This is a genomic window from Nocardia sp. NPDC046763 (assembly GCF_040645495.1).
Taxonomy (GTDB): Bacteria; Actinomycetota; Actinomycetes; order Mycobacteriales; family Mycobacteriaceae; genus Nocardia.
Map to the genome: position 1 here is coordinate 1 of NZ_JBEYYI010000002.1, position 228,894 is coordinate 228,894.

The 228,894-nt window shown below is 68.6% G+C and carries 207 protein-coding genes and 1 pseudogene; 123 read left to right on the forward strand and 85 right to left on the reverse strand.

The features are described from left to right. From ABZ909_RS02880 to ABZ909_RS02905, 6 genes are all read left to right on the forward strand, one after another. The coding region (locus ABZ909_RS02880) for an acyl-CoA dehydrogenase C-terminal domain-containing protein (protein ID WP_356995921.1) at positions 1–240 on the forward strand (240 nt) is incomplete at its 5' end. Positions 241–927: 687 nt separating this feature from the next. Next, the gene (gnd, locus tag ABZ909_RS02885; RefSeq protein ID WP_356995922.1) at positions 928–1,956 is read left to right on the forward strand and encodes a phosphogluconate dehydrogenase (NAD(+)-dependent, decarboxylating); all 1,029 of its coding nucleotides are present in this window, start codon (positions 928–930) and stop codon (positions 1,954–1,956) included. A gap of 70 nt (positions 1,957–2,026) precedes the next feature. Next, on the forward strand, positions 2,027–3,199 hold the full coding sequence (locus ABZ909_RS02890) for a glycoside hydrolase family 3 N-terminal domain-containing protein (RefSeq protein ID WP_356995923.1): 1,173 nt from the start codon (positions 2,027–2,029) through the stop codon (positions 3,197–3,199). Between the two features lie 174 nt (positions 3,200–3,373). Beyond that, positions 3,374–3,982, forward strand: coding sequence for a TetR/AcrR family transcriptional regulator (locus ABZ909_RS02895; protein WP_356995924.1), 609 nt, complete (start codon positions 3,374–3,376; stop codon positions 3,980–3,982). Between the two features lie 115 nt (positions 3,983–4,097). Beyond that, positions 4,098–5,513 (forward strand): DUF5685 family protein, encoded by a 1,416-nt coding sequence (locus tag ABZ909_RS02900; RefSeq protein ID WP_356995925.1) that lies wholly within the window; start codon positions 4,098–4,100, stop codon positions 5,511–5,513. 92 nt (positions 5,514–5,605) lie between these two features. Then, positions 5,606–7,210, forward strand: coding sequence for an FAD-dependent monooxygenase (locus ABZ909_RS02905; protein WP_356995926.1), 1,605 nt, complete (start codon positions 5,606–5,608; stop codon positions 7,208–7,210). 203 nt (positions 7,211–7,413) lie between these two features. Here the strand turns inward: ABZ909_RS02905 and ABZ909_RS02910 are convergent, their stop codons facing one another. Both ABZ909_RS02910 and ABZ909_RS02915 read right to left on the reverse strand, forming a co-directional pair. Continuing rightward, the gene (locus ABZ909_RS02910) at positions 7,414–8,283 is read right to left on the reverse strand and encodes a MaoC/PaaZ C-terminal domain-containing protein (RefSeq protein WP_356995927.1); all 870 of its coding nucleotides are present in this window, start codon (positions 8,281–8,283) and stop codon (positions 7,414–7,416) included. After that, on the reverse strand, positions 8,280–9,638 hold the full coding sequence (locus ABZ909_RS02915) for a 3-oxoacyl-ACP reductase (protein ID WP_356995928.1): 1,359 nt from the start codon (positions 9,636–9,638) through the stop codon (positions 8,280–8,282). Before ABZ909_RS02915 ends, ABZ909_RS02910 begins: the two co-directional genes overlap by 4 nt. 205 nt (positions 9,639–9,843) lie before the next feature. Here ABZ909_RS02915 and ABZ909_RS02920 point away from each other — a divergent pair, with 205 nt between their 5' ends. Next, complete coding sequence (locus tag ABZ909_RS02920; protein WP_356995929.1) at positions 9,844–11,166, forward strand: acetyl-CoA C-acetyltransferase; 1,323 nt, start codon at positions 9,844–9,846, stop codon at positions 11,164–11,166. Positions 11,167–11,304: 138 nt separating this feature from the next. Here the strand turns inward: ABZ909_RS02920 and ABZ909_RS02925 are convergent, their stop codons facing one another. After that, positions 11,305–12,639, reverse strand: a complete 1,335-nt coding sequence (locus ABZ909_RS02925; protein WP_356995930.1) for an ADP-ribosylglycohydrolase family protein — start codon at positions 12,637–12,639, stop codon at positions 11,305–11,307. Then, positions 12,636–13,076 carry a hypothetical protein gene (locus ABZ909_RS02930; protein ID WP_356995931.1) on the reverse strand — a complete coding sequence of 147 codons (441 nt, stop codon included), beginning with the start codon at positions 13,074–13,076 and terminating at the stop codon, positions 12,636–12,638. The genes ABZ909_RS02925 and ABZ909_RS02930 overlap by 4 nt, the downstream gene beginning before the upstream one ends. A 234-nt stretch (positions 13,077–13,310) precedes the next feature. On the opposite strand from ABZ909_RS02930, the gene ABZ909_RS02935 reads away from it, so the two are divergent. The 4 genes from ABZ909_RS02935 (at position 13,311) to ABZ909_RS02950 (ending at position 19,731) form a co-directional block, all read left to right on the forward strand. Next, entirely contained in the window at positions 13,311–13,799 is a 489-nt protein-coding gene (locus ABZ909_RS02935; RefSeq protein WP_356995932.1) for a universal stress protein, read from the forward strand. A 168-nt stretch (positions 13,800–13,967) separates the two neighbouring features. Further along, on the forward strand, positions 13,968–15,080 hold the full coding sequence (locus ABZ909_RS02940; RefSeq protein ID WP_356995933.1) for an isochorismate synthase: 1,113 nt from the start codon (positions 13,968–13,970) through the stop codon (positions 15,078–15,080). 201 nt (positions 15,081–15,281) lie between these two features. Next, positions 15,282–15,452 carry a DUF2613 domain-containing protein gene (locus ABZ909_RS02945; RefSeq protein WP_154789197.1) on the forward strand — a complete coding sequence of 57 codons (171 nt, stop codon included), beginning with the start codon at positions 15,282–15,284 and terminating at the stop codon, positions 15,450–15,452. Positions 15,453–15,498: 46 nt separating this feature from the next. Further along, the gene (locus ABZ909_RS02950; RefSeq protein WP_356995934.1) at positions 15,499–19,731 is read left to right on the forward strand and encodes an alpha-(1->3)-arabinofuranosyltransferase; all 4,233 of its coding nucleotides are present in this window, start codon (positions 15,499–15,501) and stop codon (positions 19,729–19,731) included. Between the two features lie 37 nt (positions 19,732–19,768). On the opposite strand, the gene ABZ909_RS02955 is transcribed toward ABZ909_RS02950, so the two are convergent. After that, complete coding sequence (locus ABZ909_RS02955; protein WP_356995935.1) at positions 19,769–20,920, reverse strand: acyltransferase; 1,152 nt, start codon at positions 20,918–20,920, stop codon at positions 19,769–19,771. 200 nt (positions 20,921–21,120) lie between these two features. Between ABZ909_RS02955 and ABZ909_RS02960 the strand changes: the two genes are divergently transcribed. The 3 genes from ABZ909_RS02960 to ABZ909_RS02970 all read left to right on the forward strand — a co-directional run bounded on the left by ABZ909_RS02960 (position 21,121) and on the right by ABZ909_RS02970 (position 26,041). After that, entirely contained in the window at positions 21,121–22,257 is a 1,137-nt protein-coding gene (locus ABZ909_RS02960) for a DUF3068 domain-containing protein (protein WP_356995936.1), read from the forward strand. A gap of 169 nt (positions 22,258–22,426) precedes the next feature. After that, a complete protein-coding gene (locus tag ABZ909_RS02965) occupies positions 22,427–23,803 on the forward strand; it encodes a polysaccharide biosynthesis protein (RefSeq protein WP_356995937.1) in 1,377 nt (458 codons plus the stop codon). A 9-nt stretch (positions 23,804–23,812) separates the two neighbouring features. Next, positions 23,813–26,041, forward strand: a complete 2,229-nt coding sequence (locus tag ABZ909_RS02970; RefSeq protein WP_356995938.1) for a hypothetical protein — start codon at positions 23,813–23,815, stop codon at positions 26,039–26,041. 88 nt (positions 26,042–26,129) lie between these two features. On the opposite strand, the gene ABZ909_RS02975 is transcribed toward ABZ909_RS02970, so the two are convergent. Further along, positions 26,130–27,299 (reverse strand): glycosyltransferase family 4 protein, encoded by a 1,170-nt coding sequence (locus ABZ909_RS02975; RefSeq protein WP_356995939.1) that lies wholly within the window; start codon positions 27,297–27,299, stop codon positions 26,130–26,132. Positions 27,300–27,484: 185 nt separating this feature from the next. Between ABZ909_RS02975 and ABZ909_RS02980 the strand changes: the two genes are divergently transcribed. Continuing rightward, complete coding sequence (locus ABZ909_RS02980; RefSeq protein WP_356995940.1) at positions 27,485–28,312, forward strand: class I SAM-dependent methyltransferase; 828 nt, start codon at positions 27,485–27,487, stop codon at positions 28,310–28,312. On the opposite strand, the gene ABZ909_RS02985 is transcribed toward ABZ909_RS02980, so the two are convergent. Together ABZ909_RS02985 and ABZ909_RS02990 are read right to left on the reverse strand one after the other, a co-directional pair. Continuing rightward, on the reverse strand, positions 28,274–28,576 hold the full coding sequence (locus ABZ909_RS02985) for a hypothetical protein (RefSeq protein ID WP_356995941.1): 303 nt from the start codon (positions 28,574–28,576) through the stop codon (positions 28,274–28,276). The genes ABZ909_RS02980 and ABZ909_RS02985 overlap by 39 nt on opposite strands. 203 nt (positions 28,577–28,779) lie before the next feature. Next, a complete protein-coding gene (locus tag ABZ909_RS02990; protein WP_356995942.1) occupies positions 28,780–28,983 on the reverse strand; it encodes a hypothetical protein in 204 nt (67 codons plus the stop codon). Between the two features lie 240 nt (positions 28,984–29,223). Between ABZ909_RS02990 and ABZ909_RS02995 the strand changes: the two genes are divergently transcribed. Continuing rightward, on the forward strand, positions 29,224–30,654 hold the full coding sequence (locus tag ABZ909_RS02995; RefSeq protein WP_356995943.1) for an aldehyde dehydrogenase: 1,431 nt from the start codon (positions 29,224–29,226) through the stop codon (positions 30,652–30,654). A 221-nt stretch (positions 30,655–30,875) separates the two neighbouring features. Here the strand turns inward: ABZ909_RS02995 and ABZ909_RS03000 are convergent, their stop codons facing one another. From ABZ909_RS03000 to ABZ909_RS03010, 3 genes are all read right to left on the reverse strand, one after another. Continuing rightward, on the reverse strand, positions 30,876–32,702 hold the full coding sequence (locus ABZ909_RS03000; RefSeq protein WP_356995944.1) for a phosphoenolpyruvate carboxykinase (GTP): 1,827 nt from the start codon (positions 32,700–32,702) through the stop codon (positions 30,876–30,878). A 169-nt stretch (positions 32,703–32,871) separates the two neighbouring features. After that, positions 32,872–34,587, reverse strand: coding sequence for a hypothetical protein (locus ABZ909_RS03005; RefSeq protein WP_356995945.1), 1,716 nt, complete (start codon positions 34,585–34,587; stop codon positions 32,872–32,874). A gap of 45 nt (positions 34,588–34,632) precedes the next feature. Further along, complete coding sequence (locus tag ABZ909_RS03010) at positions 34,633–35,301, reverse strand: GTPase domain-containing protein (RefSeq protein ID WP_356995946.1); 669 nt, start codon at positions 35,299–35,301, stop codon at positions 34,633–34,635. Between the two features lie 240 nt (positions 35,302–35,541). Here ABZ909_RS03010 and ABZ909_RS03015 point away from each other — a divergent pair, with 240 nt between their 5' ends. Genes ABZ909_RS03015 through ABZ909_RS03030 form a run of 4 tightly spaced genes read left to right on the forward strand, consistent with a single transcriptional unit; the run spans position 35,542 to position 41,912 of the window. After that, entirely contained in the window at positions 35,542–36,915 is a 1,374-nt protein-coding gene (locus ABZ909_RS03015) for a lipase family protein (protein WP_356995947.1), read from the forward strand. A 58-nt stretch (positions 36,916–36,973) separates the two neighbouring features. Next, the gene (gene trmB, locus ABZ909_RS03020; RefSeq protein ID WP_356995948.1) at positions 36,974–37,807 is read left to right on the forward strand and encodes a tRNA (guanosine(46)-N7)-methyltransferase TrmB; all 834 of its coding nucleotides are present in this window, start codon (positions 36,974–36,976) and stop codon (positions 37,805–37,807) included. After that, entirely contained in the window at positions 37,804–38,574 is a 771-nt protein-coding gene (locus tag ABZ909_RS03025) for an NYN domain-containing protein (protein ID WP_356995949.1), read from the forward strand. The genes trmB and ABZ909_RS03025 overlap by 4 nt, the downstream gene beginning before the upstream one ends. Beyond that, complete coding sequence (locus ABZ909_RS03030) at positions 38,574–41,912, forward strand: MMPL family transporter (protein ID WP_356995950.1); 3,339 nt, start codon at positions 38,574–38,576, stop codon at positions 41,910–41,912. The genes ABZ909_RS03025 and ABZ909_RS03030 overlap by 1 nt, the downstream gene beginning before the upstream one ends. Before the next feature lie 251 nt (positions 41,913–42,163). Here the strand turns inward: ABZ909_RS03030 and ABZ909_RS03035 are convergent, their stop codons facing one another. From ABZ909_RS03035 to ABZ909_RS03055, 5 genes are all read right to left on the reverse strand, one after another. Then, positions 42,164–42,979, reverse strand: coding sequence for an alpha/beta fold hydrolase (locus tag ABZ909_RS03035; protein WP_356995951.1), 816 nt, complete (start codon positions 42,977–42,979; stop codon positions 42,164–42,166). Positions 42,980–43,052: 73 nt separating this feature from the next. Beyond that, positions 43,053–43,694: a DUF1707 domain-containing protein gene (locus ABZ909_RS03040; protein ID WP_356996292.1), complete on the reverse strand. Its 642-nt coding sequence runs from the start codon at positions 43,692–43,694 to the stop codon at positions 43,053–43,055. A gap of 108 nt (positions 43,695–43,802) precedes the next feature. Next, entirely contained in the window at positions 43,803–44,465 is a 663-nt protein-coding gene (locus tag ABZ909_RS03045) for a response regulator transcription factor (RefSeq protein ID WP_356995952.1), read from the reverse strand. A gap of 60 nt (positions 44,466–44,525) precedes the next feature. Continuing rightward, positions 44,526–45,710 carry a DUF5931 domain-containing protein gene (locus ABZ909_RS03050; protein WP_356995953.1) on the reverse strand — a complete coding sequence of 395 codons (1,185 nt, stop codon included), beginning with the start codon at positions 45,708–45,710 and terminating at the stop codon, positions 44,526–44,528. A gap of 2 nt (positions 45,711–45,712) precedes the next feature. After that, a complete protein-coding gene (locus ABZ909_RS03055; RefSeq protein WP_356996293.1) occupies positions 45,713–46,972 on the reverse strand; it encodes an AI-2E family transporter in 1,260 nt (419 codons plus the stop codon). 290 nt (positions 46,973–47,262) lie between these two features. On the opposite strand from ABZ909_RS03055, the gene ABZ909_RS03060 reads away from it, so the two are divergent. From ABZ909_RS03060 to ABZ909_RS03070, 3 genes are all read left to right on the forward strand, one after another. Further along, positions 47,263–48,780 (forward strand): adenylate/guanylate cyclase domain-containing protein, encoded by a 1,518-nt coding sequence (locus tag ABZ909_RS03060; protein WP_356996294.1) that lies wholly within the window; start codon positions 47,263–47,265, stop codon positions 48,778–48,780. 4 nt (positions 48,781–48,784) lie between these two features. After that, positions 48,785–49,930, forward strand: coding sequence for a YbhN family protein (locus tag ABZ909_RS03065; RefSeq protein WP_356995954.1), 1,146 nt, complete (start codon positions 48,785–48,787; stop codon positions 49,928–49,930). A gap of 79 nt (positions 49,931–50,009) precedes the next feature. After that, positions 50,010–50,393, forward strand: a complete 384-nt coding sequence (locus ABZ909_RS03070) for a DUF3054 domain-containing protein (protein ID WP_356995955.1) — start codon at positions 50,010–50,012, stop codon at positions 50,391–50,393. A gap of 22 nt (positions 50,394–50,415) precedes the next feature. Here the strand turns inward: ABZ909_RS03070 and ABZ909_RS03075 are convergent, their stop codons facing one another. Then, positions 50,416–52,092 carry an NTF2-like N-terminal transpeptidase domain-containing protein gene (locus ABZ909_RS03075; RefSeq protein WP_356995956.1) on the reverse strand — a complete coding sequence of 559 codons (1,677 nt, stop codon included), beginning with the start codon at positions 52,090–52,092 and terminating at the stop codon, positions 50,416–50,418. Between the two features lie 338 nt (positions 52,093–52,430). On the opposite strand from ABZ909_RS03075, the gene ABZ909_RS03080 reads away from it, so the two are divergent. Then, positions 52,431–53,036, forward strand: coding sequence for a hypothetical protein (locus tag ABZ909_RS03080; protein ID WP_356995957.1), 606 nt, complete (start codon positions 52,431–52,433; stop codon positions 53,034–53,036). Positions 53,037–53,048: 12 nt separating this feature from the next. Then, complete coding sequence (aroQ, locus tag ABZ909_RS03085; protein ID WP_356995958.1) at positions 53,049–53,486, forward strand: type II 3-dehydroquinate dehydratase; 438 nt, start codon at positions 53,049–53,051, stop codon at positions 53,484–53,486. Between the two features lie 197 nt (positions 53,487–53,683). Here the strand turns inward: aroQ and ABZ909_RS03090 are convergent, their stop codons facing one another. Then, complete coding sequence (locus ABZ909_RS03090) at positions 53,684–54,565, reverse strand: NAD(P)-binding domain-containing protein (protein WP_356995959.1); 882 nt, start codon at positions 54,563–54,565, stop codon at positions 53,684–53,686. A 138-nt stretch (positions 54,566–54,703) separates the two neighbouring features. Between ABZ909_RS03090 and ABZ909_RS03095 the strand changes: the two genes are divergently transcribed. Then, positions 54,704–55,060 carry a helix-turn-helix domain-containing protein gene (locus ABZ909_RS03095; protein WP_356995960.1) on the forward strand — a complete coding sequence of 119 codons (357 nt, stop codon included), beginning with the start codon at positions 54,704–54,706 and terminating at the stop codon, positions 55,058–55,060. Here ABZ909_RS03095 and ABZ909_RS03100 read toward each other — a convergent pair. Next, on the reverse strand, positions 55,057–56,172 hold the full coding sequence (locus tag ABZ909_RS03100; RefSeq protein WP_356995961.1) for a glycerate kinase: 1,116 nt from the start codon (positions 56,170–56,172) through the stop codon (positions 55,057–55,059). The two genes, ABZ909_RS03095 and ABZ909_RS03100, sit on opposite strands and share 4 nt — an antisense overlap. 98 nt (positions 56,173–56,270) lie before the next feature. Between ABZ909_RS03100 and ABZ909_RS03105 the strand changes: the two genes are divergently transcribed. Next, the gene (locus tag ABZ909_RS03105; RefSeq protein ID WP_356995962.1) at positions 56,271–56,594 is read left to right on the forward strand and encodes a GNAT family N-acetyltransferase; all 324 of its coding nucleotides are present in this window, start codon (positions 56,271–56,273) and stop codon (positions 56,592–56,594) included. 32 nt (positions 56,595–56,626) lie between these two features. On the opposite strand, the gene ABZ909_RS03110 is transcribed toward ABZ909_RS03105, so the two are convergent. Beyond that, a complete protein-coding gene (locus tag ABZ909_RS03110; RefSeq protein WP_356995963.1) occupies positions 56,627–57,388 on the reverse strand; it encodes a lysophospholipid acyltransferase family protein in 762 nt (253 codons plus the stop codon). Positions 57,389–57,513: 125 nt separating this feature from the next. Between ABZ909_RS03110 and ABZ909_RS03115 the strand changes: the two genes are divergently transcribed. The 3 genes from ABZ909_RS03115 to ABZ909_RS03125 all read left to right on the forward strand — a co-directional run bounded on the left by ABZ909_RS03115 (position 57,514) and on the right by ABZ909_RS03125 (position 59,524). Next, a complete protein-coding gene (locus tag ABZ909_RS03115; RefSeq protein ID WP_356995964.1) occupies positions 57,514–58,128 on the forward strand; it encodes a YqgE/AlgH family protein in 615 nt (204 codons plus the stop codon). Positions 58,129–58,304: 176 nt separating this feature from the next. Continuing rightward, on the forward strand, positions 58,305–58,811 hold the full coding sequence (locus tag ABZ909_RS03120) for a sigma-70 family RNA polymerase sigma factor (RefSeq protein ID WP_356995965.1): 507 nt from the start codon (positions 58,305–58,307) through the stop codon (positions 58,809–58,811). Next, positions 58,808–59,524 carry a zf-HC2 domain-containing protein gene (locus ABZ909_RS03125; RefSeq protein ID WP_356995966.1) on the forward strand — a complete coding sequence of 239 codons (717 nt, stop codon included), beginning with the start codon at positions 58,808–58,810 and terminating at the stop codon, positions 59,522–59,524. Before ABZ909_RS03120 ends, ABZ909_RS03125 begins: the two co-directional genes overlap by 4 nt. Before the next feature lie 53 nt (positions 59,525–59,577). Here ABZ909_RS03125 and ABZ909_RS03130 read toward each other — a convergent pair whose 3' ends face one another. From ABZ909_RS03130 to ABZ909_RS03140, 3 genes are all read right to left on the reverse strand, one after another. Beyond that, positions 59,578–60,354, reverse strand: a complete 777-nt coding sequence (locus ABZ909_RS03130) for an ABC transporter permease (RefSeq protein WP_356996295.1) — start codon at positions 60,352–60,354, stop codon at positions 59,578–59,580. A gap of 44 nt (positions 60,355–60,398) precedes the next feature. Then, entirely contained in the window at positions 60,399–61,358 is a 960-nt protein-coding gene (locus tag ABZ909_RS03135; RefSeq protein ID WP_356995967.1) for an ATP-binding cassette domain-containing protein, read from the reverse strand. 118 nt (positions 61,359–61,476) lie between these two features. After that, positions 61,477–61,980, reverse strand: coding sequence for an EXLDI protein (locus ABZ909_RS03140; protein ID WP_356995968.1), 504 nt, complete (start codon positions 61,978–61,980; stop codon positions 61,477–61,479). A gap of 138 nt (positions 61,981–62,118) precedes the next feature. Between ABZ909_RS03140 and ABZ909_RS03145 the strand changes: the two genes are divergently transcribed. The 4 genes from ABZ909_RS03145 to ABZ909_RS03160 are packed head-to-tail and all read left to right on the forward strand — an operon-like array spanning position 62,119 to position 66,753. Next, a complete protein-coding gene (locus ABZ909_RS03145) occupies positions 62,119–63,822 on the forward strand; it encodes a thiamine pyrophosphate-binding protein (protein ID WP_356995969.1) in 1,704 nt (567 codons plus the stop codon). A gap of 3 nt (positions 63,823–63,825) precedes the next feature. Further along, positions 63,826–64,503, forward strand: coding sequence for an SRPBCC family protein (locus tag ABZ909_RS03150; RefSeq protein WP_356995970.1), 678 nt, complete (start codon positions 63,826–63,828; stop codon positions 64,501–64,503). 10 nt (positions 64,504–64,513) lie between these two features. After that, a complete protein-coding gene (locus ABZ909_RS03155; protein ID WP_356996296.1) occupies positions 64,514–65,557 on the forward strand; it encodes a 3-oxoacyl-[acyl-carrier-protein] synthase III C-terminal domain-containing protein in 1,044 nt (347 codons plus the stop codon). Further along, positions 65,554–66,753: an aminotransferase class I/II-fold pyridoxal phosphate-dependent enzyme gene (locus ABZ909_RS03160; protein WP_356995971.1), complete on the forward strand. Its 1,200-nt coding sequence runs from the start codon at positions 65,554–65,556 to the stop codon at positions 66,751–66,753. Before ABZ909_RS03155 ends, ABZ909_RS03160 begins: the two co-directional genes overlap by 4 nt. Here the strand turns inward: ABZ909_RS03160 and ABZ909_RS03165 are convergent. Then, entirely contained in the window at positions 66,707–67,675 is a 969-nt protein-coding gene (locus ABZ909_RS03165) for a bile acid:sodium symporter family protein (protein WP_356995972.1), read from the reverse strand. The two genes, ABZ909_RS03160 and ABZ909_RS03165, sit on opposite strands and share 47 nt — an antisense overlap. Before the next feature lie 104 nt (positions 67,676–67,779). On the opposite strand from ABZ909_RS03165, the gene ABZ909_RS03170 reads away from it, so the two are divergent. The 5 genes from ABZ909_RS03170 to ABZ909_RS03190 are packed head-to-tail and all read left to right on the forward strand — an operon-like array spanning position 67,780 to position 70,879. Further along, positions 67,780–68,751, forward strand: a complete 972-nt coding sequence (locus ABZ909_RS03170) for a TIGR04222 domain-containing membrane protein (RefSeq protein ID WP_356995973.1) — start codon at positions 67,780–67,782, stop codon at positions 68,749–68,751. Beyond that, positions 68,748–69,656, forward strand: a complete 909-nt coding sequence (locus ABZ909_RS03175; RefSeq protein WP_356995974.1) for a DUF692 domain-containing protein — start codon at positions 68,748–68,750, stop codon at positions 69,654–69,656. Before ABZ909_RS03170 ends, ABZ909_RS03175 begins: the two co-directional genes overlap by 4 nt. Next, positions 69,653–70,003 (forward strand): hypothetical protein, encoded by a 351-nt coding sequence (locus tag ABZ909_RS03180; protein WP_356995975.1) that lies wholly within the window; start codon positions 69,653–69,655, stop codon positions 70,001–70,003. Before ABZ909_RS03175 ends, ABZ909_RS03180 begins: the two co-directional genes overlap by 4 nt. Next, positions 69,993–70,433, forward strand: a complete 441-nt coding sequence (locus ABZ909_RS03185; RefSeq protein ID WP_356995976.1) for a hypothetical protein — start codon at positions 69,993–69,995, stop codon at positions 70,431–70,433. The genes ABZ909_RS03180 and ABZ909_RS03185 overlap by 11 nt, the downstream gene beginning before the upstream one ends. A 14-nt stretch (positions 70,434–70,447) precedes the next feature. Then, a complete protein-coding gene (locus tag ABZ909_RS03190; RefSeq protein WP_356995977.1) occupies positions 70,448–70,879 on the forward strand; it encodes a GNAT family N-acetyltransferase in 432 nt (143 codons plus the stop codon). A gap of 3 nt (positions 70,880–70,882) precedes the next feature. Here ABZ909_RS03190 and ABZ909_RS03195 read toward each other — a convergent pair whose 3' ends face one another. Continuing rightward, complete coding sequence (locus ABZ909_RS03195) at positions 70,883–71,287, reverse strand: SdpI family protein (RefSeq protein WP_356995978.1); 405 nt, start codon at positions 71,285–71,287, stop codon at positions 70,883–70,885. Between the two features lie 307 nt (positions 71,288–71,594). Between ABZ909_RS03195 and leuS the strand changes: the two genes are divergently transcribed. Continuing rightward, positions 71,595–74,546 carry a leucine--tRNA ligase gene (gene leuS, locus ABZ909_RS03200; RefSeq protein ID WP_356996297.1) on the forward strand — a complete coding sequence of 984 codons (2,952 nt, stop codon included), beginning with the start codon at positions 71,595–71,597 and terminating at the stop codon, positions 74,544–74,546. A 62-nt stretch (positions 74,547–74,608) separates the two neighbouring features. On the opposite strand, the gene ABZ909_RS03205 is transcribed toward leuS, so the two are convergent. From ABZ909_RS03205 to ABZ909_RS03215, 3 genes are all read right to left on the reverse strand, one after another. Beyond that, positions 74,609–75,403, reverse strand: a complete 795-nt coding sequence (locus ABZ909_RS03205; RefSeq protein ID WP_356995979.1) for a polysaccharide deacetylase family protein — start codon at positions 75,401–75,403, stop codon at positions 74,609–74,611. A 57-nt stretch (positions 75,404–75,460) separates the two neighbouring features. Further along, positions 75,461–76,264 carry a polysaccharide deacetylase family protein gene (locus ABZ909_RS03210; RefSeq protein WP_356995980.1) on the reverse strand — a complete coding sequence of 268 codons (804 nt, stop codon included), beginning with the start codon at positions 76,262–76,264 and terminating at the stop codon, positions 75,461–75,463. Between the two features lie 136 nt (positions 76,265–76,400). Next, on the reverse strand, positions 76,401–77,105 hold the full coding sequence (locus ABZ909_RS03215; protein ID WP_356995981.1) for an SDR family oxidoreductase: 705 nt from the start codon (positions 77,103–77,105) through the stop codon (positions 76,401–76,403). A gap of 154 nt (positions 77,106–77,259) precedes the next feature. Between ABZ909_RS03215 and ABZ909_RS03220 the strand changes: the two genes are divergently transcribed. Further along, entirely contained in the window at positions 77,260–78,600 is a 1,341-nt protein-coding gene (locus ABZ909_RS03220) for a glycogen debranching protein (protein WP_356995982.1), read from the forward strand. A gap of 158 nt (positions 78,601–78,758) precedes the next feature. Continuing rightward, complete coding sequence (locus ABZ909_RS03225; RefSeq protein WP_356996298.1) at positions 78,759–79,445, forward strand: glycoside hydrolase family 25 protein; 687 nt, start codon at positions 78,759–78,761, stop codon at positions 79,443–79,445. A gap of 16 nt (positions 79,446–79,461) precedes the next feature. On the opposite strand, the gene ABZ909_RS03230 is transcribed toward ABZ909_RS03225, so the two are convergent. The 3 genes from ABZ909_RS03230 to ABZ909_RS03240 form a co-directional block, all read right to left on the reverse strand. Further along, the gene (locus ABZ909_RS03230) at positions 79,462–80,187 is read right to left on the reverse strand and encodes an amino acid ABC transporter ATP-binding protein (RefSeq protein ID WP_356995983.1); all 726 of its coding nucleotides are present in this window, start codon (positions 80,185–80,187) and stop codon (positions 79,462–79,464) included. Next, on the reverse strand, positions 80,184–82,010 hold the full coding sequence (locus ABZ909_RS03235; protein ID WP_356995984.1) for an ABC transporter substrate-binding protein/permease: 1,827 nt from the start codon (positions 82,008–82,010) through the stop codon (positions 80,184–80,186). The genes ABZ909_RS03230 and ABZ909_RS03235 overlap by 4 nt, the downstream gene beginning before the upstream one ends. 84 nt (positions 82,011–82,094) lie before the next feature. Beyond that, positions 82,095–82,871, reverse strand: coding sequence for an LLM class F420-dependent oxidoreductase (locus ABZ909_RS03240; RefSeq protein ID WP_356995985.1), 777 nt, complete (start codon positions 82,869–82,871; stop codon positions 82,095–82,097). Positions 82,872–82,989: 118 nt separating this feature from the next. Here ABZ909_RS03240 and ugpC point away from each other — a divergent pair, with 118 nt between their 5' ends. After that, entirely contained in the window at positions 82,990–84,060 is a 1,071-nt protein-coding gene (ugpC, locus tag ABZ909_RS03245; RefSeq protein WP_356995986.1) for a sn-glycerol-3-phosphate ABC transporter ATP-binding protein UgpC, read from the forward strand. A 10-nt stretch (positions 84,061–84,070) separates the two neighbouring features. On the opposite strand, the gene ABZ909_RS03250 is transcribed toward ugpC, so the two are convergent. Continuing rightward, positions 84,071–84,571, reverse strand: coding sequence for a helix-turn-helix domain-containing protein (locus tag ABZ909_RS03250; RefSeq protein ID WP_356995987.1), 501 nt, complete (start codon positions 84,569–84,571; stop codon positions 84,071–84,073). A 123-nt stretch (positions 84,572–84,694) separates the two neighbouring features. Between ABZ909_RS03250 and ABZ909_RS03255 the strand changes: the two genes are divergently transcribed. Continuing rightward, on the forward strand, positions 84,695–85,864 hold the full coding sequence (locus ABZ909_RS03255) for an acetyl-CoA C-acyltransferase (protein ID WP_356995988.1): 1,170 nt from the start codon (positions 84,695–84,697) through the stop codon (positions 85,862–85,864). 4 nt (positions 85,865–85,868) lie between these two features. Here the strand turns inward: ABZ909_RS03255 and ABZ909_RS03260 are convergent, their stop codons facing one another. Further along, the gene (locus ABZ909_RS03260) at positions 85,869–86,453 is read right to left on the reverse strand and encodes a TetR/AcrR family transcriptional regulator (RefSeq protein ID WP_356995989.1); all 585 of its coding nucleotides are present in this window, start codon (positions 86,451–86,453) and stop codon (positions 85,869–85,871) included. Between the two features lie 107 nt (positions 86,454–86,560). On the opposite strand from ABZ909_RS03260, the gene ABZ909_RS03265 reads away from it, so the two are divergent. Next, positions 86,561–87,685: an NAD(P)H-binding protein gene (locus tag ABZ909_RS03265; RefSeq protein ID WP_356995990.1), complete on the forward strand. Its 1,125-nt coding sequence runs from the start codon at positions 86,561–86,563 to the stop codon at positions 87,683–87,685. 114 nt (positions 87,686–87,799) lie between these two features. Here the strand turns inward: ABZ909_RS03265 and ABZ909_RS03270 are convergent, their stop codons facing one another. Next, on the reverse strand, positions 87,800–88,132 hold the full coding sequence (locus ABZ909_RS03270) for a hypothetical protein (protein ID WP_356995991.1): 333 nt from the start codon (positions 88,130–88,132) through the stop codon (positions 87,800–87,802). Positions 88,133–88,171: 39 nt separating this feature from the next. Next, the gene (locus ABZ909_RS03275) at positions 88,172–88,693 is read right to left on the reverse strand and encodes a hypothetical protein (protein ID WP_356995992.1); all 522 of its coding nucleotides are present in this window, start codon (positions 88,691–88,693) and stop codon (positions 88,172–88,174) included. A gap of 717 nt (positions 88,694–89,410) precedes the next feature. Between ABZ909_RS03275 and ABZ909_RS03280 the strand changes: the two genes are divergently transcribed. Continuing rightward, the gene (locus tag ABZ909_RS03280) at positions 89,411–90,394 is read left to right on the forward strand and encodes an o-succinylbenzoate synthase (RefSeq protein WP_356995993.1); all 984 of its coding nucleotides are present in this window, start codon (positions 89,411–89,413) and stop codon (positions 90,392–90,394) included. On the opposite strand, the gene ABZ909_RS03285 is transcribed toward ABZ909_RS03280, so the two are convergent. Both ABZ909_RS03285 and ABZ909_RS03290 read right to left on the reverse strand, forming a co-directional pair. Then, positions 90,395–90,907: a TIGR04338 family metallohydrolase gene (locus tag ABZ909_RS03285; RefSeq protein ID WP_356995994.1), complete on the reverse strand. Its 513-nt coding sequence runs from the start codon at positions 90,905–90,907 to the stop codon at positions 90,395–90,397. 11 nt (positions 90,908–90,918) lie between these two features. Further along, entirely contained in the window at positions 90,919–91,758 is an 840-nt protein-coding gene (locus ABZ909_RS03290) for a DUF2786 domain-containing protein (RefSeq protein WP_356995995.1), read from the reverse strand. A gap of 252 nt (positions 91,759–92,010) precedes the next feature. Between ABZ909_RS03290 and ABZ909_RS03295 the strand changes: the two genes are divergently transcribed. The 6 genes from ABZ909_RS03295 (at position 92,011) to ABZ909_RS03320 (ending at position 99,017) form a co-directional block, all read left to right on the forward strand. After that, positions 92,011–93,315: an ABC transporter substrate-binding protein gene (locus ABZ909_RS03295; protein WP_356995996.1), complete on the forward strand. Its 1,305-nt coding sequence runs from the start codon at positions 92,011–92,013 to the stop codon at positions 93,313–93,315. A gap of 124 nt (positions 93,316–93,439) precedes the next feature. After that, positions 93,440–94,414 (forward strand): sugar ABC transporter permease, encoded by a 975-nt coding sequence (locus tag ABZ909_RS03300; protein WP_356995997.1) that lies wholly within the window; start codon positions 93,440–93,442, stop codon positions 94,412–94,414. Between the two features lie 77 nt (positions 94,415–94,491). Further along, the gene (locus tag ABZ909_RS03305) at positions 94,492–95,313 is read left to right on the forward strand and encodes a carbohydrate ABC transporter permease (protein ID WP_356996299.1); all 822 of its coding nucleotides are present in this window, start codon (positions 94,492–94,494) and stop codon (positions 95,311–95,313) included. Between the two features lie 136 nt (positions 95,314–95,449). Beyond that, a complete protein-coding gene (locus tag ABZ909_RS03310) occupies positions 95,450–97,792 on the forward strand; it encodes a transglycosylase domain-containing protein (RefSeq protein ID WP_356995998.1) in 2,343 nt (780 codons plus the stop codon). Positions 97,793–98,128: 336 nt separating this feature from the next. Beyond that, entirely contained in the window at positions 98,129–98,584 is a 456-nt protein-coding gene (locus ABZ909_RS03315; protein WP_356995999.1) for an effector binding domain-containing protein, read from the forward strand. Positions 98,585–98,591: 7 nt separating this feature from the next. Then, positions 98,592–99,017, forward strand: coding sequence for a GyrI-like domain-containing protein (locus tag ABZ909_RS03320; RefSeq protein ID WP_356996000.1), 426 nt, complete (start codon positions 98,592–98,594; stop codon positions 99,015–99,017). A gap of 60 nt (positions 99,018–99,077) precedes the next feature. Here the strand turns inward: ABZ909_RS03320 and ABZ909_RS03325 are convergent, their stop codons facing one another. Together ABZ909_RS03325 and ABZ909_RS03330 are read right to left on the reverse strand one after the other, a co-directional pair. Beyond that, a complete protein-coding gene (locus ABZ909_RS03325; RefSeq protein WP_356996001.1) occupies positions 99,078–100,175 on the reverse strand; it encodes an inositol-3-phosphate synthase in 1,098 nt (365 codons plus the stop codon). Then, on the reverse strand, positions 100,168–100,725 hold the full coding sequence (locus ABZ909_RS03330; RefSeq protein ID WP_356996002.1) for a PadR family transcriptional regulator: 558 nt from the start codon (positions 100,723–100,725) through the stop codon (positions 100,168–100,170). Before ABZ909_RS03330 ends, ABZ909_RS03325 begins: the two co-directional genes overlap by 8 nt. Positions 100,726–100,977: 252 nt before the next feature. Between ABZ909_RS03330 and ABZ909_RS03335 the strand changes: the two genes are divergently transcribed. The 3 genes from ABZ909_RS03335 to ABZ909_RS03345 all read left to right on the forward strand — a co-directional run bounded on the left by ABZ909_RS03335 (position 100,978) and on the right by ABZ909_RS03345 (position 106,071). Then, the gene (locus tag ABZ909_RS03335; RefSeq protein ID WP_083869388.1) at positions 100,978–101,391 is read left to right on the forward strand and encodes a DUF5318 domain-containing protein; all 414 of its coding nucleotides are present in this window, start codon (positions 100,978–100,980) and stop codon (positions 101,389–101,391) included. 777 nt (positions 101,392–102,168) lie between these two features. Then, on the forward strand, positions 102,169–104,364 hold the full coding sequence (locus tag ABZ909_RS03340; RefSeq protein ID WP_356996300.1) for a transglycosylase domain-containing protein: 2,196 nt from the start codon (positions 102,169–102,171) through the stop codon (positions 104,362–104,364). A gap of 126 nt (positions 104,365–104,490) precedes the next feature. Continuing rightward, complete coding sequence (locus ABZ909_RS03345) at positions 104,491–106,071, forward strand: glycosyltransferase 87 family protein (RefSeq protein WP_356996301.1); 1,581 nt, start codon at positions 104,491–104,493, stop codon at positions 106,069–106,071. On the opposite strand, the gene ABZ909_RS03350 is transcribed toward ABZ909_RS03345, so the two are convergent. Next, the gene (locus ABZ909_RS03350; RefSeq protein WP_356996003.1) at positions 106,068–107,588 is read right to left on the reverse strand and encodes a TerD family protein; all 1,521 of its coding nucleotides are present in this window, start codon (positions 107,586–107,588) and stop codon (positions 106,068–106,070) included. The genes ABZ909_RS03345 and ABZ909_RS03350 overlap by 4 nt on opposite strands. A 119-nt stretch (positions 107,589–107,707) precedes the next feature. Between ABZ909_RS03350 and ABZ909_RS03355 the strand changes: the two genes are divergently transcribed. From ABZ909_RS03355 to ABZ909_RS03375, 5 genes are all read left to right on the forward strand, one after another. Continuing rightward, entirely contained in the window at positions 107,708–108,448 is a 741-nt protein-coding gene (locus tag ABZ909_RS03355; protein WP_356996004.1) for a hypothetical protein, read from the forward strand. Between the two features lie 81 nt (positions 108,449–108,529). Beyond that, positions 108,530–109,531: a dihydroxyacetone kinase subunit DhaK gene (dhaK, locus tag ABZ909_RS03360; RefSeq protein ID WP_356996005.1), complete on the forward strand. Its 1,002-nt coding sequence runs from the start codon at positions 108,530–108,532 to the stop codon at positions 109,529–109,531. Next, a complete protein-coding gene (gene dhaL / locus ABZ909_RS03365) occupies positions 109,531–110,148 on the forward strand; it encodes a dihydroxyacetone kinase subunit DhaL (protein WP_356996302.1) in 618 nt (205 codons plus the stop codon). Before dhaK ends, dhaL begins: the two co-directional genes overlap by 1 nt. Next, positions 110,145–110,891, forward strand: a complete 747-nt coding sequence (locus ABZ909_RS03370; RefSeq protein ID WP_356996006.1) for an HPr family phosphocarrier protein — start codon at positions 110,145–110,147, stop codon at positions 110,889–110,891. The genes dhaL and ABZ909_RS03370 overlap by 4 nt, the downstream gene beginning before the upstream one ends. After that, positions 110,872–111,630 (forward strand): isocitrate lyase/phosphoenolpyruvate mutase family protein, encoded by a 759-nt coding sequence (locus tag ABZ909_RS03375; RefSeq protein ID WP_356996303.1) that lies wholly within the window; start codon positions 110,872–110,874, stop codon positions 111,628–111,630. The genes ABZ909_RS03370 and ABZ909_RS03375 overlap by 20 nt, the downstream gene beginning before the upstream one ends. Here ABZ909_RS03375 and ABZ909_RS03380 read toward each other — a convergent pair whose 3' ends face one another. The 4 genes from ABZ909_RS03380 to ABZ909_RS03395 are packed head-to-tail and all read right to left on the reverse strand — an operon-like array spanning position 111,631 to position 117,357. After that, entirely contained in the window at positions 111,631–112,434 is an 804-nt protein-coding gene (locus tag ABZ909_RS03380; RefSeq protein WP_356996304.1) for an HAD family hydrolase, read from the reverse strand. A gap of 18 nt (positions 112,435–112,452) precedes the next feature. Continuing rightward, positions 112,453–114,900 (reverse strand): phosphoribosyltransferase, encoded by a 2,448-nt coding sequence (locus ABZ909_RS03385; RefSeq protein ID WP_356996007.1) that lies wholly within the window; start codon positions 114,898–114,900, stop codon positions 112,453–112,455. Positions 114,901–114,902: 2 nt separating this feature from the next. Continuing rightward, positions 114,903–116,114, reverse strand: a complete 1,212-nt coding sequence (locus tag ABZ909_RS03390) for an HpcH/HpaI aldolase/citrate lyase family protein (RefSeq protein ID WP_356996305.1) — start codon at positions 116,112–116,114, stop codon at positions 114,903–114,905. A 40-nt stretch (positions 116,115–116,154) separates the two neighbouring features. Then, on the reverse strand, positions 116,155–117,357 hold the full coding sequence (locus ABZ909_RS03395) for a hypothetical protein (RefSeq protein WP_356996008.1): 1,203 nt from the start codon (positions 117,355–117,357) through the stop codon (positions 116,155–116,157). Positions 117,358–117,570: 213 nt separating this feature from the next. Here ABZ909_RS03395 and ABZ909_RS03400 point away from each other — a divergent pair, with 213 nt between their 5' ends. Together ABZ909_RS03400 and ABZ909_RS03405 are read left to right on the forward strand one after the other, a co-directional pair. Continuing rightward, the gene (locus tag ABZ909_RS03400) at positions 117,571–118,146 is read left to right on the forward strand and encodes a TerD family protein (protein WP_356996009.1); all 576 of its coding nucleotides are present in this window, start codon (positions 117,571–117,573) and stop codon (positions 118,144–118,146) included. Between the two features lie 117 nt (positions 118,147–118,263). Next, the gene (locus ABZ909_RS03405) at positions 118,264–119,388 is read left to right on the forward strand and encodes a DUF475 domain-containing protein (RefSeq protein ID WP_356996010.1); all 1,125 of its coding nucleotides are present in this window, start codon (positions 118,264–118,266) and stop codon (positions 119,386–119,388) included. A gap of 66 nt (positions 119,389–119,454) precedes the next feature. Here the strand turns inward: ABZ909_RS03405 and ABZ909_RS03410 are convergent, their stop codons facing one another. Next, positions 119,455–120,417, reverse strand: coding sequence for a DUF389 domain-containing protein (locus ABZ909_RS03410; protein ID WP_356996011.1), 963 nt, complete (start codon positions 120,415–120,417; stop codon positions 119,455–119,457). 102 nt (positions 120,418–120,519) lie between these two features. Next, on the reverse strand, positions 120,520–121,446 hold the full coding sequence (locus tag ABZ909_RS03415) for a DMT family transporter (protein ID WP_356996012.1): 927 nt from the start codon (positions 121,444–121,446) through the stop codon (positions 120,520–120,522). A gap of 84 nt (positions 121,447–121,530) precedes the next feature. On the opposite strand from ABZ909_RS03415, the gene ABZ909_RS03420 reads away from it, so the two are divergent. Then, positions 121,531–122,091 (forward strand): ABATE domain-containing protein, encoded by a 561-nt coding sequence (locus tag ABZ909_RS03420; protein WP_356996013.1) that lies wholly within the window; start codon positions 121,531–121,533, stop codon positions 122,089–122,091. Here ABZ909_RS03420 and ABZ909_RS03425 read toward each other — a convergent pair. Further along, positions 121,993–123,348: a hypothetical protein gene (locus tag ABZ909_RS03425; protein WP_356996306.1), complete on the reverse strand. Its 1,356-nt coding sequence runs from the start codon at positions 123,346–123,348 to the stop codon at positions 121,993–121,995. The genes ABZ909_RS03420 and ABZ909_RS03425 overlap by 99 nt on opposite strands. A 303-nt stretch (positions 123,349–123,651) precedes the next feature. On the opposite strand from ABZ909_RS03425, the gene rpsF reads away from it, so the two are divergent. From rpsF to dnaB, 5 genes are all read left to right on the forward strand, one after another. Then, the gene (gene rpsF, locus ABZ909_RS03430; RefSeq protein WP_083869414.1) at positions 123,652–123,942 is read left to right on the forward strand and encodes a 30S ribosomal protein S6; all 291 of its coding nucleotides are present in this window, start codon (positions 123,652–123,654) and stop codon (positions 123,940–123,942) included. 134 nt (positions 123,943–124,076) lie between these two features. After that, a complete protein-coding gene (locus ABZ909_RS03435) occupies positions 124,077–124,628 on the forward strand; it encodes a single-stranded DNA-binding protein (protein WP_356996014.1) in 552 nt (183 codons plus the stop codon). 64 nt (positions 124,629–124,692) lie between these two features. Next, positions 124,693–124,962: a 30S ribosomal protein S18 gene (rpsR, locus tag ABZ909_RS03440; protein WP_040814320.1), complete on the forward strand. Its 270-nt coding sequence runs from the start codon at positions 124,693–124,695 to the stop codon at positions 124,960–124,962. A 17-nt stretch (positions 124,963–124,979) separates the two neighbouring features. Beyond that, a complete protein-coding gene (rplI, locus tag ABZ909_RS03445) occupies positions 124,980–125,435 on the forward strand; it encodes a 50S ribosomal protein L9 (protein ID WP_354841000.1) in 456 nt (151 codons plus the stop codon). 628 nt (positions 125,436–126,063) lie between these two features. Further along, entirely contained in the window at positions 126,064–128,709 is a 2,646-nt protein-coding gene (dnaB, locus tag ABZ909_RS03450; protein WP_356996015.1) for a replicative DNA helicase, read from the forward strand. A gap of 380 nt (positions 128,710–129,089) precedes the next feature. Here the strand turns inward: dnaB and ABZ909_RS03455 are convergent, their stop codons facing one another. Next, positions 129,090–129,593, reverse strand: coding sequence for a MarR family transcriptional regulator (locus tag ABZ909_RS03455; protein ID WP_356996016.1), 504 nt, complete (start codon positions 129,591–129,593; stop codon positions 129,090–129,092). A 93-nt stretch (positions 129,594–129,686) separates the two neighbouring features. Between ABZ909_RS03455 and ABZ909_RS03460 the strand changes: the two genes are divergently transcribed. From ABZ909_RS03460 to ABZ909_RS03470, 3 genes are all read left to right on the forward strand, one after another. After that, positions 129,687–131,141 (forward strand): MFS transporter, encoded by a 1,455-nt coding sequence (locus tag ABZ909_RS03460; RefSeq protein WP_356996017.1) that lies wholly within the window; start codon positions 129,687–129,689, stop codon positions 131,139–131,141. A 147-nt stretch (positions 131,142–131,288) separates the two neighbouring features. Then, the gene (locus ABZ909_RS03465; RefSeq protein ID WP_356996018.1) at positions 131,289–132,620 is read left to right on the forward strand and encodes an NAD(P)/FAD-dependent oxidoreductase; all 1,332 of its coding nucleotides are present in this window, start codon (positions 131,289–131,291) and stop codon (positions 132,618–132,620) included. A 165-nt stretch (positions 132,621–132,785) separates the two neighbouring features. Further along, positions 132,786–133,262: a hypothetical protein gene (locus tag ABZ909_RS03470; RefSeq protein WP_356996019.1), complete on the forward strand. Its 477-nt coding sequence runs from the start codon at positions 132,786–132,788 to the stop codon at positions 133,260–133,262. Positions 133,263–133,295: 33 nt separating this feature from the next. Here ABZ909_RS03470 and ABZ909_RS03475 read toward each other — a convergent pair whose 3' ends face one another. Further along, the gene (locus ABZ909_RS03475; RefSeq protein ID WP_356996020.1) at positions 133,296–134,081 is read right to left on the reverse strand and encodes an amidohydrolase family protein; all 786 of its coding nucleotides are present in this window, start codon (positions 134,079–134,081) and stop codon (positions 133,296–133,298) included. Between the two features lie 116 nt (positions 134,082–134,197). On the opposite strand from ABZ909_RS03475, the gene ABZ909_RS03480 reads away from it, so the two are divergent. From ABZ909_RS03480 to ABZ909_RS03495, 4 genes are all read left to right on the forward strand, one after another. Further along, complete coding sequence (locus ABZ909_RS03480; RefSeq protein WP_356996021.1) at positions 134,198–134,533, forward strand: MerR family transcriptional regulator; 336 nt, start codon at positions 134,198–134,200, stop codon at positions 134,531–134,533. Between the two features lie 76 nt (positions 134,534–134,609). After that, positions 134,610–136,502 (forward strand): CocE/NonD family hydrolase, encoded by a 1,893-nt coding sequence (locus ABZ909_RS03485; RefSeq protein ID WP_356996022.1) that lies wholly within the window; start codon positions 134,610–134,612, stop codon positions 136,500–136,502. Positions 136,503–136,637: 135 nt separating this feature from the next. Continuing rightward, positions 136,638–138,581 (forward strand): DUF6301 family protein, encoded by a 1,944-nt coding sequence (locus ABZ909_RS03490; protein WP_356996023.1) that lies wholly within the window; start codon positions 136,638–136,640, stop codon positions 138,579–138,581. 13 nt (positions 138,582–138,594) lie between these two features. Beyond that, positions 138,595–139,233 (forward strand): class I SAM-dependent methyltransferase, encoded by a 639-nt coding sequence (locus ABZ909_RS03495; protein ID WP_356996024.1) that lies wholly within the window; start codon positions 138,595–138,597, stop codon positions 139,231–139,233. 12 nt (positions 139,234–139,245) lie between these two features. Here ABZ909_RS03495 and ABZ909_RS03500 read toward each other — a convergent pair whose 3' ends face one another. After that, the gene (locus tag ABZ909_RS03500; protein ID WP_356996025.1) at positions 139,246–139,668 is read right to left on the reverse strand and encodes a helix-turn-helix domain-containing protein; all 423 of its coding nucleotides are present in this window, start codon (positions 139,666–139,668) and stop codon (positions 139,246–139,248) included. A 66-nt stretch (positions 139,669–139,734) separates the two neighbouring features. Here ABZ909_RS03500 and ABZ909_RS03505 point away from each other — a divergent pair, with 66 nt between their 5' ends. From ABZ909_RS03505 to ABZ909_RS03515, 3 genes are all read left to right on the forward strand, one after another. Then, positions 139,735–140,637, forward strand: coding sequence for an NADP-dependent oxidoreductase (locus ABZ909_RS03505; RefSeq protein WP_356996026.1), 903 nt, complete (start codon positions 139,735–139,737; stop codon positions 140,635–140,637). Between the two features lie 90 nt (positions 140,638–140,727). After that, a complete protein-coding gene (locus ABZ909_RS03510) occupies positions 140,728–142,263 on the forward strand; it encodes an FAD-binding protein (protein WP_356996027.1) in 1,536 nt (511 codons plus the stop codon). Positions 142,264–142,465: 202 nt separating this feature from the next. Further along, on the forward strand, positions 142,466–144,019 hold the full coding sequence (locus ABZ909_RS03515) for an NAD(P)/FAD-dependent oxidoreductase (RefSeq protein ID WP_356996028.1): 1,554 nt from the start codon (positions 142,466–142,468) through the stop codon (positions 144,017–144,019). 58 nt (positions 144,020–144,077) lie between these two features. Here ABZ909_RS03515 and ABZ909_RS03520 read toward each other — a convergent pair whose 3' ends face one another. After that, positions 144,078–144,494, reverse strand: coding sequence for a helix-turn-helix domain-containing protein (locus tag ABZ909_RS03520; protein WP_356996029.1), 417 nt, complete (start codon positions 144,492–144,494; stop codon positions 144,078–144,080). An 87-nt stretch (positions 144,495–144,581) separates the two neighbouring features. On the opposite strand from ABZ909_RS03520, the gene ABZ909_RS03525 reads away from it, so the two are divergent. Then, a complete protein-coding gene (locus ABZ909_RS03525; RefSeq protein ID WP_356996030.1) occupies positions 144,582–145,490 on the forward strand; it encodes an NmrA family NAD(P)-binding protein in 909 nt (302 codons plus the stop codon). On the opposite strand, the gene ABZ909_RS03530 is transcribed toward ABZ909_RS03525, so the two are convergent. Both ABZ909_RS03530 and ABZ909_RS03535 read right to left on the reverse strand, forming a co-directional pair. Then, positions 145,465–146,109, reverse strand: a complete 645-nt coding sequence (locus ABZ909_RS03530) for a class I SAM-dependent methyltransferase (protein ID WP_356996031.1) — start codon at positions 146,107–146,109, stop codon at positions 145,465–145,467. The genes ABZ909_RS03525 and ABZ909_RS03530 overlap by 26 nt on opposite strands. 25 nt (positions 146,110–146,134) lie before the next feature. Beyond that, entirely contained in the window at positions 146,135–147,052 is a 918-nt protein-coding gene (locus tag ABZ909_RS03535; RefSeq protein WP_356996032.1) for a LysR family transcriptional regulator, read from the reverse strand. Positions 147,053–147,343: 291 nt separating this feature from the next. Here ABZ909_RS03535 and ABZ909_RS03540 point away from each other — a divergent pair, with 291 nt between their 5' ends. Continuing rightward, positions 147,344–148,615: a threonine/serine exporter family protein gene (locus ABZ909_RS03540; RefSeq protein ID WP_356996033.1), complete on the forward strand. Its 1,272-nt coding sequence runs from the start codon at positions 147,344–147,346 to the stop codon at positions 148,613–148,615. Here ABZ909_RS03540 and ABZ909_RS03545 read toward each other — a convergent pair. Next, positions 148,561–149,187, reverse strand: a complete 627-nt coding sequence (locus ABZ909_RS03545; RefSeq protein ID WP_356996034.1) for a GDSL-type esterase/lipase family protein — start codon at positions 149,185–149,187, stop codon at positions 148,561–148,563. The genes ABZ909_RS03540 and ABZ909_RS03545 overlap by 55 nt on opposite strands. Positions 149,188–149,397: 210 nt before the next feature. Between ABZ909_RS03545 and ABZ909_RS03550 the strand changes: the two genes are divergently transcribed. Then, positions 149,398–151,842 carry a lysylphosphatidylglycerol synthase transmembrane domain-containing protein gene (locus ABZ909_RS03550; protein WP_356996035.1) on the forward strand — a complete coding sequence of 815 codons (2,445 nt, stop codon included), beginning with the start codon at positions 149,398–149,400 and terminating at the stop codon, positions 151,840–151,842. Positions 151,843–151,854: 12 nt separating this feature from the next. Here the strand turns inward: ABZ909_RS03550 and fadD5 are convergent, their stop codons facing one another. Then, positions 151,855–153,420: a fatty-acid--CoA ligase FadD5 gene (gene fadD5, locus ABZ909_RS03555; RefSeq protein WP_356996036.1), complete on the reverse strand. Its 1,566-nt coding sequence runs from the start codon at positions 153,418–153,420 to the stop codon at positions 151,855–151,857. A 284-nt stretch (positions 153,421–153,704) separates the two neighbouring features. On the opposite strand from fadD5, the gene ABZ909_RS03560 reads away from it, so the two are divergent. The 5 genes from ABZ909_RS03560 to ABZ909_RS03580 all read left to right on the forward strand — a co-directional run bounded on the left by ABZ909_RS03560 (position 153,705) and on the right by ABZ909_RS03580 (position 159,618). After that, positions 153,705–154,679 carry a nitronate monooxygenase family protein gene (locus ABZ909_RS03560; protein WP_356996037.1) on the forward strand — a complete coding sequence of 325 codons (975 nt, stop codon included), beginning with the start codon at positions 153,705–153,707 and terminating at the stop codon, positions 154,677–154,679. Positions 154,680–154,822: 143 nt separating this feature from the next. Beyond that, positions 154,823–154,996, forward strand: a complete 174-nt coding sequence (locus ABZ909_RS03565; RefSeq protein ID WP_354840953.1) for a type II toxin-antitoxin system VapB family antitoxin — start codon at positions 154,823–154,825, stop codon at positions 154,994–154,996. A gap of 223 nt (positions 154,997–155,219) precedes the next feature. Next, entirely contained in the window at positions 155,220–157,967 is a 2,748-nt protein-coding gene (locus ABZ909_RS03570; RefSeq protein WP_356996038.1) for an acyltransferase domain-containing protein, read from the forward strand. A gap of 79 nt (positions 157,968–158,046) precedes the next feature. Continuing rightward, positions 158,047–158,436, forward strand: coding sequence for a hypothetical protein (locus ABZ909_RS03575; RefSeq protein ID WP_356996039.1), 390 nt, complete (start codon positions 158,047–158,049; stop codon positions 158,434–158,436). A 24-nt stretch (positions 158,437–158,460) separates the two neighbouring features. After that, a complete protein-coding gene (locus ABZ909_RS03580; RefSeq protein WP_356996040.1) occupies positions 158,461–159,618 on the forward strand; it encodes a cation:proton antiporter in 1,158 nt (385 codons plus the stop codon). 87 nt (positions 159,619–159,705) lie between these two features. On the opposite strand, the gene ABZ909_RS03585 is transcribed toward ABZ909_RS03580, so the two are convergent. The 3 genes from ABZ909_RS03585 to ABZ909_RS03595 all read right to left on the reverse strand — a co-directional run bounded on the left by ABZ909_RS03585 (position 159,706) and on the right by ABZ909_RS03595 (position 161,298). After that, the gene (locus tag ABZ909_RS03585; RefSeq protein ID WP_356996041.1) at positions 159,706–160,128 is read right to left on the reverse strand and encodes an RNA-binding S4 domain-containing protein; all 423 of its coding nucleotides are present in this window, start codon (positions 160,126–160,128) and stop codon (positions 159,706–159,708) included. Positions 160,129–160,145: 17 nt separating this feature from the next. Beyond that, entirely contained in the window at positions 160,146–160,757 is a 612-nt protein-coding gene (locus ABZ909_RS03590) for an NlpC/P60 family protein (protein ID WP_356996307.1), read from the reverse strand. A gap of 283 nt (positions 160,758–161,040) precedes the next feature. Then, positions 161,041–161,298, reverse strand: a complete 258-nt coding sequence (locus tag ABZ909_RS03595) for a hypothetical protein (RefSeq protein WP_356996042.1) — start codon at positions 161,296–161,298, stop codon at positions 161,041–161,043. Positions 161,299–161,486: 188 nt separating this feature from the next. Here ABZ909_RS03595 and ABZ909_RS03600 point away from each other — a divergent pair, with 188 nt between their 5' ends. Both ABZ909_RS03600 and ABZ909_RS03605 read left to right on the forward strand, forming a co-directional pair. Continuing rightward, entirely contained in the window at positions 161,487–162,671 is a 1,185-nt protein-coding gene (locus ABZ909_RS03600; protein WP_356996043.1) for an ATP-binding protein, read from the forward strand. A 127-nt stretch (positions 162,672–162,798) separates the two neighbouring features. Beyond that, a complete protein-coding gene (locus ABZ909_RS03605; RefSeq protein WP_356996308.1) occupies positions 162,799–164,754 on the forward strand; it encodes an acyl-CoA dehydrogenase family protein in 1,956 nt (651 codons plus the stop codon). 81 nt (positions 164,755–164,835) lie between these two features. Here ABZ909_RS03605 and ABZ909_RS03610 read toward each other — a convergent pair whose 3' ends face one another. Continuing rightward, on the reverse strand, positions 164,836–164,976 hold the full coding sequence (locus ABZ909_RS03610; RefSeq protein WP_356996044.1) for a hypothetical protein: 141 nt from the start codon (positions 164,974–164,976) through the stop codon (positions 164,836–164,838). A 375-nt stretch (positions 164,977–165,351) separates the two neighbouring features. Between ABZ909_RS03610 and ABZ909_RS03615 the strand changes: the two genes are divergently transcribed. Next, positions 165,352–166,338, forward strand: a complete 987-nt coding sequence (locus ABZ909_RS03615; RefSeq protein ID WP_356996045.1) for an alpha/beta hydrolase — start codon at positions 165,352–165,354, stop codon at positions 166,336–166,338. Positions 166,339–166,520: 182 nt separating this feature from the next. Next, positions 166,521–166,808: a hypothetical protein gene (locus ABZ909_RS03620; RefSeq protein WP_356996046.1), complete on the forward strand. Its 288-nt coding sequence runs from the start codon at positions 166,521–166,523 to the stop codon at positions 166,806–166,808. Here the strand turns inward: ABZ909_RS03620 and ABZ909_RS03625 are convergent, their stop codons facing one another. Beyond that, a complete protein-coding gene (locus tag ABZ909_RS03625) occupies positions 166,809–167,402 on the reverse strand; it encodes a TetR/AcrR family transcriptional regulator (RefSeq protein WP_356996047.1) in 594 nt (197 codons plus the stop codon). 115 nt (positions 167,403–167,517) lie between these two features. Between ABZ909_RS03625 and ABZ909_RS03630 the strand changes: the two genes are divergently transcribed. Further along, complete coding sequence (locus tag ABZ909_RS03630) at positions 167,518–167,991, forward strand: nitroreductase/quinone reductase family protein (RefSeq protein ID WP_356996048.1); 474 nt, start codon at positions 167,518–167,520, stop codon at positions 167,989–167,991. Between the two features lie 3 nt (positions 167,992–167,994). On the opposite strand, the gene ABZ909_RS03635 is transcribed toward ABZ909_RS03630, so the two are convergent. Next, on the reverse strand, positions 167,995–169,296 hold the full coding sequence (locus ABZ909_RS03635; RefSeq protein WP_356996049.1) for an acetyl-CoA acetyltransferase: 1,302 nt from the start codon (positions 169,294–169,296) through the stop codon (positions 167,995–167,997). 336 nt (positions 169,297–169,632) lie between these two features. Between ABZ909_RS03635 and ABZ909_RS03640 the strand changes: the two genes are divergently transcribed. The 4 genes from ABZ909_RS03640 (at position 169,633) to ABZ909_RS03655 (ending at position 173,530) form a co-directional block, all read left to right on the forward strand. Next, positions 169,633–170,466, forward strand: a complete 834-nt coding sequence (locus ABZ909_RS03640; RefSeq protein ID WP_356996050.1) for a hypothetical protein — start codon at positions 169,633–169,635, stop codon at positions 170,464–170,466. A gap of 40 nt (positions 170,467–170,506) precedes the next feature. Then, a complete protein-coding gene (locus ABZ909_RS03645) occupies positions 170,507–172,438 on the forward strand; it encodes a fumarate reductase/succinate dehydrogenase flavoprotein subunit (protein WP_356996051.1) in 1,932 nt (643 codons plus the stop codon). A gap of 2 nt (positions 172,439–172,440) precedes the next feature. Beyond that, positions 172,441–173,187, forward strand: coding sequence for a succinate dehydrogenase/fumarate reductase iron-sulfur subunit (locus ABZ909_RS03650; protein WP_356996052.1), 747 nt, complete (start codon positions 172,441–172,443; stop codon positions 173,185–173,187). Positions 173,188–173,374: 187 nt separating this feature from the next. After that, positions 173,375–173,530 (forward strand): hypothetical protein, encoded by a 156-nt coding sequence (locus tag ABZ909_RS03655; protein ID WP_356996053.1) that lies wholly within the window; start codon positions 173,375–173,377, stop codon positions 173,528–173,530. A 46-nt stretch (positions 173,531–173,576) separates the two neighbouring features. Here ABZ909_RS03655 and ABZ909_RS03660 read toward each other — a convergent pair whose 3' ends face one another. Both ABZ909_RS03660 and ABZ909_RS03665 read right to left on the reverse strand, forming a co-directional pair. Beyond that, positions 173,577–173,780 carry a DUF397 domain-containing protein gene (locus ABZ909_RS03660; RefSeq protein ID WP_356996054.1) on the reverse strand — a complete coding sequence of 68 codons (204 nt, stop codon included), beginning with the start codon at positions 173,778–173,780 and terminating at the stop codon, positions 173,577–173,579. 113 nt (positions 173,781–173,893) lie between these two features. Further along, positions 173,894–174,814, reverse strand: coding sequence for a helix-turn-helix transcriptional regulator (locus ABZ909_RS03665; RefSeq protein WP_356996055.1), 921 nt, complete (start codon positions 174,812–174,814; stop codon positions 173,894–173,896). 263 nt (positions 174,815–175,077) lie between these two features. On the opposite strand from ABZ909_RS03665, the gene ABZ909_RS03670 reads away from it, so the two are divergent. The 4 genes from ABZ909_RS03670 to ABZ909_RS03685 all read left to right on the forward strand — a co-directional run bounded on the left by ABZ909_RS03670 (position 175,078) and on the right by ABZ909_RS03685 (position 176,992). Further along, a complete protein-coding gene (locus ABZ909_RS03670) occupies positions 175,078–175,281 on the forward strand; it encodes a hypothetical protein (RefSeq protein ID WP_040862491.1) in 204 nt (67 codons plus the stop codon). Next, positions 175,278–175,502: a hypothetical protein gene (locus tag ABZ909_RS03675; protein WP_356996056.1), complete on the forward strand. Its 225-nt coding sequence runs from the start codon at positions 175,278–175,280 to the stop codon at positions 175,500–175,502. The genes ABZ909_RS03670 and ABZ909_RS03675 overlap by 4 nt, the downstream gene beginning before the upstream one ends. Positions 175,503–175,658: 156 nt before the next feature. Further along, positions 175,659–176,129 (forward strand): GNAT family N-acetyltransferase, encoded by a 471-nt coding sequence (locus tag ABZ909_RS03680; protein WP_356996057.1) that lies wholly within the window; start codon positions 175,659–175,661, stop codon positions 176,127–176,129. Between the two features lie 2 nt (positions 176,130–176,131). Continuing rightward, complete coding sequence (locus tag ABZ909_RS03685) at positions 176,132–176,992, forward strand: hypothetical protein (RefSeq protein ID WP_356996058.1); 861 nt, start codon at positions 176,132–176,134, stop codon at positions 176,990–176,992. Between the two features lie 30 nt (positions 176,993–177,022). Here the strand turns inward: ABZ909_RS03685 and ABZ909_RS03690 are convergent, their stop codons facing one another. Genes ABZ909_RS03690 through ABZ909_RS03705 form a run of 4 tightly spaced genes read right to left on the reverse strand, consistent with a single transcriptional unit; the run spans position 177,023 to position 181,874 of the window. Continuing rightward, entirely contained in the window at positions 177,023–178,006 is a 984-nt protein-coding gene (locus tag ABZ909_RS03690) for an SCO2521 family protein (protein WP_356996059.1), read from the reverse strand. A 12-nt stretch (positions 178,007–178,018) separates the two neighbouring features. Next, complete coding sequence (locus tag ABZ909_RS03695; protein WP_356996060.1) at positions 178,019–179,068, reverse strand: SCO2522 family protein; 1,050 nt, start codon at positions 179,066–179,068, stop codon at positions 178,019–178,021. After that, positions 179,065–179,997, reverse strand: coding sequence for an SCO2523 family variant P-loop protein (locus ABZ909_RS03700; protein WP_356996061.1), 933 nt, complete (start codon positions 179,995–179,997; stop codon positions 179,065–179,067). The genes ABZ909_RS03695 and ABZ909_RS03700 overlap by 4 nt, the downstream gene beginning before the upstream one ends. After that, positions 179,994–181,874, reverse strand: a complete 1,881-nt coding sequence (locus ABZ909_RS03705) for an SCO2524 family protein (protein WP_356996062.1) — start codon at positions 181,872–181,874, stop codon at positions 179,994–179,996. Before ABZ909_RS03705 ends, ABZ909_RS03700 begins: the two co-directional genes overlap by 4 nt. Positions 181,875–182,069: 195 nt before the next feature. On the opposite strand from ABZ909_RS03705, the gene ABZ909_RS03710 reads away from it, so the two are divergent. Genes ABZ909_RS03710 through ABZ909_RS03720 form a run of 3 tightly spaced genes read left to right on the forward strand, consistent with a single transcriptional unit; the run spans position 182,070 to position 185,081 of the window. Further along, positions 182,070–182,975, forward strand: coding sequence for a sugar ABC transporter permease (locus ABZ909_RS03710; protein ID WP_356996063.1), 906 nt, complete (start codon positions 182,070–182,072; stop codon positions 182,973–182,975). Beyond that, positions 182,965–183,795, forward strand: a complete 831-nt coding sequence (locus ABZ909_RS03715) for a carbohydrate ABC transporter permease (protein WP_356996064.1) — start codon at positions 182,965–182,967, stop codon at positions 183,793–183,795. Before ABZ909_RS03710 ends, ABZ909_RS03715 begins: the two co-directional genes overlap by 11 nt. A gap of 11 nt (positions 183,796–183,806) precedes the next feature. Continuing rightward, positions 183,807–185,081, forward strand: a complete 1,275-nt coding sequence (locus ABZ909_RS03720; protein ID WP_356996309.1) for an extracellular solute-binding protein — start codon at positions 183,807–183,809, stop codon at positions 185,079–185,081. A 7-nt stretch (positions 185,082–185,088) separates the two neighbouring features. Here the strand turns inward: ABZ909_RS03720 and ABZ909_RS03725 are convergent, their stop codons facing one another. Together ABZ909_RS03725 and ABZ909_RS03730 are read right to left on the reverse strand one after the other, a co-directional pair. Next, positions 185,089–186,006, reverse strand: coding sequence for a DNA-3-methyladenine glycosylase 2 family protein (locus ABZ909_RS03725; protein WP_356996310.1), 918 nt, complete (start codon positions 186,004–186,006; stop codon positions 185,089–185,091). A 327-nt stretch (positions 186,007–186,333) separates the two neighbouring features. Next, positions 186,334–189,105 (reverse strand): FAD-binding and (Fe-S)-binding domain-containing protein, encoded by a 2,772-nt coding sequence (locus ABZ909_RS03730; RefSeq protein ID WP_356996065.1) that lies wholly within the window; start codon positions 189,103–189,105, stop codon positions 186,334–186,336. Positions 189,106–189,304: 199 nt separating this feature from the next. On the opposite strand from ABZ909_RS03730, the gene ABZ909_RS03735 reads away from it, so the two are divergent. The 5 genes from ABZ909_RS03735 (at position 189,305) to ABZ909_RS03755 (ending at position 194,894) form a co-directional block, all read left to right on the forward strand. After that, a complete protein-coding gene (locus tag ABZ909_RS03735) occupies positions 189,305–191,185 on the forward strand; it encodes an ABC transporter ATP-binding protein (RefSeq protein WP_356996066.1) in 1,881 nt (626 codons plus the stop codon). 96 nt (positions 191,186–191,281) lie between these two features. Then, positions 191,282–192,253 carry a class I SAM-dependent methyltransferase gene (locus tag ABZ909_RS03740; RefSeq protein ID WP_356996067.1) on the forward strand — a complete coding sequence of 324 codons (972 nt, stop codon included), beginning with the start codon at positions 191,282–191,284 and terminating at the stop codon, positions 192,251–192,253. Between the two features lie 178 nt (positions 192,254–192,431). Then, entirely contained in the window at positions 192,432–192,902 is a 471-nt protein-coding gene (locus ABZ909_RS03745; protein WP_356996068.1) for a hypothetical protein, read from the forward strand. Between the two features lie 51 nt (positions 192,903–192,953). After that, on the forward strand, positions 192,954–194,027 hold the full coding sequence (locus tag ABZ909_RS03750) for a DNA polymerase IV (protein WP_356996311.1): 1,074 nt from the start codon (positions 192,954–192,956) through the stop codon (positions 194,025–194,027). A gap of 30 nt (positions 194,028–194,057) precedes the next feature. Beyond that, positions 194,058–194,894, forward strand: coding sequence for an enoyl-CoA hydratase-related protein (locus tag ABZ909_RS03755; RefSeq protein ID WP_356996069.1), 837 nt, complete (start codon positions 194,058–194,060; stop codon positions 194,892–194,894). Positions 194,895–194,966: 72 nt separating this feature from the next. Here the strand turns inward: ABZ909_RS03755 and ABZ909_RS03760 are convergent, their stop codons facing one another. After that, positions 194,967–195,788, reverse strand: a complete 822-nt coding sequence (locus ABZ909_RS03760) for an alpha/beta hydrolase (protein WP_356996070.1) — start codon at positions 195,786–195,788, stop codon at positions 194,967–194,969. 140 nt (positions 195,789–195,928) lie between these two features. Between ABZ909_RS03760 and ABZ909_RS03765 the strand changes: the two genes are divergently transcribed. After that, positions 195,929–196,921 (forward strand): oxidoreductase, encoded by a 993-nt coding sequence (locus ABZ909_RS03765; RefSeq protein ID WP_356996071.1) that lies wholly within the window; start codon positions 195,929–195,931, stop codon positions 196,919–196,921. On the opposite strand, the gene ABZ909_RS03770 is transcribed toward ABZ909_RS03765, so the two are convergent. From ABZ909_RS03770 to lon, 4 genes are all read right to left on the reverse strand, one after another. Beyond that, entirely contained in the window at positions 196,918–197,619 is a 702-nt protein-coding gene (locus ABZ909_RS03770; protein WP_356996072.1) for an endonuclease/exonuclease/phosphatase family protein, read from the reverse strand. The two genes, ABZ909_RS03765 and ABZ909_RS03770, sit on opposite strands and share 4 nt — an antisense overlap. Positions 197,620–197,724: 105 nt before the next feature. Beyond that, positions 197,725–198,096 (reverse strand): DUF5073 family protein, encoded by a 372-nt coding sequence (locus ABZ909_RS03775; protein WP_356996073.1) that lies wholly within the window; start codon positions 198,094–198,096, stop codon positions 197,725–197,727. After that, positions 198,093–198,899 (reverse strand): heavy metal-binding domain-containing protein, encoded by an 807-nt coding sequence (locus tag ABZ909_RS03780; RefSeq protein ID WP_356996074.1) that lies wholly within the window; start codon positions 198,897–198,899, stop codon positions 198,093–198,095. The genes ABZ909_RS03775 and ABZ909_RS03780 overlap by 4 nt, the downstream gene beginning before the upstream one ends. A gap of 129 nt (positions 198,900–199,028) precedes the next feature. Further along, positions 199,029–201,485: an endopeptidase La gene (gene lon, locus ABZ909_RS03785; RefSeq protein ID WP_356996075.1), complete on the reverse strand. Its 2,457-nt coding sequence runs from the start codon at positions 201,483–201,485 to the stop codon at positions 199,029–199,031. 412 nt (positions 201,486–201,897) lie between these two features. Between lon and ABZ909_RS03790 the strand changes: the two genes are divergently transcribed. The 4 genes from ABZ909_RS03790 (at position 201,898) to ABZ909_RS03805 (ending at position 205,323) form a co-directional block, all read left to right on the forward strand. Then, a complete protein-coding gene (locus ABZ909_RS03790; protein ID WP_356996076.1) occupies positions 201,898–202,749 on the forward strand; it encodes an alpha/beta hydrolase in 852 nt (283 codons plus the stop codon). Then, positions 202,742–203,314 (forward strand): TetR-like C-terminal domain-containing protein, encoded by a 573-nt coding sequence (locus ABZ909_RS03795; RefSeq protein ID WP_356996077.1) that lies wholly within the window; start codon positions 202,742–202,744, stop codon positions 203,312–203,314. Before ABZ909_RS03790 ends, ABZ909_RS03795 begins: the two co-directional genes overlap by 8 nt. Positions 203,315–203,367: 53 nt before the next feature. Next, complete coding sequence (locus tag ABZ909_RS03800) at positions 203,368–204,207, forward strand: alpha/beta hydrolase (RefSeq protein WP_356996078.1); 840 nt, start codon at positions 203,368–203,370, stop codon at positions 204,205–204,207. 108 nt (positions 204,208–204,315) lie between these two features. Then, positions 204,316–205,323 (forward strand): zinc-binding dehydrogenase, encoded by a 1,008-nt coding sequence (locus ABZ909_RS03805; protein ID WP_356996079.1) that lies wholly within the window; start codon positions 204,316–204,318, stop codon positions 205,321–205,323. A gap of 30 nt (positions 205,324–205,353) precedes the next feature. On the opposite strand, the gene ABZ909_RS03810 is transcribed toward ABZ909_RS03805, so the two are convergent. Further along, positions 205,354–206,427: a metallophosphoesterase gene (locus ABZ909_RS03810; RefSeq protein WP_356996080.1), complete on the reverse strand. Its 1,074-nt coding sequence runs from the start codon at positions 206,425–206,427 to the stop codon at positions 205,354–205,356. A gap of 206 nt (positions 206,428–206,633) precedes the next feature. On the opposite strand from ABZ909_RS03810, the gene ABZ909_RS03815 reads away from it, so the two are divergent. The 6 genes and pseudogenes from ABZ909_RS03815 to ABZ909_RS03840 all read left to right on the forward strand — a co-directional run. Further along, the gene (locus ABZ909_RS03815) at positions 206,634–207,989 is read left to right on the forward strand and encodes a hypothetical protein (protein WP_356996081.1); all 1,356 of its coding nucleotides are present in this window, start codon (positions 206,634–206,636) and stop codon (positions 207,987–207,989) included. Between the two features lie 87 nt (positions 207,990–208,076). Further along, positions 208,077–208,868 carry a TIGR03084 family metal-binding protein gene (locus ABZ909_RS03820; protein WP_356996082.1) on the forward strand — a complete coding sequence of 264 codons (792 nt, stop codon included), beginning with the start codon at positions 208,077–208,079 and terminating at the stop codon, positions 208,866–208,868. A 430-nt stretch (positions 208,869–209,298) separates the two neighbouring features. Beyond that, positions 209,299–210,036, forward strand: a complete 738-nt coding sequence (locus ABZ909_RS03825; protein WP_356996083.1) for a hypothetical protein — start codon at positions 209,299–209,301, stop codon at positions 210,034–210,036. Further along, positions 210,033–211,241, forward strand: coding sequence for an L-2-hydroxyglutarate oxidase (gene lhgO / locus ABZ909_RS03830; protein ID WP_356996084.1), 1,209 nt, complete (start codon positions 210,033–210,035; stop codon positions 211,239–211,241). The genes ABZ909_RS03825 and lhgO overlap by 4 nt, the downstream gene beginning before the upstream one ends. Before the next feature lie 50 nt (positions 211,242–211,291). Next, a complete protein-coding gene (locus ABZ909_RS03835; protein WP_356996085.1) occupies positions 211,292–211,792 on the forward strand; it encodes an SRPBCC family protein in 501 nt (166 codons plus the stop codon). Positions 211,793–211,802: 10 nt separating this feature from the next. Next, positions 211,803–212,231 (forward strand): annotated as a pseudogene (locus ABZ909_RS03840) (ribonuclease H); the annotation flags it as partial. A gap of 341 nt (positions 212,232–212,572) precedes the next feature. On the opposite strand, the gene ABZ909_RS03845 reads toward ABZ909_RS03840, so the two are convergent. From ABZ909_RS03845 to ABZ909_RS03885, 9 genes are all read right to left on the reverse strand, one after another. Then, positions 212,573–213,478: a hypothetical protein gene (locus ABZ909_RS03845; protein WP_356996086.1), complete on the reverse strand. Its 906-nt coding sequence runs from the start codon at positions 213,476–213,478 to the stop codon at positions 212,573–212,575. A gap of 91 nt (positions 213,479–213,569) precedes the next feature. Further along, on the reverse strand, positions 213,570–214,742 hold the full coding sequence (locus ABZ909_RS03850; RefSeq protein ID WP_356996087.1) for an MlaD family protein: 1,173 nt from the start codon (positions 214,740–214,742) through the stop codon (positions 213,570–213,572). Continuing rightward, positions 214,739–215,854, reverse strand: coding sequence for an MlaD family protein (locus tag ABZ909_RS03855; protein ID WP_356996088.1), 1,116 nt, complete (start codon positions 215,852–215,854; stop codon positions 214,739–214,741). The genes ABZ909_RS03850 and ABZ909_RS03855 overlap by 4 nt, the downstream gene beginning before the upstream one ends. Then, the gene (locus ABZ909_RS03860; protein WP_356996312.1) at positions 215,851–216,912 is read right to left on the reverse strand and encodes an MCE family protein; all 1,062 of its coding nucleotides are present in this window, start codon (positions 216,910–216,912) and stop codon (positions 215,851–215,853) included. The genes ABZ909_RS03855 and ABZ909_RS03860 overlap by 4 nt, the downstream gene beginning before the upstream one ends. A 77-nt stretch (positions 216,913–216,989) precedes the next feature. Next, positions 216,990–217,988 (reverse strand): MCE family protein, encoded by a 999-nt coding sequence (locus ABZ909_RS03865; protein ID WP_356996089.1) that lies wholly within the window; start codon positions 217,986–217,988, stop codon positions 216,990–216,992. Beyond that, positions 217,985–219,028 (reverse strand): MCE family protein, encoded by a 1,044-nt coding sequence (locus ABZ909_RS03870; protein ID WP_356996090.1) that lies wholly within the window; start codon positions 219,026–219,028, stop codon positions 217,985–217,987. Before ABZ909_RS03870 ends, ABZ909_RS03865 begins: the two co-directional genes overlap by 4 nt. Further along, positions 219,025–220,485: an MCE family protein gene (locus ABZ909_RS03875; protein ID WP_356996091.1), complete on the reverse strand. Its 1,461-nt coding sequence runs from the start codon at positions 220,483–220,485 to the stop codon at positions 219,025–219,027. The genes ABZ909_RS03870 and ABZ909_RS03875 overlap by 4 nt, the downstream gene beginning before the upstream one ends. A gap of 12 nt (positions 220,486–220,497) precedes the next feature. Then, positions 220,498–221,361 (reverse strand): ABC transporter permease, encoded by an 864-nt coding sequence (locus tag ABZ909_RS03880; RefSeq protein WP_356996092.1) that lies wholly within the window; start codon positions 221,359–221,361, stop codon positions 220,498–220,500. 3 nt (positions 221,362–221,364) lie between these two features. After that, positions 221,365–222,183, reverse strand: a complete 819-nt coding sequence (locus ABZ909_RS03885; RefSeq protein ID WP_356996093.1) for an ABC transporter permease — start codon at positions 222,181–222,183, stop codon at positions 221,365–221,367. A 499-nt stretch (positions 222,184–222,682) separates the two neighbouring features. Here ABZ909_RS03885 and ABZ909_RS03890 point away from each other — a divergent pair, with 499 nt between their 5' ends. Continuing rightward, the gene (locus tag ABZ909_RS03890) at positions 222,683–223,348 is read left to right on the forward strand and encodes a serine protease (RefSeq protein ID WP_356996094.1); all 666 of its coding nucleotides are present in this window, start codon (positions 222,683–222,685) and stop codon (positions 223,346–223,348) included. A gap of 52 nt (positions 223,349–223,400) precedes the next feature. Here ABZ909_RS03890 and ABZ909_RS03895 read toward each other — a convergent pair whose 3' ends face one another. Beyond that, positions 223,401–224,033, reverse strand: a complete 633-nt coding sequence (locus ABZ909_RS03895) for a hypothetical protein (protein ID WP_356996095.1) — start codon at positions 224,031–224,033, stop codon at positions 223,401–223,403. Positions 224,034–224,143: 110 nt separating this feature from the next. Here ABZ909_RS03895 and ABZ909_RS03900 point away from each other — a divergent pair, with 110 nt between their 5' ends. The 4 genes from ABZ909_RS03900 to ABZ909_RS03915 all read left to right on the forward strand — a co-directional run bounded on the left by ABZ909_RS03900 (position 224,144) and on the right by ABZ909_RS03915 (position 228,803). Further along, positions 224,144–225,442: a cytochrome P450 gene (locus ABZ909_RS03900; protein WP_356996096.1), complete on the forward strand. Its 1,299-nt coding sequence runs from the start codon at positions 224,144–224,146 to the stop codon at positions 225,440–225,442. Positions 225,443–225,735: 293 nt separating this feature from the next. Then, on the forward strand, positions 225,736–226,641 hold the full coding sequence (locus ABZ909_RS03905; RefSeq protein WP_356996097.1) for a L,D-transpeptidase: 906 nt from the start codon (positions 225,736–225,738) through the stop codon (positions 226,639–226,641). A 342-nt stretch (positions 226,642–226,983) separates the two neighbouring features. Further along, entirely contained in the window at positions 226,984–227,943 is a 960-nt protein-coding gene (locus ABZ909_RS03910; protein WP_356996313.1) for a sugar ABC transporter permease, read from the forward strand. Between the two features lie 68 nt (positions 227,944–228,011). Further along, positions 228,012–228,803 carry a carbohydrate ABC transporter permease gene (locus tag ABZ909_RS03915; protein ID WP_356996314.1) on the forward strand — a complete coding sequence of 264 codons (792 nt, stop codon included), beginning with the start codon at positions 228,012–228,014 and terminating at the stop codon, positions 228,801–228,803. Positions 228,804–228,894 lie beyond the last annotated feature (91 nt).

Sequence of the window (228,894 nt, forward strand, 5' to 3'; positions counted from 1 at the left end):
CTGGGCTCGGTCCGCTTCCTGCTGGCCGTCGGCGATCTGATCATCGGCTGGCTGCTGCTGGCCCAGGCCGAGATCGCCATCAACGCCCTCGACAATGGCTCCAACGAGCCGTTCTACCAGGGCAAGATCGCCACCGCGCAGTTCTTCGCCCGCAACGTGCTGCCGGAGCTGACCTCGGTCCGCACCGTCCTGTCCAACCTGGACAACGACATCATGGAGCTGGACGAAGCGGCCTTCTGACGCAGGGTCCCGGGGGCTCCGCCCCGAACCCTCAGTACCAAGCGATGCGGCCCGGAATTCTCCGGGCCGCATCGCTTTCGGCGTTTGTTCGCAGGCGGCTTACCAGTGCTCACCCGAGGCTGAGGCAGAGAGGGTGCTGATGAAGCCGAGGATGAAGTGAGCCAGCCAGTCCATGGGAGTACCCGTCTGTCGTACTGAAAGATGATTGCCTCAGAACGCTATCCGCAATGGATGCCGAAACGGTTGCCCCGAACTTCCCGGGCACGGCGGCACGGCCGCTTGCCGATGCACGCCCGGGTGGCGTCCCGGTCCACGCGGGGCATGCCCGGATGAGAGTGACCGGTCGACGAGGTATCCGATCCCCGCCACGGCTATCAGCACACCGGCGGCGATCCCAGCGCAGCGGGCATCTTTCAAGTTCAGAAGGTGGTGACTGCCAAGAATCTGCCACGCATGACTATTCCGCCCAGCCGTCAGCAAATCTTCTGCAACGATAACCGGGGGACAAAAAGAGAGCTCCGTGCGGTTGCCGGGTCGGGGGTCTGGCAACAGCACGGAGCCATCCCTTGTATCGACACCCCATTCCAGGGCGTTACACACCCGTTCCGCCCGAATGGAAAAAATTTCGCGGCCCACCGCTGGGACAATCGAGACGGATCGGAACCGTACGACGCGAGGAGACCACTCATGGAGCTCGGAATGATCGGACTGGGCCGGATGGGCGCGAATATCGTGCGCCGGATCGTGCGGGACGGGCATACCGCTGTCGGCTACGAACGGCACCCGGAGCACATCGAGGAACTCTCCGCCGAACTCGGCGACAGTTTCCAGGGCAGCACCGAACTCCCCAAGTTCGTGGCCATGCTCACCGCCCCGCGCGTGGTGTGGGTCATGATCCCGGCGGGCGCCACCGGCGCGGTCATCGACACACTGGCCGGGCTGCTGGAACCCGGCGACATCATCATCGACGGCGGCAACAGCCGCTACCACGAGGACATCGCCCGGGCGAAGGCCCTGCGGCCCAAGGGCATCCACTATGTGGACATCGGCACCTCGGGCGGCGTGTTCGGGCTCGAACGCGGCTTCTGCCTGATGATCGGCGGCGAGAACGACACCGTCGCACACCTGGACCCGCTGCTGAGGTCGATCGCGCCCGGCGTGGACGCCGCGCCGCGCACCCCCGGCCGCACCGGTACGCCCTCCACCGCCGAACAGGGCTACCTGCACTGCGGCCCCGCGGGGGCGGGCCACTTCGTGAAGATGGTGCACAACGGGATCGAGTACGGCGCGATGGCCGCTTACGCGGAGGGCCTCAATATCCTGCACCGGGCCGATGTCGGCGAGCACCAGGACGGCGAGCACTCCGCGGAGGTCACCCCGCTCGAGCATCCCGAGTATTACCGCTACGACATCGACGTGCCCGAGGTCACCGAGGTGTGGCGACGCGGCTCGGTGGTCGCCTCCTGGCTGCTCGACCTCACCGCCGCCGAGCTCTACGCCGACCCGAACCTCGATTCCTTCGGCGGCCGCGTCTCCGATTCGGGCGAGGGTCGCTGGACCCTCGATGCCGCCATCGACGAGGGCGTGCCCGCCCCCGTCCTGTCCGCGGCCCTCTTCCAGCGCTTTTCCTCCCGCGGCGAGGGGCTCTACGCCGACAAGGTGCTTTCTGCCATGCGCCAGGCCTTCGGCGGTCACCATGAGCTACCGCAGGGGTGAATACGCCACGCGCGGTGGCACACCCGGTGTCGATGGCGGGAGATCGAAGGTCTCCGGCTACGGTCGGGGCATGCGCCTTGTACCGGGGATCGTCATCGCGGTGACCGCACTCGTGCTGTCCGGCTGTTCCAGCGGCGACAACTCGTCCACCCAATCCGCGCAGACCAGCAGCGGATCCCCGAGCAGCAGCAGCACCACCACCGCACCGCCGATCACGGCTCCGGCGCAGCAGGATTGCGCGGCCGGCTACCTGTCGCAGTTCACCCTGCGGCAGAAGCTGGCGCAGCTGCTCACCGTCGGCGTCACCGGTGAGGCCGACGCCGAGAACGTGGTGAAGACCGAGCAGATCGGCGGCATCTTCATCGGCAGCTGGACCGACAAGGCCATGCTGGCCCAGCACCAGGTGGACGCCGTCCAGAAGGCCTCGCGGACACCGCTCATGGTGACCATCGACGAGGAGGGCGGGCGAGTCTCGCGCGCCAAGGACCTGATCGGGGCCGCGCCCTCGGCCCGGGTGATCGCGCAGACCATGAGCCCGGACGAGTTCTACACCTTCAGCCTGGACCGGGCGCAGAAGCTGAAGGCGCTGGGCGTGACCGTGGACTTCGCGCCCGACACCGATGTCAGCAGCCAGCCCGACGACTCGGTGATCGGCGATCGCTCCTTCTCCGACGACCCGGACGTGGTCGTGCAGTACGCGGGCGCGTTCATCCGGGCCTTCAAGGACGCCGGCGTGGGCAGCGTCATGAAGCACTTCCCGGGCCATGGTTCGGGCTCGGGCGACTCGCACACCGGCGCGGTGCAGACCCCGCCGCTGGATCAGCTGCAGAACAAGGACCTGGTGCCGTTCCGGAATCTGGTGGATTCGGGCGCGGCGGTCATGGTCGGCCACCTGGATGTGCCCGGGCTCACCACCCCGAATGTGCCGGCCAGCATCAGCCCGCAGGCCATGGCACTGCTGCGGCAGGGCACCGGCTACGGCGCAGCACCCTTCGACGGCGTCATCTTCACCGACGATCTGGGCGGCATGGCGGCCATCACCAACCGCATGAGCATCGAGGACGCGGTGGAGGCCGCCCTGATCGCGGGCGCCGACAATGCGCTGTGGATCACCACGGACGCGGTGCCGAAGGTGCTCGACCGGCTCGTCGACGCGGTCAACGGCGGCCGCCTACCGGGAGCCCAGGTGGATGCCTCGGTACTGCGCATGGCAAAGTTCAAGGGCTCCGCGCCGCACTGCTGAGCAAACTTCCGGTTTCGAGCACATCTCGCGGATCGGCTCGCCGCGGCGCGAAAGCGCTGCTGAGCGCGGCATTGGCGAATGACCGGCAATTCACGCTCGCGGAACTTACCATGGAGTAAGATAAGGACTTCGACGCTCGTCGAGAGCGTCGACTGTCCGGTTTTAGGAGAGTGAATGGCAGGCGGAACGAAACGGCTTCCTCGCGCGGTGCGCGAGCAGCAGATGCTCGACGCCGCCGTGGAGGTCTTCTCGCGCAAGGGGTACCACGACACCTCCATGGACGCCATCGCCGCCGAGGCGAAGATCTCCAAGCCGATGCTGTACCTCTACTACGGGTCCAAGGACGAGCTCTTCCGCGCCTGCATCCACCGCGAGAGCATGCGGTTCATCGAGGCGGTCGCGGTCGCGGGCAATCCCAAGCTCACCCCGCACGAGCAGCTGCGCGCGGGCCTCGAGGCCTTCCTGTCCTACGTGGACCAGAACCGGCTGTCCTGGCAGGTCCTCTACCGGCAGGCGCTGGGCCAGCAGCCCTTCGCCTCCGAGATCGCCAACAGCCGCGACCGGGTCATCGAACTCACCGCCAAGCTGCTCGAATCCAGCGCCAAATACGCCGAACCGGGCACCAATTTCGAGGTGGTGTCGGTGGCCGTGATCGGCGCGGGCGAGGCCATTGCCGACCGGGTCGCCAGCGGGCAGATCGATATGGCCGAGGCCGTGAACCTGCTCGACGATCTGGCCTGGCGCGGTCTGTCCGGCAGTAAGAAGAAGACCGAACCGGTCTGACCCGACGCCCGGGCCGTCCGTCGTCCGGCCGACTTGCCGCCACGTCTCTCGCCTGCCACAGTTCGCTGCGATCGTGTTGCAGGACGGCCGATTCGGCCGGGGATGGGGATCGTCGTTGTTCGGCTTGCTCGAGCCGTGTGCGCACAGTGCGGCGCGCCACGGTATCTCCCCGTCGGCCTGGCAGACCCATTTGTGCGGTCTCTGCCTGGGTTTGCGTGACGGCCACGGCCAGCTCGCGCGCGCGGCGACCAATACCGATGCCATCGTCCTCGAAATACTCACCGAGGCACAGCAATCCGAGCCGTCCGCCCGCACCGGCGCGGGCCCCTGCCCGTTGCGCGGCATGCGCCGGGCCGAGGTGGTCGTCGCCGACGCGCCCGGCGTGCGCCTCGCCGCGACCGCCGCACTGCTGCTGGGCGGGGCCAAGATTCGCGACCATGTCGACGACGGCGATGCCCACCGCCTGGCACGCCGCCCGCTCACCCGCGTCTCCACCCGGTGGCACGCCCGGGCGCGCGCCGCCGCCGAACCCCTCGGCCTCGATGTCGAACCGCTGATCGCCGCGATCGAATCACAGCTGCGGCTGGAGAATTCACCCGAGAGCACCCTCGACGAGCTGACCGCGCCGACCCAGCTCTGCGCGGCGGAATTGTTCGCGCACACCGCGATTCTCGCGAACCGGCCCGAGAATGCCGACGCGCTACGTGAGGCGGGATGGCATTTCGGCCGGATCGCACACCTGGCCGACGCACTGGAGGACCTCGACACGGACAATGCCCAGGGCCACTTCAACCCGCTGTCGGCCACCGGAACCACTCCGGAACGGGCGCACGCCCTTGTCGCCGAATCGAATTCACTCCTGCGCGCGGCCCTCGCCCGCGTCGCTCTGGACCGCGCCGCCACGGTCCGCTGGATCCTGCTCGACCCGCTGGGAGGCGTGGTTCGCAAACTCGGCCGGGTCGCGGGCATCGCGCACACCTGCACCACCCACACCTGTCGCACGCACTCCGCGGCGGCGGCCGGGGCGTCACCGCGCGGCGGGCAGCCCTGGCAGCCGGGTCCCGGACCGCACTACCCCGGGCCCGGCGGACCGCAGTACCCCGGCTCGGAGCCGCAGTTTCAGCCGCCGTGGCAGCCGGGGGCGCCGTTCACGCCGCAGCCGGGGGCGCCGTTCACGCCGCAGCCGGGGCTGGTGCCGCCCGGGCCGGGAGGACCGCCGATGCAGCGGCCGAGCCTGCTCGAGGGGCTGGGGATCATCGGCACCCAGTACTGCACCGGGTACGCGTGTTTCAAGTGGCACACCGGCCCGTGCAGCGGGCATCGCAAGGAGCCGTGGATCGATCATTGCGATTGCGACTGCTGCGATTGCTGTAGCAACTGCGGCGGCGGCCATCACCACGCCGCGGGTGGCGGTGGCGGCTGCTGCGACGGCCATGGCTGCTGCGACTGCAATTGCGGCGGATGCGATTGCGACTGCTGCGACGGCGACTGCTGCGACTGTGACTGCTGCGGATGCGATTGCAGCTGCTGAACGCCCTGAGCCGAGGCCGCCGCGAGCGCGCCTGCTGCGTCGTGTGATCGCCGTGCAAGGGGCGTGCAAGCGGTCGCGCCCAGGCTCGGGGCATGACAACGGCACATGTTCCGGTTCTGGTGGTCGGCGGCGGCCTGGTCGGGTTGTCCGCCGCATTGTTCCTCGAATACCACGGCGTCCCTTATGTTCTGGTGGAGCGGCGCGCGACCGCCTCGCCGCTGCCGCGTTCGCGGGGACTGCACACCCGCACCGGTGAGATGTACCGGCAGGCCGGGGTCGAGGCGAAGATCCTGGAGGCGGCTGCGAGCGCGTTGAAGGCGGGGAGGTTCGGCGGCGCGTGGACCGGCGAGTCGGTACGGACCGCGGAATCGCTGGATCTGTCGGGGCTGGGCGCGGCGATGGCGGCCGCGGATCCGAGTCCGTCGCAGTTCGTGTTCCTGCCGCAGGTGCAGCTCGAACCGGTGCTCGCGCAGGCCGCCCGGGAGCGCGGCGGCGACCTCCGATTCGGTACGGAGCTGGTGGAATTCGAACAGGACGGGACTGGTGTCACCGCGCTGCTGCGGGACGCCTCGGGTGCGCGGTCGCTGCTGCGGGCCGACTATCTGATCGCGGCGGACGGTGCGGGGAGTCCGATCCGCCGGGCACTGGGAATCACCGGCCGGGAGCTGCCGCCGACCCACCACTACCTGAATGTGTTCGCCCGCACCGATCTCACCGGCCTGCTCGAGGGCCGCGCCTTCAGCCAGTGCGAGATCACCGGCCCGAGGGTGCGCGGACTCGTGTTGTCCAAGAACAACACCGACGAATGGTCCTTCCACATCGAATACGACCCGGCCACCGAATCGCCCGCCGACTGGCCGGACGCTCGCTGTGCCGGGGCCATTCGCGCCATGGTCGGCGCACCCGATCTCGATGTGCGGATCCTGGCCCGCAGCGCCTGGGACACCGGCACTTTCGTGGCCGACGAGTACCGCCGCGATCGGGTCTTCCTGGTCGGCGATGCCGCGCACCGCCACGCACCCTGGGGCGGCTACGGCGGCAATACGGGTGTCGCCGACGCGCACAATCTGGTCTGGAAACTGGCGGCCACCCTGCACGGGAACGCCGGTCCGGCCCTGCTGGATTCCTATGCGGCCGAGCGCCGCCCGCGCGCCGAAGTGGCGGTCGAACAGTCACGTCTGGGCACCGACTTCCGGACCCGCTACGGCATCGAAGCCCCCGGCAATGCCGACGATCTGGCCCGCAGGCTGGATATGGGGACGGTGATGACCCGCTACCGCTATGCCTCGACAGCCGTCCTCACCGTGCCCGGCGCAGCCCCGCATGTCGCGACTCTGAAGGGTCGGACGGGAACCCGTCTCCCGCACTGGTGCGTCGACGCCGGCTGGTGGACCACCTCCACCCTGGACCTGTGCGGCCCGGGTTTCACCCTGCTGGTCGCGGGTCCGGCCGGGCCGTGGCGCCCGGCCGCCGCGCACGCGCAGCGCACCACCGGTATCGACCTGGCGGTGCACGCCCTGCCCGCCGCCGACTTCGCGACGCATGCCGGGCTGTCCGCGGGCGAGGCCCTGCTGGTCCGGCCGGATCACCACATCGCGGCCGGTCCCGATTCCGGGCTGACTCCGGACCGGCTCGGTGATGTGCTGGCGCTGCTGGTGGACGCCGGCAATGCGCCGATGCGCTCGGCCATCGCCTGACCCGCTCCGGAAATACAAGAGCCGCACACTGTTTCGGCCGGATGTAGAAACCCCTGCGTGGCGACATCCTAAATACGAAACAGTGTGCGGCTCTTCACCCCCGTCGGGCGGACCGCCGCACGGCGGTCCGGCCGAATCCTCGGGTGTCAGGCTCGACACTCCCTCGCAGCGTGGGTTTTCGAAGCAACCCGCGCTACGAGGTTTCAGCGCAGCGTAGCGGTCAGGTGCGGGTAGCCCTTCTTCGGGTGCTTCAAGGACAAGTCCCACCCACCGGACACCTGGTTCGCGTACAGGTTCACCGTGGACGGCAGGAAGATCGGCTTGCCGAACTTCACCGCGTAGGTGACCCGGTCGGGGATCCGGCCCTCGAGCACGCCGAGCACCGTGGCGGCCGACCACATGCCGTGCGCGATCGGCTTCGGGAACCCGAAGGCCTTGGCGCCCAGCGCCGAGGTGTGGATCGGGTTGTGGTCGCCCGAGGCGCCCGCGTAGCGGTTGATCATCTTCTGATCGACGCGCAGCGCGCGCAGCGGCGGGGGCGGCACCTCGTCCGGCTTGGGCTCAGGCTTGGGCCCGCCCGACAGCGAGGTGCGCTGCTGGTGCAGGAAGGTGGTGACCTGACGCCACACCAGCTCCCGGCCCACACTGACCTCGGTGACGGCGTCCACCAGCAGGCCCTTGGGGTGCTCGCGCAGGTTCTCGATGTGGGTCTCGAAGTCCAGCGGCTCGGACACCGAGATCTCGCGGGTGCGCTCGATGACGTTCTCCGCGTGCACCGCGCCCACGGCCACGAACGGGAAGTCGCGGGCGACGACCAGCTGCATGGCCAGCGGGAAGCTGAGCACGAACGGGTAGGTCAGCGGCAGCGCGTCGCCGAAGCGCAGGCCGGTGGCCCGGCAGTAGGCGGCGAGCTGGTCCGGGTCGACCTTGAAGCCCTCGAGCCGGACACTGCGGTCCGGCAGGGCGGGCTTGCGGGCCGACAGACCCGGCACCGGCAGCGCGCCCAGGGCGGCCTTGACGAACAGGCCACTGTTCTTGGGCACCTCGGTGAGGTTGATGGTCTGCGTCATCATGCTCCGATCAGGGCCTGGCCGCAGACGCGAACGATATTGCCGGACACCGCGTTCGACGCCGGGGAGGCGAAGTAGGCGATGGTCTCGGCGACGTCCACGGTCTGACCGCCCTGCAGCAGCGAGGACAGCAGGCGACCGCCCTCGCGGGTGGCCAGCGGGATGGCGGCGGTCATGGCGGTCTCGATGAAACCGGGGGCCACCGCATTGATGGTGATGCCCTGCTCGGCCAGCTTCGGGGCCTCGGCGTTCACCATGCCGATGACACCGGCCTTGGAGGCGCCGTAGTTGGTCTGGCCGCGGTTGCCGGCGATGCCCGCGATGGAGGACACGTCGATGACCCGGCCACCCGTGCGGAGCGCGCCCGCGGCCACCAGGCCCTCGGTGATGCGGTGCGGCGCGGCCAGGTTCACGTTGATGACCGAGTTCCAGCGGCCCTCGTCCATATTGGCGAGCAGCTTGTCGCGGGTGATGCCGGCGTTGTGGACGACGATGTCGATGCCGCCGAAGCGCTCGGTGGCGAAGGCGGCCAGCTTCTCCGCGGCGTCGGAGGCGGTGACGTCGAGGGCGAGCGCGGTGGCGCCGACTTTGTTGGCGGTCTCCGACAGCGCCTCGCCGGCGGCCGGGATGTCGGCCACGATCACGGTCGCGCCGTCCCGGGCGAAGACCTCGGCGATGGTGGCGCCGATGCCGCGGGCGGCACCGGTGACCACGGCGACCTTGCCCTCCAGGGGCTTGTCCCAGGAGGCCGGGGCGGTCGAGTCGTCCTTGCCGACCCGGAAGACCTGGCCGTCGACGAACGCCGACTTGCCGGACAGCACGAAGCGCAGGGTGGACTCCAGACCCGTTGCGGCCGTGGCGGCTTCGGGGTGCAGGTAGACCAGGTTGCTGGTGGCGCCGCGCAGCAGCTCCTTGCCGACCGAGCGGGTGAAGCCCTCCAGCGCCCGCTGCGCGATCTGGGCGTCGACCGATTCGGTGAGCTCGGGGGTGGTGCCGATGACCAGCACGCGGCCGGAGGCGGCGATGCTGCGCATGGCGGGCTGGAAGAACTCGAACAGCTGCTGCAGCTCCTCGATGGTGCGGATGCCGGTGGCGTCGAACACCAGCGCGCCGAACTTCACGCCCGGGGTGACCGCATCCACGAAGGTGTAGTCGCTGAGCAGGTTCCGCACGGCGTCGGCGACGCGGCCCTTGCCGCCCAGCAGCACCGGGCCGGGCAGCGCGGCCTCGCCGGCCCGGTAGCGACGCAGCGTCTCCGGCTGCGGCAGGCCCAGTTTCGAGGCCAGGAAAGCGCCCGGCGCGGAGTGAACGAACGATCCGTACAGGTTGGGAGCGCCCTTGCTCTTGCTGGCAGCCACGTTTCCTACCTTCTCTTGTGTGGGTGGGTGGTCCTCGCCCGCTCGGGCCTTGCGCACCGGCCTCGGGAGCGGTGTTGCGCACATGTGCGGGGTACGGTGTCGACAATTAACTTACTCCAGAGTAAGTTTAATGTAAACCGAGTGGCGCGCATCCACCGCGATCGCGCGTGCCGGAAATCCCACCGACGAGACACTGGAGACTCGAGTGACCACCAAAGCCCGTTCGGCGAAGGCCGCGGCCAAGACCACCAAGCAGGCCCGCCCGGTTGCCATCCTCGGCGGTAACCGCATCCCGTTCGCTCGTTCCGACGGCAAGTACGCCCACGCCTCCAACCAGGACATGTTCACCGCGGCCCTGAACGGCCTGGTCGCCCGATTCGGCCTGCAGGGCGAGCGCCTGGGCATGGTCGTCGGCGGCGCGGTCCTCAAGCGCGTCGGCGAGCACGGCATGATCCGCGAGAGCGTGCTCGGTTCCACCCTGTCGCCCTACACCGCGGCCCACGACCTGCAGCTGGCCTGCGGCACCGGCCTGCAGTCCATTGTCACCGTGGCCGACGGCATCGCCCTGGGCCGCATCGAGAACGGCGTCGGCGGCGGCACCGACACCACCTCCGACGCGCCGATCGGCGTGAGCGAGGGCATGCGCGAGTGGATGCTCGACGCCAACCGCGCCAAGAAGAACTCCGACTACGTGAAGCTCGTCGGCCGGCTGCGTCCCTCGATGGTCGGCATCGAGATCCCGCGCAACGCCGAGCCGCGCACCGGCCTGTCCATGGGCGAGCATGCCGCCATCACCGCCAAGGAATTCGGCATCTCCCGCGAGGCGCAGGACGAGCTGGCCTACCTGTCGCACAAGAACATGGCCGCCGCCTATGACCGCGGCTTCATGGACGACCTCGTCACCCCGTTCCTGGGCCTGACCCGCGACGACAACCTGCGCCCGGGCTCCACCATCGAGAAGCTGGCCACCCTGAAGCCGGTCTTCGGCACCAAGCTGGGCGACGCCACCATGACCGCCGGCAATTCCACCCCGCTCACCGACGGCGCGTCCGCGGTACTGCTGGGCTCCGAGGAGTGGGCGGCCTCACGCAACCTGTCGCCGCTGGCCTACCTGGTGGACTCCGAGGTCGCCGCGGTGGACTACATCCACGGCCCCGACGGCCTGCTCATGGCCCCCACCTACGCGGTGCCGCGCATGCTGGCCCGCAACGGCCTGACCCTGCAGGACTTCGACTACTACGAGATCCACGAGGCCTTCGCCTCCGTGGTGCTCGCCACCCTGCAGGCGTGGGAGTCGGACCAGTACTGCAAGGAGCGCCTGGGCCTGGACGGCGCGCTCGGTTCGATCGACCGTTCCAAGCTGAACGTGAACGGCTCCTCGCTCGCCGCGGGCCACCCGTTCGCTGCGACCGGCGGCCGCATCATCGCCCAGATCGCCAAGCAGCTGGCCGAGAAGGGTGGCGGCCGCGCTCTGGTCTCCATCTGCGCCGCGGGCGGCCAGGGCGTCGTAGCCATCGTCGAGCGGTAGTTCACCGGGGGCCACGCCCCTGAACCCCTTGGCGGATGGGGGCATTGCCCCCAACCCCCGTTTCTGTATCGAGGACGGTGCCCGGCCGGGCACCGCCCTCGCTGCTGTCGGGGACCACCTCCACGACCCAATTCGGTGTCAGCTCACCAGATTCAGCGTCCGGCGGGCCAGGTCGGAGATGCGGATTCTGTCGTAGCCGGTGACAGCGCTGTGGACGGAGTCGTGGAACGGCGCGGTCCAGTGGGCGGGGATGGCGGCGGCTCCGGTGAGGATGCCCGCCACCGAGCCGGCGGTCGCGCCGTTGGAGTCGGTATCCCAGCCGGCCTGGACCGTGAGGGCGATGGTGCGGGTGAAATCGCCTTCGCCCCAGAGCAATCCGGCGGCGATGAGGCAGGCGTTACCGATGGCGTGGACCCAGTTGTAGTGAGCGTGGCGGGTGTGGATGGCGGTCACGGCCCGGTCCCAGGACATGCCGCTGCGGTGGTCGGCGGTGACCTCGGCCAGAGCCAGGGCCAGGCGGGATCGGGCAGGGACGACCGAGTATGCGACGGCCAGCGCTTCGGCGGGGCCGGGGGCGGTGAAGGCGGCGGCGATCAGCGCACCCGACCACATGGCAGCCCATAAACCATTGCCCACATGGGAGATCGAGGCGTCGCGGGCCGCCGCGGCGGCCGCGCGGCGGGGTTGCCCGGGGTGGGTGTAGCCGTGGATGTCGGCGCGGATGAGCGCGCCGATCCACTCGCGGTAGGGGTTGCGGTAGGTGGCGGTGTCGGGCGGGGCGAAACCGTCGATGAGGTTGCGGTAGGCGACGCGTTCGGCGGTGTAGGTCTGCAGGAACGGCAGGCGCTCGAGCCACAGGGCCGCGACGTCGTCGGGGGTGAACGACCTCCCGCGCTGCTCCAGCAGGTGCAGGCCGAGAATCGGGTAGTCGACGTCGTCGTCGCGGGGACAGCCGTCGATACGGCCGAGAGTGGCTGTGCGCCAGGAACTTCGGCCGTTGGCCTCGGGCGGCAGCGGGTCGGCGACGGGGACGTAGTCGCGCAACGGATATGCCTCGTTCTCCTCCAGATACCCACGGATGCGCGCGGGGGTCCAGACGAAGCCGTTCTCCAGGGGTTTGCCCAGCGTGCAGCCGGCGCAACGGCCGAGCCAGCCGCCGTGGATGCGGTCCAGCAGCTCCGGCTCCCCCAACGCTGGAACCGAATCCTCTTCGGTGTCAGCCTGATTCGTACGACACGGCGCATCCACCCACTCGGTGTACGGCCAGTCCGGCAGTCGCGGCGCCCGCTCGACCCGATCCAGCAGCCGCCAGCAGGCCCCCGGAATCGCCTGCTCGGTATGCGTGAGATCGCGCACTTCCTCCGCGAAATCGTCTACCGCGTAACCGGATTCGGTGCGCTGACACCATTCGTAGTACAGCAGGGCGCGCGGATCGGCCTCATGGTGGCCGAAGAAGGCCGACTCTATGGTCACAACACCGCCTGGGTGGCCGCGACCACCTCGGAGAGCAGGGGCAGGGATTCCTCGCGCTGCGGCACGCGCGCCCACCAGCGGCCCTCATGGGTGTGACGGCCGAATCCGGTGGGCAGGATGACATTACTGCGATGCGGGCCGATGTCGACGCTGTTGCGCTCGAGCACCTCGAGGCACTCGTCGGAAGGATAGCCGTCGAAGACCGCCAGGAAGGTGCGGCGCGGCGGCTTGTCGCGCACCAGCACCGGGCCGGCCACACCGCGACGGACCATTTCGTCAAGGATCAAGGCCCCCAAGGGTTCCGGGGTGTTCAGCGCCGCGATGGTGTCGACCAGCGGTAGGACCACGAAACCTGGTGTTGTCACATGCACGTGGGGGAGACCGAACAGGGAGCGGTACACACGCGCCCACTCCTGCGGGGTCGTCAGCTCGTCCAACCGCACAATCCACCCCTCGTTCGGGCCCTGCTCCAACGACGGCGATGTCGATCGTCGGCGAGAGCCGACGTTTTCAGTGAAAACCCGTCCCTCGCATCGCACCACCGGTTTGGGTGAATCGTTCGCAAACTGTGGAGAACTTGCGACGCGACGAGGATTGCCAAGTCCACTGAACGGTCTGTTTCCGGAGTAGCCTCGGGGGTACAGCCAGGCGTTCCTACCAGGAGGTTCGTCATGCCCTGCGATTTGATGCTCATTGCCTACGACGGCTCCGAGAATGCCCGGCGGGCCGTCGAATACGCGGGACGGTTCCTGGCCGCGAACAGAGCCGTGGTGCTGACGGCGTGGGAGCCGATGGTGCGCCAGGCCGCGCGGTTGTCGGGGCTGTCCGGGGTGATGCAGCCGGAGTGGATGACCGACGACGAAATAGAGGACGTCGCGCTGGTGGACGCCCGGAATATCAATGCCGAAGGCGTGCGGCTGGCCAAGCTGTCGGGCCTGAACGCCGAGGCGCGCACCGCCGAGTGCACCACCACCATCTGGAACGCCATCGTCGAGACCGCCGACGAGCTGAACGTCGACATCATCGTGGCGGGCACCCGCGGGGCCACCGGCATCCGGGCCCTCATGCATTCGAGCGTCGCCGACGCCGTGCTCAAGCACTGCCATCGCCCGGTGCTCATGGTGCCGCCGGGCCGTGAACCCGCCGAAAAACGGGCCTGACGCCGGGAAACCCGGACGGCCGGGGTCCGCACACCCCGGGCCGGAGCTGGATATTGCGGGAAAGATGCTGGGCCGCACCGGAATACCCGCACCCGCCCGGCGGCCTGGTGAGAGATGAGTCGCTCCCCGGCCCGGGCCGCCCGGCCTCGGGTCTATGGTCGAACCATCATGGACGGATTTCTGCTCGCGACGCCGGACGGTGTCGTACGCACCTCTGGCACCCGCGCCGCCTTCGATTCGGCGGACGCCGCCGGCGCGGCGCTGCGGTCCGGGGCAGCCGAGCTGATCGTGGGCGCGCTGCCGTTCGATCCACGCCGTCCCGCCGCCCTGGTGACGCCCGAGCAGGCCGCGCACACCGCCGGACCGTGGCGCCCGGCCGCCCTGCCGGACCTGCCCGAGGTACGGGTTGTCGCCGAAATACCCAGTGCCGCAGAGCATGTCGCGCGCGTCACGAAACTCGTGAAGCAGCTGGGCGATCCGGAGCAGCCGCTGCGCAAGGTGGTGGCGGCCCGGTCGCTGCTGGCCGAGGCGCGGGCACCGCTGGAGCCCGAGGTGATCGCCGCGCACCTGGTGACCCGGCATCCGCGCGCCGCCGTCTACGCCGTCGACCTGTCGGCGGCGGGACGCCCCGGCGACACGTTGCTGGGCGCGACGCCCGAGGTGCTGATCTCCCGGCACGGCCGCGCGGTCACCCTGCACCCGCTGGCCGGCACCCTGCCGCGGCTCGCCGATCCGGAGGCGGATGAGGCCCAAGCCCGGGATTTGCTGGCCAGCACCAAGAATCGCGACGAGCACGCCTATGTCATCGACTGGATCCGCGAACTGCTGACACCCGTCTGCGCCGAGCTGACCATCCCCGAAGGGCCCGAACTGCTGTCCACGCCCGAGGTCTGGCACCTGGCCACCCCCATTCGCGGCGTCCTGCGCGATCCGGCCACCACCGCCCTGGACCTCGCGGTCCTGCTGCACCCCACCCCCGCGGTCTGCGGCACCCCGACCGCCCTGGCCCTGGACGCCATCGCCGACCTCGAGGGCGACCGCGGCTTCTACGGCGGCGCGGTCGGCTGGTGCGACGCGGCCGGCGACGGTGACTGGTTCGTCGCCATCCGCTGCGCGGAACTCGCCGCCGACGCCCGCTCCCTGCGCGCCTTCGGCGGCGGCGGCATCGTGGCCGCCTCGGACCCACGCACCGAACTGCACGAAACGACCGTCAAGCTCCGCACTTTCCTGGGCGCGCTCACCCGCCTCCCCGAGACTTCTGTGCACGGCTGGGAGCCGTAAGCGTTGAGCACGCGTGCCGACGGTTGGGAGCCGAACCCATTCTGGAGGTCCCCGGCGAGTTACCCCGACCGTCACGAAATCGGTCGTAACCGTCGCATACGACGACATGCCCGCCGAAGGCTCGGGGTTGTGGGGAGCCCGAGGGGCGAAACCTGCTAGGTTGGCCCGGTTACGCATGCGTCCGATGTTGGGAGTACCGCGATGAAGTTTGCCGTTCCTGGTGCAGCGAGTGCTGTCGGTGGGGCCCTGGTCGGGCTGGCGGCGGTCCTGGTCATCACAATGGCGGCTTCGCAGGACAAGCGGCCCGAAATCGACCGCAGCGGCGAGGCGTCCTCGTCGCTATTGAACAACGTTGAGTACGGCTCGCGCTGACCGGACGACCTCCGAACCAGGCCAACCCGAAGACTCACAGTCCGATGTGACCGGTCCGGGCGAGGACCGGTCTCCGACGACGCTTCAGGACTGTGCCGACACTGCCCCGCTGGGCCGCCGCTGGCTGCTCGGCAGTGTCATCGCCGCCTTCCTGCTGACCTTCCTGCAGGTGCCCGGGCAGACCGTCGCCGATACGAAATACGATCTGGCGCAGAATCCGCTGGGCTTTCTCGCCCGCGCCTCCCACCTGTGGAGCAGCCAGGCCCCGATGGGGCAGGTGCAGAACCAGGCCTACGGCTACTTCTTTCCACACGGCGCGTTCTTCTCGCTCGGGCATCTGCTCGGCCTGCCCGGCTGGGTGACCCAGCGCATCTGGTGGGCGCTGCTGCTGCTCGCGGGATTCTGGGGCATCATCCGGCTCTGCGAGACCCTCGGCATCGGCAGCCGGGGCTCGCGGGTGATCGCGGCGGTCGCGTTCGCGCTCTCACCGCGTGTGCTCACGACACTCGGCTCGATCTCCTCGGAGACGCTGCCGATGATGCTCGCGCCCTGGGTGCTGCTGGCTCCCGCCGCCCTCGGCGTGGCGATGAAGGGCCCCGCGCGGCGTGGGATGGCGACTCCCGCGGGCAGCGCCCTCGCGCTCGCGCTGATGGGTTCGGTGAACGCGGTGGCCACGGCCGCGGCGTTCCTCCCGGCGGCGCTGTGGTGGTTGTCCTACAAGCCGAATCGAGTGTGGTGGCGCTTCACCCGCGCCTGGATTCCGCTGCTGGTGCTGGGCACCTTCTGGTGGGTGGTGCCACTGCTGTTGCTGGGCAAGGTGAGTCCGCCGTTCCTGGACTACATCGAATCCTCCGGCGTGACGACGCAGTGGGCCTCGCTGGGCGAGGTGCTGCGCGGCACCGACAGCTGGACCCCGTTCGTCTCCCCGGAGCGCATCGCGGGCGCGGTGCTGGTGACCCAGCCCGCGGCGGTGCTGGCCACGGGCATGCTGGCCGCGGCGGGCATGGCCGGTCTGGCCATGCGGTCCATGCCGAATCGCGGGCGGCTCGCCCTGATCCTGATCGTCGGATTGGTCGGCATCTGCGCGGGTTACGCGGGTGAGCTGGGCGGGCCGTTCGCGGAGCAGGTGCGGGTCTTCCTGGACTCCGGCGGCGCGCCGCTGCGCAATGTGCACAAGCTGGAACCGCTCATCCGGCTGCCGCTGGTGCTGGGGCTCGCGCATCTGCTGAGCCGGGTGCCGCTGCCCGCATCGGTGCCGATACCGGTGTGGCGCAGGGCCTTCGCGCATCCCGAGCGCGACCGCATGGTGGCGGTCGCCGCGCTCATCCTGACGGCGCTGGCCCTGTCGACCTCGCTGGCCTGGACCGGCAAGCTCGCCCCGCGCGGCAGCTACGACCGGGTCCCGGCGTACTGGCAGCAGACCGCGGATTGGCTGGCGCACAACGCCTCCGACACCCGGGCGCTGGTGGTGCCGGGTGCGCCGTTCGGCAGCCAGATATGGGGTCTGACCCGCGACGAGCCCCTGCAGGCGCTGGCGAGCACCCCGTGGGCGGTGCGGGATTCGGTGCCGCTCAACCCGCCCGGCGCGATCCGCGCCATGGATTCGGTGCAGCGGCTCATTGCCGACGGGCGGCCGTCGGCGGGGCTGGCGGCGACGCTGGCCGGGCAGGGCATCGGAATCCTGGTGCTGCGCAACGACCTCGATCCGGAGACCTCACGCTCCACCCGGCCGATGCTGGCCCACCGCGCGCTCGACGGCTCGCCCGGATTGACGAAGGTCGTCCAGTTCGGGAATCCGGTCGAGACCGGCAGGGTGGAGGGCCTGGTCGCGGACGGCGATCTGCGCCCGGAATACCCGGCGATCGAGATCTATCGCGTCGGGGCGACCGTGCCCGGCACCCCCGCCCAGGTGCGCAGCGGCGTCGGCGCGCCGACGTCGTTCCCGGGGGCGTTCACCGTCCCGCTGGACAGCGTCCCGGTGATCCAGGGCGGTCCCGAGGTGGTGGAACGATTGCGCCGCAATCCCGCCGCGCCCGCTGGGCCGACCATGCTGGCCGCCGACGCCGCCACCGCCGGACTCCCGGTGAACGGGGTCACCATCACCGACACACCGATGGACCGGGAGACCGACTTCGGGCGGGTCGACAATCACAACTCGGCGCTGCGGGCCCCGGGCGACGCCCGCCGCACCCACAATCTGGTGCCGGACTATCCGGTGCCCGGCGCCCAGCTCGTGGAGGGCGAATGGTCCGGCGCGACCATCACCGCCTCCAGTTCCGCCGGTGACGCCACCCAGCTGGGCGGGGCCGCGCCCGGTAGCTCGACCGCGGCCGTGGTGGACGGCGATCCGGCCACCGCGTGGATCAGCAATGGCGCCGAACACGCTGTCGGCCAATGGCTTCGGCTGGACCTGGACAAACCGATCAGCTCCGCGGTGCTGCGGCTGACCACCAGCGCGGCCGCTATCGGCAGCCCGGTGAAGTGGGTGGAGGTGGAGACCGCCAAGGGCACGGTGGCGGCCCGTATCACCGAACCCGGTACGCCGGTGGCGATCTCGCTGCCGCCGGGCCGCACCGACTGGATCAAGATCACCGCCGTGCACACCGAGGACGGCAGCGCCGGTGGCCAATTCGGGATCAGCGAACTGAGCCTGGACGACTACGCCGACCGCGAGAACCCGGTGACCGTGGACATCCGGCACCGCACGGTACTTCCGCCCGCCCCCGCCGGCGCACAGGTGCGCGGCTGGGACCTGGGACAGGAATTCCCCGGCCGCAACCCCTGTTTCGACTCCCCCGACCGCGTCCGGTGCAGCAAGGGCCTGGCCCTGGCCGCCGAGGAGCCGGGCCTGTTCGAACGCACCCTGCAGGTGCCGCAGCCGGTCACCGTGTCCCCGGACCTGATCGTGCACACCCGTCCCGGCCCGGCGCTGGAGGCCCTGCTCACCGATCAGGACCGGCCCATCGCCCGCGGCCGCGCCGATGTCGGCGACCCGCGTGGCTCCGCCCTCGCGGCCAGCGACGGGGACCCGCGCACCAGCTGGACCACGCCCGAGACCACCGTCCGCAATCCGGCGGGCCCCAAACCCACACTCACCATCGAACTTCCGACCCCGGCCCTGGTGACCGGCCTGGAAGTGACGCCGTCACGCGGCGATCTGCCCGCGCACCCCACCTCCGTCTCGGTGAATCTCGGCGACGGCCCGCAGGTGCGGACCGTGAATCCGGACTCCGGCACGACCAGCCGGGTGGACCTGCACCCCTACGTCACCGATCGCATCGAGGTCAGCATCCAGACCTGGGACGGTGTACTCGACCGCACCGCACTGGGTTTCGCGCAGGAGCAGCCGCCCGGTCTGGCCGAGGTGAACGTGCTGGGCCCCGGCTACCCGGCCCCCGCCGATCCCGACCGGCTCCTCACCATCGACTGCGCACACGGGCCCACCATCGCCGCCGCGGGCCGCACCCTGCACACCACGGTGACCGGCACCGCCGCCGAATTGCGTTCCGGCGCACCGCTGCCCGCCACCGTGTGCGCGGCCGACGGGGACAGCGCGAACAGTGCGACGGGCGCCGACACCGGATTCGACTTCCCGTCCGGCCGTGTGGATGTCACGGTCGCGCCGACCGAGCTGTTCACCATCGACGAACTGCGCCTGGACCGCACCCCGCCGCTCGTCCCGGTGGCCGATCCGAACGGCAGCGCGGGCACGCAGGTTCTGGTCCTGCCGCTGAGCACGAATGTCGGATGGCAGGCGAAGTCCGCCGACGGCGCCGCGCTGAAGCCCGTGGTGATCAACGGCTGGCAGCAGGCGTGGCTGGTGCCAGCCGGAACCAAGGGCCCGATCACCGTCGAATTCCCCACCGATCGCTGGTACCGCCTGGCCATCTTCGGCGGCCTGCTGTTGCTGATTCCGCTGATCGTGCTGGCGTTCCGGGGTGCGCGCTCGCCTGTCCGCGACGACGGGCCGCCACCGCGCACCTGGCGCAACCGCACCGTCGCCGGGCTGGGACTGGCCGCCGGGGCCGGTCTCATCGCCGGACCCGTCGCCCTCGTGATCACCCTGTTCGGTCTGGTGGCCGACCATCTCCGGCCGCGCGTGCTGCCGCGGGCGCTGGTGGCGATCGCGGCCGGCGGTACCGCGATCTCCGCGGCCGCGCTGTCGACCGGGCCCTGGCGTTCGCTGGGGGGCTATGCCGGAGGTTCGCTCTGGGTGCAGTTCCCGGCGTTGGTCGCGGTGATCGCGATGGGGATCGCGGCCCTGCCGCCACGCCGTTGAATCAAAGTGCCGCCGCGCTGCTGAATCGTGCTGCCGCTCAACCGAAGCGGCGGCGCGTCCACTGCCGGACGGGTTCCTCGACGAGGGCGTAGCTGGCGGCCGCCAGTGGCAGTGTGAAGGCCGCGGTCAACAGGTAGACCACCACGAAATGCCCGCGGAACGGCACGATGCCGAACACCGGGAAGATGATCGACAGCACGGCCAGATGCCAGATGAAGATGCCGTACGACCAGCGTCCGAGGGTCGCGGCGACCCGGCCCTCCAGCACCCGGTGCCGCCGGTCGGGCCGCAGCACCAACGGGGCCAGCAGGGCGAACCCGACGACCGCGCCGAGCGCCATCTTCATGACGTACTGCCACGGCCGGCCGTGCACGAGACCGGCCGGACCCGCCAGATCGGTGGCCGCCAGCAGCATGGCCACGAACGCGAGCGGCCACATCAGCCACTGGTTCCCGGCCACCCGCCGCCAGCGCGGGGCGGGCAGGTCGGCGAGTTCGGCCAGCAGCATGCCCGCCGCGAACCACGGCAGATATCCCGGCAGCCAGTTGTCGGCGTGAATGCCCTCGGGTGTGGGCACCGGCAGGAAATTCCAGCCCAGGCACAGCAATCCCAGGCCGAGCACCACCGGCACCCGCAGCCGCGCGCGTTGCCCGCGCAACCAGACCAGGGCGAACGCCAGCAGCGGAAGCACAAGGTAGAAGGCAACTTCCACCGAGAGACTCCACATCTGGGTGAGACCGTCGGTCAGGGTGAAGGGTACGAACACCTGCAGCAGACCGAGATTCGACAGCCACACCCGCAACCCGGCGGTGTGCGCCGCATTGGGCAACAGGATCAGCACCACGCACACGACGACCCAGTAGGCGGGCAGGATGCGAGCCGCGCGATGCAGTAGATACCGTCCGGCCCTCGGCGCGCGGCCCGCTCCCCGGGCTGCGGCGGCGTGCGGGCGCCACAGCAGGAATCCCGACAGCGCGAAGAACACCGCGACCGCCATGTCGAATCGCTCCCACACCCGCCCCAGCACCGGCTGCCCGGTCGCGCCGGTCTGGAAGGCCACGTGGGTGAGCACCACCCCCAGCGCCGCCAGGGCGCGCATGCCCTCGAGTGCCGGAACGAAGCGACCCAGACGGGCCGCGGACGGCTCGGCCGGAATCGGGTTCGTCTCGGGATTCAGGGTGGTCGTCATCGCGCCCCAGTCTGCCCTGTCGCAGATCGTCCGAGCGTCCGGCCGCCTCCCCGAGACTTCGGCGGGCGGCTATTTCGGGGAGTTTTCCTGCCTCGGCCACACTCTGGGACCGCTCGGACTGTTAGTGTCTGGGCTCACGAGTGCTGCGCGGCGACCGCAGTACTGGAGGAAACACGTGTTCGACGACGAGGAGAACCTGCATGGCACTCAGTGCCGGTACCAGAAGGACGGTGGCCTGCGTACTCGTGGGGCTCGGTGCGATGCTGCTCGTCGCCGCGATCATGGTCCCCACCTATACGGTCAGTCGGCTGGCGAAGACCCCGCTGGACCTGGAGATCACGACCGTCGCGACCAATCCGCAGAACGGCGCTCCCAGTGAGGTGCTGGACTCCAAGTCGCTGACCTCGGGAACGGGCTCGGCGAAGGTCGATCAGAACGTCCCGCTCGTCTCGCAGCGCTTCCTCACCGTCGAAAACCCGTCGGACGCTTCGGAAATGACCATCCAGGCCGGTCAGACCCTGCGCCGCACCGACAAGCAGGGCGACACCGGCCTGCTGACCGCGACCATCGACCGCGTCACCGTGGACCGCAAGAGCGGTGAGCCGGTGGAGTCGGTGGACGGCGGCCCCAACGGTGCGATCGCCGTGACGGTCGACAAGAAGGGCGAAAGCGTGATGGACCCGGTGCAGCACACCGGCCTCCAGTACCGCTTCCCGATCGGCACGGACAAGAAGACCTACCCGTACTTCGATCTGAACGCGCGCAAGACCTTCGACATCAACTACGTCGAAGAGACCGAGATCAACAATCTGAAGGTCTACCACTTCCAGATGACCGTTCCGGTCACCGATCTCTCCACCGTCGCCAACTCACCGACCAACAAGCTGACCCTGCCCGCCGAGAAGTGGGGCGTGGAGGGCGACGGCGACGTCACCATGGCACGCTTCTACACCAACGTCCGGGACCTGTGGGTCGAGCCGCAGACCGGCACCGTCATCAAGGGCCAGGAGCAGATCCACCTGTTCTACGCCCGCAGCGGCGACAAGCCCGAGGTGACCGCCCTGAAGTCGACCCTGGTGTTCGACGAGAACACCATCGAGTCGCAGATCTCGGTGGCCAAGGACAACATCGACAAGCTGTCGCTGTACGGCCGCATCCTGCCGATCATCCTCGGCGTCCTCGCCCTGGTGTTCCTGATCGTCGGCCTGCTGCTCGGCTTCCTCGGCAAGAACGGCAACGGGCGCACCCCGGTCCGCCGCGTCGCCCCGGCCCCGTCCGGCGGTCCCGGCAACTTCGACGCCCCGACCCAGCAGATCGACATGAACAAGAAGCCCTAGCGGCTCCCGGTTCACCGCGGCCCAGCACCTGTGAGGTGCTGGGCCGCTTCCGTTTCCGCCCGATGCGCTGCCGAGAATCCCGCGCGGATGGGTGCGGGCGGCACAGGGGCGCGACCGAGGCCAGGGGTGCGCGGCCGAGACGGCCGAGACGGATGGGAGCATTGCGGGCGTGTCAGTTGTACGCCGCCTACCCGTGGTCAAGGACCTGACCTTGGTGACGGCGGGGGCGATGACCGCGAATGTGGCCGGATACCTGCTGCAGCTGCTGGCCAGCCGGTGGCTGGGGGTGTCGGGGTACAGCTCGTTCGCGAGCCTGCTGGCGGTACAGATGCTGTGCGCCGTCCCCGCGCTCGCGTTGCAGAACGTGGTCGCGCGGGAGGTCGTGCGGGGCGCGCCGGTGAGCGCCGCGCGCGCGTTGACCGCGCGCTGCGCGGGCCTGGTCGCGGTGGTGGCGCTGGTGCTGGTTCCGGTGGTCGGCGCGGTGCTGAAGGTCGGCTCGGCGGCGTCCGCGGGTGCGCTCTGTTCCGCACCGGCCTTGGTGCTGCTCGCGGGTGAGCAGGGAATCCTGCAGGGCCGCAGCCGGTTCCGGGAGCTGGCCACCGTACTGGGCGGGGCGGCGATCGTCCGGGTGACGCCCGCCCTGATCGTGCTGGCCTGCGGTTTCGGTTCGGCGCCCGCGCTGTGGACCGGCGCGGGCGGTGCGACCCTGGCGGCGTTCGCGACCCGCCGGATCGCCGATCGCGCGCTGACGGACCGCGGCCGCGAAGCCGACGCGATCCTGGCGAACGATAGCGATGGCAACACCGCTGACTCACCGACCTGGTCGAGTCCCACTGTCGCCGAGGGAGTTCCGACCGTAGCCCCGTTCCCGGGAGCGGATTCCGAATCCGCCGCACCGCGCCGCACAGCGGTCTGGGGGCTCGGCGTGGCGGCGGTGTTCCGGGCGGTGCAGGTGCAAGCGGCCTTGACCGCGTTGTCGGCGGCGGACCTGCTGGTGTCGCGAATCATCCTGGACGAGAACGACGCCGGGCGCTACGCCCTGGGGGCCATTGCCACGAAGATCGCGTTCTGGCTGCCGCAGGCGGTCGGCGTGGTGCTGTACCCGAAGATGGCGCAGCCGCAGCACTCCGTGCGCGCCGTGCGGTCGGCGCTGGCGGTGCTGGTGGGGATCGGGGCCGTCACCGTCCTCGGGGCGGCGGTCGCCGCACCACTGGCCTCGTTGTTCGCGGGCCGCGATTACGCACCGATCGAGGGACTGCTGTGGTTGTTCGCGCTCGAGGGCGCGCTGCTGGCGGTCTTGCAGGCGGCCCTGCTGTCGGCGATCGCCGCCGACCGGACGGCACCGGCCGCTATCACCTGGGTCGGGCTCGGCATCGGGATCGCGGTCATGCTGACCTGCGCGCACTCGGTGCTGTCGCTGATCATCATCGCCACGGCGACGGCCGCCCTCACCACGCTGGTGATCACCGGCCTGGCTCTGCGAGGCGCACGCGACGAGACCGAGAACCCAATGCGAGTCCCCGATCTCGGGTCGAACGGAACGTAGGGTGCCGGTGTGAGTGCGCGGGGTCGGGAGCGGGGATGGGCCAGGTTGGTACCCGCTGGGTACAGCCTGGTACTGGCGCTGATCGTGCTAGGGCCACTGCTCGGGTCCGGATACCTGCTGCTGCGGGACGCGGTCAGTACTCCCCGGTCGTTTCTCACCGATTCCGCGCTGGGGCTCGGCGATGCCGCACCGCGCGCCGTGCCGCAGGATGCGCTGATCGCCGTCGGATCGACGGTGGTGGACGGCGGCCTCCTGGTCAAAGCGATTCTGCTGGCCGCGCTGTGGCTGGCCGGCTGGGGTGCGGCCTGCCTGGCCCGTGACCTGCTCCGCGTATCGCTGGGACCGCAGCTGGTGGCGGCGACCGTCGCCATCTGGAATCCCTATGTGGCCGAGCGCCTTCTACAGGGCCATTGGAGCCTGCTGACCGGCTATGCGGCGCTGCCCTGGATCGCCTTGCTCGCCACTCGCCTACGCGCACGCTCCGCGACCCGGACGACTACGCGTTCCACGACCGACACCACCGCACGCGCGGACGGCGCGGAGGCCGCGCGCTCACCTGCGCCCACTGCCACGCCGCCGATTCCGCGCTCCGGACGTTCGACGTTGCTCGACGCCTGGGCCGGACGTCCGGGAGTGCCCGGCGCGCGCGGCGAACGTTCGGCAGCGCCCGGTACGTGGGCCGGACGTGCGGGCGCGCTCGGTACGTGGGCCGGGCTGGCGGGGTGTCTCGCCGCGGCCGGGCTCACGCCGACCGGATCGCTACTCGCGGGGCTGGTGGCACTACTGCTGGTCGGCAAGCGGAATCTGCCTGCCACGGCGGCACTGTGGATCCTGTCGCCGGCCCCCTGGCTGACGGCGACGGCACTGTCGGGTGCGGGCGCGGAGCCCTCGGATCCGGCGGGCATCGCCGCCTTCGCAGCCCGCGCGGAGCCCTGGCTCGGCACCCTCGGCAGCCTCTCCGGTCTGGGCGGCATCTGGAACAGCACCGCCGTACCCGGCTCGCGCACAACCTTCTTCGCCCTGGCCGCAACGGTGCTCCTGCTCGCCCTCGTGGCAACCGGCGTACGCGCGGTCCTCGGTGCCGGCACGGACTCCGAATCCCGTTCGGGCGCAGCGGCCCACCACCCGGATCGCACCGGCGTGCGGCCGGACGACACGGCCGAACCGGGCGCCGCGCCCGATGCGGACGCCGAATCTCGTTCGGGCGCAGCGGCCCACGAACCGGATCGCACCGGAGTTCGGCCGAACGGGACGCCCGCACCGGGCAGCGCGCCGGATAGTGAATCTCCTCGGGACTCGATGCACGACGAGGCGCGGGTGGTGCGGCGGCGGTTGGTCTGGCTGGCGGTGGCGGCGATCGTGCTGCCCGCGCTGGGGGCGACCGGCTGGGGGTTGTCGGCGGGTGAGTTTCTGGTGACCAGGGTGCCGGGGGCCGGGCTGCTCCGGGATACCCAGAAGTTCGTGGCCCTGGCCGTTCCCGCGTATGCCCTGTGCGCGGCCGCCGGATGCCGGGTGGTGGCGCGCTGGATTTCCGCCATGGTCGTGGATGGTGTGCGCGCCGAGTCGCCGCGGGCGCGAACCGGTGGAGCCGCGGTGCTTTTCCTCGCGATCCTGTTCCTCACGCTGCCGGATCTGGCGTGGGGAGTCGGGGGCGCGCTGCGTCCGGTGCAGTATCCGGCCGGATGGCAGCGGGTGGCGGCCGAGGTCGACGCGCCGGGTGATGTCGCGGTGCTGCCGGGCGGGATGTTCCGGAAGTTCCGATATTCGGGGAGTGCGCCGGTCCTGGATCCGGCTCCGCGAATGCTGAAGCGAGATGTGCTGCAAACCGGTGAACTTCCCGTGCGCGGCGGCGTGGTGTCCGGCGAGGGCGAGCGGGCCCGGAAGGTGGAGAACCTGCTGTTGCAGGGCGGATCCGCGAACCGGCTGGCCGAGCTGGGGGTCGGCTGGGTACTGGTCGAGGGCGGCACGCCCGGACCGATGGGTGCATCGAAAACCACTCTGGCGCAGTTGAATCCCGTCTACGCCGATCGGGATGTGCAGCTGTACAGGGTACCCGGCGATATCGCCGCCCACGACGCCTCGGCCGCGAACCGCCACCTGTCGGGCGCCGCGCATCTGCTGTGGGCCGCGTTGCTGGTCGGCGGATTCCTCACCGCCGCAATCCATTCCGCGACGCGCCGGTCAGTCCCGCGGGAAGCCGAGCGCGAATCCCGCCCCGATCACGACAATGCTGACTAACGCAATGACGAGAATGATCCACATGCCTCGATGCTATGAACCGCAAGGGAACCGCGTCGCGGCTTTGCCGAATTGCGAAGCCCGCGAATCACACTCGCGCGGGCGCGATCAGACCGCTCACCCGCTCGCCGCGCGTCACCGCGGACAGCACCTCGTAGACGCCGTTCCCGGTCTGCTCCCAGGAGAATTCCCGCGCCCGCGCCCGCGCCTTCTCCCCCAGCACCATCCGGGACTCCCGATCGCCGAGCAGTTCGCCCACGGCCTCGACGAGCTGGGCCGGATCGTCGACCAGTAGCCCGGTCACGCCGTCCACGATGGAGTCGGTGAGCCCGCGTGAACTGCGGTAGCCGACGGTGGGCACCCCGTGCTGGGCCGCCTCGATGACCGCCAGCCCCCAGCCCTCCTTGCGCGAGGGCAGCACGTGTACCCAGGCGCGGCCCAGCAGCCGGTGCTTCTCGTCCTCGTCGACGTGGCCGTGGAAGGTGACCGCGTCGGCGATGCCGAGCTCGCGCGCGTGGACGCGCAGATTGGGGGCCCACCAGCCGTCGCCGATCACATCGAGGTGCAGTCCCGGGATCCGCGCGCGCAGCCCGGCCACCACGGCCATGGCGTCCTCGATCTGCTTGTGCGGCACCAGCCGCGAGAGCACCACGATGCTGGGGTGCGCGGTACGGGTGGCGTCGTCTCCGGCCGGCACCTGCGCGGGGATCGGTTCGGCGCCATTGCGCACCACCGCGATCCGCGTCCCGGCCACGCCGAGCGCGGTGAGCTCCTCGGCCGACGGCAGCGAAACCGTCAGATACTGATTGCCGCGGTGCACCCGCGGCGACAGCCGCGATTCGATCCACCAGCCGATTCGCCCGACCAGCCGCCCGGCCACCGGCCACTGTTCGCGATGCCCGTGATGCACGAGCACCACGGTCGGCGCGGCCGTCGCGGCCCGGGCGAAGAAGGGGATGCCGTTCTGGGTGTCGATGACCGCGTCGGGCCGCAACCCCTTGAGCGGGCCGATCCCGAACCGGCCCAGCGCGATAGCCGCCAGCGCCCGCGGATACACCGTGAACCGCCCACCGCCTCGGCTGATCTCGATGCCGTCGATCGACTCCCGCACGGCCGCGCCCGGATAGCCCGCGGTTCGCAGCGTCACCTTGACGCCGCGCGCGGCCAGCTGCGCCCCGACCTGCTCCAGATACCGCTCACTCCCGCCACCCTGCGGATGCCCGGTGTCGCGCCAGCACAGCAGCAGCACTTCACGCACGGGCGGATCTCCAGGGGGTCAAGGTCGGTCGGGAACGGGCAGACAATGGGCTCCACCATATAGCCCGCCCGCCGGTTCCGGGCCAGCAGTGGTCATCCGACCTGCGCGTGCCGCGAATCGATGCCGGGGTGCGAGGTTGCGAGCGGGTGTCCGGGCCGGTGCGCGGCTGTGCGAAACTTGCCGCCGTGCTTCGAGCCGATCAGCCCAGACCGCGCCGCCCGCGATTCGCCCGCCGGGCGACGCTGCGCCGGTCGCTACGGCTGCTGGGCAGTTTCCGGTTCGAGCAGACCGATCCGGCCGTGTTCTACGGCGGGGTGGCGGCCGATACCGCCGATCTGGTGTCGGACTTCTACCGGGATCTGACCGGGAAGTCGCTGCGCGGGACGGTCGTGCTGGATGTGGGCGGCGGCCCGGGCTATTTCGCGGACGAGTTCGGCCGGGCGGGGGCCCGCTATCTGCCGGTGGAGCCGGATCCGTCGGAGATGCACGCGGCCGGTTTGCGGGTCGCGGGCTCGGTGCGCGGGTCGGGGATGGCGCTGCCGTTCCGCGATGACGCGGTGGAGGTCTGCATCTCCTCGAATGTGGCCGAGCACGTGCCGCAGCCGTGGGTGATGGCCGGGGAGATGCTGCGGGTCACCAAACCCGGTGGCCTCATGGTCTTTTCGTACACGGTGTGGCACGGGCCGTTCGGCGGCCACGAGACCGGGCCGTGGCATTACCTGGGCGGGGAGTACGCGGCGCGGCGGTATCGGCGCAAACACGGGCGAGAGCCGAAGAACCGCTTCGGGCGGTCACTGTTCGCGGTACGGGCGGCCGAGGGTGTGCGGTGGGCGCGCGAAACTCCGGACGACATCGGGATTCTCGCGGTGTTCCCGCGCTATCACCCGCGCTGGGCCTGGTGGATGGTGCACGTCCCGGTGCTGCGGGAGCTGCTGGTCAGCAACCTGGTCGTGGTGGCGACCAAGCGGCCGCGGTCAGCGGATGGAGAATCCGCGCCGCCAGATCCGGCGTAGGCCGGTGCAGGGTTCGGGTTCGCCCCATGGTGACTCCTGGGTAGCCAACCCGACCGTCTCCATGACGGTCAGGCCGACCTGACCGGCGAGGGCGTTCATGGTGGCAACCGCTTCGGCCGCCTGTAATGCGGCGGCGGCTTGCTCGGTGGTCAGGGTCCGGCCCGGCAGGAAGGACACCACCCAACCGCCTGCGCCTACGCTTTTCGCCTGATGCGGCGTGAGATCACTGGTCATCAGCGATCTGCCGACCACTTGCACCGCCATGACTCGGACTCCCCTGTGCGGTAACGGTTCATGAATCGAGCGAGCTATCCACGGTAGCTATAAAGCATGCTCGCTACGGCTGCCGAATGCAATAGTGCGTTCGGCGAAAAGCGAACCAACAGGTCGGAATTCGATTAGGCGGCCTGCTGCCAGTTTGCCGCAAGGATGCGGAATGGCTTGCACCCCTGCACATCCGGAGCAGATCAGTCCTCGAGCAGCCGGAGCCGCAGGACGGGTTGCCCCTTCCGGGCCGTCGGATAGGTCGCCTCCACCACCTCGACCCGCCATCCCGGCGGCAGCACCCGCTGCAACTGACTCGCAGCCCGCTGCATGGGAGTGCTGACACCCGGCGAGTCGATATCGGACAGCTCATCGAGCAGGAAGTCGTCGAGGTGCACATCGACCATGCCGGGGATCTACCTTTCGAAGAGCTAATAAATAGCAACCGACCGGATTGGTGGAGAAAGGCGTACTGGGCAGAGCATAGGCCACGGCCTGGCAACCCTGAATCCGAATCAGGTTTCGCCGCGCCGGTAACCGGACGACTTAGAAACCGAGGAGTCCAATTTCAAAGAAGATCCCGGTCAGCGGGACATTTGCCCCACATGCGGGGGACAGCGCCGAACGCAAAACTGTAACGTGTTCTCATGGAGTACCAGAGTCTGTTCATCGGTGGCCGCTGGACCGCGCCGGCCGGCGCCGACACCCTGCCCGTCGTCTCGCCCGCAACCCTGGAAACCGTCGGCAGCGTGCCCGTCGTCACCCGCGCCGATGTCGACGCCGCGGTCGCCGCGGCCCGCCGGGCCTTCGACAGCGGACCCTGGCCGACCACCCCGCCGGAGGAGCGCGCCGCCCTGCTGACCCGCGTCGTCGCCCTGCTCGATCAGAAGGCCGGCGACCTCACCGCAGCCCTCTCCGCCGAGATGGGCGCGCCCGCCCTGGCCGCGAGCACCCTCAACTACGTCCCCGCCCGCGCCACCCTCGACTTCTACGCCGGACTCGGAAAGTCCTTCCCCTGGACCGAATCTCGCACCGGCCTGTTCGGCACCACCCGGGTCTCCCGCGAACCGGTCGGTGTGGTCGCCGCCGTGATCGCCTGGAATGTCCCGCTGTTCCTGGCCGTCAACAAGCTCGCGCCCGCCCTGCTGGCCGGCTGCAGCGTCGTCCTCAAGCCCGCGCCGCTGACCCCGCTGGCCGCCAACCTGCTCGCCGACATCTTCGCCGAGGCCGGCCTGCCCGAGGGCGTCCTGTCGGTGCTGCCCGCCGAGGCCGACGCCGCCGAATACCTGGTCTCCCACCCGGACGTGGACAAGGTCACCTTCACCGGCAGCACCGCGGTCGGTCGCAAGATCGCCGCCATCGCGGGCAGCCAGCTCAAGCGCTGCTCGCTGGAACTGGGCGGCAAGTCCGCCGCGATCCTGTTGCCCGACATGGATATTGCCGACATGCCCAAGCTCGCCTTCGCGGGCCTGATGAACAGCGGCCAGGCCTGCGTGGCCCAGACCCGCATCCTCGCCCCGCGCGGCCGCTACGACGAAATCCTCGACGCCCTCACCGCTTCCGTGGGCCTGCTCCCGGTCGGACTGCCCGACGACCCCAATGCCCAACTGGGCCCGCTCATCTCGGAGAAGCAGCGCGAGCGCGTCGAGGGCTACATCGCCAAGGGCCAGGACGAGGGCGCGCGCCTCATCCTGGGCGGCGACCGCCCCGCCGACCTCCCTGGATGGTACGTCCGCCCCACCGTCTTCGCCGACGTCACCAACGCCATGACCATCGCCCGCGAGGAGATCTTCGGCCCCGTCCTCTCGGTCCTCCCCTACGACACCGAGGAGGAGGCCGTCGCCATCGCCAACGACAGCGACTACGGCCTCGCCGGCTCGGTCTGGACCACCGACATCGAACACGGCGCCGCCATCGCAGCCAAGGTCCGCACCGGCACCTACGCCATCAACTGGTACGCCTTCGACCCCTGCGCCCCCTTCGGCGGCTACAAGACCTCCGGCATCGGCCGCGAGAACGGCCCCGAGGGCCTCGACGCGTACTGCGAGCAGAAGTCGCTCTTGATGCCCATGGGCTGACCCGCCTCCCCGAGCCTTCAGCGGGCGGCTCGGATGCCGTTTTCGGACATGCATCCGTGCCGACGGCTGGGAGCCGAAACGATTTCGGGGGTACCCGGCGAGTTACCCTCGCCACCCGAAATCAGTCGTCCTGTCCCGGCCAGGCCGAGGCCTATGGCCCATCTCCAACGAAAACGGCTCGCCCGCACTCTCGGTGCGGGCGAGCCGTTTTCGTCATGCCTTTACACGAGACGCTGCTTCAGGGCCTCGAACTCGTCGCGGATGCCGGAGGGCAGCTTGTCGCCGATGAACTCGAACCACTCCTCGATCAGCGGGATCTCGCGCTTCCACTCCTCGACGTCGACCGCGAGCGCCTCGTCGACATCGGCGGTGTTCACGTTCAGGCCCTCGAGGTCGAGGTTGGCGGCGGTGGGGACATTGCCGATCGGGGTGGCCTCGGCCTCCGCCGTGCCCTCGATGCGGTTGACGATCCACTCCAGCACGCGGGAGTTCTCGCCGAAGCCGGGCCACAGGAAGCGGCCGTCCTCGCCGCGGCGGAACCAGTTGACGTAGAAGATCTTCGGCAGCTTCTGGGCGTCGGCGTTCTTGCCGAGGTTGATCCAGTGGCCGATGTAGTCACCCACGTGGTAGCCCATGAACGGGATCATGGCCATCGGGTCGCGGCGCACGGTGCCGACCTTGCCCTCGGCGGCGGCGGTCTGCTCGGAGGACAGGGTGGCGCCCATGAACACGCCGTGCTGCCAATCGAAGGACTCGGTCACCAGCGGGACGGTGGTCTTGCGGCGGCCGCCGAAGAGGATGGCCGAGATCGGCACACCCTGCGGGTCGTCCCACTCGGGGGCCAGGGTCGGGCACTGCGACATCGGGGTGCAGTAGCGCGAGTTCGGGTGCGCGGCCAGGGTTTCCGACTCGCGCTCGTACCAGTCGTTGCCCTTCCAGTCGATCAGGTGATCGGGCTGGCCCTCCAGGCCCTCCCACCACACGTCGCCGTCGTCGGTGAGCGCGACGTTGGTGTAGACGGTGTTGCCCGCTTCGATGGTGGCCATCGCGTTGGGGTTGGAGGAATGGTTGGTGCCGGGCGCGACGCCGAAGAAGCCGAACTCCGGGTTGACGGCATAAAGTCGCCCGTCCTCGCCGAAGCGCATCCACGCGATGTCGTCGCCGAGGGTCTCGGCGCGCCAGCCCGGAACGGTCGGCTGGATCATGGCGAGGTTGGTCTTACCGCAGGCCGACGGGAACGCGGCGGCCACGTAGTACGCCTTGTTCTCCGGCGAGATCAGCTTGAGGATGAGCATGTGCTCGGCCAGCCAGCCCTCGTCGTGCGCCATGGCCGAGGCGATGCGCAGCGAGTAGCACTTCTTGCCCAGCAGCGCGTTGCCGCCGTAACCCGAACCGTAGGACCAGATTTCGCGGTCCTCGGGGAAATGGGTGATGTACTTGGTGTCGTTGCACGGCCAGGGCACGTCGGCCTGGCCCTCGGCCAGCGGAGCGCCCAGCGAGTGCAGCGCCTTCACGAACGGCCGGTCGGCGCCGAGCTTCTCCAGGGCGGCCTTGCCGGCGCGGGTCATCACGCGCATCGACACCACGACGTACTCGGAGTCGGTGATCTCGACGCCCAGCTTCGGGTCCTCGGCGCCCAGCGGGCCCATGCAGAAGGGCACCACGTACATGGTGCGGCCCTTCATGGAGCCGCGGTACAGCTCGGTCATGGTGGCGCGCATCTCGGTCGGGTCGACCCAGTTGTTGGTCGGACCGGCGTCGGCCTCGGTGTTCGAGCAGATGTAGGTGCGGGACTCGACGCGGGCGACGTCGGAAGGGTCGGAGAGGGCGAGGAACGAGTTGGGCTTCTTGCTCTCGTTCAGCTTCTTGAAGGTGCCCGCCTCGACCAGCTTGGTGGTGAGAGCGTCCCACTCCTCGTCGGAACCGTCCGACCAGACCACGCGGTCGGGCTGGGTGAGTTCTGCGACCTCCTGTACCCAGGCAAGCAGTTCCTTGTGCTCGGTGGGCGCGGTGCCATCGTGAAGACCAGGAATGGTCGCTGAGGTCATGAAAACTCTCCTGAGATGGGCGGCCCCGAGGTCATCGAGCCAAGGACCACGGCTCGCGACACCGAGTGCCACCAATTGCGGCAGGGCTCCCGCTGGTCTCGCCGCTTGCCCGTACCGGCTGGACGCGCGTACAAGAACGCAACGGATGCCCTGGTTCCTGCCATAGAGGTTAACGCCATATATCGGGGTGTACGGAATCGGGTTGTCCACTCGGTACCGGGTCGAAACCTCCGACCAGCCGCTGAGTGAATTCGAGTGTGGCCAGGTCACGGTCGCATGCCAGCAGTAAAGCGGGGCGCCGTTGCGCCGCCTGCCGCAATTGCGCCTCCAATTCACCGACCCGCAGATCGGTTTCCACCATCCGCGCGGTGGCACTGCCGAGCACCTCGTCGGTGAGCCGTTCCTCGGCGTCGACCAGGGCCGTGGCGACCCGCTGTTCCAGCTGCGCACGGGCGTCGACCAGCGTGTCCGCCACCCATTGCCGCAGGTGAGCGCCATCGGCGAGGTGCCGGCGGGCACGCACCACCCAGCCCGCGGCGGTGGCACCGAGGAGCAGACTGACCGGCACGATCGCGAAGTCGAAGGCCTGCAGCAGGGCCAGCGGAGCGACCACCAGCCGGCCCAGTCCGAAGCCCGCCGAGGCGCCGAGCGCGATCACCAGGTGGTCCTCCACACCCCGCAGCCGCGGGCCCGGCGCGGGAACCGCCCTCGACACCCGTTCCGCTGGCGCCGGAAAAGATATATGCCATTCCTCCGAGACGGATTCTTCGACCTGACGGCACAATTCGGCGATCCGGGAGCGAATCGAGCGATCCATCTCCTGTGTGAGTTTTTCCACAGAATCGCTCACATGCCGCGGAAATTCGGCGTGTGCGCTCCGCGGCAGGCGTTCGATTTCAGCCCGCAGCTCTCCGTGCAGCGCCCGGATTCTGGCTCCGACCTCGTGCAATAGATCCACTCGCGCCAACTGCAGCCGATTCCGCACGATCGTCATGGCCGAACCCCGCCCGCCGTCGCTCACCGCCAGCAGCCGCGCCCGCTCCTCCCGCAGCCCCGCCACATCCCCACCGTCCCGCAGCTTCCCGACCTGCGCTCGGATCCGCCGCCGCGTCTCGGCCACCACCCGCTCCCGCACGATCGCCACCTGATCCCCCACCGCCCCCGCCCCGGCCGCCGCCACCAGCCTGGCGTGCAACAACCCCACCCCCGACCGATCCAGCAGCGCCGGATCCCCCGCCGCCCGCGCCACCGCCGCCATCCGCGCCGACACCGGCACGACCTCCGCCCCGCTCTCGCCACCGGCCTCCGCCAGCAGCTCCACATCCAGCTTCCGCACCTCCCGCCACTCCCGGTGCGCGTGAATCCCGTCCAGCGCGAACACGATCCGCGTCCCGTCCGCCCGCAGCGCCCACACCCGCGCCAGCATCTCGCCGCCGATCAGCGCCCCGGCGTCGAGCACGACGAGCGCCACCGGCCGCGGGCGCGACCCGAGTCCCGCGCCGGTCGCGGACGCCGGATCGGCGTCCTCGGTGTCGACTCCGGCCTCCGTGACGACGATGAGGTCGATACGCGGCTGGAACCGAGCCAACTCGACCCGCAATGCCGCCGCGTGCGACCAGTCGCCACTGATGAGCGCGATCGCGGTGGCTTCACCGCGCGGCTCCGGGGCAATCGCCCGCAGCAGGGCCAGACCGTGCGGATTCCAGCGCATGACAACGGCTTCCACCGCCGCGGGGAGCTCGACCGGTGATGTGGGAGGTTCGGCGGCGGGTGCACTGCCCCGAGCGGACCGGTCCGGATCGGCCGGAGTCGGCCGATGCAACGGCGGAAGTTCGAGCCCGTGCAACGGCGGCGGGTCAGCGGGGCGAGGTTCGGGGATCAACACCGCTGATTCGTATCCGGGGGCGTATTCGGCTTGGCCCGAGGCGAATCAATCGCCGAAGACGGCGGCGACGGCCTCGTAACGGCGGTGCAGCTCGCGGTGGAGGGGGTCTATTCCGCTGGCGCAGTGGAGGATTTGCAGCAGGAGCTGCGGGGGCAGGGTGGGGTGGCGGCGGAGGGCTGCGAGGGCGCAGGAGACGCCGAAGAGGTCCCAGCGGTCGAGGAGGGCTTGGCGGGATTCCGGGTCGGGGGCGAGGTCGGGAGCCGTGAAGAGGTCGTGCGCGAGGGTGAAGGCCGGGTCGGGGCGGTCGCGATGGCGGTGGAGGGTGCGGAGGTCGGCGTCGGTGAGGGTGCCCGAGCGGGTGTGGGTGGCGAGGGACGCGACGACCGGGAAGACGGGCAGACCGAATTCGGCGGTGAGATCGTCGGCCGTCGCGGCGGCGTCGGGCCAGCGGGCGCCGATGGCATCGGCCTTGTTGAGTACCACAAGGGTGCGGTCCGGGTGGACGGTGGCGAGCAGGCGGCGGTCGGCGTGGTCGGCGAGGCCGGGGAGAACATAGAGGACGAGATCGGCATCGAATGCGGGGTCCGGTTGCCCGGGCCGGTCGACCGGCGGGGTTTCTTCGGCGGTGAGCAGCGACAGCGCATGTCGCAGCGTGGTTTTGCCCGCACGGGCCCGGCCCGTCACCTGGATGCGCGGAGATCGCCCGACCGGCACCCGGGCAGCCTAGCCGGAAGCCCCTGGGCGCGTGGGCATTTCGGATCACAAACGCACAGGTCAGGCGGTGAGGAAGCAGACCGATCCGGGTCCTTCTGTGCGCCCGCACAATTCGGCGCAACCGCTCTTCACAGACACCTGGGATTGCCCTACTCTGGCGATTCTGTCGGCATCAGGGCCGATGCGCGGCTGCGGCGATCCCTCTCGGTGCACGGCCGGGCGCGACGAGGGGAGGTGGCGATGACCGTCAATGCGGACGTCATCGGATCATCCGGAACACCGGGGCCGCAAGGGACAGTACGACCGGCGACGGCCGGGCAGCCGAGCAGCCGCCCGCTGCCGCCCGGCCGGGACCCCTTCTTCCATCCACCACGCGGGCTCGCCCGCCACGCGGCGGGCACGATCCTGCGCAGCCGCCCGGTCGACATCGCTCTGTTCGGCCTGGTGCCGCAACACGTGACGGCCTGGCAGCTGCTGTACCGCAGCCAGGATCTGCACGGCCGGCCCGAGGTCGCGGTCACCACCGTGCTGCTGCCCGAGGGCGCCGAACCGGATGCGGAACGCCCGCTGCTGGCCTTCCAGACGGCCATGGACGCCGTGACGGACCGCTGCGCCCCGTCCTATGCGCTGCAGCGCGGCGCCCTGTCCCCCGGCTCCATCACCCAGCTCGAATGGCTGCTGGTCGCGAACGCGCTGCGGCGCGGGTGGGCGGTCAGCATCGCCGATCATGAAGGGCCGCAGGGGAATTTCGGCGTGGCGCGCGAACCCGGCTACCGCGGTCTCGACGGGGTCCGCGCCGCACTGCGTTTCGCGCCGCTGGGTCTGCGCGCGGACACCAGGGTGGCCGTGTGGGGCTATTCCGGTGGCGGCATGGCCAGTTCGTGGCTGGTGGAGATGGCTCCCGAGTACGCGCCGGAGCTGAATATCGTCGGGGCGGTCCTGGGCGCGCCGGTCGGTGATCCCCGCCACGTGTTCCTGAACCTGAACGGCGGCCTGTTCGCGGGCTTTCCGGCGATCGTGATCGCCGCACTGCAGCAGGTCTACCCGGCGCTGGCCGAGGTGGTATGCCGCGACTTCACCCCCGAGGGCCGTCGCCTCCTGGACCGCGCCCGTTCCCTGGGCCCGATCGCGGTGCTGCCGCTGCTGGTGGGCCGCCGTATGGACGACTATCTGCGGCGGCCGCTGGCGGAGATCCTGCCGGACCTCGAGGACATGTTCGACGAGCTGCGCCTGGGCAATCGCGCGCCGGCGTGCCCGGTGCTGGTGGTGCAGCCGGTGCACGATCAGGTCATCGACGCGGCGGGCATCGACGGTCAGGTCGAGCGGTACCGGGCCGGCGGCGCGGCGGTCTGGTATGTCCGCGATCGCCTCAGCGAGCATTTCTCACTGCTGCCGCTGGCGACCCCGATGAGCCTGGACTGGCTGGCCGATCGGCTGGCCGGGAGGACTCTTACCGAACCCACAACCAAGACCGTCTGGTCGGTCGCGCTGTCCCCGGCCCACTGGCGCAGCATGGTGGAAATGGCAACTACCGCAATGCGAGTCACCCTCGGACTGCCCCTGCGCTCGGCCGCCGCACCGACGTCCGGCGAGGTCTCGGGCCTGGCAGCCTGAGTGATCGCGGTCGCGGCAACCGTGGTCGATTGCTGCGCGAACTACCCGATACTGGACAATGGACGCCGTGAACGACGCCGCGAACCACACTGCCGAGCCAGTTCCCGGGCCGCGGCCCGCCCGGCCCAACGGTGACGCCGATCACTCGGAAGCCGCGATCGGCCAGCCGGATCGGCCCGCGGGCAACCGCCTCTACCCCCGGGTCACCAGCTTCCGCGCCCGCCGCGGCGCGGTATCGCCCGCCCGCCAGGACGCCTGGGATCGGGTGTGGCCGGTGATCGGCAAGGACGTCTCCGACGAAAAGCTGGACGCCGACGCCTGGTTCGGGCGCTCGGCGCCGCTGATCATCGAGATCGGCTGTGGCACCGGCACCGCCACCGCGGCCATGGCGCAGGCCGAGCCGCAGTTCAATCTGATCGGCATCGAGGTCTACAAGCCGGGCCTGGCCCAGCTGGTGCAGCGCGTCGACCGCGAGGGCATCGACAACGTCCGGCTGCTGCGCGGCGATGCCGTGGATGTCCTGGAAAATATGATTGCTCCCGAATCGCTGACCGGGGTGCGCGTGTTCTTCCCGGACCCGTGGCCGAAGGCGCGGCACCACAAGCGGCGGCTGTTGCAGCCGGAAACCTTCACACTCATCGCAAGTCGGCTGATTCCGGGTGGCGTGTTGCATGTGGCGACCGACCATGCGGACTACGCCGAGTGGATCGGCCGCTACGGAAATGCGGAATCCCAGCTCATCGGCATGAACGAGCCGACCGGAGGGGATCCCGAGGCCTACCGAAATAAAGCACCGATTGGTTTCGAACGCCCGATTACCAAGTTCGAAAGCAAAGGACTCCGCGCGGGTAGCGCCATCACCGAGTTCATCTGGGGGAAGATCGAATCATGAGCGTCAGTGAGATGGCCCACGGGGTGTCGGAAGTTGCCGGAATAATGCACGGCAGCGATTCGACCGAATTATCGGGCACCACAGGGCTCCACGGCAACGCCGGAGTCGCCCTGGGCGGCACCGCCACCGATGTGCGCCGCGTCCTGTTGGTCTGGGATGCGCCGAACCTCGACATGGGCCTGGGCGCCATCCTCGGCGGACGCCCGACCGCCGCCTATCGCCCGCGCTTCGACGCGCTGGGCCGCTGGCTGCTGGCACGCACCGCGGAACTGTCGGTGGGCAGCACCACCCGGGTCGAACCCGAGGCCACGGTCTTCACCAATATCGCCCCCGGCACCGCCGATGTGGTGCGCCCCTGGGTCGAGGCGTTGCGCAATGTCGGCTATGCCGTCTTCGCCAAACCCAAGATCGACGAAGACTCCGATGTGGACAGCGACATGCTCTCCCACATCGAGCTGCGCCGTCGCGGCGCGGGTCTGGCCGGGATCATGGTGGCCTCCGCCGACGGGCAGGCGTTCCGCGCCCCGCTCGAGGAGATCGCCGGCTCCGGCGTGCCAGTTCAGGTGCTGGGTTTCCGCGAGCACGCGAGTTGGGCGGTCACGTCGGATATTCTCGAGTTCATCGACCTCGAGGACATCCCGGGCGTGTTCCGTGAACCGCTGCCCCGGGTCAGCCTCGACTCGCTGCCCGACGAGGGTGCGTGGCTGCAGCCGTTCCGGCCGCTGTCGGCCCTGCTCACCTCCCGCCCCGCTCAAGGAGTCGCTTAGTGTTCACCCGCTGGGGCGACCTGGTCTACAAGCTGCGCTACACCGTGCTCGGTGTCGTCGTAGCGGCAATGCTCTCGCTCGGAGCCTTCGGATTCGGGCTGGAGGACCATCTCAGCTCCAGCGGATGGTTCGACCCCAACTCCCAGTCCTCTCAGGCCGCGGTCCTGAAGGACCAGGTGTACGGGCGCGATCACAACAGCGACGTGGTGGTGCTGTACACCGCGCCGGACGGTGACACCGTCGATGATCCCGCATGGAATCAGAAGATCATCGACAACCTGAACAACCTGCCGGTGAAGTACCCGGAGATCAGTCAGGTCAACGGCTCACCGTGGAAGACCAACACCGGTCAGCAGCTGGCCCAGGCCGCCAGCCAGGACCGCAAGCACGCCTTCGCCTCCATCGCCATCAAGGGCGACAACGACACCGACATGGTGCGGAACTACCGGAAGGTGAAGGACGCCTTCTACATTCCTGGCGTCAAGGTCGAGGTCGCCGGACTGCAGCCGGTCGCGGGCACGCTGAACGACACCATGGCGCAGGACCAGAAGCGCATGGAGATCATCGCCATTCCGGTGGTGGCCGTCCTGCTGTTCTTCATCTTCGGCGGAATCGTGGCGGCGGCGCTGCCGCTCATCATCGGTGGTCTCACGGTGCTCGGCGCGAACGGCATCGTCATGGCGATCACCAAGTTCACCGAGGTGAATTCGTTTGTCTCCCCGGTAGTTTCGATGATCGGCCTGGGCCTGGCGATCGACTACGGCCTGTTCATCGTGAGCCGCTTCCGCGAAGAAGTGGCCGACGGTTACGACACCAAGGCGGCGGTGCGGCGCACGGTTGTGACCGCGGGCCGCACCGTGATGTTCTCCGCGACGATGATCATCGCGGCCAGCGCCGGCATGCTGCTGTTCCCGCAGGGCTTTCTCAAGTCGGTCGCCTACGGCACCATCGCGACGGTCGCACTGGCCGCGGCGTCCGCGGTCACCATCCTGCCCGCGCTGCTGTCCATTCTGGGTCCGCGCGTGGATGCGCTGGGGCTCAAGCGGTTCCGCAAGACCAAGACCACCGAGCAGATCGAGAACGGTTTCTGGGGCAAGCTCACCGCCTGGGTCATGAAGCATCCGCTCAAGGTCGCCATCCCGCTGACCATCGGCCTGCTGCTGCTGATCATTCCGGTGAAGAACCTGCAGTTCGGCGGTATCAGCGAAACCTATCTGCCGCCGGACAATCCGACCCGCCTGGCGCAGCAGCATTTCGACGAGACCTTCCCGCTGCGCAAGGCCGACCCGGTCCAGCTGGTCATCATCACCGATAACCCGAAGGACATCGGCGCCATCCTCAACGAGGCCAACCAGGCCCGCGGACTGCAGCCGAAGACCACGTTCTCGCTCCCGCAGACGCCGCCCAACGGCTCCAATGTGTGGACGACCTCGCGGCCGCTGGAAAAGGGCAGCGACATCACCGAGACCATCGCCGACCTGCGGTCGATCGACGTCCCGGACGGCGCCGAGGTGATGATCAGCGGAACCCCGGTGATGATGCAGGACAGCATCGATCAGCTGGTCGATCGCATGCCGCTGATGATCGCGCTGGTGGTGCTGGTGACCACCATCCTGATGTTCCTCACCTTCGGCTCGCTGGTGCTGCCCATCAAGGCCGCGCTCATGAGCGCGCTCGGCCTGGGTTCCACGCTGGGCATCCTGACCTGGATCTTCATCGACGGCCACGGCGCGGGCCTGCTGAACTTCACCCCGCAGCCGATCATGTCGCCGGTGCTGGTGCTGATCATCTCCGTGGTCTACGGCCTATCCATCGACTACGAGGTGTTCCTGCTCTCCCGCATGGTCGAGTCCCGGACGCAGGGGGCGAGCACCACGGAGGCGGTGCGCGCGGGCACCGCGCAGACCGGTCGCATCATCACCGCCGCCGCGCTCATCCTGCTGGTGGTCACGGGCGCGTTCGCGTTCTCCGACCTGGTGATGATGCAGTACATCGCCTACGGCATGGTGGCGGCGCTGTTCATCGACGCGACCGTGCTGCGCATGCTGTTGGTTCCGGCCACCATGAAGCTGCTCGGCGACGACTGCTGGTGGGCGCCCAAGTGGATGAAGAAGATCCAGCAGAAGATCGGCCTGGGCGAACCCATCCTCGACGATGAGCGACCCGGCGGCGGCGAGCTGGTCGACCTGGTGAAGACCACCCCGATCACCGACCCGGTCACCATGCAGATCCCGATCCTGTCCGACGGCACGGCCGCCCCGGCGCGATCGCGCAAGCCGCGCCCGGCGCGCACCGTCGACGCGGACAGCGAGGCCCCGACCCAGCGCATCGACAAGGTCGAGCGGGCCGAGCCCGTCCAGCCCTCGGAGCCCGCCCAGCGCACCGAGTCCCCACAGACCCCGCAGACCCCGGAGCCCACGCCGCCCGCCGACAGCTCCGCGGCCGCCCCGGAGACCAAGCGCCGCGCGCCCGGATTCCCGTCCGCCGCCATGCGTCCCGGCCACGGCGTCACCCCGTCGACCACCACGGCGCCGGCCTTCGCCAAGCCCGGCGGCATCGGTGAGCCGGCCCCCGAGCCGCCCGCGCCGCCGGTCAGCGAAATCGGCGCCGCCGCACCGGCGGAAGTCACCCCGCCGATCGCCCCCCGGCGCATCAGCACGGCCTCGGAGGACGCGCCGACCACCGATCTCGGTTCCGGCCGCACCGGTCTGGGCGCCAACCCCACCGGTCCGGGTGCGGCCCGCGGCCCGATGGCCCCGCACCCCATCGGCGACTTCGCCTCTCCGGCACGGGGATCCGCGAATGCCGGTGGCGGGTTACCGCAGCGTGCGCCCGAGCCGGTCGCCGACAGCGCGGCACGCAGTCAGGACGGGGGCTTCGCGGCTCCGCCGCCCGCCGTGGCCCCGCCGGTCGCTCCGGTGAACCCGATGCCGTCGGTCTCCCAGCCGGGAGCGCCTGCCGCGCCCGTGGATTCACAGCCGCCCGCACCGGTGGTCGGTTCGGAGCGAGTGCTGCCGCCCTCGATGCCGAAGATCCCGCCGCATCCGGCCACCCGGGCGCAGCTGTACCAGCCGCACCCGCCGGAGCCGGACCAGAGCGCGCCCACCGAACAGCTCGCGGAAACCGCTGCCGAGGAACAGCATCCGACGCACCACGCCGCGCAGGATGCGCGGCAGGACGGCCCCGGCCGCAGCAGCATCGAGCAGTGGATGTCGGATCTGCGCTCCTCACGGCGTCGCCCGCCCACCGAGAATCCGGACGAGGACGCCAAGCATCGGGGCAGCGACGGACACACGGTGAGCGTCAACGAACTGCTCCGCCGCCAGAACCACGACTGATATCCGGACATCAGGAAGGCCCGGCCGAATTCTCGGCCGGGCCTTCGTGTTTCGCGCTCTACACGGACCTTTCCGCGCTATGCGGAGCGCACGCCGAAGTCCATATCGCCGAACGCCCGCGCGCAGCGGGTCCCCACCACGAGCAGCAGGACACCCACTGCTCACATGGGTAGAAACACCCGCGCGGCGGGCGATTACCACCCGATTCGATGCGGGCCACCCGAATCGATGCGAGCGGCCCCGACTCCGGGTCAGGCGCGGCGGGCAGGAGCCTCGGCGCGGGCGATGGTGGCGCGGATCTCGGCGGTGATCAGGTCCGGGGCCTCGAGCATGGGTACGTGGCCCAGGCCGGGCAGGGGACGCACCTCGACGGCGGATGTGGAGGTCAGCGGGGCGTAGACGTGGGGCGGGAGCACGCGGTCGCGCTCGGGCAGCAGGATGGTGGTCGGCATGTCCAGTTCGCTCAGCCGGGTGAAACCCGTTGGGAGATCCGGATCTTCGGCCAGGTCGTCGGCGATGGCGCATTCGGTGATGGCCGCGGTCATGGCCTTGGCCAGCGGATTCGGCACCATGGCGGGACGGTCGGCGAGCAGCGGGAGCAGCAGGCTGCGCAGCAGCGAGGGCATGCTCGGCTGGCGGTCGGGCCCCAGGCCGATGAGCGAGCCGAAGGCCCGGAACTTGCGCAGCAGCGAGTCGGCGGCGGCAGGCGTGCGCCACAGGCCCGCGGGAGCGATGGCGGTGCAGGATCGGGCGCGGCCGCGGGCGGCGAGTTCCAGCGCGATCCAGCCGCCCAGCGAATTGCCCGCGATATGCGCGGTGTCCCAACCGGATTCGTCGAGCAGGCGCTCGCAGTGGTCGGCCAGGGCGGCCACGGTGGCGGGCCGGCCGGCCTCTGGTCCGCCCCAGTGGCCCGGGAGCGTGGGGGCGAGCACGGCGTGACCGGTGGCCAACTCGTCGAGCACCGCTCCCCAGGACTGCCAGGTGAGCAGGACACCGTGCAGCAGGAGCAACGGCTCGCCGCTGCCGGATCGATGCACTGCCTCCGGGGCCGGGACGCCATCCACCATGTGCGTGACCCTACCGCCCGGATCCGCCTGCCGCCGCGCCCGATTCCGCGACGCCGGGACCTCGGGCCGGCGGTCACGCCCCGTTGAGGAGTCGCTTCCAGTTGGTGCCGAACGGGTGCTTGGCGGTGACGGAGCTGAACCGCAGCGTGCCGTGCACGACCAGGTGCAGCGGCCCGATGGGCGGGCCGTTGCGCACCTTGGTGTTGGCGCTGGAGCCGATCAGGTCGATGGCGCTGAGGTCGACGGTGGCCTCGGCCGGCACGATCAGCTCGACCGAACTGCAGGTGTCGTTCACGTGGATCTCCACCACCTGGGTGGACATGACGGCCTGGGTGAAGTCCAGGCGCACGCTGCTCAGCATGCTGTTGATCGCCAGCGCCGGCGGCACGTGCCAGGCGCCCCTGCGCTCCACGCTCGACAGCCGTCCGCGAATCACATTGGGGGGCGCGGCCGGTGGCATCCGGTGCGCGGTCGCGTACCGGGGCGGCGGCTGCACGAAGTGCTGCCCGGCGGGGGCGGGCTGCCCGACCAGCCGGACGCCCGGCAGATCGATCAGCACCGCATTGAGTTCGCCGCGGGTCTTGGCCGCGAGCGCGGTGTCCATGCGCTCGGTGAATTCCCCCAGCGACAGCATGCCCAGCCCGACCGCGCGCTGCAGCAGCCGGCCGACATGTTCGCGTTCGACATCAGATACCCGTAGATCCCGGTCGCCGATCACGGCGTTGCCGGTCACGATCGCGGAAACCGCTTCAGGACCTCCCATGCTTCGAGGCTAACCAGCCCGGGGCCGTCACCGCATCAGGGCAATCCCTGAACCGGCCCCCTACTCGAGGCCCTGCTCGATGGCGTAGCGGGTCAGCTCGACGCGATTGCCGAGCTGCAGTTTGCGCAGCGTGGACTGCACGTGGTTCTCCACGGTGCGGTGACTGAGCCCGAGCCGGGTGGCGATCTGCTTGGCGGACAAGCCCTTCGCCACCATGCGCAGCACCTCGGTCTCGCGGTCGGTGAGGGCGGGGCGGTGCGGCTCGTCGCGTTCGGCGGGAGTGCTGGCGATCCGGCGGAACTCACCCAGCACCAGACCGGCCAGACCCGGGGTGAAGACGGCCTGTCCCGCCGCGGTGGCGCGGACGGCGTCCAGCAGTTCGGTGGCCGAGGCGCTCTTGACCAGGTAACCGGTGGCGCCGGCCTTGATGGCGTCGAGCACGTCGTCGCGTTCGGCGGAGGCCGACAGCACGAGAACCCGGGTGCGCGGGGAGACCCGCAGCACCTCGGCGGTGGCGTCGGCGCCGTTGCCGTCGGGAAGCTGCATGTCCATGAGCACGACCGCCGGTCGCACGGCGCTCGCACGGGCTCCGGCGGCGCGCACGCCGTCGGCGGTGGCCACCACGTCGAATCCGGCCTCGGCCAGGTCGCGGGCGACCCCGTCCCGCCAGATGGGGTGGTCGTCCACCACCATCACCGTGATGCCGGCATCCGAGTCGGTCATGTCCACCTCCGATCTCATTGTGGCCGTTCGAGGGTGCTCGGTGTCACCGATCGAGGGCCCTCAGTGCCGCGGTTCCAGAGGCACGCGGAACTCCCATTCCGTGCCCTCACCGTCCGCGGGCGCCGGCTCGAACAGCAGCTGCGCCGTGCCGCCGAGGGCGGCGATGCGTCCGACGATGGAACGCGAAACACCCATGCGCCCTTGCCCTTCGGCCTCGGCGAGCCGGCCCGGCGGAATGCCGGGGCCGTCGTCGCGCACGCTCACGACGAGCTCGTCGCCGGTATCCTCCAACAGCACATACGCTTTCGCGCCCGGACCGGCGTGCTGGACCACATTGGCGAGGGCGGCGGCCACGGCGGCGGCGACCTCGCGGGCCGTCCGATGGCCCAGCGGCACCGGATGGCCCGGGGTGGACACGAAGACGGACGGAGTGGCCTGGGCGGTGAGCAGCGGTCGCAGATCCTCCTCCGCGCCCCCGAGGTCGATGCGATCGCCCTGTTCGGAGATGAGCACCCGCAGCGCCACCTCCTGCTCGCCCGCGCGCTGCGCCAGTTCGGCTGTCGGGCCGCCGATTTCATTGCCGCAGCGCTTGATATAGCTGAGTACCTGCAGGACTCCGTCGTGCACCTCGCGGGCCAGGCGTTCGCGTTCCCGGGCTGCGGCGGTGAGCCGGACGGCGCGCCGCAACTGCGCGTGTGCGCGGCGGGCGGTATCGGAGGCCAGGCCCAGCGCGAGACCCACCGAGATCAGAACGGGCAGCGTCGCATCGCGCCACACGTCGAAGTCCCATTGCGCCCGCGCGGTGATGACGGCGGCGGAGATGAGCAGACCCGAGCAGACACCGCCGAACGGTCCCCACAGAATCGCCGCGGAGACAACGGCATTGGCGGCCCAGAGCGTGGTGGGCAGGGTCTGATGGTGGTGATACCAGTCGTACGGCGCGACCAGCCGGGTAGCGAAGATCAGGGCGATGACCACGACATGGTCGCCGACCACCACGGCCGTGCGCACCCGGGGCTCGTGCCGGATCCGCCACTGCGACAACAGCACCGCCGAGATCCCCGACCACACCGCCATCACGGCGATCAGCGCCCAGCTCAGCCGCTGATTGCTGTAGTACGACACCGAGGCGATCTGCTGGCCCACCGCGTACAGCAGGGTGACCAGCCGGAACGCCTGCACCGCCCGCCACAGCGGCGCGGTGGCCGCCCAGACGGGATCGGGCTCCTCGGTCCCCCGCGTCACCGTCAGTTCCCGGCGTCCCCACTGCCGCCCGCGGGCTTCGGGGGCGTCTCGTGGTCGTCCTCGGCCACGGGTACCGGCACCTTGTAGCGGTCCGGGTCGGGAGTGTCGGGTTCGGCACTGAACATGGGTTTACTCGGGTCGCCGGTGTGCAGGTCCTGATAGAGCTCGTCGGGCGAATCGGCCAGCAGCGAGCGCAGGGCGGTGTTGAGCACCGCCACGAAGGGCACCGCGAGCAGACCGCCCGCGAGACCCGCCAGCACCACGCCCGCCGCGATGGCGAGCACCACGGCCAGCGGATGGATACGGACCGCACGGCCCATCAGCAGCGGTTGCAGCACATGGCCTTCCAGCTGCATGACCGCCACCGTGATGCCCAGCACGATGAGCGCGGTGACGATGCCCTTGGTCATGAGCGCGATGAAGACCGCCACCGAACCGGCGATGAACGAACCCACGATCGGGATGAACGCGCCGATGAAGACCAGCGAGGCCAGCGGAAGCGCCAGCGGAACATTGAGAATGGCCAGGCCCGCGCCGATACCGATGGCGTCCACCGCCGCCACCATGACGGTGGCCCGGACGAAGCCGGTCAGCGTGCCGAAGCCCAGCCGCCCCGCCTGACGCACCTTGGCCCGGTGCCGGGTCGGGACGATGCGGGTCACGAACTCCCAGATCTGGTCGCCGCCGTAGAGGAAGAAGATGAGGATGAACAGGGTCAGGAACGTGCCGGTGAAGAATTCACCGATGACCGTGGCGGTGGTGAGCGCCCCGTTTGTCAGCGCGTCCTTGTTCGACTCGACGGTTTTGACGATGGTGTCGCCCGCATTGCGGATCTGGTCGTTGCTCAGGTGCAGCGGACCGTTGATCAGCCAGTCCTGCACCTGGTGCACGGAGGTCTTGAACTCGTCCGACAGCTGCGGCACACCCGAGACGAACTGCTCGACGACGAAGGTCATGATTCCGGCGAGCAGACCGAGCGCCCCCACCAGCGCCACGAACACCCCGATCGCCCGCGGCACCCCGAACCGCTGCATCCAATTGACCAGCGGCGCCATCAGGGCCGCACCCAGCAGCGCGATGGAAATCGGAATGGTGACCGTCGAGAGTCGCCGCGCCAGGTAGGCCACCGCGAGCACCGCCGCGAAGATGATCAGCAGCCGCCAGCACCACTCGGCGGTCTGCCGCACGATGGGGTGCACCGCCTCCACATCGCGCCGGCGCGTTCCGCCGGATTCGCTCGATCTGCCGGACCCTGCCTGCACCTCGCTCACTTCAGCGAGCCTACTGGGTTGTGTCCGTATCACGGCGGCTGCAAAACCAGCGTGGCAAGAGTCCCTACCCGTCTGACGGTCTTTCGTTCGATCGGTGAGGTGACGCCTGATTTCGTTGCGCCAGGGGTAACTCGTCGGGTACCGCCGAATTGGTTCGGCTCTGGTCCGCCGGCACGCGTCCCCAGCGGTCGACGGCTCTCAGTTGCGCGCTGAAGCCCCGGAGAGGCGGGGAAGCTAGATTGGTGATCGTGTCAGCGCCCTTGGAAGCGGTCAAACAGACCATGCATACCCGCTGGCCGCTGTACTTGGCTTCGATGCTGGCGGCCAACGCCTTCGGCGCTGTCCTGGTGTGGGCCTTCATTCAATACGGGCTGCCGGTTCCGGAGGGCGGGACCAGTGCGACCCGGCAGACCGGGCTGCTGATCCCGGGCCTGGTCTTCGTGATCGGCGGGTTCCTGAGCGTGACCGCGTCGGCGCTCATGCTGCGGCCGGTCATGCGGTGGCAGATGCGCGGCGGGCCGCCGTCGCGGCAGGAGCAGATGGCGGCGCTGCACGCCCCGCTGCGGCAGGCCATCGTGCATCTGGTGCTGTGGCTGATCGGCGGTGGCGTGCTGGCCTCGGTCATCATCGTGCGCACCCCGGAGCTGGCCGCGGCGGTGATCGTCACCGAATGTATGGCCGCCACCATCGTTTTCGGCTTCACCTACATGCTGGGCGAACGGATTCTGCGGCCGGTCGCGGCCGAGGCGCTGACCACGGGGGCGTTCGACCACACCCTGACCGCGGGCGTCGGCACCCGGATGGCGATGACCTGGGGCATGGGCACCTTCGCGCCGACGATTGCCATCGTGCTGCTGTGCGTCACCCAGATTTCTTCTCGCGTCCAGTTTTCCGCACAGTCGCTGGCGGTCTCGATTCTGCTGTTGTGCGGTGTGGTGATCATGCAGGCGCTGGCGCTTTCCATGCTCACCGGCTCTTCCATTTCCGATCCGATTCGCCAGCTCAGCCAGGCCATCGACCGCGTGCAGGAGGGTGCGCGGGATGTCCAGGTGGAAGTTTTCGACGGTTCGGAAATCGGGCTGCTGCAGGTTGGCTTCAACCGAATGATGGGTGAGGCCGCCAAGCGCCGGGAACTGCAGGAATTGTTCGGTCAGCATGTCGGTGAGGACGTGGCGCGCCGGGCGCTCGAGTACGGTACCGAACTCGGTGGTGAAACCCGATTCGTGGCGGTGTTGTTCGTGGATATGGTCGGTTCCACCGCGACCGCGGCGGAACGCCCGCCGACCGAAGTGGTCAGTCTGCTCAACGAGTTCTTCCGTGTGGTGGTGGATGTCATCGACCGCAACCACGGGCTCATCAACAAATTCATGGGCGATGCCGCGCTGGCCATCTTCGGCGCCCCGCTGGATCGCCCCGACGCGCCGACCGCGGCGCTCGCCGCGGCCCGTGAGCTGCGTGAAGCCCTGCGCGAGGTAGCCGGGCTGGATATCGGAATCGGTGTTTCCGCGGGGCTCGCGGTGGCCGGGAATATCGGCGGTGCAAATCGTTTCGAATACACCGTGATCGGTGATCCGGTGAACGAGGCGTCGCGCCTGACCGAACTCGCCAAGGACCGCCCGGAACGCGTCCTGACCTCGTCGAGCGCACTGTTCTTCGCCGATGAGAACGAGCAGCGGCATTGGCAGACCGGCGAAGAGGTGCAACTGCGCGGGCGCCGCCGGAAAACCCGGTTGGCCTGGCCGCGGGAAAGCACCGACCCGGCTGAAGCAGACGAGGCGGCGGCGAGTTCGTTAGGCTGACGGCGTGACGGCCCATGGTGAGCTGGCCGGCGATCCTGCGCCGCCCGCGGATGACTCGCACCGTGGCAGGTTCTGGTGGGCCAAATGGGTTCTCGGCGCCGCGCTGGCGGCGTTGCTGATTTCCGAAGGCATATATCTATATCCGCGCCTGCACGAATCCTGGAAGAACCTCACCGAAATCCACTGGGGATGGGTCGCCGCCTGCATCGTCATGGCGGCGTTTTCCATGAGTGGCTTCGGTCGCATTCAGAAACAGCTGCTGCACGCCGGCGGCGTCGAGGTGAGCCAGCGGAAATCGGTGTCGGTGGTGTACGGCTCCACCGGTATGTCGCTGACGCTGCCCGCGGGCCAGGTGTTCTCGGCCGCCTTCACCTACCGGCAGACCCGGCGCTGGGGCGCCAGCCCGATCGTGGCGTCATGGCAGCTGGTGATGTCGGGCGTGATCGCGGCGGCCGGGCTGACGCTGCTGGGCCTGTTCGGTGCGGTGCTGTCCGGGGACCGGGTCGGCCCCGGCAAGGTGATTCTGACGCTGGGCACCGTCGCCCTGCTGATCTGGACCTTCAACTACGTCTCTCGCCACCCCGGCGGGGTGCAGGCGCTGGCGCAGCGAATCCTGCACCTGGTCAATCGGATTCGGCGCAAGCCCGCCGACGCCGGTATGGAGAAGGTGGCCGAGATCCTGACCCAGCTGGAGTCGGTGGATCTGGGCAAACGGGATGGCGCGTGGGTGGCGGTGTGGGCGCTCGTGCACCGGCTCGCCGATGTGGCCTGCCTGGGTTTCGCCTGCTACGCGGTGGGCGCGGATCCGCACTGGGCCGGGCTCATGCTGGCCTTCGCGGCCGGAAAGGCCGTGGGCACCATTCCTTTGGCGCCGGGCGGCATCGTCTACGTGGACGCCACCCTCATCTACTCGCTGACCGCGGCGGCCGGGCTGCCGGCCGCGCAGGCCGTGGCGGCCGCGTTCCTCTACCGACTGATCAGCTTCATCCTGGTTGCGATCGTCGGCTGGATCGTCTTCCTCTTCCTGTACCGCAAGCCACAGGCCGATGACGCCGAGCTCGAGAAGGAATTCGAGGAGCGCGGCAATTCGCTGGTCACCGACCGGCGCCGGTCCAATCCGCCGGCCGATCCGGACACGGCGTCGGCCTGACCCATCCCGTCCGGCGTGACCGGCCAGAGTGGAGTGTCCCTGCACAGGCGCACCCGGGACGCCCGATACCCTGTGCCGCGTGAAGAAACTCGTGCCATTCGTCGTCGATGTCGCCCTCGTGGTCGTGTTCTGTGCGATCGGGCGGCGCAGTCACGACGAGGCGATCGGCGCGGGGCTGCTGCGCACCGTCTGGCCGTTCGGCACGGGGTTGCTGCTGGGCTGGGTGATCGCGCTGGCGCTGGCGGCGGGCCGGGAAGGCGTGAGCGCGGTACGACGTTTCGACGGCCGCGCGGTATGGCCGACCGGCGTGATCGTGTGGCTGAGCACCCTGGTCGGCGGCATGCTGCTGCGTGCCGCATCCGATCAGGGCCTCGCCGTCAGCTTCTTCCTGGTGGCCGCGACCTTCCTGGCCCTGTTCCTGATCGGCTGGCGCGCCGCCGTGCAGGTGCTGCGCTCTCGTTGACGTAGCAGGTACCGCACTCTCGTCAGTCGGGCGAGGCCAGCGACTGGAGCAGGCGCGCCGCCACCCGCGCGGTGAGATCCCCGCTGTCCGGATCGTCGATGTGGATGGCGAAGGCCAGATCTCCCATGGTGGCGATGAGCCAGGCGTTGTTGCCGGTGGTGGCCCCGAAGGCCTGGACATCGCGATACCTGTTGAGGCTGGCCATCTCCGGCGCGCCGACCCCGTCACGCAGCATGCCGCGCAGCCGGTCGGTGGCCTCGCCGGGCAGTGCGGCCAGGTCGGCCTCGGTGGTGGCGGGCTGACCGATGGTGATCATCGGCTTGGGCACCTGGCCCTTGGCGATGGCGGCCGCCGCGATGGCCATGCCCCACGGGCTGGCCAGCAGCGAGTCGGCGGCATTGCCGCGGCCCACGTTCTCGGCGGCGTTCTTGCCGGTGGGCAGCCGGCCGGTGGTCTCGTCGAGGCCGGGCACCTTGAAGTCGATGCCGATGCCGAGCAGGCTGGCCGCGTCCGCCGCGTCACCGACCGAGACATCCTGCGGCGCTTTGTGTTTGGTCACCGCCGCGACGTTCTTGAACAGCTCGATCATGCCGCCGACCGGGTACTGCCCGGTAAAGGCGATATTGCCGTGCTCGCTGGCCTGACTGTTCTGCGCCACTGCGACCAGGGCCCCGCTGGAGGGCTGGATGGCCACGATCGAGGTGGGCGAGCCGGTGCTCACCGCGGCGTCCTCGGTGGCGCGCTGCAGGCGCTGATCCATGGTCGCCGGAATGTCGGGTCCGGGCGGGCCCTGCTCGCCGGCCAGCTGGGTGACGAAACGGCCGTCGGGCTCGAACAATTGCACGCCCCAGCCGGAGTGTGCGTCGCGATCGTCCTGCCACACCTTGGTGAGCGCGTCGAGCATGGGCGACCAGACCCGGCGGTCCGCGGAGATGAGTTTGGGCTGCTTCAGCAGCACCACACCCGGGATCGGGGCCATGCGCGGCTCGAGGATATTGAAGTCGCCGTCGCGCAGGTTGACCGCGACGAAGGGTTTGCCCTGCGCGGCCGCGAGCTGCTGCATCAGCGACGGTCCGTCGATGAGCGGCGCGACCGGGGCGATGGCGGCGGCCAGCGCGTTGGTGGAGGCGACCGGGTCGGTGATCTTGGCCGGGTCCAGCTGGACCACATTGATGGTCTGCTCGGTCATGAGCGGCTGGCCGACGATGTCGTTCACCCGGGGCGAGGGGGTGGCGAAGGTGCGCACCAGCTTGGCGCTGCGCTTGGCGTCCAGCTGCGGCATGACCATGGCCGGATCCCACGAGATGCGCCAGCCCACACTGAGTTTGCGCACGGTGCCCTGCAGGTCGTATTTCCAGTCCCGCTTGTCGCCGAAGTTCCAGGCGCCGGTCATGGAGAAGAGTCCGGTCGTACCGTTCAGTCCGGTGAACTGGGTCACGCGGTAGTCGGGCTTGCCCGAGTCGAGCCCCTCGAAGACTTGCTTCAGCGTTGCCGAGGCACCCGCCGGGTAGGAGGTCAGCCGTGACGCGCCGTCATAGTCCTTCTTGTCGATCAGCGTGGTGAACCGTTCGACCACCGCCTCCGCACCCGTCGATCGCTCCCGAAAACCACATGACCCCATCGCGATCGCGACGGCTGCCACACCCGCGAGTGCGATCGCACCCCGTACCCGGAAGCGGCGGGATCCCCACACATCCATATCGCCCACTCTTCACTCTGGCCACATCAGCAACAGATCCACGGTACCGCGCGGCGAACGCCCGCGGCTTCACCATCCCACCAGGCGCACTTGCATCGAGCACCACCATAGTGCCGAAATCGGTCAGCAGGGACCACTTACATGATCACCGGTCGGTTACAGCCCCTGGCGTATTCGAGACTCGGCAGACCGTCCGGTTCTCACTGGTGACAGCGCTTTACACCTGCCTCGGCGAAGCCGCCGCTCCTCGTTCTCCCAGAGCAGAACCCAGTCGCACTGAAACGACGTAACGTTGTAATCAGCATTACAACTCCTTGCAGTAAGTGAGTGTGACCAACATGAGACACGGACATCGTGGACACGGTTTCGGGCGCACGGGCGGCTGGCAGCAGGCCGACCTTCCCGACGCTTCGGACGCTCCCGCCTGGTTCGCTGGAAGATTGCCAGCCGACTGGTTCACCGGCCCCGCCACCCTCGAAGTCGATCGCGACGAAATCGTCGTCCTCGGCGAACTCCCCCTTCCCCCGGCCGAACCCGCCCCGGGCGCCGACGCTCCCGCCGAGGACGCGGCACCGGCCGCCGTCCCGCAGGCCACCCGCGAGGGCATCATCGCCCGCTTCCGGGAGACCACCCGCCCCGCCCGCATGCAGATCGCCCAGGAGGCCCAGGCCCGCTACGGCCGCAATGTCGCCTGGGGCGTGCTGGTGGACGGCGAGCGAATCATGTTCACCCACCTGGCCGTTCCGGTCATGACCCGGTTGCGCCAGCCCGAGCGCAAGGTGCTCGACACCCTCGTCGACGCCGGCGTGGCCCGCTCCCGCTCCGACGCGCTGGCCTGGACGGTCAAACTGGCCGGTAAGCACGCCGAGGAGTGGCTCGCGGAATTACGCACGGCCATGCGTAAGGTCGACGACCTGCGCACGGAGGGACCGAGCGGCCTCTAATACAGTGGGCGCATGGCTGCTTCCGGTCCGATCCTGGTGCTCAACGGCCCGAACCTGAACATGCTCGGCACCCGCCAGCCCGAGGTGTACGGGTCCGACACCCTCCACGACGTGGTGGAACTGTGCCGCAAGACCGCGGCGCGGTTCGACCGGGAGATCGTGGCGTTCCAGTCCAATCACGAAGGCGCGCTGATCGACCGGATCCACGCCGCGCGCGGGGTGGAGGCGGGCATCGTCATCAATCCGGGCGGGCTCACCCACACCTCGGTGGCGCTGCGCGACGCGCTGGTGATTCCGGAGGTGCCGATCGTGGAGGTGCACATCAGCAATGTGCATGCCCGCGAGGAGTTCCGACACCACTCCTACGTCTCCCCCATCGCCACCGCGGTGATCGCGGGGATGGGCATCCAGGGTTACGCGGCGGCGATCGAATTCCTCTGCGTCCGCTGACGGATCGAAGCTCGGGGCTCGACCCCGAAACCCGAACAGGGCCCGGCTCCTCGAGAGCCGGGCCCCTTTCCGTCTCCGGATGGATAGCTTGTCCACCCCAAAATGCAGTGGATATGCCCTCACCACCGGTGGAGATCATCTTCTCCACCGCGCCCTTCCCTCACCTCGGCTCCGAGACCGCCTGATTCCCGTGCGGCTCAGGCGTTCTCGGAGCCCGCTCCCATGAGTTCGAAGGTCGACACCGCCCGGCCCGCCGCCGCGCTGGCGGCGACGGCCCGGCGCCAGAACGCCTGCGCCGCGTGCGAGAGGGCGGCGTCCACGCCGACCTCCGCACTGGCGTCGATGATGTGCTGCGCGCCCGCGTCCATCATGCGCAGTCCGGCCACATCGGCCCAGCCGCCGTTCTGGTTCTCCACCGAGAACTGCTCCATGAAGTACGGGAAGGCGGCGTTGGAGCGCACCGCGAACGGCACGAACTGCGCGATGTCGTGCCCGGAGCCCGCGATCATGGCCGTGGCCTGGTCGAAGGCCAGCAGCCAGGGATGGAAGATGGTGAGCAGGCCCTGGTAGAAAACCTGCGCCAGGCCGTCATCCGGGCCCAGGTACTCCTGCGGGCTCAGCGGGCGCAGCAGTTCGGCATGCGCGTCGAAGACCGCACGCGGGCCGCTGTAGAAAATGTAGGACGCCGGGTGTTCGATATTGTCGCCCGCCGACATCACACCGCCGGAAAGGAATTCGGCGCCGCGCTGCCGCAACCACGCCGCACCCCGGCGGGCCTGCTCGGGCGAATCCGACGAGAGATTGGCGATCACCTTGCCGCGCAGGTGATCCGAAGCCGGACCCAGCACGTCGTACATGGCGGCGTAGTGGGTGAGGCTGAGCACGGCCACCGCATTGTCATCGAGCGCCTCGGCGACCGTGGCCGCCCGCCGGGCCCCGAGTTCGACCATGGCGTCGGCCTGCTCCGGACTGCGGTTCCAGACCGTCACCTCGATTCCGGCCTTCAGGAACGCCGCGACCATGGCCCGCCCCATCGGGCCCAGACCGATGACGGTGACGGATCGACGCAGATCAGACATGGTGTATCCCCTTCGATTTCGGCTGTTCGGGACTGGCGCGCCGGAATCGATGGTGGCCGGGATCGGTAGCCTCGGGAAGACCGCACCTGCGTGTGTGGTTGCTTACCCGAAGGTTCGAAATCTGGTCAGGAGGACGCGATGAGTACCGGCGGTGACGCGGATCACGAGGTGTGCGGCATGTCCGTGGCCATCGAGGCGGTCGGCGGCAAATGGAAGATGCACCTGATGTGGGTGCTGGCCGAGGGACCGCAGCGGTTCGGGCAGATCCGGCGGCTGCTGACCGGTGTCAGCGAGAAGGTGCTCGCGGAGAACCTGCGGCAGCTGGAGGCCAGCGGCATCGTGCACCGCGAGATCTACCCGGAAGTGCCGCCGCGCGTGGAGTATTCGCTCACCGAGCTGGGCTGGGAACTCAGCGCGGCGCTGCGGCCGCTGGAGGAGTGGGGCGACCGCAATCGGAATCGGATTCCCGGCCGCGCGCTCAGCCCGGCCACCTAGGACCCCGCGATCCGCTCCCCGATCCGTTCCAGCAGGGCGGCGGCGTTCGCCATGCTACGGGCCGGATCGGGCTCCAGCTCGGACAGCGCGTAGGCGGTGGCGAATCCGGCCTCCCGCACCTGATCCGGGGTGAGCAGGACCCGGCCCGCCACCGCGACCACCGGGACGCCCGCCGTCCGCGCCGCCCGGCAGACCCCGATCGGGGCCTTGCCGGACAGGCTCTGGGTATCCAGCGAGCCTTCCCCGGTGACGACCAGATCCGCGTCCGCCAGCTGGGCCCGGAAATCGATCAGGTCGAGGACCAGCTCGATGCCCGAGCGCATCCGCGCGCCCAGCGCCGCCAGCGCCCCGAAGCCCGTGCCGCCCGCCGCGCCCGCACCCGGTTTGTCGGCCCATTCCGGACCCAGCACCGCAGCCCAATTCTTCAGCGCCGCTTCGAGAGTGGCGACCTGCCCGGGATCCGCGCCCTTCTGCGGCGCGTAGATCGCGGCCGCGCCATCCGCGCCGAGCAGCGGATTGTCCACATCGCTGGCCAGCGTCACCGTCGCATCGGCCAGCCCGGGGTGCAGATCATCGCGATCCACCCGCACCGCACGCGCGAGTGCCGCTCCACCGCAGGGCAATTCGTTTCCGTCGGCGTCGAGGATGCGCAGTCCGAGCGCCTGCAGCAGGCCCGCCCCGCCGTCGGTCGAGGCGCTCCCGCCCAGCCCGAGCACGATGTCGCGCGCTCCCCGATCGAGCGCGTCCCCGATCACGTCCCCCACCCCGTAGGTGCTGGCGTGCAGTGGATCGGGCTGCCCGCCGGGGAGTTTCGCGAGGCCGCTGACCGCGGCCAGCTCCACCACGGCCACCCGCCCGCGGACCGCATACGAGGTGGTCACCGGCGCCAGCGTCGGCCCGTAGCTCTCGACCTGCACCCGCTCCCAACCCGCCGCAACGAAGGCGTCGACCGTCCCGTCCCCGCCGTCGGCGACGGGTGTCCGCTGTACCGCGGCGCAGGGGGCGGCGCGGGTGATCCCGCCGGCCAGCGCGTCCGCCACCTGCGTGGCGCTCAGTGAGCCCTTGAACTTGTCCGGGGCCAGCAGCACCCGGCGCGGCGGTGGGTTCGTCATGTCTACATTTTGATCTCCGATGTGGGAAGCGACACTCCGGACGCCACCATTTGGTCAAACGATCAAATAGCCGTCACGGGACGACTAACGTCGCACCCATGGCGAGTGAGTCGATCGAGGTCCGCAAGAACGCCGCACTGGATCGGTTCGAGCTGTACATCGACGGATACCTCGCCGGGGTCCTGGCCTATCAGGACACCGCCGAGGAGCGGGCCTTCGTGCACACCGAGGTCTACCCGCAATTCGAGGGCCTGGGTTACGGGCGCAAGATCGTGCAGGGCGCGCTGGACCAGACCCGCGACGACGGGTTCGGGATCCTGCCGTTGTGCCCGATGGTGCACCACTTCGTCGAATCCCGGCCCGAGTACCTGGCTTTGGTGCCGAAGTGGTCGAGGGAACGGCTCGGCCTGCCCCAGCAGTGATCGCGGTCGGCACTCCTCGACAGCACCGACGATCAGTACGCCTTGACCGCGCCGTCCAGCGCGTTCTGCAGTTCTTCGCGTACCACCCGCGTGATCTCGGCGGGCTTGGTGGGCAGCTCCGCCACGGGCATGCCGAAGTAGAAGCTGGCCGAGCGCGCCTCCTCCTTGGTGGGTTCCACCGCGGGATCCAGCCGCGGGCCGTAACTGAGACCCAGGCTCACCAGCACCGGTTCCGCCCCGAGCTTCCTGGCCCGGAAGGCGATGTGCCCGATGCCGGTTCCGATCGTCTGCACCTGGGTGGGGTCCACGTCGTTGCAGGTGCCCTCCGGGAACACCGCCACCCCGTCACCGCGCGCCATGCGCTCGGCGCAGATGTCGATCATGCGCTGCCCGGCCGCATTCACCGCGCGCAGGCCGTGGTCCTTGCCCCGGAAGACCGGGATGCCGCCCATCATGTCGATGCGCTCGCGCAGCTTGGTCTCGGTGAACAGCTCGTCCTTGGCCAGCACCCGGGTGTGCCCGATGACCGGCCGCAACGCGCTGCGCCAGGCCGCGGCGCCGACGGTGTACGGATCCAGCTGGGAGAGGTGGTTCACCGCGATGAGCAGCGGTCGCCGCTGGGAGATGAACTCCCGCAGCCGGTCCCGCGCCCCAGCCGCGTAGGTCACCCGGGGGCGATAGCGACGACCCAGCAGCCAGTAGGCCGCCCGCGCCTTCAGCAGGTTCTGCTGGTGGTCACGATAGAAGTCGTAGACTGCGTCGCTGTTCTCGAGTACGACCTCAGGGCGTTCCATAGCGCCCACCCTAGCTACCAACCGCAAGGTATGCGGGACAAGATTTTCGCGGCCCACAGCGGCACAAATGGGTAAGCGGCAAATTATGCAACGCAATTGGTCTGTGTCAGTGCGATGATGGCTGAGTGGCACGCGCAGAGGAACACGGTGACCGTTCTCGACGCGAATTCCGGCATGAGGACCAGGTGGTTCGACCAGGGACCCTGCTGGTGTCCGCGACCGATCTGACCGAGCCGTCGTTCCGACGGTCGGTGGTCTACATCCTCGAACACAATGACGGCGGCACCTGGGGCGTGGTCCTCAACAAGCCCAGCGACACCGCCCTGCACGATGTGCTCCCCAACTGGTCCGAACTGGCCGCCGGCCCCCGCGCGCTCTACATCGGGGGCCCGGTGAAACGCGATGCGGCGCTGTGCCTGGCCACCATCAAGGTGGGTGCGTCCATTGCCGGGCTGACCGGCGTACGCCGGGTGGACGGCCGGGTGGTCCTGGTGGACCTGGATTCCGATCCGGACCGCATCGAGGGTCTGGTCGAGGGCATCCGGGTCTTCGCGGGCTACGCCGGCTGGACCTTCGGGCAGCTGGAAGGCGAACTGGATCGCGGCGATTGGATCGTCCTGTCCGCCCTGCCCACCGACCCGCTGGCGGGCCGCATCGACCTCTGGGCCCACGTCCTGCGCCGCCAGCCGCTGCCGCTGTCCCTGCTGGCCACGCACCCGATCGAACTGGAACGCAACTAGGATCGTGAATCCGGTATGGGTATGGACACCCTCCGGAACGTGACAACTGAACTGGTGACATATGGGTAACTCACCGGGTACGCCCAGAACTCGACCAGCTCCACACCACCGGTCCGGTGCGCGACCGGTTCGGCATCCGGCTGTCGGCAAGAGGCGCGGAGAGGCGGGTTAGCGCGATGCCGGAGGACCAGGCGGCCTTGCTCCGCGCGCTGTACGACGAGCACGCGGCGGCGCTGTGGAGGTACACCTACGGGCTGGTCGGAGATCCGGGCCGGGCCGAGGACATCGTGCAGGAGACCTTGCTGCGTGCCTGGCAGCGGCCCAATGTGCTGGACCAGTCCACCAGTTCGGCGCGGGCCTGGCTCTTCACGGTCGCCCGCAATCTGGCCGTGGACGAGCATCGCAGCGCGCGCAGCCGGCGCGAATTCCGCACCGATCACCCGCCGGAGGTACTCGAACCGGACAAGACGGATCGGGCGCTGGACGGGTGGCTGGTGGCGGATGCGCTGGCGCGGCTGAGCATCGATCACCGCGACGTAATCGTCCGTGCCTACTACCGGGGCCTGTCCACGCATCAGATCGCGGAGGAACTGGAGATCCCGGAGGGCACGGTCAAGTCCCGGATGCACTACGGCATGCGGGCATTGCGATTGGTGCTGCAGGAGATGGGGGTGACGAGATGACCGAGGGCCATGAACCATGCGATGGCTACACCACCTGGGACGGCGCGTATGTGCTCGGCGCTCTCGCCCGGGACGACCGCCGCGAGTACGAGGAGCATCTGACCGGATGCGAGTCCTGCCGTGCGGCCGTGTCGAAACTGGCCGGTCTGCCCGGCCTGCTGGCCCTGGTGGATGCCGAGACCGCGTTGTCGGTTGCGGCGCAAGACGATCCGCCCTCCACCGTGCCGCCGCCACCCGAGCGGCTGCTGCCGACCCTGGCGGCGCGGGCCGCCAAACGGCGGCGCCGGGGGCGATGGGAAGCGATCGGCGGAGCAGTGGCGGCGGCGGCCGCGGCGGTGACCATCGCGATTCCGGTGACCGCCACCGTGGCCCAGCACGAGGGCCCGACCTTCGTACAGCAGGTGGTGGCGCAGGGTCCGCTGAAGCCGCAGACCGACACCCCGATCCAGGCCACCTTCAAGGTGATGTCGATCAACGGCCAGACCCGGGTCGACATGTGGTGCCAGTACCCGCCCTCGGACGAGGAGTACGTGTGGACGCTGTCGCTGTGGGTGACCCGCAACGACGGCGTGCAGTCCAAGCTCGCCGAATGGACGGTCAAGCCGGGGCAGACGCTGACTCCGGACGGCACCACCTCGGTCTCGCCGGAGCAGTTGAAGACGGTCGAGATTCGCAACGGGTCCGGGAAAGTCCTGCTGGCAGCTGGCATCTGAGCACGCGCGCGAACGGCGCGCCCCGGGTGGGAGCGCGCCGTCCGGCACCGTGACTACCGGGTCTTGCGGCGGAAAGTCGTGGTGGACCAGAAATATCCGAACACGCCGATCACCACGCACCAGCCGATGGCCAGGATGCCGTTGTGCCCGATCGGCCCGCCCATCAGCAGCCCGCGCAGGGTCTCGGTGATCGGGGTGAAGGGCTGGTACTCGGCGAACTGCTTCACCCCCGCCGGCATGGTGTCCGTCGGCACCAGGCCGCTGCCCAGGAAGGGCAGGAACAGAATCGGCATGGGCATGTTGGACGCGCTCTCCGGGGTCTGGGCGATCAGGCCGAAGCCGACGCCGAGCCAGTTCAGCGCGAAGACGGTCAGGCCGATGAGGCCGAAGGCCGCCAGCCATTCCACCAGGTTGGCGTGCGGCCGGAAGCCGATGGCCACGGCCATCAACGTCATGGCGACCACGCCCAGCATGCCCTGGATCAGGGTGCCGACCACCTGCCCGGTGAGTACCGAGGCGTGCGAGAAGTGCATGGTGCGAAAGCGATTGATGATGCCCTTGGTCATATCGGTGGCCATGCCGACCGCGACGCCCGCGACCATGTACGCCGGGATGATGAGCATCATGCCGGGCGTCAGGTAGTCGATGTACCGGCCACCGGTGGCCGATTTCAGCGCACCGCCGAACACGTAGTCGAACAGCAGCAGCAGGAACACCGGCATGATGATCAGGGAGAAGGTCATGCCCGGATACCGCTTGGCGTGCACCAGGTTCCGGCGCAGCATGGTCTTCGAGTCGGCGAACGACATGGTCAGAGTCGGCCCGCCCATCACCCCACCGCCACCCCTGTTGGAATCGCTACGCGATGCAATCTTCATTTGGAGGTCTCCTTCTCTGGAGCGTGGCCGCCGGTGAGGGCCAGGAAGACGTCGTCGAGGTCGGGGGTGTGCACGGACAGGCCCGCGGGTTCCACCCGGGCCGCGTCGAGGCGGTCGATCACCTCGCGGACCGAGCGCACCGCGCCGTCGCTCGGAATGGCCAGCGTGAGGTCACCGTTGACCTGCGCGGCATCACCGAAAAGCCGTGCGGCGGATTCGAATTCGGCGCGCTCGCCGAAGTCCAGGCGGATGTAGCCGCCGGGCACCATGCGCTTGAGCTGATCGGCCGTGCCCTGGGCGACCAGTTGCCCCCGGTGCAGGACGGCGATGCGGTCGGCCAGCTGGTCGGCTTCTTCCAGGTACTGGGTGGTGAGGAAGATGGTGACGCCCCGCGCGGTGAGGTCGCGGATGATGTCCCACATGCCACGGCGGCTGCGCGGATCCAAACCCACGGTGGGCTCGTCGAGGAAGATGATGCGCGGATCGCCGACCAGGGTCATGGCCAGGTCCAGGCGGCGGGTCATGCCGCCGGAGTAGCTCGAGGCGATCTTGTCGGCGGCCTCCTCCAGATCGAAGGTGGCCAGCAGTTCCGCTGCCAGCCTGCGGCTTTCGGGGCGCGGCAGGTGGTGCAGGTCGCCCATGAGAATGAGGTTCTCGCGGCCGGTGAGGAGTTCGTCCACGGCCGAGAACTGGCCGGTGACCCCGATGATCGAGCGCACGCCGTCGGGCTGGGTGGCGGGATCGAAACCGCCGACACTGATCTCGCCGCCATCGGCGTGTTTCAGGGTGGACAGGATCTCGACCGTGGTGGTCTTGCCCGCGCCATTGGGGCCGAGCAGCGAGAAGACGCTGCCCTCCGGGACGGGGAAGTCGATGCGGTCGAGCACGATGTGCTCACCGAAGGATTTGCAGAGGCCGGTGACCGCGATGGCCGCCGGTGCAGGGTCGTTGTACATGTCTCCCTCTCATCAATAGATAGGCATGAATGCATACGTCATCCAGGCCGTGACCGCCGAGGCTTGCGATCAAAGTGTTTTGGTTTCAGCTATTCAGTTGTGCTACCGGGTTTTTCGATCAGATATCGAGGTCCTCGACCTGCGAGTGCTCGGTGGCGTCCACGACGCGGGCGTAGAGGCGATCGGGAATCTTGCCCTCCAGATCCTGGAGGGTGTCGTAGACCTCGAGGGTGAAATCGCCCCAATCCTGTTCGCCCAGACCGAGGAAGCGACGCCACTGGCGCCAATTGGTGTCGGTCGGAAACTCCGACCAGTTGGAGAAGTGGCTGTGCACCGCATACGCGCCCTTGCGGGTGCGGTACACCCGGATGTCCTCGATGCGCTCGTTGGCCATCTGGTGCCAGTGGGTGAGCAGGGCGCCGGAGAACCGGACCTGCCGGGTACCGTCCTTGCCCACCTTCAGGACCACCTCGTCGTAGCCCTGTTGCCGGCCCTCCTCGAGCTCGATGAAGCGCCGCAGTGCCGTCACGATCGCGCCCGACAGATTGCCCCCCACCAGCTCCTGCGCGCGCTGAAACAGCTTCAGGTCATCATCGGACACGTAAATCGTCTTGTTCGGCATGCACCAACTATACGTAGACGTATACATACACTGCAAGACCTGTCGCGAAACGCGGAGATTGAACCGCTGACGACTCGCATCCGTATCCCGGTTGAAGGCACTCGGGCACCGGTGGCTGCCACCGGAAAGGACGCGCCCATGCATAGCGGCACACGGGTCGCTGACCAGCTGGTCAAGGCGGTATCGGCGCTGGGCGTCGGGCACATATTCGGCGTCGACGGAGCAAATATCGAAGACCTCTACGATGCGGCTTTCGATCATCGGGGTCTTATCACCGCCGTGGTGGCCAAGCATGAGTTCGGCGCGGCCACCATGGCCGACGGGTATGCGCGTTCGACCTCCGGCCTCGGTGTCGTGTGCGCGACCTCCGGCGGCGGCGCCGTGAACCTCGTCGCCGGGCTGGCCGAATCGTTCGCCTCCCGGGTGCCGGTGCTGGCACTGATCGGCCAGCCCCCGACCGTCCTGGAGGGCAGGGGCGCGTTCCAGGACACGAGTGGGCAGGCCGGCGCCTTCGACGCGGTCGCGCTCTACACGCCGATCTCGCACTACTGTGCCCGCGTCGAGGCCCCCGCCGACCTGCCCGCTCACCTCGCCCACGCGGTCTCCGCCGCCCGCCGGGGCGGGCCCGCGGTGCTGTTGCTGCCCAAGGACATTCAGCAGGCCGACCTGGTCGCCCCGGATTTCGTGCCGCCCGCGCGCGCCTACCGCCGCGACATCGAGAACCTGTGGCGGGTGCTGCACACCGTGCGCCGCGCCCGGGCGGTCGGCAAGATCGTGATCATCGCCGGGGACCAGGTGGCCCGCGACGACGCCCGCGACGAACTGGCCGCCTTCGCCGCCGCCGTGGACGCCGCCGTCGGGGTCGCGCCCGACGCCAAGGACGTCTACCACCACGCGGACCCCGGCTATTGCGGCGTCGCGGGCAGCATGGGCAATCCCGAACTGCTCGACGTCCTGCGCGGCGCGGAACTGTGCCTGCTGATCGGCACCCGCATGCCGGTCACCGCCCGGGCCGGGCTGGAGGACGCGCTCGCGGCGGTGCCGCTGGCCGGAATCGGCGCGCTGCCGCCGTTCCTGCCCGCCGGGCACGCGCACAGCAACGACCTGGCCGAGACCCTCGCCGAGCTGATCGGCGCATTGGATTCCGACGACGGCGAAACCGAGGCGCGGATCATCCCGCTGCGGCCGCACCCGTCCGGCGAGCCCACCCTGACCCCGCTGCCCGTGCCGCCCTCCGACGGTCCCGGGCTGCGCTATCGCGAGGTGGTGGAGACCATCAACGACGCGCTGCCCCCGGGCTCGGACGTCTTCGCCGACGCCGGCAATACCGGTGCGGCCGTGGTGCATCACCTGCGGCTGCCGCGGCACGGGCGCTTCACGGTGGCGCTCGGCATGGGCGGCATGGGCTATGCCTTCGGGGCCGGGATCGGGTCGGCCTTCGCCCGGCACCGCCGCCCGGACGGCGGGCAGCGGCGCACCTACGTCATCGCGGGCGACGGCGCATTCTTCATGCACGGCATGGAGATTCACACCGCGGTCGAACACCGGCTGCCGATCACCTTCATCGTCCTCAACAACAACGCGCACGCCATGTGCCTCACGCGCGAGCAGCTGTACTACGGGGATCGCTACAGCTTCAACAGATTTCGTCCCGCGTATCCGGGCGCGGGGATGGCCGCCATGTTCCCGGATCTGTGCACCCACGCACCGGAGAACCGGACCGACCTGGCCGCAGCACTACGGCACTGCGCCGACCGCCCGGGACCGTCGTTCGTCGCGATCGACTGCGATCCCGACGAAATCCCGCCGTTCACACCGTTCCTGACGCCACCCGGGAGGTAACCCGTGACCACCAGCGCCCTGCCCGCCCTCAGTGACATTCCGGAAGCCGACGTGCCCGGCCTACTGCGCATCGAGAACTCCGATCGCGAGGCCACCACCCCGATCATCCTGGACATGCTGCGATCGGTGTATCCGCACGACCAGATCTTCGGCGACTTCTGCCCGGTCCAGGGGTTCATCGCAGCGCCGCCGCGGGAGCTGTACGAGTACCTCGCCGACACCCGGTGCCTGGAGGAATGGACCTACAGCCTGCGCGGATTCACCGAGACCGAGGAGCCCGGGCTGTGGGTGTCGCACGACCGGATGGGCGACAGCACCAGGATCTACACCCGCACCGTCGCCAATCCCGACGCCATGACCGTGGACTACCACTGCGCCTGGGACCAGAGCGACCACCTGTGGATGATCTACCTGATGCGGGTGATCGACGCCCAGGTGGTGTTCGACAAACCCGGTTCGGTGGTGCTGTGGACGAACTGCCACCACCCGTTCTACGACAAGAACCCCTACCAGGACACCGCGCCCGACAAGCGCAAGGTGTGGGTGGGCGACTTCTGGGAAATGTTCTCCGCCGGGCACCAATTGGAGCTCGACAACCTCCGGGCCATCGCGGAATACCGCGCCTCGCACGGCCTGCCCATCAAGCCCGACTGGATGCGGAACCCCTCGGAAAAGAAGTGAGTTGAGCGCCATGGACTTCACCGACCCCGCCCTCCGGATGGCGCCGCCTGTCAGCCTGGTCGATGTCTCCGGATATCTGCCCGGCGACCCGGTCGGCACCGAGTACTTCACCCGGTTCTCCCGCTCGGACCGGATGGCCAAGAACGTCATGTTCCGGGCTCCCAGCGGCCGCCATCACGTCGGCCGCGACGAGACCGCCGTGGACATGGTGGAGCGAGCCGTCGCACCGCTGATCGAACGCCATGGGGCACAGGAAATCTCGAATGTCGACATCCTGCTCACCCATACCCAGCTGCCCGACAATCCGGTGCTGGGCGCCGGGCCGGAGGTGGCGCGACGGCTGAATATGAAACCGCGCTGGGTGTTCGACATCCACAATGGCGGCTGCGCGGCCTTCGTCCACATGATGTGGATGGCCCGCATGATCCTGCAGACGACCGACGCGCGCACCGCGCTCATCGCCTGTACTCAGAACTGCGCGGGCCCGGTGTTCACCCAGCCCGATATCCGCGGGCTCGCGCAGGCTCCCGTTCCCGGCGACGGCTGCGGGGTCGGGCTCCTCGTCAAGAACAGCTCCGCGCCGATCCTCGATATCGAGTGCCGCACCTATCCGGAGTTCGCGGGCGACATGGAGTTCAGCACCAACGGCGAACGCAAGTACTGGGAGCCGGGCGAGGGCCAGGGCTGCGTCACCTTCACCGAATCCAAGGTGGCCAAGGTGATGACGCGCGGCAATCGGCTGGTGCCCGAGGTGGCGCACGCGGTGTGCAAGCGCATCGGGGTGAAGTCCCGCGATATCGACACCTTCGTCACGAACCAGCCCAACCGGCTGTTCCTGCGCAACTGGAACGAGGCGATGGAACTGCCGCCCGAACGGCACCCGGACACCTTCGACAGCTGCGGAAACCTGTTCGCCGCAGGCATTCCCGTGACCCTGGACGCCGAGAACCGGGCCGGGCGGCTGCGCAACGGCTCGGTGGTGCTGATGGCGGCGTTCGCGCACGCCGGGGACTTCGCGGGGGCGGCGGCGGTCCGCTGGGGCGCGGCTCGATGACCCGCCCCGGTGCGGGGGAGCGCAGGCGGCCCGCGGCGGGGATCGTGGCGCCGGTGTCCTGGCCGACGGGATTGCGGGGTTCAGAGCTGGCGGGCTATCCCGCCACCGTCGACCCGCACGGCGCGGACACCATCCGCTACGACCTCAGCCTGAGCGAAAACCCGTTTCCGCCACTGCCTTCGGTCATCGCCGCGCTCGACGACTGCCTCGGCAAGGCGAACCGGTATCCGGAATTCCTGCCCCGGCGGCTGCCGCGGCTGATCGCCGATCACCTCGGCGTCTCGGCCGACCAGGTGGTGGTGGGTTCCGGCGCGACCGGGGTGGCCATGCAGATCATGCAGACCCTCCCCCGCGCCGGAGCCGAATTCATCTACGCCACACCGACCTTCGACGGCTACCCGATCATGGCGACCATGACCGGGCTGCGGCCGGTGACGGTGCCACTGGACAGCCACGGCCGCCAGGACCTGTGGGGCATGGCCCGCGCGGTGAGCGAGCGCACCGGGCTGATCGCGGTGTGCCGTCCGCACAATCCGACCGGAACCGTGCTCCCGGCCAGCGAAGTGAAGGCGTTCCTGTATTCCGTCCCACCGCGAGTCCCGGTGATCCTGGACGAGGCGTACGTCGAATTCCTCGGTGCGAGTGACACTCTCGACGCCGTCGAGCTGATCGACCGGCACCCCAATGTGCTGGTGCTGCGCACCTTCTCCAAGGCCTACGGCCTGGCCGGGCTGCGCATCGGCTACGCGTTCGGCGCGGCGGAACTGGTGCACCGGGTGCATCGGCTGCAACTGCCCTTCGGGATGCCCGCCACCGCGGTGGCCGCGGTGCGCGCGTCCTATGCCGCGGAAGCCGAACTGGGCGAACGGATTCTGCGCATCACCACCGAACGCGAACTGCTGCGCGCCGAACTGCGCCGCGGCGGCATCCGGGTGCCGCGCAGTAGCGCCAACTTCCTGTACCTGCCCGGCCGCGATATCGCGCCGGCGCTGGCGCGCGCCGGAATCGTGGCCAAGCGCTACCCGGACGCCAGCGCCCGCATCGCGGTGGGCGATCCGGGTTCGGACCGGGCCGTACTGCACGCGCTGGCCGCCCGGCCCTCGGCGGGCGCCCGTTCGCTGCGGCACGAGGACAGCCGGCTGCTCTCGCTCACGGCGCGCTACGAGCCCACCGCTGCGCAAGGGCGGCACATGTGATCAGCTGAATCTGGTGGAACATCATGAGCGGCAACACGACCAGTCCCACCGAATGCCCCGCGAACAGCACCGTCGCCATGGGCAGCCCGGTGGCCAGGCTCTTCTTGGATCCGCAGAACACCACCACGATCCGGTCGGCGCGATCGAATCGCACCGCCTCGCCGAGGAATCCGGTCGCGACCAGCACGATGGCCAGAATCGCGCAGCACACCACGGCCAGCAGCAGAATCCGCCACGGCGACATGGCATGCCAGATGCCCTCCACCATGCCCGCGCTGAAGGCGCTGTAGACCACCAGCAGGATGGACCCGCGATCCACCAGCTTGGTCGGCTCGGCGTAGCGGGCCAGGAAACCCTTGACCTTCGGCCGGATCAACTGGCCCAGAAAGAACGGCACCAGTAGCTGCAGCACGATGTCCACCACCGCGGACGGGTCCACGCTCGCCTGCCCGGTGGTGTTCATGAGCAGGATCACGAGTGCGGGAGTCAGGAAGACGCCCAGCAGGTTCGACACCGTGGCGCTCACGATCGCGCCCGCCACATTGCCTTTGGCGATGGAGGTGAAGGCGATCGAGGACTGCACCGTGGACGGCACCAGGCACAGGAACAGCACACCGGTGTAGAGATCGCTGGTCAGCACATGCGGCACCAGTACCCGGGCGGCCAGGCCGATCACGGGGAAGAGCACGAATGTGCAGGCCAGCACGGTCAGGTGCAGTCGCCAGTGCTTGAGGCCCGCGATCGCCTCCTGCGGCGCCAGGCGCGCGCCGTAGAGCAGGAACAGGAATCCGATGGCGATCTTCGTCAGCCAGCTCACGACCTCGGCCGCCTCGCCCCGAGCCGGGAAGATACTGGCGAGGACGACCATCGCAAGGATCGACAGGATGAACCCGTCTATATAGAACTTGCTGAGAAATCGCACCGAAACAGGCTAAACACCTCGCCTCTTTGGGATAACACAACACCCGCGCTGCCGCGATACTGGTGGTAATCGACAGTCACGACGACTCCCGAGGTGGAATCGCCATGGTCCTTCGGACCGACGCGGCCGCGGCCGCTACCGATACGTGGGGGATATCCGGCCCGGCCTTCCTCCTGTTCTATGTCCTCGCCGGCCTTTCCGCGGTCGCGTTCGGCTACGCACGGCGCGCGGCGGTGATGCGGGCGGTCGACCCGGCTCGGCCGCAGGCCGGACCGTTGCGCCCCAGCGAAACCGCCATGCTGGTCGACGACCGGCGGCCGGTGCTGGCCGGGCTGGCGCAATTGCGCGGCCACCAGATCATCGACTCCACCGGCACGCCGGTCCGGCCGCTGACCGCCACCGAGGAACAGGGTCTGGATCCGATCTCCCGCGCGCTGTACGCGCACCTGCACAGATCCGGGCAGGCGCGCATGCCCGGCATGCTCGTCGGAACCGCCGGGGTGTCGATGGCGCTGCGCAGCGACCTCACCGAGCGCGGCTATCTGTTCGGCGAGAAGCAGCGGAAAGCCCTGCGGACAGCGCGGTTTCCGCTCTTCGTGTTGCTCGCGCTCGGACTGGTCCGGCTGATCGCGGGCGCGGCCGCCCATCATGCGGTCGGCTTCCTGGTGTTCGCCATGATCGTCCTTGCGGTCATCACCGTCGCGGTGGGACGGCCGCCGCGCCTGACGCAGCGCGGCCGCGACGCCCTCGCCGCCGCCCAGGCCGGCAACCGGCACCTGCGGCCCGCCAACTCTCCCGCCTATTCCGCCTACGGACCCGACAGTGCCGCACTCGCCGTCGCGCTCTACGGCGGGCTGGTGTTGTGGACCCTCGACCCGACGCTCGCGGGGGCAGCCAGCGTGGTGGCAGGTGGCGGCGGTAGTGACGGCAGCTCCTGCGGCAGCGACAGTGGAAGCACTTGCAGTAGCAGTAGCAGTAGCAGTTGTAGCAGCGGCAGCAGTTGCGGCAGCAGTAGTAGTTGCGGCAGCAGCAGTAGTAGTTGCGGCAGCAGCTGCGGAGGAGGCTGCGGCGGATGACCGGTTCACCACTTCCCGAGGGGTCGCTGGGAATCGGCTGGCGGCGCGAGATCTGCGGCCTGGTGGCGGCGCTGGAGGGCATCGGATTCTGCGAGGTCATCGCGGAAACGCTGGCGCCCAGGGATTCCGGCGGCCGGGCCGGCGCCATCCTCCGGCGCGGTCGCGGCTCCCGGCCCGGCGTCGACGTGCCCGAGGAGCTGGCCACGCTGGTGGCCCGGGGCATTCCCGCGGTGCCGCACGGTATTTCGCTGTCGCTCGGCGGTGCGGAAGCGGTGGACGACCGGCGGGTCTCCCATCTCGCCGATTGCGCGCGGGCGCTGGGTTCGCCGCTGGTGAGCGAGCACATCGCCTTCGTGCGCGCGGGTGGCCTGGAGGCCGGGCACCTGCTGCCGGTGCCGCGCACCCGCGAGGCGCTGGATGCCCTGGAGCGCAATATCCTCCGCACGAGCCGTCAGTTGGATGTGCCGCTGGCGGTGGAGAACATCGCGGCGCTGTTCGAATGGCCGAACGCCGAGTACACCGAGGCGGAATTCCTGCAGGAGCTCGTCGAGCGTACCGGGGTCCATCTCCTGCTCGATATCGCGAATGTCTATGCCAATGCCCGCAATACGTCACGTGATCCGCTCACGGAGCTGTTGCGCCTGCCCGCCGAGCGGGTGGCGTACTGCCATATCGCGGGCGGCCACGAGTCCGGCGGCCGCTACATCGACACCCATGTCCACCCCGTCCCCGCCGAGGTGCTGGCCCTGGTCGCCGAGTTCACGGCCGGCCACGCCGTCCCCCTCATGTTGGAACGCGACGGAAACTATCCGCCCGCAACCGAACTCACCGCCGAACTGAACGCCATCGGCACGGCCTCCGGCCGCCCGCCCATTACCCTGCGCCCGGATGTGATCCCGGCATGACCATCGAGTCGCCCCGGACGGCGGGGACACTCGCCGAGCAACAGGCGGCCGTGGTGCGAGCGCTGGTCGCCGGCGACCGGCCGCCGCCCGGTTTCGACGCGGACGATCTCGCCGCCACCGCGCACGGCCTGCTGCACAAGCGGGCCGAGGAGGTGGCGCGGCGGTTCCCGCGCCTGGCGCAGGCCGCCGGACCCGACTTCCGGGCCCGCTACCTGGACTGGGCGCGCAGCCGGCCGAAGATCACCACCACCGAGGACGCCGCGGCCTTCGCCCGTGACCTCGGACTACCCGATCCGCGGCCGAAACCCGGCAGGCGGCCACGGTGGCCCATCCACCGTGGACGATGATGCGTGGGTGGCCTTCCTCACGCGCGATCCACAGCACGGCTATCGGCCCAATCCGGCCCCGGCGACCCGGACGGCCAGCCGGATCCTGCTTCGATTCGGGCTGGCGCGCTGGGATTTCGTGCTGCGGCAGACGGTCCTCGCGCCCGGTGGGCAGTCGGGGTGGCATTACCACGACGGGACCCTGTTCGTACTGGTCACCGGCGGTGCGCTGGATCATCCGAAAGCCGATTGCACCCCGGTCACCATCCGGCCGTGGCATGTCTTCCGGGAGCCGAGCGGTCCCGGGCACGCGCACCTGGCCCGCAACAGCGGCCCGCGACCGGTGAAACTGACCGTCTTGTATGTGAATCCGAAGGGGAGCCCGCTCGCGCGCAGCATCCCGCCGCCCGCGTGCGCGGGCGAACCCTCGGCAAGTGATCCGGATCATTGAGGCAAGCTGGGCACATGATCGAAGTCGTCACCGTCGGCACCGAGCAGGAACTGGCGGACGCCTACGCGGTGCGCATGAAGGTCTTCGTGGACGAGCAGGGCGTGCCCGCGGACATCGAGATCGACGAGCTCGACGAGACGGCCGACCATTTCCTGGCGCGGCTGGACGGCAGGCCGGCCGGGGCCGGGCGGCTGATCGTGCGGGACGGTGTCGGCGTGCTCGGGCGGCTGGCGGTCCTGGCGGAGACGCGCGGCACCGGGCTCGGCGTGGCGCTGGTGCGCGCCATCGAGGAGCGGGTGCGCGAGCGCGGCCTGGGCGCGGTCGAACTGCATTCGCAGACCCACGCGCAGGGCTTCTACGAGAAGCTCGGGTACGAGGCGTACGGCGAGATCGGCATGGACGCGGGCATCCCGCACATCTGGATGCGCAGGTCGCTCGCGAACTGAGACCTAGGCGGTCTCGCAGGCGTCCCGCAACGAGCAGGCGCCGCAAGCACTGCCGCAGCCGCCGATCTTCTCCTCCGGGAACGCGGTGGCGAGCGCCTTCTCGGCGGCGGCCGCTCCGGCGCCGAGGGTGAACACCGCGATGACCACAGCCACCACGGCCACGACCAGGGCCGCGATGCCGCCGGCGACCAGCGCGACCGCACCGGCGGCCGCGAGCAGCAGACCCGCCACCACCGAGGTCGGCGCGGCCACCCGGTTGGCCAGCTTGAAGGATTCCTCGGTCTTCACCGCGGCCTCGGAGTGCACCCCGAAATACCGGTTGCCCGGCAGCGTCCCGGTGAATCCGAGCACGCCCGTGACCACGGCCACAGCCGCGAGGACAAAGAGGATCAGCGCCACGACGAACACTCGGCTCACGCTACACGGCAGCCAATTTTGCCTCCGCTTCGCTTCGGCAGCCAATTTTGCCTCCGCTTCGCTTCGGCGGGTTCGCGGCGCTGAAGGTCTCGTTCTTCCCTCCTCCGCTCCCCCGCTTCCCTCCTCCGCTCCAAGTGCGGGGAGGCGGAGCGCAGTCCAGAACGAAACGCGCCGCGAACCTACGGGCACGGCCCAGAAGCGGTGACGCTGTCCGGACCCCTTTTGGGATGCAGGACGGCGACGTTTTACCCTGGTGAGCGACCTTATCGGGGATTGGCTGGACAAAGAAGGCAGGACCGTGCAGGACACCCGTGCATCCGAAACACCCACCGCGACCGCGGGTGGGGGCGGCGACGTTCCCGCACACCGCTACAACGCCGATCTCGCCGGCCGCATCGAACAGAAGTGGCAGGGCAACTGGCAGGAGCGCGGCACCTTCTACGCGCCCAACCCGGTCGGTCCGCTGCAGGGCGAGACCCCGGCCGACAAGCTGTTCATCCAGGACATGTTCCCGTACCCGTCGGGTGCCGGCCTGCACGTCGGTCACCCACTGGGCTACATCGCCACCGATGTCTTCGCCCGCTACCACCGCATGCACGGCCGGAATGTGCTGCACGCCCTGGGTTATGACGCCTTCGGCCTGCCCGCCGAGCAGTACGCGGTGCAGACCGGCGCGCACCCGCGCGACACCACCATGGCGAATATCGCCACCATGCAGCGGCAGCTGGACCGCCTGGGCCTGGGCCACGACCGCCGCCGCACCTTCGCCACCACCGATCCCGAGTACTACCGGTGGACGCAGTGGATCTTCCTGCGCATCTACAACGCCTGGTACGACACGGGCCTGGGCAAGGCCCGCCCGATCGCGGAGCTGATCGCCGAATTCGAGGCCGGCAAGCGGGAAGCCGTCGCGGGCCGCGCCTGGAATGAGCTGTCCCCGTCCGAGCGTAATGCCGCCATCGACTCCCAGCGCCTGGTCTACCAGACGAATTCGATGGTCAACTGGTGCCCGGGCCTGGGCACCGTGCTGTCCAACGAGGAGGTCACCGCGGACGGCCGCTCCGAGCGCGGCAACTTCCCGGTGTTCCGTAAGCGCCTGTGGCAGTGGATGATGCGCATCACCGCCTACTCCGATCGCCTGGTCGACGACCTGGACGGGCTGGACTGGCCGGAGAACGTGAAGGCCATGCAGCGCAACTGGATCGGCCGCTCGCGGGGCGCGCAGGTCAAGTTCGAGGCCACCGGCGCGAGCGCCGAATCGGGTGCAGTGGACGCGAGCGCCGAATCGGGTGCAGTGGACGCGAGCGCCGAATCGGATGCAGTGGATCTGATCGAGGTCTTCACCACCCGCCCCGACACTCTGTTCGGAGCGACCTACGTGGTGCTGGCCCCCGAGCACGAGCTGGTCGACAAGCTGACCGCCGCCACCTGGCCATCCGGCACCGACGCGCGCTGGACACTCGGCAACGCCGGCAGCCCCGCGGAAGCCATTGCGGCCTACCGGAAGTCGATTGCCGCCAAGTCGGATCTGGAGCGGCAGGAGAACAAGGAGAAGACCGGTGTCTTCCTGGGCTCCTACGCCACCAACCCGGTCAACGGCGCGCGCGTGCCGATATTCATCGCCGATTATGTGCTGAGCGGCTACGGCACCGGCGCGATCATGGCCGTCCCCGGCCACGACCCGCGCGACTGGGAGTTCGCCACCGCCTTCGGCCTGCCCATCATCGAGGTCGTCACGGGCGGTGATGTCTCGGAGGCGGCCCACTCCGGTGACGGTGTCATGGTGAACTCCGGCTACATCGACGGCATGGACATCGAGTCCGCCAAGGCCAAGGTGATCGCCGAACTGGAGGCCAACGGCCACGGTAGGGGCACCGTCCAGTACAAGCTGCGCGACTGGCTGTTCGCGCGTCAGCGCTACTGGGGCGAGCCGTTCCCCATCGTCTACGACGAGGACGGCGCGCCGCACTCGCTGCCGGAATCCATGCTGCCGGTGCGTCTTCCGGAGATCGACGACTTCGCGCCGGTCACCTTCGACCCGGACGACGCCGACTCCGAACCGTCCCCGCCGCTGGCCAAGGCCACCGACTGGGTGCACGTCGAACTGGACCTGGGCGACGGCGTCAAGAAGTACCGCCGCGACACCAATGTCATGCCCAACTGGGCGGGCAGCTCCTGGTACCAGCTGCGCTACGCCGACCCGACCAATACCGAAACCTTCTGCGCCCCCGAGAACGAGCAGTACTGGCTGGGCCCGCGCACGGCCGAGCACGGCCCGAAAGATCCGGGCGGCGTAGACCTGTACGTCGGCGGCGTGGAGCACGCGGTGCTGCACCTGCTGTACGCGCGCTTCTGGCAGAAGGTGCTCTTCGACCTGGGTGACGTGTCCGGCTCCGAGCCGTACCGCCGCCTGTTCAACCAGGGCTACATCCAGGACTACGCCTACACCGACGCGCGCGGCGCCTACGTGCCGGCCGCGGAGATCGTGGAGCGGGACGGAAAGTTCTTCTGGACCAATGCCTCCGGCGTGGAGGAGGAGGTCTTCCAGGAGTACGGCAAGATCGGCAAGTCGCTGAAGAACGCCATCTCCCCCGACGAGATGTGCGACCTGTACGGCGCCGACACCTTCCGCTTCTACGAGATGTCGATGGGCCCGCTGGACACCTCGCGGCCCTGGGCCACCAAGGATGTCGTGGGCGCGCACCGCTTCCTGCAGCGGGTGTGGCGACTGGTGGTGGACGAGGAGACCGGCGCGGTGAAGGTCACCGATGGCGAGCCGTCGGCCGAGGCCCTGCGCCTGCTGCACAAGACCATTGCCGGTGTCGACGACGACTACGCCAACCTGCGCGACAACACCGCGGGCGCCAAGCTCATCGAGCTGACCAACTTCCTGACCAAGAACTACGGCGCCGGCGCGCCCCGCGCACTGGTGGAACCCCTGGTCCTGATGCTGGCCCCGATGTCCCCGCACGTGGCCGAGGAGCTGTGGGAGCGTCTGGGCCACACCACGGCCCTGGCCCACGGCCCCTTCCCGGTCGCGGATCCCGCACTGCTGGTGGCGGATTCGGTCGAGTACCCGATCCAGGTCAACGGCAAGGTCCGCAGCCGCGTCAGTGTCGCCGCCGACGCCGACCAGGCCGCGGTCCAAGCCGCCGCGCTGGCGGACGAGAAGATCGCGGAACTGCTGGGCGGCAAGGCGCCTCGCAAGATCATCGTGGTGCCCGGCCGCCTGGTGAACATCGTCGCCTGAGTCGACCGGCGTTCGGCCCGGTGCGCACCGCGCACCGGGCCGAATTCAGCTGCGGCGCAGTTCTACCGGGGCGGAATCAGGACATCGTTGAGGGTGACCAGCTGCAGGCTGCGTTCCCGGATGATGTCGGTGAGCTGGTCGTAGAGGTGGGTGACCGTCGGCCGGTTGGCGTGGCCGATGACGATGGACTGCGCCCGGAACCACTGGCGCGCGGCATCGAGGACCATGCCGTCGTTGATCACCGGATTGGTGTCGTTCAGGGTGCCGTACCACATGGTCGGGACGGTGTAGCCGCAGTCGGCGGCGACGGCGTCGACGCTGCCGTTGTGGTGGCCGTAGGGCGGGCGGTAGTAGGGCGTGCCGTCGGTGCCGTACTGGTTCCAGAGGAAGTCCTTGCAGCGCTCGAGCTGGTCGGCGATGGCGCCGCCGGACAGCTTGGTCAGGTCCGGGTGGTCCCAGGTGTGGTTGCCGAGCTGGACCTGCCCCGAGTCGACCAGGGGGCGCAGCACATCCCGGTGGTCGAGCCAGCCGGGATAGTAGGCGGTCACGAAGAAGGTGAGCCGGGCCCCGGTATCCCGGGCGAAATCGATGAAGCCGCGGATGGTTTCGGAGCTGGCGCCGTCATCGATGGTGAGCGCCATGTGGTTTCCGCCGCCCGGCAGCGCGGTGAGGGTGCCCGGGCCGATCGGCGTTTTGGGTCCGAAATCCGGTGTCACCTGCGGCATCCCGGGCAGCTGGGGAATGGTTCCGCCGGCGGATCCGGTGTCGAAGGGGAAGTCGGCGCACGATTCGCCCGTGCCCAGCAGGGTGGCGGCCGTACCCGCCGCCAGCATCGTCAGCAGCCGTCGTCTGTCCATTGCGACCCTCATTCAATTCACTACGGTTGAAAATTCCGCTCCCCCAGCGAAAACCGGCTATGTCGGCGAGACCAGCACATCGTTGAGCGTCACCATGGACAGGTTGCGCTCCCGGATGATCTCGGCCAGACGGTCATAGCAGTGCGTCACGGCGGGATGATTGGCATGTCCGATGACAATGGCCTGCGCATTGAAGTACTTTCGCGCACACTCGATCAGATAGTCCTCGGTAATGACACCGGAGTCGGACAGCGAGCCGTACCACATGGTGGGGACGGTGTATCCGAGATCCGCTGCCACCTTGTCGACCGTAGCATTGTGGCGGCCGTAAGGGGGACGGAAATACGGCGTCCCGTCCACGCCGAAGGTGTTGCGCAGGAACGTCTTTGCCCGGGTGAGCTGCGAGGCCACGTCGGTAGCGGACAGTTTGGTGAGATCCGGGTGGTCCCAGGTGTGATTGCCCAGCTGGATCTGCCCGGCGTCCACCAGCGGCCGCAAAGCGGCGCGGTGCGTGGTCCAGGAGTCGTATTTCGCGGTGACGAAGAAGGTGAACCGCGCCCCGGTGTCCTTGGCGAATTCGATATACGCGCCGACCACATCCGGATCGGCCCCGTCGTCGACGGTGAGTGCCAAATTGTTGCCAGCGCCGGGCAATCCGGTAATCGTCCCGGCGGGAATGCGGGATTTCTGCGCGACCGGCGGCGCGGCGAGCGCCTTCGGAGTCGGTGTCGCCGACGATGTTCCGGCAGGTCCGCTGATGCGCGGCGTCACCTTGTGGGAGGGGCCGGACTCCGCGGAGCAGCCGGTCAGCGCCGCCGCAGTGCCCGCGGCGAGCATCACGAGCAGCTTTCGTCTATCCATCTCTGTCGTTCGCTCCGAAGATATATTTTGCGCCTCGCCTCCCTCGCAGGGCCTACCCGTTATATCTAGGCGCCGTGAACTGAGCACCAATTCTGTGCGAAATGATCGAAATTCAGCACAGAATTTAAGGCTGCTCTCAGTGTGGGATGGGGCGCAGCACGATTTCGGTGGGATGCGCGTCACGCGGGGTCTCGACGGCCTGCCGCACGGCGCGGGCAACCGTTTCGGCCCTGAGGAATTCGCCCGGCTGGTACTCGCGCCCCTCCCCCGCGATGATCTCGCGCTGCATGTCGGTGTCGATGCGCCCGGGATGCACCGAGGTCACCCGCAGCGCGGGCTCCTCCAGGCGCAGTGCGTCGCCGAAGGCGCGCAGCCCGAACTTGCTGGCCGCGTACACGCCCCAGCCCGGATTGGCCCGCAGCCCGGCTCCCGAATTGATCAGCACCACATGGCCGTTGGCGGCGCGCAGCGCGGGCAGCAACACCCTGGTCAACTCCGCGACCGCGATCAGGTTGGCTTCCAACGTATTCCGCCACTGCATCACCGAGGAATCGGCTATCGTTCCCAGGTCGGCGATTCCGGCATTGTGCACAAGTACATCCAGCCGTTCGACGCCCGCCGCGGCGCGCGCTACCGCGGCGTAGTCCGTGAGATCCACCGGCCATCCGGCGCTGCCGGGCAGTTCACGCAGTATCGGTTCCAGGGCCCGGGGCGTGCGCGCACCCAGCAGCAGCCGATGCGTGGGCGCCAGTTCGCGGGCAATGGCCGCGCCGAGCCCCCGGCTGGCTCCGGTGATCAGCGCGGTCGGCTGGTCGGTGCTGGATTTCGCGGAATTCGCCATGTGATGACCGTAACCGCGTTACCTCGGCCTGCGATGCTCCGGTCGGGCACACCACCGCTAGCTGATCCACGAGAAGGCGACCGAAGTGCAATCTGGCGATCAGGACTCGCCCGTCCATCGCGCATACCTGCGGGTGGCGGCGCAGAATAGGGCGATGACACACCCGGGATTCACGCCTACCCAGCTCGCGGCCCGCGCCGCCTACCTGCTGCGCGGCAACGACCTGGGCACCATGACCAGCGCCGCGCCCAAGCTGTATCCGCACATGTGGAGCTGGGACGCGGCCTTCGTGGCGGTCGGGCTGGCCCCGCTCAGTGTGGAGCGCGCCGCGCTCGAACTCGACACCCTGCTCTCGGCGCAGTGGCGCAACGGGATGATCCCGCACATCGTCTTCGCCAATGGCGTGGACGGCTACTTCCCCGGACCGGCGCGCTGGGAATGCCGCCGCCTGGCCGCCGACGCCCCCGACGGCCCGGACACCTCGGGCATCACCCAGCCGCCGGTGCATGCCATTGCGGTGCAACGGATTCTGGATCACTCGCGCCGGCACGGCCGCAGCACCCGCGCGGTCGCCGAGGACTTCTTGAACCGGCGCTGGCCCGATCTCATGCGCTGGCACCGCTGGCTGGCCTACGCCCGTGACCCCAAGCAGCACGGCCGGATCACGCTGTACCACGGCTGGGAATCCGGCATGGACAATTCGCCGCGCTGGGATCGCGCCTACGAGAACGTGATTCCCGGTCCGGACCTGCCGCCCTACGAGCGCGCCGACACCCAGGTAGTGGGCGATCCCACGCAGCGGCCCTCGGACCGCGAGTACGACCGCTACCTGTGGCTGGTCGAGCAGATGCGCCGGGCCGGCTACGACGACTACCAGCTGGCCTCGACCATGAGCTTCGCGGTCGAGGACGTGTTCGTGACCGCCATCTTCGCGCTGGCCTGCGATGTGCTGGCCAATATCGGCGAGGACTACAAGCAGCCGCACGCGGATGTACGCGAGCTCTACGAGTGGGCCGACTACTTCCGCGCGGGCGTGGTCGCCACCACCGATGCCCGCACCGGCGCGGCGCGCGACTTCGATGTGCGCGCGGACCAGTGGATCGACACCGAGACCCTGGCCCTCTTCGCGCCGCTGCTCAGCGGCGGACTGCCGCGCGATGCCGAACGGCGGCTGCTACGCCTGTTCGAGGGCCCGCGCTGGTGCGGGCATCCGGATCTGCGCTACGCGCTGCCGCCCTCGACCTCCCCGGTGTCCAGGGACTTCCGCACGCGCGAGTACTGGCGCGGCCCGGTGTGGCCGGTGATCAGCTGGCTGTTCTCCTGGGTCTTCGCCCGCCGCGGTTGGGCGGAACGCTCGTTCATGCTGCGCGCCGAAGGGCTGCGGCAGGCCAGCGACGGCAGTTTCGCGGAGTACTACGAGCCCTTCACCGGCGAGCCGCTGGGCAGCATGCAGCAGTCCTGGACCGCCGCTTCGGTGCTGGACTGGCTGGGCTGACCGGCTGCGGGCGGCCGGACCGACCGACCTACAGCTAACAATTGGCGCACACGACGGCCCTGCTTTCACGGCTATAGCAGCCGGTCGGCCTAGCCTTTTCGGCCATGACCGGACGAAGCCTGACGAAAGTGATCACTGTCGCGGCTGCAGGCATCCTGATGGCAACCCCCGCCGGGGTGGCCGCCGCCGATATTCAGGGCCCGGATGTGGCCTCGTATCAGCACCCCGGCGGCGGGGGCATCAACTGGTTCGGCGTGCGCGCGGCCGGATACCAGTTCGCCATGCTCAAGGCCACCGAGGGCCTCAGCTACGTGAACCCGTTCTTCGTGCAGGACAGCGTGTTCATGCGGGTGGCCGGAGTCGCGCGCGGCACATACCATTTCGCGCGCCCCAACCTGCCGCCCGAGCCGCAGGCCGCCTTCTACTCGGCGCTGGTGCTCGGCCAGAACGGCCCGCTGGACCTGCCGCCGGTGCTGGATCTCGAGAACTCCGGCGGGCTGCCGCCCGACGCCCTCATCGACTGGACCCACCGCTATCTCAACACCGTGCAGGCCATCACCGGCCGCCGCCCGATCATCTACACCTATCCGCGCTTCTGGCAGACGGCCATGGCCGATACCAACCAGTTCACGTCCTATCCGCTGTGGATCGCCGACTACCGCGGCAACGACCAGCCCGAGGTCCCCGGCGGCTGGCCCGCCTGGTCCTTCTGGCAGACCACCGATTCCGGCTCCATCCCCGGCATCGCCGCGGGCGTCGACCTCAATGTCTACAGCGGCGCCCAGGGCGATTTCACCCGCTACGCCAATATGCCCTTCAGCGGGAGTGGACGCGGCGGCAGCTAGCCGCCCCGGGAGGCGTTCACAGCACCTGCGACAGGAACTGGCGCAGCCGCGGGGTTTCCGCGTTCTCGAAAAGCGCCTCGGGCTTGCCGGTTTCGACCACCTGACCGTGATCCATGAACACCACCTGATCGGAAACCGAACGGGCGAAGCTCATCTCGTGGGTCACCACGATCATGGACATCCCGCCCCCGGCGAGCTCGGACATGAGCGCGAGCACGCCCTTGACCAGTTCGGGATCCAGGGCCGAGGTGGCCTCGTCGAAGAACATGATGTCGGGCTTCATGGCCAGCGCCCGCGCGATGGCCACCCGCTGCTGCTGACCGCCGGACAGGTTGGCCGGGCGCACATCCGCCTTGCCGGCCAGGCCGACCGCCTCCAGCTGCTGCACCGCCAGCGTGCGTGCCTGCTCCTTGGACAGGCCGTGCAGTTTGCGCGGGCCGAGCGCGATATTGTCCGCGACCGTCATGTGCGGGAACAGGTTGAAGTGCTGGAACACCATGCCGATCCGCTGCCGCAGCCGGTCCGGGTTCTCGCCCAGCACGGAGGCGCCGTTCAGCAGGATGTCGCCGGAGTCGGGCTCGTGCAGCCGGTTGAGCACCCGCAGCAGCGTGGACTTGCCGGAGCCGGACGGCCCGATCACCGTGGTGGTCTTGCCGGCGTCCACATGCACGTCCACGCCGCGCAGAATCTCGTTGCGGCCCAGCGTCAATCGCAGGCCGGTGCCGGTGAGGGAGGCACTCATGCTCCACGCCCTTCCGTGATGACGGCCTGTTCGACCGGGTCGGCGGGATCGCCGCCGCCCTGGGGACGCCCGTCGCGCATGCGCTCGTCGATGTAGTTGACCAGGTGGGTGAGCGGCACCGTCAGCAGCAGGTACATCAGGCCGGCCGCCACCAGCGGCGACAGATTCCCGGTCTGCGCGTTGAGATCCCGGCCCACCGCGAACAGTTCGCGCTGGGTGGCCAGCAGGCCCAGGAAGTAGATCAGCGAGGAATCCTTGATGAGCGCGATGAACTGGTTCATCAGCGCGGGCAGCACCCGGCGCACGCCCTGCGGGACCACCACCAGCGTCATGGCCTGCCGGTAGCCGAAACCGATGGCGCGGGCGGCCTCCAGCTGTCCGGCTTCCACCGACTGGATGCCGGAGCGGAAGATCTCACCGATGTAGGCGGCGGCCAGCAGCGCCAGCGCGATCGCGCCCAGCCAGTAGGGATTGTTGCCGGTGACGTTCTTGACCACCGGTCCCACGCCCAGGCCGATGATCAGGATGATCACCACGGCGGGCAGGCCGCGGAAGATGTCGGTGTAAACCCGTGCGGGCCAGCGCAACCAGCGGGTGCGGGAGATGCCCGCCACCGCGAGCAGCATGCCGATCACGGTGCCCAGCAGGCCCGAGACCAGCGCCAGGATCAGGGTATTGGGCAGACCGGTCTTGATCAGATCGGGGAAGGCCTTGCGGTACAGCGACCAGTCGAAGAAGGTGTCCTTCAGCTGCCGCAGCGTGGATTTCGGCTGCACCGCGCTGTTGTCGGGCCGGTTGCCGGCATTCTCGGCCGCGATCTTGGCGAAGTCCGGCAGCTGCGGCGCCGCAACGGCTTTGGAGCCCGGCTTCCAGCCCGGCGGCAACTCGCGCGGCACCCAGTCCTCGTACAGCTTGGCGTAGGTGCCGTCGGCGATGACCGCGTCCAGCCCGGCGTCGAGCGCGTCGGTGAGCGGCTGATTGCCCTTGCGCACCGCCCAGGCGGTGAAGTTGTTGACACTGAAGGTGTTCTGCACGATCGAGGTCGGATCGCCCGGCTTGATGGCGCCGATGGCCTGCTGCGACGGCGCGACCCAGGCGTCGATCTGGCCGGTCTTCAGATTCGCGTAGGCGGTGTTGTAGTCGGGGAACTTCACCGGGTCCAGGTGCAGTTCGTTGATGACGTACTCGTCCTGCACGGTGCCCTGCACGACGCCGACCCGATTGCCCCGGTGCAGATCCGCGAATCCCTTGATGGCACTGCCGTTCGGCACCACCAGCGAGAAGTAGCCGAAGTCGTAGCCATTGGTGAAGTCGACCAGCTGCCGCCGCGCGTCGGTGGTGGTGATGCTGGAGGAGCCGATGTCGAAGCGGCCGTTGGCGACCTGGGCCAGCAGGCCCGCGAACTCGGTGCCGGTGAACTCCACCTGCAGGCCGAGCTTGGCGCCGATGGCCTTCAGCAGCTCGTTGTCGAAGCCGGTGAACACGCCCTTGGAGTTGACGCAGATGCTCGGCGGCGCGTCGGAGAGGGTGCCGACGCTGAGCTTGCCGGGCGTGAGCAGGCCCAGCTTGCTGATATCGATCTTGGCCAGCGGCTCGGTGGTTGCGGTGGTGAACCGGTCGGCGCCCGCGTTCTGCTGTCCGGACGCCAGATTGGTCGGTGCGGCGCTGGCCGCGGCCTGGCCGGGCGGCGAGCACAGATCGCGATCATCGGCACCGGCGCTGCCCGCCCCGAGCGTCGCGATCCCGAGCAGGCCGACCAGCACAACTCCCGCCAATGCCGGCAAGCGCGGGGGACGACCTGGGCGCTGCCGCAAAGAAATCATGGCAGACCACCCTAGTGGGGGTGGTCCGGCGTACCAGAGTCAGCCTCGGCCCGATCCGGCGGAAATCACACTTCAGGCGCGTCCCTACCGCTGGTTGAAGCCATCCCGCCAGGCCACGGCCTCCTGGATTCGGCTCATGTCGTAGTCCGGCCCGCCCGAGCTCACCGTGAACAGCGTCACACCCGCGTTCGCGTAGCTCTCCACCTGATCCAGACCCGGCCAGGCCACGGACTTCTCGATGGCGGCGGGGTCGGTGCCGACCTCGGCGCAGTGTTCGCCCAGGATGCCGATCTTGCGCTGCAGCACATCGATATCGGAGAAGCTGTGCCAGATATCGCCGTACTGGGCGACCAGCCGCAGCGTCTTCTTCTCACCGCCGCCGCCGATCAGGATGGGGATGTCGCGCACCGGCTGCGGATTCAGCTTGGCCAGCCGGTCGGTGAGGCGGGCCATGGAATCCTTCAGCAGCGCCAGCCGGCTTCCGGCCGTGCCGAATTCGTAGCCGTACTGGTCGTAGTCCTTCTGGAACCAGCCCGCGCCGATACCGAGAATGAGGCGACCGTTGCTGATGTGGTCCACGGTGCGGGCCATATCGGCCAGCAGATCGGGATTCCGGTAGCCACCGCCGGTGACCAGCGCGCCGAGCTCCACCCGCTCGGTCTGCTCGGCGATCGCGCCCAGCATGGTCCAGCACTCGAAGTGCGCGCCCTCCGGGTCCCCGTACAGCGGATAGAAGTGGTCCCAGTTGAAGACGATGTCGACGCCGATGTCCTCACACCGCCGCACCGCGTCCCGGATCAATCCGTAGTTGGGCGCGTGCTGGGGCTGCAACTGAACTCCGATACGAACCGGTCGGGTCATGAGGTGCTCCTCCGTCGGTGATCACTGCGCCCCATTCTGCCCTCCGCTACGCTCTGGGCCGACCCCTCTACTACGGATCGTCCGGCACGTTCCTGCCGGTGAAGGGAAGTGTGTAACCGTGGCAACGGTGACTTTCGACCAGGCCACCCGGCTCTACCCGGGCGCGGCCAACCCCGCCGTCGACGCCTTGAACCTGGAGATCGCCGACGGCGAATTCCTGGTTCTCGTCGGCCCTTCCGGCTGCGGCAAATCCACCTCGCTGCGCATGCTCGCGGGGCTCGAGGAGGTGAGCGACGGCCGAATCCTGATCGGGGACAAGGACGTCACGCACGCCGAGCCCAAGGAACGCGATATTGCCATGGTGTTCCAGAACTACGCGCTCTACCCGCACATGAGCGTCGCCGAGAACATGGGCTTCGCGCTGAAGATGGCCAAGGTCGCCAAGGAAGAGCGTCAGCAGCGCGTGCTCGAGGCCGCCAAGCTGCTCGACCTGGAGCCCTACCTGGACCGCAAGCCCAAGGCTCTGTCCGGCGGTCAGCGCCAGCGCGTGGCCATGGGCCGTGCCATCGTGCGCCAACCGCAGGTCTTCCTCATGGACGAGCCACTGTCCAACCTGGACGCCAAGCTGCGCGTGCAGACCCGCACCCAGATCGCCCAGCTGCAGCGCCGGCTCGGCACCACCACCGTCTACGTCACCCACGACCAGGTCGAGGCCATGACCATGGGCGACCGGGTGGCGGTGCTCAAGGACGGGCTGCTGCAGCAGTGCGCCTCCCCGCGCGACCTGTACCGCGACCCGGCCAACCTGTTCGTCGCGGGCTTCATGGGATCGCCCGCCATGAACCTGTTCACGCTGCCGGTCGGCAATGGCTCGGTCACGCTGGGCGGCTGCCCGCTGCCGTTGCCGCGTTCGGTGGCGGCGGCCACCGGCGGGCGCGTGGTGGTCGGCATCCGGCCCGAGCACTTCGACGTGGTCGGCGACCAGGCCGGGATCGCCATGGAGGTGGATGTGGTCGAGGAGCTGGGCTCCGACGCCTACATCTACGGGCGCACCCTCGGTGACGGGGAAACCATTGTGGCGCGCGCGGATTGGCGCAACCCGCCCGCGAAGGGCACCAAGCTCGCGCTGGTCGCGGACTCGGACCACACGTACTTCTTCCACCCCGAGGATGGACGCCGGCTGCACTGACGGGCAGGTCTCACGAATGGCGGCGGTTCTTCCGCTGCCATTCGTCGTTCAACCGGATGCGCAGATTCTCCAGGGGGACTTCGTTTCCCGAGGCGCTGCGCAGTTCCGCGCGCACGGGTTCGCCCGTGGAATCCTCGAGCCGTTCCAGTGGCGCGGTGCCGTCCTGCAGATACTTGTCACCCCACTGCCACAGCGCCACGACCACGGGCAGCAGGTCCAGACCCATCGGGGTGAGCACGTATTCGTTGCGGGTGCGCTTGCCCTCTTCCTGGTAGGGCCGCTTCTCCAGCAGTCCCGCATCGACCAGTTTGCGCAGCGCGCTGGAAGCCGCCGCGTCGGTGATGCCGATCCGCGCCGCGAAGCCGTCGAACCGCGTCGTGCCGTAGTACGACTCGCGCAGGATGAGGATCGCCGAGCGGGTCCCGACGATGTCCATCGCCTTCGCGATCGAACAGGCCTCGGGCTTCCAGGAGCCCAGATCGTTGAGTTTTCCCTCCAGTACTGCCGACATGACACACATCATACAACGCTGACTTGCCTTCACTATGGCCAGCTCCTACTCTGACTTTAGAGCGATCAAGTCAGACGCCGTTGTCGGACTCGAATCCGGGGCGGCGCGCGTGGAAGGAACGTCATGAGAGACGCAGTCATCGTCGAAGCCGTCCGCACCCCCATCGGCAAGGGCAAGGCCACCGGCGCCCTGCACGGGGTGCACCCCGCCGATCTGCTCGCCCACAGCCTGCGGGAGGTGGTGCGGCGCACCGAGATCGATCCGGCCCTGATCGACGATGTGATCGGCGGCGTGGTCACCCAGGTCGGCGAACAGGGCTCGAACCTCACCCGCCGCGCGGCCCTGGCCGCCGGTTATCCCGAATCGGTCCCCGCCACCACGGTGGACCGGCAGTGCGGCAGCAGCCAGCAGGCCATCCACTTCGCCGCCCAGGGCGTGATCGCGGGGGCCTACGACATCGTGGTCGCCGCCGGCGTGGAGTCGATGAGCCGGGTTCCCATGGGCGCCAACCTGATCGGGGCCGAGGACATCGCGGGTGCCGGCTTCGCCGAACGCTACCCGGAGGGCCTGGTACCGCAGGGCATCAGCGCCGAACTCATCGCCGCCAAGTGGGGCCTGAACCGCACCCAGCTCGACGAGTTCGCCCTCGCCAGCCACGAGAAGGCCGCCGCCGCAACCAAGAACGGCTCGTTCGAGGCCCAGCTCGCCCCCTACGCCGGGCTCTCGCACGACGAGGGGATTCGCGTCGACAGCACGCTGGAGGCGCTGGCCGGGTTGCGTCCCGCCTTCTACAGCGAGGAGATGGCCGCCCGCTTCCCGCAGATCGGCTGGAACATCACCGCCGCCAACGCCAGCCAGATCAACGACGGCAGCGCCGCCACCCTCATCATGACCAGTGAACGCGCCGCCCAGCTCGGACTGCGCCCGCTGGCCCGGCTCCACAGCTTCTCCGTTGCCGGCGACGACCCGTTGCTCATGCTCACCGCGGTCATCCCCGCGACCCGGAAGGTCCTGCAGCGCTCCGGGCTCGAACTCTCCGACATCGACCTGTTCGAGGTGAACGAGGCCTTCTCCTCGGTGGTCCTGGCCTGGGCGCAGGAGACCGGGGCCGACCTGTCGAAGGTCAATGTGAACGGCGGCGCCATCGCCCTGGGCCACCCCCTGGGCGCCTCGGGCGCACGGCTGGCCACCACCCTCATCCACGCCATGCACGAGCGCGGCGCCCGCTACGGCCTGCAAACCATGTGTGAGGCCGGCGGTCTCGCCAACGCCACCATCTACGAGCGCCTCTGAGCGTTCACAACCCCAAACCGGAGAGCAGGGCCTCGATCTGGCGTTCCATGTGCGGACGGTCGTCCAGCACGCGAATCACGCGGAACAGGCCCTGCAGGAAGGTGACGATCACCTGGGCGGCCACCTCGGCCGGAAAGTTTTGCGGCAGTTCCCCTGTCCGGGCGGCGAGTGCCAGCCGCTCGGACAGTGCGGTTTCCAGGGTGCGCATCTCGCCGAGGATGTAGCCGCGCAACTCACCGTCGCCGAGTACCTCGGCCGACAGGCTCCCGGCCATCAGGCAGACATTGGGTACGCCCGGATCGTCGAGATCGTCGAGCACCGCGTGAAAGTAGGCGCGGACCCCGGCCCGGATCGACGCCTCGGCCGCGAGCGCCTCCCAGCGCCGCCGCGTCACGGTGTCGTTGTAGTGCCGCAGGCACTCCAGATAGAGCTGCTTCTTGCTCTTCATCGAGTTGTAGAAGGAGCTCTCCCGGATCCCCATGACCTCGAGCAATTCGGCCAGCGAGGTGTTGGTGTAGCCCTTGGCCCAGAACAGCCGGGTGGCCCGCTCGATCGCATCGTCGTAGTCGAATGCCCGCTTGCGCCCCATGCGACCAGCCTGTCACAAATTGGAGCAGTTACTACAGTTTCCTTCCCTCGGCCGTCGCTCGCCGCTACGATTTTCTGTATCGACCACTACAAAACATCGAGGCGGCCATGTACAAGCCGACGATTCTGGTCACGGCGGCATCCGGGAAAACCGGCACCGCCACCACCCGCCAACTCCTCGCCCGTGGCTATCCGGTGCGCGCCATGGTGCGCCGCGACGACGACCGCGCCAGATCCCTCCGGGAGGCGGGCGCGGAGGTCACCGTCGGATCCCTGGAAGACCTGACGGACCTGACCACCAACCTGACCGGCGTCCAGCGCGCCTACTTCTGCCCACCCCTGGAACCGGGGACCCTGCGCCGGGCAGCACTTTTCGCCACCGCCGCCCAACAGTCCCGACTCGAAGTCGTGGTGGCGTTGAGCCAATGGGTGGCCGACCCCCTCCACCCGGCGGTGCACGCCCGCGAGAAATGGCTGACCAACCAAGTCCTGCACTCGATCTCGACCGCCGACCTGGTTGTGGTCAACCCCGGCTGGTTCGCCGACAACTACCTCGCCGCCCTCGAGGCAGCCGCCCAATTCGGCCTGCTGGCAATGCCTTTGGGCCAGGGCCTCAACGCCCCGCCCTCGAACGAGGACATCGCCCGCGTAATCGTCGGCGCGCTCACCGACCCGGCACCACACCTCGGCAAGACCTACCGCCCCACCGGCCCGCGATTACTCGCACCCGACGACATCGCCGCAGCCTTCGCCGCCGCCCTGAACCGCAAGGTGAAATACCGGGACGCGCCACTCCCCCTGTTCCTCAAAGTCGCCAAGTCCCTGGGCCTTTCCGACTTCGTCATCAGCCAGCTCTACTGGTTCCTCCAGGATTATCAGAGCAATGCCTTCGGTCTCGGGGCTCCCACCGACGCGGTCCTCGAGGTAGGCGGCTCCCCGCCCGAGCCTTTCGACCAGATCGTCCGTCGCTACGCCCGGTCGAGCCCGGTGACCGCACACACCGCCTCCGCGAAACTGCGCGCCGCGGCTCATCTCGTGCGCGCACTGCTGACCCGTGCCCCGAACCTGGATGCCCTTGCCCGCCAGGGCATGAACCCACCACTCGACCACTCCGCCCTGGCCGTGGACTCACCGACGTGGCTGGACTCCCACGACCCGTCAGCCCGACCTGACGACGAGGGCGGTGAGCAAACCGATCACCCAAGCCTCCGCCAGCAGCGGAAACGCCAATAGAGCGGCCAACCGGGCACCAGCGTGGCGCCCGCTACGGCCTGCAAACCACGTGCGAGGCAGGCGGTCTGGCCAACGCCACCAGCTACGGACGTCGCCGATCCGGGTCGTGGCGGCCTAGTACGAGACCGCCACGATCGCCGCCAGCAGGCCGAGCACCCACGACTCGGCCAGCAGCGGAAAGGCCACCAGGGCTGTTGACCAGGCGCGCTGTCGCAGCCGGACAGCACGCAGGGTCCACAGCGGCACCAGCAGCAGGGTCAGACCGATGCCCAGCCAGGCCACGGCGAAAGCCAGGGGGAGAAAACGGGTGTCATCGCCCGGGCCCGCGAGCGCGCGGTACTCGGGCACGAAACCCGCCAGCACCCAGGCCGAACCACACGCTGCGATGTAGATCAGCAGGGTGACGATGCAATCCGCGGCCGTGATCGGCGGCCGCCACCCGGCCACCCTTCCAGGATGCCGGGCGCTCCGCCGCAGCGGTGAAGATCAGTTGACGGCGGTGGCCACCAGGATGTGGCCCGCACCGCCCGCGAGGAGAATCACGGGCAGTGCGATCGCGGTCCAGATCCAACCCCGGCGGCCCGTCATGGCCGCCACCGACGCCAGCACCAGCGCGCCGACCAGGGCCAGGAACATGCCCCCGCCACCGATCAACAGGCCCCACAGCGCCGATGCGGGCGGCCGGATCACCACGCACTGCACCGAGAAGTCCTTCTTCGCGGTGCAGCGATTGTGGATCAGGTCGAACAGCTTCGCGAACAGGTCGTAACCCCAGCCGAAGGCCATGGCGACCCCTGCCAGATACAGCACCGCCGAGATCAGAATGTCCCTGCGGCGCAGCGGCTTACGCTCCGGCGCGGCCCCCGGCAGCGCCGCCGCGGCCGCCTCCGCCGGGGGCGGTGTGGCGGGCATGGTCCGATCGGCCGCTTCCGGCGCCTGCCCGGACCCGCCGCCGACCACGTACTGCGGACCCGAAGCCCACGGCTCCGGCAGCATCTCGGTACCCAAGGGCGGCGGGACCGCTCCGCCCGGCGGCGAATAGTTCCCGCTCGGCGGGCGAGAGGAATGCTGCTGCGGCCCAGGGGAGCTCACGGGTCCCTGCCCCGGATGGCCGGGACCGGCGGCTGATCGAGGTGCGCCGCCCGGCACCGGGTGCGGGCGTGGATCCTGCGGCGAACCGACCGGTCCGCCCGACCGCGGCGGGGCACCGGCATTCCCGGGAGCCCGGGGCGGCACCGGCGGTGGCGGGCTCTGCCGCCCACCCTTGGGCACGGTCGGTCCGGCCGGATCCATCGCGCCGGGCCGCGGCGCACCGGCGGGCGGCGGCGGTGGAGCCGGCGGTGGCGGCGGACCCTGGCGACTCCCGCCGGGCAGGGTCGGTCCCGCAGCATCGATCGGTTCCCCGGACCGCGGGCCCGGCGCGGGTGGCTGCGGACGTCCGGGGCGCTGCGGCGATCCCGGACCCGCTGGATTCCGGGGTCCCCCGGGCGCGGCGGGCGCGTGCGGTTGGCCAGGCGCACGCGGCGGAGCCGGGGAAAAGCCGGGATCGGACGGGGGATGATCGTCGCGGGCCGGACGGCGAGGCTCGTTGGGCGGGTTCATGTTTGCGGTCTCCCCCGAGGCGCAGGTCTATGGAGCCGGGATCGGCTTCATTCGGCATTGTCGCCGGGTCCGGGCCGCACCGCCACCCCTTACCGGCCCAAGGCGGTGAGTAGGGTGCGGTGGATGAGCGACAGCGGCGATGCGGTGGATTTCGAGTCGGCGGTGGTCTACGCGATTCCCATGCGAACCCGGTTCCGCGGGATCACCGTTCGCGAGGGCATGCTGATTCCCGGTCCCGCCGGCTGGGGTGAGTTCTGCGCCTTCCCCGAGTACGACGACCGCGAGGCGGCGGCCTGGCTGGCCACGGCGGTCGAGCAGGCCGCGGCCGGGTGGCCGGAACCGGTCCGGGATCGGATTCCGGTGAACTGCATCGTGCCCGCGGTCGGCCCGGAACGAGCGCGGGAGATCGTGACCGGGTCGGGCTGCCGCACCGCCAAGGTGAAGGTCGCCGACCATCCGGATTCCCTGGCCGAGGATCTGGAACGGGTGGCGGCGGTCCGCGACGCACTGGGCCCGGAGGGCGCGGTGCGCGTGGACGCCAATGCGGTCTGGGATGTGGACACCGCGGTCGACCGGATCCGCCTGATCGACCGTGCCGCAGGCGGTTTGGAGTACGTCGAGCAGCCCTGCCGGACCGTCGAGGAGCTGGCCGCCGTCCGCAGGCGGGTGGACGTGCGCATCGCCGCCGACGAATCCATTCGCCGCGCCGAGGACCCGCTGCGGGTGGCGGTGGCGGGTGCGGCCGACGTCGCGGTCCTGAAATGCACCCCGCTGGGCGGGGTTCGGCGCGCGCTGGAGGTCGCCGCGGCAGCCGGACTGCCCTGCCTGGTGTCCTCCGCCCTGGAAACCAGTGTCGGCCTGGCCGCCCAGGTCGCCCTCGCCGGCGCCCTCCCCCACCTCGACTTCGCCTGCGGCCTCGACACCCTGTCCCTGCTCACCGGCGATGTGGTGACCGAGCCGCTGCGCCCGGTGGACGGCTACCTGCCCGTCCCGCGCACCGCGCCGGCACCCGACCAGGACCTGCTCGACCGCTACCGGCACCCCGACCCGGAACGGACCGACTGGTGGCGGCAGCGCCTGGCCCGGGTCCGGAAACTCCTGCCCTGATCAGGCAATTCGCACGCCGCACGAGTACATGGTGGTGCGCAGCAGCAGCGAGGCCTCCGGCCCGATGACGCCGTCGGTCAACTCGAGGTAGCGCCCGCAGAATTCGGGCCCGTGTGGCGCGACCTCGGTGCGCTCCGGCTCGAGGTGGTGGGCGAGTTCGTGCAGGATCACCAATTCGCGCAGGGCCCAGGCGGTTCCATGGGCGTGCAGCGGCACCGCGAGCACCGACCCGGCCGTCTCGTAGTGCGCCGCCTTCGCCCCGGCGCGCGCTCGCACCGTGACCGGCCGCGCCGCCCGGTCCCACCGGGCGCATACCCAGTTCAGCGCGAGCACCCGATCCACGTACGCCTGCACCGATTCCACCGATGCGAAACGCCGCTCGATCGGCAGCGTGAGATGGGACCCGTGCACTTCGACGGTCCGCGCCCCGAATTCGTCGGCGCGATCGAACATTCCGCGCACCAGACCCTCGGCATCGTACACCCGGGACCGCTGCGCATCGCGGACGGCCATGCGCGCGTTCGCTATTCGCCCGCGCCGCGGGGCAGCTGCCCTCGCACGCCGCCCAGCTCCGGCGAATCACCCAGCCGCGCAGCCTTACCCGCCCGGTCACCGGCCCGCCGCGCGGCCGCCGAGTATCCGGCGGAGGCCTGCGGTCCCCGCCAGGTACCGCGCGCCTCGGAGGTCCGGGTGTAGAAGTCGGTGAGCGCGAGCTCCTTGTCGCGCAGGGCGAGCGCCGTTCCGGTGGGCACGGATTCGGCGGCGTCGGCCCGCACGGCCTCGCTCTCCACATCCGCCTTGACCTCGGCGAGGCGGCGGCCGATGCGGGCGGCGAAGGCCATCTGGAAATTCAGGCGCGCGGTCACCGCGGCCACCGGCACCTCCACCGGCCGGTGGAACGTGCGGCCGTACCGGCGCTCGATCACGACCTTCTCGGTGGTGGCCGAGCGGTACGCACCCGACTTGATGTACTGGTCGGAGGCACGCACCATCTGGATCAGCAGGCTGGTGTAGAGCGCCTCGCAGGTGTCGATATCGGTGTCGAATCCGAAGGCGTACACCGTCGTCGACGACCGGGCCACGTCGCAGCGCACATCATTGGCCGCGGCGATGGCCACGAACAACTGCACATAGGTTCGCAGCCCGCGCTTTCCGGCCTCGCCGATCGGAATCACCCGCTGCGCCGGCGTGGGCCGCCGCTCCCGATTCGCGATATGTGCCCGCGCCACCGCCAGATCCACCGACGAGCTGGTCGCGAGCCGCTGCGCGGCGGCCAGGAAGGCTTCGGCCTCGTGCTCGTTGTCGGTCGATTCGGCCTGCCGCAACAGTCCCCCGATCCGGGTGAGCATCTTGTCTGTGCCCATTGGCCCTCCGCTTCGCTCCGGGCGGGTTTGCGGCCCTGAGGTCTCGATTCTTCCCTCCTCCGCTCCTCCGCTTCGCTCCCCCGCTCCAAGGCGGAGGTCTGTTCCGACCGCAGTCCAGAATCGAGACGGCCGCGAACCTCTGGGATGATCAACAAGGTAGTTCGGGCGGACGATAGCGTCACCATGTATCTTGCCTTGTGCACCCCCGGCTGAGTGTGCCACTGGTCACTCATCGACCCTGGAGTATCCGCAATGGCTTTGAAGAAGGTGTCGTCCCTACGATCGACGCTGGTTCCGCGTGCCGTGCTGGCCGTGACCTCGGCGGCATTGCTGACGGCGACATTCGCCAGCGGCTGCTCCAGCAGCAACAGCGGTAGCAACTCCACCGCCGAAAACCTCACCGGCCGTGGGCCGATCACCTATGTCGAGGGCAAGGACACCACCGAGACCGGCGCCGTCAAGCAGCTCATCGAGCGCTGGAACGCCGCGCACCCGGACGAGAAGGTGACCTTCAAGGAGCAGTCCAACGACGCCTCCCAGCAGTACGACGACCTGGTGCAGCACCTGCGCGCCAAGGAATCCGACTACGACGTGGTCGCACTCGACGTGCCGTGGACCGCGGAGTTCGCCGCCAAGGGCTGGATCCAGCCGCTGAAGGACTCCTTCGCCATCGACACCTCCACGCTGCTCTCGCCCCCGGTGGCCTCGGCGACCTACAACGGCACCCTGTACGCGGCGCCGCGCAACACCAACGGCGGCCTGCTGTTCTACCGCAAGGACCTGGTGCCCGAGCCGCCCAAGACCTGGACCGAGCTGCTGGCCGACTGCCCGAAGGCCAAGGACGCCGGAATCGGCTGCTACGCAGGACAGTTCGCGCAGTACGAGGGCCTGACCGTGAACACCGCCGAGGTCATCAACGCCTTCGGCGGCAGCTTCGTCGGCTCCGACGGCAAGACCCCGACCGTGAACAGCCCGCAGGCCAAGCAGGGCCTGCAGACCCTGGTCGACGCCTACAAGAACGGCGACATGCCGAAGGAAGTCATCACCTTCAAGGAGCCGGAGTCGCAGAACGCCTTCGTCTCCGGCAAGGTCATGTTCATGCGCGGCTGGCCGTCCTCCTTCGGTGAGGCGGGCTCCGACGCCTCCGCGGTCAAGGACAAGTTCTCGGTCGCCCCGCTGCCCGGCAAGGACGGCATCGGCGCATCCACCCTCGGTGGCTACAACGCCGCCATCAGCGCCTTCTCCAAGAACAAGGCCACCGCGCTGGACTTCCTGCGCTTCCTGATCAGCGAGGACGCCCAGCACATCGTGGCCGCCGGCGCGCTGCCGCCCGTGCGGGCCTCCGTGTACGACGATCCGGCCCTGATCGCCAAGATGCCGTACCTGTCCGCGCTGAAGGACTCCATCGCCTCCGCGGTGCCGCGGCCGGTGACCCCCTTCTACCCGGCGGTGTCGAAGGCCATCCAGGACAACGCCTATGCTGCGATCACCGGAACGGAATCTGTCGACGCCGCGATCGATGCCATGCAGAAGGGCATCGAAACCGCCGGATCCTGAGCCGCGCTCACACCCGATGCGCGCACCACGATCCATCGCGTAGCCCCGTAGGAGAGAAGAAAAGGTGTCACGTCCTTCGGGAGCGACCGATGTCGCGCCGCCGCCCGACCTGACGGAACAAACAATGCGAAACGGACAGCCACGACCGAAACGCCGCGGGGCAGCCCTCGGGGTTTCGGCTCGGGCCTGGATGTTCGTCACGCCGGTGCTGCTCGCACTGACGGTCGTCATCGGGTATCCGGTGGGCCGGGCAGTATGGATGTCCTTCCAGAAGGACGCGGGCCTGGACAAGTCCACCGGCATGTTCGTCGAAGGCGGCAGCGCCGGATTCGGCAACTACAGCCACTGGCTGCTGCAGCAGTGCACCAACTCGCTCGGCGAGACCGTGTCCTGCCCGCCTGGCAACACCGGGTCCCAGTTCTGGGCCGCCGTCGGGGTCACGCTGCTGTTCACCGTGGTCACGGTGGCGCTCGAGACCACCATCGGCCTGGGCATGGCGGTCATCATGGGCAAGACCTTCAAGGGCCGCGCGCTACTGCGCGCCGCCGTGCTGATCCCCTGGGCCATCCCGACCGCGGTCACAGCGCGGTTGTGGGAGTTCATGTTCCAGTACAACGGCGTGGTGAACCGGGTGCTCGGCACCCATATCCTGTGGACCGCCGACGCCTGGCCCGCCCGCTTCGCGGTGATCATCGCCGACGTGTGGAAGACCACCCCGTTCATGGCGTTGCTGATCCTGGCCGGCCTGCAGGTGATCCCGGAGGACGTCTACGAGGCCGCCCGGGTCGACGGCGCGTCCGCCTGGCAGCGCTTCGTCAACATCACGCTGCCGCTGCTGAAACCCGCTCTGCTGGTGGCGATCCTGTTCCGCACGATGGACGCGCTGCGCCTGTACGACCTGCCCGCCATCATGACGCGGAACCTGGCCGCCACCCGCACCGTCTCGATGCTGGTGACGGAATCGAAATCGCTGCCCAACAGCGCCTCCGCGCTGTCGGTCATCACCTTCCTGCTCATCTTCACCGTCGCGTTCTTCTTGGTGAAGGTGCTGGGGGCGAACGCCGTTCGCACCCAGGAAGAGCAGCGGGAGGCGCACTGATGAGCATCGAACTCACCAAGGATGTCGTGGCCGAGCCGAAAAAGCCGATCCGGCAATCGGTTTCGTGGACCAGGCGACTGGCCTCCGGGCGCGTGTACGTGGGCGCGCTGATCGTGCTGGTGTGGGGGCTCGGCCCCTTCTACTGGATGGTCGTCACCGCCCTGCGCGATCCGGCCTACACCTTCGACAACACCCCGTGGCCCACCCACGTCACCCTCGAGAACTTCCGCAACGCCTTCGACACCAGCCGCGGCAACAACTTCGGCCGGGCCCTGGTCAACAGCGTGATCATCGGCAGCGCCACCACGGCGGCCGCGCTGATCCTCGGCGTGATGGCGGCCTACGCGCTGGCGCGGCTGACCTTCAAGGGCAAGTACCTGGTGTCCGGGCTGGTCCTCTCGGCCTCCATGTTCCCGGCCGTCGTGCTGGTGACACCGCTGTTCCAGCTGTTCACCAATATCGGCTGGATCGGTCAGTACCAGGCCATGATCATCCCGAACATCTCGTTCGTGCTGCCCATGACGGTGTACATCCTGGCCTCGTTCTTCGCCGAACTGCCATGGGAATTGGAGGAGGCCGCCCGCATCGACGGCGCGTCCCGCTTCCAGGCGTTCCGGCTGATCATGCTGCCGCTGGCCGCGCCGGCGGTATTCACCACCGCGATCCTGGCGTTCATCGCTGCGGTCAACGAGTACCTGCTGGCCTCGCTGCTCTCCAGCGACAAGACCGAACCCGTGACCAAGGCGATCGCCCGCTTCTCCGGCAACGATCCGCTGGTGCCGCCGTACACCGCGATCATGGCCGCGGGCACCATCGTCACCATCCCACTGGTCATCATGGTGCTGCTGTTCCAGCGCCGCATCATCTCCGGACTCACCGCCGGCGGCGTCAAGAGCTGAGTGCTCGGGTAAGTGGTTCGGGGCCGTTGTCCCCGAACCGCTTACCCGCTCCGTCCGGGCGCGTCGATTAGCATTGGTCCCGCCGCGCGGGGTGGTCGCGGCCGCCTCGAAAGCTTTGTCGACGCTCCGGAAGGAGATGCTCGTGAGCTCGTTCCGCAGCAGGCGGCGTGGGAAATCGGCGTTATCGGCCGGCACCGCCGGCGTGTTATCGGCCGGCACCGCCGGCGTGTCATCGGCCGGCACCGCCGGCGTGTCATCGGCCGACACCGCCGGGTGGAACGAGCTGGCCACAGCGGCCGCGCATCGACAGCGTCTCCACGCGCACAGCCGGCCCCGGCGCCGCCCGAAACCACCCCGGGGGCCCGACCAGCCCGAACCCGCGCCGAAACCGCGCCGCACCCGCGGGCAACGCATCGGGCGGCTGCTGCTGGCACTGTTCCTGGTCCTGGCGATCATGCCGACCACCCTGCTGGGCATCGCCTACTGGAGCGCCGAGATCCCGGACCCGAATACGGTGCAGACCAACCAGATCGCCACCATCCTCAGCTCCGACGGAACCACCGTGATCGCGAAGGTCGTTCCGCCGAAAGGCAATCGGGTGCTGGTGCCGCTGACCGACGTACCCCTGCCGGTGCGCCAGGCCGTGCTGTCGGCCGAGGACCGCAACTTCTACCGCAATCCGGGCTTCTCCACCTCCGCGTTCCTGCGTGCGGCGCGCGACAACCTGCTCGGCCGCGACGACGCGGGCGGCGGCTCCACCATTACCCAGCAGTATGTGAAGAACGCCTTCCTGAGTTCGGAACGCACGCTGAGCCGCAAGACGCGCGAACTCATCATCTCCGCGAAGATGGCCCGCGAATGGAGCAAGGACGACATCCTCGCGGCCTACCTCAACACCATCTACTACGGTCGCGGCGCCTACGGCATCTCGGCCGCGGCCGAGGCGTACTTCGGCAAGCCCGCACCCGAACTGACCCTGGCCGAGGGCGCGGTCCTGGCCTCGGTGATCCGCACCCCCTCGCTCCTGGACCCGGAGAACCACCTCGACCAGCTGCGCACTCGCTGGGGATACGTCCTCGACGGCATGGTCGAGATGGGTGTGCTGGATCGAAATGACCGCGCCGCCACCCAGTTTCCGGCCATCGTCCCGGCCGCCCGGGTGGACGACAGCACCCCGCGCGGCCCCGAGGGGCTGATCCGCGCGCAGGTCCTGCGCGAACTGCGCGCCTCCGGCATCAGCGACCACGAGCTGAATACCGGTGCGCTGCAGATCATCACGACCATCGACGCCCAGGCACAGCAGGCCACGCTGAACGCGGTCGGCAATGTACTGGGCGGGCAGCCGGGCGAACTGCGGACCGCCGTGGTGTCGATCGACCCGCGCTCGGGGGCGGTGCGCGCCTACTACGGCGGGCCCGACGGCATCGGCTTCGATTTCGCGCAGGCCCCGCTGCAAACCGGTTCGGCCTTCAAGACTTTCGCCGTGCTGGCCGCGCTCGAGCAGGGCATTTCGCTGTCGTACCGGCTCGACAGCGCGCCCCTGACCGTCAATGGGGAGAAGATCCAGAACGTGGGCGGCGAGTCCTGCGGCGTCTGCTCGCTCGGCGAGGCGTTCGAGCGCTCCCTCAACACCAGCTTCTACCGGCTGGCCCAGTCCCTGTTCGAGGGCCCGAAAGCCATTGCGAACGCAGCACATCAGGCCGGTATCCCCGACCAGATCCCGGGCATGCCCGGCAAGACGCTCACCGAGGACGGGGGCGGCCCGCCGCTGCCCGCCATCGTGCTGGGCGCCTACTCGGTACGCCCCATCGACATGGCCTCGGCCTACGCCACCCTCGCCGCCTCCGGCACCTACCGCGCCCCCTATTTCGTTCAGAAGGTCGTGACCGGCGACGGCCGCGTGCTCCTCGACCGCGGCGCCGGCCCGCAGAAACCCGAACAGCGCATCCAGACCTCGATCGCCGACACCGTGACCCAGGCCATGCTCCCCATCGCCGCCTACTCCAACGGCCACGCCCTGTCCGGCGGCCGCCCCTCGGCCGCCAAGACCGGCACCACCCAGCTCGGCGACACCGGCCAGAACAAGGACGCCTGGATGGTCGGCTACACCCCCACCCTCTCCACCGCCGTCTGGATGGGAACCGAACAGTCCCAGCCCATCCGCACCGCCCGCGGCGCCCCCATCTACGGCGCCGGCCTGCCCGCCGACCTGTGGAAACAAGCCATGGACGCCGCCCTCGACGGCACCCCCATCGACCAATTCCCCAACCCCACCCCCAACTCCAGCCCCACCCCCAACCTGATCCCCAACCAGCCCACCGACCCCACCTCCGGAACACCCCCCGGGAACGGCAATTACGACATCCTCAACCCACCCACCCCGTCCCCTCCACAAGAACCGGTCCTCGTCATCCCCCCGGCCCCCACCCCCAAACAGGTGGAAATCTTCCCCGGCCTCAGCGTCCCCGTCCCGGGCTAGGCCCCCCGCCTCCCCGAGACTTCAGCGCACAGCTGACATCCGTCGACGTCGGGCATGCGTGTCGGCGATTGAGAGCCGACCCCATCTCGGACGTCCCCGAACGAGTTACTCCGACCGTCACGAAATGAATTGCACTCCCGGCATACGCCTCCGGGGCACCGGGACGAGGTCGCGTGCTTCCCGTTGATCATGTTTCGCGCCTCCTTACCCATCGCCGCGCAGCCGCGGATATTGTGGAAGCCGCCACCGGATTCAGCGACTCCGAATGCCGGTGGCAGGATGCGGGTTGGGAGCAGGGTGGGGTCGGAGACAGCACGAGACATAGGGGCGACGCCGGTGGAATTCAATGTCGTTGAACGCCACGAAACGCTGGTAGCCGGAACGGTGCTACGCAGTCCGGCACTCGCGGTCGAAGGGCCGCGCCGCGCGAAGGTCGAGGAGGCCTGGAAACGTAATCTGGCACGCGATCTGCCTGGCCCGCCGGCAACCGCCTATGTGGATCACGCACCCGAGATCGGTTCGTATCTGACACATATCGTGGGCTACGAATGCAACAAGGCGGACGACCTATTGCCCGGCGATGTACTCGCCCGTATCCCGGCCGGAAAATTCGCCCGCTTCAATCGCACTGGCGACAATCTCGGCGACATCATCGTGTCGATCTGGCGCACGGTCTGGGACCTCGAGGCGGCCGGCACCTTGGTACGCGCCTACACCGGGGATTTCGAGCACTATCCGGACAACCGGACGGTGGAGGTTTTCGTCGCGCTGGATACGAGCGCGGAGGAGTAGGGGAGCTGTGGACTTCGAAATCGTCACCCTCGATGAGTTCCTGGTCGGCGGGCTGACCATTCCGCTGGCGGGCCGCGAGGTCACCGCCCGCGACCTGGACCTGGTCAACTTCACCTGGGACCGCTACCTGGCCCGCGAGAAGAGCGTCGAACGCGTCGCGGCCTACATCGGCCAGAACGACCACGCGGTAGCCGTTCTGGGATACGAACTTTCGGGCATGGCCGACCTCGACACCGGCGATGTGATGACCCGCATCCCGGCGGGCCGCTACGCGAAATTCGTTGTCTCCGACAAGCCTTACGACCTGCTGCGCACCGCGTGGGCCAAGGTCGCCAAGGCCGAGAACGCGGGCACCATCACCCGCTCCCACACCGCGGAGATCGAGCGCTACACCGGCCCCACCTCGGTCGAGGTCTACGTCTCCCTCGACTGACATCGAACGACGAAGGGCGGCATCGCGATTCGCGATGCCGCCCTTTCCGTTCCAGGGTTCCTACTCGGCCCCGATGATGAACGCCTCGAGCTGGGCCCGGGCGACGTCGTCGGCGAGCTGCTTCGGCGGGGACTTCATCAGGTAGGCCGACGCCGGGAGGACCGGGCCGCCGATGCCGCGGTCGCGGGCGATCTTGGCCGCGCGCACGGCGTCGATGATGATGCCGGCCGAGTTCGGCGAGTCCCACACCTCGAGCTTGTACTCCAGGTTCAGCGGCACGTCACCGAAGGCGCGGCCCTCGAGCCGGACGTAGGCCCACTTGCGGTCGTCGAGCCACTCGACGTAGTCCGACGGGCCGATGTGCACGTTGCGGTCGTACACCTTGCCCGAGAGCGGGCCCTCGAGGTTGGAGGTCACGGCCTGGGTCTTGGAGACCTTCTTCGACTCCAGCCGCTCGCGCTCGAGCATGTTCTTGAAGTCCATGTTGCCGCCGACATTGAGCTGGTAGGTGCGGTCCAGCACGACGCCGCGGTCCTCGAACAGCTTGGCCATCACGCGGTGGGTGATGGTCGCGCCGACCTGGGACTTGATGTCGTCACCCACGATCGGCACACCCGCGTCGACGAACTTCTGGGCCCACTCCGGGTCGGAGGCGATGAACACCGGCAGCGCGTTGACGAAGGCCACACCCGCGTCGATGGCGCACTGGGCGTAGAACTTGTCGGCCTCTTCAGAACCGACCGGGAGGTAGGAGACGAGGACGTCGACCTTGGCATCCTTCAGCGTCTTGACAACGTCGACCGGCTCGACCTCGGACAGCTCGATGGTCTGCGCGTAGTACTTGCCGATGCCGTCCAGCGTCGGACCGCGCTGCACGGTGATGCCCGACGGCGGCACGTCGGAGATCTTGATGGTGTTGTTCTCGCTGGCGAAGATCGCGTCGGACAGGTCGAAGCCGACCTTCTTGGCGTCGACATCGAACGCGGCGACGAACTTCACATCGCGGACGTGGTAGGGACCGAACTTCACATGCATGAGCCCGGGAACGGTCGAATTCTCGTCCGCGTCCTTGTAGTACTGCACGCCCTGAACCAGGGAAGATGCGCAGTTACCCACGCCGACGATGGCCACCCGAACTTCGGTGTTGATCTCACTCATGGCCGATATTTCCCTCTTTCTGTGGTGCCGCCTTCGTCGATTGCTCCGCAGCAATCAACTCGTTGAGCCAGCGCACTTCGCGCTCGCTTGATTCGAGACCGAGTTGATGGAGCTGGCGGGTATAGCGGTCCAGTTGCCCGCTGGCGCGTTTTATCGCTTCCCGCAGTCCTTCTCGGCGCTCCTCGACCTGCCTCCGCCGCCCCTCCAGGATTCGCATCCGCGCTTCCGCGGGGGTGCGGCCGAAGAAGGCCAGATGAACGCCGAAGCCGTCGTCGGTGTAGTTCTGTGGTCCGGTGTCGGCGAGCAGTTCGGCGAACCGCTCCCGCCCGGTGTCGGTCAGGTTGTAGACCCGCCGCGCACGGCGCGTTGCCAAGCCCTGCGGACTCTCCTCCGCGATGAGGCCGTCGGACTGCATGCGCCGCAGGGCCGGATACAGCGACCCGTAGGAGAAGGCCCGGAACGGGCCCAGCAGACCGGTGAGCCGCTTGCGCAACTCGTAGCCGTGCATCGGTGATTCGAGGAGCAGCCCGAGGATTGCCAACTCGAGCACGGGCTTCACCTCCTGACTGTTCAGATCTAACCGATGGATGCAGTTCCAAACTATATCGCGCCGATATATTTTGCACGCGCCATACCGCGTATCCGAACGTGACGACCGATCTCCACCCGATCGGGAGATCGTGTTGGCACCCAACCGCCGGCACGGGTGACCAGTGCCGACAGCTCCCGGCCGCCCGCAAAAGTTACGGGGAGGCGGAACAGCGCGTGCGGGCTCCGGGGCCCCGCAAGTACTCTGGGTCGCGTGCGAATACAGCGGCAGGTAGTGGACTATGCGCTCCGGCGCCGGTCCCTGCTGGCCGACGTCTACGCGGGCCGGGTGGACGTCGCCGAAGTGTGCGATGCGAATCCGTACCTATTGCGTGCGGCGAAGTTCCATGGGCGGGGGAGCGAGGTCACATGCCCTATCTGCAGGAAGGAGCAGCTGACTCTCGTATCGTGGGTCTACGGCGACGGGCTCGGTCCCGTGGCGGGCTCCGCCCGCACGCCGGAGGAACTGGTCCGGTTGGCCGAGACTCGGGAAGAGTTCTCGGTGCATGTGGTCGAGGTGTGCCGGACCTGTAGTTGGAACCATCTGGTGCAGTCCTATGTGCTGGGACTGGCCCCGGCGCCGACACGCCGCCGGCGCACCGGCGCCCGGCGCACTGCCGCCGAGTGAGAGGCCACGTCGACTGCTGAACAGCGGGCAGGAGCCTGCCCGCCGCGGTGCACGCGTGACCGCATCGAGCCACCCCGGACCGTATCGAACTAACTATTGGAGAGCCAGGCTGTGACATCGCCCTATGACGACGGACCGCACGGCGGCCGCCCCCGTGGCGGTTCGCAACCCGGCCCCGGCGGCTACCCGCCGCAAGCGCAGGGAGGTGGAGCGAGACCGGCAGGACCGCCGCCTGGGGCACGCCAGCCCACGGGGCGTCCCGCGCCGGGGAATGGTGGCCCGCAGCGCGGACCCGTGGGCGGTCCCGGCGGCATGCCGCCGCGCGGCCCCAACGGGCAGCCGCAGCGCGGACCCGCGCCGCAGGGCGGTCAGCCGCCGCGGCGTCCCGGGCCGCCGCCCCAGCGTTCCGGCAATCCGGATGCGACACGCAAGTTTCCCAATTCCGCCAATTCCGGCCCGAACGAGAAGGTGAATACCGGAGCGCGCCAGGCGGTTCCGAATCACAACTCACGCGCGGCCACCTCCGATCGCACCCAGCGGATCGACGATCGTGCGGCGCGCTCGGGCACCGGCACCCGGCCACGCCCGGCCGAGGACCGCACCCGTCCGCCGTCGGGCGCGCAGCCCGCGGCCCGGCGCGCGCAGAGCGGCACGCCCTCGGGGCCGCCGCCGCGGCGGCCTGGTGGCGGCTCGGGCGGAGGCGGCGGCAAGGGCGGCAAGGGCTCGCCCCGCAAGACCTCCTATTGGCGGCTGGCCCGGCGCCTGGTCTACATCGGCATGGCGCTGGTGCTCGGGCTGGCGAGTTCGGTGTTCCTGTACGCGTATTCGACGGTGAACGTGCCGCAGCCCGGCGACCTGAAGAACAATCAGGTGGCCACCATGTTCATGAGCGACGGCACCTCGGTGCTGGCGAAAGTCATTCCGCCGGAGGGCAACCGCACCGATGTGACGATCGACCAGATTCCGCCGCACGTGCGCAATGCCGTGATCGCCGCGGAGGACCGCTCCTTCTACACAAACCCGGGCTTCTCCATCCAAGGCTTCGGCCGCGCGTTCGTCGGTCAGCTCACCGGCAATACGGACGCCGGTGGTGGTTCGACGATTACCCAGCAGTACGTGAAGAACGCGATGGTCGGTAACGAGCACTCGCTGACCCGTAAGCTGCGCGAGCTGGTGATCTCGGCCAAGATGGCCAAGCAGTGGTCCAAGGATCAGATCCTGGCCGCGTACCTGAACACCATCTACTTCGGCCGTGGCGCCTACGGTATCGACGCGGCGTCCAAGGCGTACTTCGACAAGAAGGTCCAGGACCTGTCGGTGGCCGAGGGCGCGGTGCTCGCCGCGACCATTCAGCAGCCGTCGAACCTGGATCCGGAGAAGAATCCGCAAGGGGCGCAGGCACGCTGGAAGTATGTGCTCGACGGCATGGTCGACGGCGGCAACCTGCCCGCGACGGACCGCGCGAATATGCAGTACCCCACCGTGATTCCGGCAGCGCAGGCGCAGAAGGACAAGACGCTGGACTCCGGTCCGGAGGGCCTGATCAAGACCCAGGTGCTCAAGGAGCTCGAGGCCGCCGGCATCAACGAGCACGATCTGAACACCGAGGGCCTGCAGATCACCACGACCATCGATTCCAAGGCGCAGCAGGCGGCGGTGGACGCGGTCACCAAGGTGATGGACGGCGAACCCGACAAGCTGCGCACCGCGCTGTCGTCGGTGGATCCGAAGACCGGTGCGGTGCGCGCCTACTATGGCGGCTCCGACGGCCAGGGCCTGGACTACGCGAATCAGGGTCTGCCGCCGGGCTCCTCGTTCAAGGTGTTCGGTCTGGCCGAGAACCTGGAGATGGGCAAGCCGCTCTCGACGCTGTACGACTCCTCGCCGGTCACCGTGCACGGCATCACGATCACCAATGTCGAGGGCGAGCAGTGCGGTATGTGCACCATCGCCGAGGCGCTCAAGCGCTCGCTGAACACCAGCTTCTACCGCATGGAGCTGGACATGCCGGGCAACGGCCCGCAGAAGATCGCCGACATGGCGCACAAGCTCGGGATCCCGGACACCATTCCGGGCGTGGGCAAGACGCTGGTCGAGCCGGACGGCAGCGCGCCCAACAACGGCATCGTGCTGGGCCAGTACCCGGTGCGCACGCTCGACATGGCCTCGGCATACGCGACCCTGGCCGCCGCGGGCATGTATCACGCGCCGCACTTCGTGCAGAAGGTCGTCGCCTCGGACGGCACCGTGCTGCTGGACCGTGGTGAGACCGCGGGTGAGCAGCGGGTCTCGGCGGCGGTGGCGGACAACGTGATCGACGCGATGAAGCCCATCGCGGCGTGGTCGCGCAATCACCAGCTCGCCGGCGGCCGCCTCTCGGCCACCAAGACCGGTACCAACCAGAAGGACGGCAGCAACGAGAACCGCGACGCCTGGATGGTGGGCTTCACCCCGTCGCTGTCGACCGCGGTCTGGGTGGGTACCGATCAGGGTGACGCGCTGCGCAATGCCAGCGGCGGCATGATCTACGGCTCGGGTCTGCCGGCCGACATCTGGAAGGCCACGATGGACGGCGCCCTCAAGGGCACGACCAACGAGAACTTCCCGAAGCCGAGCGTGATCGGCGGTCAGGCCGGTGTGCCGTCGTGGTCGGCGCCGTACACCGCGCCCTCGACCACCGAGCAGCCGGTGGCGCCGCCGGTGATCACCACCAGCCAGATGCCGATTCCGGGTCTGCCGTGGTCGATTCCGGTTCCGGGGCTGGCGCCGAACCCGCAGAACCAGCGGCAATCTCAGCCGGAGACGCAGGATCCGGGCACTGGCAACGGGACCGGCAATGGCAATGGGACCGGTCCACTGCCGGGTCAGCCGACGGCGCCGGCCGACGGTTCGACACCGACGACCGCACCGAACGGCGGCTATGGAAACGGCAATGGGAACGGCAACGGCACCGGACGGCAGCAGACTCGGTAGCCTGCTGCCGTGATCGAGCAGGAACTGGTGCACCGGCCGGGCGCCTCGGGCGCGCCGGCCGGTGACGCGCTGAAGCCGGGGGAGGCAGCTGGAGTGGAAGATGCTGGCGCACAGCGCGATACGCCGGTGGCCTACGAGTCGCCGGAGCCGCTGGCGGCCGATCTGCGGTCGGCCGACGACCGGGACAAACCCAGTCGCACCGATACGCTGACCGCGCAGCTCTGCGATCTGATCGGCGGGCCGGTCGGCGACCACGCGGTGATCGGCCGGGTGCGTTTCTGGACCCCTATGCGGGTGCTGATGGCGTTCGCGGTGCTGTTCCTGGCGTTCAGCTGGTTCGGCAAGGCGGGCTGCATCCAGCAGCGGCCCGACGCCAACGGCGTCATGGGCCTGGATTGGAACAACGGCCGCCAGTACATCGCCATGTGCTACTCCGACACCGTGCCGCTGTACGGGGCCGAGCATCTCAACGAGGGCGCCTTCCCGTACAAGAAGCAGTGGGTGGAGTTCCCCGACGGCCGTCCGCAGGTCCGGTACATGGAGTATCCGGTGCTGTCGGGCCTGTACCAGTACGTGTCCATGGGAATCGCCAAGGCGTGGAAGCTGTCCCCGCTGCCGGGACACAAGGCGCTGGAGGTGGTCATCTACTTCAATGTGGTGGCCATCGGGCTGTCGCTGGCCTGGCTGGTGACCATCTGGGCGACGGCATTGACGGCCGGGCGGCGGGTCTGGGATGCCGCGCTGATCGCGTTGTCGCCGCTGGTTCTGGTGCATGCGTTCACCAATTTCGACACGCTGGCAACGGCTTTCGCGGCGGGCGGGCTGCTGGCCTGGGCGCGGCGGCGGCCGGTGCTGGCGGGCATTCTGCTGGGCCTGGGCGGGGCGGCGAAGCTGTATCCGCTGCTGTTGCTGGGGCCGATCCTGATCCTGTGCGCCCGCGCCGAACGCCTCGGTGAGGACGAGGCGGCGTGGGGCGGCATCCGGCCGCTGCGTGCGGCGGGCGGGGCCATCGCGGCGGCGGCCATTACCTGGCTGGCGGTGAACGCCCCCATCGCGGCGCTGTATCCGAACGGCTGGTGGGAGTTCTTCCGGCTCAATACCGAACGGCACGCCGACCCGGATTCGGTCTACAACGTGATCACCTCGTTCACCGGCTGGACCGGCTTCGACGGGGTACTGACCGCGCAGCAGGCGCCCACGGTGCTGAACGCGGTATCGCTGCTGCTGTTCCTGGCGGCCTGCGCCGGCATCGGCTGGATCGGCCTGACCGCGGCGCGCCGGCCGCGCCTGGCGCAGTTGGCGTTCCTGGTGGTGGCGGCGTTCCTGCTGACCAACAAGGTGTGGAGCCCGCAGTATTCGCTGTGGCTGGTGCCGCTGGCGGTGCTGGCGCTGCCGCAGCGGCGAATCCTGTTGGCGTGGATGACGATCGATGCCCTGGTCTGGGTGCCGCGCATGTTCTATTACCTGGGCCAGGACCACAAGGGCCTGCCCGAGCAGTGGTTCACCGGCACGGTGGTGCTGCGCGATCTGGCGGTGATCGCGTTGTGCGTCCTGGTGATCCGGCAGATCTACCGTCCGGGTGAGGATCCGGTGCGCCGTGACGGCGCCGACGATCCGGGGGGCGGCATCATCGACCGCGCCCCCGATCCCCTGAATGCCTGGTTGCCGCCGTTGCTGCGACCCAGGCAACCGATGCCGGTGCCCTAGAGGAAGCGGGCCAGCTGCGGCACCGCCTCGCCGGGGTGCTTGGCCTGGAATCCCTCGCCGATGGCCTCGAGCTTCCAGTCCGCGCCCGGGGCGGGGCGGTACACCTTCGCCATTGTCATGCCGGTGAAGGACATGCCGCCCGCGAGGGTGAAGCGGGCGAGTTCGGCATTGGTGGCGCTGTCGACCAGGCGGCAGTAGGCGTTGGCGATCTGCTCGAACGTGTGGCCTTTGTAGGAGGTCACGATGAACAGCAGCGTGGTGACGTGGGCCGGGATGCGGGAGAGATCGACCATGATCTCCTCGTCGTCGCCCTCGCCCTCGCCGGTCAGGTTGTCGCCCTGGTGGCGGATGGCCCCGTCCTTGGAGTTGAGGCTGCCGTAGTAGACGACATCGACGGGGCTGTGATCGGCGAAGAGCACCACCGAGGCGTCGAGGTCCACGTCGACGGACTTGTTGCCGAAGATGCCGCCGCGCTTGACCGGATCCCAGCCCAGGCCCATCTTCACGTAACCCAGTGCGCTGCCGCCTTCTTTGCGCAGGTTGATGCGCTGACCCTTGACCAGGCTGACGGCGTGACCGACCGGCAGATCGCGGTCATCCCGGGCCGGCGGTGGGTAACCGCCGCCGGACTGCTGGTAGGTGGGCGGCGGCGGATACGACTGTCCCGGAGGCGGATACCCCGTGCCCATCTGCGGCGGGTAGCCACCGGTGGGCTGGTACTGCTCGGTCGGTGCGGGCGGCGGGTAGCCGCCGGTGGGCACGTATTGCGGGGGCGGCGGGTAGCCCCGGACCGGCGGGTACGGCTCGGTGGGCTGTGGATAACCCTGTCCCGGTGTGGGCGGCGGATAACCGCCGGTCGGCGCGTAGTCACCGGTGGGCGCGGGGGTCGGGTATCCGCTCGGCGCGGGCGCGAATTGTTCGGGCGCGGGCGCGAATTGCTGTGGCGGGGACGTGAATTGCTGCGGCGCGGGTGGGGGCGGCGGGGCCGGGGAGTGGGCGGGGGATTGCGGGGCCTCGTTCACCTGGACGCCGTGGTCGGTGACCAGCGCGGCGAATCCGCCCGCGTAGCCCTGTCCGACGGCGCGGGCCTTCCATCCGCCCTGGCGGCGGTACAACTCCAGTGCGATGACAATGGATTCGGTGCTGAGGTCCTCGATCCGGTACTCGTACAACACGTTTCCGGCCACGTCGCTCACCTGCGCGACCGGAGCGGGTAGCCGGCCGAAGCTGGCGTTGGCGTCGTCGAGGGTGATGACGGCCCGAAGCTGTTCGATATCAGCGGGAATCGCGTCCAGCGACACGGCCAGGACGGCGGGCTGACCGGGTGCGCCCGGCCGCAGGGTCACACCGGGCCCGGAGGGTTGGTTGAAGAACACGAAATCGGCGTCGGAGCGCACCGTGCCCGCGGTGGTGACCAGCAGTGCGGACAGGTCGGCCGGTGCGGATACCTGCACGCTGATCACCAGATCATGGACGCTCAGAGGGCCGTTCTGGCCCTTCACCAAAACTGCGGACAAGATCGACCCTTCGTTGTCGGTGCTGTCGTTGCCACTCTACGAGAACGCGGCGACACGGACCGGGGCCGTGGTTGCGGTGGTGTCCGGGGATACCCGGACGGCGTGGCAGTATCGGCTGGGTGAGCGACGGTGAGGTCGATCCCGCGGAAGCGCACGAACAGTATCTGCGAGCCTTCCGGCACCCCGCCGTGTCCCGAGACCAGCTGCGCGACCTGCTCGATGCCGTGAACGCTTTCCTGGACACCATCACCCCCAAGCGTGGCGAGTACGTCCCCAGCGGCGGCTGGGCCCCCGAGTCCACAGCCATGGCCTTTCAGATCGGCCGCGCGGTGGAGCAGGTGCTGTCCGAGCGCGAGGACGCCGATCGGGAGCTGGTGCGCCGCCGCGATATTCGCGACCGCCTGGTGGCGGCCCTGGATGCGGTGCTGGATTGCCTGCGCAGCCTGCCCGAACTGGCCGAGGCCGAGGTGAAGTTGGGCACCATCTGCGTGAACGAGGGCTTCCAGGTGTACGAGGACGGGTCGGTGCGCACCACGCCCATGCAGGAGGCGGGCGCCGATGCCGGGCTGCTGGAGCGCCGCCGCGCCGAATTGGACGAGGAGATGACGGCCGCGGTGGCCGCCTGGGCCGGACTGGTGGACGACACCACCGACCTGATCCGGGAGCGGCTCGGGGTGGCCGAGGTGGGGATTCCGTGGGTGATCCTGGCCGCCACCCAGGGCGGGCTGGACGTGTCCGAGCCGTTCGCGTTCGCGGCCGAGCATCTGCCCGACTGCGAATTGCGGGATCTGATGGTGCAGTTGGTCACCGATATCGAGCTGGCCCGCACGCTGGAGGAGCCCTCCGAACCACAGCATTAGCCGGAATCGCCACCAAAGCCGCACCGGCGGTGCGAGTCTGGCTCGCAGGGACCCGAACCGGCCTTCCGAGGGGAGAATTCGGTGAAGAAGCTCATCAATGATCCGGCCGAGGTGGTGGCTGCCGCGCTGGCCGGATTGGCCGCGGCGCATCCCGAACTGCGGGTGGATGCCGAACAGCGATTCGTGGTGCGCGGAGACGCGCCGGTTCCGGGCAAGGTGGGCCTGGTCTCGGGCGGCGGCTCCGGTCACGAGCCGCTGCACGGCGGATTCGTCGGGCTCGGCATGCTGGACGCGGCCTGTCCGGGGGAGATCTTCACCTCGCCGGTACCCGACCAGATTCAGGCCGCTACCGCCGCGGTGGACGCCGGTGCGGGCGTGCTGCACATCGTGAAGAACTACACCGGCGATGTCATGAACTTCGAGATGGCCGCCGAGCTGGCGGCCGCCGAGACCGGTACCGAGGTGCGGTCGGTGGTGGTGAACGACGATGTGGCCGTGCAGGACAGCCTGTACACCGCCGGCCGGCGCGGGGTGGGTGCGACGGTGATCCTGGAGAAGATGGCGGGCGCGGCCGCCGAACAGGGCCGGCCGCTGGCGGAGGTGGCGCGCATCGCGGAGGCGGTGAACGCGCGGTCGCGCAGCATGGGTATGGCGCTGACCTCGTGCACGGTCCCGGCGGTCGGGCATCCGACCTTCGAGCTGGGCGAGTACGAGATGGAGATCGGCATCGGCATCCACGGCGAGCCCGGCCGGGTGCGGGTGCCGCTGGCCCCGGCGCGGGATGTGGCGCAGATGCTGCTGGAGCCGATCCTCGCGGATCTGCCCTTCGCGCAGGGTGATCGGGTGCTGTGCTTCCTCAACGGGATGGGCGGCACGCCGCTCATCGAGCTGTATGTGATGTTCGACGAGGTGTCGCAGATCCTGCGCGGGCACGGGATCCACGTCGAGCGCTCGTTGGTCGGCCCGTACATCACCTCGCTCGAAATGGCGGGCTGCTCGATCACGCTGACCAGGCTGGACGAGGAGCTGACGGCGCTGTGGGACGCGCCCGTGCGGACTCCGGCGCTGCGCTGGGGAATCTGATGGCGGTGGTGGACGCGGCCGCGTGGGTGCGCGACTTCGCGGCGCTGGTGGACGAGAACGCCACCGAGCTGACCGCGCTGGACGCGGCGATCGGCGATGCCGATCACGGCACGAATATGCAGCGTGGCATGGCGGCCGCCGTTGCGGCGCTGGATGATTCGACTCCGGGGAGCCCCGGGGAGGTCTGCAAGCAGACCGCCTTGGTGTTGATCCGCACCATCGGCGGTGCCAGCGGTCCCCTGTTCGGGACGTTCTTCCTGCGCTTCGCCGCGGCGATCGAAAGTGGTTCCGATATAGCCGATTTCGCGCGCGCGTTCCGGGCCGGGCTGGACGGTGTGATCGCGCGCGGCAAGGCCGAGCTCGGCGACAAGACCATGGTGGACGCGCTGGGACCCGCGGCGGACGCCCTCGACAAGCAGGTGGCGGGTGGCGGGTCGGCGCAACAGGCTCTCGATGCCGCGGCGGCCGCCGCGGAGGCCGGGCGGGACGCCACCACGCCGCTGGTCGCGCGCAAGGGGCGGGCCTCGTATCTGGGTGAACGCAGTGCGGGACACCAGGATCCGGGCGCCACCAGTGCGGCCCTGCTGGTCCGGGCGGCCGTACGGGCGCTGCGATGATCGGCCTGGTGGTGGTCTCGCACAGCCGGGCGCTGGCCGAGGCGGCGGTGGCGCTGGCCGCCGGGCTGCTGCCCGATCAGGGTGTGGCCGTCCGGATCGCGGCGGGACTGTCCGGCACCGAACTGGGTACGGACGCCGTCGCCGTCGCCGAGGCGATCACCGCCGCGGATTCCGGGGACGGCGTCGTGGTTCTGATGGATCTGGGCAGCGCGGTGCTGTCCGCCCAGACCGCGCTGGACCTGCTCGAATCGCCTGTCGCCGTGCGACTTTCGACCGGGCCGCTGGTCGAGGGCCTGGTGTCGGCGCTGGCGGCGGCCGGCGGTGGGGCCGATCTGGACGCGGTCGCACGGGAGGCCGGGAACGCCCTGGCCGCCAAACACGCGCAGCTCGGCGACTCCGCCGGCGCCGGTCCGGCCGGCGATCCACAATCATCCACAGCTCTGCAGCCTGTGGATGATTCGGCGATCACCGAGATCATCGAGGTGACGAACGAGCACGGCCTGCACGCCCGCCCGGCCGCCGAGCTGGTCTCGGCCCTGCGCGATGTCGAGGCGGTGGTGGCGCTACGAAATGCCACCACCGGCGCCGGTCCGGTCCCGGGCGACAGCCTGACCCGGGTGCTCACCCTCGGCGTGCTCCCCGGCCAGCGGCTGGAAGTCAGCGCAACCGGACCCGATGCGGCGCGGGCAGTCGCCAAAGTTCGCGCCCTGGCCGAGAATCGAGATCATGACCAGCCTCGCTGACAAAGCCACGACGTTCCTGTCCCTGCACCAGCCCGGCAATCCGGTGATCCTGCCGACGGTCTGGGATTCCTGGTCCGCGAAGCTGGTGCAGGACGCCGGATTCGGGGCGCTCACCATCGGCAGCCACCCGCTCGCCGATTCGATGGGCAAGCCCGACCAGGAGGGCATGACCTTCGCCGAGGTGCTGGGCCGGGTGCGGGAGATCACCGCCACCGTGGATATTCCGGTGTCGGTCGACCTGGAGTCCGGCTACGCCGAGAAGCCTTCCCGGATCATCGAGGGCCTGCTCGAGGCGGGCGCGATCGGCTTCAATCTCGAGGACTCCGTGCACAGCGAGGGCGGGCGGCTGCGCACCCCGCAGGAGCATGCCGACCTGATCGCCGAGCTGCGCGCCGCCGCGGACGCCACCGGCGTGCACGTGGTGATCAATGCCCGCACCGACGTGTTCCTGCGCCCCGACACCGGCGCCCCGGAGGAGCGGCTGGAGAGCGCGCTCACCCGGCTGCGACTGGCCGCCGAGGCGGGCGCGGACGTGCTGTACCCGGTGGGCCGGCACGAGCCGGACGTGCAGCGCACGCTGACCGCCGAGCTGCCGCTGCCGGTGAATGCCATCGGCCTTCCCGATCAGGGTTCGCCCGCCTACTTCGCCGAACTCGGCGTGGCGCGGGTCAGTTTCGGCCCGTTCCTGCAGCGCGCCCTCACCGAGGCGGCGAACACCCTGCTGGCCGCCTGGCGCTGATCAGGACCGGACCCGCAGGAAGTAGTCGAGGATCTCCTCCGCGGCGCGGATGCCGGAAGCGGCGGTGACGGCCACGCGCGGGTGGTTCCAGTTCCGCTGTTCCAGTTCGCCGTGGCGGGGCCGGATGGCGACGTCGGCGGTGCACAGCATCTCGGCATCGAGCGCACCGTCGCCCGCGGCCAGCAGGCGCGACTCGGGATGCAGTTCGCCGGCGTCGAGCAGGCGGCGGCGCACCTCCTGCACCGCGCGGCTCTTACCGACCGGCGCGGGCATGGTGTAGATCTTGCGGCCCTGCTGGGAGACGGTCCAGCCGCGCGGGCGGCACCAGGCGTCCCAGTCGGCGAGGAAGCCGGCGGGCACCCGCTGCGGGTCCACCACCAGGTAGCAGAACAGGTCGTCGGCCTCGCGCAGGCGCAGGGCGAAGGATTCGTCCACGCGCGCACGCAATTCGGTGCGCACCTCGACCAGGGTGGCGCATTCGGCGCGCACCCGCGCGTCCAGTGCGGAACGCCAGCGCCGGTCAGGGAGCCCGTTGCGCAGGATGGTGCCGCCATTGCTGGTGACCGCATAGGGCGGCGGCCCGCCGGGCAGCCGGACCCGGTGGTACTGCTCGATGGTGCGGGTGGTGACGGGAACCACGGCCGCCGCCGACGCGAGTATGCTCAGCCGCTGCGCCGCGACGACCGTCATGTACGACAGCGGCTGTCCCTCATGGTGTTCCACACACACCGTGTCCGGTTCCGCACGCCCGAAGGCCGCCCGCGTGTAGATCACCGTGCGATCCAGATCCGTCGCCACCATCATCCCGTGCTGCCGCACCGGCTACCCCTTCACTTCCTTGATCAAGCCCATACAGGCATACGCCAAATCCGGCACCGTCTCGACCGGCACGCCGCGTGCCGCGGCGAGCAGGCGGATATGGGCGTGTTCCGCCGCGTGCGGATCCCGCACCAGCACCCGCCACGGCACCCGGCGCAACAGCACCCGGGTCGTCTCTCCCACACCGGGTTTCACGAAATTCACGCTGGAGATCCCGTATGCCGCCCGCACCCGCTCCACCGACTCCCAGCCTGCCCAGGTCGGGGTCCGGTCGGCGGCTCGCAGGTCGCGTACCCGCGCGTCCACCAGCGTCCGCACCCGGTCGAAACAGACGCTGACGGTGTCGAGGAGATGGCCGGACACATCCTGGCCCGCGAGCTCGCGATAGAACTTGGCCCCGTGGAACTGTCCCGGCCCGATCAGGCCGGCGTTGAGCACCGTGCGCGAAACAAGTCCCGACACAGTGGAATTCAGGCAGGCCGAGGCGATCAGGAAGTCGTCGCGGGTGCCGTAGGTCCGCACGCAGCTGCCCGGATCGGCGAGCACCGCGAGGTCGGGGTCGAATCGCGCCCCGCCCGCCGCATGATGGGCATGCAGCGCGGCGGTCAGTTCCCGGGTGATCGCGCCTTTGCCGGTCCATCCGTCCACGAACACGATCTGCGCCGGATCATGGTGCCGCGCAAGGTACTCCAGCGCTGTCGCGTCGATTCCCCGATCGCGCACGATGGACACCGCGTAGTGCGGAACCTCGATCCCCCGGCCCCCCAGCCAGCGCCGCATCAGCACCCCCACCGGCGTCCCCGCCCGAGCCAGCGACACCAGCACCACGTCGCGACCCCGCTCGCTGATCACCAACTCTGACACGGTCGCAACCGCCAGCGCCAGCCGCTCGGCACTCTCCGCCAGCACCCGCTCGAACAACTCCCGATACACCGCGTCCGGCTGATACTCCACCGGCAGCGATTCCGCGTAATGCGCCACCCCCGCCTGAATCCGCCGTTCCCGCTCCGCCACATCGGCTTCCAGCGCCACCCCGGACAGATCGGTCAACAGCCACGCCACCTCATCCCGCGCATACGACCCGAACTCCGGCCCACACAACGGTTCCGGCAGCTCGTGCGCGCGGCTCGAGCGGGCGGCAGCGAGGGCACGCGGGTCCGCGTCGGGGAGCACGGCCAGCAGCACGTCTGCGCCCGACGCGGTCAGGATGTCTACGAGTCCACCTGTAGCCGTAAGCTTTTCGGTGTCGGCGGGGCAGTCGATGATGACGAGCAGGATCGGGTCGGCCGCGGTCCGGGTGCCCGGCCAGCGCGCGTTGTAGAGGAAGCGCGGACTCTCCTCGCCGAGTTCGGGTGCGGTGAAACGGAATCCGCGGCGCAAGGGGTAGCCGGCCTCGTCCAGGACGTAGGCGGGGGAGCGCGTCGTGGTCTGGTATCGGGTGGGGATTCCGCTGTCTGCCAGGGCCGCGGCGATACGCAGCGGCAGGTACATGAGTTCCTCGTGGGCGATGACGATCACCGGACGCCGCGGGTCCAGCTCCTCGGTCATTGTCCTGAGAGCACGGGTCAGCTCGGCCACCGCGCGGGTGAGCGCCGCATCGAAGGGCATGGCATCCGAGTCGAGGAAGCCGTGGCGGCCGCCCTCGGGAACCTGCTGCGGCCAGGGCAGTTCGACGCGCAGGCAGGCGCCGGTGCGATCGGCGATCGGGTTGAATACGGGCTCGGGCAGCGCGGTGACGGCGTCGATCAGGCCCGCCGGCAGGCGGGTGCTGCCGCTGGCCAGGCAGACGGTGTCGATGCGGGCGCCGAGTTCGGCGGCCGCCGTGTCGAAGGCGCGGCGGTCGGCCTTCGCGCGCATGTCCACCAGCGACGCCAGGATGTAGTGGCTGCGGGGAGTGCGCGTGTGCAGGGCCCGGATGGCGTCCAGAGCGGTTGCACCGGTGGAGATCTCGTCGTCGACGAGCACCATGGGCAGGTCGTTGTGGAATATCGCGGCGGGCATCGGCTGCAGCAGGTGCGAGGTGGCGTGCGAGTGGCCCTCCTCGAAACCGGCAAGGGTCTCGGCGGTGGGCACGTCGCGGCGCGTGGAGTGCAGGTAGCACCGCGCGCCGAGGCGGGCCGCCACGGTGTGGCCGAGTCCGGTCGCGGTTTCGGCGAAGCCCAGCACCACCGCGGCGGTGACCAGCCGATTCCGCTGCAGCGCACCATCTTCCGTGAGCAGCTCGCACACCAGGTCACCGAGGCGGTTGCCCGCGTCGAGGACGCGATGCGGGTCGGTGGGGAGATGTTTCCCCAGCACGGTCGAGACCAGTAGGTGGGCGCGGCGGGGGTTGCGGCGCAGGCCGGGTTCGACGAGCGTGTCGATGCGCCAATCGGGTTCCTGCAGTGCCGAATCGATGTGGCGGAGGGTGAGGCCGAGGTGCCGGGTGGCCCACGGTAGAGCGGGGTCCACGGTCACGATTCGACCAGGGCCTCGAGCAGGTCCACGAAGGAGACTCCTTGATTGGCGACGCCGAAGACATTGGCGCGCAGCATGATCTGATGCGCCCAGCTGCGGTGCGGGCGCATTTCGTTCATCTTGTTGCGGTACTCGGACGCGGCGACGCCGCCCGCGGCGGTGCTCAAGATGTCGACGGCATCGGCGTATTCCTCGTGGGTGACGATCGAGAGGGCGTGCACGACGGCCACATGGGAGGGGTGGATGACGGTCTTGCCCTGGATCCCGTTGGCGCGGTCCAGGGTGATCTCCCGCAGCAACCCGTCCATATCGCGGCTGACCAGCGACTGCCGGAAGGGGACGGCGCCCACCTCGGCGAAGGGCGAGTTGCGCAGCAGTGGCCGGAACATGCGGGCGTGGTCGGCGAAGTACTCCCAGACCGGTCCGGTGATGGTGAAGCCGGTGCCGTCGGTGCGACCCAGGTAGTTGACGATGTCGGCGATGACGTCGGCGACCACGCGCACGTCGTAGATGGTGAGGTCGCGGTCGCGGCGAATCCCGAAGGTGGAGCACATGTCCGTGGCCCCGATCCGCACCGCGAGAATCCGTTCGCGGTGCTCGGCGAGTAGCGCGCCGATGCGGCTGAGTTCACGGTCGCGGGTCTCGCGGTGCACCAGGGCGGGGGATTCCAGCACCGGCATACCGAAGACCGTGCGGCCCAGCCGCTGTGCGGCCAGGCCCAGCTCGTGCAGGTAGTCGGCCGCGCAGGAGCTGTCGAATTTGGGCAGCACGAAGCCGGTGAGCGCCGCCGCACCGGGCCCGAGCCGGTCGGCGATCTCGCCGATGCTGTGCGGGTCGCGGACCCGCACGAACAGCAGCGGGTAGGCCTCGCCGCTGTCGGCCAGTTCGTCGACGGTCCGAGCGGCCTGCCATTTCCCGGCTTCGACGGCGTGGTCGGCGACCGCGTCCTCGAGGTCGATGACCATCGAGCACACGCCGCGTTCGGCGCGGCGCAGGATGGTGGCGGTCAGATCGGGCCGCGTGGCGGGCACGTACAGGGTCGCGCCCAGCGCCATGGCCAGCAGGTGGCGGTCGACGGAGCCGCCGAAGGGTTCGGGCAGCCGGTGGAACAGCCGCCGCAGCTCCGGGCCCGGCACCTGCCGGAAATGCCTCAGCGGGAAGCGTTTCCGCAGGGAGACCGGCGCGACATCCGGATCGCTGGTGATCATCGCGGTCATCGTCGCGGTCGTCCTCCTGCTGTCTTTCGGTCTATCTGTCGGTATTTCGCATGCGCTCGACCACTCCGGCGACGAACGCGGAGATGGCGTCGAGTTCGGACACATAGGCCCAGTAGTCGGGGTGACGTCCGGTCAGGCCCGCGCTCGCGCGATCCAGGCGTTCGGCCTGGGCGTCGAGCACCGAACCCCATTGCGGGACCACGCCTTTGTTGACCGCGAGCATCTGCGCGTCGCGCAGTTTGAAACGGACGGCCTTGGCGCGCTCGGCCGGCTGGTCGCGGACCGCGCGCAGCAGGGCGAGCCGATCGGTCACGGTCTCGGCGCGCTCCTCGGCGGTGGCGAGGTGGGTGCGGGCGGCGGTGGTCAGGTCGAGCGCGTCCTCCGGGTCGTGATTGGCCAGGGCGGCCCGGGCGCGGGCCAGATCCGCGTCGGCGGCCGCGACGGCCTCCCGGGCTTGTCGCTCATTGTTGGCCAAATCGTTCGACGACGCAGCCGCGAATTCCCGCAGCAGCGCCGACATGGCCGGAGCGATGCGGTCCAGGCGGTTGCGGGCGGCGTCGAGCCGGGTGGCGGCGGAGGCGAGGGCGGTGGTGGCCGAATGCTGTTTGCCGGGTGCGGCTTCCAGGGCGGTGGACAGGTCACGGTTCAGCGTCTCGAGCCGGGTGGCGGCGTCGCGGGCGGCGCCGCCGGTGCCGGTCGCGACCGCGGCCTCGAGCGTGAGCAGCCCCTCATCCACGGCGGCCGCGCATTGCCGGATCGAGGGGTAGGCGGCGTGGGCCGAGGCGTCGGCGGCCTGCCGCAGCTGTGCCGCCTGCGCATGCACCTGCGAGACCAGTTGCGGCACCGAGCCGTACACCGCGACCGCGTGCTCGAGGTGTGGCTGATTGCCCCGGTAGAACTCGTCGACCCCGCGCGCGGCGTCGGCGAGTCTCCGGATGACGGTATCGATCTCGGGCTGGGTGACGGGGCCGCCGTCCTCGCGTTCGGCCTGCTCCAGGCGGTCGTCGAGGGCGAGGTAGGCGCCGGAGGCGTCATAGCAGCGGGCGCGCACCGGTTCCCAGCGCGCGGCCATCCCGCGCGCGGGGAACAGCGCGGCCGAGGCGGTGACGGCGGCCTCGGCAATGGTCTGCCGCTGGTCCATATCCAGGAATGCGGTCGTCAGTACCTGCCGGGCCTGCTGCACCCATTCGTTGTTCCGGGGTGCCCGGAACCATCCGCGTCGACGGCCTGCCACGCCCCCGATGGTAGGAGAACCCGGTCGTTGGGGCGACAATGACGACGCGTTGTGGAAACCTGTCGTCTGATAGTTGCTTCCGAGCGGTAGGGTTGAGCCTTCCCTATCCAAGATTTGGGAAAACCATTACTGTCGAGGCGGCGAAACCGATGAGCAGGACACACGGTTGGCCAAGAAACGCTTCAAACGCTTTACAACGGAAGGATTCCCGCAATGGGTGTCAGTTTGTCCAAGGGCGGCAACGTTTCACTGACCAAGCAGGCTCCGAACCTGACCCAGGTGGCCGTCGGCCTCGGCTGGGACGTCCGGACCACCACCGGCACCGACTTCGACCTGGACGCCAGCGCCATCGCGACCGGCGCGGAGAAGAAGGCGCTGTCGGACAAGCACTTCGTGTTCTTCAACAACCTGCAGTCCCCGGAGGGCACCATCGTGCACACCGGCGACAACCTGACCGGTGAGGGCGAGGGCGACGACGAGGTCATCAATATCGACCTGGCGAACACCCCGCCGGCCATCGAGTCCATCTTCTTCCCGGTGTCGATCTACGACGCCGACTCGCGCGGCCATAGCTTCGGCCAGGTCCGCAATGCCTACATCCGGGTCGTGGACCGCGCGAACGGCGCCGAGCTGGCCCGCTACGACCTCTCCGAGGACGCGTCCACCGAGACCGCCATGGTGTTCGGCGAGCTCTACCGCAACAATGGTGAGTGGAAGTTCCGCGCGATCGGCCAGGGCTACGCCTCCGGCCTCGCGGGCATCGCTCGCGACTTCGGCGTCAATGTCTGAGGCGTCAATGTCTGAATCGAATAGATAGCGACCCGAAGAGGGCTCGGTCGCACGAGCCCTCTTCGTGTGCCCACCCCCTCCAGTCCCCGACCCCGGCACAACGAAAGGCCAGCTGCGGTGCGAATATTCGGCCTGTCCATCATCGTCACCGTACTGTCGCTGCTCGCGGCCCTCGTGTACGGCGGTCCCACGGCACTGCTGCTGTGTGCCATCCTCGGCGTCCTCGAGGTCTCGCTGTCCTTCGACAACGCCGTGATCAACGCCAGCGTTCTGCAGCGGATGAGCGAGTTCTGGCAGCGGATCTTCCTCACCGTCGGCGTCGTCATCGCGGTTTTCGGTATGCGCCTGGTGTTTCCGCTGGCCATCGTGTGGATCACCGCGGGCCTCAACCCGATTCGCACCTTCGATCTGGCCATGAACCCGCCCGCCGGCGGAGCGCTCACCTTCGCCGACGGCAGCCCCTCCTACGAGAAGCTGCTCACCGACGCGCACCCGCAGATCGCGGCCTTCGGCGGCGCGTTCCTGCTGTTGCTGTTCTTCGACTTCATCCTCGAGGAGCGCGAGATCACCTGGCTGGGCTGGATCGAACGCCCGCTGGCCAAGCTCGCCAAACTCGACATGCTCGCGGTGGTGCTCACCCTGGGCGCCATTGTCATCGCGGCGGAATTCATCGCGGCCGACGACGACCGGTCCACCGTGCTACTGGCCGGCATCCTCGGCGTGATGACCTACATCCTGGTCGACGGGCTCGGCTCCCTGTTCCATGCCGAGGAACACGCCGACGAACAGACCGCCGCCGGACCCTCGGCCATCGTCAAGGCGACCGGCAAGGCGGCGTTCTTCCTGTTCCTGTATCTGGAAGTGCTCGACGCCTCGTTCTCCTTCGACGGCGTGATCGGCGCGTTCGCCATCACCTCCGACCCGATCCTGATCGCTCTGGGCCTGGGCCTGATCGGCGCCATGTTCGTCCGATCCATCACCGTCTACCTGGTGCGCAAGGGCACACTCTCGGAATACGTGTACCTCGAGCACGGCGCGTTCTGGGCCATCGGCGCGCTGGCGATCATCCTGCTCATCACCATCGGCGTCCACGTCAACGAGGTGATCAGCGGCCTGGTCGGTGTGGCCTTCATCGGAGCGGCGTTCATCACCAGCGTGATCCGCAACCGGCGTGAGACGGCCGAGTCCGACGAGGACGACGACGAACCCGCGGGCCTGGCGAACCCCACCACCGTCGGCTGATCCACCGAAACCGGAAAGCCCGCCACACCAGAGCGTGTGGCGGGCTTTCCGGTCACGAGGAGGGATTCACAGCATGCGGCGCGGCGCGGACATGTGCTTGGCGCGCCGCACCGAGACGCGTGACCAGAGCTGCTGCTGCAACGCCAGGGTCAGCCAGCCCGCGAAGGCCATCCCGGCGATGTTCACCAGCAGCTGCGCCGTACTGCCCCACACCGTCCCGCCGTCGGCGACAGCCACGCCGAGGGCGATATTGCCCGCCGCGGGCACCGTGGTCACCGAGATGAACACACCCGCCAGGCCCACCGACTTCGCGGAGGTGATGGACAGGACCCCGGCCGCGCCGGCCACCACCGCGATGATGAACGACCACTTGTCGGGCGTGTAGATGAAACCCGTGGCCGGACGGGGACCGGTCACCTGGGCCAGCGTGAGCCAGCCCAGCGCGCGGGCGACGAGCGCCAGCAGGATGGTGATGCCGATGGCCGTCACGAAACCGATCACCAAGGTGCGCAGGGCCAGCCGCAGCAGTACGAAACGCCGACGCACCAGCGCGACCCCGAGCGCGGCGATGGGGCCGAACTCGGGGCCGAGCACCATCGCGCCGACGGTCAGGATCTGCGAGTCGGTGATGATGGCGATGCCGGCGATGACGGTGGCCAGTGTGAGGAAGCTGAGATAGGTCCAGTTCAGCTCGGTGTCGTCGTACGCCCGCTGCGCCACCTCCGCCCACACCACCGCGTCGGCACTGCTGCCCGGCATGCGCACCTCGGCCTCGAAGCCGCTGCGCGACAACCAGGTTCCCACCTGCTCGATCTCGATACTGCCCTCCTGGTGCACCCGCATATCGCGCAGCTTCTGCACCAGGTCGTTGGCGGCCTCGCGGGCGATCTGCGCGGTGATCAGGTCGCCGGGCGGGCGCAGCGCCACACCACGGAAGGCGACCAGCCCGGTCACCGCGTCATCGGTCTCGAGGACCTCGAGGACCTCGCCGGTCATGGCGGTGGGGGAGAGAATCCGCAGGTGCAGCATGCGCACAGTCTGCCGCGCGGAGGGGGCGGGCAGGTGCCGGAAGCGCGAAACGGCCGGGGCGTCACGGAATTCGCGCCATGACACCCCGGCCGGTCGCGGTGATCACACCCGCGCGGGCTGCGGCAGCGAGAAGCGTCGGCGGACAGCCTCGGGCTCGGCCGGGGTGGGATTCGGCGCGGCGCGACGGGAGGCCAGGACCATGCCGATCAGTCCCACGCCCAGGCCCGCAACCGTCAATGGGCGCAACGGCTGATCGATGACCAGCCAGGCCATCACGGCGGTCACCGCCGGGATGGCGAAGAAGAAGCGGCCGACACGGGTGGTGTCCCAGCGCTGCAGCATGGTGTTCAGCAACAGGAACGCACCCATGGAATTCACCAGCACCATCCAGACCATGGATCCGGCGAAGCGAGCCGGGTCCGCGATGTGGAAGTCGCCGCCCGCCACGGCCATTGCGCCCGCGAAGGGCGCGCTGACCGCCACGTGCAGGGCAGTGCCGGCCCGCGGATCGATCGCGGGGGTGAAGCGCTTCTGGTACACGGTGCCGAGGCTGAGGCCGAGCAGGCCGACCACGCACAGCAGCAGGCCCACCAGCGAGAAGCTGGACTGATCGACCACCGCCAGGCCCACACCCAGACCGCCGACCCCGAAGCCCAGCCACTGCCGGGCGCTCACGGATTCGCCCAGGCCACCGGCGAATACGGCGATAACCACCGGGCTCAGGCCCTGCACCAGGGAGATGACGGCGGCGGTGACGTGCTCGTGCATGGCGGTGTAGAAGGCCCCGAACTGCACCATCTGCATGAGCAGGCCTACCACCAGCGTGTGCGCGAGGACCTTGCCGCGCGGCCAGACCGCCCGCGCCAGTAGGGCATACGCGATGAGCAGCAGGCCGGCGATGCCGAAGCGGGCGAACAGCACCAGCATGGGCGGCGCCGCGCCCACACCGACGATGCCGGCGATGAAGGCGCTGCTCCACATGAGGATGAGGGCCGGCGGGCCCGCCACTTCGAAAAGCCGGTTGTCCATGATTCCTCCACACCGCTAACCGGTTCAGGTGGTTATACCGTGACACCTCCTTGCATAACCTGTCAAGGGGGTTACTATGAGGACATGTCCACCTTCGCCGACCCGCACCTGTTCATCAGCGGCAATCTCGCGCTGAACTTCATCGGTACGGCTCAGGAACGACGCACCACCTTCATCGACCGGCTCACCAGCGACGACGAACTCGCCGAGTGGACAACGGCGGCAGGCATCCTCGACACCGAGCCGGACTGCGTCGGCGCCCTCACGCGGGCCGTGAAACTACGCGAGGCCACCTGGCGGCTGATGCTGGCCACCCTCGACGGCGAACCCGCCGCCGACGCCGACCGGCGACTCGTCAACCGGCACGCTCACGACAGCCCGCCCGTGCTCACCCTGCGCGCCGACGGCAGCGTGCACCGCAGCGGGACACTCGATTCCGCGCTCGCGGCCGTCGCACGCTCCGCCATCGAACTGCTCGGCAGCCCCGACCGGGACCGCATCAAGGAATGCGGGCGAGACGCCTGCACCCGCCTCTATATCGACACCTCACGCGGCGGTTCGCGCCGCTGGTGCGATATGGCCGTCTGCGGAAACCGGGCCAAGAGCAAGGCGTTCCGCGCCCGGAACACCGAGCCGGCCGGCTGACCGCGCCCGCGCCGTCACGAACAGGAAGAAGAACACCACCAGCAAAGCGGCCCGGCCCCATACCCCGATCTGCACGATGTTCTGCTCGAATCCGGCGGCACGGCCCGCACCCAGGGCATAGAAGTAGCGGAAGACGCCGATCCCGATGCAGGCGTCCGCCATCAGGTAGGTGACGGTCAGACTCCACGGCACCTCCAGCAGCACCAGGAACGGGATCAGCCACAGCGTGTACTGCGGCGAATGCACCTTGTGGAACAACAGGAATCCACAGAGCATGGCGCCGCTGACACCGATCCACGGATACACCCCCGCCAACTGATACCGTCGCCAGCCCAGCCAGCAGGCCAGCACGAAGGACGCCAGCACCAGCAGCGGTGAGGCCGCCGACACCACGCCCTGGAACGTCGACTCGCCCTCGCTGGTCTGGGCGAACAGCGGACGCAAACCCCAGTACCAGATGGAATTCGTGGTGATATCGGCCTGACGTAACTGCTGGAAGGTGATCGATGCACGCCAGCCGTCATAACCCGCCAGCGCGAACGGCAGATTGATCGCGACCACCGTGCCGACAGCGGTACCGGCCACCATGAGCGCACCGCGCACATCGAATCGCCGCTTCCGCAGCGGGTTTTCACCGAGCAGCACGTAGATCAGCAAGGGCAGCACGAAGATTCCGGGATACAGCTTGAAACAGAAGCCGATCGCCAGGAATACCGCCGCGGCTATCGCCCGGTCCCGCAGGGAATATCGCGTCAGCACGGTCATCACATAGAACGCGGCCACCGCGGTGGCCACCACCGGCAGTTCCCAATTGTGGAAGGCGTAGAGCACCAGGGGCGGACCGGCCGCCCACAGCAGCGCCGCCGGACCCGCCATCCGGGCCAGCAGATATGCGGTGAGCAGCGCGAACGGAGCCAGCAAAAGCGCCGAGTGCAGCAGGAAATCCGCATCGGTGTGCGAGCCGATGCCGCCGATCCACATGAGCAGACCGCTCAGCACCGGATACTCGACCGCGCCGCCGGTCAACTGGCCATCGGGTGTGATGCCGCCGGTTATATATGGAAAGACGTGCTCATCGATGCCACGGCCCAGCCATAGGTACTGAATATCGGAATAGCAGACATTCGAGTCCTTGATGGCATCGAAAATGGCGCTGCGACCCGACTCCTCGAACGGCCCGCCGGCACACCGCGCCTTGTTCACATACGCGATCAGCAAGGTGACCCCGCACACCAGCGTCGACGTGACCGCGATCATCGAACGGCCCGCCGCACGGCGAGCGACCGCTGCGCTGGCGACGGGTCGGTTCGGCATGCGCACCACCATAGGTCTCTCTTCGGCGTGTCCGCCTGTTCAAGCTCGGGACTGGCCAGATTTCGCAGGCCATGCCTATCTATCGCCCGGCCGCCACCGGCGTGAACACGCGAGCAGGAGCCTCGATACCCCGGCGCGAGGCGCCGCGTTCCCTCATGTAGCCTGGTCGGGTTGCTGACGCAACGAACCCTCCTGCCCACGGACAGTCCGTGGGCCGTTCACAGTCCACAGGAGGTGATGAGGTCCGTGCGTCATTATGAAGTGATGGTTATTCTCGATCCGCAAATGGACGAGCGCACCGTCGGCCCGAACCTGAACAACATGTTGGGTGTTGTCGGTGCCGAGGGCGGCAAGGTCGACAACGTCGACATCTGGGGCCGCCGTCGTCTCGCCTACGAGATCGCCAAGCAGGCCGAGGGCATCTACGCGGTCGTCACCCTGACCGCCAAGTCCGAGACCGTCAGCGAACTCGATCGCCAGCTGGGCCTGAACGAGTCGGTGCTGCGCACCAAGGTGCTGCGCCTCGACAAGAAGTAGTCCAGTCCTCCCGCAACGTCGCTCGTAACCGTCGGTGCCTATCTCTAGGCTGACTGGCAAACCGTGCACTGAGCCCACAATCGGGCGTGCACGGGCGAGCGCATTGCGGACTGCACCGGAAAGCAGGAGGAACCATGGCCCAAGGCGACACGGTCATCACCGTCATCGGCAATCTGACGGCTGACCCCGAGCTTCGATTCACGCCCGCGGGAGCGGCCGTCGCGAACTTCACCGTCGCGTCGACTCCCCGTGTGTTCGACCGTAATACCAATGAATGGAAAGACGGCGAAGCGCTTTTCCTGCGCTGCAACATCTGGCGTGAAGCTGCGGAGAATGTGGCCGAGAGTCTGACCCGTGGCTCGCGAGTGATCGTGAGCGGACGACTCAAGCAGCGCTCCTACGAAACCCGCGAGGGTGAGAAGCGCACGGTCGTCGAACTCGAGGTCGACGAGGTGGGTCCCTCCCTGCGGTACGCGACCGCGAAAGTCAACAAGACCACCCGTGGCGGTGGTGGCGGCGGCTTCGGCGGTGGCGGACAGGGCGGCGGCCAGCAAGGCGGCGGCTTCTCCGGTGGTGGCAGTGGTGGGGGTCGTGGCGGCCAGAGCGCCGGCGACGACCCATGGGGCAGTGCCCCCGCGGCCGGCTCCTTCGGGGGCGGCGCGATGGACGACGAACCGCCGTTCTAGACAACGGCTTTCCCCGGAATCCGCCCCGACGGCCGGGTTCCCGAAATTACGGAGTTGAAAGACCATGGCCAAAGCACCGGCACGCGAAAAGGTGCTGAAGAAGAAGGCTTGCACCTTCTGCAAGGAAGACAAGGCTGGCAAGAAGAACAACACGGCCGGCGCCAAGATCGACTACAAGGACACCGCGCTGCTGCGCAAGTACGTGTCCGATCGTGGCAAGATCCGCGCTCGCCGGGTGACCGGCAACTGCGTCCAGCACCAGCGCGATATCGCTGTCGCCGTGAAGAACTCGCGTGAGGTCGCTCTGCTGCCTTACGTGTCCACCGCCCGCTGAGAAAGGAAGGCACAGCAATGAAGCTCATCCTCACCGCTGATGTCGACAACCTCGGTGCGCCCGGCGACACCGTGGAGGTCAAGGACGGCTACGGCCGTAACTTCCTGCTGCCGCGCGGCCTGGCGATTGTCGCCACCCGTGGCGCGCAGAAGCAGGTCGAGGGCATTCGCCGGGCGCAGGATGCCCGCCGCGTGCGCGACCTGGACCACGCCAACGAGCTGAAGCAGGCCATCGAGGGCCTGACCGGCGTGTCGCTCGCGGTCAAGACCGCCGGCACCGGCAAGCTCTTCGGTTCGGTCACCGCCGCCGATGTCGCCGCGGCCATCAAGGCCGCCGGTGGCCCGGTCGTCGACAAGCGCAGCATCGAGCTGCCGAAGGCCCACATCAAGAGCACCGGTAAGCACGGTGTCGTGGTGCACCTGCACCCGGATGTGATCGCCAAGGTCGACCTGCAGGTCACTGCCGCCGAGTAATTCGGTTTGTCGGAGGTCGCCTCAGCTGTGGGGCGGCCTCCGATTTTCTTTGTTCGATTCGTCTGTTTGCCAAATATTCGCTGATTGCGTGTCGAGTGCACCCGGGGCGAGGTGTCGGTATGCAGAATTCGCGGTGTTCGCCCGGGTTGTGGATTGCCCAGCAAACCAACCATTCTCGTTGTGTGACAGGTCACAGGCGTGAGACCGTTCGTTCACCCAACACGCCCGGACGTTGCCGTCCAGCGACACGCCGCACCGAATTGATCCACAATTACACACAATGCGAATTCGGCCACTACCAGCGCATTGATTGATCACATCGACTGTTGTCCCCAAGTTTTCCACAGGGGGTGCACAACAGTTGGTGAACAATACCCACGTTGTCCACAGGTGTGTACACAGCTCGGTTTGGCGGGTCACCGTCCGGTCGCCTAGGTTCGCATTCAATGTCGTGACCACTGCCCGGACGACACGACTCCGTGTATCCAGCGCCCACCACCACGGGTTTGCCACCGCGCCTGTACAACTCGGCGTGGCGGCACCGCGTGGTGGACCGAACCTGTCGGTGCGCAGGCGTACAACGGTCATGGACTCGTTCCGGGCGCGAGGAGAGAGGACGGTCGAGCCCATGGCAGTCATCGACGATCGCGGCCACGACGATCACGGGCCCTCCGACTATCCCGACGCCCCCGGCGAGGATTTCGGCCGTCAGCCGCCCCACGACATGGCAGCCGAGCAATCCGTCCTGGGCGGCATGCTGCTGTCCAAGGACGCCATCGCCGATGTCGTGGAGGTCATCCGCCCCGGCGACTTCTACCGCCCCGCCCACGCGGCCGTCTACGACGCCATCCTCGACCTCTACGGCCGCGGCGAACCGGCCGACCCGGTGACGGTGGCGGCCACCCTCGACCGCCGAGGCGAGCTCAAGCGCATCGGCGGAGCCCCGTATCTCGTCACGCTGACACAAACGGTCCCCACCGCGGCCAATGCCGGCTACTACGCCGAAATCGTTGCGGAGAAGGCGATCCTGCGCCGCTTGGTGGAGGCGGGCACCCGAATCGTCCAGTACGGCTACGCCGGCGCCGACGGCCAGGACGTGGCCGAGGTCGTCGACCGCGCCCAGGCCGAGCTCTACGACGTCACCGAACGCCGCTCCAGCGAAGACTTCGCCCCCCTCACCGACATCCTCCAGCCCACGATGGACGAACTCGACTCCATCGCCTCTAGAGGCGGTATCTCCCTCGGCGTCCCAACAGGTTTCACCGAACTCGACGAAATCACCAACGGCCTCCACCCGGGCCAGATGATCATCGTCGCGGCCCGACCCGGTGTCGGAAAGGCACTTGCTCTCGATACTCCGCTGCCCACGCCGGACGGCTGGACCACCATGGGTGAGGTCCAGGTTGGCGACGAATTGCTCGATGCTCAGGGCCGGCCCACACGGGTCGTGGCCGCCACCGAGGTGATGGCGGGCCGACCCTGCTACGAGGTCGAATTCTCGGACGGCACAGTGATAGTCGCCGACGAACAGCATCAATGGCTCACCGAGACCCGCTCCTCGCGCCGGTCTGCGCAGCAAGCCGCCACCGGCCGGAACCGGTACCGGAACCAGAAGACTTTCGCCGAGATCCGTACGACCGCCGAAATCGCGGCCACCGTGCTCTGCGCGACCGCGGATCGACGGCTCAACCACTCCGTGGCGAACACCGAGGCACTGCAATTACCCGAGCGCGAGTTGCTCGTACCCCCGTACACACTGGGCGCATGGCTCGGCGACGGCAGTTCTGCGTGTGCACAGCTGACCACGGCTGATCCCGAGATCATTCATCGGATCGAGAACGAGGGAATCCTTGCGACGCACTCGGATTCCGCGCCGCGGCGATACAGCCTGCGGCTGCCCGAGGATGCACCGATCGAGCCGCGTGATTGCACTGTCTGCGGTGCGGAGTTCATTCCGTTCACCAGCGAAGTCCGCACGTGCGGCCGATCGTGCGGCGGCAAGGCTCGTATCGTCTCAGGTCCGGTACCGGCCCCGACCTGCCCGCAATGCGGCGGCCCGTCCATCGGGCTCCGCCTGTGCCAGTCCTGCCGTAATGCGATCGGCAGCGTGCAGGCTCGCCTGCGCACCCTCGGTGTACTCGGCGACAAGCACATCCCCCTCGACTATCTACGCGCTTCCGAGGCACAACGACGCGCCCTGCTGGCCGGCTTGCTCGATACCGACGGCACCGTCACCAATGGCGGGTCTGTCCAGTTCTCGGTGACCAACCCGCAGCTGGCCCGGGACACCGAAGAGCTGATCGTGAGCCTCGGCTACCGCTGCCGACTGTCGACCAAGCGAGCCCGAGGCCGCACCGAGGCGACCTCGACCGCTTACACGCTGACCTTCGCCACCGAGGACGAGGTCTTCGGGCTGAGCCGAAAAGAGCTGCTGCACAAGCTGCGTCGCGGCGCGACCAACACGGCGCGTTCCGGCTCCCGCTTCATCGCCGACGTCCGCCCGATCCCATCGGTCCCGGTCCGCTGTGTAGAAGTGGCGAACTCCGACCATCTGTACCTTGCCGGCCGCTCCATGATCCCCACCCATAATTCCACGCTGGGAATGGATTTCATGCGCAGCTGCTCCATCAAGCATGGCCTGGCCAGCGTCATCTTCTCCCTGGAAATGAGCCGCACGGAAATCGTCATGCGCCTCCTATCCGCGGAAGCGAAAATCAAACTGGGCGATATGCGTTCGGGCCGCATGAGCGACGACGACTGGACCAAACTCGCCCGCCGCATGAGCGAGATCAGCGAAGCGCCACTGTTCGTCGATGATTCGCCGAACCTGACGATGATGGAAATTCGGGCAAAAGCCCGACGGCTCAAACAACGCCACGACCTACGCCTTGTGGTGGTGGACTACCTTCAGCTGATGACCTCCGGCAAGAAGGTCGAATCCCGCCAGCAAGAAGTCTCGGAATTCTCGCGAAGCCTCAAACTGCTGGCCAAGGAACTCGAAGTTCCGGTCATCGCGATTTCACAGCTGAACCGTGGTCCGGAACAGCGAACCGATAAGCGCCCCATGGTCTCCGACCTTCGCGAATCGGGCTCGCTGGAACAGGACGCGGATATGGTTATTTTGTTGCATCGCCCCGATGCATTCGAACGCGACGACCCTCGCGGCGGTGAAGCGGATCTCATTCTCGGCAAACACCGAAACGGCCCTACCGCAACGATTACCGTTGCGCACCAGCTGCATTTGAGCCGCTTCGTCGATATGGCCCGAGGCTAACCACCCGTACGTGGTGGCTCGTCTGACGCGATTCGCCGTTCAAGTCCGAGATCGGGCAAACCCGCGCCCGAACAACAGGATCGAGTCGATCAACGTGGCATGCGGTACAGCCTTTCGATGCGTGGATGCCGCTGGTAGTCGTGTGGCGCAGCCGATGAGCGCGCTTCCCCCGAAGGGGAAGCGGCCTTCGAACGGATGCGGGTTGTAGCCCGGTCGGTGAATCAGCTGGAGACGTCGGCGTTCTCGCACTCGTCGAGGCCTGTTCCAGAAGTCGTTCCAGTGCTGAACTTTTCAGGCCGTTCCAGCGCTTATTGCCGTTGAGTGATTCTTGCGCGAAACACACAAAATACGTGCGCACCAGCGGTGCCGACCGCGTGCGGTCAGCGTGCGCCGGTGCGGCGGCGGGCGGACAACGGGGTGGGACGGCCGCGGAGGCGGTCGATGTGGCGCTGCTGGATGGCGGTGTTGGTGCGCAGGAAGTCGGTGACCAGCCGCAGCTGTGCGGTGTCGTATTTGGCGCCGAGCTCGCGTTCTCCGTCGCTGATCAGCGGGCCGACGAGGGCGAAGCAGCGTTGAGCGCCGTCGTCGGTGAGACGGACCACCACTTTGCGCCGGTCGACGGGGTGCGGCGCGCGGGTGAGCAGTTCGAGCTTCTCCAACCGGTCGAGCATGACGGTGACACTGCCGGTGGTCAGGTTGAGCTGGTCGCTGAGCTCGCGTGGGGTGAGCTCACCGGCTGCGAGAAGCTCTTCCAGGCAGCGAAGGTCGGTGCCGTTGACGCCCAGCAGGCGGGCGGTCTCGCGGTCGAAGTCGTCGACGGCGGCCTGGTAGGCCTGGGTCGCCTGCCCCAGCTCGGCGAGCACTTCCGCCATTTCGCTTGACATTCGAGTCATCTCCTTGGATGCTAATTTAACTTGACAATCAAGAAACATTATATTCGAGATTCATTATAGTCAAGTGAGACTCTGGAGCCACTCATGCCTCGGGCCCTGAATGCGACCGGCGTGGCGCCGGCCGCCGCGCCATCACCCCATCCCAAGCGATGGGCTGCCGCGATCGTGATGATCCTGGCGGCCTTGCTGGACATGATCGACGGTTCGATCGTCAACACCGCGCTACCGTCGATCGGCCGTGAGCTGGGCGCGACTCCCGCCCAGCTGCAGTGGACGGTGTCGGCCTATCTGCTGGGGTTCGCGGGCACCCTGATCGTCGCCGGGCATCTGGGCGACCGGTTCGGCCGCAAGGCGTTGTTCCTGGCCGGGGTGGCCGGGTTCGCGGTCGCGAGCCTGGCCAGTGCCGCGGCGGCCGGGACGGAGCAGCTGATCGCGGCGCGGGCAGTGCAGGGTGTGGCTGCCGCGGTGATCATGCCCCAGGTGCTCGGCTCACTGCGGACCTTGTTCACCGGCGCCGAGCGGGGCAAGGTGTTCGCGATCTACGGCGCGATCGCCGGGATCGCGGTGGCCATCGGAGTGGTACTGGGCGGAGTGCTGACGGACTGGAACCTGTTCGGGTGGGGCTGGCGGACGATCTTCGCGGTCAATGTGCCGCTGGCTGCCGTCGTGATCGCGCTGGGCGCACTGTGGATTCCCGCTGCCCACGACCGCACACCCGGCCGGGTCGGTGTCGTGCGCGCGGGTGTACTGGCGCTGTCGCTGGTGGCGATCGTGCTGCCACTGGCGCAGGGCCGCTCCGCGGGGTGGCCATTGTGGGGCTGGTTGTGCCTGGGCGCGGGCGTGGCGGGCCTGGCCGGGTTGGCGGTGGGGCAGCGGGCGCTCGGCGAGCAGCGGCCGATGCTGCCTGCCGGGTTGTTCGTTTCGCGTGCGTTCGTCGCGGGGCTGGTCGTGCAGATGCTGTTCTACGGTGCGATGTCGGGCTTCATGCTGATCCTCACCATCTGGCTGCAGTCCGGGCAAGGCTGTTCGCCGGCCCGGGCCGGGCTGGCGATGGTGGCGTTCAGCGGCGGCACCTTCCTCACTGCCCCGATGGCCGACGGGCTGGTCGCGAAGTTCGGCCGCGGCGCGCTCGCGGCCGGGGGGCTGATCCTGGCGGGCGGGTTCTCCTGGGTTGTGCGCGCCGCCGGCCACGCAGGCACCCACGCGGCGGCCTGGCCACTGATGCCGGGACTGCTGATCGCCGGAGCGGGCCTGGGACTGCTGGTGATCCCGCTGGCCAACATCGTGCTCACCGCAGTCCCGGCGGATCTGGCCGGCGCCGCGTCGGGGGTCTTCACCACTGCCCAGCAATTTGGTGGCGCGCTGGGCGTGGCGGTCATCGGTAGCGTGTTCTTCGCCCACATCGGCACCGGCTACGGGGATGCGATCGGCCGCGCCGGGCAGTGGCCGGTGGTGGCGTGCGCGGCCTGCGCACTGCTGTGCCTTGCCATACCCCGCGCGGCGATCGCCCACCACGCCGAGACCGACCACGTCGGCTGACACTCGGGGGCCCACCACGACCCGGACCAGGTTCCGCGGCGGTCGTGGCACATCGCCCGAAAATAGACTTGACAATCAAGTATCTTGAATGACAAGCTCTAGTTGCTTGATAATCAAGAAGAACGAAATTTAAGGGAAGTGGTTCACATGCGGGTCATGATCATCGGCGGCGGCACCGGCGGCATGTGCCTGGCGCACGGCCTGAAGCAGGCAGGTGTCGAGGTCGCCGTCTACGAGCGCTACGGGTCCCGCCGCGACGGGCTCTACGGCTACCGGGTCGGCATCGACCCCACCGGCAACCGGGCGCTGCAGCAGTGCCTGCCGCCCGAGCTCTTCGACACCTTCGTCGCCACCTGCGCCCGAGGTCCGCGGCACTTCAATGTGCTGACCCAGTCCATGCACGCCACCGCGAGCATCCCGTTGCGCGACGACAGCGACGAAATCAACAGCGAGCGCTCGGTCTCGCGGTCCACCCTTCGGCAGGTGTTGTTCACCGGCATGGACGACGTGGTGCGCTTCGGCAAGGAGTTCACCCACTATGAGCAGCATGAGAACGGCACCGTCACCGCGTATTTCAGCGACGGCACCACCGACACGGGCGATGTGCTGATCGCTGCCGACGGCACCCGCTCGGCCGTGCGCCGGCAGTTCCTGCCGCACGCAGAGGTCAAGGACGCCGGCATCACCTCCATCGCGACCAAGACCGCGCTCACCCCCGAGACCCGCGCCCTGCTCACCGAGGAGATGCTCAACGGCATCAACCTGATCTTCGCCACCAAGGGCCTGATCGGCATGCTGCACGTCATGGAGTTCAAGTGGGACGCCGAGGGCAACCCCAAGGACCCGGCGGATGCCGACCAGCTGCAGAGCTGGTCGGGCCTGCAGTTCGACAACACCCGCGACTACATCAACCTCTCGGTCTGGAGCTCGCACGACCACTTCCCCGCGAACACGGTCGAGCAGCGCGGCGCGGAGCTCATCACCACCGTCCTCGAGGTGACCCGCAACTGGCACCCCGACCTGCGCCGGATCTTCGAGCTCTCCGACCCCGAAGCCGCCTTCCCCCTGCAGATCTCGACCTCGGTGCCGGTCGGGCCCTGGAAGACCACCAACATCACCCTGCTGGGCGACGCGATCCACACCATGACCCCCGGCCAGGGCGTGGGCGCCAACACCGCCCTGCGCGACGCCGCCCTGCTGTGCCGCGAACTCGTCGCCGCCGCGCGCGGCGAGAAGACCCTGCTGACCGCCATCGCCGACTACGAATCCGAAATGCTGCCTTACGGTTTCGCCCGTGTCGCCGACTCCCTCGACAACAACGGCACCAGCGGCGACGACCCGCTCTACAAACCCTTCACCGGCCGCCTGGCCCTCTTCGCCGCCCGCACCTACTTCAGCCTCACCAGCAAGATCCCCGCGCTGCGCCGCAAATTCCTCGAAGACCTCTACAACTATCGCGGCGCCGAGGACCCCGCCTGACCCTTCTCCCCATCCCCGACTCAACGGCCCGCAGCCGGAGCATGAGCTCCGCTGCGGGCCAGTTCATTGCCGAAGGCCCGAAACCTGGTGCCGGGCATCGGACAATCACCACAACGGTGTCTTGGTTAAGGGTGCAACTTCACTACTCGGACGAACAGCAGGGCGGTGGCAGCGGCCGCTCCGCGCGGGCCGAGCCGCTGGGCCACCGACCTCCCCGGCCTGCTGCGCGCCCGCCACAACACCGAACAGGTTCGCGCCCAAGCGTTCTCGACCGCCGCCGAGCTGGGCTACCTGGCCGGGTTCAAAGCCCACGACTGCGGCGGGCACGCCATCGCGCAGCGCTACTACCTGCGTGCCCCGGAAGGCTCGGGTGTTGGTGAGGGCCAGGGCTTCGAGAGCTACGCCGTCGACTGTGCCATGGCGGATAGCCATCCTTTGCGATCACCGGCCGAATTCGATTTTCCGCGAATCGATCTCATCTATTCCGATTTGCTCGCTCGAGCGGCCGGTGGGGCCGCAGGGCTGTTCGGAACCGGTCCCCGCACCCGGCGCAAGCGGGCGTGGCGACGGGGGCAGTTCCCGTCGCCACGCTCGCTCGACATACCTATCGTCCGACGCACAGGATTCGTTGCCGAAAATTAGTGCTATTCTTGTGGATTGGCGTCTACCCGCAGGTCATGCACCGAGAATTCGTTGAAAGTTGCCCTCCAGTACCAGGGTTCGCACTGCCGGATCCGCAATGGCCGCCTCGACGGTGTGCCGCGCGGCGACTACGTCCCCGTAGGGTGTGTTCGATCCGAACAGGCACTGATCAGGTACTTCCCGCGCGGCTGCCGCGACTGCGAACACCTGCAACGCGCTCGACAGATCGATGTGCAGGTTGGGCCGCTCCGCGGCCAGCTCCACCAGCTCCAGGGCGTGGAATCCGCCCAGGGCACCGACGATCAGGGGAACCGACGGATAGCGGGCGGCCAGTGCCGCATAGGTCCGGAGATCGTCGAGGGTATTGGGCGCGAAGCCGTGGACCAGTACCGGAATCCCGCCGTGGTCCGCGCTGACGCCCAGCACCGGTTCGATGCGCGCGGCCTGCCCGGGCGGCGGGGTGACCTCGCCGATGCCCACGATGCCGGGCCGGGACAGGTAGGGCTCGAACCATTCGCCGAGGCGCTCGGCAGGCAGCAGCGAGGGCATGCTCGCGAAGCCGAGGGTGGCGTCGGGATGTGCGTCCAGCGCGCGCAGCACCTCGTCCATGGCCGCGCGCACCTCGTCCGCCGCCGCGTCCGCACCGCCGATAACCGCTGTCAGTCTGGCGAATTCGGACCGCACCTCGTCGAGCGTGCGGGCGCGTTCGGGGTGGACCCGGGTGGACAGCAGCACCGTGCGATCCACTCCGGCCTGCTTCGCGCGCGCCAGCTGTGCGGTGGGGTCGGCGGTGACGTGGGCGTGGACATCGGTGACCATGGCGTTTCCTCCGGCGGGGAATGGACGGCAGCGGCTCGACACTAAACGTCGACACTGGGGTCAAGGTCAAGCCGGAGGACATCGATGCTGATCAGCGAGCTGTCGCAGCGCAGTGGGTGAGTGCCCGCGCGCTACGGGACTACGACCGCAGCGGCCTGCTGGAGGCCGGGCGGCGGTCCAACGGCTACCGGGATTTCCCGGAGTCGAGTATCGAACGGGTGCGCCGGATTCGGGCGATGCCCGAGGTGGGTCTCGATCTGTCGGGGGTCGCGGATCTGCTGCCGTGCTTCGCGCCGGACGGGCAGCTGGGCGGGTGTGAGCGGGCGCGGCGCCGGTTGACCGATCGGATCGCGGATCTGGACCGGTCGCCGGTGGCCATCACGCGGGCGCGAGACCTGCTGGCCGCGGAGGTCTCGCGATGGGACCGGCCTACTTTGCCCGATTGTCGATGAGTGGGCGTGGGGCCGGGGCCGGGGTTACCGTCGATCCATGAGCCGTAGTGGGAGAGGGCGCGGTCCGATCGCTCGAATGGGGGCGGCGGTCGGGGCGGTCGCACTGGTGGCTGCAGGCTGCGGGAGCGGTGGGGGCGGGTCGGCGCCGCAGGGTGCGGCGAGCTGGCCGCCGTCGGACGGACGCGGGTCCTGCGCGGTCGACAAGCAGGAGAATGTTCCCGCGACCATGCGCGACGGCGTGGTGCTGAAAGCCGATGTGTATCGGCCCAAATCGGAGGATCCGGTGCCGGTGATTCTGATGCGGACGCAGTACGGGAAGACCGGCGCGCAGATTCAGCCGTTCCGCTATCAAACCCCGGACTGGTTCGCGTCACACTGCTATCTGGTTGTGGTGCAAGATATTCGGGGTCAAGGCGCGTCGGGCGGCACATTCACCGAGTTCGCGAATGACACCAATGACGGCTACGACTCGGTGGAGTGGACCGCCACCTTGCCGGGTTCGAATGGCAAGGTCGGGATGTACGGTTCGTCGTATGTCGGTGCGACGCAATGGCTTGCGGCCGTCGGCGCGCCGCCGCATCTGACGACCATCGTGCCCGCCAATACCGCCTCGGATTATTACGACGACTGGACCTATGAGGGCGGTGCGTTCCGCCTGGCGTTCGTGGAACCGTGGGCCATGGAGACCATCGGTGCGAGCGCGGCCCTCAATCGTGGTGACACCGCCACCGCCAAGCAGTTGGGGGCCGATGGCGCGGACTACACGCGCTGGCTGGGTTTCCGCCCGTATCAGCAGTTTCCGCCGCTGCACCCGGGTGATCCGGCGGTCGCGCCGTGGTTCTACGACTGGATCTCGCACTCCACCCGCGACGATTACTGGAAGCAGTGGAGCATTCGCGATCGGTACGCGAATGTGAAGGTCCCGGTGCTGGATGTAGAGGGTTGGTACGACGCGTTTCTCGCGGGCGGGGTGCAGAATTTCTCCGGCATGGTCGCCGGCGGCGGCACGCCGGAGGCCCGTGCGGGGCAGCGGCTGGTGCTGGGCCCGTGGGATCACGTCGGCTGGGGGCGTCCGGGCAGCAAGGTGGAGACCCCGATGCTGGCGGCGAGCGGTGCGGCGGGCGACAGTCCGATCAACGACCTCATGCTGGCCTGGTACGACCATTTCCTGAAGGGCAAGGACAACAAGGTGTCCGGGAAGCCGGTCGTCGACTACTTCCTGATGGGTGCGAACAAGTGGAAGTCGGCCGCGGCCTGGCCGCTGCCGGATACCCGGTGGACCACCTACTACCTGTCCGGCAATGGCAGCAATGGGATTCAGGGCCGGGCCGGGCTGCTCACCACCGATGCCCCGAAGGACGCGCAGCAGCCGGATCGCTACGACTACGACCCGCTCGATCCGGCGCCCAGCGCGGGCGGGCACTCCTGCTGTGGTGCGTCGACGGGACCGCAGGGCCCGGTGGATCAGTTCGTGGTGGAGCAGCGTTCGGATGTGCTGACCTATACGACCGCGCCGATGCCCTCCGACACCGAACTCACCGGTCCGATTCGCATGACGCTGTGGGCGTCCTCGACCGCGACCGACACCGATTTCACCGCGAAGGTGGTGGCGGTGGCGCCGGACGGCTCGACGGTGAATCTCAACAACGGCATCGTGCGCACCGCGTTCCGCGATTCGCTCGATCATCCGTCGCCGATCGTGCCGGGTCAGCCGTATCAGTTCACGATCGATGTCTGGCCGACCAGCTATCTGGTCAAGGCCGGATCGGCGATCCGGGTCGAGGTGTCGAGCAGCGATTTCCCGCAGTTCGCACCGAATCCGAATACCGGTGACCCGTTCGGGCAGAACACGAACACGCAGGTCGCGACCCAGACCGTGTATCACGACAAGGATCACCCGTCGGCGCTGGTGTTGCCGATCATTCCGGCGGGCGACGCGGGAAGTTCACATTTCCCGATGGCGCACTGACATATTCGCCCCCGACGATGACCGTGGCCGGGCTTCCCGTGGATTGTCCGCCCCGTGCGGGAAGCACCGGCCGCCTACAGACTAATCGCCATTGCGAAGGCGCCCGGCACGGCCGGCCGGGGTTAGTGTCGCTGGGTGGGTTTCGAGGTGCGTGTCGATACCGCGGGTGCGGTCGAGATCGTGAGAGCGGCAGCGGGGTTCGGATGGCGTTGGGGTTCCGGCAATGTCTCCGAATTCGCCCGACTGGTCGGATGGAGTAGTCCGCAGCCGGTGGGAACACTGCGCACCGGCCCGGTCTTCTCCCGCACCGGGCTGTCGGTGTGGTGGGACTCGGCCATGTTCTGGGGCAGCGACCGCGGCCTCGACCATGTCCGCGTGACCATCTCCGACTGCCCGCCCCCCGCGGAGTTCGGCAGCCGGGAACTCCTGGACGCGGCGCTGTCCCGCACGGCGGCCGTGTTCACCGAGCACTGGGGCGATCCGGAGAGCCCGGCCGCGGGCCCGGCCGAGGGTCCGGCCTGGCGTTTCCCGACCGTGTTCGCGGGCCTCACCATCGGTGTGGACACCGTCGACCTGCTGCTGGTGAACCCGACCGCGCAGCGGTACTGGATGGAACGCCGGCATGAGACCGCCCGCCGCCGCGCCGCCGTGGGCGCCTGGACCCGCTTCGCCGAGCACCTGGCGGGCTTCCTGGAGACGCTACCGGTGGACGCGCGACTGCTGGTCACCGCGCCCGGTGGCCGCTTCGTGCAGTTCGACGCCGGGCCGGAGCAGCTGACCGGCGAGCTGGCCCGCGCCGAATTCATCGACCCCACCTGGTATTTCGGCCCGGAGACGGAGCAGCGGCTGATCGACCTGGGCTGGACGCCGCCGCGCGAGGCCAACTGGACGCGCACCCTGTCCCGGCGCGCGGGCTCCGTGGCCATGAGCGGGCTGGCGCTGCGCACGGCCGACACGCTGCGCGCGGTCGGTGTCACCGCGCCCACCGAGCTGGTGGCCGATGCCTGGGTGGAGGGCGGCGCGGATCTGGACGTGACGCCGCTGGGCGTCCCGCCGCATCCCACCTCGCGCAGCCAGCGCGCCGAATTCCTGCGCCGCCACGCGGTCTCCGATTTCGATGCCGGGCCGCTGCGGGTGGACGTGCCCGCCGGTGTCGAGATCGCGCGCGCCGCGCGGGCCTTCGACTGGACCTGGACGCGCGCCGATCTGGACGGCTTCGCGGCCGCAGCGGGCTGGAAACCGGTGCACGACAACGACACCGGCGAGCGCACGGTGTGGACGGACACCGAGCTGGGCGTGGACGATCCGCGCGCCCGGTTCTGCTTCGACGGCGACCGGTTGGAGGCGGTGTGCGTCACCCTCAGCGACAGCATCGAATCGTTCCTCTACGACGAGGGCCTGCCCGGTGAGGTGCGCGAACAGCGCACCGCCGCCCAGGCCCGCGCGCTGGACGGCTTCCGCGCCGAGTTCGGCGTGCCGCGCCATGCGGTGCTGGGGCAGGCGCACGGACCGGCCTGGCCCGATGACCGGCTCACGGTGGGCCTGGTCACCGAGCCGGACACGGTGGAGCTGTACCTGGTGCGGCCGGGCGAACGCGACCGCCGCCTCATCATCGAGCAGCAGCGCGCCGCCTTCCGCGCCCACGATCGCGAATGGGCGCAGTGCTACGAGGAATTGGCCGCCCTCATCGCCGATCTCACCGAGTCCGGCCAGCTCACCGTGGACGCGGGGGAACCGCATCGCGCCCGGATCAATCTCGACCACGACCAGGACCGCGAGCTGTTGCGGCTGGAACTGGCCAGCGCGACCGCCCGCGAATTGTCCCCGCGCGTCCTGAGATTCATGCTGCGCGACGGCTGGCAGCATCCCGATCACCGATATCCGCTGTGGCACATCGATCTTCCGCTGCCCGCCCTGCCGCGTGACCTGCGCCGGCTGGCCCGGCTGGCGGTGCTGCCGTTGCGTACCCTGATGCCGCCGCAGGCCCGGTTGCGGGTGCTGCTCAACGGCGAATTTCAGGCGGTGCGCGCTCCGTCGACGGGCGCGATCGGCGCGCAGGCGGCCGCGCCGGACGCCTAGCTAGAGTCGAGGCATGATCGACAGCGAGGACATGCGCGTGACCCGGACCGCCTACGACGAGGTGGCGGAGCGGTACGCCAAGCTCTTCCACCGGCACCCGCACACCAATCCGTTCGACCGGGTGATGCTGGACGCCTTCGCGGAAGCGGTGCAGGAGAACGGAAACGGCCCGGTGGCCGATATCGGCTGCGGGCCGGGGCGGGTCACCTCGTATCTGGCGGCGGCCGGGCTGGAGATGTCGGGGGTCGATCTGTCGCCGGAGATGATCCGGCTGGCCCGGGAGGAATACCCGGACATTCCTTTCGAGGTCGGCGCCATGGAGCGACTCCGCTACGACGACGCGTCCCTGGCGGGGCTGGTGGCCTGGTACTCGATCATTCACATTCCGCCGCAACGTGTTCCGGCGGTGCTGACCGAGTTCGCGCGGGTGGTACGGCCCGGCGGGCACGCCGCGTTCGGCTTCCAGGCCGCCGACGAGCCGACGGGCGTGCGGGATTACGCGCACAAGGTCGCCCCCGCCTACCGGTGGGCGCCGGGCACCTTCGCGGAAGCCCTGGCCGCCCATGGTTTCCGGGCCACCGCCACGCTGTCGCGGGAGGCCCGCCCGGACGAGTACACCCCGCACGCGGCCATGCTGGCGGTCAGGGTCTGAGCGCGCCGGCGGTCAGGGCCGGATCGGTTCCGGTTCCCGTGCCGCCCGCTCGTCGAATTCGGTTCGGGCGGCGGTGATTTCCTCGGCGTGCTGCAGCGCCCACTGTCCCATGGCGTGGGTGATCCGGCCCAGATCGGCGCCCATGTCGGTGAGCGTGTACTCCACCCGCGGCGGCATGGTCGGATACACCGCGCGCCGGACCAGCCCGTCGCGTTCCAGGTCCCGCAGGGTGCGGGTGAGCACCTTCTGGGTGATGCCGTCGAGGCGGCGGCGCAGTTCGTTGAATCGGATCGGCCCGCCCTCGTTGCGCAGCGTGCCCAGCACCAGCAGCACCCACTTGTCGGCCAGCACCGCGAGGATGTCGCGGGCGGGGCAGCGCCGCAGGTAACTGTCGACCAGATTTCCGGATGGCTCCCAGTCGGAGACGGTATCCATGAGGTACCTCGGGATCAAAAGAGTGCCTTCTTTCCACGAGATGCTATCCGGCGCAGGATCGAGAACATGAAAGCGATCAGTCAGCGCACCCTCGGCGGACCGGACGTTCTGGAGACGGTGGAGGTCGATGTTCCGCGACCCGGCACCGGCGAGGTGCTGGTGCGGGTGGCCGCCACCTCGATCAATGCCGCCGATTGGAAACTGCGCTCGGGCGCGGTCACCAAGCTGGGCCCGCCGCCGTTCACGCTGGGCTTCGACCTGTCGGGTGTGGTCGCCGAGGTCGGCGCGGAGGTCACCGAATTCCGGCCCGGTGACGAGGTTTTCGGGAATGTGCTCGGCCGTTCCGGCGCATACGCCGAATACGCGGTGACCCCGGCGCGGTTCCTCGCCCACCGGCCCGCCGGGCTCGACCGCATCCATGCCGCCGCGCTGCCGACGGCAGCGCTCACCGCGTGGCAGGCGCTCACCGATGTCCAACCGGGACAACGGGTTCTGGTGCACGCGGCGGCCGGCGGCGTGGGTCATCTCGCGGTGCAGATCGCCAAGGCACGCGGTGCCTACGTGATCGGCACAGCCCGCGCGGCCAATCACGACTTCCTGCGCGGCCTCGGCGTCGACGAGCTGATCGATTACACGGCAACCGATTTCACCACCGCCGTCAGCGACGTGGATATCGTGTTCGACCTGGTCGGCGGCGACTATGCGGCCCGCTCGCTGCGAGTGCTCACCCCGCACGGCCGGATGATCGACGCCCAGGGCGAGGAGCAGCTCGACGATCCCCGCTATCGCCGCCTCTGGTTCGCCCCGTCCGGCGCGGACCTGCGCACGGTCGCGGACCTGGTCACGGACGGGCGGCTGCGCGGCGAGATCGATCGGGTGATGTCCCTGGCCGATGCCGCCGAGGCGCACAAGCTCAGCGAATCCGGCCGGTTGCGCGGCAAGATCGTCCTGACCGCCTGGAACGACTGATCCGGCTTTCCGGCCATCGGGATACTTGATGCACGCGCCGATCCCCGGCGCATACCGTCGCGAAGAGACCACGTCGATCAGGGAGTAACGGTGACGGACTGGAACGAAGAAGTCGATGTCCTGGTGGCAGGGTCGGGCGGCGGCCTGGCCGGGGCCTATACGGCGGCCCGTGAGGGGCTGACGGTGGCGGTGGTGGAGGCCACCGACAAGTTCGGCGGCACCACCTCGTTCTCGGGCGGCGGCGGGGTCTGGTTCCCGTGCAATCCGGTGCTGCAGCGCGCGGGCGTCGACGACACCATCGAGGACGCGCTCACCTACTTCCGGTCCGTGGTCGGGGACCGTACCCCGGCCGAGCTGCAGGAAACCTATGTCCGCAATGGCGCCAAGGTCATCGAATACCTGGAGCAGGACGAGGCTTTCGAGTTCCAGATGTTTCCGTGGCCGGACTACTTCGGCAAGGCGCCGAAGGCGCGGCTGGACGGCAAGCGGCACATCATTCCCGCGCCGCTGCGGGCCGCGAAGCTGGGCGAGCTGAGCGACTCGGTGCGCGGGCCGCTGGGCACCGACCGCCACGGCGATCCACAGCCCGACTACCTGATCGGCGGGCGGGCCCTCGTCGGCCGGTTCCTGCTGGCGCTGTCCAAGTACCCCGACGCCAGGCTGTACCTGAACTCCACGCTGGTCGAGCTGGTCACCGAGGACGGCGCTGTGGTCGGGGCGATCGTCGAACGCGAGGGGCAGCGAGTGGCCATCCGGGCCCGCAAGGGCGTGCTGCTGGCCGCCGGTGGTTTCGAGGGCAACGACGAACTGCGGCAGCGGTACGGTGTGCCGGGCGTGGCCCGAGACACCATGGGGCCGTGGGGAAATCAGGGTAGGGCGCACGAGGCGGGCATCGCGGTGGGCGCGGACACCGACCTGATGGATCAGGCGTGGTGGTCGCCGGGCCTGGTGCACCCGGACGGGCGTGCGGCCTTCGCCCTGTGGTTCACCGGCGGCATCTTCGTCAACCAGGCCGGAGAACGCTTCGTCAACGAGTCGGCACCCTACGACCGGCTCGGCCGCGACATCATCGAGCACCTGAACGACGGCTCGGCGACACTTCCGTTCTGGATGATCTACGACGACACCGAAGGTGTCGTACCGCCCGTCAAGGCCAGCAATGTGCCGATGGTCGACGCGGAACGCTATGTCGAGGCGGGCCTGTGGAAGACCGCCGACACCCTCGAGGGCCTGGCCGCCGAAATCGGTGTTCCCGCCGAGGCGCTGGTGGCGACCGTGGCCCGGTTCAACGACTTCGCGGCCCAGGGCGTGGATCCGGACTTCGGCCGCGGCGACGAAGCCTACGACCGCGCCTTCTCCAATGGCGAGCCCCCGCTCACCCCGATCGTGAAGGGCCCGTTCCACGCGGCCGCCTTCGGCATCTCCGATCTGGGCACCAAGGGCGGGCTACGCACCGACACCGCCGCGCGCGTACTGAACACCGACGGTGAGCCGATCCCGGGACTGTACGCCGCGGGCAACACCATGGCGGCGGTCAGCGGCACCGTCTACCCCGGTGGCGGCAATCCGATCGGCGCGTCGGTGCTGTTCAGCCACCTGGCGGCACTCGACATGAGCGGCCGCTAGAGGAGGCTCCCGGCACCGAAGGTTCGCGGCGCAAGCGCGGGGAGGCGGAGCGCTCGTTCTGGACCGCGCTCCGCCTCCCCGCGCTTGGAGCGGGGGAGCGAAGCGGAGGAGCGGAGGGAGGGAAGAACGAGACTTCGGCGCCGCGAACCCGCCCGGAGCGAAGCGGAGGGCAAATTGAACACAGGTGTGATGCGATGGGCGCATGACGCGAGCGGGATACGACGTGATCGTGGTGGGCGGCGGCCACAACGGCCTGGTGGCCGCCGCCTACCTGGCCCGGGCCGGACGTTCGGTGCTGGTGCTGGAACGCCAGACCCACACCGGCGGCGCGGCCGTGTCCGAGCGGGTGTTCCCGGGCTTCGACGCGCGACTGTCGCGCTACTCGTATCTGGTGAGCCTGCTGCCCGAGCGCATCGTGCGGGACCTGGACCTGAGCTTCGAGACCCGCAAGCGGCGCATCGCGTCGTACACGCCGATCGGTGACACCGGGCTGCTGGTGGACAACGGTTCCGAGGCCGCCACCCGGGCCAGCTTCGCGCAGGTCACCGGATCGGAGCGGGATTACGAAGCCTGGCAGCGCTTCTACGCCATGATGGGACACCTCGCCGAGCGCGTCTTCCCGACCCTGACCCACCCGCTGCCCACCCGCGCCGAATTGCAGCGCACGGTGGACGATTCCACGGCCTGGGAGACGATCTTCGAACGGCCCCTTGGCGAATCGGTGGAGGCTGCCTTCACCGACGACACCGTGCGCGGCGTGGTCCTCACCGATGCGCTCATCGGCACCTTCACCCACGCCCACGATCCGGCGCTGCGGCAGAACCGCTGCTTCCTCTACCACGTGATCGGCGGCGGCACCGGCGACTGGAATGTGCCCGTCGGCGGCATGGGCGCGCTCACCGACGCACTCGCCGGCGCGGCCCGCGCCGCCGGGGCCGAGTTGCGCACCGGATGCGCCGTCACCAGCATCGATCCCTACGGCGACACCGCAGACGTGCACTTCCTGCACGGTGATCACGGGCATGTGGCGAGCGCGCGGCACGTGCTGGTGAGCGCCGCACCGTATGTGCTCGCGGGACTGCTGGGCGAGTCGGCCGAGAAACCCGAGGGCGCGCAACTGAAGATCAATATGCTGCTGCGGCGACTACCGAAACTCCGTGACCCGCAGGTGGATCCGCGCACCGCGTTCGCCGGCACCTTTCATATCGCCGAATCGGCCGGTCAGCTCGAGCGCGCCTATCGGGAGGCGGCGGCGGGCGTGCTGCCCTCGGCCCCGCCCTCGGAGATCTACTGCCACACCCTGACCGACCCGTCGATCCTCGCGCCGGAGCTGAACGAGCGCGGCTTCCACACCCTCACCCTGTTCGGACTGCACACGCCCGCACGGCTTTTCGCCGACGACCCGCGGGGCGTCAAGGAGCGGCTGGTGGATGCCACACTGGCGCAACTGGATTCGGTGCTGGCCGAACCCATCCGCGACTGTCTCGCCCTGGACGGCGAGGGCAATCCGTGTCTGGAGGCCCGCACCCCGGTCGAACTCGAACGCGAGATCAGCATGCCCGGCGGCCATATCTTCCACGCGGACCTGGCCTTTCCCTACCGCGCCGACGACGCCGACGACAGCCCCGCCGCCCGGTGGGGCGTCGCGACCGGACACCGCAATGTCCTGCTGTGCGGCGCGGGCGCGGTGCGCGGCGGCGGCGTCAGCGGCATCGGCGGCCACAATGCCGCCATGGCCGTCCTCGAAGAAGGCTGAGCGAAACCGCTTGCAGGGCTGAGCGCCGCATGCGGGGCTGAGCGACCGGCATCGGCGCTCAGTCCAGTTCGCCGTGCTCCGCGTCCCAGCGGGCGCGGGCCGCGGCCACCGCGTCCATGTGCGCGCGCGACCAGTCGGCCAGGTAGAAGGCGACCCCGGCCAGGCTCTCACCCGTCTCGGTGAGCCGGTACTCCACCTGCGGCGGAATGGTCGGGTACGCCGTGCGCTCCAGGAACCCGTCGCGCAGCAGCCTTTTCGTGGTGAGCGTCAGCATGCGTTGCGAGATACCGGGCACGGCGCGCTGCAGCTCGCCGAACCGGCGCACGCCCTTGCGCAGTTCGACCAGCACCTGCACGGTCCATTTGTCGCCGATCCGGTCCAGGGTGTCGCGGATGCCGCAGTGGTCATCGCCACACGGCCCGATGGGCGCAGAGGCTGCGGCCTGGTCGGTAACAGCGGTGTTCGTGACTGACAACGAAGTGCCTTCTTCCCAGGTCGCCGCCGTCGTCGGAAGCTCGGTCAGGTCGTGGTCCACGACCTTCTCAACGCAAGGAGTAGCGCAATGATTCTCGTGACCGGCGTTTCCGGCGCTCTGGGCGGACTGGTGCTGGCGGGCCTGCGGGCCCGGCCGGATCTGGAGGTGGTGGCGGGCACCAGTTCCGGTGACGGCAGAGCCGCGCAGCACACCGGCGACACCGCCCGGCACATCGATTTCGACGATCCCGCATCCCTGACCGCCGGCTTCGACGGCGTGGACACGCTGGTGTTCATCTCCGCCGGATTCGCCGAGGACGATGTGGTGACGACCCGCCACGGCGCGGTGGTGGCGGCCGCGACGAGCGCCGGGGTGCGGCACGTCATCTACACCAGCCTCTCGGCGTCGGCCGGGCACACCACCATCGCCGTCCCGCACCTGTGGACCGAGAAGCAGCTGGCCGCAGCGCCTTTCGAGGTGACGGTGCTGCGCAACGGGTTCTACAGCGCGGTGCCGGTGGGCCTGGCGGCCGGGGCGGCCGAATCCGCCGCCGCCACCGGCGTTTTCGCCGCACCGTTCGGCACCGGCCGCATCTCCGGAGTCGCGCGGGAGGATCTGGCCGAGGTCGCGGTGCGGGTGGCCGCCGAGGTCGAGCGCGACCTGCGCGCCGGAACGCCCACCGTGCACGCCGGTCGCACCTACGAGCTGGAGGGCGTGACCTCGGTCAGCGGCGCGGAGATCGCCGAGGTGCTGAGCGAATCCCTCGGCCGCCCGGTCGAATACCGGGACGTGCCGCTCACCGAGCTGCGCGACAGCCTGCTCGGCGGGGGACTCGAACCGTATCGGATCGGGCACACGGTGTCGCTGTTCTCCAACCTGAAGGCGGGCTTCCTGCACGCCACCCACAGCGATCTGCCCGCCCTGCTGTCCGGCGTGCCGCGCCCGATCCACGCCGAGATCGCGGACGCGGTCAGCGGGCCGGGAGCAGCTGGGTGACGAGCCACAGGCGGCGGGGCAGCTCGCCCTCCTCGAAGGAATGGCGGTCGCGCAGCTCCCATCCGGCGGCCAGGGTCTCGACGAGTTCCGCGGAGAAGAAGTGCACGGCGAAGCCGCCGTGCTCATAGATGTCGTCGCCGAGGGACTTGCCGCTGCCGAAGTGGGCGTCGTCGGTATTGCGGACGGTGTAGACGAAGGCGCCACCGGGTTTGAGGACGCGGCGGATCTCGGCGACCAGGTCGCGGATCTCCTGGGTGCTGAGGTCCATGCACAGCAGCATGTGTGCGTACACCGCGTCCACGCTGCGGTAGGGCAGCGGAATCGGCTGGCGGACATCGTGTTCCAGGGTGCGGACCCGCTCACCCGCGCCTTCGGCGTCCGCCCGCTCCCGCAGTTGCGCCAGCGCGACGGCACTGAAATCGGCAGCGGTCACCCGAAAACCCTGGCGCGCCAGGTGGAGTGCGTCCCTGCCGTAGCCCGCGCCCAGTTCCAGCACGTCGCGGGCCCCGCGCTCGCGGAACAGGCGCGCCGCGTACACGGCGGCCTCCGACGGCTCGTCGCCGTACATCTCCGGATGCGTGCGGTAGGTGCGCTGCCAGTGCTCGTGCTGGTCGCTCATGCCCCCAATCATGTCCGACCGGCGGCTAGGAGGTGCGACGGCCGTCCGCGCCGTGCTGGCCCATGATGTCGGAGCAGCAGCGGATGAAATACCGCATGACCGGATCGGACTCGGAGGCGTCCGGCCACACCACCGCCACGCGGGTGGGGCCGATGCCGTGCACGGGCCGGAACACCACACCCGGGTACTCGGTGCGGGCGGTGGAGGCGGGGGTGAAGCTCACGCCGAAGCCATTGGCGATGGCACGCAGCCATTCCTCGGTATTGCGGGCGATGGCCCCGATGATGGCGGTATCCGCCGGCCGCGAATCCAGGCCCATCCAATAGTCGCGCCACCAGCCGGTTTCCGCGGGCGAGGCGACATACGGCTCGTCCCACAGCTCCCGGAAGGCGATGTCGTCGCGCTGGGCCAGCGGATGGTCCTCGGGCAGCGCGATCCAGCGCGGTTCGGCGAAAAGCTCCCGCAGGTGATATTCGTCCTGGCCCGGAAAGGGCAGGCGCAGCAGGGCCACATCGACGTCGCCCTCGTCCAGCCCGGCGGTCGGGTCGGTCCAGCCGCCCTGGTGCAGATCGACCTGCCAGTCCGGATGCAGCCGGTGGAAGACCCGGATGATCTCCGGAATGTGGCCGTCGGCAGCGCTGTTCACGCAGCCCAGCCGCAGCACGCGGGAGGCGCGGCTGGCATCGCTCTTGGTGTCGCGCAGGATCCGGTCCCAGGACGCCAGCAGCGCCGGCACCTGCTCGGCGAGCACCTTGCCGGCCGCGGTGAGGGTCCAGCCCGCGCGGGAACGAATGAACAGCTCCACACCCAGCTGCTGTTCCAGCTGTTTGATCTGGGTCGCCAGCGCGGGCTGCGCGACATGTAGTCGCTGCGCCGCCCGCGGCAGGTTCTCCGCGTCCGCGACTGCCAGGAAGTAGCGCAGCAGTCGCGTATCGATATCCATGCCACCAGGTTAGGAAGAGGGCAACCGGTAGGCATACCCCATGGCTTGGAAGCCGGGATTCGGGCGGGATGCTATCGGCACTTCCACTCCAGAGCGGGGATGCATCGGAGTGACTTGGCTCGCGTCCGGCGGATCCGGGCCCGCCGCGCGCTAGATTTTGATTGCTACAGAGTTGCTCATCTATGGAGGCGAGACCTACGAGTCGGTCGGGGCACCATCCACAGCACCGGCGCGCGGCACGCGGCCGGAGGAACCCCCATCTCCGCCGACCTGCTGGATCTGCTGCGGCACATGGGCGTAGCCCTGATCCGCTCCGGCGAGACCACCGGCCGGGTACAGGACGTCCTCGACGAACTCGCGCAACGCTACGACGCCACCGAGGTGCACTTCTTCGTGCTGCCCACGGGAGTGTTCGTGCGCGTACAGGATTCGCGCGGATCGGCGATGGACCTGCTGGAGGCCGACTCCGACACCCTGCGCCTGGATCAGATCGCCGCGCTCTACGAACTCATCGATCGGATCACGAACGAACTGCCGCCGCCGGCCGAGGCCACCGCGGCGCTCGAGGACATCCTCGCCTCCCCGCAGCCGACACCGGTGTGGCGGTTGCTGACCGGCAATGTGGTGCTCACCGTGGGGCTGGGCTTGATGCTCAACCCCACCTCCACCGCCCTGCTCGGCTACATCGTGCTCGGACTGGCGGTGCAGCTGCTGATCATGGCGGCCGACCGGTTCCGGCTGCTGTCCACCAGCCTGCCGGTGCTCGCCGGTGCGGTGGTCACCCTGCTGTCGTTCGGTTTTCCCAACGCGCTCGGCGGCGGCAATCCCTCCCAGCTGCTGATCCCCTCGGTATCGAGCCTGCTGCCGGGCGCCATGCTCACCAACGGATCCATCGAGCTGGCCACCGGATCCATGGTCGCTGGCGCCAGCCGCACCATCTACGGCTTCAACAAGCTGGTGCTGCTGGCCTTCGGGGTACTGGTGGGGCTGCAACTGCTGGGCACGCTGCCCACGGTGTCACCGCACGCCGGACACGGATTGGGTTGGTGGACGCCGATACTCGGTGTGCTGCTGATCGGACTGGGTCACAGCTGGCGGGCCAGCGCACCGCCGAAATCCCTGGGCTGGCTGCTGATCGTGCTGTACGCGGCGTTCTGCGGGCAGCAGCTGGGCACCCGGCTCGGCGGCGGGCTGCTCGGCTCGTTCCTCGGCGGCATGGTGGCGGTGCCGGTGGCATACCTGGTGCAGCGTTTCAAGGATGCCCCGCCGACACAGGTCGTGTTCCTACCCGCCTTCTGGATGCTGGTGCCCGGCGGCATGAGCCTGAGCGGGATCTCCGCGCTGGTCACCGAGAACGACCCCAACGGGCTGCACATCATGGTCACCGCGGTGCTCACCGTGCTCGCCATCGCGCTGGGCGTGCTGGTCGGCTCGGGCCTGGTGACCTCGACCCGGGAGCCGCGACTCCAGGGCATGGTCGAGGACTGGCTGGGACCCGGAACCGAAACTCAGCGCACCAGGGGCAGTTCCGAGCCCGGATCGGCCAGCCAGAGCAGCCAGTGAGGCGCGAGCAGGGCGGCGAACTCGTCGTAGCCGGTCGCGCCCGGGTGGAAGCCGTCGCCGGCGGCCACATCGCGCATCCAGATCTGGTTCTCGCGCAACGGCTGATGCGCCCGCAGGTAGGGCACCTCGACCTCCTCGCACAGGTAGGCGAAGCGGGCGTCGAGCGCCCGCAGCCGGGCATTGTGCTCGTCGTCGACATTCGGCGGCGGCGCGACCACCATTGTCTGCCAGCCCTTTTCCCGCGCCCGGCGCAGGATGCCGGCCAGATTGCGCTCCGACTCACCGGGAGCGACCCGGGGCCGGCCGTCCTCGATCTGGGTGTCGTTGACGCCGGTGGAGATCACCACCCGGCAGTCCGCACCCGCGGGTAGCCGGGGCGTGCACTCGGCCTCCCAGCGAGCCCGCAGCTCGGTGCTGTTCTCCCGTCGGATGCCGAGGTTGTAGTAGGTCAGCGGCTGTCCGGCCGCCGTGGCCCGGGCCGCCAGCCGACCCGCCCAGCCCAGGCATTTCTGATCACCGACGCCCGCGACGAAGGACTCACCGATGAAACACACACGGAGATCGAGCACCACGGCCCGATCCTCGCACGCCCGTTCGCGATCCATCGAAGACTCGCATCGAGCCGGAGTAACCCGCCCCGGAGCGGAGCGGAGGGGCGAATCAGACACTGTTACGGTTACCAGCGTGTTGGGTGGTCGGTGACGCCGTCGCCTGCCGCATACTCACACCGAGCCGACCATGGGACCACAGCCGTTCCCACGATCCGAAAGCGCGAATAGGACATGCGAGTCGACGGGCGGGAAATTCCCGTCTCCGGCAGCCTGCTGCAGCCGCGGATCCGCCGGACCAGTGACATTCTGCGTGTTGTGCTGTCCGCGCTGTCGGTGGCCATCGTCATCGCCGGATCGCTGATCACCAGGCCGCAGTGGGAGGCGCTGGAGCGCTCGGTCTCCGGCATCGTGGGGTTCCTAACACCGGAACAGTCGAACCTGGTCTACATCGTCTACGGAATCGCCATTCTCGCGCTGCCCTTCGCCATTCTGGTGCGGCTGGTGCTGCGCGGGCAGTGGAAACTGCTGGCGGGCTTCATCTCCGCGGGCCTGATCGCGCTGGGCCTGTTCTCCATCACCGGCACCGGCTTCTCCGCGCCGCGCTGGCATCTGTCGGAACCGGGACAGGTCAACACCTTCCTGTCGCAGTTCCTCGACGATCCGCGCTGGATCGCCATGCTGGCGGCGACGCTCACGGTGGCCAGCCCCTGGCTGCCCGCGCGGGCGCGACGCTGGTGGTGGACGCTGCTGCTGGCCTTCGTGCCGATCCACCTGTTCGTCTCACTGGTGGTGCCCGCCCGGGCCGCGCTGGGCCTGGTGGTGGGCTGGCTGGTGGGCGCGGTGATCGTGCTGGTGGTCGGCACGCCCGCGCTCGAGGTGCCCCTCGGCGCGGCGGTGCGGGTGCTGGCCCAGCGCGGCTTCCGGGTGACCGCCTTCAAGGTGCTGCGCCCGGCCGCCCGTGGGCCACTGGTGCTTTCGGCGAGCACGGTGCCGCAGCCGGAACTGGGGGCCTCACCCAACGGCACGTCCGCCGCGGCGGAGTCCGGTGAATCCCGTTCGCCGGACAATGAATTGATCATCGAGATGTACGGCGCGAACCAGCGCAGCCGCGGCATGCTGCAGCAACTCAAGCGCTGGCTCACGATTCGCAGCGGCGAGTACCCGGCGCCGTTCGCCTCCATGCGCCGCGCGGTCGAGCATCGCGCCCTGATGGGTTTCGCCATCGCCGATCTGGGCCTGGCCAGCAATAAACCGCTCACCGTGGCGGCGCTGGACCGCGGCTGGATGGTGTACGCGCACACCGTGCCCCAGGGCCGGCCGCTGACCGCCGCCGACGGGGAGCCGACGCTGACCCGGGTGTGGCAGGCGCTGCACAGCATGCACCAGGCCCAGATCTCACACGGCGAACTCCACGCCGAGGAGATCCGGGTCCTCGGCGACGGCACCGTGCTGTTCGGCGGGTTCGTAAATTCCGAATTCGGTGCGTACCAGGTGCGTTTCGACTCCGACGTGGCCCAGCTGCTGCTGTCCTCCGCGGACCTGTTCGGTGTCGGCCCGGCCGTGCGCACCGCGCTCGAAGTACTGGACAAGCAGGCGGTGCTGGACGCCTCGGCCCGGCTCACCAAGACCGCGGTGCCCACCCATGTCCGCAAGGCGGTGCCGGACGCGGGCGAGTTGATGAAGGACATCCGCGCGGAGGTGGCCGCGCAAACCGGGCAGGACAAGATCGAGGCCGCGCAGATCACGCGCTTCTCGCGGAACCAGATCATCCAGCTGGTGCTGCTCATCGGCCTGGTGTACGTGGCCTACCCGTACATCAGCGCGGTGCCCACCTTCGCCTCGGAGCTGCGCAACCTGAACTGGGGCTGGGCGCTGCTCGGGCTGACCGTGTCCGCCCTGACCTATGTGGGTGCGGCAATGGCGTTGTGGGCGTGCGCCTCCGAGGCCGTCAGGTTCGGCAACCTGCTGCTCATGCAGATCGCCAACACCTTCGCCGCGACCACCACCCCGGCCGGCGTGGGCGGTCTGGCGCTGAGCGTGCGGTTCCTGCAGAAGGGCGGCCTGGGCGCAGTGCGGGCCACCGCGGTGGTCGCCCTGCAGCAGACGGTGCAGGTGGTGACCCACGTGGTGCTGCTGCTGATCTTCGGCGCGCTGGCCGGAACCTCAACGAACCTGTCGCATTTCGTGCCCAGTGCCACCGTGCTGTACCTGGTGGCGGGCGCCCTGCTGGGCCTGCTGGGCGTGACCATGTTCGTCCCCAAGGTGCGCAAGTGGCTGCTCAACGAGGTGCGCCCGCAGCTGGCGGAGGTGGTGGGCCAGCTGAAGGATCTGGCCCGGCGGCCCGGCCGGCTGGCCATGATCGTGGGCGGCTGCGCCACCACCACACTGGGCATGGCGCTGGCGCTGTGGGCGAGCATCGAAGCCTTCGGCGGCAGTACGACTTTCGTGACCGTCACCATCGTCACCATGATCGGCGGCACCCTGGCCTCGGCCGCCCCGACCCCCGGCGGTGTGGGCGCGGTGGAGGCCGCCCTCATCGGTGGTCTGGCCGCCTTCGGTGTCTCGGCGGGGATCGCGGTTCCCGCCGTCCTGCTCTACCGGGTGCTGACCTGCTGGCTGCCGGTGTTCTGCGGCTGGCCGATCATGCGCTGGCTCACCGCCAACGACATGATCTGAAACTGTCGCGAGTTACGCCGAATACGCTTTGCGCAGTTCGACCTTCACGACCTTGCCGCTGGCATTGCGGGGCAGCTCGGGCACGACCACCAGGTGTTTGGGGTGCTTGTAGCGGGCCAGCGACTCGTTCAGGAACGGTTCCAGCTCTTCGAGGGTCAGGTCGTCGACACCGTCGACGAGCGCGACCACCGCGACCGGCACCTCGCCCCACTTCTCGTGTGCGCGGCCCACGACGGCGGCCTCGTGGATCTTGGGGTATGCGAAGAGCACGTTCTCGATCTCGGCGCAGTAGATGTTCTCGCCGCCGGAGATGATCATGTCCTTCTTGCGGTCCACCACGTAGATGAAGCCCTCCTCGTCCTGGCGGACCAGGTCGCCGGAGTGGAACCAGCCGCCGTGGAAGGCCTCCGCGGTGGCCTCGGGCTTGTTCCAGTAGCCCTGCATGAGAGTCGGTCCGCGATAGACGATCTCGCCGACCGTACCGGGTGCGACATCGTTCATCTCGTCGTCGACCACGCGGGCCTGGATGGTGGGGATGGGCAGGCCGACCGAGCCGATCTTGCGCAGCGCGTCCTTACCCTCGAGCACGCAGGTGATGGGTGACATCTCGGTCTGGCCGAAGACCGCCACATTGAAGGCGTTCGGGAAGCAGTCGGCCATGGCGCGCAGCACCGTGTCCGAGGCGGGGGCCGCACCCCAGCACAACGCCTGCAGTGCGAGCTTGCGCTGCTTGACCGTCGGCTCCTCGCAGACGAGCTGCCACTGCACCGGCACGCAGAAGGCGGCGGTGGCCTGCTCGGCCTCGACGGCGTCGAGGAATACGGTGGCGTCGAAGGCGCCCAGCGGGTGCAGCACGGTCTTGCCGCCGAGCATGAAATACGGGGTGAGCGAGCCCAATCCGGCGATGTGGAACAGCGGTGAGCTACAGAAGCCGATGGAGTCCGGGGTGATCTCCATGGCCCGGATACAGGTCAGCGCCTGCGCGTTCATGTTCGCGTGGGTGAGCACCGCGCCCTTGGGGCTGCCGGTGGTGCCCGAGGTGTACATGATCAGGCAGGGGGTTTCTTCCGGAATGTCCAGTGGCGCATGCGGTTCGCCCGGCTCGGCCAGGAAGTCGTCGTAGCCGATGACGCCCGCACCGGTCTGCCCGTTGATGACCACGACCGTGGACAGGTCCGGGGCCTGCCCGGCGACGCCGACAGCCAGCGGCTGCAGCACCGAGTCGGTGACGATGGCCTTGGCTCCAGAGTCGGCCACGATGTAGGCGACCTCGGGCGGGGTGAGCCGGAAGTTCACCGGCACCGCGATGGCCCCGAGCGCATTGATGCCCATGACGGCCTCGATGTACTCGGTGTAGTTCAGCGCCAGAATGAGCACACGATCGCCGAACCCGACCCCTCGACGGGACAGCGCGTCGGCGAACTGCTCCGACCGCTCGTGCAGCTGCTTCCAGGTGGTGTCCACGCCCTTGAACTTGAAGGCGACCTGACCGGGCCGCATGGCCGCGTGGGTCGCGACCTGGTTCACCCAGTGGTTGCGCCGCGACCGGATCGGCTCGTCTAGCGGCTGGAAGGTCATGCGGTGTCCTTTCACGCTGATCAACTGTGAGAATAGCGCTTAACTTTCTGACGTGACAAGGGTTACAGAGAAGGTTTCACCGAGAAGTTCTCACAGCTTCATTCAGCAGTTCAGAGCATGTATTGCGGCCTAGTAGACACTCATAACCATGAGCAGCCAACCTGGGGTGCACTGGTCACAGCCCTGGTCATGTGCAAACTTCGACTCACATCAAGGTTGTCGCTCCATATGCAACTATGCGAGTATCGGGGCAGTTCGCGAGAGGCAGGGAGAGGACAGCGCCCATGGCACTGAAGACCAGATTCACCGAGACCTTCGGGGTCGAGCACCCCATCGTGCAGGGCGGCATGATGTGGGTCGGCCGCGCCGAACTGGCCGCCGCCGTCTCCGAGGCGGGCGGTCTCGGCATCATCACCGCGCTCACCCAGCCCACTCCCGACGATCTGCGCCGCGAGATCGACCGCGCGCGTGAGCTCACCGACAAGCCGTTCGGCGTGAACGTCACCATCCTGCCGTCGATCAACCCGCCGCCGTACCAGGAGTACGCCCAGGCGATCATCGAGTCGGGCGTGAAGATCGTGGAGACCGCCGGGTCCAATCCGGAGCCGTTCCTGCCGTACTACAAGGAAGCTGGCATCAAGGTGCTGCACAAGTGCACCAGCGTGCGGCACGCGCTCAAGGCGCAGAAGATCGGCGTGGACGGTGTGTCCATCGACGGCTTCGAATGCGCCGGGCACCCGGGCGAGGACGATGTGCCGGGCCTGATCCTGATTCCGGCCGCCACCCGGGCCCTCGACATCCCGGTCATCGCCTCCGGCGGTATCGCCGACGCCCGCGGCCTGGTCGCGGCGCTGGCGCTGGGCGCGGACGGCGTGAACATGGGCACCCGCTTCATGTGCACCCAGGAGTCGGCGATCCACCAGACGGTCAAGGAGCAGATCGTCGCCAACTCGGAGCGGGCCACCCAGCTCATCTTCCGCACCATGCACAACACCGCCCGCGTGGCGGACAACGAGATCAGCCGCAAGGTCGTCGAGATCGAGAAGGCCGGCGGCAAGTTCGAGGACGTCAAGGATCTGGTGGCGGGCGCGCGCGGCCGCCGGGTGTTCGAGGAGGGCGACCTGGACGCCGGCATCTGGTCGGCCGGTCAGGTGCAGGGCCTCATCGACGACATTCCGACCTGCGGTGAGCTGGTCTCCCGGATGGTCACCGAGGCGGAGGCGCTGATCCAGCAGCGGCTCGCGAGCATGATCGGATAGTTCCGGCGAAAGTCCGTACGTCCCAGACAATTACGACAGAGCCCTTGGCATTTCCTGCCAAGGGCTCTGGCCATTCCGGCTATCGGCGGCTGCTGGATCCGTCATGCTTTGAGGACACGACGGATGCGGCGGAGGTGCCTGAAATGGCCATCACTCGAATCTATCTCGACGACGACGCGCTGCGCCGGACCATGGCCATCTCGGGTGTGAACACCGAACAGGACGCGGTGAACCTCGCACTCCGGTTCTTCAGTTCCCATGCCACCGCCGAGGATTTCGACCATCCCTTTCAGGGACGGACGGCCACGGCCTCGTAGTCATGCGGAACGATGACCCCGATGCCCTCGGGGCGGTCGGGTAGGCGCTGACCTGCGCAAGCGCCGGGTGACGAATTCGCCTGCGCGAAAGCTCTTCTGGCCACGGCGAAATCTTGGCAGAATCACCCGCGGTACCTCGACGGCCGGCAGCGCGCGGACACGGGAGGGCATTCCTGTGCGGCAGAGTACGAGAGCATCAACAGATCCCACCCCCTTCCCCCGGGTGTCGATCGTCGGTGTCGGCTGCCGGTCGACGGGTCTGGAGTTCGATCACGAGTGGTTCGGCATCGATCGCCTCGAGGCCGCCGGGCTCACCCCGCGCCAGCGCACCAACCTCGAGGTCGCCGTGGAAGCACTGGACGACTCCGGATTGGGCTGTCTGGCACCGGCGTCCAATGCGGCGGTGGTCTTCGGCGCGGTCGGCGGCACCAATAGCGCCCACCACCTGTCGCGTGCCCTGGACCTGCGCGGTCCCAGCCTCACCGTGGACAGCCGGCGCACCTCACCGCTGGTCGCCGTGGACATGGGCGTACGGCTGCTGGCCGACGAAGCCGTGCCCTTCGTCATCGCGGGCGGTGTGGATCTTGCTCTGCTACCGGACATTTCGGACCTCAGGATACCGGTGCCCAGGAACCTCGGCAGCGGAGTCGCCACCGGAGCCGGCGGCGACAATGGCATCTGCACCGTCCTGGTGCTGCAGCGCACGACCGACGCGCTACGGAACCGGACCCGCCGCTACGCCGACATCGGCGGGCCCGCCATCGGCTTTCCCGAGGCGGACCGCCCCGACGCGCACATCGCCCTGGACGACCCCGCGCGCCCGGGTGGGCCCCCGGCCCTCGACCGCGGCGACGAACCCCCGGTACTGCTCCCGCTCACCGGACGCGACCCGGCCGCCATCCACGCCCTCGCGCTGCGCTGGGCCGTCGCGATCGGCTCCTATCGCTCACTGCGCGAATTCGCCTCCGCCACTGCCCGGCTCATCCCCGAACCCACCCGCGCCGCGGTCCTCGCCCGCGATACCGCCGACGCCGCGGCCCAGCTACGCACCCTGGCCCGCCGCATCGCCATCACACCTGTGAGCGCCCGCACCACGGGAACGGTCACGGCCGTGCCCCTCCCACGCGCGACCGCCGGCATCTTCGACCCGGTCCGCACCGATCATGACGGCGGCACGCTCTTCCTCTTCCCCGGAACCGGCGGCCACCCGCGCATGGGACGCGCGCTCGCGGCCCGGTACCCGGTCTTCGCGGCGGCGTTGACCGCGGCCGTGGACGCCGTGGCAGCGGCCGGCGGCCCACGAGTCTGGACGCCGCGCAATGGATTCCACCGAACGACCCCTGCGACCAGGCCGAGCGCGGGGCTACCCGAGGCGGAATGCGGTCGCGCACCGTCCGCCGACTCGGCAGTCCCCGCCTCCGGCCGGCTCGTCGAGGCGCCGCGGCGAGGCGGCGACCACGGGCCCGATCATGCCCGCGAATTCGGCTGCGAGAGCGACACATCGGGCGAATCCGGCGCGGGCGACATCGTATTCGAGCACTCGGCACTGTTCGCCTTTCAGGTCGCACTGGCCGAGTTGCTCGAGTCGGTGGGGCTACACGCGGATGCGGTGGCCGGGCACGGCGTCGGTGAGGTCGCCGCCGCGGTCGCATGCGGTGCGTTGTCGCTGGACGACGGGGCACGGGTGGTGGTGGCGCGGGCGCGGCTGCTCGAACGGGCGGGCGGGGGTGCGGCCGCGGCCGTTCTCGAGGCGACTCTCGCAGAGGTGACCCGGCTGGTCGAGCCCATGCGCGCCGATGTCGCTGTCGCCACCGTGGACGGTCCGACGGCCATCACCGTGGCGGGCGAGCCCCGCTATATCGACGCCCTCGTGCGGCGGGCCCATCGCCGCGCCATCTTCGCCCAGCGCCTCCCGGCCGACGCAATACCCGCCGCCGCGCACCTGCCGGCGATCCGCGACCGTGCCGCCGAATTGCATCGTGAACTCACCGATCTCGCCGCGCTTCCGCCGCAACTGCCGTTCTACTCGACCACCCGACCCCGCCCGGTGCCGCTATTGCCGGTCACCCGGGCCCCCGAGGACGAGACCACCCGTGCCACGGCACCGCCCGCTACGGACGACCTGCGCACCGACGCCGCCTACTGGGCCGCCAACGCATGGCATCCCGTCCACTTGGCCGCGGCGTTGGAATCGGCTGCCGCCGATGGGATTTCGAGAATCCTCGAGATCGGTCCGCAGCCGGTGCTGACCACGGGATTGCGTGAGCGCGCCCCGTACCGGGAGGGCGCCCAGGCCGTGCTGGCTCGCGACGGCGAGGCGGAGAGTTTTCTGCACACCGTCGCGCGGCGGTATCTGGACGGGCGCGCCGTGGACTGGACGGCCCTCGGCTCGCTTACGGCCCCGCCACCGCAACGGCAATGGCACAGATCGGATTCCGGTGTGCGGCGCCGGTGGGGAAACGACGGCTTCGGCGCGGCGTACCCGGTTGGGCAGCCACCGGCACCGGCCTTTCCGGCCGTCGAGATCCGGCCGGACGGAACGTATGTGGTCGCGGGCGGGCTGGGCCCGCAGGGTGAGGTCGCGGTGCGGTGGTTGCTGGAGGCGGGGGCACGGGACGTGGTGGTGCTGACCCGCACGCCGCGGCCGCTGCCGCCCGGGTTGACGGGTATGGAGGAGCGGATTGTGGTGATGCGGTGCGACTGCGCCGATCGCACCGATCTGGCGACGGCGCTGCAGGACATTCGCGAGTGCGGGTCGGCGGTCCGGGGCGTGGTGCACGCATCGGGGGAGACGCGGCTGGTGGCGGCGGCGAATCTACTGGAGTTGACGGCGGCGGATGCCACCGATTTCACCGTGCTGCTGACCTGTGTGCCCAATGCGGCCGAGCCGGGTGCGGTGCGGAAACTGGCGGCGGCGCAGGTGGATCGGCGGGTCATCTGCGTGGAGTGGGAGATCGGCCCCGCGGCCTAACAGCCGGGCGAAACGGTCAATTGGGGCAGAATCCGCGTGTCCGTATGCGACCGGTCGGTCGCACAGGAATGATGACTCCATGGCAGACCCCGAGATCACGGTCAAGTGGAAGAAGGAGCCGGACGAGCACGACTACCCGGCCGCTGCGGATTACCTCGACATGCTGGCGGAGCCGGACGTCGTCGACAAGGTCGTCCAGAAGCTGCGCGCCGCCCCCGTGGTGCACAAGAAGGCCAAGGACCTGCTGCGCGCCTCACAGCTCGAGATCCTGCCGACCTTCAACCCCTACGTCCGCCGCGACCTCGCCAAGATCATGGCCGGCCTGGCGCTCTCGCCGATCCTGGTGGTGCCCGGGGACTTTCGCAAGGCCGTGCCCATGCAGATCGTGGACGGCTACCACCGGGTCTGCGCCATCTACTACACCGACGAGAACATCGCGATCCCGGTGAAGATCGCCTCCCTGCCCTGACCACATGAATGCCGAGACGACGTCGTGACGTTCCAGACCCTCACCCTCATCATCCTGCTCGGCCTGGCCGGGCCCTGGCTGGCCTGGCGGCAGTCCTGGCACCTGCCGGTCATCCTGGGTGAACTGCTGGCCGGAATCGTCTTCGGCACCACCGGCTTCGGCCTGCTGCACCCGGAGGACCCGACCTTCGCCTTCATCGCCGACGTCGGCTTCGCGGTGGTCATGTTCGTGGCCGGCACCCACGTGCCGGTGCGGGACGCGGCCATTCGCTCGGCGCTGGGGCGCGGCGCGCTGCGCGCGGTGCTGGTGGGCGTGCTCTCGGTGATCGCCGGGCAGGGCATCGCGGCCTGGTTCGACACCGGGCACGGACTGCTCTACGCCGTACTGCTCGCCTCCTCCTCGGCGGCCATCGTGCTGCCCATCATCGACTCCCAGGGGCTGAGCGGAAAACCCGTGCTGGAGTTGACCGCTCAGGTCGCCATCGCCGACGCCGCCGCGGTGGTGGCGCTGCCGCTGGTGATCGATCCGCGCAATGCGAGCCGGGCCGCGCTCGGGGCGCTGCTGGTGGCCGGGGCGGCGGCGGTCGCGTACTTCTTCCTGCGCTGGCTCGAGGACTCCGGCATCCGGCACCGGTTGCACAAGATCTCCGAAGACCGGCAGTTCGCGCTCGAACTGCGGGTCAGCCTCGCCCTGCTGTTCGCCCTCGGCGCGCTCGCCACCCGCAGCCACGTCTCGATCATGCTGGCAGGCTTCGCACTCGGCCTGGTGGTGGCCGCCATCGGGGAACCGCGCCGAGTCGCCAAGCAGCTCTTCGCCATCAGCGACGGCTTCCTCGCACCACTGTTCTTCGTCTGGCTGGGTGCGCGGCTGAACCTGCGCGAATTCGGCGACCACCCGCACCTGATCCTGCTGGGTCTGGCGCTGGGCGCGGGCGCGGTGCTGGCCCACGCGTTCATGCGGTTCCTGGGTCAGCCGATTTCGCTCGGGGCCATCGCCTCCGCGCAGATCGGCGTGCCGGTCGCGGCGGTCACGGTCGGCACCCAACTGCACGTGCTGAAGCCGGGCGAACCGGCCGCGCTCATGCTCGGCGCGCTGGTCACCATTGCCGCCGCCGCGTGGGGCGCGCGGGCGGCGGCCACGGGCACGCCGGGCCATGCCGCACTATCCCAACGAGACAACTGATTTCGTGAGTCGCGGGTAACTCGTCGGGCACGTCCAAAATCGGGTCGGCACCAACCTTCGGCACGGGTGCGAGGCTGTCGACGGCTCCTAGCCGTCCGCTGAAGTCCCGGGGAGGAGGGGGAGGTCGCGCCCCAGCAACCGGTCCGTCTCGCGCCGCTCGCGCTTGGTCGGGCGGCCGGCGCCGCGATCACGACGCGGAATGAGGGAGGTCAACTGCGGGTCGGGCGGGGGCGGGCTCTTGTCGATCAAGCACTGCACGGCCACGGCCGCGCCGACCCGCTTGGTGATGAGCTGCTCGACGATGACGATGCGTTCGGAACCATTGACGCGGACGCGGATCTCGTCACCGGGCTTCAGATGGTGCGCGGGCTTGACCGATACGCCATTGACCCGCACATGCCCGGACCGGCAGGCCGCGGCGGCCGCGGAGCGGGTCTTGAAAATGCGGACGGCCCAGGTCCAAGAATCAACTCGGGCCTGAGCCGTGGTGCTCAGTGGAGCAGAGGTCACACGTCGACGATACTGCGTCAGGCGTTGACGATGCGGCGCGCGGTGACGACCTGGCTCGCATGCAGGTTGGTGTAGGAGACCGGGGTGCCGGTCTGCACGGCGTTCAGCAGCTTGCCGTCGCCGGCGTAGATGCCGACGTGGCCGCCGCCGTTGGTGATGACGATGTCGCCGGGCTGCAGGTCCTCGAAGGCGACCGGGGCGCCGACGTTGGACTGCTCGAAGCTGGTGCGGGGCAGCTCGACTCCGGCCTGCTTGTAGGCCCACTGCACGAGGCCGGAGCAGTCGAAGCTGTAGGGACCGGTCGCGCCCCAGGAGTACTGGGCGCCGACCTTGGTCTCGGCGGCGTGCAGCGCGACGTCACCGATGGAGCTGGGCTTGTTGAAGATGCTGGGCAGCTGGAACTGCGGAGCCGGGGGGACCGCCGGGGTGCCGACCTGAGCGCCGCCGCCCAGTCCGCCCGGGGTCTGCAGCGCCGTCTCGGCGTCCTTGACCGTCTGATTGAACTGCTGCACCTGAGGCGCGAAATCGTCCGGCACATCAAAGTTTCCGATGCCCGGGATCTCGACGGTGGCGGCCGTGGCGGTGATCGCCGGGAACGCGCCAGTAGTCGTCGCGGCCATCGCACCCATCACGATGGCACCCTTCACGGAATTCGGAAGCCGAGATTCCCGCTGCAAGCTGTGCTTACCCACTGAGCCGCATCTCCGATCTTGCTGCTGTAACGTCGCGGGCTGCCTCTCCGATGAAGCAACAGACTCCGCTAAGTCACGAGAAGATTACGACTAGGCCGCTCCGTTGTCCACCCGACGCGAGAAGCGTGTCGCATCTTTATGAAAATGCCCCGCTGAACCTGCAATTCGGTGTATAGGGCCGTGGATCACGAGACGATATAGGTGGTCGATCCGACCGTTATCAACCCTTCGCCGCGATCGCCCGTTCCAGCTCGGCAATCCGCCGGCGAGCGTCCGCGAGCTCGACTTCCAACTGCCCCAGCGCCATCACCAGCGGACCCACCGCAAGATCGGCCACCAGCTGCGGATCGTCGTACCCGCGCTCGATGGCCACCAGGATGTTGTTGCGGATGCGCGCGGCCACGATCGCCTCGGCGGGCACGTTCCAGGATTCGACCACCTCCGCGACGGTGGGCGTGGGTACGGCTTCTTCCGACATGAACCCTCCTGCGCTGGATCCCAACGAATCAGGCATAAGGGTAGAGACTCCCGGGGACACCGCGGAGTCGCTGTATCGACTTCTATTGATCGCGGATCGGCCGGACCGATATGCCGGTCGATAACTGTCTCTAGTGTCCCCGATAGATGCCCGGATAATCCGCGATGACCGCGCTACGGTTGGGCCGCATGGACCCCGTCAGGAATCCCTACGCGCCCGGCGCGGGGCAACGACCGCCCGAGCTCGCGGGCCGGGACCGGCAGCTCGAAGCCTTCGACATCGTGCTGGAGCGGGTGGCGCGCGGACGGCCGGAGCGCAGCGTCATGCTCACCGGTCTGCGCGGTGTCGGAAAGACGGTGCTGCTCAACCAGCTTCGCTCGGCCGCCCGCTCGCGCGGCTGGGGCACCGGGAAGCTGGAGGCCCGCCCCGATCAGGAACTGCGGCGACCGCTGGCCTCGGCGCTGCACATGGCGGTGCGTTCGCTCGCTGTGACACACCGCAATACGGAGCAGGTGGACGATTTCCTGGGGATTCTCAAGGCTTTCGCACTGCGCTCCACCGACGGCAAGGGCATGCGGGAACGCTGGAACCCGGGCATCGACGTGCCCGCGGTGACCGGACGGGCCGACTCCGGCGATATCGAGATCGATCTGGTGGAGCTGCTCATGGAGGCGGCGGCGCTGGTGCGCGATCTGGGCATCGGCATCGCGGTGTTCATCGACGAGATGCAGGATCTCGGGGCGGCCGACATCTCGGCCATCTGCGGGGCCTGCCACGAATTGAGCCAGGACGCCGCGCCTTTGATCGTGGTCGGGGCGGGTCTGCCGCACCTGCCCGCGGTGCTGACCGCGTCCAAGAGCTACTCCGAGCGCCTGTTCTCCTACCACCGCATCGATCGGCTGGATCGGGAGTCGGCCGACCAGGCGCTCATCGCGCCGGCCGAGCGGGAGAGCGTGAAGTACTCCGAGGAGGCACTGGACGCGCTGTACCAGAAGGCCGACGGGTACCCGTATTTCGTGCAGGCGTACGGCAAGGCCGCCTGGGACGCGGCGGCGCAGAGCCCGATCTCGGCCGAGGATGTGGCGGTGGCGGCACCCGCCGCCGAAGAGGAGCTGGCGGTCGGTTTCTTTGGCTCCCGCTACGAGCGAGCGACGCCGGCCGAGCGCGAATACATGCGCGCCATGGCCGACCTGTCCGGCGACGACGGGCCGGTGGCCACCGCCGCGGTGGCGCACGAGCTGGGACGCAAACCCGCCTCGTTGTCCCCGGCGCGCGACGGCTTGATCAAGAAGGGTCTGATCTACTCGGCCGAGCGCGGAACCATCGGTTTCACGGTCCCGCATTTCGGCCGATACCTGCGCGGCGTTCAATAACCAAAGATTAGCCAGCTGATCAAGATCATCTCATGACAAGGCTTTTCGATCTTTGCCAGCCCCTACCGGCGGGTAACAAAGACTCCTACACTCGAATGTGATTCTCATCACGGTCGAGGAGGACATCATGGCGACTGCCGCCAAAGTCGACGCCACCGAAGAACAAGCCCGGGCACTGGTCGAGGAATCCCGCGAAACCACCTGGGCCAAGCCATCGTTCGCCAAGGAGATGTTCCTCGGCCGGTTCCGGCTCGACCTCATCCACCCGTTCCCGCGCCCCGACGCCGCGGACACCGTCAAGACCGAGGCGTACCTGACCCGGCTGCGGGCCTTCTGCGAGACCATCGACGGCCAGCGCATCGAGGCCGAGGGCCGCATCCCCGACGAATACGTGCGCGGGCTGGCCGAGCTCGGCTGCTTCGGCCTCAAGATTCCCGAGGAGTACGGCGGGGTCGGGCTGTCGCAGGTGGGCTACAACAAGTCCCTCATGCTGGTCGGCTCCGCGCACGCCAGCCTCGGCGTGCTGCTGTCGGCGCATCAGTCCATCGGCGTGCCCGAGCCGCTCAAGCTGGCCGGCACCCCGGAACAGAAGCGAGAGTTCCTGCCGCGCTGCGCCAAGGGCGCGGTGAGCGCGTTCCTGCTCACCGAACCCGATGTGGGCTCCGACCCGGCACGCATGGCCTCCACCGCGACCCCGACCGCGGACGGGGATGCCTACGAGATCAGCGGCGTGAAGCTGTGGACCACCAATGGCGTTGTCGCCGAACTGCTCGTGGTGATGGCGCGGGTGCCCAAGAGCGAGGGCCATCGCGGCGGGATCTCCGCGTTCATCGTGGAGGCCGACAGCCCCGGCATCACGGTGGAGCGGCGCAATACGTTCATGGGCCTGCGCGGCATCGAGAACGGTGTCACCCGGATGGACAAGGTGCGCGTACCCAAGCGGAATCTGGTGGGCCGTGAGGGCGACGGGCTCAAGATCGCGCTCACCACCCTCAACGCCGGTCGCCTCGCCATCCCGGCCATGTGCACGGCCGCGGCCAAGTGGTCGCTCAAGATCGCGCGGGAATGGTCGGCCACCCGCGTGCAGTGGGGCCGCCCGGTCGGCGAGCACGGCGCGGTCGGCGCGAAGCTCTCCTACATCGCCGCAACGACTTTCGCGCTGGAATCGGTGCTCGATCTGTCGGGCACCATGTGCGACGAGAACCGCAACGACATTCGCATCGAGGCCGCGCTGGCAAAGTTGTGGGCCTCGGAGATGGCGTGCCGGATCGCCGACGAACTGGTGCAGATCCGCGGCGGCCGCGGCTACGAGACCGCGGCCTCGCTGCGAGCCCGCGGCGAAAGAGCCGTCGGCGCCGAGCAAATGGTGCGCGATCTGCGCATCAACCGCATCTTCGAGGGTTCCAGCGAGATCATGCGGCTGCTGATCGCCCGCGAGATGGCCGATGCCCACATGGCCGCCGCCGGGGCGCTGGTGGATCGCAATGCCGAGCTCAAGGACAAGGCCAAGGCGGCGGTCGGGGCGAGCGGCTTCTATGCCAAATGGTTCCCGCAGCTGACCGTCGGCGCCGGCACCGCACCGGTCGGCTACGGCGAATTCGGCCCGCTGGCCCGGCATATGCGCTTCGTCGAGCGGATGTCGCGCAAGCAGGCCCGCGCCCTCATGTACGGCATGGCGCGCTGGCAGGCCAAGCTCGAGTACAAGCAGGGCTTCCTCGGCCGCATCGTCGACATCGGCGCGGAACTGTTCGCCATGGCCGCGGCCTGCGTGCGCGCCCAGGCCCTGCGGGTCGACGGCAATCCCGACGGCGTGGCCGCCGAGGAACTCGCCGACGTCTTCTGCCGCCAGGCGCGCCTGCGGGTCGAGAAGCTCTTCGACGACCTCTGGTCCAACACCGACGATGCCGACACCGACCTCACCCGCGGCATCCTCGACGGGCGCTACCGCTGGCTCGAGGGCGGCGCACTGGATCCGAGCGAGGGCACCGGCCCGTGGATCGCCGAATGGCAGTTCGGGCCGTCGGTGGAACAGAACCTGCTGCGGCCGTTCCTCCCGTCCACGAAGACGGGGGCGGCCACGTAGTCAGGCTCCGCATAGAAATCTGCCGCTCTCTAGTCATATTGCTAGAGAGCGGCAGATTTCCCTGACAACGGACCACCCGGGCTACCGAGCCTTTCCGGCCTGCTGACGCGTGGTGGCATCGAGCCGGTTGAACAGGTTGGTCACCGCGATCATCATGACGATCCCGGCAAGCTGCTTCTCGTCGAAGAACTGGGCGGCGGGGTTGGTCATCCGAGCGTTCATTGTCCTTCTCCTGCAACGAGATTCGTGATCGGCGACCCGCTCCGGGCCGCTCGGTCCGTCATCTCGACGACCGGCGGGAGCGCCGGAAGGTGACGACGCGGCATATGGCGCCGGTCACTCCCGATGCGATACGCATCTACTTTTGTCTAGCTCATTCACTAGATATAAGAAGAAATTGCGGACGACGGCCGGACGTGCCGGGATTTCTACCCGGGTCCAGCAATGTGGCGAGACTCCGACAGATCCACCGACAGCCGTGCATAGATCAGCGGAGTCAGTTGGACAACTTGTGTATAACACCTGGTGTGGGGGGCTAACGACGGGGCTATTCCCACCGACAACCGGGCAAGAAGGCGCACTCTTCAGGAGGACGTCATGTCCACCATCGACACCCGCGCCGCCGATTTCGACGGCCACCACATCACCGTGTCCGCCGATGACGGCGTGCCGCTCGCGGTGCGTGAATTCGGCACCATCGACGCCCCCGTCACCGTCGTGTTCGTGCACGGCCACTGCCTGCGCGCCGAATCGTGGGCGTTCATGCGCGGGCACCTGCTGCAGACCTGGGGCGACGACACCCACATGGTGTTCTACGACCATCGCGGACACGGGGATTCCGGGGATGCCGACCCCGCCACCTACACCATCGAGCAGCTGGCCCGGGATCTGGACGCGGTGCTGCGGGTCGTGGTGCCGATCGGACCCGTTGTCCTGGTGGGTCATTCGATGGGCGCCATGACCGTGCTGGCCTACGCCCGGCTGTATCCGGAGACGATCGGGACCCGGGTGGTGGGCGTCGGCCTGCTCTCCAGCGCCGCCAACGGGGTGACCCGGGTCGGGCTGGGGCGGCTGCTGAGCGCACCGGCGGTGAACTCGCTGCGGGTGGCGGTGCGGCGCGCGCCGCGGGCCATGCAGGCCTCGAAACACCTGAGCCGCCGCATCTTCGAACCCATCATGCGGGACGCCACCCTGGGCACCCGCAAGGTGAGCCCGCGCATGCTGGCGGTGGCGACGGCCATGCTCAACGACACCTCGCTGCTGACCATGGCCAGCTTCCTGGAGTCGCTGATCCGCTTCGACGAGACCGCGACCCTGCACCGGCTGGGCTCGATTCCGGTGCTGGTGCTGGCCGGATCCGCGGACATCATGATCCCGTTCGCGCACTCGGTGGTGCTGGCCTCCCAGGTCGACGATGCCGAGCTGGTGCGACTGGACGGCGCCGGGCACAGCGTGATCCTGGAGCGGGCCGAGGAGGTGGCCGCCGCGGTGGTGGCGCTGGTGGCCCGGGCGACCGCGGCGGCGCGCGGCGCGGACCCGGACTGCGGTCCCGACTGCGGACCGGAGTACGCCATCGCGGGGTAGCCGGAAGATCATCCGTGGCGGGCGGATTCGACGATCTGAAACGTCCGCCGCCCCAATTTCGGACCTAATGACAGGCCCTCTAGCTGCGAATATCCTTTGCCAACGAGACGAATCCCGCACGATCACGTACTGTGTTGTAGATCACGATGTGTGGTCTGTCACACGGCTCGAGGAGGGTTTCGATGACACGCAGCGAGATTGCGGAACTCCGCTACGCGGTCGGCCAGCTCCGGCAGTGCGTCACCGCACTGCGTTCGCACTACGGAGACGCGGGCACTGTCCGCCGGCTGGAGAACGATCTGGAAAGGCTCGTCATCGACACCGACGAGTTCGAACAGGCGCCGCCGCCGGAAGCACCGCGCGCCAAGCAGGAGACGATCTACGTCCCCGACGCCAAGCACGATGAGGCGGCCTGGATGGGCGCGCAGGACGAGGGCCTGGGCTTCCACTCCCGCCCCCGCACCAAGTAACTAATCCTTCGTTTCGAACAGCGGCAGGGCCACCTCGACAATGGCGTCGGGGCTCGGCAATTCGACGAGCGCATCGGGTGGGCTCAGCTGCCGCTGTAGGGCGCGCTGATGAGCCGCGCCGACCAGCAGCAGGGCTGCGGTGCGCAGATCCGCGGCCTCGACGCCCCGGGCCGACAGGTAGGCGACCACGGCGTCCACCGCGCGGTGCGGGCCCAGGTCGAGATCGCGGCTGCGTTCCCGGTAGACCGCGCCCAGCTCGGCATCCGATTGCACCGCCGCCATCACCGGCAGGGCGGAGACGAAGAATTCCTCCAGGGTCGCGAGCAGCGACCGCAGCGCCGTGGGCAGATCCGCCGTGGGCGCGTCGGCGAGCAGGTCCTTGAGCGGGCGCAGCTGGTGCTGGATCACGGCCTGTAGCAGGCCCATTCGATCGCCGAAGTGGTAGAAGATGCTGGATTCGGCGACTCCGGCCCGGGCCGCGATCTCCTTGGTGGACAGCCGGGCGAGGCCGGATTCCGCGAGCACCTGTTGAGCATTGGTGATCACGGCCTCGCGCACACCGGTACTGGGCCGCCCTCGGGAACGGGTCCCCACATCGCCTCCTGTCACGTTTCGACTGTCGTTTTCCAGCTCGACCCTTGCAGTATGCCGCACCTGGTCGTATTTTCTGAGTAGTCACTCAGTAAATAGGGAACCGGAGGACGTACCGATGTCCCAGCCAGTAACGACCACCTCGAACCCGGCCGCCACCCGTAAGCAGAAGCGGCTCGACGCCGTTATGCGCCGGCTCCTGCGCTCACCGCTGCATCGGGTGGTCAGCGGCAAACTGCTCATCGTCACCGTGGTCGGCCGCAAGAGCGGGCGGGTGTACGAGAACCCCGTCGCCTACGCAGAACACGACGGCACGCTGCTGATCGGCACCGCGGCCAAGTGGCGGCACAATCTGCGCCCCGGCGAACCGGTGCGAATCGGCCTGCGGCGCCGGGAGATCGACGCCGATTGGGAGGTCGTCACCGACGTGGACGCGGCGGCCGAGCCGTATCGGATCATCGTCGCGCAGAACCCGACCCACGGGAAATACGCGGGCATCAGCCTGAATTCGGACGGCAGCGTCAACCGCGAGGAGCTGGCAGCGGCTTTTGCCCGGGGCACGGCGGTCGTCCGGCTCCGCCCGCGTGACTAGTCCTCAGTGGCGGTGCCGGCCCCGTGCGGAGCGCCGGCCGCCGACGCCGCGGAAGCGGGCGCCGCGCGGGGCCTGCGAAACCGGTTCCAGATCGGGGGATTCGAAGATCGCGGCCAGGGCGCGGCCGGGGCCCGCGGGGGTCACTGCCAGGCCGAGACCGCCGTCGCGGCGGGCCAGTTCGTGCAGCATGGTGGTGACCATGCGCAGACCCGCCGCGCCGCCCGGATCACCGAGGGCGATCGCGCCGCCGTGCACATTCAGGCGCTCCGCGGCGTCGTCCTCGAGGCCGAGGGTGCGGGCCAGCGCCAGCACCTCGACGGCGGAGGTCTCCTCCACCTCCAGCAGCGCCAGGTCCGACAGTTCGAAACCGGCACGCCACAGTGCCTTCGCGACCGCGGAGGTGGCGGCGGGCACCGGGACGCCCAGGGGAGCGGTGGTGCTGACCCAGCCGAGCAGGTAGCCCATCGGCTCCAGGCCGAGATCCACCAGCCGGTCCTCGGCCACCACCAGGCAGGCCGCGGCGGCCAGGCCGCGGCTGCTGCTGTTTCCGGCCGTGGTCACGCCGTCGGGCCGGAAGGGGGACAGGGCCGCGAAGGCGCGGTGTGAGACATCGTCGCGCAACCCCTCGTCGCGGTCGACCAGGCGCACCACCTCGGAATTCGGATCGTCGGGACGCGCACACACCACGACGGGCGCGGTCTCCGCGCCGAACACACCCTGGCGATGGGCGCGGGCGGCACGACGGTGGCTGACCGCGGCGAAGTCGTCGGCCGCGGCCCGGCTCAGGTCGTGGTCGCGGGCCAGTTGTTCGATGCCGTCCGAATCCGCTTGTCCGCGTGCGGATTCGGCGGACCAGATGGCGATCTGCTGGTCGGTGGTGGGTCCGGCATCGGCCGCGGTGCGGGCACGGACGCCGGGCAGCGGCGGGACGCTGGCGGATTGCGCGTCGAATCCCCCTGCGGCGCTGTGGCATTCGGCGCCCACCGCCAGCACCACATCGACCGCGCCGGTGCGCACCATCATGGCAGCGGTGATCAGGGCGCGCAGTCCGCTGCCGGGACCCTCACCCAGGGCGAAGTCACCCAGCTCCGGCGGCAGTCCGCACAGCGGCAGGGCCGAGCGGACGGCCTCGGCATCGGGGACGGCGGTGACCAGCTGTTCGACCCGCGCGGGATCGATGCCCGAGCGGCCGAGCACCGCCGAGATGACAGTGCCGACCAACCGGTTCGGCGGCACCGCGGCGAGTGCTCCGCCGGGCAGACCCACGGGCGTGCGCATCGGCATGACGATGGCGGCGCGTCTCATTACCGGCTCCCTTCGAACCCTCAGCAGACCGACAGGCCACCACACCGTTGTTGCTGTCATATGACGAGCGGTAACCGCCGCGGACGAGCCGCCCGACCTGCGCGCGGGCCGGAATCCGAAACACTCTGACAGCCCGGCGAGTTCGCGAGATTGCCGTTTGTTCACCAAGCAAACGAATTGCTGGTGGCCACAGGAAATGTGGCGCAAATCACGGGATCCCGAAATAGCTGTTGCGAGCTCGAGTGATAGCGCCACTGTCGTAAGGTGCTCACCATCACATTCGATGCCGGAGGTAACGATGACGTTCCACGGGGTAGAGCAGCGAGGCATCCAGCAGTGAGCGCCGCACCAGTCAAGGCTTCTGAATCGAGCACAACCGGGGTTTTCAGTAGGGGACGGGCCGCCATTTCGGCAGGCACGCTCCGCACCGACAGGTGGTGGGTGCCGCCGGCCGCGACGGTGCTGGGGCTCGCGGCCTTCGTCATCTACGCGACCATCAGATCCTTTGTGCGCAGCGCGTATTGGGTGCCGGACTTCCACTATCTGACACCGTTCTATTCGCCCTGCCTGAGCGCTTCGTGCGTCGAGGGCTCCAGCCATTTCGGCACGCCGGTCGGCCACCTGCCCATGTGGATTCCGCTGGGCTTCCTGGTGCTGCCGTTCCTGCTGCTGTTCCGACTCACCTGCTACTACTACCGCAAGGCCTACTACCGGTCGGTGTGGATGTCGCCGCCCGCCTGCGCGGTGGCCGAGCCGCATGCGAAATACTCGGGGGAGACCCGGCTTCCGCTGATCATCCAGAACGCGCACCGCTACTTCTTCTACGTCGCGATCATCATCTCGGTGATCAACACCTATGACGCGGTGATCTCCTTCCACGCCAAGGGCGGCGGCTTCGGCATCGGGCTGGGGACGCTGATCATCACCGGCAACGCGCTGCTGCTGTGGGCGTACACGCTGTCGTGCCACTCCTGCCGTCACATCGCGGGCGGCCGGCTCAAGCACTTCTCGCAGCACCCCGTGCGCTACCGCTTCTGGACCGTGGTGTCGAAGCTGAACACCCGGCACATGCAGCTGGCCTGGACCACGCTGGGCACGCTGGTCCTCACCGATTTCTACGTCATGCTGGTGGCGAGCGGAACCATCTCCGATCCTCGCCTCATCGGCTGACAGTCCTCTATTCCTCTGTCTCCCAGGAGTATTCGGTTCCATGCCTGAAGTCGAGCGGCACAAGTACGACGTCGTCGTGATCGGTGCCGGCGGTGCCGGCCTGCGTGCGGTCATCGAGGCCCGTGAGCACGGGCTGTCCGTGGCGGTGGTCTGCAAGTCCCTGTTCGGCAAGGCGCACACCGTCATGGCCGAGGGTGGCTGCGCGGCCGCAATGGGCAATGCCAATGAGAAGGACAACTGGCAGACCCATTTCAAGGACACCATGCGCGGGGGAAAGTTCCTCAACAACTGGCGCATGGCCGAGCTGCACGCCCAGGAGGCCCCCGACCGGGTGTGGGAGCTGGAAACCTATGGGGCGCTGTTCGATCGGACCAAGGACGGCCGGATCAGCCAGCGCAACTTCGGCGGCCACACCTATCCGCGACTGGCGCACGTCGGCGACCGCACCGGACTCGAGATCATCCGCACCATGCAGCAGAAGATCGTCTCGCTGCAGCAGGAGGACTTCGAGCAGACCGGTGACTACGAGGCGCGCATCAAGATCTTCGCCGAGTGCACCATCACCGAACTGCTCAAGGACGGCGACCGGATCGCCGGGGCCTTCGGGTACTGGCGGGAGTCCGGGCGCTTCATTCTGTTCGAGACGCCCGCGGTGGTCATCGCCACCGGTGGTGTCGGCAAGTCGTACAAGGTGACCTCGAACTCCTGGGAGTACACCGGCGACGGGCACGCGCTCGCCCTGCGGGCCGGGGCGTCGCTGATCAATATGGAGTTCCTGCAGTTCCATCCGACCGGCATGGTCTGGCCGCCGTCGGTGAAGGGCATCCTGGTCACCGAGGGCGTGCGCGGTGACGGCGGGGTGCTCAAGAACTCCGACGGCAAGCGGTTCATGTTCGATTACATCCCGCCGGTGTTCAAGGGCCAGTACGCCGAATCCATCGAAGAGGCGGACCAGTGGCTGAAGGACAACGATTCCGCCCGGCGCACACCGGATCTGCTGCCCCGTGACGAGGTCGCGCGAGCCATCAACGAAGAGGTGAAGGCCGGGCGCGGCACCCCGCACGGCGGCGTCTACCTGGATATCGCCTCCCGCCTGCCCGCCGACCAGATCGTCAAGCGGCTGCCGTCCATGCACCACCAGTTCAAAGAGCTGGCGGACGTGGACATTACGAAGGAGCCGATGGAGGTCGGGCCGACCTGCCACTACGTGATGGGTGGCATCGAGGTCGATCCGGACACCCAGGCGGCCACGGTGCCCGGTCTGTTCGCGGCCGGTGAGTGCGCCGGCGGCCTGCACGGCTCCAACCGGCTGGGCGGCAACTCGCTGTCGGACCTGCTGGTCTTCGGCCGACGTGCCGGACTGGGCGCGGCGACCTATGTCGAGCAGCTGGCCGCGCCGCCCAAGATCTCCGACGCCGATATCGCCGCGGCCGCGAAATCGGCTGTGACGCCGTTCGATCCGCCCGCCGAGGGCGGCCCGGGCGAGAACCCGTACACGCTGCACATGGACCTGCAGCAGACCATGAACGATCTGGTCGGCATCATCCGCAAGGAACACGAGCTGAAGCAGGCCGTCGAGCATCTCTCCGAGCTGCGCGACCGCTACGACCACGTCACCGTGGAGGGCCACCGGCAGTTCAATCCGGGCTGGCATCTGGCGCTGGACATGCGCAACATGCTGCTCATCAGCGAGTGCGTCGCCCAGGCCGCGCTGCTGCGCACCGAGAGCCGCGGCGGCCACACCCGCGACGACCACCCGGGCTTGGATCCGGTGTGGCGCAACAAGCTGCTGGTCTGCACCGTCGACCCGGACGAGGTCGGCTTCTCGGTGCCGTCGGTGACCGTCACGCCCGAACCCCAGGTGCCCATGCGCACGGACCTGCTCCGGTTGTTCGACCTGGCGGAGCTCGAAAAGTATTACACCCCCGCCGATCTCGCAGAGTTGCGGGACGACGCCGGAAAGGCGGAATAGCCATGGGTTACGAGGCGAAGTTCAAGGTGTGGCGCGGTGACACCGAGGGCGGCGGCCTGCAGGACTTCACCGTGGAGGTGAACGAGGGCGAGGTGGTGCTCGACATCATCCACCGGCTGCAGGCCACCCAGGCGCCGGATCTGGCGGTGCGCTGGAACTGCAAGGCGGGCAAGTGTGGTTCGTGCTCGGCCGAGGTGAACGGGCGGCCGCGGCTGCTGTGCATGACCCGCATGTCGACGTTCACCCAGGAAGAAGTGGTGACGGTGACGCCCATGCGCACCTTCCCGGTTATTCGCGACCTGGTCACGGATGTGTCGTTCAACTACCAGAAGGCACGCGAAGTACCGTCTTTCACGCCGCCGGTGGATCTGAAACCTGGCGAGTACCGGATGCAGCAGACCGATGTGGAACGGTCGCAGGAATTCCGCAAGTGCATCGAATGCTTCCTGTGCCAGAACACTTGTCACGTGGTGCGTGATCACGAGGACAACAAGCACGCATTCTCCGGTCCGCGATACCTGATGCGTATTGCCGAACTCGAAATGCACCCACTGGATGTCGCCGACCGTCGCGAACTGGCGCAGGAGGACGCGGGACTGGGCTTCTGCAACATCACCAAGTGCTGCACAGAGGTTTGCCCGGAGCACATCAAGATCACTGATAACGCACTGATCCCCCTCAAGGAACGCGTTGTGGACAGGAAGTACGACCCGATCGTCTGGTTGGGCAGCAAGCTCTTCCGGCGCTGACGGTACCCGCAGAAATCTTGCACCGTGGCCCCGCGGCCCAGCGTGGGGCCACGGGATTTACCGAGATGGTTATTGATCACGAAACGGCTGCCGTTTGACAACGGAAGTATGTTTGCGACGGCTAAGCATGGGTATCCAACTATTCGTGGACCGAGGACTCAAGAATGTGCGTCCCCGGTACCGGAAAATGGGTCCCGATGACTGGGTCGAACGGCTGATCGTAGGGATGCTCTTCGCGGTATCGGCGATGGGCGTATACGTACTCACCGGCGCACTGATGTCGGCCGTGGCAATCGGCGTGCTGGTCGCCGCCGTCGCGATGGGTGTGGTCGCAATCCTCTGAGGCCGGGGGTTCACGGGTCGGGGCCCGTGAACCCCCGTTCAGCAAATCATCGGTCGAAGACCCCGTTTTCGAGGCCCGCGGTGAAGGATCCCCATTCCGCCGCACCGAACACCAGCGCCGGGCCCTCCGGATTCTTGCTGTCCCGCACGCCCACTCGGCCCGCGGGCAGGAAGGCCACCTCGACGCACTCCTTACCGGCCCCGCTGCGGCTGCTCTTGAACCAGCGGGCCCCGGAAAGATCCACAGTCATGCTCTGTCCTTTCTTCGCCTGTGCGGAGCCCTACGTGGTTACGCTCCGCTGCCACCTCCGGGCTTGACCGCCCAGGCGGCGTCCCTTCTTCGCCTGTGCGGAGCCCTACATGGTTACGCTCCGCTGCCACCTCCGGGCTTGACCGCCCAGGCGGCGTACTCCTTCGCCACCTGCCGGAGCAGATTTCTGCTGTCCTGAACGTCCAGCGCGCAGCGTTCCAGGCCCGCTTGCGCCCGGCGATAACGCTGAACGTCGCCCTGTCTCTCGAGATACAGATCGCCGGTGAACCCCTCCACGTAGACCACCGGGGGCTCCACCGGTTGCCCCTTGCTGTCGCATCCGAATTCCAGAATCACGAACGGTCCGGTCGAAAGTCCCAGGGGGACACCGGCGGCGAAGGGCAGGATACGCAGCGCGACATTGGATCGGGTACTCAGTTCCGCCAAGTGCCGCACCTGCGCCGCCATCACCCTTGCACCTCCCACCAGGCGGCGCAATACCGATTCGTGCAACACCATGGCAATGGTCGCCGGATGCATGCGGCGGGTGATCATGGCCTGCCGCTGCATGCGCAGCTGAACGCGCCGATCCACCTCCACCACAGTCTCTTCCGGGTATCCCAGCCGGTTCAGGGCCCTTGCGTACTCGGCCGTCTGCAGCAGGCCCGGCACCAATTCCGATTGGTAGCAGGACAACTGCTGCGCGGATGCCTCCAGGCCGACGTAGACGTCGAAGTTCTCGGGAATCAGGTCGCCGTAGGAGTGCCACCAGCTCTTGACCGCCGCCTGCTGCGCCAAACCCTTGAGCCCCTCGGTGATTTGGGCGGGGATCCCGTAGATACGGCACAGCTCCTGGATGTCGATGGTGCGAATGCGGTCCGCGTTGCCCTTCTCGAGCCGCTGCAGGGTGCTCGCGCCCCACTCCATCAGCTTGGCGGCTTCGGCGATGGTCAATCCTGCCTGGATGCGCCAGTCCCGTAGATAGCGACCGAGCTGACGGCGGGGCAGGGTGGATGACGCGGGACCTTCGGACACGACACGCTCCATTCGCAGTCGCGGGCATGGATCGGGGCTCGACGGCGGGCGAGGGCTTCGTCCACTTTGGAGAATCGTCCTCCCCCAAGTGGATTCACTGCTGGGAATTCGCGCAATTTTGCGTTCTCCTTCTCGAAATTCGCCCGCCTGGCGTCTGCTCGTGGTGTGCTGGAGATGTGCCCGGAGCGGTGTAGCTAGGCCCCTTTCCTTTCCTGAACCTCCGGGCACTTCAGGAACCAGCGGGAACGAGGAGTGGTCTGGACATGCAACTGACATCCCTCAATATGCACATCGCCGGTCTGTCGCGCTGCCGCCGTGATCCGGGTGTGATGACCGTCGAACAAGCGCACGCCGCAATGCAATTGCACCTCGATTGCACCGTGCAGACCTGCAAGGTACGCCGACGAGCGCGGGCAACGCTGGTCGAGGAGGGACGGTGTGTGCTCGACGAGCGGGCACTGCCATGACCGGCCCCGCGCCGGCCCAGGCCGGCCCCGATCCCATACCGACCGGCTACGACCGGTTCGTCCACCGGATGCTGTGGCTGCTGCTCGACGCCCGGACAGCACAGCTACGCCACAAGACGGCACAGCTCCACACCAAGATTTCGCGGCCCGGGGTGTACCGGGGAAGGCCCCCGGCCGCGATGAACGCTGCCGCACAGCGCTTTCGAGCGCCCCGCGCCTAACCTCCAGGGCAGCGGTGGCGCAGTCCCCACCGCGTGCTGCAGCGCGGTTCGGCCGCCCGCTCCACAGACGGCGAGCGGCCGAACCGCACCCAAGATTCGGCGTGACGCTTACCCTGGAATCCATCGCACTTGTGCCCGGGGTGGAGGGGAACACCGTTGTTGGCCTTCGAACAGCCGGACGATCCGGCGTGCCGGATCGCGTCACTGTCGGATCTGGACGCGATCCGCGCACTCGAGGTGGTCGAATTCGAGCATCTCGCCTATCCGTATTTCGTTCTCCGACAGCTCTTCGAGCTGCACGGGGCAAACTGGACGGTTGCCGAGGATGCGGGGGCGCTCTGCGGCTACGTGCTCACCGCCATCGACGGCGACAGCACGGCCTGGTTTCTCGGCTTCGCGGTGGCATCCGAGTGCCGGGGTCGCGGCCACGGCCGGGCACTGCTGGAAGCCGCTCTGGCCCAATGCCGTCAGGCCCGCGCCGAGCAGGTCTTCGTCACGGTGAAACCGGGCAATCGAATCGCCTACCACCTCTACAAGGAGGTCGGCTTCGTCTGGGCCGACCACGAGGCGGCCTACTTCGGCGCGGACGAGCCCCGAGATGTGCTGGTGCACAGGATTTATCATTGATCATGCTCGAGAAAAGCGCTCCGTCGTCGCCGTTCGTGACGGATATGAGCATGCGCATCGAGCGCCACGCCGACACCTACGCCGAGAACGTCACCGAATTCCTCGAGCAGCCGCACCGCCTCCGCCGCCGCGCCACCGAACAGCCGCTGCTGGACCTGTTCACCCGGCACACCGAGGCGGTGGTGGCGACCTACGATCCGCCCGGAATCCGCAGGGCCGGTGACAGTCTCGTCTTCGGCCACCTCTACGCGCCGGTCCTCGAACACACCGCCACCGCGGCACCGCAGCCGATGGCGGTCAACCAGCTGCTCGCGGCCCTCATCGCAGCCGAGGTGGAGTTCCGTGGGCCACTGCGCCTGAGCCGCACCCAGAATCGGCTGCTGGCCGAGGCCTACGAGCGGCTGGGCCGCCCGCTGGTGCAGGCTGGACTGCCCGCGCACGCCGCCCTGGCCTACCGCCGGGCCTGGAGTCTCTACCGGATCGACGAGGACACCGACGCCGAGGATCGCTGCGGCCTGGCCCTGGCCCGGGCGCGGCGGCTGGCGCAGCCGGCGGCCTGGCGGCGCGCCGGCGGCCTGGTCCCGGATCTCATCTGCGGCTACGGTTACCGGCCCTTCCGCATGCTGTGGTTCGTGGCGTTCCAGCTGCTGGTCTTCGTGGTGGCCGTCATGCTGCGGTCGGATCAGCCGCCGGCCATCACCGTGTTCCAGGTGTTCATGAACTACCTGAATCCGCTGGGCGTCGGCGATACCGACAATCTGCGGGTCGGCGGGCGCGTCGTGTTCGTGATCGAGAGCTATCTGGGCGCGGTCACCATGTCGGTGTTCTTCGCGCTGCTGGTACGCCGCTGGTTCCGGCTCTGATCCGGTCGCGCCGCCGGTCGGATCCGCCTCTCACCACTGGACGGTGCTGATCTTGGCGCTGCGCAGCGCCGCCAGGGTCGCCACCGCCAGCCGATCGCGCAGATGTCCCACCTGCGCGGTCCACTGCCGGGTGAAGCCCGGATCGGACTCCAGCCGCGTCCACAGTTCGCGCAGCCGGGGCGGGGTGTGGGCGCCCGGCATCCACAGGTGCACCAGCTGTTCCAGCAGCGGCGCCAGCTCGGCGGACGGATCGCGTTCGGGCGCGGGCCGATCCGCCTCGGACAGCGCGGCGCCCAGGGTGGACAGCAGCCAGTCGTGAACGGCCAGATCCTCGCAGAAGCGTTGCACCGCACCCAGATCCCGGGCGGTCGGCACCATGATCCGCACCGACCGGGTGTGCTCGTCCTCGAGCCGGAACGCGAACAGGGTGCGCCTGCGCACGGTGCCGCCCACCGGCGGCGCGACCCGTGCGGCCCAGCGCAGCCGGGTGGCACTGGACCGCACCGGCGGCTCCTGGTCCAGGCGGGGATCGGTGCGCACGCGGGTTAGCAGCCGGTCGCTGACCGAGCCCAGGTCCAGGGTGGTGGCGCCGGAGCCCTCCAGGAAGCCCTCGGTGAGATCGACGGCGGCCGCGGCGTCGTCGGTGATGCGGTGCCACACCTCCAGCGTCCCGACCTGATTCAGGTAGTGCGACCAGGGCCGCCGGTTCTTGTCGGCCGTCCGCACCACCGTGGAACAGGCCGAACTCTGCATCACCCGGCCGCCCACCAGGATCGCGTGCGCCGCCACCGTCCCGATGGCGCGGCTGTCCGATCCGGACACCGTGGCCAGCTTGCAGTCCACCCCGACGGCGGAACCCGGCGAAATCGCCAGGGCCAGCGGTCGTTCCCGTATCAGTACCCGCTGTCCGGGCAGCAATGACAGCAGCGCTGTCGCCTCCCGCGCCGCCAGGCCCCCCGCATTGGGCAGCAGTGCCGTACGTACCTCCCCCAGCAGCACCAGCGGATCACTCACCGGGCGGCCACCTCAGACGTCACCCAGGAAGATGTGGTTCAACCGATGAGTGGCCTGGCGCGGCACCTCCACCGGAATCCGTTCGCCCGCACCGCGTTCGGCGAGCTTGGCCTGCACATCGTCATCGAGTTGCAGGTGGTCGAGGATGACCCGCACGGCGTGCTCGATGCCCAGATAGCTGTAGGGCAGCACCGACAGCGCCCGATAGGCCGCGAAGGGTTTGGCCTTCGGATTCAGCTTCACCACCGCGGGCAGTCGGGACCAGTCGCTGGGCCACGGCTCCTCCCAGGGCACCGGTGCCGCCACCATGGAGCCCTCGTTGCGAATCAAACCCAGCCGCAGCAACTGCCAGATGGCGGCCAGGAAGGGGCAGGACCAGAGGATGTGCTCCACCTGCTGGTCGCCCTCTTCCTCCAGGCGGCGGCTCCACAGCTGCACATCCAGGAAGATGGAGTGATTGCGCGCACCGAATTCCTCCGGCGGCCGGTAACGCGAGATTCGCATGGCCTGTCCCGCATCGAATTCCGAGGAACGGCGGCCATTGCAGAGCCAGCCGGACTCGACGGTGGGCGGGCGGCGGCCGGTGCTGTCGCGTTCGGGTTCGGCGACGATGCGGGCGGCCATCATCTCCGCCAGCCGCACCGGCTCGCCGACCGGTTCGCCGTCCTGGAACGAGGGCACCTCGGCGCAGCCCGCCTCGCGCGCCAGATAGTCGATGCGCACGCCGCATTCCTCCGCCGCGGCCAGCAGTTTCTCCAGCACGTGGCGCGGGTCGGCGGTACGCCGGGCATCGCGCGGGCGGTTGGCGGTGCGGGTCCAGAAGTAGTCGTCGACCAGAAAGCAGGTGCTGACCCGCGCGCCCGCCCCGAATTCCGCTTCGGCCGCGGCGATCTGGGTCTGGACGATGGGCGCCACCTTGCGCAGCTGGGCGTGGATCCTGTCGACGCCGTTGACCAGCTCGTCCATATAGAAGTGCCCGACCTCGATGGACAGATGCGAGAGCGGTTGGCCGGCCACGCGATTGTGTTCGCCCGCCTCGCTGTAGTCGGTCGCGGAGCTCATCGGCGCACCTCCACCTGTTCCCAGACGGCGTCGTTCATGAGTTTTTCGGTGAGCAGGCGGAATGCGTCCACGGTCTCGGCATTGGCGACATGGGCGGCCACATCCACATCCAGGATCACCTGTTCCCGGCACTGCAGCATCGGTTCCACCGGGATCTTGCCCAGTATCCCGCTCTCGCCCATGCCGTGCCGGTTGGCCGCGCGGGTCAGGGTGTTGTGTTGTTCCTGTAGCCAGGCGGCCTGGGCCGGGCGGAGGCCGGCGGTCAGGTTGAGTTCGGGCACCGCGGTGCGGACGAAGCGCAGTGAATTCAACAGCTCGGCCCGGTCGTGTCCCCAGGCCTCGCCGACGGCCAGCACGCCGTGCTCGTCGTGGACCAGGCCGCGGGCGGCCGCGATGTGCTGGCGGGTCCAGCGGTGGAAGATGAGCCAGCGGCACACCGCGCGGGACAGCTGCGGGTGACGGGTCGCGCTGAGCGCGAGGGCCAGGGCGATGGATCGGCCCGCGCTCAGATCGACGAAGGTGACATTGAATTCCTGCTCGCAGGTGGCGAACAGCGCGGCGCAGCGATCGATCATGCGCTCGTCGAGCGTGGTGAACTCGGAGCCGCCGAGATCGCCGGGAAACAGCACCAGGCGGCCGGAGGGATGCCGGGACCGGCTCAATTCCATCCGGTCGGTCTCGGAGCGCACACTCAGCCGCGCGGGCGTCCCGTTCTCGTCGAGCAGATAGGCGTGCAGGCCCGTCCCGTCCCGGACCCCATTGTCGATCCGGCTGATCTCGAAAGTGCCGCCCGCGGTGGGGGATCCGAAATCGAAGTCCAGATAGGCGACCTTGTACCCCTTCATGCTCAGCCAGTAGGCCATATTGCAGCTGGTGACCGAGCGCCCGGTGCCGCCCTTGTCCGAAGAGGAGAACACGAGCACGGTCACACGCTCCTGGTGGCGTCGAACCGGGCGTAGGCGAGCTCGTCCAGTTCCAAGAGGGCCTGCGAGGCGAGACTGACTGCGGTACCGGGGCGCTCGTCGATGAGCGTGCGGGCCCGTTCGAGGCGCTGCTCGGCCAGGGCCAGGGCGGTGCGGCCGGCCGACACGTCGGTCTCGCTCAGCTCCAGCATCTCCCGGTTGAGCAGGTGCTCGGCCTCGGTCAGCAGCTCCATGGCGCGGGTCACCGAGGTCGGCGCCCGCAGCGGCGGTTCCCGGTACAGGCGCGCGGCGGTCACCATGCACTCGACCACGCGCTCGGTGAGATACCAGGAGGGCAGGTGGTTTTCGGGGCCACCGAAGATCCGGCTGGGATCGTCCCACAGGCCGGTGGCCGGTCCTTCGCGGAAGGCGCGCAGGTCGAGGTGGTCCATGGTGGCCTGGGCCAGCGTCATCAGCTGGTCGCGGGTCTCGATGGTGCCGGAGAGCCGCGCGGCCTGCAGGGTGCGTTTCAAGAGGACGGTGGCGTAATCGGAGACCGTCCACAGCAGCAGCGGACCGTCCAGCTCCTCGCTGCCCAGCAGGCGCAAACTCACGCCCGGCGTGTGCATGGTGCGGGCCGGATCGTCGGCGGTGAAGCGGCGCACAATGCGGCCGCGGCGGGCCAGCTCGTCGAAAATCGTTGCGGCACGGTCGAGATCGTCGTCATTGGCGTCGCGGTTGAGCAGATCCTGCATGAGCACCGCGGAGACGACGAGACTGAAGTAGTCCGATTCCTCGCCGTCGGAGGTGCGCCACGGAATGTCCTCGAGCGGCCAGCGACCGGTGCCGAAGCGCGCCACCGCCGCCCAGTAGCGTTGGGCCAGATCCCAGCGCAGCTGCAGGGCCTCGGCCAGGCGGCGCTGCTGGCCGTTCAGCAGGTCGAGTTCACGGGTGCGCACCGAGGTGAGGTCGTTGATGCCGTCCAGCGCCACCACGGTGAAGTGCAGGTAGGGCCGGGCGACGGCATGACCGGGCTGATCCGCGACGGGCATGTCCACGAAGTCGATGGGCGCGGCCTTGCGCACAATGGCCCAGCTCCAACCACATTCGAACAGCATGTCGCCGCTGTCCAGGTCGACGCCCTCCACCTGGCTGAGGGTGGCGTCGTTGCGCAGCCGGATCCGCACCCGGTCCAGGCGCTGCTGCACGGCGTGCACCACCGCGTCCGGGGAACCGCCGGTCTGGTTGAGCATCGACAGCATGGCCTGCCCGGCAGCGGATTTGGGCGAGACCGTATTCACCACGAAGCTGCGGATCAGGCCCACCATGGCGGCGGTGAGCCGGACATTGATGAGCGCGTCGAGCTCCTCGATGCGCGGGCCCAGTTCCACGGCGAGCTTGATCCGCCGGCCGACGGCCAGTTCGGCGACCGGGCCGCTGAATCCGCGCAGGAACTTCAGCGCTGCCAGGCACAGGGTCAGCGACATGGAATAGGAGTCGACGACCTCGAGCGTGCGCTGCGTCGGGGTCGGCTCGACGCCGTCGGAGGAGGCCAGGTAGCTGCCCGCGGCGAAGTTGGGCAGGGCAACGGCGGAGTCGGGGTCGCGGTCGGTGTGCCGGTCGATGTACTGCTCGAGCAGCCAGACCACGCGCTCGCCTATCCGCAGGCCATTGTCGCCGAGGGGCGAGAGCACGTCGCGGATGTCGTCGGCGATCTCGTCGGGATGCTCCAGCCCGAAGCCGTCGATCTCGGTCGCCGGATACAGCAGGCACAGCAGCTGTTCGGCGTCGCTGATGGAGTTGGAGCCGTCGCGGCCGCCCCACACCCACTCGCCATCCTGATAGCAGGCGGTCAGCAGCGACCGCCAGACTCCGAGGATCTGTTCCCGTGGCTTTATTCTCATCGACGCCGTCCCCTGCCCTGTCGTGGCCAGCCTCGCCGTCATAGCTATGAACGAGCGCGGCACAAACTATCATGCGCCGCCGCCCGGCACGGGGTGGGACGCAGTCTCGAAATCGCATCGCGCACAGGGCAATATCGGGCAGATCGGGCGTGTGAGGGCGCGGCCGCCGGGAGCGGGCCGGTAGCGTCGCTGATCATGGATCGGACGGTTCGCCGCGGTTCGGCCCGGCGCAGACAGGCGGCGGTGGGCTATGCGCTGCTGCTGCCGAGCCTGATCGGGGTCGGGTGTTTTCTGCTGGTGCCGATCGCGGTGGTGTTGTGGCTGAGTGTGCACAGCTGGAATCTGCTGGGGCCCATCGAATTCACCGGGGCGAGCAATTGGCGGTCGGTGCTGGGGGATCGGCAGTTCGGGCATTCGCTGCTGGTGACGCTGGCGTTGACGGCGCTGGTGGTGCCGGTGCAGACGGCGCTGGGGTTCGCGGTGGCGGCCGTGCTGGCGCGGCGCGGGCGGGGCGGAACCGTATTGCGGGTGGTGTACGCGCTGCCGTGGATGTGTGCGCCGGTCGCGGTGGGGGTGGTGTGGCAGTGGATCTTCGCACCCACGGGTGGGGCCTTGAACGCGCTGCTGGGGCGGCGGATGGAGTGGCTGAGCTCGCCGACGCTGGCGCTGCCGGCGGTGGCCGCGGTGATCGTGTGGATGAATGTCGGTTATGTGGCTTTGTTTTTCGTGGCTGGGATCAGAGCCATACCCGGGGAGATCCTGGACGCCGGCGCGCTGGACGGGGCCACCGGCTGGCGGCGCATTCGCTGGCTGATTCTGCCGCTGCTGCGCCCGACCATGTTCTTCGTGCTGGTCACCGGGGTGCTGAGCGTCTTCCAGACCTTCGACGCGGTGTACGCGCTCACCCGGGGCGGGCCCGACCACCACACGGATGTGGTTGCCATGCGGATGTATTCGGAGGCCTTCGAGTCCGCGCGTCCGGGGCGGGCCGCGGTCATGGCGGTGGTGGTGTTCGCGGTCCTGTTCGTGATCACGGTGGTGCAGCACCGATACTTCCGGGATCGCACCGAGCGCGGGGAGGTGGAGCGTTATGAGTACTGATCGGCGGGCGGCGGCCCGGACCCTGGCGGCGTACACGGTGCTGATCCTGGGGGCGCTGCTGACGGTCGCCCCGCTGGTGCTCAGCGCCCTGACCGCGGTCAAGACGCCGAAGCAGTTCGCGAGCGAATCCGCCCTGGCCACACCGCATCCCGCGACGCTGGACAACTTCCGCACGGTGCTGGACCAGGGGCTGGGCCGGGCGGTCGCGGTCACCGCCCTGATGACGGTCTGCGTCACCTGCGGGCAGCTGGTCACCTCGACCATGGCGGCATACGCCTTCGCGCGCACCATTTTTCCCGGTCGTGACGTGCTGTTCTGGGTGTATCTCGGGACCATGATGGTGCCCGGTGCGGTCACCCTGGTGCCGCTGTATCTGATGTTCGCGAAGCTGGGCTGGCTCAACAGCTTCTGGGCACTGGTGCTGCCGTTCCTGTTCGGCTCGCCGTACGCGATCTTCCTGCTGCGCCAGTACTTCCGGGCCATTCCGGGGGAGATCATCGACGCGGCTCGGATGGACGGGGCTTCGACCCTCGACATACTGGTGAGCGTCGTGGTGCCGATGAGCCGACCGATCCTGGCCACGCTCGCCGTCATCACCGTGGTGTCGCAGTGGAACAGCTTCATGTGGCCGCTGGTCGCCGCGTCGGGTCCGAAGTGGCAGGTGCTGACGGTAGCCACGGCGACCATGCAGACGCAGTACAACGCCCAGTGGACGCTGATCATGGCCGCCTCCACGCTGGCGATCGCTCCATTGGTGCTGTTGTTCATGGTGTTCCAGCGGCAGGTCCTGGCCTCCATCGCGGTGACGGGGATCAAATGACAGGCATCCGGATCAAGGATTCGACCCGGGCCGTGCTCGGTCTGGTCGTGGTCGCCTTGCTGCTGGTGGCCGCGGCCCTGTGGCTGGGCCGCGACGCGGCGAGCGACGGGCGCACGGTGGTGCGGCTGCGGATCTGGGATCAGAGTTTCGTCTCCGCGTATCGGGCCTCGCTGGACGATTTCCAGCGCGCCAATCCCGATGTCGAGGTGCGAATCACGCTGGTGCCGTGGGCTTCTTACGCGCAGAAGCTGCGGCTGGATGTGGCCGGCGGGATCGCCGACGACCTGTTCTGGACCAACCTCTACGAGGACTACGCCGACAGCGGGCACCTGATGGATATCGGTGCGGCACTGGGACCGCAGGCGGCCCGAGCCTGGGACCCGCAGGCCGTCATGCAGTACACGCGCGGCGGAAAGCTTTGGGCGGTACCGCAATTCGTGGACGGCGGGACCGCCGTGTACGTGAACCTGGACCTGCTGGCACAGGCCGGGGTCGATGCGGGCGAGGTCACGGCGGCACGCTGGAGCCCCGACCCGGCGCGGGATACCTTCCGACCCCTGCTGCGGCGATTGGCCCCGATGTCGGAGTGGCCGTACAACGCCGCCAACGACTTTCAATCCATCACCCTGCCGTACCTGGGCTCGGCGGGCGGACAGCTCCAGCGCGACGGCCGGTTCGCCTTCGATTCTCCGCCAGGGCGGGACGCCTTCGGCTACACGGTGGGGCTGGTGGCCGACCGGCTCTCCCCCTCCGCCGCTGACACCAATACCAGCGGCGACTTCGCCAAGAACGCCTTCCTGCAGGGCCGCATGGCGCTGTTCCAGTCGGGCAGCTTCAATCTGGCCACGATTGCCCAGAATGCAGGATTCCATTGGGGATTGGCCATGATTCCCGAGGGCCCGGCCGGGCGGGTGAGCGCCAACAATGCCATCGGCCTCGCGGGCAATGCCGCCACCCCGCACCCCGCGGCGGTGCGGCGGGTGCTGGCCTGGCTCGGCAGTGCGGCGGGCAACCGCTACCTCGGTATCGACGGGGCCACGATTCCGGCCGTGGTGTCCGAACAGCAGGTGTACCGGGACTACTGGACCCGGCACGGAGTAGACGTGTCACCGTTCTTCGATGTGTTGCGCGGCAAGGAGATCGCGGCAGGCGGTGGCGCGGGATTCCCGGCCGCGCTGGAGGCCATGACGCCGATCCTCGACGATATGTACCTGGGCCGCACCCCCGTCCCGGACGCGCTGGCCCGGGCGCAGCGGGAGGGCGACGCGGCGGCCGCCAGGCAGTGATCGGCGCTCAGATGCGACTGTGATCGGTGTAGGGCGTGCGCGGGCCGAACTTGGGTTTGCGCGCGAACCCGGCCAGGCCCAGCAGCCGCACCGCGCGATACCGGTGCGGGCGCAGGGGTTCCAGGTACTCGACCATCTCGTCGTCATCGATCGGCCGACCGAGCAGCGTCCAGCCCACGGTGGCCGCGAGATGGAAATCGCCCACCGACAGGGCATCCGGATCACCGAAGGCGCGCTGGGCGATCTCGGCGGCCGTCCACACCCCGATCCCGGGCACGGTGCGCAGCCGCTGCGCGGCGTCGGCGTGGCCCAGCCCGGCGGCCTGCTCCAGCTTGGGCGCGATACGCGCCGCCAGCACAATGGTTTTCGAGCGCTGTGGTCCGACATTGGCGCGGTGGTAGACCCAGGACGGGATATGGCGCCAGGTCTCGGCGTCCGGCATGATCCGCAGGCCCTGCGGGGCCGGACCGGGGGCGGGAGTTCCATAGCGCCACACCAGTTTCCGCCAGGAGTCGTGGGCGGTCCTGGTGTGCACCTTCTGCTCCAGCACCGCCGGGACCAGCGCCTCCCACACCAGCCCGGTGCGCAGCATGCGCAGGCCCGGATTGCGGCGGTGCGCCTCGGCGACCTTGGGGTGTTCGGGGGCGAAATCGCTGAGGTCCTCGTCCAGGCAGAGCATGCCGGGGAGCCCCGCCAGGAACTCCTCCGCGCCCGGGCCCCACGCGCGAGCGTCGACCGTCTGCCGATCGAGTTGCCGCAGCCGGTAGGTGACCTCCCCCGAGGGCAGGCGGGAGGCGTGCCAGTGCGAGCCGTCGGGGGTCTCGCGGTGACAGGGATCGCCGAAGCCGCGGCGCAGCGGGGAGATGGTGGCGGCCAGATCCAGCGGCCGATCCGAGCGGAGGGTGCGGGCGCGCTCGACAGTCATCCGATCGATCGCGGGCGGCGCTGAAGTCACCGCGCCATTCTATTGTTAACGCGAAGATCGCAGGCAGCGATGATCAGTCCGATTATCTTGGTTTCCCAGCAAATAGGTAGCACCCGCCACTGGAGGTACTCAGCGTGATCACCAACCTGATCAATTTCCTGCTCGGTGTCTGGGGAAACGTTTTCGCCGGTAGTAGTGGATACCAGATTACGCCCGGCACGCTGTCGTTCGGCAGCTGAAGATGATGGAAGGGGCACCCGCCAGGGCGGGTGCCCCTTCGCCTGTACCGATCATGGCCGTTCCGTGCCGATTTCCGGCCTGTGCCGACTACGGCCGGTCCAGCAGGAACTGGGCCAGATGGCGGGACGGGCGGCCCGCCAGCTGCGCGGCCTGGGTACGGCAGGAGAAACCGTCGGCTATCAAGATCGAATTCGCGGGCGCCGCACGCAGTGCCGGAAGCAGGCCGTTCTCGGCGACCGCGACCGATATGTCGTAGTGGCCTCGCTGCATTCCGAAATTCCCAGCAAGCCCACAGCATCCAGTGATCTCGATCACTTCCGCACCGGTGCCGCGCAGTATTCGGCGATCGGCCGCGAACCCCAGCACGGCGTGCTGATGGCAGTGCGGCTGCACCAGCACGGTGTGGCCACTGCGGTCCGGCGGCCGCCAGCCGGGCTCGCCCTCCAGGAATTCCGACAGGGTGCGCACCGCGCCCGCCACGGCGGCCGCCCGCGGATCCGCGGGCAGCAGGCGCGGGAGATCGTCGCGGAGCGCCGCCGTACACGACGGTTCCAGCCCGACCACCACCCCACCCGCGCCGACATGCGCGGCCAGGGCATCGACGGTGGCGCGCAGTCGCTTCCGCGCGCCGTCCAGCTGGCCGGTGCTGATCCAGGTGAGACCGCAGCAGACCCGGGAGCCGGGGATGCGCACGCGATGACCCAGTGATTCGATCAATTCCACGGCGGCACCGGCGATCTCGGGATCGAAGGCGTCGGTGAAGGTGTCGATCCACAGCATCACCCCGGGTGCGGAGTCGCCGGTGGTCACCGGCTGCTGCCAGGAACGCCGAAAACTCCTGTGCGCCACCGTGGGCACCTCGCGACGCGGATCCATTCCGGACAGCCGCAGGCCGAGGCGGCGCAACGGCCCGACCGCACCGAGCGCATTGACCAGCCGGGGGAGCCGCGTCGCCGGCCCGAGCCACCGCGGCAGCCGGCCCAGGGTGTAGTGGTCGATCGGGCGCGGCCTGCGCCGATAACGGCGGTACAGGGTCTCCGACTTGTAGGTCGCCATGTCGACGCCGGCTGGGCAATCGGCCTGACATGCCTTGCAGGACAGGCAGAGATCCAGCGACTCGGAGACGGCCTCCGAGCGCCAGTCCAGCGCGCCCCGGACCACCTCCTGCAGCACCCGGGCCCGGCCGCGGGTGCTGTCCTTCTCGTCGGCGGTGGCCAGATACGACGGGCACATGAACCCGCCCGCCGCGTGGGTGTCGGCACGGCACTTGCCGACCCCGACGCAGCGATGCACGGCCGTGGCCAGATCGCCGTCGGCGGGGAAGGCGAAACCACCGGTCGTGGGCAGCGGGCGCAGCCCGGCCAGGCGCAGGTCGGCATCGATCGGGCGGGGATACACGAGCACACCGGGATTCAGCACGGCGTCGGGGTCGAACAGCGCCTTGAAACCCGCGAAGGCATCGAGGGCTTCCCGGGAGTACATGAACCGCAACAGATCCGAGCGCGCCCGCCCGTCGCCGTGCTCACCCGAGAGCGAGCCGCCGAACCGCACCACCTGCCGGGCGGCGTCCTCGAGGAAGCTCCGGAAGTGTTGCGGCGCATCGGCTATCGGCAGATCCAGGCGCACATGGATGCAGCCGTCACCGAAATGGCCGTAGAGCAGGCCGTCCAGGCCGTGGTCCCGGATGAGCGCCTCGAACTCACGCAGATAGTCGCCGAGGCGGTCGGGTGGCACGGCGGCGTCCTCCCAGCCCGGCCAGGCCGGGCGACCGTCGGAGGTGCGACCGGCCAGACCGGCGCCATCGGCACGGATGCCCCACAGCGCCTGTGCCTCGGCGCGATCGGTGACCAAGCGTGAGTCCAGCGCGTGCGCGCTCCCGAGTAGCAGCTCCGCCTTGTCCCGTGCCTGTTCCGGTGTCCCACCGTCGATTTCGATCAACAGCCAGCCGCCGCCGCGCGGCAGGTCGGGCACCCCGCCGCGATGGGCACGCACCACGTCGACCAGGCGCGCGTCCATGCCCTCCACGGCAATGGGCCGCACCGCCATGATCGCGGCGATATCGTCCGCGGCCGTCGGCATATCCGGGTAACCGAGCGCCACCAGCACGGTCGCCGCGGGCACCGGAACCAGCCCGACGGTGGCGTCCAGCAGCAGCCCGCAGGTGCCCTCGGTGCCGACGAAGGCCTTCGCCACCGACGAACCGCGTTCCGGCAGCAGATGTTCCAGCGCGTATCCGGACGCCTGCCGCTCGAACCGGCCCAGCTCGGTGCGAATGAGCGCCAGCTGGGTGCGGGTGAATTCGGGCAGGCCCGCGAGCACGGACAGGTCCGCGCCCAGGGTGCGCTCGATGCCCATCCCGTCGAGAATCCGCAACTCGCGCACCGTATCCGAGGTGCGGCCCCAGGCCACCGCACGCGGACCGCAGGCATTGTTGCCGATCATCCCGCCCAGCGTGCAACGGTTCTGAGTGGACGGGTCCGGGCCGAAGCGCAGCCCGTGCGCGCCCGCGCGCCGCTGCAGCGCGGCCAGCACCACCCCGGGCTGCACCCGTGCGGTGCGGCTCTCGGGATCGAGGTCGAGGACGGCGTTCATATGGCGGCTGAAGTCCAGCACCAGACCCGGTCCGATGGCATTGCCCGCCACCGAGGTGCCCGCCCCGCGCGCGGTCACGGTCAGCCCTTCCGCGCGCGCCACGTCCAGGGTCGCCCGCACATCGGCCGCATCGCGCGGGAAGACCACGCCGCGCGGCGGCACCCGGTAGTTCGAGGCGTCCGAGGAGTACTCGGCCCGGCGCCGCGGGCCGGTGTCGACCTCACCGGTGATCGCCCCGCGCAACGCTCGCTCCCACGCCTCGCTCACGCCCCAACCCTATGCGCGCCATCGCGAGGCTTCACTGATTCGGCCCGGGGGCGGGACTGATTCGGCCCGGGAGACCGGCGGCGGATTTCGCTCAGCGCGAACCTCTGGGCTGGGCGGATGGGCTTGATCTCAACCTTTGTTTAGGTATTAGTGTCGGTGGTGCGGGGTTCGATGGACCCCGGACCGGTAAGGAGCGGGGATGAGTATCGAATCCGTGGCGTGGAATCAGCTGTATCGGCAGATGAACGCGCCCACAGAGCAGCGACCGCTGCGGTTGGCCACTGCCCGGCGGATCCTCGCCTTCGCGCGACCGCACCACCGGCAGCTGGTGGCGTTCCTGGTATTCAGCATCGTGTCAGCGCTGCTGGCGGTGGCGACCCCGGTCCTGGCCGGGCGAGTGGTCGACGCCATCGTCGGGCACGGCACTCCGCGCACGGTGATCACGCTGGCCGCGATCATCGCGGTGGTCGCGGTGCTGGATGCCGGGTTGGGGTTGGTGATCAGGTGGTTGTCGGCGCGCATCGGAGAGGGGCTCATCTTCGATCTGCGCACCGCGGTGTTCGATCACGTACAGAAGATGCCGATTGCGTTCTTCACGCGCACCCGGACCGGCGCACTGGTGAGCCGGCTCAACAATGATGTTATCGGGGCGCAGCGGGCCTTCAGCACCACACTGTCCGGGGTCGTCACCAACCTGGTCACCCTCGCGCTCACCCTGGCCGTGATGCTGCGGCTGTCGTGGCAGATCACCCTGCTCGCGCTGGTCCTGCTGCCGGTCTTCGTGGTTCCCGCCCGGCGCATGGGCGAGCGGCTGGCCGGCATCCAGCGCGAGGCGGCCGGGCTGAACGCGGCCATGAGCACCCAGATGACCGAGCGGTTCTCCGCGCCGGGCGCGACGCTGGTCAAACTGTTCGGGCGGCCGCGGCAGGAGTCCGCGGAGTTCGGGCTGCGGGCCGGGCGGGTGCGGGATATCGGGGTGCGCACGGCCATGCTGCAGACGGTGTTCGTCACCGCGCTCACCCTGGTCTCGGCGCTGGCGCTGGCCCTGGTCTACGGGCTGGGCGGCTATCTCGCGCTGAAGGGTGAGCTGGAACCCGGTGCGGTGGTGGCGCTTTCGCTGCTGCTGACCCGGCTGTACTCGCCGCTCACCGCGCTGGCCAGTGCCCGAGTGGATGTGATGTCGGCGCTGGTCAGCTTCGAGCGGGTCTTCGAGGTGCTGGATCTGAAACCGCTGATCGAGGATTCACCACTGGCGGTGCCGGTACCCCAAGGCCCGGTGGCCGTGGAGCTGGACGGCGTCACCTTCGGCTACCCTTCGGCCGACAAGGTCTCGCTGGCCTCGCTGGAGGATGTGGCCACCCTGGACACGCGCGGCGGCGAGGAGGTGCTGCACGATGTCTCGCTGCGAGCCGAGCCCGGGCAGATGGTGGCGCTGGTCGGTTCCTCCGGGGCCGGGAAATCCACCATCGCGCAATTGGTCTCGCGGCTCTACGACGTGGACTCCGGTGCGGTGCTGCTGGGCGGCATGGATGTGCGTGAGCTGACCGGGCAGTCGATTCAGGACACCGTCGGCCTGGTCACCCAGGACGGGCACCTGTTCCACGACACCATTCGCGCCAATCTGCTGCTCGCCCGCCCCGCGGCCGCCGAGGACGAGCTGTGGGATGCACTGCAGCGCGCCCGGTTGCGCGAGCTGATCGAGTCGCTGCCCGACGGCCTGGACACCGTGGTCGGTGAGCGCGGCTATCGGCTCTCCGGCGGAGAACGCCAGCGTTTGACCATCGCCCGGCTGCTGCTCAAGCAGCCGCGGGTGGTGATCCTGGACGAGGCCACCGCCTCGCTGGACTCGACCTCCGAGGCCGCCGTGCAGGAGGCGCTGGCCGAGGCCCTCGACGGCCGCACCGCGCTGGTCATCGCACACCGGCTGTCCACCATCCGCAATGCCGACCAGATCCTGGTGCTCGAGCACGGCCGCATCGTGGAGCGCGGTACGCACACCGAACTACTCGCCGCGGACGGCCGCTACACCGAGCTCTACCGCACCCAGTTCGCCGATTCCGGCGCCTCGGTGACAGTCTGATCGGACCGGACGCTCGGCAGTCTGATCGGACCGGGCACCTTGCCGGATCGGCAAATGGATTCGAGCCGGCCGGGTGCGCACCGATAGCGTCGGAGCATGAGCGCTCATTCGCACGAACAGGCAGTCACGCACGGACATCCGCATTCCCACGGTCACGGACATGGGCACGGCCACGGCCACGGCCACACCCACGACGGGATCGACTGGGCGGCGATGGTCGACGATCTCCGGCGCGATGACGCCATGTCGGCCGACGCCAATGCCGAGATCGCGCGGCGGCTGGTCGCCCTGATTCCGGCCGGTACGGAGGCGACCGTGCTGGACATCGGCGCAGGAGCCGGCGGCCAGAGTGTGGCGTTCGCGCGGGAACTGCTGGCTCGCGGCGGCGGGAGTCTGGTGATCGTGGACGCGGTGCCGGAGCTGCTCGAGGCTGCCGAGCAGGCCGTGAAGGTCGCGCTGGACGGGGACGATCGGGTGCGGGTGCGGACCGTGCACGCCGATGCCGCGGCGGCGGACTTCGGCGCCGGGATCCCGGCCGCGGATCTGGTGTGGGCCTCGCGCATGGTGCACCACCTGCCCGATCAGCAGGCGGGCACCGCGCGCCTGGCCGGGCTGCTGCGTCCGGGCGGCTGGCTGGCGCTGGCCGAGGGCGGGCTGTCGATGCGTTGCCTGCCTTGGGAACTCGGCGTGGGCGCGCCCGGACTCCAGGACCGGCTGCTCGCCCTGCGTGACGCGGGCTTCGCCCAGATGCGGGCGGACATCACCGCGGCGACCCCCATGCCCTATGGCTGGAATGTGGCGTTGAGCCGGGCCGGGCTGGCCGACGCGACCTCCTTCAGCGTGCTGATCGATCACCCCGCGCCGCCCGCGCCGGCCGTGCGCGACCGCGTCGTCGCCTGGCTGGGCGGCTTGAGCGAGCGGGTCGGCGAACGCATCGGCGATGATGATCGGGCCACCTTGGCGGCGCTGCTGGATCCGGCCGCCGACACCTACATCGGTGCGCGCGAGGACATTTACATTCTCGGCGCCACCACGGTCTTCCTCGGCCGCCGCCAGCCGCCGCGGTGACCGCGCGCGGGGCGGGTCCGCGTTCGGGCACGATCGTGATCTGGCCGTGCCCGAACCGACACCGTGTTGTGGCCGCAGCGGCCGCTCCGACGTCCCGAAATGCCCTGCTATGCGGCATAATTCGAGCTCCCATGGCATAACCCACATGATCGTTTCACATGCCGGGGGAGGAGTTTCGGTGACCCGTACCAAGGAGCAGCGGCAGACGTCCGCGACCCGTGTCGACGATATCGAGCGCATGTTCGGCGCCCGCCGATATCAGCCCACCGCCGACACCCCTGCCATGGAGCTACGGGTGACGAGCGGCACCAAACGCACCGACGACGACTGGCTCGTCCCCAAACAGCTGGTGGCCGACTGTGTTTCGGGCAAGCTGGTGCTGGACTTCACCCGCGCCCGGTGCTCACGGCGGGAAATCGACATCCGGGTCGAGGTCGATGCGGGGGCGATCGTGCTGATCGTGCCGCGCGGCTGGCGGGTCGACACGGACGGCGTCCAGCCGGGCGCCGGCTCGGTGGCCAACCGGGTCAAGCTGCCGCGATTCCCGGGCGCGCCGCTGATCCGGGTCACGGGTCAGGTGGACACCGGTGCGGTGAAGGCGCGCTACGCCTATCGCTCGCCGCTCAGGTGGTTGCACCGCTCCCGCTGACCGTTTCCGCAGATCCCGGCACTTCGGGAGACCATGCGGTATGACGGAGGGGTGACGCGCTGGCTGCTGCACGTCGACCTCGACCAATTCCAGGCCGCGGTCGAGTTCCGGCGGCACCCGGAGCTGCGCGGGCAACCGATCATCGTGGGCGGGAACGGCGATCCGGTCGAACCCCGCAAAGTGGTGTCCTGCGCGTCCTATCCCGCCCGGGCCTTCGGGGTGCGGGCGGGCATGCCGTTGCGCACGGCCGCGCGGGTCTGCCCCGACGGCGTCTTCCTGCCCCAGGACCTCACCAGCTACGCCGAGGCGTCCGAGGAGATCATGGCACTGCTGCGGACCTTCCCCGGCCGGGTCGAGGTGCTCGGTTTCGACGAGGCGTTCCTGGCGGTGGACACCGAGGACCCCGAGGAACTGGCGCGCGAGATCCGGTCCGCCATCGCGGAATTGGAGCTGACCTGCGCGGTCGGCATCGGGGACAACAAGACCCGGGCCAAGCTGGCCACCGGTTTCGCCAAGGCGGTGGGCAAGTCGGCGCGGCCGGCCGACGAGCCGCCGGGGGCGGACACCGGAACCGGAATCTTCCGGCTGACCAGGGACAACTGGGTCGATCTGATGGCGCACCGGCCCACCTCCGCGCTGTGGGGCATCGGCGCGCGCATCGCGAAACGCCTGAGCGGCTTGGGGATCGAGACCGTGGCCGACCTGGCCGCCGCCGACCGGACCGTCCTCGCGGCCGAGTTCGGGCCCAATACCGGGCCGTACCTGTGGGTCCTGGGGCACGGCGCGGGCGACACCGATATCGCCGAGCCGCGAGAACCGGTGGGCCACAGCCGTTCCGAGACCTTTCCGCAGGATCTCACCGAACGTGCCGAGATCGACGCGGCGGTGGTGCGGCTGGCCACCCAGGTGGCCGAGGAGACCCTCGAGGCCGGGCGGGCCGTCGGGCGAGTCAGTGTCACCGTGCGCACCAAGACCTTCTTCACCCGCAGCAAGCAGCGGAAGCTGACTGCGCCCACCGTCGATGTGGACGAGATCGTGCAGACCGCGCTGGAAGTACTGCATACCTTCGAGCTCGATCGGCCCATCCGGTTGCTCGGGGTCCGGGTCGAGTACGCCATGCTGTGATCCAGGTTCCACCCGACGGAAGGCACTCGAATGAACTCAGCATCGCGCAGCGATTCCCACAGGGGTGGCGGCGGGGAGACGGGCGGGCACGACTACGAGAACATCCTGTTCGAGCTCGACGGCCCGATCGCCCGCATCACGCTGAATCGGCCGAATGCCGCCAATGGCATCGATCAGGCGCTCGCGGGGGAGCTGGAGCGCGCGGCCGCCTACTGCTCGGAGGATCCGGTGGTGAAGGTCGTGGTGCTGACCGCGGCCGGACGGTTCTTCTCCGCGGGCGGCGACGTGCGGGCCATGGCCGCCAGCGGGGACACCGGGGCATTCATCGAGAAGCTGGCCGGGACCCTGCACCGGGCGGTGTCGGCGCTGGCGCGGATGGACGCGCTGCTCATCGTGGGTGTGAACGGCACCGCGGCGGGCGCGGGCATGAGCCTCGCGGTGGCCGGTGATCTGGTGGTCGCCGCCGAGTCCGCCGCCTTCACCATGGCGTACACCAAGGTCGGCCTGAGCCCCGACGGCGGCGCGTCCTACTACCTGCCGCGGATCATCGGCCTGCGCAGGACCCAGGAGCTGATGCTCACCAACCGCACCCTGTCCGCCGCCGAGGCGCTGGAGTGGGGTCTGCTGCACCGGGTGGTGCCCGATGCCGAGCTGACCGACGCCGTCGAGGCCCTGGCGCAGGAATTCGCCGCCGGCCCCAAGGGATCCAACGCCAACGTGAAGAAGCTGCTGCTGGTGTCCTCGCGGCACACCCTCGAGGAGCAGCTGGACACCGAGGCGGCCTTGATCACCCGCTGCGCGGATTCCGCCGACGGGCAGGAGGGCATCGCCGCGTTCACCGGCAAGCGCGCACCGAAGTTCGCCTGAGGACAACGGGTTTCGCCCCCGGCCGAGGCCGGGGGCGAGTCATGCCGGGGCTCTCGGGCCTCGAGTTCGCCGTCAGCCCTTGATGAAGTCGAGGATCTCGGCGTTCACCTCGGCCGCGTGGGTGATGTAGAGACCGTGCCCGGCGTCCGGGTACTCCTTCAGCACCGCGTGCGGGGCCAGCTTCACGACCTGGCGGCTCGCCACATCGATCAGGATGGACTGGTCCGGAATGCCGTGCAGCAGCAGCGTCGGGACGGTCAGCGCGGCCACATCCGGGCGGTGATCGGTGGTGAACGCTTCGCGCTGCATGACCTGGGTCGCGTACGGCGAGGCCGACAGGCAGCGCCTGATCTCCTCGTCGATGACCGCCTGCGTGATGCCCGGACGCAGATGCGTGGCGAAATAGCCCTGGGACCGCTCGACGAACCACTTGGGCCGGTCGGTCCGCAGCTGTTCCAGCAGGCCCTCCAGCGCCTCGACCGGGATGCCGATCGGATTGTCGTCGGTGAGCATCATGAACGGAATCGCCGGGGCCAGCAGCGCGATTCGCGCCACCCGATCGGAACCGTGCCGGCTCAGGTAGCGCACCGTCTCGCCGCCGCCCGCCGAGTGCGCCACGATGGTGAGATCCCGCAGGTCGAGGTGCTCGATCAGGGCGGCGACGTCGTCGGCGCGGGTGTCGACGTCGTAGCCGGTGGACGGGGTGTCCGAGCGGCCATGGCCGCGCCGGTCCATCATGACGCAGCGGTAACCCTGCGCCAGGAAGTAGTGCATCTGGTATTCCCACTGGTTGCTGTCGAGCGTCCAGCCCGACACGAACAGAATCGGGGTGCCGGAGCCGAAGTCCTGGTAGTAGAGGGTGGTGCCGTCGGTGGTGGTCTGGAAAGTCGGCATATCTGCTGCGCTCCTTCGCATTTCGATCGCTGATTCGACAATCGCAAAGTGCGGGAACGAAAGCGATTACCTGCCGGGTAACGGACGCGATCGGTCCGGAAGGTAGCGCGTCCGTGCAGGTGGCGACCTATGCTCGGGACATGGAGTTCCAGGCGATGGTGGCACACGAAACGGACAGTGGGATCGCCCTCATCCGGGAGGAGGTCGCCGACGACTTCCTCATGCCGGGCGATGTGACGATCAAGGTGCACTTCTCGAGCGCCAACTACAAGGACGGGCTGGCCATCACCCCACGCGGCGGCGTGGTGCGGCAGTATCCGCTCATCCCGGGCATCGACCTCACCGGTGAGGTGGTGGCCTCCACCGATCCGGAATTCGCGCCCGGCGACCTGGTCGTCGCGCACGGCTACGACATCGGCGTGGCCCACCACGGTGGTTTCGCCGAGTACGCACGTATTCCGGCCGGGTGGGTGGTGAAGCTGGACGGCCTGGCCCCGCGCGAGGCGGCGGCCATCGGCACCGCCGGCTACACCGCGGCCATGAGCGTGCAGGCGCTACTCGACCGCGGCCTCACCCCCGACTCCGGTCCGGTGCTGGTCACCGGCGCGACCGGCGGCGTCGGCAGTGTGGCGGTGGATATCCTGTCCGGGCTCGGATTCGAGGTGGTGGCCTCCACCGGCAAACTCGGTGCGGGCGAACTGCTCTCGGCGCTCGGCGCCGCCTCGGTCATCGGCCGGCAGCCGGGCGAGGGGGAGAAGCTGCGCGCGCTCGGCAAGGCGCAGTGGGCGGCCGCCGTCGACAGCGTGGGCGGGACCTCGCTGGCCCACATTCTCAGCACCGTCAAATACGGTGGCGCGGTGGCGGTCTCGGGTCTGACCGGCGGCTCCGACCTGCCCACCACGGTCATGCCCTTCATCCTGCGCGGCGTGTCCCTGATCGGCATCGACTCCGCGCACTTCCCGATCACCCAGCGCCGTGAACTGTGGGCGCGGCTGGCCAAGGACCTGAAGCCCCGGCATCTGTCGCTGCTGGAGAATTTCGCACCCATCACCGAGGCGGAGTCGGTGCTGCGCTCCATCCTGGACGGAACCCACTCCGGCCGAACGATTCTCGGGGTCGCGGGGGAGTTCTAGCCGACGATCGCGTGCACGAGGTTGTGGTCGGACGCCCCGGCCACATCCTCGACCGCGACGCCGCGCACGGGCACGCCGCGGGTGACCACATGATCGATGAACTGGGATTTCGAACCGGCCGTCCGGGGCCGGGTGGGAACGGAATCCGGCGGAAATCCAGGGATGGTGAAGCCCTCGCCGAGGGCGGCGGCGAGATCTTCCCGGCCGACATTGAAGTCACCGAGCAAGACTGCCGGGCCGTCGCCGGCGACGGCGGCCAGGCGCTCGAACTGGCCGGCGCGGCGCCGGTCCCCGCTCACATGGGTGGCGATGATCAGAATGCCGTCGATCTCGGCTGCCAACAGGCCTTTTCCCGGATCGACCGCGTGCGGCTCCGCGGTGACGAGCCGGCTCGGCCCGCGCACGATCAGCACGAGATGCTCGGAGCGGTCCGTCAGGGTGTTGGGCACCCGGCGCGGGTTCGGAATGCGCGGGTAGTCGAGAACGTGAAAGGTCCGGTCGGGCAGCGCCTCTCGCAGACTCGCCAGCTGATCGCCGCTGACCTCCTGGAGCGCGATGACCGCTTCGGGCCGGGCCGCGACCGCGGCGGTCACGATCGCGATCCGCTTCGCCTCCTCCGGCCAGCGCGCGGCCATCTCGCTCTCCCAGTTGTCGGCATGGACGCGGTGCAGGACGTTCCAGGTGGCAATGGTGATCACCCACGCACCCTACGAGAAACCAACTGACCGTGCGGGTTTCGTTTCATGTGAAACAAAGGATATTCGCCGGTCGGTTGCCAAACCGGCCCACACGCGATGGTCAGCTCAGCCCGCGCCTGCCAGAACGTCCAGCGCCGCCGAGAGGTGGGGCAGCGCGGTCGGACCGTACGAGGCGGCGATCTCGGCGAGCGCCCGGGCCAGGTGCGGGGCGATGGTGGCGGCCGGCAGCAGCTCCTCGGCCAGCACGATGCCGCCCACCACATGGGCCGCGCGAATCCGCTCGTCGGAGGTGACCTCGTAACGCCACGAACCGATTTGGACCCGCTCCGGCTCGGAGCTGAACAGGGATTTGCGGGGCGGTGTCCGGGTCACCCCGGGGACGCCCGCGAAGACGGTGAAGACCAGTCCGAGGCCGCCCGGGCCGCCGAGCGCGGCATTGATGGCGCGGGCGGCGGCCCCGGTATCGAAATCGCTCACGAGTTCATGCCGAGGGTGAACTGCGGAATGATCGGGTCGCCGTCCCCGATGCGGCGGATGGCCGTGCCGGAGGCATAGAACTCGACCGTGTGATATCCCCACGCGTAGTTGGAGATATCGACGCTGACGCCGGTCACGCCGTTCGCGCCGTCTCGTTCGGCCTCGGCCTGCATGCGGGACATGGCCAGCTCACGGGCCTGATAGTTGCCCTGGGTCCACTGGGGCATCTCCATATTGCGGCCCATCTGGCTGAGCATCTGCCGGAAGCCCTGCACCGCAACGTGGAACACACAGTTGCCCATGACGAAGGCGACCGGAGCGTAGCCGGTGCGCATCAACGTCACCATGTCCTGCCCCGAGAGGTGACTGGTGAAGGCCTGCCCGTTCGGCCGCCGATAGCTGCCCGGCGATTTCGCGAACCGCACCGCGGTCCCCACCGCGATGAACTCCAGATGCTCCATCGATTCCCCGTGCTGCCGCCACTCCAGCCGCACCCCCACGACCCCGTCGGCCTTGAGCGAGTCCGCCTCGGCCTGCATGCGCGACATGGCATTCCACCGCGCCCGATAGGTGGCCTCGGTCAGTACCGGCAGCTCCTGCTGCTGCCGGATTCCGGTGAACTGGAACCCGACGTGATAGACGGACACGCCCATCACCAGGTCGATGGGTTCGAAGCCCGCCCCGTGCAGCAGCGCGAACTCGTTGACCGACAGATCCGAGGTGAAGATCCGGTTCGCGTGCGAAAGCCGCTCGCCCGCGACTTGATCGAGCTGGTTCGGTTGACTGGGCTGGTTCGGTTGCATGTGGTTCGCCCTCCGTCGGATCCCCGGTGGATCCCTAACGAGGGTACGACCCGGTCTGGTTCGGGGCCTGCCGAAATGGCCGGGAGCCGTGCGTGTTTACAGAACACGCACGGCTCCCGTCTCACTGCATCAGGCGGTCGCGCTCAGCGCACGGCCGTCGTAGGCCGGTTCGGCGACCGGCTCGATGGCGTAGGCCAGGATCTCGGCCACGTCGGCGACGGGGCGGACATCCAGGGCGGCCAGCACCTCGGCGGGGACCTCGTCCAGGTCCGGCTCGTTGCGGGCCGGGATGAACACGGTCTTCAGGCCGGCGCGCTGGGCGGCGAGCAGCTTCTGTTTCACGCCGCCGATCGGCAGCACCCGTCCGTTCAGCGTGACCTCGCCGGTCATGCCGACATCCGCGCGGACCTGGCGGCCCAGGGCCAGCGACACCAGGGCGGTGACCATGGTGACGCCCGCCGACGGACCGTCCTTCGGGACCGCGCCCGCCGGGAAGTGGATGTGGATATTGCGATCCAGCACCCTCGGCTCGATGCCGATCTCCTCCAGGTGGGAACGGACGTAGGTCAGGGCGATCTGCGCGGACTCCTTCATGACGTCGCCCAGCTGACCGGTGAGGGTCAGTGAGCGGTCGCCCTCGGCGGCATTGGCCTCGATGTAGAGGACGTCGCCGCCCGCGCCGGTCACGGCCAAACCGGTCGCGACGCCGGGGACCGCGGTGCGCTCGACCCCGTCGGGGGTGAAGCGCGGACGGCCCAGGTAGTCCTCGAGGACACCCAGTCCGATCACCAGCTTGCCGGAACCGCTTGCGGCCGGACCGGATTCGGCGTCGTAGCCCAGCTCGCTGTCGTAGCCCAGGCCCTCCGGCACGAATTCGCCCTTGCTGACCAGGCTTTCGGTCTCGGCGATATCCGCCGATTCCGACAGCTTGGTCGCCGCCTTGCGCAGCGCCTTGGCGATCAGCCGCTCCAGCTGCCGCACCCCGGCTTCCCGGGTGTAGTTCGCGGCGATCTCGCGCAGCGCCTCATCCGTGATCGAAACCTCCTCGGCGGTAAGAGCGTTGCGCTCCAGCTGCCGCGGGATCAGGAAGTCGCGGGCGATGGCCACCTTGTCGGCCTCGGTGTAGCCGTCCACGGTGATCAATTCCATGCGGTCCAGCAGCGGGCCGGGGATCGTCTCCATGACGTTCGCGGTCGCGATGAACAGCACGTCCGACAGGTCCAGATCCAGGTCCAGGTAGTGGTCGCGGAACGTGTGGTTCTGCGCCGGGTCCAGGACCTCCAGCAGGGCCGCCGCGGGATCGCCGCGGAAGTCCGAGCCGACCTTGTCGATCTCGTCCAGCAGGACAACGGGATTCATCGATCCCGCCTCCTTCATGGCACGCACGATGCGGCCGGGCAGCGCGCCCACGTAGGTGCGCCGGTGACCGCGGATCTCGGCCTCGTCGCGCACGCCGCCCAGGGCGACGCGAACGAACTTGCGGCCCAGGGCCCGTGCCACCGATTCACCCAGCGAGGTCTTGCCGACTCCTGGCGGACCGACCAGCACCAGCACCGCGCCGGAACCGCGACCGCCCACGACCTCCAGGCCGCGCGCGGCGCGCCGGGAGCGGACGGCCAGGTACTCGACCATGCGGTCCTTGACCTCGTCCAGGCCGTGGTGATCGGCGTCCAGCACCGCGCGAGCGGCCGAAACATCGGTGGAGTCAGTGGTTTTCACGCTCCACGGCAGTTCCAGCACGGTGTCCAGCCAGGTGCGGATCCAGCCCGTCTCCGGGCTCTGATCGCTGGAGCGCTCCAGGCGACCGACCTCGCGGAGGGCGGCTTCCTTCACGTCCGCGGGCAGGTCGGCGTTCTCGACGCGGGTGCGGTAGTCCTCCGCGCCGTCCGGCTCGTCCTCGCCCAGCTCCTTGCGAATCGCGTTGAGCTGCTGGCGCAGCAGGAATTCCCGCTGCTGCTTCTCCATGCCCTCGCGGACATCCTCGCTGATCTTCTCGGTGATCTCGGTCTCGGCGATGTGCTGAGTGGTCCACTCGATCAGCTTGCGCAGCCGCGCGGCGGTATCCGGGGTGTCCAGGATCTCGCGCTTCTGCTCATTGGTCAGATACGACGCCCAGCCGGACGCGTCGGCCAGGGTGGACGGATCGTTCATCTGGTTGACCGCGTCGATGACCTGCCAGGCCTCACGGCGCTGCAGGACCGACACGACCAGCTTCTTGTATTCGGCCGCAAGCTCTTTGGTGCGTCCGTCCGAGACTTCCGCGATCTCGACCGGTTCGGCCTCGACCCAGAGCGCCGCGCCCGGTCCCGTCACGCCGTGGCCGATCTTGGCCCGGCTCTCCGCCTTCAGCACCGCCGCGGGAGCACCGCCGCGCATCCGGCCGACCTGTTCGATGGTGGCCACGACGCCGTAGGCGGCGTACCCCTCATCGAGGCGCGGCGCGACCAGCACCTGGTTGACCTTGCCCGCGCGGGCGGCATCGATGGCGGCCTGCGACGACTCGTCCAGCTCGATCGGCACGACCATGCCGGGGAGCACGATCGGATCGGTCAGGAACAGGACCGGCAGGTTCGTTGGTGTAGTCACGTCTTCGACCCCTTCCAAGGTTGAGCGTTACCTACTCAACCCGGGGGGTATACCGATTGTTCCGGACCGATGTTCGCCGGGGGCGAACATGCATCGAGCCGCGGATCAGGATCGGAAACAGCGGTATATGAGCTGGTCAGCGCACTGTCAGGGAATCGAGCTCGGCGGCGAACAGTTCGGCGGAGTCGAAATCCGTGCCGTTGAGGTGGCCGGCGAGCCCAAGGGAGAGGACGCCGTGCGGGCGGGTCGCCGGACTGGAGGCCTGGCCGGCCAACCTGCGGACCGCCGCCGAACGCTAGCACCCGGCACGCCACGCCGGCGGACCGATTTTCCGGATAGGGGTTGACGACCAAGGCTAAATCGATTAGCTTTATGGCTATCGCAGTTAGCTACTCCTAGAGAGTGAAAGACCATGACGCAGTACGTGGACATCGACGGTGGCCGGATCGCTTACGACGAGATGGGTGAGGGCCCGCTGGTCGTGCTGTCGCACGGCATGGGGGTCGATCGCAATGCCTACCGGCACCTGATGCCCCTACTGGCGGCGGCCGGGTACCGGGTGGTCAACACCGATATGCGCGGCCACGGCGAGTCGAGCATGGACTGGGCCTCGGTCACCGGCAAGGAGGCCATCAGCCGCACCGATGTCGCCAATGATCTGCTGGCGGTCATCGAGAAGCTGGGCGGCGGACCGGCCATCGTGGTGGGCCACTCGCTCTCGGGCGGGTCGGTCACCATCGCGGCGGCGCAGCGGCCGGACCTGGTGCGGGCCATTGTGGAGATCAACCCGTTCACGCTGACCCAGAAGGTCGACGTCGCAGCGCTTCTCACCAACTCCCGCCACCGCAGCGGCATGATCCCGCTGATGGGCACCATGATGTTCAAGAGCCTCGGCCAGTGGCTGAAGTACCTGAAGGTGGCCATTCCGACCAAGCCCGCCGACCTCGACGAGTACCTGGCCGAGGTCGGGGCCAAGCTGCGCGAGCCCGGCCGGATGGCCGAATTCATGAAGACCGGGCAGTCGACCCCCGCGGACGCGGAAGCCCAGCTCCCCAATGTGACCCAGCCCGCGCTCATCATCATGGGCACCGCCGACCCGGACTTCCCGAGCCCCGAGGCCGAGGGCCAGCGCATCGTCGCCGCCCTGCCGGCCGGACTGGGCAGCCTGGGCCTGGTCGAGGGCACCGGCCACTACCCGCAGTTCGAGGCCGCCGACCGGGTGGCCGAGCTGATCCTGCCGTTCCTGAAGGAACATCATGCCTAGGGTGGGCCTGAGCCGGACCGACGTCGTCGCCGCGGGGGCCGCCCTCGCCGACGAGGTCGGTTTCGGCAATCTGGCGCTCGGGGCCCTCGCGCTGCGGCTCGGGGTGCGAACCCCCTCGCTGTACAAGCACATCGCGAGCCTGGCCGACCTGCAGCACGGCATCGCCGCGCTCGCCATGGCCGAAGTCGACCAGCGGGTCCGCGACGCCATGCACGGGCTCTCCGGCAGCGCGGCCCTGGCCGCCTTCGCGAATGCCTTCCGCGACTATGTGGTCGACCATCCGGGCCGGTACACCGCGACCGTCGGCGCCAAATTCACCGGGCCGGATGATCCACTGCTGCAATCGGGTTCGCGGGTGCTGGAATCCATGGCGGCGGTGCTGCGCGGCTACGGGGTCGGCGAGGAGGAGATGGTGCACGCCCAGCGCACGCTGCGCTGCCTGTTCCACGGCTTCGCCACCCTGCAGGCGTCCGACGGCTTCCAATGGAGCAACGACTCCGAGGACAGTTTCGAGTGGATGATCCGCTTCCTCGACCGCGGTCTCACCGAAATCGGCTCGCACTGAACCGGTTTGCGGGACCATGAATCCAACACTGGCAACGAAGGTGTTGGAGTGTCATGGAAGACTTCACATTCGACGGCACCCGTATGGCGTATGTGCGGCAGGGGGAGTCCGGTCCACCGGTGGTGATGCTGCACAGCGCGGGGTCCTCGCATCTCATCTGGACGCCCCAGATCGCGGCGCTGTCCCGTGAATACCGGGTCTACGCGGTCGATCTGCCCGGTTACGGCGCCTCCTCCCGGCCCGCCGACGGGTACACGCTCGAGCGCTACACCGAGTTGATCCGCGCGTTCATCGAACATCATGAGCTCACCGAGGTCGGACTGGTCGGCAACTGCGTCGGTTCGGCCGTCGGCCTGACGCTCGCCCGGCGGCATCCCGAGCTGATCCGGGCGGTGGTGGCGATCAACCCGCTCACCGAATCCACTGCCATGCACGGTGATTGGCACCAGGCGGCGCGCCTGGCCCGAGCTCTGCCGAATGCCACGGCCCGGAAGCTGAGCGGTTGGCACACCCCGCGCTGGGTCGCCCGCCGCACCGCCCGATCCTGGTTCACCACGCGGCGCGCCTATCGCGAATGCCCGTACGTGGCACCCTTGTCGTCCGGCTTCCCGGCGCGGGCACTGATCTACCTGGTCCGCGACCTGTCTTCCTTTGCGACGCTCGACGATTGGCCCGATCGCGACGGCTTGCCACCGATCTGCGTCATCTGGGGCAACCAGAACCGCGTGCTGTCGGCGGCGGCCGGGCGCGGCGTCACCGCGAAGCTGCGCCCCGACCGCGCCGAATACCTCGACGGCTGCGGCCACGTCCCCATGCTCGAACGCGCCCCCGACGTCACCGCCATCATCACCGAATTCCTCACCGCGCACCTGCCCGCGGACAGCGTGCGCTGAGCACCCCACCGATTCGGCGGTTCGGGCAAACCGCCCGAGCTGGCGCGGGCGCGGCTTACCATGGCGCCGGGGAGGGGCCGCCCGAACGGATACCGCGAGGAGTCATCGATGACCATGCTGGCCGCACGACTACACCTGGGGCCGGAGCGCCGATTGGAGCTCGACGAGGTGCCGATTCCGGAACCGGGGCCGGACCATGTGCTTGTGAAGGTCGAGGCGGCGGGCGTATGCCTGTCGGACGTGCACCTCATCGACGGCACGCTGACGCCCCTGTTCCTGCGCGATGATGCGGTGACACTCGGCCACGAGGTCGCGGGCACGGTGCACACGCTCGGACCGGACGTGACCACCGCGAAGGTGGGGGATCGCGTATTGCTGCAGGCCGGGGAGCTTCGCAACGGGGCCACCTTCACCCGCGGCGTGGACTACGACGGCGGCTGGGCCGAATACACCCTGGCGCGGATCGACACCCTGGTGCCGATTCCGGACGAGCTGCCGTTCGAGCAGGCCTGTTTCATTCCCGACGCGGTGTCCACGCCGTGGGCAGCCATCACCGCCACCGCCGAGGTGAAACCCGGTGAGGCCGTGGGCGTCTGGGGTGTCGGCGGGCTGGGCGCGCACGGGGTGCAGCTGCTGCGCATGGTCGGCGCCGCGCCGATCATCGCGGTGGATCCGCTGCCCGCCGCCCGGGAACGAGCGCTGTCCTTCGGCGCGGACCTGGCCTTCGATCCGGCCGATCCGGACCTGCGGCGCAAGGTGTTCGAGGCCACCGGCACCGGCCTGAACGCCGCCTTCGACTTCGCCGGGGTGGCGCCGGTGCGCGAGCAGGCGGTGGTCTGCCTGGCGCCGCAGGGCCGCCTGGTGCTGGTCGGCCTCACCGACAAGCCGATCACCATCACCGGCGGCACCGCGTTCAGCTTCTTCCAGCAGCAGTTGCGCGGGCACTACGGGTCCACGCCCGAGCACGTCACCCAGCTGGTGAAACTACAGGGGCTGCACCGGGTCGACTTCTCGCGTTCCGTGAGTGCCGTGGTCCCGCTGGCCGACGCCGCCAAGGCCGTGCACTCCCTGGAATCCAAGGAAGGCAACCCGATTCGGATCGTTCTGAAGCCCTAGGCCGCTCACGCACCCGGCACGGTTCGCGGATTACGCGAGCCGACGCTGGAAGACGTTGGCGGACTGGCTGTTCGAGAGATCGACCGTGTAGACCCCCAGGTCGGCGGACGTGGGGGTCAGGTCCAGGACCATGAAGCCGAGGTCGATGTAGTTCTCGTACAGCGCACCGTTGGCGGTGTGCCTGCCGCCGATGGACGGTTCGTCGTGCACCGATTTCGCGGCCGCACCGGAGATGATCTGCCGGGTGCCCTTGGAAGCCGCGTTGGGTTCCAGGACCTGCAGCGAGTGGTCGTGGCCCGACAGCAGGAACTGGCACCGGCCCAGCACGTGCGCCTCGAAGAAGTCCTTCACATAGCGGCCGTCGATCGGCTCGATGGTCAATCCCTCGTATTCCCCGGCGTTCCCGTGCGGTCCGTTGTTGAGGTACGGGTGGTGGGTGCAGGCGATCTTCCACTTCGCCGGCGACTCGTCGATGGCCCGGTCCAGCCAGGCGGCCTGCTCGGTCATGAACTGGCCGTCGGCCGCCCAGTAGGGCTGGAAGAGCGGCGGCAGGTAGGCGGCGATGGGATTGAGGTCCAGGACGAAGAATTCGACGACGGGCTGCTCCTGCGGAACCCGCACCGAGTAATAGCGGGACGGCATGAACCAGCGGGCCGAGCGCGCGTGATAGGCGACCTCGTGGTCGCCGCGCAGCAGCCAGCCGCCGTCGCCGGGCAGGATCGAGGAGTTGTCGTGATTGCCCTGCACCATGAGCCAGGGGAAGTCGAGGTCGTGGTTGGGGTCCTCGAACTTGGCGGCGAACTGGGCGTCGTCGTCGGACCACGGGCCCTGCTCGTAGACGTTGTCACCGAGGCCGAGGGCGAAGGAGAACGGCTCGCGCGCGTGCAGTTCCCGCATGGCGTCGGCGACCTGCCACTGCGGCCGCGCGCCGGTGCCCGCATCGCCGGTGACGAGAATGCGCAGGCGATCGACGTCGGGAAGCGGGAATTTGCCGGTGGCCGGGGCATTCTCGGCGCGGGCCGGCGCACCGGCGGCCGCGAGCGCGGCAACCCCGGCAGCGGTGGCGGCCGTGCCGGTCAGAAACCCACGACGGTCGAGCGACATGCTGATCTCCTACCCGTATCTGCTGGTCGATTGACCAGTATCCCCAATTCCGGAACCCGCCGCAGACTACGTCGGCATGACCTTGCCAACACCCCCGCGACACGACGCGTTCTTCCAGGCCAGGACCTTTTGACAGCGCCTCGGACCGATGAGAGTGTTGGGAGTCCGTTTTCTCACCATCGGCTAGGCCACAGGGGGACGCTGCTATGACGACACTGGCCTCGGGTCTGTTTCTCGACTGGGAACAGCTGACCGGCCAGCCCAAACTCGTCGTCGATCTGATCAGCTTCCCGATCTTCAGCGCCATCGCCGGCTGGCTCACCAACTGGACCGGCGTGCTGATGTTGTTCTGGCCGGTCTACTTCCAGGGCTTCCGGGTACCCGGCCTGGAGATCCTCTACCCCTACCTCCCGCGCCGCGTACAGGTGCTGCCCACCTTCTCCGGCGACGGAAAGCGGCTCGGCTTCCAGGGTTTCATCCCGGCGCGCGCCGAGAAGATGGCCAGCATCTGCGTGGACGTGGCCATCATGCGAATCGGCAGTCCCAAGGACTTCATTCGCGAACTCGACCTCGAGGGCATTGCCGACTACATCGCCGAAGTGGGCCGCAAACAGGTGCCGGCCATGGTCGACGAGATCATGAGCAAGGAGAACCCGGACCTGTGGGGCGCGGTGCCCAAGTCGGTGCGCAATGTGCTCTACCAGCGCATCGAACGCGAACTGCCGACGCTGGCCCGGCGCGCCTTCGAGCAGCTCGGCGACAATGTCGACCAGCTCATCGACATCAAGGACTTCGTCATCCGGTATCTGCGGGACAACCCGGAGATCCTCAAGGACCTGACCACCACCATCGCCGCGCCGGAACTGAAGTTCATGGTGCGCATCGGCCTGCTGGGCGCGCCCTTCGGTCTGCTGCTGGCGCTGTACATGCATGTGCACCAGAGCATTCCGGTGCTGGGCTGGATTCCGCCGTGGCTGATCATTCTGGCCGCAGCCGCGGCCATCGGTGTCACCGTCAATGTCATCGCCATCAAGATGGTGTTCGAGCCGGGCGACCCGCAGCCGCGCTACAAGTACCTGTGGAAGCAGGCGCTGCTGGCCAAGCGGCAGCCCGAGGCCGCGGCCGATCTCGCGAATATCCTGGCCTACCAGGTGCTGACGCTGCCCAATCTGGCTCGCGAACTGCTCGACGGCCCGAACGGCGACAAGACCCGGCAGCTGCTGGAGCGGCTCATCTCCCAGGAGATCCACCGCCAGCTCGGGCCCACCCACTCGGTGGTGCGGACGGTCTTCGGCAGACGGCAGTTCGACAACCTGACGGTCGGCGCGACCTCCGCCGCGGTGGGGCTGGCCCCGAGCCTGGCCGACGATCCGGAATTCGCGGCCGCCCAGGCCAAGAAGATCGACGAGTTCGCGGCCCGCAAGCTGCAGCAGCTCACGCCCGGCGAGTTCATGGAGATGTTCTACGCCTCGGTCGAGCAGGACGCGTGGCTGCTGTACCTACACGGCGCGGCGCTGGGCCTGGTGGTCGGGGCCGTCCATCTGATCCTTTTCGGCTGGTAGACGGCTTTTTTTCAGACGGGAACGAGGGCCGCCAGAAATCAAGCACGCATGCTTGCATTTTTCCGGCGTGGCTGCGATGCTGGCCCGGTGGCCGACCTCGAGGCATTGCTCGCCGACTTCACCGCCGAATGCGCCGACCTCGATCGGCTGATCGCGAACCTGGATCCGGCCGGCTGGCAGCGCGACACCCCCGCCGCCGGCTGGACCATCGCCCATCAGATCGCCCACCTGAACTGGACCGATCAGGTCGCCACGGTGTCCGCGACCGACCCGGTCGAGTTCGACAAACTGGTGCAGGCGGCGCTGCCCAAGGCGCTCACCTTCGTTGACGAGGCCGCCGAGGAGGGCGCGAAAACCCCTGCGCCACAACTGCTCGCGACCTGGCGGCAGGATCGTGCGGCCCTGGTCGAGGCGCTGCGCACGGTTCCGGCGGGCACCAAGCTGCCGTGGTTCGGGCCGCCCATGAGCCCGGCCTCCATGGTCACCGCCCGCCTGATGGAAACCTGGGCGCACGGGCACGACGTGGCCGACACACTCGGCGTCACCCGCGAACCCACAGCGCGCCTGCGGCATATCGCGCACATCGGCGTACGGACCCGTAACTTCGCATACCTGACGCACGGCAAGCCCGCGCCCGGCGAGGAGTTCCGGATCGAACTGAGCGCGCCCGACGGCAGCGCCTGGACCTGGGGCCCGGCCGAGGCCGCACAGCGAATCAGCGGTCCCGCCTTGGACTTCTGCCAGCTGGTCACCCAGCGGCGGCATCTCGACGATCTCGGCCTGGACGTGGTGGGCGCCGACGCCCGCGAATGGCTGGGCCTGGCACAGGCTTTCGCCGGTCCGCCCGGAAGCGGCCGAACGGCGGGTCAGTTCGACTGACCCGCCGCCTATCCCGGCCTCCGACCAGACATCCCCAATTCCCACCGGGGCTTCGTTCTCGGCGGAACGGGTTTCCGAGGGTCCGGCCCTTGGTATCACCACTGCTCCCCGAGGAGGAGCGAGCGAGCGCCAGCCTGGGTGCGCCGTGCCTGGTGCCGACCGGACGCCATTGGCCGGAGGTCTCTTCGATGGCAGTCGAGTTGGCGCTCGCCGCTACCGGGTTTTTACCCAGTCTTTCGGCGGGGAAAACCTGTTGATGCCCAACCTTTCCACAGTGTGATCCTGGTCTCACGCGGGGCGTGCGCTACCTGCCGCCACCGTAACCTGGACGCGCGTACGACTTTCAATGGTGCGGGTCGTCGCGCCGTCCACGCGCAAGGGGACGGACGGGCGCAGGGGGCCAGGGGAGAGGGAAAGGAACGCACCAGTCATGTCGCATGAACTCGCGACACAGGCCGCCCGGTCGACCCGGCGTACGGCCCAGGTGTTCCGCTACAGCGCCATTGTCACCGCCAGCATGGCCAGCATCGGGCTGACCGTCGCCGCCGGTTCCTACATCGCCAATGAAATGGCCCAGCAGCCGGGCAGGCTCGCCACGGGCGCGCCGGGCAACCATCCGGCTCTCATCGAGCTCGGCCCGGGCGCAGCCGATCGGCCGGGCGTCCAGTCTGCCGAGCCGATCGCCGAGAAGGTCGCCCTGACTTCGCTTTTCACCAACCGGGGCATGGAACCCGCGTTCGTGCAGGTGATTCCGGCCCGCACCCCGGGCACCGGCGCCGCCACCGCGTCCGAGGTGCCCCGCCCGCTGGGCGGTCAGTTCCGGCTCGGCACGGCCTACGTGGGCGCGCAGGTGGCCGCGGCCCAGCACACGGCGACGCTCACCGTCGACACCAATGTCTTCGCCGCGTTCGCCGATGTCCTGCTGAACACTCCGCTGGGGCACCAGCTGGGCATCAACGGCGATCCGAGCGCCACCACCCGGCTGCGGACCGATGTGGACAGTCGCGGCGACGTGACCCTGACCCTGTCGGACCCCGCGATCGGCAACTATGGCCTGCAGATCGCGCGACATCCGGTCCCGGCCGCCACGACCGACACTCCCGCGCACGACGCACACGAGACGGACGGCCGCAAGGCAGGGGAAGACTCGGCCGTCGTCGCTGTGTGAGACTTCACGGTGTGTACGACTACTGCGTGATCGGCGGCGGCATCGTCGGGGTGGCCACCGCGCACCGCATGCTCGAACGCCATCCGGGGGCGAGCCTGCTGCTGCTGGAGAAGGCCGGGCAACTGGGCCTGCACCAGACCGGGCACAACAGCGGGGTCATCCACTCGGGCATCTACTACGAGCCCGGCAGCCTGAAGGCGCGGCTGTGCGTGCGCGGCGCGCAGCTCACCAAGGAATTCGCCGCGGCGCACGACATTCCGTTCCGGGTGTGCGGAAAACTGCTGGTGGCCACCGATGCCGCCGAGCGCGCACGGATGCTCGCGCTCTACGAGCGGTCCGTCGCCAATGGCGTCGAGGTGGAGTTGCTCGACGCCGCCGAGCTGGTGCGGCGAGAGCCGCGCGTCACCGGGGCCGGAGCGCTGTTCGTGGCGAGCACCGGCATCATCGACTATGGCCGGGTGACCCGGGCGCTGGCGCAGGAGGTGCGCACGGCCGGTGGTGAGATCGTGCTCGGCGCGGAAGTCACCGCCATCACCGAAACCGACTCAGCGGTAACCGTTTCCGGCCCGGCCGGCAACTGGCAGGCCCGGCGGCTGGCGGTGTGCGCGGGCCTGCAGGCGGACCGCATGGCCCGGCTGGCGGGCCTGGACATCGATCTGCGCATCGTGCCCTTCCGCGGCGAGTACTACCAGCTGCCGCCCGAGCGCAACGATCTGGTGAACACCCTGATCTATCCGATCCCCGATCCCGAACTGCCGTTCCTGGGCGTGCATCTGAGCCCGACCATCGACGGCGCGCTGACCGTCGGGCCCAATGCGGTGCTGGGCCTGGCCCGCGAGGGCTACCGCAAGGGCAGCGTGAACCTCCGCGACGCCCGGGAGATCCTGGGCTACCGCGGTTTTCACCGGGTGGCCGCCGCCAATGTCCGGACCGGGCTGCGGGAAATGCGCAACTCCCTGTTCAAGCGCGGCTACCTGGCCGAATGCCGTCGCTACTGCCCCGAGCTAACCGTCGCCGATCTGTTGCCACGGGAGGCGGGCATCCGCGCCCAGGCGGTACTGCGCGACGGCGCGCTGGCCCACGATTTCCTGCTCGAGCACACGCCGCGCTCGGTTCACGTGCTCAATGCTCCCTCCCCGGCGGCCACCTCCGCCCTGCCCATCGCCGAGTACATAACGGACCGATTGGACAAGTTCGCTCAATAAATAGGATTGCTGTAGTACTTTTAAGGCAGCCGTGGGACAGGGAGCAGCCTATGGGCCATTTCAAGTACGCCAGTGATGTCGGCGCACCGGTGGAAGTCGCGTTCACATACACGGACAACCATCAGTTCGTGCCGGACTGGGCCTTCGGCGTGGTCGCATTCGAACCGATCGGGGATTCCGATCATGGTGCCGGCGCCGTCTTCGCCGCAACCCTCCGGGTCGGCCTGTGGCATCCCACGATCGAGTGTGAGATCAGCGACTACCGCCGCAACGCGGTCATCGAATACACACTCCGCCGACGCCGGAAGGGGAAGCCGGCGTCGGCGTGCTCCAACTTCTGTGTCATCACCCTGCGTTTCGACCCCCTCGGGTACGGCCGCGCGGTGCTGACCTCGGAAACCGAGTACTGGGTCCCACGCGGGCTCACCGGCAAGTTGCTGTCGAAGATGCTGGCCGCGATAGTGCAGGCCACCGTCCACCGGACCGAATCGCAATTGCGCAGGGAGATAGAGGAATTCCACGGCACCGATCTTGTCGGCCGGATCGCGTAGGGTAGGCCGCATGATCATCGTGAGCACCGACGGATCATGCCTGCGCAACCCGGGCGGCGCGATCGGCTGGGCCTGGGTCAATCATGCGGGCGGCTCGGCCAGCGGCGGTGCGCCCTCGGGCACCAATCAGATCGCGGAGCTACGCGCACTCCTCGAGGCCATCCGGGCGCATCCGGACGCCGAACCCCTGCTCATCGAGAGCGATTCGCTCTATGCCATCAAGTGCGCCTCCGAGTGGATCCACGGCTGGCGCACCAATGGGTGGAAAACTTCCACCGGCGGCGCGGTCAAGAATCTCGAGCTGATCCAGCAGATCGACCGCGCCATCGCCACCCGGCCCGGTCCGGTCCGGTTCCGCTGGGTACGCGGGCACGTCGGCAACTACTTCAACGAGCAGGCGGACACGCTGGCCGGCCAGGCCGCACGGAAGGTGGCCGCCACCGGTGTCGCCACCGATCCCGACGGCGACGAACCGGTGCCCTTCGATCCGCCCACCGCGCCGATCCCGATCGTGGAACCCAAGACCGAGCCCCTCCCGGTGACCGCACCCGCCGGGTTGGAACGAGCCGAGACAGAACAGGCCGAGAAGGTCGGCGCCACCGCGCATTCCGCGGCCGCGACCCCGCGCCGCCGGGCGGCGGCCGCCAAAGCGTCTGCCGCCGAGGCACTCACGCTGTTCTGAGCGACCCCTCGCGAACCCTTCGACCTGCGACGACATGAAAAGGGCCCGCCTCCGGAAGTACCGGAGGCGGGCCCTTTTTCGTGCTCGGGATATCCCGATCAGTTACCCGGCTTGGGCGCCGCGGTGGTGGCGGGCGCGGGCTGGCCGGAGGGGGCGGGCTGACCCGAAGGAGCCGGCTGACCGGAGGGCTGGACGCCCTGCTGGTCACCGCCGCCGGTCCCGCCCGGGAACAGCGGGTTCTCGTCACCGGCGTAGACCGGCTGGAACTTCGACACCAGCCACTTGCCGTCGTGCTTCTCCAGCTCGACATAGGTCGGGATGGTGAGCACGATCGGCTTGGCGTGGAAGTCGTTCGTGGAGGTCTGGGTCAGGCTCACCAGGACCGAGGCCTTGTTGGCATCGCCGGACTCCCAGCCGCAGCGCAACACGTTCAGCGAGGACTTGGCGTGTGCGCTGGACAGGATGTCCTTCACGTCGCCGGCCATCGGGTCGAACATCTGCTTGAACTCACCGGTGATGAGCGCCTGCACGCGCGGGGCGAAATCGTTCCACGAGGACTGGTCGTAGACCGAGACCGCGCGCGCGAAATCGCAGGCGGCCTTGGCGGCGGAGTCGCGGTCGGCGAGTTCGTTGCTCTTGGTGTGCGACTGCCACCAGAACGCGCCCAGACCCGCGAGCGAGGCGACCAGCAGCACGCCGAGCGCGATGAGCGCGACCATCGGCACCGCGACCTTGGAGACCAGCGCGGACTCCGACTTCGCCTGCGGCGCGCCGGCGGCCGCCGGTTCCGGCTTCGCGGCCGAATCAGCTTCGGGCTCGGCAGCCTTCGCTTCCGGCTCGGCCTTCGCTTCCGGCTCGGGCTTCGATTCCGGCTCGGGCTGGGCCGCCTCCGCGTCCTTCGTCAGCTCCGGCTTCTCGGCGGCCTCTTCGGCGCTGCTCTGGGCATCGGCCTCGGCGATGGAATCGTCTTCGGTTTTCTTGTCCTGGGCAGCGTCGTCCGACATCTATTCGATCACTTTCCCGGTGCGCTGCGGACGCACCGTCTAGGTTTCGTCAGCGAGTATGCCCGCTGCTCCTGAGAGCGGCGGGCGGCACTCACTTGACCGGCGGCAGGGTCCGCTCGTTCGGATCCGAACCCGCGGGCGGGAGCGCGCCATTGTTGGGCACATCCGGTCGCGGTGCGTTGCCCGAGCCGCGGATCTGCTGGTCCTGGGGTGGGTTCTGGCAGTAGCTCGCCCATTGCGGGAAGGTGTTCTCGGTCGCTACGGCGGGGTTCACCTTCTTGGTGACGTAGTCGCAGAAGGACCTCGGCCAGATGTCGACGATGGTGTAGAACTCACCGTCGTGCGCCGGCACGCCCATGGCGGAGGTGCCGACCACCAGCGACGGGAACAGTGCCCGCAGCGCCGGGGTGCGCAGCTGCGCGGCCTTGGTGATGGCCGCGAAGTTGGTGGCCAGGCTGGTCATCGGGTCGGCGGTCTTGTCCAGCACCGCGCCGAGGGCCTGCATCTGGCCGGGCGCCTGATCCAGGATCTTCTGGAGTTCGGCATTCGCGTCGTTGAACTGATTGAACAACACACTCGAATTACGGGTCAGCGTACCCAGATCTGGCTGCGCCAGCGACGTGGTGCCCGAAATGACCCGGAGGTTCTTGATCAGGTTGGTGGTCTGGGGGAGCAGGCTGTCCAGGCCGTTGGTGGCCAGGCTGATGCCGTCGATGAGCGAACGCAGCTGGTCCGGGCCGCCGGAGAGGGCGGTGTCGAGCTCGCTCAGGATGACGCTGAACTTGTCCGGATCCACCTGGGCGATGAGCGCGCTGGCATTGTCGAGCACCGACCACACGGGGGTGGGGGTCTTGACCTTGTCGGCATCGAACTGGATCACCGAACCGCTGTGCAGGAACGGACCCTGATCGGTGTTCGGGCGGAAGTCGATGAACTGCTCGCCCGCGCCCGACAGCGCGCCCACCGACACCTGGGTATCGGCCGGGATCGAGTACTTCTTGTCGATCTCGGCGGTGGCCGCGATGGCCGCGCCGTTGTCGATGAGCTTGATGTCGAGGACCTTGCCGACGCGGTAGCCGCGCAGGGTCACGTCGTTGCCGCTCTGCAGCCCGCCGGATCGGTCCAGATTGACCGTCACCGTGTAGGTTTCGCGCAGCGGATTCACCCGCATCACGCTGATCAGCAGGTAGGAAGCGCCCACCAGCAGGATCAGCACCAGCGCGGAATTGGACACCAGGTTCCTGTGTCGCGATACCCAACTCATCGGTGTCCCCCGTTGATCCGGCCGTAGATGATCTGCAGCACCTGGATCAGGCTGCCCCCGAAGTCGTTGAGGTCCTTGAGGTCCGGGAACTTGCTGTTGGCCGGATCGGTGAGCAGGCCGATGTCGAGCATGGAGAGCGTGGCGGCCACCGCCAGGGTGTCGCCCTTGAACGAGGCGTCGGCCTTGGGCCGGATGTCGTGCAGGGCGTCCATGGCCGGGCCGAGGGACTGATCGGTCCGCGACAACGCGCTCATCAGCTGGCTCACATTGCCGAGCAGGCTGCCGAGCGAGTCGGAGGTGGTGTTGGCGTAATCGCCCAGTGCCGCACTGGTTGTCGAGATCTTGGTGAGCAGATCGCCGAGGGCCTGGTTGTTCTCGGCGATGGCGCCGATCATGCCGGGCAGGCTGTCGGCGACCTGGCCCAGCTGCTGGTGGTTGGCCTCGATGGTGTTGGCCAGCGCGCTGAATCCGGCCAGCACATTGTCGATGCGCGAGCTGTTGGTATTGAGGCTGGTCATCACGCTGGTGAGCTGCGTGAGCACGTGGCCCAGCTGTTCGCCGCGCCCGCCGACGATGGAGTCCAGCTCGGAGGTCAGCTTGGACAGGTTGGCGATGCCACCGCCGTTGAACAGCAATGAGACCGACATCAGCAGTTCTTCGACGGTCGCGCCGGCCGAGGTGTTGGTGAGCCGGTCACCGTTCTTCAGCAGCTGCATGCCGGGCTCGGCCTTGGGGATGGACACCGCCACGAAGACGTCGCCGAGCGGGGTGGCCTGGCGCAGTTCTGCGGTGCTGCCGGCCGGCAGCTCGATGTCCCGCCGGATGGCCAGGTCCACATTGGCCTTGAAGTCCTTGGTCGTGATCTTGGTGACCACGCCGACGTCGGAGCCACCGACCTTGACCTTGGCCTGGTCGGGCAGATTCAGCGCATTGTCGAAGGTCGCGTGGATGGTGTAGGTCTTGTCGCCCGGACCGGGTTTGGGCAGCGGCAGGCTCTCCACCGTGATGCCGCAGCCGGAGGCGACGACGGCGGTCGCGGAGACCGCGATGGCGACGACCGCCCGCCGGGCCGATCGGCCCGCGCGCAGATCCTTCCAGAAGCGATTACTCATTTGGTCATCCCCAGCATCGCCGCCATCAGACCGAAGTCTGGTCCGAAGTCCTCCATTTTCCCGGTGCGGCAGCCATCCGATTTCATCTGGATGCGTTCGCAGAACAGGCTCACCATCTCACCGGAGAGCGCGGTGCCGATCAGGCCGTGCAGGCGGATGAAGTTGCCCTGCCGGTTGACCGAGCGGTCCAGGTTCTGCATGAGCAGCGGGGCCACGTCGACCACCTCGGTCAGGCCGGCCGCATTGGCGCGCAGCTGGTTGGTGACATTGGTGAGCCCGGTGAGGGTGCCGTTGAGCTGGTCGGAGTACTGCGAGAACGCGCCACTGGTGTTGGCCAGGAACGCATTCAGCTGATCCAGGGTGCCCTGCAGACCGGGCGCCTGATCGGCCAGCAGACCGGTCATCTGGGTGATCTTGTTGCTGAATCCGCGCACCGAGTCGTCGTTGTCGGCCAGCATGGTGGTCAGCTCGTTGAGCTTGATGATGATGGTGGAGATGGCGTCCTTGTTGTCGACGCCGGTCTTCAGCGCGCCGGAGAGCGCGTTGAGCACATCGCGCATCTTCTCGCCGTTGCCGTTCATCATCGGGTACAGCACGCGACCCGACAGCGGGCCGATCCCGTCCTGCCCCTCCTGGGGCTTGAGCGCGGCAGCGAAGCTGTCGATGGTCTTGATCATGGTGTCCAGCTCGACCGGGGTCTTGGTCTGCTGGGTGGTCAGGTGCGAGCCGTCGGCCAGGGTGTCACCGCCGGTGTAGCGCGGGGTGAGCTCGATGTGCCGGTCGGTCACGATGGACGGCGAAACCAGTGCCGCCTGAACGTTCTTCGGGATCTTGACGCCCTTGTCCACGGTCATGTGGACCTCGACGTACTGACCCTTCGGAATGATCTTGTCGACCCGGCCCACCTCGAGCCCCAGCACGGTGATCGGGTTGCCCTCGAACATGCCGGCGATATTGAGGAAGTCCGCGGTGAAGTGCTGGGTCTGCCCAGCGGCGTCCTTCACTCCGAGCGGCACGATGGAGCAGGAGCCCACGGCCCACGCCGCAGCGCCGATCATGGCCGCCTTGGCGATTCGGCCGAGCAGGCGCCGCTGCTGTTCCGCGCCGGTCGATGTCTCTGCCTTGAAGCTCGATGTCATTGGTGGCACCCCTCGTTCACCTGCGCGAAGCACAACCAGTTGTCCGGGAACAGCCACGGCAGCGCGACCTCACCGTAGTTGCCGTTGCCGAAGGCATTGTTGAACTGCCGGATGGCCGGCGGCATGATCGACAGCAGCCGATCCAGGTTGTCCTTGTTCTTCTGCAGACCGTCGGCCATGGTGTTGAGCTGCTGCAGGGTCGGACCGAACTGGTTGTTGTTGTCCGCGCCGATCTGCTGCAACTGCCCGGTGAGCGTGGCGATATTGTCCAGCAGGCTCTTGAGCAGACCCTGCCGCTGCATCACCCGGTCGGCGATGGCCTGACCCTGCGTGATCACCAGCAGCACGCTGTTGCGGTTGTCGCCGAGGATCTTGGTGACCTTGTCCAGATCCTTGAGCAACTGGTCGACCTGATCCTTGCGGTTGTTCATGGTCTTGGCCAGCGCGCCGATGGCGTCGAGCGCCTGCACCGTCATCTGCGGGGTGTCGCCCATCTGCTGGTTGATCAGATTCAGCGAATCCGCCAGCTTCTTGGTGTCGAGCTCCTCGAACTTGGGCGTGCCCTCCTGCACCACGTCGGCCAGGTTGTAGGGAACCACCGTGTTGGACTTGGGAATCCGGTTGCCCTTCAGCCCGGAGCCGTCGCCGGGCACCAGGTCGACGTAGCGCGCACCCAGCAGGGTCGCCATCTTGATCGACGCCTTGGCATCCGGCCCCAGCTTCACGTCCTTGTCGACATTCAGGGTCAGCAGCACGTGATCGCCCTCGAGCTCGGCGCCCGAGATGGTGCCGACGGGGACACCGGAGACATCCACCTTGTCACCGACCTTGACGCCGGCGGTCTGCACGAACTCGGCCTTGATGCTCTGTGTGCCGATACCCACCGTCTTGTAGAGGGTGGAGCCCAGCAGCAGCGCGACGATGACCGCCACGCCGAGCATGCCGAGCCAGAAATTGCGATTGGTACTGAAGCGCTTCTTAAGCTTTGCGATCATGGCCGGCACACCGCCGAGTGGGAGTTGCCACCGATCTGCGAGAACAGACCGCGCGGGAAGAGGATGCCGTACAGCGAGACGTCCAGGCTGCACAGATAGGCATTGGCGTAGGCGCCGTTCTGGGTGAACTTGCCGACGTCGGAGAGGATGCCGGGCAGGTCCACCGCCGCCTGGTCGAGCTTGGCGCCATTGGCCAGCAGCAGTGCCAGCGCGTCGTGGGTGGCATTCTGCGCCAGCACCAGCTTGGGCTGGATGGAACCGAACATCCCCACCAGAGCCGTTGTGGCATCGGCGATCTGGACCGTCGACGCCTGCAGCGACTGGCCCTGCGCGTAGAGGCCGCCGATCAGGGCGCGGGTCTGGGTGACCAGCGTCTCCAGCTCGTCGCCCCGCTTGGCCAGCCCCGACATCACGCCGGACAGATTGGTGATCACGTCGGAGAGGATGCCGTCGCGGCGTTCGAAGTCCGAGGCCACCGACGCGGCCTGGGTGATGAACGCGCTCAGCGACACATTGTCACCCTGCAGCGCCTGGATGAAGGTGTTGGACAGGTTGTTCACCTGCTCGGGCTGCAGCACCTGGAACAGCGGCTGAAAACCGTTGAGCAGCGCCGAGATATCGAACGACGGCTCGGTCCGCTCGAGCGGTATACCGCCGTTGTTCTTCAGCACGACATGGTCACCGGTGTGCGGCTTGCCCGCGGCGGGCGGGTTCAGTGCGACATACCGCTGCCCGATCAGGTTCTGGTACCGGACCAGCGCCTTGGTGTCCCCGTACAGCGTCTGATCGCGCTGCACGATGAAGGTCACCACGGCCTGGTTCTTCTTGTCCAGCTCGATCTTCTCGACCTTGCCGACCCGCACACCGGCCATCCGGACGTCATCGCCCGCACGCAGGCCCAGTACATCGCTGAAGGTCGCGGTGTAGGTGTTGGTATCGCCTTTCACGGTGCGCGCGAGCGTATTCCAGATGACCGCGGTCACCAGGATGGACACGATCGCGAAGATGCCGAAACCGATCAGCGGCTTACGAACGCTCATCGGCCGGCCTCGCTCTGGCTCAGTTGCAAGGTCGCACCCTTCAGGATCGGGCTCAACAGCAGGTACTCGGCCGCGGTCGGACGCCGGCCCAGCAGGGCGGTGATGGCATCGTCACCGGCCAGCGCGATGTCTCCACCGGTGGGCACCGAACCCGGCTGGCTCGCCGGGGCGGCCGGCGCCAGGTTCGGGAACAGCCCCTGCAGCGGCGTGCCCGCGAGCGGGTCGTTGCCCGGCTTCGCAGCGCCGGCGCTCGGCGTGTCGGTGGGTGTGCCGGTGGTGGTGAGACCCGGGATCAGCGGGAAGCCCGGCGGCGGCGGGGTGACCGGCAGGTCCTTGGCAGCGTCGATTGCCCTGGGGCGCATGGCTTCCGGCAGCGTGCCCGGATCCGAGGTGAGCGGTGCGGTGCCACAGCTCGGGGCGGCCAGGTCGCCGTAGCGCGGGCAGTCGTCGCGGGTGTAGGGCTTGTAGGGCGTGAAAGTGAGGCCCATGTTCCAGATCATCTGGTTCTGCGGACCCCAGTGGAACGTCGAACCCAGCTTGCGCACCGAATCGTTCAGGTTCGCGATGGCCTGCGGAATGGCGTCCGGGTTGTCCGACAGCGCGCCGAACATGGCGCTGGTCCCCGTGGTCAGATCCTTACCGACATTGGGGTTGCGGGCGAAAAGCCCGTTCACCTTGTCGATGGTGTTCTCGCTGCCGGAGATGAGCGCGGTGAGCTCGGCCCGGCGGTCGGAGATGGTCTGCGCGGTCTTGACCGAATCCTGCAGCACCCCCATCAGGTCCGGCGCGGACTGGTTGAGCGCGTGGAAGGAGGAGGAGAAGTCGTCGAGGAAACCGCCGACATCCGGCACCGCCCCGCGCACGCCCTCGAGCCAACGGTCGACGCGCTCGATGGTGGAGCCGGGCATGCGGCCGCTGCCGTCCAGCGCGTAGGACAGCGTGCCCAGCACGCGGCCCAGCTGCACCGGATCGATCTTGCTCAGGATATTGCGGACCGTGGTGAGGGTGTCCTGCAGGGCGATGGTGCCCTTGGAGGTGTCCTCCGCGATCTGCGAACCCTCCTTCAGATGTGTGGAATCCGGTCCGTTGTAGACGAGTTCGACCGAGGTGACGGCGAACAGGTTGGAGGGCACCACGCGCGCGGTGACATTGGCCGGGACGCCGCCGGCGTACTCCGGCTTCATCTCGATGTGCACCTCCTGCTTCGTCCCCTTGGCCGCGACCGACACCTTCTTGACGGCGCCGACCAGCACGCCGCGGAACTTCACGTCGGCATCGGCCGGCAGGCCGTCACCGGTCGTGGTCAGATTCGCTGTGACATTGACCTTTTCGACGAAATATCCCTGGTACCGGGCGAACAGGAAGCCCAGCACGACCGCGATGACGGTGAGGCCGCAGACACCGGCGATGAGCAGCTGCCGCATCGTCGGTCCGCGCCCGCTCGGATCGATGATCATTGTGTGCGCCCCCTATCCCGAGATCCGGATGCCGGGGTTCACGCCCCAGATTGCCAACGTCATGAACAGGTCGGCGAAGACGACCGCGATGATGCACAGCTTGATCGCGCGACCGGCCGCCACACCCACGCCCTCCGGGCCGCCGGAGGCGAAAAACCCGTAGTAGCACTGGATGAACGTGGTGATCGCGACGAAGAGAATCGCCTTCAGCAGTGAGTACAGCACGTCGTGCGGCACCAGGAACTGATAGAAGTAGTGCTGGAAGGTGCCCGTCGCGGTGCCGCCCACCAGGGATACGGTCAGCGAGCAGGAGATGTAGGCCAGCGGCAGCGCCAGGCAGTACAGCGGCACGATGGCGATCATGGCCGCGATCATGCGGGTGCTGACCAGATACGGAAGCGGCCGGATGGCAACCGATTCCAGCGCGTCGATCTCCTCGGAGATGCGCATGGCGCCCAGCTGCGCGGTGAACCGGCAGCCCGCCTGCGCCGCGAAGGCGACGGTGGCCAGCATGGGCCCGAGCTCACGCGTGGTGGCGAAGGCCGAGATGGCGCCGGTGAGCGGGCTCAGGCCGAGCAGGTTCAGCGAGGTGTAGCCCTGGATGGCGACGGTCATACCGCCGAACGCCGACAGGATCAGCACCACGCCGATGGTGCCGCCACCGACGACGAGATTGCCGTTGCCCCAGGTGACGTCGGACAGCAGCCGCCACACCTCTTTGGGGTACTGCTTGAACGCGAGCGGCATGGAGCCGATCGAGCGCAGGAAGAAGAACACCTGGTGGCCGATGCGCGCCAGCCAGTCACGCGGCGAGCTGGCCGCGCCCTTGATCCGTTGGAACGGCCGCAGCAGCGGCGGCACGTACGTAGCTGACACGACTCAGACCACCTGCGGGGGGAAAAGGGTGTTGTACAGCTGCGTCATCATCAGGTTGACGCCGAAGAGCATGACCGCGGACATGACCACGGCGGTGTTCACCGCATTCGCCACGCCACCGGGACCGCCTTTGGCGTTGAGCCCCGAGTCACAGGCGATGACGGCCGCGAACAGGCCGTAGATGAGCGACTTCAGCAGGGCCACAGCCAGATCCGCCGTGATCGCGAACGACGAGAACGTACTGATGTAGGAGCCCGGGGTGCCGTTCTGGACGAAGATGTTGAACATGTAGCCGGTCAGGAAGCCGACGAAAACCACGAAACCACACAGCAATACCGAAACCAGCATGGCCGCGCCGAGACGCGGAGCGACCAGACGCTGCATGGGATCGACGCCCATGACCTTCATGGCGTCGATCTCCTCGCGGATGGTGCGGGAGCCGAGGTCGGCACAGATGGCGGAGCCGACGGCGCCGGAGATCATGAGCGCGGTGACCAGCGGCGCACCCTGCTGAATGATGCCCAGGCCGTTGGCCGCGCCGATGAAGGACGTTGCCCCGACCTGCCCGGCCACCGATCCGACCTGAATCGAGACGATGACGGCGATCGGAATGGCGACCAGCAGGGTGGGCGCCGCGGCGACATTCGCCATGAACGCGCACTGCCGGATGAACTCACGGTAGGGGAAGCGGCGACGGAAGATCGCGATGAAAAGCTCGGCGACCGCGGCGACACCCATCGACATCATCCGGCCACCGGTTTCCAGCGACCGTTTCGGATGATCCTGCCAGTACGCCTTGGCCCAATCCACGGCCACATTCATCCGTGATGGTGACGGTGGGCTCCCCTGGTCCCCCGGGCTCTTGGTCAACTGCACTGGCTACCCCTCTCGACGCCGGAGTTACCCGTCTCCGGCGACTGTTGCTGGACGCACCCTACTACGGAGTTAGGAAAAACACACCACCGATTGTGGTTCCGCTCATAGAGACGGATCACTTTCGATGTATTGCTGTGAACAGCCACATCAGGGTCGGTTTACGGGGCAAAAAACCTGGCAGAGATCTAGAACTTGTTCTAGTTTTCAACTATCCACCGGCGTTTGCGGACATCCATCGGGTAACAATTTGTAGGAACAAATTTATCGGAATTCAATAGCTTTTGCGTATTGTTCCGTAATCCACATCCAACTAGGTATCGGCCGCGAACCCCGGGAGGACACGGCTAGGCAACATGTGGCAGTACAACAGGCAACCGGGCTCGAATACTGACAGGATGAGTAACCGCAGGTTCAGATTCGTGCGGCTTCCGACATCTGGAGGGACATGATCAAGAAACTCGCCGGGGCGACCGGCGCATTCGCCATCGCCCTGAGCACCGCGCTCTTCGGAATCGGAGCCGCTCACGCCGATGCCGCGCCCGCCGTCATCGGTGGCGGCTCCGGGATCATCATCGATGATCAGTACGAGTGCACCGTGACCACCATCGGTCACGACGGCGCCGGACGGCTGGTCGGCCTGACCGCCGGGCACTGCGGCGACGCCGGGTCCCGGGTCTGGGCCGAAAAGGATCGTGCCGCGGGACAGATCGGTCAGTTCGTCTACTCCAACCACGATCTCGACTACGCCGTCATCCAGTTCGATCCGGACCGCGTCATCCCGGTCAACCGCATCGGCAATGTCACCATCACCGGGATCGGCGGCCCGCCCGGATTCCCCATGATCGTCTGCAAGGAGGGCCGCACCACCGGCAGTACCTGCGGCATCTCCTGGGGCGACGTCTTCGATACCAACGTCGAGACCTGGAGCCAGATGTGCGTGGTGGAGGGCGATTCCGGCGCGCCGGTCGTCGTCGGGACCACCCTCGTCGGCATGGTGAACGCCTACCTGGCGGTGGCCTGCTTCGGCCCCGAGGTCGGCACGAACGTGAGCTCGATCATGGCCGACCTCAACGGCCGGGGCGGCGTCGGCTCCGGCTACACGGTGATCTGATCCACGAACAATGCTGACCGGGGCGGTGATTCGGGAATCACCGCCCCGGTTGCTATTTGAGGGTGTTGACGCAGACGACGAAATTGCGTTCGTCGTAGACGTAACCCTGGTCGCCGTCGGGGCAGTCGTCGACGCTGCTGCTGTTCTGCACGATCGACACCACCTTCACACCCTCGGTGGCCGTGGTGGCGGTGCAGGGGATGCGGTGGGCCGCGTCGTTGCCGACGTCCATGCAGTCGCCGACCACCCAGTCGATGGTCAGGCAGAGGGCGCCGGTCTCCACGCCATTGAGGGTCTCGTAGTAGACCTGGTCGGAATCCTTGCCGCACTGGGCATTGCGCGGGGCCTTGCCGGTCACCTTGTAGTTGGAGTCCTGGCTGCCGCAGCTCGCCTTCTCGATGCTGGCGTTGTCGGTGGTGCCCCCGAGCTTCACGCAGTCGCCGATCACGGCCTGGAAGTCGGTGTTGCCGCCGCGGTCGGCGCGCGGCGTGGTGGTGGGCGCACCCGAACCGGGCTTGCCGGAGGGTTTGCCCGGGGTGGCGCCGGGGGCCTTGGTGGGGAGCACGATGTCGCCGGGGGCGGCCTGGGGATGGCCGGAAACGGTGGTCCCACAGCCGGCGAGCAGCAGGGCGGCGGCGGAGATCGCGGGCAGGGCGATCCGGGCGGAGAGCTGCTGACGCAACACGGGCGAGTCCTATATTTCGAAACAAACAGATTTGAGTTCTGTGCCCATGCATACACCACGGGCACCAGGAAGATCGAACCGAGGCGGTCCGGCATTTCGTATAGGAAGCCATGAGCACCGACATCCTGGAGCGCTATCTCTCCTGGCGGCGCGGACGCGACGGTGACCCCTTCCGGGTGCGAATGCCGGCCCTGGGACCGGTGCTCTTCACCGGCACTCCCGAGGGCGCGCGCGACTTGTTCCGGGCCCCGGTGGACCTGCTGGAACCGCCGCTGCCCAATCCCATCGAGCCCATGGTGGGCGCGGCCTCGCTCATCCTGGCCCAGGACGGCCGGCACCGGCGCGAGCGGGCGTTGCTCGCGCCCGCGCTGCACCGCAATCGAATCAGCGCCTACGGCAACACCATTCGCGAAGCGGCCCGGGCCGAGCTGAGCGGGGAGCGCACCGGGGACCCGTGGCGGCCCGGCACCCGGATCGATGCCCGGGCGGCGGCGCGGGCACTGACGCTGCGGGTGATCCTGGCAGCGGTGTTCGGCATCGACGATGCGGCGCGGCGGGCCGAATACACCACGGTCACAAAGGAATTCCTGGAGTCCTTCGGCAGCACGCTGTTCATGGTTCCGGCATTGCGGCGCAATCTGTTCGGGCTGTCCGGCTGGGAGCGGTTCAGCACGGCGCGGGATCGGCTCGATGAACTCATCGACGCCGAGGTGGCGCGGCGGCGCGCGGACGGGGGCGGCGGGGCGGATCTGCTGGCGCTCATGCTGGACACCCGCTACGAGGACGGCAGCCCCATCACCGACACCGACCTGCGCGAGCAATTGCGCACCCTGCTGGTGGCGGGGCACGAGACCACGGCGACCGCGCTGGTGTGGGCGCTGTACCGGCTGCATCGCGAACCGGATGCGCTGGCCCGGTTGCGCGCCGAATTGGCCGCCGCCGGAAGCGATCCCGGCCCGGCCGAGCTGATGGCGCTGCCCCACCTGGACGCGGTCTGCCAGGAGACGCTGCGGTTGCATCCGCCGGTGCCGATCGTATTGCGCAGGCTCACCGGTGATTTCACGCTACGCGGGGTGCCGCTGTCGGCGGGGGACACCATGGGGATCTCGGTGCACCTGCTGCACACCGATCCCGCGGTGTGGCCGCAGCCGCGGCGATTCCGGCCCGAGCGGTTTCTGGAGCGCCGCTACAGCCCGTTCGAGTACGCCCCGTTCGGCGGCGGGCACCGGCGTTGCGTCGGTGCGGCGCTGGCCGATTACGAACTTCGCATTGTGCTGGCTACTGTATTGACCGATGTGCGGCTACGGTTGTCGCCGCGGTTCGCGCGCGGGCCCGCGCCGATGTCGGTGCCGCACACCATCACGGTCGGGCCGCGCAGCGCCATCACGTTCGATGTCGCCGGATTCTGAAGCGCCTCGGTGATTTCGATCACAGGCAAGTTTCGGGAAGTGAGCACTCCGAAAGCGGCCGCGCCGGTGTCACTTTCGGGGAATCGCCGAGGCCATCGGCGTATTCACGCCCCTCGAGCAACCAACCCGCAGTCCTGTGACCCAGCGCACACCGGTTAGTCGGTATGCATAACTGACAGAAGCCAATTGGCTTGCCGGACGGATCGCTGTAGTAATGAACGCGGGGTTGGGACCTGCGCGGGTGAAGTGCGCCCGCAATCTGCGTGTGAACGAGGATCTGAGAGGACCGAGCTGTGCGCCATACCCGGTATCGGAAAACGGGACTGATCGCCCTCGCCGCCATTGCGGCGACCGGAGCAGTGGTGGCAGCACCCGCCTCAGCGACTCCGCTATGGCCGGGCGGGCCGGACGTACCGGGCGTGCCGTCCGCGGTCATGCCGCAGCCCGAGCCGGGCTCGCTGCCCAGCGACCCGAACGCCAAGTCACCGATTCCGCCCGCCAACTTCGTGGCCCCCAACATCAGCCCCGGTGACGGGGATGTGGTCGGCGTTGCGATGCCGATCATCATCAACTTCAAGGACCCGGTCGGCGATCACGCGGCCGCCGAGAAGTCGATTCGCATCACCTCCACCAACAAGGTGAGCGGCCACTTCTACTGGATGGGCGACAAGCAGGTGCGCTGGCGGCCCGAGGACTTCTGGCCGGCCGGCTCCAAGGTGACCGTCCAGGCGGGCGGCACCGACGTCGCCTACGAGATCGGCGACGAGTTCATCACCACCGCCGACGACACCACCCACGAGATCACCGTGACCCACAACGGCGAGGTCGTGAAGACCATGCCGACCTCCATGGGCAAGCAGGGCCACGAGACCCCGAACGGCACCTACATCATCAGCGAGAAGAACCGCAAGATGATCATGGATTCCTCCACCTACGGTGTGCCGGTAACCGATCCGCAGGGCTACAAGCTCGAGGTCGAGTACGCCACCCGCATGTCCAACAGCGGTATCTTCGTGCACGCCGCCCCGTGGAGCGTTGCGCAGCAGGGCGTTTCGGACACCTCGCACGGCTGCCTGAACGTCTCCACCGAGGACGCCAAGTGGTTCCAGGAGAACGTGAAGAAGGGTGACCCGGTGATCGTCAAGAACACCAACGGCGGCACCTTCTCCACCAGCGACGGCTGGGGCGACTGGAACTGACCTCCCCCGCCTCCCCGAGCCTTCAGCGCACGGCAGAGAGCCGCCTACTCTTGTGCACGCGTGCCTGCGGTCGAGGAGCGAACCGATTTCGGGGGGTACCCGGTGAGTTACCCGCGCACTTGCGAAATCGGTTGTCACCTTCATGACGAGCGCCCCGCCCATTGGGCGGGGCGTTCGCTCTTTCTCGCTGTTGGCTGACCGTTCATTTGAATTCGTTCTCGAAACATCTTGGGCAGTCGTACTATTCGGCCCATGTCCGCGCCACTCGGGGGTGTGACCGGTGAACAGTCGGTGGCGGATGTCGACCGACAGTTCAGCGAGTTACCATCCGGAATTAACCAGATCTTTGCCCCTGGCCGCAAGGCTGCGCGGGTGCGATCCTGGCCCGAACGAGTACTCCCGACGCCCCCGGGGCGCGGGTGGCGAAGCAGACCCTGGCAGGACCATGCGCTCTTCGTGGTCCTGGTCGCGCCGAACCTGATTCTGCTGGGGCTGTTCGTCTATCGGCCGCTGGTCGACAACATCCGCCTGTCCTTCACCGACTGGAACATCTCGGCGACCAGCCTGAACTGGGTCGGCTTCGACAACTACACCGAGTGGTTCGGCCGCGACGACTCCTGGCAGATCGTCGGCAACACGGTGATCTTCACCGTCGCCGCCGTCCTCGGCAGCATGGTGCTGGGCCTGGCGCTGGCCCTGCTGCTGGACCGCAAACTGTTCGGGCGCAATGTGGTCCGATCCGCCATCTTCGCGCCCTACGTCATCTCCGGCGCGGCCATCGGCGTGGGCTTCCAGTTCATCTTCGACCCGGGCTTCGGACTCGTCCCGGATCTGTTGCACCGGCTGGGAATTCACTCGCCCGACTTCGCGCAGAACCCGCACTGGGCGCTGTTCATGATCACGGTCACCTACATCTGGAAGAACCTGGGCTACAGCTTCGTCATCTATCTGGCAGCGCTGCAAGGGGTTCGGGCCGATCTCATGGAGGCCGCCGAGATCGACGGCGCGAGCCGCTGGACCACCTTCACTCGGGTATTGCTGCCGCAGCTGCGGCCCACCACCTACTTCCTGTCGATCACGGTGCTGCTCAACTCACTTCAGGTCTTCGACCTCATCAACGTGATGACCCGCGGCGGGCCCATCGGCACCGGCACCACCACCATGATCTATCAGGTCTATCGCGAGTCCTGGGTGAACCAGCGCGCCGGATACGGGGCGGCCGTCGCCACCATCATGTTCCTGGTGCTGCTCATAGTGACGCTGGTGCAGGTGCGCATCATGGATCGAGGGGACGAGAAGTGAACCGGCCCAACGCGCTGAGCGCTTTCCGCGATCGGGAACTGTGGGCCGAGGTGTTCGGTTACGCCGCCATGGTGTGCGTGCTGATCATCGTCGGCGTCCCGCTGTACTACATCCTCACCCGCTCGTTCATGGCGCACGCGGAGGTCTACTCCCAGCCGGTCAGCTACTGGCCTGAACGCTGGCTGGTGTCGAACTACCACGACGCCACCACCACGCTGCCGTTCTGGCAGTTCCTGCGGAACTCGATCATCGTGACCGGCATCGTCTCGGCGGTGAAGTTCGTGCTGGGCGTGCTCAGCGCCTACGGACTGGTGTTCCTGCGCTTTCCCGGCAAGAACATCGTGTTCCTGGTGATCATCGCGGCGCTCATGGTGCCGAACCAGATCACCATCATCTCCAACTACGCGCTCATCGCCCAGTTGGGCTGGCGAAACACCTTCCAGGGCATCATCGTTCCGCTCTGCGGCGTCGCCTTCGGCACCTTCCTCATGCGCAATCACTTCCTGTCGCTGCCGAGCGAGGTCATCGAGGCCGCGCGGATGGACGGCGCGGGCTGGTGGCGGCTGCTGACCCGGGTGGTGCTGCCCATGTCCGTACCCACCATGGTGGCGTTCGCGGTGGTCACGCTGGTGAACGAGTGGAACGAATACCTGTGGCCGTTCCTCATGGCCGACGACGCGCGGGTCGCCACCCTGCCGGTCGGCCTGACCCTGCTGCAGAACACCGAGAACCCGAGCGTCACGAACTGGGGTCCGGTCATGGCCGGGGTCATCCTGACCATGCTCCCCATCCTCATCGTCTTCCTGGTGCTCCAGCGCCAGATGATCAAGGGCCTCACCTCCGGTGCGGTCAAGGGCTAAGTCCCAGAAGGAGATTCCTGTGTCGGATTCACGTAGCCCCGCTGATTTCACGGCACGCCGTGGCGCTGATTTCACGGCACGCCGTGGTACT

Excerpts from the sequence above, each read along its gene's own strand:
- ABZ909_RS03095 (WP_356995960.1), top strand. The coding sequence starts at position 54,704 with ATGAGTACCGGCGGTGACGCGGATCACGAGGTGTGCGGCATGTCCGTG.
- ABZ909_RS03695 (WP_356996060.1), bottom strand. The coding sequence starts at position 179,068 with ATGAGCTCCGCGACCGACTACAGCGAGGCGGGCGAACACAATCGCGTG.
- ABZ909_RS03900 (WP_356996096.1), top strand. The coding sequence starts at position 224,144 with ATGAGCACCGACATCCTGGAGCGCTATCTCTCCTGGCGGCGCGGACGC.
- ABZ909_RS03455 (WP_356996016.1), bottom strand. The coding sequence starts at position 129,593 with ATGTCAAGCGAAATGGCGGAAGTGCTCGCCGAGCTGGGGCAGGCGACC.
- ABZ909_RS03110 (WP_356995963.1), bottom strand. The coding sequence starts at position 57,388 with ATGGAACGCCCTGAGGTCGTACTCGAGAACAGCGACGCAGTCTACGAC.
- ABZ909_RS03340 (WP_356996300.1), top strand. The coding sequence starts at position 102,169 with ATGGCGCTGGTGCTCGGGCTGGCGAGTTCGGTGTTCCTGTACGCGTAT.
- ABZ909_RS03915 (WP_356996314.1), top strand. The coding sequence starts at position 228,012 with ATGGTGTGCGTGCTGATCATCGTCGGCGTCCCGCTGTACTACATCCTC.
- ABZ909_RS03180 (WP_356995975.1), top strand. The coding sequence starts at position 69,653 with ATGACCATCGAGTCGCCCCGGACGGCGGGGACACTCGCCGAGCAACAG.
- ABZ909_RS03280 (WP_356995993.1), top strand. The coding sequence starts at position 89,411 with ATGAGCGACAGCGGCGATGCGGTGGATTTCGAGTCGGCGGTGGTCTAC.
- ABZ909_RS03235 (WP_356995984.1), bottom strand. The coding sequence starts at position 82,010 with ATGATTTCTTTGCGGCAGCGCCCAGGTCGTCCCCCGCGCTTGCCGGCA.
- ABZ909_RS02985 (WP_356995941.1), bottom strand. The coding sequence starts at position 28,576 with ATGGCGGTGCAAGTGGTCGGCAGATCGCTGATGACCAGTGATCTCACG.
- ABZ909_RS03760 (WP_356996070.1), bottom strand. The coding sequence starts at position 195,788 with ATGCCGACTTTCCAGACCACCACCGACGGCACCACCCTCTACTACCAG.
- ABZ909_RS03155 (WP_356996296.1), top strand. The coding sequence starts at position 64,514 with ATGGACTTCACCGACCCCGCCCTCCGGATGGCGCCGCCTGTCAGCCTG.
- ABZ909_RS03170 (WP_356995973.1), top strand. The coding sequence starts at position 67,780 with ATGGTCCTTCGGACCGACGCGGCCGCGGCCGCTACCGATACGTGGGGG.
- ABZ909_RS03865 (WP_356996089.1), bottom strand. The coding sequence starts at position 217,988 with ATGATCGCAAAGCTTAAGAAGCGCTTCAGTACCAATCGCAATTTCTGG.
- ABZ909_RS03870 (WP_356996090.1), bottom strand. The coding sequence starts at position 219,028 with ATGAGCGTTCGTAAGCCGCTGATCGGTTTCGGCATCTTCGCGATCGTG.
- ABZ909_RS03735 (WP_356996066.1), top strand. The coding sequence starts at position 189,305 with ATGAGTATCGAATCCGTGGCGTGGAATCAGCTGTATCGGCAGATGAAC.
- ABZ909_RS03435 (WP_356996014.1), top strand. The coding sequence starts at position 124,077 with ATGGCCCAAGGCGACACGGTCATCACCGTCATCGGCAATCTGACGGCT.
- ABZ909_RS03655 (WP_356996053.1), top strand. The coding sequence starts at position 173,375 with ATGGGTCCCGATGACTGGGTCGAACGGCTGATCGTAGGGATGCTCTTC.
- ABZ909_RS03080 (WP_356995957.1), top strand. The coding sequence starts at position 52,431 with ATGAGACACGGACATCGTGGACACGGTTTCGGGCGCACGGGCGGCTGG.
- ABZ909_RS03370 (WP_356996006.1), top strand. The coding sequence starts at position 110,145 with ATGATCGGCCTGGTGGTGGTCTCGCACAGCCGGGCGCTGGCCGAGGCG.
- ABZ909_RS02990 (WP_356995942.1), bottom strand. The coding sequence starts at position 28,983 with ATGGTCGATGTGCACCTCGACGACTTCCTGCTCGATGAGCTGTCCGAT.
- ABZ909_RS03100 (WP_356995961.1), bottom strand. The coding sequence starts at position 56,172 with ATGACGAACCCACCGCCGCGCCGGGTGCTGCTGGCCCCGGACAAGTTC.
- ABZ909_RS03205 (WP_356995979.1), bottom strand. The coding sequence starts at position 75,403 with ATGGACAGACGACGGCTGCTGACGATGCTGGCGGCGGGTACGGCCGCC.
- ABZ909_RS03575 (WP_356996039.1), top strand. The coding sequence starts at position 158,047 with ATGGCAGACCCCGAGATCACGGTCAAGTGGAAGAAGGAGCCGGACGAG.
- ABZ909_RS03045 (WP_356995952.1), bottom strand. The coding sequence starts at position 44,465 with ATGACCGACTCGGATGCCGGCATCACGGTGATGGTGGTGGACGACCAC.
- ABZ909_RS03815 (WP_356996081.1), top strand. The coding sequence starts at position 206,634 with ATGACGACACTGGCCTCGGGTCTGTTTCTCGACTGGGAACAGCTGACC.
- ABZ909_RS03515 (WP_356996028.1), top strand. The coding sequence starts at position 142,466 with ATGACGCGAGCGGGATACGACGTGATCGTGGTGGGCGGCGGCCACAAC.
- ABZ909_RS03835 (WP_356996085.1), top strand. The coding sequence starts at position 211,292 with ATGGGCCATTTCAAGTACGCCAGTGATGTCGGCGCACCGGTGGAAGTC.
- ABZ909_RS03120 (WP_356995965.1), top strand. The coding sequence starts at position 58,305 with ATGCCGGAGGACCAGGCGGCCTTGCTCCGCGCGCTGTACGACGAGCAC.
- ABZ909_RS03255 (WP_356995988.1), top strand. The coding sequence starts at position 84,695 with ATGAGAGACGCAGTCATCGTCGAAGCCGTCCGCACCCCCATCGGCAAG.
- ABZ909_RS03190 (WP_356995977.1), top strand. The coding sequence starts at position 70,448 with ATGATCGAAGTCGTCACCGTCGGCACCGAGCAGGAACTGGCGGACGCC.
- ABZ909_RS03535 (WP_356996032.1), bottom strand. The coding sequence starts at position 147,052 with ATGGATATCGATACGCGACTGCTGCGCTACTTCCTGGCAGTCGCGGAC.
- ABZ909_RS03240 (WP_356995985.1), bottom strand. The coding sequence starts at position 82,871 with ATGACCCGACCGGTTCGTATCGGAGTTCAGTTGCAGCCCCAGCACGCG.
- ABZ909_RS03325 (WP_356996001.1), bottom strand. The coding sequence starts at position 100,175 with ATGAGTGAGATCAACACCGAAGTTCGGGTGGCCATCGTCGGCGTGGGT.
- ABZ909_RS02905 (WP_356995926.1), top strand. The coding sequence starts at position 5,606 with ATGACAACGGCACATGTTCCGGTTCTGGTGGTCGGCGGCGGCCTGGTC.
- ABZ909_RS03890 (WP_356996094.1), top strand. The coding sequence starts at position 222,683 with ATGATCAAGAAACTCGCCGGGGCGACCGGCGCATTCGCCATCGCCCTG.
- gnd (WP_356995922.1), top strand. The coding sequence starts at position 928 with ATGGAGCTCGGAATGATCGGACTGGGCCGGATGGGCGCGAATATCGTG.
- ABZ909_RS03310 (WP_356995998.1), top strand. The coding sequence starts at position 95,450 with ATGCTCGTGAGCTCGTTCCGCAGCAGGCGGCGTGGGAAATCGGCGTTA.
- ABZ909_RS03780 (WP_356996074.1), bottom strand. The coding sequence starts at position 198,899 with ATGCAACCGAACCAGCCCAGTCAACCGAACCAGCTCGATCAAGTCGCG.
- ABZ909_RS03390 (WP_356996305.1), bottom strand. The coding sequence starts at position 116,114 with ATGATCACCAGCGATCCGGATGTCGCGCCGGTCTCCCTGCGGAAACGC.
- ABZ909_RS03215 (WP_356995981.1), bottom strand. The coding sequence starts at position 77,105 with ATGGCGAATTCCGCGAAATCCAGCACCGACCAGCCGACCGCGCTGATC.
- ABZ909_RS03230 (WP_356995983.1), bottom strand. The coding sequence starts at position 80,187 with ATGAGTGCCTCCCTCACCGGCACCGGCCTGCGATTGACGCTGGGCCGC.
- ABZ909_RS03855 (WP_356996088.1), bottom strand. The coding sequence starts at position 215,854 with ATGAGTAATCGCTTCTGGAAGGATCTGCGCGCGGGCCGATCGGCCCGG.
- ABZ909_RS03285 (WP_356995994.1), bottom strand. The coding sequence starts at position 90,907 with ATGGCCGTCCGCGATGCGCAGCGGTCCCGGGTGTACGATGCCGAGGGT.
- ABZ909_RS02955 (WP_356995935.1), bottom strand. The coding sequence starts at position 20,920 with ATGACGACCACCCTGAATCCCGAGACGAACCCGATTCCGGCCGAGCCG.
- ABZ909_RS03605 (WP_356996308.1), top strand. The coding sequence starts at position 162,799 with ATGGCGACTGCCGCCAAAGTCGACGCCACCGAAGAACAAGCCCGGGCA.
- ABZ909_RS03715 (WP_356996064.1), top strand. The coding sequence starts at position 182,965 with ATGAGTACTGATCGGCGGGCGGCGGCCCGGACCCTGGCGGCGTACACG.
- ABZ909_RS02995 (WP_356995943.1), top strand. The coding sequence starts at position 29,224 with ATGGAGTACCAGAGTCTGTTCATCGGTGGCCGCTGGACCGCGCCGGCC.
- ABZ909_RS03300 (WP_356995997.1), top strand. The coding sequence starts at position 93,440 with ATGCGAAACGGACAGCCACGACCGAAACGCCGCGGGGCAGCCCTCGGG.
- ABZ909_RS03035 (WP_356995951.1), bottom strand. The coding sequence starts at position 42,979 with ATGGTGGATGGCGTCCCGGCCCCGGAGGCAGTGCATCGATCCGGCAGC.
- ABZ909_RS03530 (WP_356996031.1), bottom strand. The coding sequence starts at position 146,109 with ATGAGCGACCAGCACGAGCACTGGCAGCGCACCTACCGCACGCATCCG.
- ABZ909_RS03885 (WP_356996093.1), bottom strand. The coding sequence starts at position 222,183 with ATGAATGTGGCCGTGGATTGGGCCAAGGCGTACTGGCAGGATCATCCG.
- ABZ909_RS03670 (WP_040862491.1), top strand. The coding sequence starts at position 175,078 with ATGCAACTGACATCCCTCAATATGCACATCGCCGGTCTGTCGCGCTGC.
- ABZ909_RS03650 (WP_356996052.1), top strand. The coding sequence starts at position 172,441 with ATGGGTTACGAGGCGAAGTTCAAGGTGTGGCGCGGTGACACCGAGGGC.
- ABZ909_RS03415 (WP_356996012.1), bottom strand. The coding sequence starts at position 121,446 with ATGGACAACCGGCTTTTCGAAGTGGCGGGCCCGCCGGCCCTCATCCTC.
- ABZ909_RS03060 (WP_356996294.1), top strand. The coding sequence starts at position 47,263 with ATGCATACCCGCTGGCCGCTGTACTTGGCTTCGATGCTGGCGGCCAAC.
- ABZ909_RS03105 (WP_356995962.1), top strand. The coding sequence starts at position 56,271 with ATGGCGAGTGAGTCGATCGAGGTCCGCAAGAACGCCGCACTGGATCGG.
- ABZ909_RS03295 (WP_356995996.1), top strand. The coding sequence starts at position 92,011 with ATGGCTTTGAAGAAGGTGTCGTCCCTACGATCGACGCTGGTTCCGCGT.
- ABZ909_RS02890 (WP_356995923.1), top strand. The coding sequence starts at position 2,027 with ATGCGCCTTGTACCGGGGATCGTCATCGCGGTGACCGCACTCGTGCTG.
- rpsR (WP_040814320.1), top strand. The coding sequence starts at position 124,693 with ATGGCCAAAGCACCGGCACGCGAAAAGGTGCTGAAGAAGAAGGCTTGC.
- ABZ909_RS03600 (WP_356996043.1), top strand. The coding sequence starts at position 161,487 with ATGGACCCCGTCAGGAATCCCTACGCGCCCGGCGCGGGGCAACGACCG.
- ABZ909_RS03610 (WP_356996044.1), bottom strand. The coding sequence starts at position 164,976 with ATGAACGCTCGGATGACCAACCCCGCCGCCCAGTTCTTCGACGAGAAG.
- ABZ909_RS03860 (WP_356996312.1), bottom strand. The coding sequence starts at position 216,912 with ATGATCGGCGCTGCGGCGTGGGCCGTGGGCTCCTGCTCCATCGTGCCG.
- ABZ909_RS03845 (WP_356996086.1), bottom strand. The coding sequence starts at position 213,478 with ATGTCGGACGACGCTGCCCAGGACAAGAAAACCGAAGACGATTCCATC.
- ABZ909_RS03685 (WP_356996058.1), top strand. The coding sequence starts at position 176,132 with ATGCTCGAGAAAAGCGCTCCGTCGTCGCCGTTCGTGACGGATATGAGC.
- ABZ909_RS02960 (WP_356995936.1), top strand. The coding sequence starts at position 21,121 with ATGGCACTCAGTGCCGGTACCAGAAGGACGGTGGCCTGCGTACTCGTG.
- ABZ909_RS03485 (WP_356996022.1), top strand. The coding sequence starts at position 134,610 with ATGGGGGCGGCGGTCGGGGCGGTCGCACTGGTGGCTGCAGGCTGCGGG.
- ABZ909_RS03425 (WP_356996306.1), bottom strand. The coding sequence starts at position 123,348 with ATGATCGCGGTCACGTCGACGCTGGTGTGCGGGGTCACCTTGCTGATC.
- aroQ (WP_356995958.1), top strand. The coding sequence starts at position 53,049 with ATGGCTGCTTCCGGTCCGATCCTGGTGCTCAACGGCCCGAACCTGAAC.
- ABZ909_RS03225 (WP_356996298.1), top strand. The coding sequence starts at position 78,759 with ATGGCAACCCCCGCCGGGGTGGCCGCCGCCGATATTCAGGGCCCGGAT.
- ABZ909_RS03175 (WP_356995974.1), top strand. The coding sequence starts at position 68,748 with ATGACCGGTTCACCACTTCCCGAGGGGTCGCTGGGAATCGGCTGGCGG.
- ABZ909_RS03090 (WP_356995959.1), bottom strand. The coding sequence starts at position 54,565 with ATGTCTGATCTGCGTCGATCCGTCACCGTCATCGGTCTGGGCCCGATG.
- ABZ909_RS03380 (WP_356996304.1), bottom strand. The coding sequence starts at position 112,434 with ATGATGGTGGCGACGGATCTGGATCGCACGGTGATCTACACGCGGGCG.
- ABZ909_RS03400 (WP_356996009.1), top strand. The coding sequence starts at position 117,571 with ATGGGTGTCAGTTTGTCCAAGGGCGGCAACGTTTCACTGACCAAGCAG.
- ABZ909_RS03025 (WP_356995949.1), top strand. The coding sequence starts at position 37,804 with ATGAGCGTCAGTGAGATGGCCCACGGGGTGTCGGAAGTTGCCGGAATA.
- ABZ909_RS03800 (WP_356996078.1), top strand. The coding sequence starts at position 203,368 with ATGGAAGACTTCACATTCGACGGCACCCGTATGGCGTATGTGCGGCAG.
- ABZ909_RS03540 (WP_356996033.1), top strand. The coding sequence starts at position 147,344 with ATGGGCGTAGCCCTGATCCGCTCCGGCGAGACCACCGGCCGGGTACAG.
- ABZ909_RS03740 (WP_356996067.1), top strand. The coding sequence starts at position 191,282 with ATGAGCGCTCATTCGCACGAACAGGCAGTCACGCACGGACATCCGCAT.
- ABZ909_RS03125 (WP_356995966.1), top strand. The coding sequence starts at position 58,808 with ATGACCGAGGGCCATGAACCATGCGATGGCTACACCACCTGGGACGGC.
- ABZ909_RS03525 (WP_356996030.1), top strand. The coding sequence starts at position 144,582 with ATGATTCTCGTGACCGGCGTTTCCGGCGCTCTGGGCGGACTGGTGCTG.
- ABZ909_RS03000 (WP_356995944.1), bottom strand. The coding sequence starts at position 32,702 with ATGACCTCAGCGACCATTCCTGGTCTTCACGATGGCACCGCGCCCACC.
- ABZ909_RS03705 (WP_356996062.1), bottom strand. The coding sequence starts at position 181,874 with ATGAGAATAAAGCCACGGGAACAGATCCTCGGAGTCTGGCGGTCGCTG.
- ABZ909_RS03475 (WP_356996020.1), bottom strand. The coding sequence starts at position 134,081 with ATGGTCACCGATGTCCACGCCCACGTCACCGCCGACCCCACCGCACAG.
- ABZ909_RS03260 (WP_356995989.1), bottom strand. The coding sequence starts at position 86,453 with ATGGGGCGCAAGCGGGCATTCGACTACGACGATGCGATCGAGCGGGCC.
- ABZ909_RS03465 (WP_356996018.1), top strand. The coding sequence starts at position 131,289 with ATGCGGGTCATGATCATCGGCGGCGGCACCGGCGGCATGTGCCTGGCG.
- ABZ909_RS03590 (WP_356996307.1), bottom strand. The coding sequence starts at position 160,757 with ATGGGTGCGATGGCCGCGACGACTACTGGCGCGTTCCCGGCGATCACC.
- ABZ909_RS03135 (WP_356995967.1), bottom strand. The coding sequence starts at position 61,358 with ATGTACAACGACCCTGCACCGGCGGCCATCGCGGTCACCGGCCTCTGC.
- ABZ909_RS03220 (WP_356995982.1), top strand. The coding sequence starts at position 77,260 with ATGACACACCCGGGATTCACGCCTACCCAGCTCGCGGCCCGCGCCGCC.
- ABZ909_RS03505 (WP_356996026.1), top strand. The coding sequence starts at position 139,735 with ATGAAAGCGATCAGTCAGCGCACCCTCGGCGGACCGGACGTTCTGGAG.
- ABZ909_RS03805 (WP_356996079.1), top strand. The coding sequence starts at position 204,316 with ATGACCATGCTGGCCGCACGACTACACCTGGGGCCGGAGCGCCGATTG.
- ABZ909_RS03620 (WP_356996046.1), top strand. The coding sequence starts at position 166,521 with ATGACACGCAGCGAGATTGCGGAACTCCGCTACGCGGTCGGCCAGCTC.
- ABZ909_RS03140 (WP_356995968.1), bottom strand. The coding sequence starts at position 61,980 with ATGCCGAACAAGACGATTTACGTGTCCGATGATGACCTGAAGCTGTTT.
- fadD5 (WP_356996036.1), bottom strand. The coding sequence starts at position 153,420 with ATGACCTTCCAGCCGCTAGACGAGCCGATCCGGTCGCGGCGCAACCAC.
- ABZ909_RS03795 (WP_356996077.1), top strand. The coding sequence starts at position 202,742 with ATGCCTAGGGTGGGCCTGAGCCGGACCGACGTCGTCGCCGCGGGGGCC.
- ABZ909_RS03755 (WP_356996069.1), top strand. The coding sequence starts at position 194,058 with ATGAACTCAGCATCGCGCAGCGATTCCCACAGGGGTGGCGGCGGGGAG.
- ABZ909_RS03595 (WP_356996042.1), bottom strand. The coding sequence starts at position 161,298 with ATGTCGGAAGAAGCCGTACCCACGCCCACCGTCGCGGAGGTGGTCGAA.
- rplI (WP_354841000.1), top strand. The coding sequence starts at position 124,980 with ATGAAGCTCATCCTCACCGCTGATGTCGACAACCTCGGTGCGCCCGGC.
- ABZ909_RS03495 (WP_356996024.1), top strand. The coding sequence starts at position 138,595 with ATGATCGACAGCGAGGACATGCGCGTGACCCGGACCGCCTACGACGAG.
- ABZ909_RS03160 (WP_356995971.1), top strand. The coding sequence starts at position 65,554 with ATGACCCGCCCCGGTGCGGGGGAGCGCAGGCGGCCCGCGGCGGGGATC.
- ABZ909_RS03145 (WP_356995969.1), top strand. The coding sequence starts at position 62,119 with ATGCATAGCGGCACACGGGTCGCTGACCAGCTGGTCAAGGCGGTATCG.
- ABZ909_RS03560 (WP_356996037.1), top strand. The coding sequence starts at position 153,705 with ATGGCACTGAAGACCAGATTCACCGAGACCTTCGGGGTCGAGCACCCC.
- ABZ909_RS02910 (WP_356995927.1), bottom strand. The coding sequence starts at position 8,283 with ATGATGACGCAGACCATCAACCTCACCGAGGTGCCCAAGAACAGTGGC.
- dhaL (WP_356996302.1), top strand. The coding sequence starts at position 109,531 with ATGGCGGTGGTGGACGCGGCCGCGTGGGTGCGCGACTTCGCGGCGCTG.
- ABZ909_RS03660 (WP_356996054.1), bottom strand. The coding sequence starts at position 173,780 with ATGACTGTGGATCTTTCCGGGGCCCGCTGGTTCAAGAGCAGCCGCAGC.
- ABZ909_RS03015 (WP_356995947.1), top strand. The coding sequence starts at position 35,542 with ATGACCGTCAATGCGGACGTCATCGGATCATCCGGAACACCGGGGCCG.
- ABZ909_RS03550 (WP_356996035.1), top strand. The coding sequence starts at position 149,398 with ATGCGAGTCGACGGGCGGGAAATTCCCGTCTCCGGCAGCCTGCTGCAG.
- ABZ909_RS03765 (WP_356996071.1), top strand. The coding sequence starts at position 195,929 with ATGGAGTTCCAGGCGATGGTGGCACACGAAACGGACAGTGGGATCGCC.
- ABZ909_RS03460 (WP_356996017.1), top strand. The coding sequence starts at position 129,687 with ATGCCTCGGGCCCTGAATGCGACCGGCGTGGCGCCGGCCGCCGCGCCA.
- ABZ909_RS03250 (WP_356995987.1), bottom strand. The coding sequence starts at position 84,571 with ATGTCGGCAGTACTGGAGGGAAAACTCAACGATCTGGGCTCCTGGAAG.
- ABZ909_RS03725 (WP_356996310.1), bottom strand. The coding sequence starts at position 186,006 with ATGACTGTCGAGCGCGCCCGCACCCTCCGCTCGGATCGGCCGCTGGAT.
- ABZ909_RS03825 (WP_356996083.1), top strand. The coding sequence starts at position 209,299 with ATGTCGCATGAACTCGCGACACAGGCCGCCCGGTCGACCCGGCGTACG.
- ABZ909_RS02895 (WP_356995924.1), top strand. The coding sequence starts at position 3,374 with ATGGCAGGCGGAACGAAACGGCTTCCTCGCGCGGTGCGCGAGCAGCAG.
- ABZ909_RS03420 (WP_356996013.1), top strand. The coding sequence starts at position 121,531 with ATGTCCACCTTCGCCGACCCGCACCTGTTCATCAGCGGCAATCTCGCG.
- ABZ909_RS03645 (WP_356996051.1), top strand. The coding sequence starts at position 170,507 with ATGCCTGAAGTCGAGCGGCACAAGTACGACGTCGTCGTGATCGGTGCC.
- ABZ909_RS03290 (WP_356995995.1), bottom strand. The coding sequence starts at position 91,758 with ATGGGCACAGACAAGATGCTCACCCGGATCGGGGGACTGTTGCGGCAG.
- ABZ909_RS03265 (WP_356995990.1), top strand. The coding sequence starts at position 86,561 with ATGTACAAGCCGACGATTCTGGTCACGGCGGCATCCGGGAAAACCGGC.
- ABZ909_RS03675 (WP_356996056.1), top strand. The coding sequence starts at position 175,278 with ATGACCGGCCCCGCGCCGGCCCAGGCCGGCCCCGATCCCATACCGACC.
- ABZ909_RS03130 (WP_356996295.1), bottom strand. The coding sequence starts at position 60,354 with ATGGGCGGGCCGACTCTGACCATGTCGTTCGCCGACTCGAAGACCATG.
- ABZ909_RS03875 (WP_356996091.1), bottom strand. The coding sequence starts at position 220,485 with ATGATCATCGATCCGAGCGGGCGCGGACCGACGATGCGGCAGCTGCTC.
- ABZ909_RS03635 (WP_356996049.1), bottom strand. The coding sequence starts at position 169,296 with ATGAGACGCGCCGCCATCGTCATGCCGATGCGCACGCCCGTGGGTCTG.
- trmB (WP_356995948.1), top strand. The coding sequence starts at position 36,974 with ATGGACGCCGTGAACGACGCCGCGAACCACACTGCCGAGCCAGTTCCC.
- ABZ909_RS03565 (WP_354840953.1), top strand. The coding sequence starts at position 154,823 with ATGGCCATCACTCGAATCTATCTCGACGACGACGCGCTGCGCCGGACC.
- ABZ909_RS03790 (WP_356996076.1), top strand. The coding sequence starts at position 201,898 with ATGACGCAGTACGTGGACATCGACGGTGGCCGGATCGCTTACGACGAG.
- ABZ909_RS03075 (WP_356995956.1), bottom strand. The coding sequence starts at position 52,092 with ATGGATGTGTGGGGATCCCGCCGCTTCCGGGTACGGGGTGCGATCGCA.
- ABZ909_RS03615 (WP_356996045.1), top strand. The coding sequence starts at position 165,352 with ATGTCCACCATCGACACCCGCGCCGCCGATTTCGACGGCCACCACATC.
- ABZ909_RS03810 (WP_356996080.1), bottom strand. The coding sequence starts at position 206,427 with ATGTCGCTCGACCGTCGTGGGTTTCTGACCGGCACGGCCGCCACCGCT.
- ABZ909_RS03710 (WP_356996063.1), top strand. The coding sequence starts at position 182,070 with ATGGATCGGACGGTTCGCCGCGGTTCGGCCCGGCGCAGACAGGCGGCG.
- dnaB (WP_356996015.1), top strand. The coding sequence starts at position 126,064 with ATGGCAGTCATCGACGATCGCGGCCACGACGATCACGGGCCCTCCGAC.
- ABZ909_RS03210 (WP_356995980.1), bottom strand. The coding sequence starts at position 76,264 with ATGGATAGACGAAAGCTGCTCGTGATGCTCGCCGCGGGCACTGCGGCG.
- ABZ909_RS02945 (WP_154789197.1), top strand. The coding sequence starts at position 15,282 with ATGAAGTTTGCCGTTCCTGGTGCAGCGAGTGCTGTCGGTGGGGCCCTG.
- ABZ909_RS03500 (WP_356996025.1), bottom strand. The coding sequence starts at position 139,668 with ATGGATACCGTCTCCGACTGGGAGCCATCCGGAAATCTGGTCGACAGT.
- ABZ909_RS03630 (WP_356996048.1), top strand. The coding sequence starts at position 167,518 with ATGTCCCAGCCAGTAACGACCACCTCGAACCCGGCCGCCACCCGTAAG.
- ABZ909_RS03410 (WP_356996011.1), bottom strand. The coding sequence starts at position 120,417 with ATGCTGCACCTGCGGATTCTCTCCCCCACCGCCATGACCGGCGAGGTC.
- ABZ909_RS02935 (WP_356995932.1), top strand. The coding sequence starts at position 13,311 with ATGCCCTGCGATTTGATGCTCATTGCCTACGACGGCTCCGAGAATGCC.
- ABZ909_RS02940 (WP_356995933.1), top strand. The coding sequence starts at position 13,968 with ATGGACGGATTTCTGCTCGCGACGCCGGACGGTGTCGTACGCACCTCT.
- ABZ909_RS03850 (WP_356996087.1), bottom strand. The coding sequence starts at position 214,742 with ATGAGTTGGGTATCGCGACACAGGAACCTGGTGTCCAATTCCGCGCTG.